We start from the raw sequence: 230,686 nt of genomic DNA, 5'->3' as shown, positions 1-230,686 counted from the left end.
ATCCACAGCTCGCTGGTCTGGTGCTGGATGATGAACAGCATCTCGTTGTGGTTCGGCGAGAGCGGATGCTGGGCCGACAGCACCTGGTCCAGGCCCAGGTAGTCGCCATAGCTCATCGACTCCTTGAAATCCAGCTGGGCGCCGTGCCATTCGGCCTTGGTGTTCGCTTTGTCGTTCATGCTGGGCTCCAGTACTGGTTCAGGTCACGGCGCTGGGTTGGAGCGCCGCGTCGTAGTCGCGGCGCTCGAGGATGTCCTTCAGGATCGCCACCGCATCCCACACGTCGGCAAAGCCAGTGTACAGCGGGGTGAAGCCGAAGCGCATGATCTCGGGTTCGCGGTAGTCGCCGATCACGCCGCGCGCGATCAGGGCCTGCATCACGGCGTAGCCGTGCGGGTGGGTGAAGCTGGCCTGGCTGCCGCGGCGCGCATGCTCGCGCGGCGTCACCAGGCCGAGCGGGTGGCCGGCGCAGTGCGACTCGACCAGTTCGATGAACAGATCGGTCAAGGCCAGCGACTTGGCGCGGATCGCCTCCATCGTGGTCGCCTCGAACACTTCCAGCCCGCATTCGACCAGGGCCAGCGACAGCACCGGCTGGGTGCCGCACAGGGCGCGGCCGATGCCCTCGGCGGCGGCGAAGCCGTGCGACATCGCAAACGGCCTGGCGTGGCTCCACCAGCCGGTGAGCGGATGGGCAAAGCCGGCCTGGTGGCGCTGCGGCACCCAGATGAATGCCGGGGCGCCCGGGCCGCCGTTCAGGTATTTGTAGGTGCAGCCGACCGCGAAGTCGGCTTCCGCCGCGTGCAGGTCGACCGGCACCGCGCCGGCGGAGTGGGCCAGGTCCCAGACGGTCAGCGCGCCGGCGGCGTGAGCATGGCGGGTCAGGCCGGCCATGTCGTGCTGGTAGCCGGTACGGTAGTTGACGTGGGTGAGCATCAGCACCGCGCAGTCGGCATCCACGGCCGCCGGGATCTCTTCCACCGAGTCGACCAGGCGCACCCGGTAGCCCTGCTGCAGCCAGCGGGTCAGGCCTTCCGCCATATAGATATCGGTCGGGAAGTTGCTGCGCTCGGTGACGATCGTGCGGCGGTCGCTACCGCCGCCTTCGGACTGCAGCTGCAGCGCCGCAGCCAGGGCCTTGAACAGGTTGAGCGAGGTGGTGTCGGTGACCACGACTTCGCCGTCGCGGGCGCCGATCAGGGGAGCCAGGCGGTCGCCGAGGCGCTTGGGCAGGTCGAACCAGCCGGCCGTGTTCCAGCTCTTGATCAGGTCCTGGCCCCATTCCCGGGCCACGACCTCCTGCGCGCGCGCCAGCGCCGCTTTCGGGCGGGCGCCGAGCGAATTGCCGTCGAGGTAGATCACGCCCGGGGGCAGGTCGAAGCGCTCGCGCAAGGGGCGCAGGGGGTCGCGCTCGTCTCGGGCGAGGCAATCGGCGCGGGTGGCCGGAGTGTTGATGCGCGGAGTGTCGATGCGCGGGCTGTTCATGCGTGTTCCTTCCTTGGCAGTTCGCGCAGCACTGCGCGCACCGGGCTGGCGTCCATGCCGGCGAATTTCAGGGGCAGGGCGACCAGTTCGTAGTCGCCCTCGGGCACCGCGTCGAGCACGATGCCTTCGAGGATGGCCATGCTGGCCGCGCGCACGGCGTGGTGGGCGTCGAGCGTCTTGGAATCCTGCGGGTCGAGCGAGGGAGCATCGGTGCCGACGAGTCGCACGCCGCGCGCGGCCAGCAGGCGGATCGCGGCCGGGCTGATGGCGGGGAAGGCCGGGTCCCAGGCATGCTGGGGCGCGCTGGCATAGGTGCGCAGCAGGACGCGCGCCGGGGCGCCTTCGAGCCTGCCTTCCAGGTGGGCCGCATCGACCGTTCCCACGCCCACGCAGTGGATCACGCGGCAAGGGCCGATGTAGGGACGCAGGTCGACCTGATCGATCGCCGGGCCGGCCGGGTCGTAGTGGCTGGGGGCGTCGGTATGGGCGCCGAGGTGGGTCGTCATCGTCATGCGGCTGACGCGGACCGGGCAGCCGTCCTGGATCTGCCAGGTAGGGGCGGCCTCGAAGGGCGTGTCGCCGGGCCAGACCGGGATGGCAGCCGAGATCGTCGGGCTGATGTCCCAGAGTCGTAAAGATTCCATGCTTGCCTTGTTTGATATGGTTGAGGCTTGAAGCGTCTCCAGCCCCGCAGTGTAGCAAGATCCCGACCCCGCTGCCCCATGTTGTTGGCTTGCTGCCAACACATTCTCTCGCATTCAGGTTTGCGAAAATTTTTTTAAAAATTTTCTCAAGAACCCTAAAGTTCCCCAAACCCCTGCCGTTACCGGTACCAGAAGCGCAGTAAAGGGTCTCGAAAAATTTTTTAAAAATACCCTCAAGTTCTCGCCGGCGCCTCCGTTAATGGAGGTGAGAGGTGCGAAAGGGTTGAAAAAAAGTTTGCGAAAACCCTAAAGTTCTCCGAAAGCTTGACGTAAACCGTATCAAGCGCACGACAGCAAGCAGGTCAGGCGTCCACAATCCGGCGGGTTTTCCGCAACTCGCACAGCCCCTTTTTCATAGGGGCGTCATAGTGATCCGGCAGGGTTTGTCAGACAAACTCCTACGGGTCATTCCGTCATTTTGCGGACGAAAAATACAGATTTCGTCCAATATCAAAAAAGTTTCCTCACAGTCAGAATCTATCTCAACGGCAACACACAAGTCGCCGATCCAACGCACGGAGAGATGAAAATGACGATGAACGACATGATGGCTGAAATCCGCGATGCAAACCTGAGCTACCTGATGCTGGCCCAGCAGATGATCCGCGCCGACAAGGTCACCGCCATTTTCCGTCTCGGCGTCTCCGCCGATATCGCTGACCTGATCGAAGGCATGAGCAATGCCCAGATCCTGAAACTCGCCGGCGGCAACATGATGCTGGCCCGCTTCCGCTTCGACGACACCGCCATCCTGTCGATGCTGACCAGCCACACCAAGGAGCGCAGCCTGGCCCAATCGCATGCCGCGATCCTGATGGCCGGCCAGCCGGTGGAAGAGATCGTATAAAATCCCGCTAAAGCGCTCCCGCCGGGATCGCACCAGAAATACTAGCGGGAGCGGGAATGAGCAAGAAAAGCGTCGTATCGGAAGCCCAGGAAATCCAGCTTGCGATCGAACTGATCAACTTGGGGGCGCGCCTCCAGCTGCTCGAAACCGAAGTGTCCCTCTCGCGCGAGCGCCTGCTCAAGCTGTACAAGGAACTCAAGGGCGTCTCGCCGCCCAAGGGCATGCTGCCGTTCTCGACCGACTGGTTCCTGACCTGGCAGCCGAACATCCATTCTTCGCTGTTCATCAACATCCACCACTTCCTGGTGGAGCACGCCGGCGCCACCGGCATCCATGCCGTGATGAAGGCGTATCAACTCTACCTCGAACAGATGCCGCCCGCGCCGGGCGAGGAGCCGCTGCTCTCGCTCACCCGCGCCTGGACCCTGGTGCGCTTCTTCCAGAGCGGCATGCTGGTGCTGGCCCCGTGCGGGAAGTGCCAGGGCAAGTTCGTCGTCAATGCGCTCGACCTGAACGCCGGCTACCTGTGCGGCCTGTGCCACATGCCTTCGCGCGCCGGCAAGACGCGCAAGGCCAAGGACGCCCGGGACGCCGCGGCCAGCCAGGGCGCCGGCCAGGCCGCCGAGTGACACCGGCCGTCGCGGCGCTGCTGCTGCAGGCCGCCGCCGTTCCCCCGACCCTGGTGCTGACCTGGCTGCTGGCCAGCGCCGGCCTGCCCATGTCCTATTTGAACGTAGCCCTAATCCAGGGTGTCCTCGCCGCCGCGTTCAGCTGGTGGCGCGGCCTGGCCAGCTGGTGGCGCGCGATCGGACTGCTGTTTCCCGTGGCGCTGGTGGGCGCGTCCGGGTTCGACATCCCGCCCGGGGCCTTCCTTGCAGTCTTCGTTTTCCTGCTGCTGCTGTATTGGTCCACCTACCGCACCCAGGTGCCCTACTATCCGTCCAGCCGTCCCGTGTGGGAGGCGGTGGCCCGCCTGCTGCCGCCGCGCGATCCGGTGCGGGTGATCGACATCGGCAGCGGGCTGGGCGGCCTGGTGCTGCACCTGGCGCGCCTGCGCCCCGGGGTCGAGGCGACGGGCATCGAGCTGGCGCCGCTGCCCTGGCTGGCGAGTTCCCTGCGCGCGCGCCTGGCGGGAAGCGGCGCCCGTTTCGTGCGCGGCGACTACGAGGACCTCGACTTCGCCCGCTACGACCTGGTCTTTGCCTACCTGTCCCCGGCCGCCATGGGGCCGCTGTGGCGCAAGGCCGTTCGTGAAATGCGTCCGGGGACCTCGCTCGTCAGTTACGAATTCGTCATTGACGATCGTTCACCGGACCGTACCGTCTATCCCACAGAGGGCGGTCCAGCCCTGTATATCTGGCACTTTTAGACGACAAAACCGGCCTTTTTGCTTGCCGATGGGGCGTTCTCCCGCTAGAGTGGTTCCCTGCATCAACTTTGCTTGAAATCACTTAATTTGAGTAGCCGGAGTTGTCGTCCGGCGTTCGTGGAGCGGGTCCCTTGTTAGTCATTCTTGGTTATATCGTTGTCTGCCTTTGCGTGTTCGGCGGCTTTGCCCTGGCCGACGGTCACCTGGCTTCGCTGTGGCAGCCGATTGAACTGTTGATGATCGGCGGCGCCGCGCTGGGCGCCTTCTTCGTGGGTAACACCATGAAGTCGATCAAGGCGACCGTCAAGGCCCTGCCGACCGTGTTCAAGGGCTCGCAATATACAAAAGACATGTACATGGAGCTGATGGCGCTCCAGTTCGACGTCCTGTCGAAAGTGCGCAAGGAAGGCCTGATGTCGATCGAAGGCGACATCGAGGAACCGGAAGCCTCGCCGCTGTTCTCCAAGTACCCGGCCGTGCTGGCCGACCACCACATCGTGGAATTCATGACCGATTACCTGCGCCTGATGGTGTCGGGGAACATGGATGCGATGCAGATCGAAAACCTGATGGACAACGAGATCGAGACCCACCACCACGAAGGCGCCATTCCCGCCCACGTGATCGCCAAGGTCGGCGATGGCCTGCCGGCATTCGGCATCGTGGCGGCGGTGATGGGCGTGGTCCACACGATGGAATCGGTGGGCCTGCCGCCGGCCGAGCTGGGCATCCTGATCGCCAAGGCGCTGGTCGGCACCTTCCTCGGCATCCTGCTGGCCTATGCCTTCGTCACCCCGCTGGCCAGCGTGCTGGAACAGAAGCTGGAAGAATCGACCAAGATGTTCCAGTGCGTGAAGGTCACGCTGCTGGCCAGCCTGAACGGCTACGCGCCGGCGCTGGCCGTCGAATTCGGCCGCAAGGTGCTGTACTCGACCGAGCGTCCGTCCTTCGCCGAGCTGGAAGAGCACATCAAGAAGAAGAAGTAAGCTGCATGCCACTTCGATCCGACCAATTGAGCCACTCGAACCAGGGGAGCAACCATGGCCGATGACGGCATGCGCCCCATTGTCATCAAGCGCATCAAGAAGGTGCAGGGCGGCCACCATGGCGGCGCCTGGAAGATCGCCTACGCCGACTTCGTGACCGCGATGATGGCCTTCTTCCTGCTCATGTGGCTGCTCGGCTCGACCGCCAAGGGCGACCTGGAAGGCATCTCGGAATACTTCAAGACCCCGCTGAAGGTGGCGATGGCGGGCGGCACCGGCGCCGGCGACTCGTCCTCGGTCATCAAGGGCGGCGGCACCGACCTGACCCGCCGCAACGGCCAGGTCAAGAAGGGCGACATCGATCCCACTTCGAAGACCTACAACCTGGAGGCCGCCAAGGCCCAGGTGGCGCGCGCCGAAGCCGAGCGCCTGCAGTCGCTCAAGACCAAGATCGAATCGATCATCGAGGTCAACCCGCTGCTCAAGAAATACAAGAACCAGCTGCTGCTCGACATCACCAGCGAAGGCCTGCGCATCCAGATCGTGGACGAGCAGAACCGCCCGATGTTCGCGCTTGCCCGGGCCGAGCTGCAGCCCTACACGAAAGAAATCCTGAACGTGATCGGCATGGTGCTGGGCGAGGTGCCGAACAAGATCGGCCTGTCGGGCCATACCGACGCCACCCCGTACTTCAGCGATGCCGGCTACAGCAATTGGGAACTCTCGGCCGACCGCGCCAACGCCTCGCGCCGCGAACTGGTGCGCGGCGGCCTGCCCGACGACAAGGTGCTGCGCGTGGTGGGCCTGGCCTCGGCCGCCCACCTCGACCGCAGCGACCCGTTCAACCCGATCAACCGGCGCATCAGCATCATCGTGATGAACAAGCGCACCGAGGAGGCCGTGCAGCGCGACGCCGCCTCGCTCGAGGTGCCCGCGCAGCAGCCGGCAGCGGCGGCCGGTGCACCGGTGGCCGAGGCGGTCGCGGCGGGCGCCAGCGCGCCGGCCGTGCGCTAGCCCGGCCGGAAGGAGACTCGAATGAAAAGAAAAAAGATACTCGGATCGCATGTGAAGCGCCTGCTGTCGGGCGTGGCCATCCACGGGCGCCGTCACCTGACCGAGGTCGAGACCGACCTGCTGCAGACCGAACTGCTGCTGGAGGAAGCCATCGACAAGCTGACCAGCAGCTTCATGGCCATCCACACGGCGGTGGGCGCCCGCCAGGAAGCGATCAACCGGCTGCTGGCCGGCGAGACGCCGAGCGCGGAAGACAGCGCCAACCTGGCGGACATGTCGGGCGAGATCGGCCTGCACGTGAACTCGGCCATCACCAGCATGCAGTTCCAGGACATGACCAGCCAGCTGATCGACCGCACCCTGCGCCGCGTGGCCGGCCTGCGCGAGTTCCTTGGCACGCTGAGCGAGCATGGCGCCGAGATTGCGCCGGAGACCGACAGCGACGAGATCGTCGAGCGCCTGGGCAAGGTCAGCATGGCGCTGGCGATCCAGTCGCTCGAGCTGCGCAGCATGCTGCGCAAGTCGGTGGACCAGCATCACCTCGAGAGCGGTGACATCGAACTCTTCTGAGTCCGCCGGCAGCCCCTTTTATTTAGACGAACCTTCGCCACTCAACATTCAACCGGACCAGTCCGGATAAAACAGCAGGAGCAAAACATGGCAAAAACGATTCTCGCGGTCGACGATTCCAGTTCGCTGCGCCAGATGGTGGCCTTCAGCCTGAAGGCGGCTGGCTACAACGTGGTGGAAGCCGTGGACGGCCAGGATGGCCTCGACAAGGCGAAGCTGCAGAGCGTGGACCTGGTCCTGACCGACCAGAACATGCCGCGCATGGACGGCCTGGCCCTGATCAAGACCTTGCGCACCCTGCCGACCTATGCCAAGACCCCGATCCTGATGCTGACCACCGAATCGTCCGACGAGATGAAGGCCAAGGGCCGCGCTGCCGGCGCCAACGGCTGGCTGGTCAAGCCGTTCGATCCGCAGCGTCTCATCGAAGTGGTGAAAAAGGTCATCGGCTAAGTCGATGACGCATCAGGCAATCCAGAGAATCTCATCATGACGATCGACATCAGTCAGTTTTACCAGGTCTTTTTCGACGAGGCAGAGGAACTGCTCGCCGAAATGGAGCGGCTGCTGCTGGCCGTCGACGTGGCGGCGCCCGACCCGGAAGACCTGAACGCCATCTTCCGCACCGCCCATTCGGTCAAGGGAGGCGCCTCGACCTTCGGCCTGACCGACATGAGCGAAGTCACGCACGTGCTCGAGTCGCTGCTGGACCGCATCCGCAAGGGCGAGATGGCGCTCACCTCGAACCACGTCGACGCCTTCCTTGCGGCCAAGGACAGCCTCAAGATGCAGCTCGACGGCCATCGCCATGGCGCGGCAGTCGACCAGGAGGTGGTCGCCAACGTGCGCATGGTGCTGCACGACCTGGCCGAGGGCCTGGTGCCGCAGGCGCCCAACGTGGCGCCGTCCTATCTCATTGCGGAAGCACGGACGGCGCATACGACCGAAGGGGCGCACCGCTACAAGATCGAGCTGCCGCCGGTGGAGCAGCGCGACATCAGCGCCCTGGTCGACGAGCTCGGTCTGATGGGGCGGACCAAGGTCACGCCGCTGGACGGCGGGCGCAGCGCCATCATCATCACCACCCACGAGAGCCTGGACGACATCATCGCGATCTGCTCCTTCGTGCTCGATCCGGAAGACCTGAAGATCTTCGAGGCCCCGGCCCTGACGCCGGAACAGCGCGCCATCGAGGCGGCCGAGCGCAAGCGCATCGAAGACCAGCAGGGCTACGGCTTCTTCGACTTCGACGACGACGGCGCTGCCGCCGCGGACGGGGGAGCCGACGAGGACCTGTCGGACGACGAGCGCGGCTACGGTTTCTTCCAGCCGATCGAGCAGATCCGCGCCGCTGCCGGCATCACCGCCGAATCGAAAGCGCAGCCGACCCAGCCGAAGGGGCCGGAACCGATCGAGGTGACGGAACTGGCGGCCGAGCATGCGGCCGAGAAGAAGGCCGCGGCCAAGAAGGACCCGCACGCCGAGTCGTCCTCGATCCGCGTTTCTGTCGAGAAGGTCGACCAGCTGATCAACCTGATCGGCGAGCTGGTAATCACCAACGCCATGCTCGAGCAGAGGAGCGGCGGCCTGGATCCGATGGCGCACGAGCGCCTGCTCAATTCCATCAGCCAGCTGGGCCGCAATACGCGCGAGCTGCAGGAAGCCGTCATGTCGATCCGCATGATGCCGATGGACTTCGTGTTCTCGCGCTTCCCGCGCATGGTGCGCGACCTCGCCTCGAAACTCGGCAAGAAGGTCGACTTCATCACCAACGGCGCCGCCACGGAACTGGACAAGGGCCTGATCGAACGCATCGTCGACCCGCTGACCCACCTGGTGCGCAATTCGATCGACCACGGCATCGAGATGCCCGCGGCCCGTGTCGCGGCCGGCAAATCGGAGGCAGGGCGCCTGTTCCTGTCGGCCGGCCACCAGGGCGGCAATATCGTCATCGAAGTCTCGGACGACGGCGGAGGCCTGAACCGCGAGCGCATCCTGGCCAAGGCGGCCCAGAACGGGCTCGAGGTCTCGGAGAACATGAGCGACGAGGACGTGTGGCAGCTGATCTTCGCGCCCGGCTTCTCGACCGCCGAGCAGGTGACCGACGTGTCCGGCCGCGGCGTCGGCATGGACGTCGTCAAGCGCAATATCGCCTCGATGGGCGGCACGGTGGACATCCGTTCGGCGCGCGGCTTCGGCACCACGATCTCGATCTCGCTGCCGCTGACGCTGGCGATCCTGGACGGGATGTCGATCCGCAGCGGCGAGGAAGTCTACATCCTTCCGCTGTCCTTCGTGGTCGAATCGCTGCAGCCGGCGCCGGAAGACATCCGCGAGATCGCCGGGCGCGGGCGCGTGCTGAAGGTGCGCGGCGACTACCTGCCCCTGATTCCGCTGTACCAGATGTTCGAGATCACGCCGCGCATCACCGACCCGTCCGAGGGCATCGTGGTGATCCTCGAAACGGAGGGCAAGAAGGCCGCGCTGTTCGTCGACGAGCTGGTGGGGCAGCAGCAGGTGGTGGTGAAGAACCTGGAAGCGAACTACCGCAAGGTGGCCGGCATCTCGGGCGCCACCATCCTGGGCGACGGCGGCGTCGCCCTGATCCTGGACGTGGCCGCGCTGGTGCGCTCCTCGCGCCAGTTGCTGGACGACCACCTCGTTTCATGACACCCGACTTTCACATACACTAACCGTAACCGTAGAGGACGCGACCATGTCGACTGTACAGAACAACAAGCCCCTCGAAAGCGCCGACGGCGCGGGCAGCGAATTCCTGGCCTTCACCCTCGGCGCCGAGGAATACGGCATCGACATCCTCAAGGTGCAGGAGATCCGCGGCTACGAGGCGGTCACGCGCATCGCCAATGCGCCGGAATTCATCAAGGGCGTGATCAACCTGCGCGGCATCATCATCCCGGTGGTCGACATGCGCATCAAGTTCAAGCTCGGCACTCCGGTGTACGACCAGTTCACCGTCGTGATCATCCTGAACATCGCCGGCCGCATCATGGGCATGGTGGTGGACAGCGTCTCGGACGTGACCACGCTCACCCCGGACCAGATCAAGCCGTCGCCGGAAATGGGCACCGCCTTCAACTCCGACTACATGATCGGGCTGGGCACCGTGGACGAGCGCATGCTGATCCTGGTCGACATCGACAAGCTGATGTCGTCCGGCGAGATGGGCCTGATGGACAAGATGGCAGCATGATTTTGTAGGGTGGGCGGCTGTGCCGCCCACGCGGTGATACCTGACGGCGAGATCATCGCGCTCGAAAACGGAGCCAATAACGATCACCGCGTGGGCAGGAAACCTGCCCACCCTACGCCCCCGGCACGAGCAACACGCAACAGCAAGGAAGAGGCAACACACGTGCCGCAGCAAAGAACCGATACGGTCAAGGAATTCGACTTCACGCGGAGCGACTTCGAACGGGTGCGCGCGCTGATCTACCAGCGCGCCGGCATCTCGCTGGCCGACAGCAAGCAGGAAATGGTCTACTCGCGCCTTGCGCGGCGCCTGCGCGCGACCGGTATCCAGTCCTTCGCGCACTACCTCGACGATCTCGAGGCCGGCCGGATGGCGACCGAATGGGAAGCCTTCACCAACGCCCTGACCACCAACCTGACCTCGTTCTTCCGCGAGGCGCACCATTTCCCGCTGCTGGCCGAGCACCTGGCGGGCCTGCGCCGCAAGGACGGCGCCCCGATCACCATCTGGTGCTCGGCCGCCTCCACCGGCGAGGAACCGTATTCGATCGCGATGACGGCCTGCGAAGCCTTCGACACGCTCACCCCGCCGGTGCAGGTGGTGGCGACCGACATCGACACCAACGTGCTGGCGGTGGCTGCGGGCGGCGTGTATCCGATGGAGCGCGCCGACAAGGTGGGGCAGGCGCGCCTGAAGCGCTTCTTCCTGCGCGGGAAGGGCGCCAACGAGGGCATGGCGCGGGTGCGCCCGGAACTGCGCCAGCTGGTCAGCTTCCGCCAGCTCAACCTGCTGGGCAACGACTGGCCCCTGGAAGGGCAGTTCGACGCCATCTTCTGCCGCAACGTAATGATCTACTTCGACAAGGAGACCCAGCGCCGGATCCTCGCGCGCTTCGTGCCGCTGATGAAGCCGCATGCCCTGCTGTTTGCCGGGCACTCCGAGAACTTCCTGTACGTGTCGGATTCGCTGCGGCTGCGCGGCAAGACCGTGTACGAGCTTGACCAGGCCATGCGCCGCTGATGTTCAGCTGCACCGCACCGCACCGGATTCGACCATGAACAACCAGTTTGCCACCAACGTCTACTACGACCGCACCTTCGACTGCGACGCGGCCAAGATCCTGCCGGGCGAGTACTATTACACCGGCAAGAACATGCTGATCGTGACCGTGCTCGGTTCCTGCGTGTCGGCCTGCATCCGCGATCGCGTCACCGGCCTGGGCGGCATGAACCACTTCATGCTGCCGGATGGCGGCGACGCCGGCAGCCCGGTCTCGGCCTCGATGCGCTACGGAAGCTTCGCGATGGAGATCCTGATCAACGACCTGCTCAAGGCCGGCGCGCGCCGCGACAACCTGGAGGCCAAGGTGTTCGGCGGCGGCGCGGTACTGCGCGGCTTCACGGCGATGAACGTGGGCGAGCGCAATGCCGCCTTCGTCACCGACTTCCTGAAGACCGAGCGCATCCCGGTGCTGGCCTCGGACCTGAACGACGTGTATCCGCGCAAGGTGTACTTCTTTCCCAAGACCGGCAAGGTGCTGGTGAAGAAGCTGATGCAAACCCAGAACGACACGCTGGCAAGACGCGAACTCGATTACGCCAAGCGCCTCAAGGTCGAGCCGGTCGGCGGCGCGATCGACCTGTTCTGACCATATTGACAAAAGAATAACAAGACCTGAAAGGACGACGCATGACAATCAAGGTTCTGATCGTCGACGACTCAGCGCTGATCCGCAGCGTGATGAGCGAAATCGTCAACTCGCAGCCGGACATGGAAGTGGTGGCCACCGCCCCCGATCCGCTGGTTGCGCGCGACCTGATCAAGCGCCACAACCCGGACGTGCTCACCCTCGACGTCGAGATGCCGAAGATGGACGGGCTGGACTTCCTGGAAAAACTGATGCGCCTGCGCCCGATGCCGGTGCTGATGGTGTCCTCGCTGACCGAGCGCGGCTCGGAAATCACGATGCGCGCGCTGGAGCTTGGGGCGGTCGACTTCGTGACCAAGCCGAAGATCTCGATCCAGACCGGGATGCGCGAGTACACGGAGCTGATCGCCGACAAGATCCGCGCCGCCAGCCGCGCCCGCATCAAGCGCGCCGTGCCGGGCGCGGTGCCGACGCCGCAGTTGTCGGCCCTGCGCAGCCCCCTGATCTCGTCGGAAAAGCTGATCATCATCGGCGCCTCCACCGGCGGCACCGAGGCGATCCGCGAATTCCTGATGCAGATGCCCTCTGACTGCCCGGGCATCCTGATCGCCCAGCACATGCCGGAGGGCTTTACCACTTCCTTCGCCAAGCGCCTCGATTCGCTGTGCAAGATCAGCGTGGTCGAATCCCAGGGCAACGAGCGCGTGCTGCCAGGCCACGCCTACATTGCGCCGGGCCACTCGCACCTGCTCTTGAGCCGTTCGGGCGCCAACTACATGACGCGCATCGAGCAGAGCCCGCCGGTCAACCGGCACCGGCCCTCGGTGGACGTGCTGTTCCGCAGCGCGGCGCAAGCGGCCGGCAAGAATGCCGTCGGCGTGATCCTGACCGGCATGGGCAAGGACGGCGCCGCCGGCATGCTGGACATGCGCAACGCGGGAGCGCACAATTTCGCCCAGGACGAGGCGAGCTGCGTGGTGTTCGGCATGCCGCGCGAGGCGATCGCGCTCGGCGCCGCCCACGATGTGGGTCCCTTGCAGGAGCTGCCGCGCATGGTGCTGGAACATCTGGCGGCGCAGGGCAGCCGGGCGTTGCGTGTTTGATCCGGATACGGTGGTATTACCGCCACTTTATCGCCGTAGAGCAACATTAATGCTATTCTTGAGGCTGACTCGACGTGACCCGGATTGCCTTGCGGGCTGATCTGTTTCGGCGCTCATCCACTAAACCAAAGTACAAGATTCAAAACGGAGTAATTCATGGCTGATCCAAAGATGCGTTTTCTGGTTGTTGACGATTTCTCGACGATGCGGCGCATCGTCCGGAATCTGTTGAAGGAACTGGGTTATGCCAACGTCGACGAAGCCGAAGACGGCGTGATGGGCCTGGCGAAGCTGCGCAGCGAGTCGTTCGACTTCGTGGTGTCGGACTGGAACATGCCGAACATGGATGGCCTGACCATGCTGCAGAACATCCGCGCCGATCCCGCGCTGGCCAAGCTGCCGGTGCTGATGGTGACTGCCGAAGCCAAGAAGGAAAACATCATCGCGGCCGCGCAGGCAGGCGCCAGCGGCTACGTCGTCAAGCCGTTCACGGCCGCGACCCTGGATGAGAAGCTCAACAAGATCTTCGAAAAGATGGACAAGGCGGGCTGAGATGATTGAGCAGACCGCTGTCCCGGTGGAGGGCTCCAACGAGGAAGTCCTGAGCCGGATCGGGCACATGACCCGCTCGCTGCACGAGAGCCTGCGCGGGCTCGGCCTCGACAAGCTGATCGAAAAGGCGGCAAGCGACATCCCCGATGCGCGCGACCGCCTCGACTACGTGGCGCGCCTGTCGGAAAAGGCCGCCAAGCGCGTGCTGGACGCCACCGATGCCGCCGGTCCCGTGCAGGACGCCATCGAGACCCGCTCGAGCGAGCTGGCCGGCGCCTGGCAAACGCTGCTCGACAAGGGCGCCACGGACGCCGACTGGCGCGCGCTGGCGCAACGCACCATCGCCGGCCTGGATGAGTCGCGCGCCGGTGCGGTCGCGACGCGCGCCCAGCTGATGGACATCATGATGGCCCAGGATTTCCAGGACCTGACCGGCCAGGTGATCGGCCGCATCACCGGCATCGCCCAGAACCTGGAACAGCAGCTGGTGCAGGTGCTGATCGACTTCGCACCGAGCGAGATCCGGCGCGAGTTCGACAATGGCCTGCTGAATGGCCCGCAGATCAACCCGGAGGGCAAGCACGAAGTGGTGGCCGACCAGGGCCAGGTCGACGACCTGCTCGACAGCCTCGGCTTCTAGCCGCGCCGAGGGTCCGGCGTTTTCTGCGGCGCCGGACTCCCGCGATCCGGCGCGTGCAGCGCAGCACGCGCTCCGCCATACCTTCACACCGCGCCCACATGCATCAGACAAATTTTATCGTCCGTGAACCACTGCTCGATCCGGCGCAGCGGGTCATCGGCTACGAGCTGTCGTGGCAGCACCACGACGGCAAGGTCCCGAGCGACCAGGAGCTGGAAGACCTGGTCGGCTTCGTCGCCGGGCACGTCAACCATGCCGAGCACGGCTGGCTGCTGCGCGACAAGGTCCTATTCCTCGATGCCGTCCCCGCCATGCTGTCGCTCGATGCGCTGCACGCGCTGCCGCCCGAGCGCACCATTCTCACCCTGAACATCCGCAGGCTGACGGATCCCGACGTGCGGGCCGCGGTGCAGGCCGTGCGCGCCGGCGGGGTGGGGGTGTCGATTCGCGGGGCCGACCTCAACCTGCTGGGACGCAACCTGTCGCCCTATGCCTCCTGGGTCGAGGTGCAGTTCGGCGGCAACGACGTGGGCGCGCAGGCGCGCACCTATGCGGCCGCCAAGCACGCGGCAATGCGCATGGTGGGCCGCCCGGTAGCGACCTGGGCCGACTTCGACGCCTGCGCCGCGCTCGGGCTGGACGCTTTCGTCGGCAAGCTGCACCTGACGCCGCGCCCCGGCAATCCGGTCAAGGGCATGAACCCGACCCAGGGCACCATCCTGCAGCTGATGCAGCTGGTGCAGAACAACGAGGACGTGCCCAAGCTGGAGAACGTGCTCAAGCGCGATCCGGCGCTTACCTACAAGCTGCTGCGCTACATCAACTCGGCCGGCTTCGGCGCCGCGCGCGAGGTGCAGTCGCTGCGCCAGGCGATTGCCCTGATGGGCTATGCGCCGCTGTACCGCTGGCTGGTGCTGCTGCTGGCCACGGCCAGCACCAGCGGCTATTCGCCGGTGCTGATGGAAACCGCGGTGGTGCGCGGGCGCCTGGCCGAGCTGCTCGGCGCGAACTCGCTGCGCGGGGAATCGGAGAACCTGTTCGTGGCCGGCATGTTCTCGCTGCTCGACCGCCTGCTGGGACTGCCGATGAAGGAGGTGCTGGAGGCGGTGCCGCTGCCGGAAGAGGTGGTGAGGGCGCTGATTGGCCGCGAAGGACGCTACGGGCCCTACCTGGCGCTGGCCGAGGCCTGCGAGCTCAATTCCAACCTGGTGGCTTCGCTGGCGGCGTCGCTCGACATCAGTCCGCTCGACGTGAACAAGGCGCACCTGTCGGCGCTGGCCTGGGCGCAGTCGGTGGCGGGCTAAGCCGCTTTTGCGTCCGGCGGGTGGCCGCAGCGCCTACCTGGCAGTCCTGCGCTCGCCCGCGCCGGTGGTGAGGAAGCGCTGCAGCGTCTGCTGCAACTGCATCGACATGCCCACGAAGCTGCAGCCGATCTGCACCTGCTCGCCGAGCAGGAAGGTGCGGAAGGGACGCAGCAGGCGCACCTCGAGGTCCGCCTCGATGACCAGGTTTGGCCCCAGCTGGATACGCACGCCGTCCAGTTTTTTCCCCACATGCAGCCCGAAGCATTGCTCGGGCGTGGCGCGCAGGCCGATGCCGCCCTCGGAGAAATCGTAGAGCGGCAGCTCGATCTCGTTGCCCTTGATGCGGAAGCTGGCCTGGAAATTCACGCCGACGGGCGTCTCCACGCGGCGCTGGGCGCGCCGGTTCAGCACCAGGCAGGCGGGCGGGAATTCGGCCGCCACGTGCATGCGATTGTCCGGCAGGGGTTTCCAGGACTGCTCGAGCTCGAACTGCAGCTTGGCATTGCCGCCGAGCGAAGCGACCAGGATGGCCTTGCCCGGTGGCGGGCGCTCGCTGCCGGTGAAATCGAGCACGAAATGCGGCAGCTCGGGATCGACCGATTCGATGCGCGCCATCAGCGGCTCGATCCAGCCGGCCGGGAACACCGTCACGGGATCGCCCGACAGCGCCAGCGCCGTGAGCGCTTCGCCGATGTCGAAGGGATCGCGCATTTCGTGGGGCTGGGCGGTGCTGCCGATGCGGTGCAATGCATCGGTCGGCTTCGGCGGACCCTTGCGGACGAGGGGAGCAGCGGTTTCGTTCACGGCAACTTTCCTTGCGAGTGTGCTTCAGGATGCGCGCTGCCAGGCGCGCCCGTCAAGTATAAGCCCAGTCTTCCGAAAATTGCAATTTCGCAATCAAAGCGTCTTTTGACACTACTCAGATTTCAAGATTGTCGATCAGGCGCGTATTGCCGAGTTTTGCCGCGGCCAGCACCACCAGCGGCGCACCCGCTTCCAGCTCGGCCGCATTCGGCGCCTGCAGGTCGATGCGCTTGCGGATCGAGACATAGTCGGGCTTCCAGCCGCGCGCGGCCAGGTGCTCCATGGCCCGGCGCTCGATCGCCCGGCACTCCATCGCGTCATGGGCGCCGCCGCCTTCGCGCATGGCCTCGGCCACCCGGTTCAGCTGCTGGAACAGCACCGGGGCCTCGGCCCGCTCTTCGCCAGACAGGTAGCCGTTGCGAGAAGACAGGGCCAGGCCGTCTTCGGCGCGGAACGTCTCGGCGCCGATGATCTCGGTCGGCAGGGCGAACTGGCGCGCCATGTTACGGATGATCATCAGCTGCTGGTAATCTTTTTTACCGAACACGGCCACGCGCGGCTGCACGCAGGAGAACAGCTTGGTCACGACGGTGCACACACCCTCGAAGAAGCCGGGGCGGAATTCGCCTTCCAGCGTGTTGCCCAGGCCGTCCGGCGGGCGCACGCGGTATTCCTGCGGTTCGGGATACATGTCCTTTTCCGTCGGCGCGAACAGCACGTAGACGCCTTCCTTTTCCAGTTTCTCGATGTCGGCCTGGAAGGTGCGCGGGTACTTGTCGAAGTCCTCGTTCGGGCCGAACTGCAGGCGGTTCACGAAGATGGACGCGACCACCGGGTCGCCGTGCCTGCGCGCCAGGCGCATCAGCGACAGATGGCCCTCGTGCAGGTTGCCCATCGTCGGCACGAAGGCGGTGCGCAGCTGGCCGCGCAGCTGGTCGCGCAGTTCGTCGATCGAGGAAATGATTTTCATGGGGTAACAGAATAGGAAGGTGATAAGCGGCTATTCAAGCCGGGGAATAGGCCAGGCGCACGTAGATCGGCGCGAAAGGCTCTGCCTGCGTGATCTCGATCAAGGTTTCCTTCGCCAACTCGAGCATGGCGACAAAGTGTACAACCACGATCGGAATCGTGTGCCGGCCCGCGAACAATTCGGAGAACTCGACGAAGCGCTGCGACTGCAGGGTGCGCAGGATGGCCGACATGTGCTCGCGCACCGACAGTTCCTGGCGGCCGATCCGGTGGTGCTGGGTCAGCTTGGCGCGGCGCAGGACGTCGAGCCAGGCGCGCTGCAGGTCCCAGGGGTCGACGTCCGGCAGGACTGGCGCCAGGCCCTGTTCCACGAACAGCTGCGGGCGCACGAAGTCGCGGCCTTCCTGGGGCAGGGCGCCGAGCGCCAGCGCCGCCGACTTGATCTGCTCGTACTCCAGCAGGCGGCGCACCAGCTCCGCGCGCGGGTCGCCGACGTCCTCGACCAGGTCGTCCTGCCGCTTGGGCAGCAGCATCCTCGACTTGATCTCGATGAGCACGGCCGCCATGAGCAGGTACTCCGCGGCCAGCTCCAGGTTGCGCTGGCGGATCTGCTCGACGTATTTCAGGTATTGCAGGGTTACCTGCGCCATCGGGATGTCGAGGATGTTGAAGTTCTGCTTGCGGATCAGGTAGAGCAGCAGGTCGAGCGGCCCTTCGAAGGCGTCGAGGAAGACCTCGAGCGCGTCCGGCGGAATGTACAGGTCGTTCGGCAGGCGCATCAGGGGCTCGCCGTACAGGCGAGCGATAGCCGCTTCGGCCGCGTCGGCAGCCGCGTTCAGGCCGGCGTCGCCGGCGCTGTCGTGGATTTCCAGGGGCGTCCCATCCTGCTGGGGAGCGGCCGGCGCATCCTCGTCGGGCGGCGCAGCCTGTTCGGGCAGCATGGGAACGCGTCCTGGTTCAGACCTTGGACTGGTACGGATAGGCCTGCTGGCGCAGGCGCGACTGCTGGATGCGCTCCTGTTCGTCCAGCGAGAGCGGCGCCTTGTCCCACAGCAGGGAACGGCCTTCCACCTGGCGCGCTTCCATGCCCGGGGTCCTGGCCTTCAGTTCGTCGATGAACTTGGTGTGTTCGGATACGTACTGCGAATGTTGTTTCTTGAAGATCATGGTTCTAAGTAGGTGTGATTGGCCCCGGCAGATTCTTCTGTGGCGGGGCGGCCGCGTCAAGTTTACTTGTGCAGTTCGTTCAGCTGGCGCGCGATGATGTCGTGGCTGAGCCACAGCACCGGCGCGATCTTTTCGGAGGCGCCATGGAACATCAGCGGGCCGGCGCCTTCGAGTACCAGGCCCGACAGGTGGTCGGTGATCAGGGCCTTCCTGTCCTTGTGCAGGGCGGTGATGTCTTCCGAGGTGCCGATCATGACCTCGGCCAGCGCCGGCGTGTTGTCCATCGGCCAGGCTTCGAAGTTGCGGAAGTGGGCGCTGGTGGCGTCGTTGTTGTAGCGCTCGATGGTGTCGAGCAGCGACTGCAGCGAGCTGCCTTCGCTCAAAAGATCCTGGCAGATTGCCCATTGCTGTTCGGCCCATTCTCCGCCGCCTTCCTTCTTCAGGGCCGTCAACAGCGGGAACAGCGACAGTTCCACGCCCACGAAGATGTCCGAGGAATTGGTGCGGATTTCCGGGCAGTTGAACACGGTCGCATAGACGCCCTGGTTCCAGGCCGCCTGGGCGATCGACTCCAGGCGCATCTTGGCGTAGCCCTGGGTATAGTTGGTATAGGTCTGCCAGGTGTACTCGCCGCCAATCAGGATCTCGGTGCCGTGGTAGCCGTAGGCCGTGTAGCGCACTTCGCCGCCGGCCCTGGTCACGCGCTCGCGGATCGCGCCCGATGCGTCGATCAGGTACTTGAGCGTGTTGGCCGTGACTTCGTCGAAGTTCATCAGGATCAGCTTGCCCAGGTCGCTCTCCAGCAGGGCGCGCGAGGATTCGAAGCGCTCGCCGCGGCCCTTGTAGATGCGGTTGGCGATGGCCAGGAAAGCCTTGATCTTCGGGATGCCGCCGGCCATGGTGTGGGCGAAGAAGACGTTGGCGCCTTCCGGGATCAGCTTGTCGATTTCCCCCATGACCTGCGCGGCGCTGGTGGTGAAGCGGCGCACGCCTGCTTCACGGCAGCGCCCGATCTTGTCCCAGTCCAGCTTGTCGTCCTGCCAGGTCTTGAGCTTCACGTCCGCCAGCAGTTCGGTCGGATTCTGCTCGCCTTCCGGCGCGTCCATGTCGAAGCCGGCCATCAGGGGCACGTTGATAATCTTGCCGCCGAGCTTCTCTTCCGCCTCGACCAGTTCTTCCGCGTCCAGCGCGCGCAGGGCGCCGGTCTCGTCGCGGCGGCCGACGGTGATGCCGACGATCGTCATGCCGGCCTTGCGCGCCTCGTCGATCAGGCCGTTCACATAGCCGCGGCCGAACAGTTCGCCGAACAGGACGAACACGTCGCCCTTGCGGAACACCTTGGCTTGCGGGATATGGCGGAGAGGAGTGAATTCGGTCATCTTGTTATCTACCTTTTTTGTATGGTCTGAAGGAGGGGCCGGCGATGGGCGCACGGGCGCAAATTTCAGAGAAAAACACGCCATTATAACGCTGTGCTTGATGGCGGGTTTGATTTTGGGGGCGGGGAGGTGGGGCAAGGATGCGGAGCGGGTCCGCTTGGGAACCTGGGTCCCGGCCTGCGCCGGGACAACGGTTTCAAGGCTGGCAAGTCGATGCGCGTCCGTGCTCCGGACCCTTCGCATCGTCAACCCGGCGAAGGCCGGGATCCAAGCTGGAGCAGTGTCAGCGAATCCGCATGCCCGGCTGCGCGCCCGCCATCGGATCCAGCAGGTACAAGCCTGGATTCGCCTTCTCATCCGCAGCGGACGCACACAACACCATCCCCTCCGACACTCCGAACTTCATCTTGCGCGGCGCCAGGTTGGCCACCATCACGGTGAGCTTGCCGACCAGATCTTCCGGCTTGTAGGCCGACTTGATGCCCGAGAATACGTTGCGGTGGCGGCCTTCGCCCACATCGAGGGTCAGGCGCAGCAGCTTGCCGGCGCCTTCGACGTGTTCGCAGTTGACGATGCGGGCCACGCGCAGGTCCACCTTCAGGAAATCGTCGATCGAGATTTCCGGGGCCAGTTCCTCGATCTCGCCGGCGGCCGGCGCATCCGCGGCCGCAGCAGCGGTTGCGGCGGCCGGCGTGGCGGCCTGGGCGGCCACGGCCGGCGTGGCCGCAGGGACGCCTGCCGGCTTGTCGAACAGGTTCTCGACCATCTTCGCATCCACGCGCTGCATCAGGTGGCTGTAGGCGCCGATCGAGCGGCCCAGCATGGTCTCGTAGACGGCCGCGCCGTGGGTGTCGAGCCAGCTCAGGTCGTTATCGCCCAGGAATTCGCTCACGCGCGCGGCCACCTGCGGCAACACCGGCGACAGCATGATGGTCAATTGGCGGAACAGGATCAGCGCCGTTGTGCAGACGTCGTGCAGCTCCGCGGTCTTGCTTTCGTCCTTGGCCAGCAGCCAGGGCTTGTTCTCGTCCACGTACTGGTTGACGATGTCGGTGATCTCCATGATCTCGCGCATCGCGCGGCCGTACTCGCGCGCCTCGAAGGCGGCGGCGATGCTGGCCTGGCGCTCGGCGCCATCGATCATCAGGGCCTTGCAGATCCAGCCCTTGGCGTCGCCGGAAAGCGAATCGGCCAGCCTGCCCTCGAAGCGCTTGGCGATGAAGCCGGCGCAGCGGCTGGCGATGTTGACGTACTTGCCGATCAGGTCGCTGTTCACGCGGGCGACGAAGTCTTCGCCGTTGAAGTCCAGGTCCTCGACCTTGCTATTGAGCTTGAACGCCAGGTAGTAGCGCAGCCATTCCGGGTTCATGCCCAGTTCCAGGTAGCGCAGCGGCGAAATGCCGGTGCCGCGCGACTTCGACATCTTTTCGTTGTTGACGGTCAGGTGGCCGTGCACCGCCACCTTCAGCTTGTCGATGATCGGGTGCTGCGAGAAGTTCAGCATCGCCGGCCAGAACAGCAGGTGGAAGGACACGATGTCCTTGCCGATGAAGTGGACCTGCTCGGCTTGCGGATCGTTCAGGAAGGCCTCGTAGTCGATGCCCTGTTTGCTGAAGTAGTTCTTCAGCGAAGCCAGGTAGCCCACCGGCGCGTCCAGCCACACATAGAAGAACTTGCCCGGCGCGTCGGGAATCGGGATGCCGAAATAGGGCGCGTCGCGCGAAATGTCCCAGTCTGCCAGCTTGTCGCCGGATTCGCCCAGCCATTCCGAGACCTTGTTGACCATTTCCGGCTGCAGGCGGCCCGGGGTGTTCAGCCACTCCTTCAGGAAGGCGAAGCAGCGCGGGTCGGACAGCTTGAAGAAGTACTGCTCCGAGGGTTTCAGCACCGGGGTCGAGCCGGTGAAGACCGAGAATGGATTGATCAGTTCGGTCGGCTGGTAGGCGGCGCCGCAGACTTCGCAGTTGTCGCCGTACTGGTCCTTGGCGTGGCAGGTCGGGCACTCGCCCTTGATGTTGCGGTCGGCCAGGAACATGCCCTTGACCGGGTCGTAGAAGCGGTCGACCGTCTTGGTGACGATGAGTCCCGCGTCGCGCAACTTGCGGTAGATACCCTGCGACAGTTCGACGTTTTCCGGCGAATCGGTCGAATACCAGTTATCAAAAGCGATGTGGAAGCCGTCCAGGTATTGCGGACGGCCAGCGGCGATCTTGGCCACGAACTCCTGCGGCGTGATGCCCTCCTTCTCGGCCGCGATCATGATCGGGGTGCCGTGGGTGTCGTCGGCGCAGACGAAGTGCACCTGGCGCGGCTGTCCGCTCATTTGGTCCCCATCGCGCTGCATTCGCTGGAACCTCACCCAGATGTCGGCCTGGATGTATTCCATCATGTGGCCGATATGGAAGGCGGCGTTGGCGTAGGGCAGGGCAGTGGTGACAAACAGCTTGCGGGTCATGGTCGAAGCGCTTTAGGTTTTGAAAAAGAAGCATTTTAACAGCGGAAGCGCCGCATGCGCAGGCGCGGCCGGCCGGTTTGCCAAACCAACAAGAAGCGTGCGAGGTTTTGCGTTACACTTCGCTCCAATCACCTTGGAGAAACACATGAGCATCACTGAGAACGATGTCAAGGCAGCACTGTCGGCCGTCATCGATCCTAACACCGGGAAGGATTTCGTTTCTTCCAAATCGATCAAGAACATCAGGCTCAGCGGCAACGACCTCGCTTTCGATGTCGAGCTGGGTTATCCGGCCGCCAGCCAGGTCGCATCGATCCGCGACAGCGTCGTGGCGGGCGTGAAGGCGTTGCCGGGCATCGGCAACGTGAGCGCCAAGGTATACAGCAAGATCCTGTCGCACGCGGTCCAGCGCGGCCTGAAAGTCATGCCGAACGTGAAGAACATCATCGCGGTCGCCTCGGGCAAGGGCGGCGTCGGCAAGTCGACCACTGCCGTCAACCTGGCCCTGGCCTTGGCAAGCGAAGGCGCCAGCGTCGGCATCCTCGACGCCGATATCTACGGCCCCTCGCAGCCGATGATGTTGGGGATTAACGGGCGTCCGGAAAGCACGGACGGCAAGACCATGGAGCCGCTGGAGAATCACGGCGTACAGGTGTCCTCGATCGGCTTCATGATCGATCCGGACGAGCCGATGGTCTGGCGCGGCCCGATGGTCACCGGCGCGCTGCAGCAGCTGCTCGAGCAGACCAACTGGCGCGACCTCGACTACCTGATCGTCGACATGCCGCCGGGTACCGGCGACATCCAGCTGACCCTGTCGCAAAAGGTCCCGGTGACCGGCGCCGTGATCGTCACCACGCCGCAAGACATCGCCCTGCTGGATGCGCGCAAGGGCCTCAAGATGTTCGAGAAGGTCGGGATCCCGATCATCGGCGTGGTCGAGAACATGAGCACCCATATCTGCTCGAACTGCGGCCACCACGAGGAGATCTTCGGGGCGGGCGGCGGCGAGAAGATGTGCCGCGACTTCGGCGTCGATTTCCTCGGCAAGCTGCCGCTCACGCTGTCCATCCGCGAGCAGACCGATTCCGGCCGCCCGACCGTCGTTGCCGATCCGGACGGCCCGGTTGCGGGCATCTACAAAGAGATTGCGCGCAAGGTCGCCGTCAAGGTCGCCGAGAAGGCGAAGGACATGACCAGCAAGTTCCCGAGCATCGTCGTCAAGAACGACTGATTTTTTACCAACCGGTAAAAAATCCACGATGCGACTGTCAAGCATCCGCGAGCGCCTGGCCCTGCTGGGCGCGCTGCCGCAGCACCAGGAGCGCGTGCTGCGCGACTGGGTGCAGGGCGCCGCGCACGAACGCGGCCGGCGCCCCGCCTCCGATTTCCTTCCCAAGCCGGTGCGTGAAGCGCTGCCGGCGCTCGACGCCGAGCTGGCGGGCCTGGCGCGCGTCGTCTCCGCCCATCCAGCCGAAGACGGCTCGGAGCGCCTGCTGGTGGGCCTGCAGGACGGCCAGATGGTCGAATCCGTGCTGTTGCCGCGCGAGGGCGTGTGCGTCTCGAGCCAGGTCGGCTGCGCGGTCGGCTGCCGCTTCTGCATGACCGGCCGCGACGGGCTGCTGCGCCAGGTGACGAGCGGCGAAATCGTCGCCCAGGTGGTGCTGGCGCGTGCGCGCCGCGCGGTCAGGAAGGTGGTGTTCATGGGCATGGGCGAGCCGGCCCACAACCTCGACAACGTGCTGGAAGCGATCGAGCTGCTCGGCATCGAGGCCGGCATCGCTCACAAGAACCTGGTGTTTTCCACCGTGGGCGACCCGCGCGCCTTCGAGCGCCTGCTCGAGGCCCGCGTGAAGCCGGCGCTGGCGCTGTCGCTTCACACGACGAAGGCTCCGCTACGCGCCGAACTGCTGCCGCGCGCGCCGCGCCTGTCCCCGCAAGAACTGGTGGAGCATGGCGAGCGCTATGCGCGCCTGACGGGCTACCCGATCCAGTACCAGTGGACGCTGCTGGAGGGCGTCAACGACGGTCAGGACGAAATGGACGGCATCGTGGCCCTGCTGCGCGGCAAGTACGCGATCCTCAACATGATCCCCTACAACACGGTGCCGGAGCTGGCCTATCGACGGCCCAGCTGGGAGCGCGCGCGCGCCATCGCGGCGCAGCTGCACGGGCGCGGCGTGCTGACCAAACTGCGCGATTCGGCCGGGCAGGACGTCGACGGCGGCTGCGGCCAGCTGCGCGCCCGTGCCGGACGGACCATCACCCTGCGCCGCGCCTGACGCGCCGACCGATCTGAACTTTCAGGGGATCGGTGCAGGGCGCCCAAGCAGGTAGCCTTGCCCGGCAGTGACGCCCAGGCCGCGCAGCACGGCCAGTTCGGCCTCCGTTTCGATACCCTCGGCGACGACGGCGCTGCCGGTGTCGCGGGCGAAGCCGGTCAACGCGGCGGCCAGCGCGCGGCGCCCGGGATCGCCCTCGATGCCGCGAATCAGGCTCTGGTCGAGCTTGATGATGTCGGGCCGCAGCTGCAGGATGTGCCGGAAACTGGCGTAGCCCGAGCCGGCGTCGTCGATCGCCAGCCGCAGGCCGCGTGCGCGCAGGCCGTCGAGCGCTGCGCCGATCGCTGCGTATTCCTCGATCGGCGCGTGCTCGGTCAGTTCCAGCACCAGCCGGTCGAGCGGCGCCTCGGCCAGGCGCGCCGGCAAGGCTCCGCCCAGGATGGTGGCGGGCGAGACATTCAGCGACAGGTAAACGCCGGCCGGCAGGCGGGGCAGGGTGGCGAGCGCCAGCTCGATCGCCAGCAGCTCCAGTTCAGGGCCCTTGTCGACCCGGTGCGCGTCCTCGAACCAGGTGGCCGGGCAGCTGTCCGGGGCCGGGAAGCGCGACAGCGCCTCGTAGCCGAGCATGGCGCCGCTGGCCAGGTCGACGATCGGCTGGCACGCGATGCGGATGGCGCGCCTGCCGAACACTTCAGCCAGGCGGGCGCAGATCTGTTCGGTCGCCCGCTCGGCGAGTACCCGCTGTTCCAGCATGGCCGCGATCAGGTTGGCGAAGCGCCGCAAGGCGTCGGCATCCACCTGGCGCAGGCTGCTGCTGGCGCTGTGGCTGTAGCAGCAGAAGGTGCCGTACACCGAACCGTCGGACAGCCACACCGGCACACCCAGGTGGGCGCGGATCTGCAAGGCTTCGGTGCAGGCCAGGTGTTTCAGGATGGGATAGACGTGGCTGTCGTCCACAATCGCCGGGATGGTGCCGCTGATGACGTACTGGCAATAGCTCTCTGCTAGCGGATCGGAATGCCCCGGCTCGACCGGCAGCGGACCATCGGCGGACAGGTGGCGGAAGATGCGGCGGCCCTGCTTGAATTCCGAAACAAAGGCGACATCCATGTGCAGGCAGATCCTCGCCAGGTCGACCGCGGACTGGATGATCCGTTCGAGTGGTACCTGCAACTGCCGGGGTGGCGCCACCATGCTCATTCCCTCATCGGTATGGATTGTCGAGTTGCCCGAGTGACATTATAGGAGTGAGCCGGCGAGCCGTAAATATGCGCGTCGAACCTACCCGTCGTGCATGGGCGACGAGGCGCCCGGCTTTCGTGTCACTGTCTGTCCCAGAATAAAGCCTGCTGGAAATTCCTGCCTACACTCGAACGTTGGAACGTGGCAGGAACACCGATGAGCGAGAACAGCATGCAAGGCGAAACGCGGCAATGGCGGGGGCGTTACCTGGACGCGGCTCACTTGTTCGTACCCGCCCGGCTGCGGCAGGATGCCGCCGTGCTCGCGCGGGCCGAGAACGTGGTCAGCGCGGCACTGCTGGCGGCCACCGCCGGTCCCCTGTATGCACTGGCCTACTGGCTGCTGGGCCTGGAGACGGCGGCCGTCGAGATCCTCGCCTGCTGCCTGTTCATGCTGATGGCTCCGCCCGTGCAGCGCCTGAGCGGCAGCATCGCCCTGGCGCGCGAACTGTTCCTGTGCGCGCTGTTCTTCAATTTCACCTGGCTGACCTGGCATCTGGGTGGCATCGGCGCGCCGACCGCCAGCTGGCTGATTACCGCCCCGGTGGTGGCGATGTTCCTGGGCGGCGTGGCCAGCGGCGTGTTCTGGATGGCGATGAGCTGCGCCGCCGCGACGACGATCTGGGCCCTGCCGCTCATCGAGGGGGCCGCCCCGGCCGCCCCGAGCCTCGACATGCCGCTGCTGCAGCTGATCTGCAACCTGGGCCTGTACGTGGTGGTGCTGGTGTTCGTGCTGCTGTTCGAACTGACCAAGACCGAAGGTTTCGTCAAGCTGCAGCGCGCGCTGGCCACCATCAACGAGCTGGCCATCCGCGACGAGCTCACCGGCAGCCACAACCGCCGCTTCCTGCTCGGCCTGATCGAGCGGGAAAAGGAGCGCTGCGACCGCAACGGGCGGCCGTTCTGCCTGTGCCTGTTCGACATCGACTTCTTCAAGCGCATCAACGACAGCTACGGTCATGCAGCCGGCGACCTGGTGTTGCGCAGCTTCGCCCATGCGGTGCAGGGCCAGATCCGCGGCACCGACGCTTTCGGCCGCTACGGCGGCGAAGAGTTCCTGCTGATGCTGCCCGAAACCCCGGCGCCGGATGCGGTGGTGCTGGCCGAGCGGGTGCGGCGCGTCATCGAGGCCATGCGCTGCGGCGCCGGCACCGGCGACGGCGCCACCGGGATCAGCCTGACGGTATCGGTAGGCGTGGCCGAGTACCGGCTCGGCGAGACAGTGGCGCAGGCCGTCGCGCGCGCCGACGAGGCCCTGTACGCGGCCAAGTCGCTCGGGCGCAACCGGGTGCAATGCCACGACGAGGACGAACGCCCGCCGGTGCTGCCGAAAACGGAAGGGCAGGGGGGCGGGGACGATGCGGCCGCGGCGCCCGGGCCGGGCAACTGCCGCCTGGTGGACCGCGCCCAGTGCGACCAGCTCACCGGCCTGCTCAACCGGAACCTGCTGCGCGACCGCCTGCGCCACGCGATGGCCCGCGCCAACCGCAACCGCCGCCTGGTGGCCTTGCTGCTCCTGAACATCAACGGCTTCAAGGAGATCAACGACGAACTCGGCTACGAGGCGGGCGATGCCCTCCTGACCCAGGCCGGGGCCGCGATCCGGCGCTGCCTGCGCGACTCGGATACGGTGGCGCGCTGGGGCGGCGACGAATTCATCGTCCTGCTGGAAGACCTCGGTTTCGAGTCCGACGCCCAGGTGGTGGCCGAAAAGATCCTCGACCGCTTCGGCCTGCCTTTGGCGGTGGCGGGGCGCGCGTGCTTCGTCACGCTGGCGGTGGGCGTGGCCCTGTACCCGGCGGCCGATTGCGACCTCGATGCGCTGCTCAAGCGCGCCGACATCGCCATGCGCGGCGCCAAGCGCTGGGGCGAAAACAACGTGCAGGTGTATTCCGGCGACACCGCACAGCCGCAGAGCGAGCGCCTGGCGCTGAAGAACGGCTTGCGCGACGCGCTTGCACAGGGCCAGCTGTTCCTGGAATACCAGCCCCAGATCGACCTGGCCACGCAGCGCGTGACCGGGGTCGAGGCGCTGCTGCGCTGGCAGCACCCGGTATATGGCTGCGTCCCGCCGGGCCGCTTCATCCCGCTGGCCGAGGAAACCGGGATGATCGTGCCGATCGGCGACTGGGCGCTGCGCACGGCCTGCCTGCAGAACCGCGCCTGGCGCGCGGCCGGCCTGCCCGAGATCAAGACCGCAGTGAACCTGTCGGCGCGCCAGCTGAAGGAGCCGGGCCTGCCGGCGCGGGTGCTGGCCATCCTGATGGAGACCGGCATGCCGCCGCACTGCCTCGACCTCGAGATCACCGAAGGCATGCTGATCGAAGACCTCGCCGCCAACTGCGCGCTGATGAACCGGCTGCGCCAGGCCGGCGTGCTGGTGTCGATCGACGACTTCGGCACCGGCTATTCGAGCCTGAACTACCTGTCCGAGCTGCCCGTGGACATCCTCAAGATGGATGGCCTGTTCGTGCGCCGGCTCGGGTCCGCTCCCGGTGCGGCGGCGGGGCGCGGCCGCCATTACGCGATCGCCGAGGCCATCGTGTCGATGGCGCAGCGCCTGGGGCTGGCGGTGATCGCAGAGGCCGTCGAGACGCCCGAGCAGCTGGCCGACCTGTGCGCGATGGGATGCGACGCCGCCCAGGGCTACCTTTTCGCCCGCCCGCTGCCGCCCGCGGAAGTCGCCGCCATGCTGGCGCGCCAGGTGCCGGCGGCGCCGCCGGTGCCCGCATGAACCCTGTTCGCCTACCCCTTTGCCGGAGGATGCCGTGTTGAATGAACCGATTCCCTTTGATCCCGCCCACGACCTGGACGCGCTGGCAGCGTCCGGCGCCCTGGGCGGCAACGTCGCCCTGTACCGCCAGCCGCGCGGCCCCGACCTGCAGCGCCGCGCCGCGCCGCTCGAGGAGTGGTGCGCGCTGCGCACCCGCCATGGGGTCTGGCCTTATAACCGCACCCTGGATGGCCCGCCGGCGCCGCTGGCCTTGGTGGAGGGCGACGGCCTGGCGGCGACGCAGGGCATCAACTTCGCCTCGCAGGACTACCTGTCGCTCGCTTCGCACCCGGCCGTCATCGATGCGGCCATGCGGGTGCTGGCCGAATGCGGGCCGCACAGCGCCGGCTCCGCCATCCTGCTCGGCAACAGCCGCTATTCGAACGCGCTGGAAGCGGCGCTCGGCGCGCTGCTGCGCTGCCGCCAGGTGGTGCTGTTCCCGACCGGCTGGGGCGCGGCATTCGGCGCGGTAACGGCGCTGGTGCATGGCGGCGATCACGTATTGATCGACGCCCTGGCCCACGCCTCGCTGCGCCAGGGCGCCGCGGCCGCGACCCGCAACGTGACGGCATTCCGGCACCTGGACTGCAACCACCTGCGCGAACTGCTGGCCGGTATCCGCGCGCTGGACGCGAATGGCGCGATCCTGGTCGTCACCGAAGGCCTGTTCAGCATGGACGCCGACAGTCCCGACCTGCCCCTGACGCAATACCTGTGCCGCGAGTACGGCGCCACGCTGCTGGTGGACGTGGCGCACGACCTCGGCGCCATGGGACCTGCGGGAACCGGCGTGATCGGCGCCCAGGGCATGCTCGGCAAGATCGACATCGTAATGGGCGCCTTTTCCAAGACCTTCGCCTCGAACGGCGGTTTCGTCGCCTGCCATGAACCCAGCATGCGGCGCCAGCTGCAGCTGTTCGCCGGACCCCACATGTTTTCGAACGCGCTCTCGTCGGTGCAGGCGGCCACGGTGCTGGAATGCCTGCGCATCGCCGGGAGCCCTGAGGGCGACGCGCTGCGCGCGGACCTGATGCGCAATGCAGTGGAGCTGCGCGCGCTGCTGCAGGAAGCGGGCATGCGCTGCCTGGGCGCGCCATCGCCGATCGTTCCCTTGTGGACGGGCGCGGAAAGCGCGGCGCGCATCGCCGGCATGCTGCTGGCGCGCGAACGGGTATTCGTCAATCCGATGGAGTTCCCCGGCGTGCCCCTGGGCGCTGCGCACCTGCGCCTGCAGCTGATGGCGCAGCATACGCCGGCCCAGGTGCGGCGCGCGGCGCCGCTGCTGGCCGCGGCGGTGCGGCGCGCCCTCGATGCGCCACGGCCGAGCGTGCGGCCGTGCGGGCCGGCCGCAGCCTAGGCTGGCCGGGGCGGGGCGGCAGGGCGGGTGCTGCGCGCCCGCAGGACGGCGGGGTAGAATACGACCTTTACCTTTTTCGCATCCAGCCATGACCGTCCGCACCCGCTTTGCTCCCAGCCCGACCGGCTACCTCCACCTGGGCGGCGCCCGCACCGCGCTGTATTCCTGGGCCTATGCACGCCACTTCGGCGGCACTTTCATCCTGCGCATCGAAGACACCGACCTGGAACGCTCGACGCCGGAAGCGGTGCAGGCGATCCTGGACGGCATGCAGTGGCTCGGCCTGTCGCACGACGAAGGCCCGTTCTACCAGATGCAGCGCATGGACCGCTACCGCGAGGTGGTGGCCTCGATGCTGGAACAGGGCACGGCTTACCTGTGCTATTGCTCGCCGGAGGAAGTCGAAGCGATGCGCGAGCGCATGCGCGCTGCCGGCGAAAAACCGCGCTACGACGGCACCTGGCGTCCTGAGTTGGGCAAGACCCTGCCGCCGGTCCCGGAAGGCGTCAAGCCGGTGGTGCGCTTCAAGAACCCGCTGGACGGCGAAGTCACCTGGGTCGACGTGGTCAAGGGCCCGATCACCATCGCCAACAAGGAGCTCGACGACCTCATCATCGCGCGTCCCGACGGCACCCCGACCTATAATTTCTGCGTGTCGGTGGATGACTGGGACATGAAGATCACCCACGTGCTGCGCGGCGACGACCACGTGAACAACACCCCGCGCCAGATCAATATCCTGCGCGCCCTCGGCGCCGAGCTGCCGCAGTATGGCCACCTGCCGATGATCCTGGGCGCGGACGGCCAGAAGCTGTCCAAGCGCCACGGCGCCGTCAGCGTGATGCAGTACCCCGAACAGGGCTACCTGCCGGAAGCGATGCTGAACTACCTGGCGCGCCTGGGCTGGAGCCACGGCGACGACGAGATCTTCTCGATGGAGCAGTTCGTCGAGTGGTTCAACCTGGAGCACCTGACTGCGTCGGCGGCCCAATTCAATCCGGAAAAGCTGGCCTGGCTGAACAACCACTACATCAAGGCGGCCGACAACGAACGCCTGGCGGACCTGGCGCGCCCAAGGCTGGAGCGCGAGGGCGCCCGCTTCGATGGGGCGCCGGCATTGGCGGCCGTGATCGCGCTGGTGAAGGACCGCGCCAACACCATCGACGAGCTGGCCGACACGGCGATGCTGTTCTACCGCGAGCCGCAGCCGGAGGCGGCGCTGCTGGCCCAGCACCTGAGCGATGCGGTGCGTCCGGCGCTGGCGGCGTTTGCGGAGCGTTGCAAGGACGTGGAGTGGAACAAGGCGGCGATTGCCGCGCTGTTCAAGGAAGTGCTGGCTGCACACGGCCTCAAGATGCCGCAGATCGCGATGCCCTTGCGCCTGATCGTCACCGGCCAGCTGCAGACTCCGGCCATCGATGCGGTGCTGGAACTGTTCGGCCGCGAGCGCGTGCTGGCACGGATCGCCAGGTATCTATAAGCGCCTTTTTTCGGAATCTACATTTTCTGAAAACAGGTATTTGCGAAATGCAAGGCGCTCCGCTATAATGCTCGCACTTCAGCAGCACACGGTACGAAGCAGTAGGCAGTAAGGTACAGTGAAGAGGGGGTATAGCTCAGCTGGGAGAGCGCTTGCATGGCATGCAAGAGGTCAGCGGTTCGATCCCGCTTACCTCCACCAAACTCTGAAGTGCGGCAGCGAAGTGCGACAGCATCCAGGCCGCGGTAGTAAAGTAGGCAGTAGCAAGTTCAGGTCCCCATCGTCTAGAGGCCTAGGACATCACCCTTTCACGGTGAGTACCGGGGTTCGAATCCCCGTGGGGACGCCAGCGTGCAACCAGCGGCGCGCGGTAGTAGAAGTAGTTGCAGTATGTTAGAATATTGTTTTCCCGTAGGGGGTATAGCTCAGCTGGGAGAGCGCTTGCATGGCATGCAAGAGGTCAGCGGTTCGATCCCGCTTACCTCCACCACGTTGGAAAAACAATAGTTCTACAGTCCGGGTCCCCATCGTCTAGAGGCCTAGGACATCACCCTTTCACGGTGAGTACCGGGGTTCGAATCCCCGTGGGGACGCCAAGAATTTGGTTCACGCCGATGCCGCGCTGCGGTGCGGCGTACAGCAGCAGATCATCGTAGTAAACGCAGTTTTAGGTCCCCATCGTCTAGAGGCCTAGGACATCACCCTTTCACGGTGAGTACCGGGGTTCGAATCCCCGTGGGGACGCCAGTAAAAGACCGGAGTAAACCAACGCGCATGCGCGGAGAGGTGCTCCGGTTTTTCTATTTGTCCAAGGCTTTCGCAGCCTGTCTGCGCCCATCGACATGACATCCACTCCTGCCCTTACACTGGCGATCTTCTGCAAGGTCGTCGACAACTATGGCGACATCGGCATCTGCTGGCGGCTGGCGCGCCAGCTGTCGGGCGAGCACGGGCTAGGGGTCGCGCTCTGGGTCGACGACCTGGGGAGCTTTCGCCGCATCTGTCCGCAGGTCGACACGGGCGCCGGCGGGCAGGTGGTCGAGGGCGTGCTGGTGCGCCACTGGCGCGACCAGGAAGGCAGCTTCGCCCCCGGCGAGGTCGCCGACATCGTGATCGAGTTCTTCGCCGTCGACATTCCGCCAGGCTACGTGGCCGCGATGGCGCAGCGCACGCCGCGGCCCGTGTGGTTCAACCTCGAGGGCCTGACGGCGGAAGACTGGGTGGAAGGCTGCCACCGGCTGCCGTCGATGCATCCGCGCCTGAAGCTCACCAAGCACTTTTTCTTCCCCGGCTTCACGGCGCAGACCGGCGGGCTGCTGCATGAATCCGGCCTGGACGCGCAACGCCTGGCCTTCCAGGCCGACCCGGCCGCGATGGCCGGCTTCCTGGGGCGCTTCGGCGTCACGGCCGCCGAGATGGATGCGCTGAAGGTGTCGCTGTTCTGCTATCCGCACGCACCGGTGGATGAACTGTTGCAAGCCTGGTCGGAGGGCGGGCGTCCGGTGAGCTGCCTGGTGCCGGAAGGCGTCGCCGCCCCCACGGTGCAAGCGTTCGTTGGCGGTCCTGCGCCGGCCGGCAGCAGTGCGACGCGCGGCGCGCTGACGCTGCGCGTGCTGCCCTTCGTGCCCCAGCCGGACTACGACCGCCTGCTGTGGGCCTGCGACTTCAATTTCGTGCGCGGCGAGGATTCCTTCGTGCGCGCCCAGTGGGCCGGACGTCCTTTCGTCTGGCACATCTATCCGCAGGACGAGAACCTGCACCACAAGAAGCTGCGCGCCTTCCTCGGGCGCTATGCGGACGCGGCCGGCGAGCCGCGCGCACTGGACGCGCTGCAGGCCTTCGCGCTCGGCTGGAACGGCGCACAGGACATCGCTTCCTGGCCGGCGGCGTGGCAGGAGCTGCAATCGGCCATGCCGCGCATTGCCGTCCGTGCAGAAGAATGGCGCCGCGAAGTGCTCGCCCATGGCGATTTGACGACGAAGCTGCTGGAATTTGCCCGTGCGCTGAGGCTGGCCGCACAAAATCCGGTATAATGCGCGGTTAGTCTGTAACGAAATACACAGGATCAAACGTAGGCTTCCAGGCTTTCTTCGCTCACCGGCCACCGCTGATTTAATGCAACTACCTTTTTACGTAAAACTACTATGAAATTCGCTAAAGAAATCCGTGTTGGCAACATCATTATGGTGGAAGACAAGCCGTTCATCGTGCTGCGTTCGGATGTGAACGGTTCGAGCCGCACGGGCTTCACCTACAAGTGGAAGATGAAGAACCTGCTGACCAACGCGCCGCTGGAGAACGTGTTCCGCGGTGACGACAAGTTCGACGTCGTCGTGCTGGACAAGAAGCCGGTCACCTACTCGTACTTCGCCGATCCGCTGTACGTCTTCATGGACGAAGAGTACAACCAGTACGAAATCGAAGAAGAGAACATGGGCGACGCCATCAACTACCTGAAAGACGGTATGGAATGCGAAGCCGTGTTTTATGACGGCAAGGCGATCTCGGTCGAACTGCCGACCACCATCGCACGCCTGGTCGTGTACTCGGAACCGGCCGTCAAGGGCAACACCTCGGGCAACGTCCTGAAGGAAGCCAAGATCGAGAACGCCATCGAAGCCAAGCAGCATACCGTGATGGTGCCGCTGTTCGTCAGCACCGACGACGTCATCGAGATCGACACCCGCACCAACGAATACAAGCGCGTCGTGCGCAACTAAGCGACGTCGCCTCGCTGTTCGCTGTAGAAAAAGCGCTGCCTTCGGGCAGCGTTTTTTTTCGCCCGGGCTCCTGAAAATTTGCCACGCTGCTATCCTATTGCTTTAGATAAAAACAGGGAGACAAGATGGATCGCAGGGACTTCGTACGACTCGGTGTGGCGGCCGGCGCGGTAGCGGGCGCCGCAGCAGCGGCAGGCGGCGCACAGGCGGCAAGCCCGGGCGCGGGCGGCATCCTCGATGCGGGCGTGCGCGAGCAGGGGGCCCAGATGGCGGCCGGCAAGCTGAGCTCGGTCTCGCTCGTGAAGCAATACCTGGGGCGCATCGCCGCCATCGACAAGGCCGGGCCGCGCCTGAACTCGGTCATCGAAACCAACCCGGACGCGCTCAAGATCGCCGCCGAGATGGACCGCGAGCGCGCCGCCGGCAAGCTGCGCGGACCGCTGCACGGCATTCCCGTGCTATTGAAGGACAATATCGCCACCGCCGACCGGATGAGCACGAGCGCAGGCTCGCTGGCGCTGGACGGCGTGCGCGCGGTGAAGGACGCCCACATCGTGACGCTGCTGCGCAATGCGGGCGCCGTCATCATCGGCAAGACCAACCTGTCCGAATGGGCCAATATGCGCTCGACCAATTCGGTCAGCGGCTGGAGCGGGCGCGGCGGACAGACCAGGAACCCGTACGCGCTCGACCGCAACACCAGCGGTTCGAGCTCGGGCTCCGGCGCGGCGGCGGCGGCCAGCCTGGCCACCCTCACCGTCGGCACCGAGACCGACGGCTCGATCGTCTCGCCTTCGTCTTCGTGCGGCATCGTCGGCATCAAGCCGACCCTGGGCCTGCTCAGCCGCAGCGGCATTATCCCGATCGCCCATTCGCAGGACACGGCCGGCCCGATGACCCGCAGCGTGGCCGACGCCGCCCTGATGCTGGCCGCGATGGCCGGCCCGGACGCGGCCGACAAGGCGACCGCCGACAGCGGCAAGCACATCGCCGACTATGCGGCGGCGCTGCGTACGGACGGCCTGAGGGGCAAACGCATCGGCGTCGCCCGCAATTTCTTCGGCAGCAATGACGCCGTCGACGAGATCATCGAGAAGGAACTGGCGGTGCTGAAGGCACAGGGCGCGATCCTGGTGGACGTGAAGATCCCGAACGTCGGCAAGTACAACGCCAGCGAGCTGCAGGTGCTGCTGTACGAATTCGCGCCCGGCCTGGCGTCCTGGCTGAAGAACTATGCGCCGCATGCGCCGGTCAAGAACATGGCCGATGTGATCGCCTTCAACGAGAAGAACGCGGCGCGCGAAATGCCGTTCTTCAAGCAGGAACACCTGGTCGCCGCCCATGCCAAGCCGGGGCTGGACGCCAAGGAGTACCGTGAAGCCCTGGCCAACGACCTGCGCTATTCGCGCGACGAGGGCATCGACCAGGTGATGAAGGAGCACAAGCTGGACGCGCTGGTGGCGCCCACGGGCGGCCCGGCCTGGCTCACCGACTACATCAACGGCGACCACTACGGCGGCAGTTTCTCGAGCCCGGCCGCGGTGGCGGGCTATCCGCACATCACGGTGCCGGCCGGCTTTACGCGCGGGCTGCCTGTCGGGATCTCCTTCGTGGGCGGGGCCTGGAGCGAGGCGACGCTGATCGGCATGGCCTACGCCTACGAGCAGGCCACCCAGCGCCGCCGCCCGCCGACTTATCCGGCGAGCATCAACGTCAAGCTGTAAAGCTCAGCGCGAGGCTTCCCGCACACCCTCGCGCGACGCTCCGCCCTTGGCCCTGGCGAACACGGGACCCCATTGCGGGTGGCCCTGTTCGCCAGGCGCCAGGTCGAAGGAAGGGTCGAGGCGCAGTGCCCGCTCGAAGGCCTGCTGGCAGGGCTTCGGCCGGTTGGTGACGCAGTAGCTGAAGGCCGTGTACTTGAGCGCGGCGACGCGCTTGCGCACGGGCGCGCCGTTCATGTCGTTCGAGCCGAGCCGCTTGATCGCGGCGTTGAATTCGCCCTCGTGGTACAGGGCGATGCCTTCGCGCAGGGCGATGTCGTCGCGGTCGGCCGCCGGACGTTCGGGACGCGGCGCGGGCCGATCGCGGCGTTCCGCGCGCTCGGCGCGGGCGCGCGCCACGTCCTCGGCGCGCGGATGCGCGCGCGCCGGCTCCCGCTTGCTGCCAAGGATCGAGTCCAGCTGCGCGTTCAGTTGGGCGCAGCCGCCGAGCAGCATCGCGGCGGCCAGCAGGCCGGCCCGTTCCAGGCGCAGATTGGTCATGAGATTCACTCCATTCCCTCCTCAGTAAAATCCAGTTCGATCACCGAAGATGCGCCCCTGACGGCATTGACCGTCACGGTATGCTCGGGGAAGTTCGGGTTGACGATGCGGATCGTGTGCTGGCCCGGCGGCAGGTTCAGGCGCTTGAGCGGCGGGCTGGCGCCGCGGTCGACGCCGTTGACCTGCACCATGGCCCAGGGCTTGATCACCAGTTTATACGTCGCGTCGGTGGCCACAGACCCGCGCCCGGCGCCCGTGGCGGGGGCGGCTTGTCGGACCGAGGGTGGCATGCCGGCGGCCTGCTGCACGCCCGGCGCTGCGGGAACGGGCCCCGCGTCGACAGCAGCGGCGGCCAGCAGGTCGGACTCGGCCGTTTCTTCCGGCGCCGCCGTGGCAGGATCAGGGAGGAGCACCGCGGTAGCGGCGGGCGGCGCAGCAGCATCGTCCGGCAGGGCGAGCGTCAGCGTATCGCGCGAATCGGCGCCGTGCAGCAGGGCGAACAGCGCGCCGAGCGCGGCCATCAGCACGGTGGCCGCGCCCACCAGCAGCAGCCAGCGGCGCAGGCGTCCCGGTTCGGCCGCCGCGGGACGCGGCTCCGTCAGGAAGGACACCGCCGGTTCCGGGGCCGGCGCAACGACCGCCTGCGCCGGGATGGCCGGGCCGAGCGGCACGATGCCCAGCAGGTTGCGCAGCGCTTCGATGTTGTGGGGCCGCGCCTGCGGGTCGGGCGAGAGGCAGCGGTCGACGGCGGCGACGAAGGTGTCGCTGTAGTCGTCGCCCAGGCCGCGTCCCTGCAGGGGCGCGGCCGGCGGGTATTCGCGGGTGATGGCGTAGTGGACGACGGCGGCCAGGTCGTGCATGTCGCCCGCCTCGGACCAGGCGCTGCCGACGTTCTGGGAGGGCAGCAGCATCGGGTCGCCCGAGTCGAGCACCAGCACCGTTTCCGGGTTGATGGAGCGGTGCGGCATCTGCATGGCGTACTGCAGCTCAAGCGACTGCAGGATCTGGCGGAAGATGCGCCGGCACCAGACTTCGTTGACGAGTTCCTGGTTGAACTCGACCACCTCGCGCACGGTCCGGCCGTCGGTTTGCTGTTGCTGGGTTACGGGTGTGCTGGTCATCATGGCATCTGGCCGCGCCGCGACACACAAAGGATGTGTCCAGGGGTGCCCCCGGCGCGGTATTTGTATTTTGACAAATAATGCCAGATTTGCCGCAGCGGTGGCGCTGATGAGCCAACCGTGCGCGCCTGTTACATCTTGCTTACAATTCGCCGGGAGGGAGCCGGACAGGCGCTCACACCTCGAGGAAACGCATCTTGAAGTAGCGGCCCTTGATGGCGCCGAATTCCGGTCCCGGCGCCTGGCGGTCGCGCAGTTTCGCCACGGCGGCATGGGCCGCGTGACGGTCGAGCGCCACGTAGCTGGCGAACTCGCCCACGTTGATCTTGCCCACCTGTTCCTTGGTCAGGCCGGCGTCGCCGGTCAGCGCGCCGAGGATGTCGCCGGGGCGCAGCTTGGCCTTCTTGCCGCCGGCAATGTGCAGGGTCAGCATCGGCGCCGGCGCGGCCGCTTCGAGCTGTTCGCCCAATTCGTCGAGCTTGTGCCACTCGGCCGGGGCATCCTGGTATTCCTCGATCAGGCGCACCCACTTCTTCTCGTTCGGCGCGCACAGGGTCAGGGCCAGGCCGCTTTCCTGTCCGCGGCCGGTGCGGCCGATGCGGTGCACGTGCACTTCGGGGTCCTTCGACACGTCGGCATTGATGACGGTGTCGAGACTGGTGATGTCGAGGCCGCGCGCGGCGACGTCGGTGGCCACCAGCACCGAGCAGCTGCGGTTGGCGAACAGGACCAGGATCTCGTCGCGCTCCCACTGTTCCAGCTCGCCGTACAGCGCCAGCGCCGAAAAGCCTTGTTCGCGCAGGTGGTCGGCCAGTTCGCGGCAATGCGCCTTGGTATTGCAGAAGGCGAGGGTGGACACCGACTGGTGGTGCTTGAGCAGGCGCGCCACCGCATCCATGCGGTCCTCGAAGCCGATCTCGTAGAAGCGCTGTTCGATCTTCTCGGCGCTGTGCTGGCTCTCGACCGCCACTTCGAGCGGGTCGCGCAGGAAGCCGGCGGTGGCGAATCGGATGTCGTCCGGGTAGGTGGCCGAGAACAGCAGGGTCTGGCGGCGCTCCGGGCAGGCGCTGACGATGCCGGCGATCTCGTCGTAGAAGCCCATGTCGGTCATGCGGTCGGCCTCGTCCAGCACCAGGGTCTGGACCTTCGACAGGTCGAGGGTGGCGCGGCCCAGGTGGTCGCGGATGCGGCCCGGGGTGCCGACCACGATGTGGGCGCCATGCTCGAGCGAAGCGATCTGCGGGCGCATCGCCACGCCGCCCGTCAGCGTCAGGATCTTGACGTTGCCGACGCCGCGCGCCAGGCGCCGCAGTTCGTTCGCGACCTGGTCGGCCAGTTCGCGCGTCGGGCACATGACCAGGCCCTGCACCGCGAACCATGCCGGATTGAGCTTGTGCAGGACGCCGATGCCGAAGGCGGCAGTCTTGCCGCTGCCGGTCTTGGCCTGGGCGATCAGGTCGCGCCCCTCCAGAACGGCTGGCAGGGACGCGGCCTGGATCGGCGTCATCCCGTGGTAGCCCAGGGTGGCGAGGTTGGCGAGGAAGCGCGGCGCCAGCGGCAGCGAAGTGAAGGATTGGGTTTGCATGCTAGTCCAGCCAAAAGGGTTGGCCCTGAGCGGACTACGCTGAGGCCGGCGCCCAGACCGGCAAGCCGGTCAGGTCGAGATTGTCGTCGCGGCGCCAGACAGGCAGGCCGCTGATGTCGGATTCTTCCAGCTCGCCGAGAAGATTCAGCTGTTCCTGCTTCAGGGAGCTGCGGCGCTCCCTGGCGGCGGCGCGCTTCGGTTCGACAACGGGCTCAAACGGTGCGGCGGGCTCGAAGCCCGGCAGGTCGATCGTTGCGTTGTCTTTCTTGTCTCTCATCAGCTGTGCTGCGCTGCCCGGGCAAGACGCAGAAAACAAAAGCCCGGCTACAAGAGTCGGGCTTTGGTCGGTATTTGGTTGCGGGGACAGGATTTGAACCTGTGACCTTCGGGTTATGAGCCCGACGAGCTGCCAGACTGCTCCACCCCGCGTCTGAGAAAAAGATTATAACCCGGATTGGCCCGCGATGCAATCCATGCCTTACCTGCCGCCGTTCAGCCTGCCCGGGCGCGCAGGCGCCACAGCGAGGTGACTTCGCGCGAGCGCGCCGCGTGCAGCGGATCGTCCGGGTCGCCGGCCTTGCCGTGGGTCGGCCGCACATCGTGGCGCGCCGCCACGGCGAGCCCGGCCGCGTCTATCCAGCCGAGCAATTGCTCGCGGCTGCGCAGGCCCAGGTGTTCGGCCAGGTCCGACAGGATCAGCCAGCCTTCGCCGCCGGTTTCCAGGTGGGCCGCGAGCCCGCCGAGGAAGCCGCGCAGCATGCGGCTGTCAGGGTCGTAGATCGCGTATTCGATAGCCGAGCTCGGCTTACCTGGCAACCACGGCGGGTTGCACACGACCAGGGGCGCGCGGCCTTCGGGAAACAGGTCGGCTTCGAGCAGCTCGACCTGCGCGCCCAGGCCGAGGCGGGCGATGTTCTCGCGCGCGCAGCCAAGGGCGCGCGCATCCATGTCGGTGGCGACGACGCGCTGGACGCCGCGCCGGGCCAGCACCGCCGACAGCACCCCGGTGCCGGCGCCGATGTCGAACGCGAGTTTCGTCCCATGGGGCAGGGGCGCCTGCGCCACCAGTTCGACGTACTCGCCGCGCACCGGCGAGAACACGCCGTACCACGGGTGGATGTCGGCGTCGAGCGCAGGAATGCGCACGCCCTTGCGGCGCCATTCGTGGGCGCCGATCACGCCCAGCAGCTCACGCAGCGAGGCGACATAAGGCTCGTCCGCCGGCCCGTAGGCTTCGCCGCAGGCCGCGCGCACGTCGGGCGCGCGGCGCAGCGGAATCGTGTGGTCCGCCTCGAACGGCAGCAGGAGCATGGCAAGGGTGCGGGCGCGCTGCAGCTGCTGCAGGCGGTGGCGGTGGAACAATTCGGTCGGCGTAGGCGGGCTCTTGTGCGCCTTGGCGCGGCGTGCACGGTCGCTCTTGCCGTCGACGCGGCGCACCAGCGCATTCAGCAGCTGGCGCGCGTTCTGGAAGTCGCCGCGCCACAGCAGGGCGGTGCCGTCGAGCGCCAGCCGGTAGGCGGCGTCGGCGGTCATGGTGTCGTCGGCGACGAGCACCTTCTTCGGCGCCGGCCAGCCGCTCTCGGAACGCCACTGCGCCGTGCGCTCGGCGCCGCCTTCCATCCACGCGATCCGGGCCATCGACGAGATCATCAATGACTCATCAATGGTGGTGGTGCCAGTTGCCGTCGGCGGATTCGAGGTAGGACTTGACGGCGTCCGGGCTGCCGGTCGCGTGGCGCCTGGGCTCGCCGCATTCGCAGACGCCCAGGTAGGGCTGGATGTGCGAGCAGGCCGAGACCTTCTGCAGGGTGACCTTGACCGGTTTGGCGCACTTGACGCATTTGAAGGTGAGGAAGCGGGCAGGTTTCATGGTCGTAAGGATATTGGTCCGGGAAAGTGCGGCATTCTACACTGCCTCATTGCAGACGCTCACTGCGCGCGCAACGCGTAAGCATGCTGCCTGCGCTCACTGCGCCACCACGACCGAACTGCTGCCGCCGCCGCCCGGGCGCACCAGCACCTTGGTGGCGATGCGTTCCGTCATCTCTTGCACGTGCGAGATCACGCCCACCTTGCGGCCGAGCGACTGCAGGGCGTCGAGCGCGTCCATGGCCACGCCCAGGGTGTCGGTATCCAGGCTGCCGAAGCCTTCGTCGATGAACAGCGATTCCACCCGCACCCGGTTGGACGACAGCGACGCCAGGCCGAGCGCGAGCGCGAGCGACACCAGGAAGGACTCACCGCCTGACAGGGAATTGACCGACCGCACTTCGCCGCCCATGTCCTGGTCGCGCACCATCAAGGCCAGCGAGGGCGCGCCGTTGTGGCTGACGCGCTCGAGGCGGTAGCGCCGCGCCAGCTGCCCCAGGTCGGCATTGGCGTAGCCGAGCAGCACGTCGAGCGTGAACTGCTGGGCGTAGTTGCGGAACTTCTTGCCGTCGCTGGAGCCGATCAGCTCGGACAACTTGCCCCAGCGCTGTTCCTCGAGCTGCTGGCGCTCGACCTCGGCGAGCACCGCCTGCGCCTGACCGCGCCGGGTGTCGTCCTGGGCCGCGCGCATGCGCAACTCGGTCGCCAGGTCGTGGGCGGCGCGGCGTTCGGACGTGAGGACCTCGACCGCGGCCGCCACCGTCTCGGCGCTCAGACCGCTCTCGGGCTTGCCTTCATCGTGCAGCACGCGCTGGGCGCGGCGCTCTGCCAGCACCGCGACGGCGCTGCCCACGGCGGCGTCAAGCGCGCCCAGGGCCGTGCGTTCCTGGGCCAGCCAGGCGCCGCCGACCGCCAGCAGGCGGCCGAGCTCGGCGCTGTCCTCGATCGGGTCGAGGCTGTTCAGGAAGGCCGACTTGCGGTACTCCTCCAGCCAGTCGGCGAGCTGGGTTGCGGCCCTGGCGCCGGCACTGTCGAGGACGGCAATCTGCTCGGTGAGCTGGGCGCGGGCGGTGCGCGCACTGGCTTCCCGCTGCGCCGTTTCGTTGCCGATCGCCTGGCGCGCCGACAGGTGGTTGCGCGCGGCGCCGAGGCTGGCCTGCAGTCCCTGTTCGACTTCGGCGACGGGGCGGCCGTTCCACAAGGCCAGGCGCTGGGCGCGCCTGTCCGCGAGCTCGGTGTCGATGCGCTTGAACTCGGCCGCCACCCCGGCGCCGTGGCGGTCGGCCTGCGCGATGCGCAAAAGCGCACCCGCCACTTCCGCTTCCAGCGTGGCGGCGCTCGCCGCGCCCCTGGCTTGCTGCGCCGTCTGTTCCTGCCACTGCACCGCCTCCTGGGCGCGCGCGGCGCGCCAGCCGGCCGGATCGCACCGCCAGGCATCCTGCCAGCCGTCGCCGACCGCGGCGCACAGTACCGGATCGAGTTCGGCCAGCACTGCCGCCAGCTGGGCGGCGCTGGTTTCCTGCTGGATCGACATGGCGCGCAGCTCGGCCTGCAGGCGTGCGCCGGCATCGCGCGCGCCGTCGGCAGCCTGGCGCAGGCGGGCATGGTCGAGCTGGGCCGCATCGTAGGCAGCCTGGGCGGCATCGCGCGCTTGCGCCGCGCGGCGCAAGGCGGCCACGCGGCCGTCCAGCGCTGCGGTCGCGCCCCGCAGCGCTTCGCGCGACGCGGCGAACCACGCCATGCGGTCTTCCTCGGCCGGCGCTGCGGCCGTCACTTCGGGCGCCAGCGGCTGGGCGATCCATTCCGCTTCGAGCTCGTCCAGCAGCTTGCGCAGGGTCGTGCGCTCCCGTTCGAGCCCGGCAAGGCGCTCGCCCGAGGCGGCCAGGGTGGCGGCCTGCGCCGCCTGTACTGCTTCGTTGTCGCGCACGCGGGTCCGGCAGTCTGCCACTTCGGCGCGCAAGGTGGCAAGCATGCCGCGCAGCATGTCCTCGCGGCCATGGTCACGGTAGGGGTGCTCGTGTCCGCCGCATACCGGGCAGGGCGTGTCGTCGCTTAAGGTGGCGCGCAGCTCTTCCACGCCGGCGGCGCAGGCCAGCTCCGCCGCCCCCAGCGACTTCTCGGCCTGGTGCATGGCCGCAGCCAGGGCGGGGGCAGCCAGGCGTGCTTCTTCCAGCAGGCGGCCGGCGCCGGCGCGGGCGGTGTCGACGCGGTCGAGTTCGAGGGCGGTGTCGGCCACTTCCTGGCGCGTACTCGCCAGGGCAGTCCAGGCCCGTTCGGCGCCGGCGAGGCGCTCGCGGTGCGCGTCCAGGGCCTGGCGCTCGTGGTCCAGGGACTGCGGGTCGGTGGCGTCGAGGGCGCTCATGGCCTCGCGCCGGACGCTGTCCAGGCTTGCCAGGCGGGCGGCGGCATCGCTCAGCGCCGCATTGGCGGCCTGTTCGCGCAAGCCGGCTTCATGGGCCTGGCGGCTTGCCGCCGCCAGTGCCGAGGCGGCGCTCGCCTCGGCCGTGACCGATTGCGCGGCGCCGGCCAGCAGCCTGTCCCAGCGCGGCCATTGCATCGCCATCGGCTCGAGCCGGCCATGGGCCGCCAGCCATGCGGCGGCCCGGTCGCGCTGGCCCCTGGCCGCGTCGAGTTCGGCCGCTTTCGCGCCGTGCACGGTGCGCGCCTGACGCGCTTCATGGCGGGCGGCTTCCAGCGCAGCGGCGGCCTGCCCATGCGAGGGTGCGAGCGCAGCGATGGCGGCGTCGAGGGCCTTGGCCGCGTCGAGCTGGGGTGCGGCGGTGCGCAGCGTGCCGTCGGCCGCATCGACCGCCGCGAGCGCCGCATCGACGTCGAGTGCGGCTTGCCGGCGTGCGTCCAGCGCCGCCGCCAGCGCACTGTCGAGCCTGGCCGTCGCCTCGAGCGCAAGCCGGTGTTCTTCGTGCAGGCGCCCGACCTCGAGCACGAGCGGTCGCGCCGGCTGCACCGCGTCGAGGGTGGCGAGCCGCCCGCGCCGCCCAAGCGCTTCCAGCTGCGCCGCCTGCGCCGCCGCCAGCGAATCGCCGGCCTGGGCTTCGCTGCGTTCGAGCTTGGCGGCTTCGTGGTGCCAGCGCAGCTCGCCTTCGAGGGCGGAGCGGCGCGCATCGGCCGCCTCCAGCGCCAGCTCGGCGTTGACGCGTTCGGCGTCGAGCTTTTCCCGTTCGTCGGGCGGCATCGGGGCCTGGTTGGCCAGCTTGGCTGCCAGCATGCGGGTGCGTTCCTGCTCGGCGCGGTAGCGTTCGAAGGCGCGCCGCGAGATATCGCTGTAGATCGTGGTGCCGGTGAGCGTCTCCAGCAGTTCGCCGCGTTCGTTCTCGTCGGTCTTGAGGAAGGCCGAGAACTCGTTCTGGGCCAGCAGCACGGCGCGCGTGAACTGTTCGAAGGAAAGACCGATGCGGGCGACGATCTCGAGCGCCACCTCGGTCTTGGTGCCGCCCAGCGGCGCCAGTTCCGGCAGGCGGTGCAGCGTCATTTTGGAAGGCTGCAGGGCGCCACTCGGCTTGCCGTAGGCACGGCGCACGCTCCAGCGCGCACGGTAACGGATGTCGTCGTTGCCGAGGAAGTCGACCTCGGCCCAGGCTTCGCTGGCGCCGCGCCGCAACAGGGTGCGCGGGTCGAGCGCCGAGATGGTGTCGCCGCCCACGTCCGGCAGCTGGCTGCCGGCGCGCTTGAGCAGGCGCGGCGTGGCGTCGTACAGCGCGAGGCACAGGGCGTCGAGCAGGGTGCTTTTCCCCGCGCCGGTGGGGCCGCTGATGGCGAACAGGCCGCTCGAGGCGAGCGGTTCGGCTTCGAAGTCGACCAGGAATTCGCCGGCCAGCGAGGCCAGGTTCCTGCCGCTGATGCGCAGGATCTTCATGCCCCGTCTCCCAAGGCCGTGGTGAGTTCGGCAAAGGCGGACAGCTGCTCAGGCGGCGCTTCGTCACCGTAGCGCTGGGCCCACAGGCGGCGGAAGATGTCGTCGGGCTGCAGCTGGGCCAGCTGGTCGAGACTCAGGGCTTCGGCCGGGCTGTCGGGAGCGGCGTGGCGGCGCGTCGGTTCGATCTTGGCCAGGCGTACCGGCTTGCCGTCGAGCGCCGCCTCGATGCGCGCACGCAGGCCCGGCTCGGGGCCCTCGAGCAGCACGCGCACTTCGAGGAAGGGCTGCTGGTGCGGCGGCAGCTCGGGCAATGCGAGTGCTTCGAGCGCAGCCAGCACGTCGTCGAGCGGCGCCGGCTGGCCTGGCACCCGCAGCAGCTGCACCGCACGCGGCACGTGCAACGGCGTCACCGAAGCGGCGGCCGGGCCGTCGAGCTCGATGCGCAGCACCTGGTGCTGGTAGCCGACTTCCGAAAAGGAGAGCGGCAGCGGGCTGCCGCAGTAGCGCCGGTGCTCGTGGCCGCCGACGCGCTGGGCCAGGTGCAGGTGGCCCAGGGCCACGTAGGCCACGGCGGGGTCGAACATCGAGGCCGGCAGGGCTTCGGTGCCGCCGATCACGATGCGGCGCTCGGAATCCTGGGAAGACTGGCCGTCCACCATGTGGCAATGGCCCATGGCGATGATGGCCTCGCCGCCCGTGCAGCGCGACTGCGCCAGCGCGAAGGCCTGGCGGTAGAGCAGGGCGGTGCCGTGCAGGTAGGGATCGAGCGCCATGGCCTCGTCGTCGGCCACGATGCGCGGCACGTCGCCGGGACGCAGGAAGGGGATCGCCAGGCACCAGGCCTTGACGCCGCCGTCGCGGCCGCGCAGCGGCACCAGCAGGCGCTCCAGGTCGATGCCGCCCTCTAGCGTGCGCCCGACGTTGCCGACGACGATCGTGCCATGGGCTTCGAGCAGGGGCGTGGGCGCTTCCAGCCGGCCCGGCGAGTCGTGGTTGCCGGCAATGACGACCACCTGCAGGTGCGGGACCCTGGCCTTGGCCTGTTGCAGGAAACGATAGAGCTGGCGGTGCGCGGCGGCCGACGGGTTGGCGTTGTCGAAGATGTCGCCGGCGACCAGGAGCACGTCGATGTCTTCCACCGCCAGCGTCTCCACGAGCCAGTCGAGGAAGCAGGCGTGCTCGTAGCTCCGGTCGAAATTGTGCAGGGTCTGGCCCAGGTGCCAGTCGGAAGTGTGCAGCAGCCGCATGGTATTTATGCAAAGTCGGGTCGGCGCTCACTATAAACCAGATGGAACGTGGATTGGCCGTGTTGTCGGGAAAAAGACTGTGTTTTTTTACAGTAGTATTGGTTTGATATTAGAATCAAGACATGAGCGACATCAAACCGGAGTTCGAGTTGTCCGTGGGCGCCGCCCGCGCCCTGCACCTGGCCGCGCAGGACATGCTGGCCCCGCGCCGGCGGCGCGCCGTCAAGGCCGATGTGCTGGCGGCGATCCGGCGCATGGGGATGCTGCAGATCGACACCATCAGCGTGGTCGCGCGCAGTCCCTACCTGGTGCTGTGGAGCCGCCTGGGCGACTACGACCCGGGCTGGCTCGACGAACTGCTGGCCGAAGGCGCCCTGTTCGAATACTGGGCCCATGAAGCCTGCTTCCTGCCGATCGAGGACTACGGCCTGTACCGCCACCGCATGCTCGACCCGGAAGCGATGGGCTGGAAATATTCCGCCAGCTGGATGCGCGAACGCGCCGCCGAGGCGCAGGCCTTGCTGGCCCACGTGCGTGCGCAGGGCCCGGTACGCTCCTCCGACTTCGAACGCAAGGATGGGCAGGCCGGCGGCTGGTGGGCATGGAAGCCCGAGAAGCGCACCCTGGAGGCGCTGTTCACGGCCGGCGAACTGATGATCGCGCGCCGCCACAATTTCCAGCGCATCTACGACCTGGCCGAGCGCGTGCTCCCGGGCTGGCACGACGGCCGCATGCCGTCCCTGGACGAGGTGCGGCGCAGCTTCGTGCTGCACACGGTGCGCGCCCTCGGCCTGGCGAAGGCGGCCTGGATTCCCGACTACCACCGCACCCGGCGCCCGCATCCGGACCCGGAGCAGCTGGTGGAAGCAGGGCTGCTGCTGCGCGGGCGGGTGGAAGGCTGGAACCAGGCGGTGTACATCCACCCCGAGCATGCGGGGCTGGCGCGCGAGGCGATGGCGGGGCGGCTGGCGCCGCGGCTGACGACCCTGCTGTCGCCTTTCGATCCGATCGTCTGGGACCGGCGGCGCGCGCTCGAGCTGTTCGGCTTCGACTACCGCCTCGAATGCTATACGCCGGCAGAAAAGCGCCGCTACGGCTACTTCACGTTGCCGGTGCTGCGCCGCGGGGCCCTGGTGGGGCGCGTCGACGCCAAGGCGCAGCGCAAGGCCGGCCGGTTCGAGCTGCGCGGCATCCACCTGGAGCCGGGCGTGCGCATCAGTGACCGCCTGGCGGCCGACCTGGCCGGCGCCGTGGCGCGCTGCGCGCGCTGGCACGGATGCGCACAGGTCAGCCTGACCGGGGCCGTGCCGGACGACTTTGGTGCAAGGCTGCGCAGGGCCCTGGCGGACTCGGGAACAGCCGTGTCCGGGTAATCGTATTTGGACATCGCGGGCACGGGAAAGTCTCCAATGTCGACGGGGCCGGGTTTGCGCCAGCTCAAACCCGAGCTGGGGCATGTCTCTACACTACGAGTTCCCAAAGGCCGGCTACAACAACAAAAGCTGCCTGCCTGACCCCGACAAAAAGGCTTCCCCAGCGACTGCATCGCGGCCACCGCCAGGGCTGCGCGCTGGCGAAGCCATCCCGAGAGGAGACATGATGCTGACATCCACCTATACGCTGGTCGCCCTGTCCATCGAGCAGGCCAGCGCCCGCATCGGCCTGCAAGCGCTGCTCGAACACTGGCAAGCGGGCGCCCGCAGGCCGAGGCTGCCCGCCGGGCGCGAATGCGAACTCGCCTGCGATGCCCTGCGCGTGGCCTTCGACAACTGTTACTGGCGCAAGCTCGACAATTTTGTACTGCCGGCCCTGCGCCGGGCCGGCGTAGCCGCCGCCCTGCTGGCCGAACTCGACGCACTGACGCTGGCAGCCATCGAGGCGCGCGCCGACGCCCATGCGGCGGCAGCCGTGCAGGACCCGGGCTTCGGCGCCGCGATCGAGCGCTGCTGCAAGCTGTTGCTCGAGCGCCTGGAGCGCGAGGAACGCGAACTGTTCCCGCTGGCGCGCGCCCATGTGCCGAGCGAGGCCTGGTTCGCGATCGCCAACCAGATGCTGGTCCAGGAAGCCTGGCAGAGCGAGAACCGCGGCTATCCGCCCGGGTCCATGCCGGCCGGCGCCATGGTCCGGAATGCCACCATCAAAAGCCCTGTGGCAACTACCCCGCATTACGCCGCGCAATACGCCACGCACTGAGCCACGCACTGAGCCACGCACCGAACCATGCACTGCGCGCACCGGGCGAGCGCCACCATGGTTCTTTGCTATGATGGCGATTTTGGAAGTGCGATTTCATCATGTTCGAATTCCTTTTCAAGCGGCAGGGCGGCGACAAGCCGGCCGGCGCCTCCGGTGAACAGCCGGGGGAGCAGCCTGCGGGCGGCCAGCAGGCCGGCGCGCGGGATGCCGGACCGGCCCGGTCCGCACCGACCCCGCGTGAGCAGCAGGCCGAACAGCTCAAGCACCTGGACGGCGACGAAGACGCCGCCGTAGCCTTCATCCTGTCCTCCGAATTTTCCGAACTGCGCCTGGGCGCGGCTGAGCTGGTCCACGGCCGGGCCCAGCTCGAGCGGGTCCACGCGGCGATGCGCAATACCGACCGCCGCGTCGCCAAGCTGATGCAGTCGCGTCTCGATGCGATCCGCCACCATGAAGCCGAGCTGCGCCGCGGTCAGGAAGCGCTGGCGCATGGCAGGGCGCTGCTGGACGACGAACTGCTGACTCCCAACCACGTCGCTGAACTCGACCGCAAATGGGCGCTGACGAAGGCGCCCGAACTGGCGCCGGAATTCGATGCCGTCCGTGCCGAGCTCGGCAAGCGCCTGGAAGACCAGGTGCAGCTGCAGCGCGCCATGATCGACCGCCTGGCCGCGCTGCGCCGGCTCGAATCCGCCGGGCTCGACGCCGCCGCGTTCGCCGAGCGTCTCGACACCCTGTCGCGCGAGCAGGCCAGCGCGCTGGTCGCGCAGGGCCACGCATCGCTGCCCCGTTCCCTGGTGGCCGAGTTCGCCACCGAACAGGCGCGCCTGCAAGCCAGCCTCGCCAGCATCGAGCAGGACCGGGCCGCGCTGGCCGCACGCGAGGCGGCGCTGTCGCAGTGGCAGGCCCAGCCGGTGGCCGAGCTGAAGGCGGACAATTTGCGCAAGGAATGGCAGCGCCTGCCGGCGATGCCGTCCAATGGCCGCGGGGACGGGCTGCAGCGCCGCTTCGATGCGTTGCTGGCCAGCCTGCCGCAGGAGCCGCGCAAGCCGAAACAGGAACAGCGCGCGGCTGCTGCACCCGCCGCGTCCGCGACGGCCGCGGCGCCGGCCAGGCCGCCGAAGGCGCCCAACAAGGGCGCCGACCAGCACTTCCTCGACCAGCTCGACGCCATGGAAGCGGCCCTGCAGCAGGGCTCCTTGGGCGCCGCCGCCGAACTCGACAAGTCGCTCAAGGAAAGCAAGGACAAGGGGATGCGCCTCACGCCGGCGCAGCTCGAGCGCCTGAACCACGTGCGCGCCGAGCTCAAGCGCCTGTCCGACTGGGCGCGCTGGGGCGGCAATGTGTCGCGCGAAGAACTCATCAAGCAGGTCGAGGCGCTGCCCGGCGAGAACCTGGCGATGGGCGAGCTGGCCAAGAAAGTAGGCAGCATGCGCGAGCGCTGGAAGGCGCTCGACAGCCTGTCGGGCGCCGCGCCGCGTTCGCTGTGGGAGCGCTTCGACGCCGCGTGCACCACGGCCTATGCGCCGGCCGCCGCCCACTTCAGGCACCTGGCCGAGGAGCGCCACGCCAATGCGGCGCGCGGCCAGGCGCTGGTGGACGAAGCGCAGGCCGAGATCGCGCGGCTCGCGTCCGGCGAGGCCGACTGGAAGCATGTGTCCGGTACGGTGCAGCGCCTGCGTACCGCCTGGAGCCACCTGGGCGCCATCGACCGCAAGGACAAGAAACGCCTCGACCAATTGTTCGCCGATGCGCTGAACACGCTCCAGCGTCCGCTGGAAGAGCAACGCCAGGGCGAGATGAGCGTGCGCGAGGGGCTGATCGAGGCAGCGCTGGCGCTCGACCCGCACGACCGCCACGCGGTCGACGCCTTGCGCGAGCTGCAGGCGCGCTGGCAGGAACATGCGCGCGCGCTGCCGCTCGAACGCAAGGCCGAGCAGGCCTTGTGGCAACGCTTCCGCGCCGCCTGCGACGCGCTGTTTGCGCGGCGCAAGGAACAGGCGCATGCGGCGGACGCCGAACGCCGCGCCCACGAAGCCGCCAAGGAAGCCGTATGTGCGCGCCTGGAGGCGTCCGCACCGGATGCGACGCCCGCCTCCGCCGGCAAACTGCTGCGCGAGGCCGCCGCCGAGTGGGCCGCGATCGGCCCGGTGCCGCGCGCCCACGAGGCGCGGGTAGAGAAGCGCTACCACGCGGCCGTCGCCGCGGTGCAGCACCATGCCGACGTGGTGCGCCGCGCCGCCGGGCTGGCGCTGGCCGGCGCCGTGCGCGACAAGCTGCGCCTGATCCAGGCGCTGGAAAACGCGCTCGTCAATCCGGACGCCCATACCAATCCCGCCGACTGGCGCGCGCGCTGGGATGCGCTCTTGCCGCTCGAGGGCGGCTACGAGCCGGTGCTGCATGCCCGCTTCGAGGCCGCCCTGGATGCGCTGGAAGGCGAGCGCAGCGGCTACGCGGGCCGGCTGGAAGCGAACCGCGAGCGCCTGCTGCACGAGCTGCTGCGCCTGGAGATCGCGGCTGGCATCGACAGCGGCGCCGAGTTCGCACGCGAGCGTCTGAAGCTGCAGGTCGAAGTGTTGCAAAGCTCGCTCAAATCGGGGCAGAAAGCCGGGCACAAGGGCGGCCATGAGACGGGCGCGGGCGGGCTGCGCGAATTGCTGGCGCTGCCGGCGCTGGCCGACGCGCGCACCGAAACCCGCATCGAGCACCTGCTCACGCGCTTTGCAAAGGATGGCCGATGAATGCACCTGCCGCGACCGGTGTAAGCGATATCCGGGTGCAGGAAGCCGACTTCGACCTGTCGGCCGAGATCGCCCGCCTGCGCGCCGGCGACGGCCGGGTCGGCGCCGTGGTCGCTTTCGTGGGCACCGTGCGCGACCTGAACGAGGGCGCCGTCGTCGCAGAGATGGAGCTGGAGCACTATCCCGGCATGACGGAAAAGGCGCTGGAAGACATCGTCGCGCAGGCCAGGACCCGCTGGCCGCTGTTGGGCGTACTGGTCATCCACCGGATCGGCCCCTTGCTGCCGCTCGACCAGATCGTGCTGGTGGCCTGCTGCGCGGCGCACCGCGGCGAGGCCTTTGCCGCCTGCGAGTTCATCATGGACTACCTCAAGACCGACGCCCCGTTCTGGAAGAAGGAGCAGACCCCGGACGGCGCCCGCTGGGTCGACGCCAGGAGCAGCGACGATTCCGCCAGGCTGAAGTGGGCGCGGCGGCGCGCCGACGCATGAGCTGGAACTGGCTGGCGGTGGGCGCGGGCGCGGCGCTGGGCGCCTGGCTGCGCTGGGGGCTGGGCATCTGGCTGGGCAGGCTGCACGGCTATGTCCAGCTCGGCACGCTGGCGGCCAACCTGCTGGGTGGCTACCTGGTCGGGCTGGCGCTGGGATTCTTCAGCGCCCATCCCGAACTCTCGCCGGCATGGCGCCTGTTCGCCATCACCGGTTTCCTCGGCGGCCTCACGACCTTTTCCAGCTTCTCGGGCGAATCGGTGCTGCTGCTCCAGCGCGGCGAAGTCGGCTGGGCGCTGGCGCACACCTTGCTGCACCTGCTGGGCTCGCTCCTCTGCTGCGCCGCCGGGTTCGCCACATGGCGCGCCCTGCGCGGCTGACGGTATCACCGCTTGCTACCACTGAATTCGCGCAAGTTGTCGGGCTACAAGGCATGCTACGTTGGCGGCTGGATCACTTTTTGGAGGACCAGCCATGCAAACCGTTCAACGCCCGACCGCCGCCTTCGTCGGTGCTTCCTGGGGTGCGCTCCTGATCGGCGCCAGCACTTTCCTGATCGGCCTGTGGAACGCCCAGATGCAGCTCAACGAGAAAGGCTACTACCTGACCCTGCTGCTGTACGGCCTGTTCGCGGCCGTGTCGCTGCAAAAGACCGTGCGTGACCGCGCCGAAGGCATTGCCGTCACCAATCTGTATGCGGGCCTGTGCTGGATATCGCTGCTGGCGGCGATCCTGCTCTTGAGCATCGGCCTGTGGAACGCCACCCTGGCCCCCAGCGAAAAAGGCTTCTATGCGATGTCCTTCGTGCTGAGTCTGTTCTCCGTCGTGGCCGTCCAGAAGAACGTGCGCGACCTGAACAGCCTGCGCGAGCCGGTGGCCGGGGCGGCGCTGGAGTGATTTGCCGATGGTGGGGCATTGCACATCTTGAAAAGCCGACAGCGAGCCCTATCTTGCTCCTCAGTTAAGAACACCACTAGGGAGCAATACCATGCGGCAAGACAAACTGACGACCAAGCTCCAGGAAGCGCTGGCGGATGCCCAGAGCCTGGCGGTCGGCAACGATAACCAGTACATCGAACCGGTGCACCTGCTGGTCGCCCTGCTGAACCAGGACGACGGCGGCGCCCGTTCCCTCCTGCAGCGCGCCGGCGTGAATGTCGGCGGGCTGGGCAATGCCCTGAGGTCGGGGCTGGAACGCCTGCCGAAGGTGTCGGGCACCGGCGGCGACGTGCAGGTCGGGCGCGAGCTCGTGGCACTGCTCAACCTGGCCGACCGCGAATCCCAGAAGCGCGGCGACCAGTTCCTGTCGTCGGAAATGATCCTGCTGGCGCTCACCGAAGACAAGTCCGACGCCGGCCGCCTGGCGCGCGAGCATGGCCTGGCGCGCAAGGCGCTCGAATCCGCCATCCTGGCCGTGCGCGGCGGCGAGTCCGTGAACTCGCAGGACGCCGAAGGCCAGCGCGAATCGCTCAAGAAGTACACCCTCGACCTGACCGAGCGGGCGCGCCAGGGCAAGCTCGACCCGGTGATCGGCCGCGATGACGAGATCCGCCGCGCGATCCAGGTGCTGCAGCGCCGTTCCAAGAACAATCCGGTGCTGATCGGCGAACCGGGCGTCGGCAAGACCGCCATCGTCGAGGGCCTGGCCCAGCGCATCGTCAACGGCGAAGTGCCCGATTCGCTCAAGGGCAAGCGGGTGCTGTCGCTCGACATGGCGGCCCTGCTGGCCGGCGCCAAGTACCGCGGCGAGTTCGAAGAGCGGCTGAAAAGCGTATTGAAGGAGCTGGCCCAGGACGAGGGCCAGACCATCGTTTTCATCGACGAGCTCCACACCATGGTCGGCGCCGGCAAGGCCGAAGGCGCGATGGACGCCGGCAACATGCTGAAACCGGCGCTGGCGCGCGGCGAACTGCACTGCGTCGGCGCGACCACCCTGGACGAGTACCGCAAGTATGTCGAGAAGGACGCTGCGCTCGAGCGCCGCTTCCAGAAGATCATCGTCGACGAGCCGAGCGTGGAGGCGACCATCGCCATCCTGCGCGGCCTGCAGGAGAAGTACGAGCTGCACCACAAGGTCGAGATCACCGACCCGGCCATCATCGCCGCGGCCGAGCTCTCGCACCGCTACATCAGCGACCGCTTCCTGCCGGACAAGGCGATCGACCTGATTGACGAAGCGGCCTCGAAGATCAAGATCGAGATCGACTCCAAGCCGGAAGTCATGGACAAGCTCGAACGCCGCCTGATCCAGCTGAAGATCGAGCGCGAAGCCGTGCGCAAGGAAACCGACGAAGCCTCGATGCGCCGCATGGAGCTGATCGGCGAGGAAATCGCGCGCCTGGAGCGCGAGTACAACGACTTCGAAGAGATCCTGAAAGCCGAGAAGGCGGCGGTGCAGGGCACCGCGCACATCAAGGAAGAGATCGAGCGGGTGCGCCACCAGATCGAGGAAGCCAAGCGCCAGAGCGACTACAGCCGGATGTCCGAGCTGTCGTACGGCCGCCTGCCGGAACTGGAATCCCAGCTGAAGAAGGCCGAGGAAGCCGCCGCCGGCGCCGACGGCGAAGCGCCCAGGCCGAAGCTGCTGCGCACCCAGGTCGGCGCCGAGGAAATCGCCGAAGTGGTGGCGCGCGCGACCGGCATCCCGGTGTCGCGCATGCTGCAGGGCGAGCGCGAGAAGCTGCTGCACATCGAGGAAAAGCTGCACGAGCGCGTGGTCGGCCAGGACGAGGCCATCGAAGCGGTGTCGGACGCGATCCGGCGCTCGCGCGCCGGCCTGTCGGACCCGAACCGGCCGTATGGTTCCTTCATGTTCCTGGGCCCGACCGGCGTCGGCAAGACCGAACTGTGCAAGGCGCTGGCGAGCTTCCTGTTCGATACCGAGGAATCGATGATCCGCATCGACATGAGCGAATTCATGGAGAAGCATTCGGTCGCGCGCCTGATCGGCGCGCCGCCGGGCTACGTCGGCTACGAGGAGGGCGGCTACCTGACCGAAGCCGTGCGCCGCAAGCCCTACAGCGTGATCCTGCTGGACGAGATCGAGAAGGCGCACCCGGACGTGTTCAACGTGCTGCTGCAGGTGCTGGACGACGGCCGCATGACCGATGGCCAGGGCCGCACGGTGGACTTCAAGAACACCGTGATCGTGATGACCTCGAACCTGGGGTCGCACAAGATCCAGTCGATGGACACCGACGAGCCGGGCGTGGTGAAGCTGGCCGTGATGGCCGAGGTGCGCGGGCACTTCCGTCCCGAGTTCATCAACCGCATAGACGAGATCGTGGTGTTCCATGCGCTCGACGAGAAGAACATCGGCGCGATCGCCAAGATCCAGCTGCGCAACCTGGAGGAGCGCCTGGCCAAGATGGACATGCAGCTCGACATCAACGACGAAGCCCTGCAGAAGATCGCGGAAGCCGGCTTCGACCCGATCTACGGCGCCCGGCCGCTCAAGCGCGCGATCCAGCAGCAGATCGAGAACCCGTTGTCGAAGGCGATCCTGGCCGGCCGCTTCGGGCCCAAGGACACGATCCCGGTGCGGGTCCGCGGTGGCAACCTCGTGTTCGGGGAGCAGGTGGAACTGGCAAAGTAGACCTGCATTTCGTCAGCAAAGCAAAAGGCGCTGTCAGCGCTAACTGTTGATGACCCCGATCGCAATGCGCAGCAATTGCAGCGCAGTACTCACCCGGTCGCCATCGAGCGCGCGGCGCCAGCCCAGGTAGTTGGGCAGGTAACGCGAGGCCACCCCACGAAACCGGCTCAACCATTGCCGGAATCGCTGGTGGTAGCCATTCACGTTCTGCACGTGGATGGCGCCGGCAGCGCCCCGGCGCACTCGCAGCCGGCACGCAGGTTGACGGCCTCGTGCGCGATGCCGTGCTTGCGGGCGAAGCTGCGGTACGCCGCATGCGCGTCGCTTACCAGGAGCACTTGCCGATCCAGCCTGGGTAGCAGGTGACGCTCCAGTTGCGGCGCCGTCAGCGCGCCGCGGCCAGTTACAGCGTCGACGGTCTGTCCGTTACGGTCGCGCGCGACCAGAATGCAGTCGAGCTCTCTTGAGATGCCGCGCCGACCCGCCTTGCCGCCGCGTTTGCGCGCCGGCCGGTCCAGCTTGCGCGAGCCCTTCTGCGATTCCAGCAAGAACATTTCATCAGCCTCGACGATGCCGTTGAGCTGCCGGGGCTGGTCGTCCCGGGGCCGCTGCAGGAAGCGATGGCGCCAGCGAAAGGCGGTGTTGCGGTGCACCCCGACCTGGCGGGCGCTTGCCCGCACCGACTTCGATTCGAGCATGGCGCCCAGGTAATCCAGCCATTTATCGCGCAACCGCAGCCGCGCCAGCGGTGTACCGCTCAGGTCGTTGAACGTGCGGCCGCAGGCGCGGCAGCGGTAGCGCTGCAGGCCGTTCGCCTGGCCATGCCGGTGGTATCGGTCACAGGCGCAACTTGGACAGCGCCGGGCGGTGGCGCCGATCTCGGTGATGAGCGAGATCACCTGATCGAGCCTGGCGGCCGGTTGCAGGGCCGCGAGCGTCTTGAGGCGCTGGGGGACATTCAGCGCAGGGAGTTTGGCAAACCACTTTGTGAACTGAGGCGATCGCATGCTCGTTCCCCGTCTGTCGTGACCGGTGTTCGACAGCGAATTGGCTCAGCAGTTCCTCCCTCATCCATACATAAGGTTGACAGAGCCAAGCAAAAACGGCGCGGCCCGCAAGGGCACGCGCCGTTTCCCCATCCAGACGCAGAATCAGGCTTTCTTGCGCTTCCTGCGTGCCATGAAGCCCACCAGCCCGAGCCCGCCCAGCAGCATGGCGCAGGTTTGCGGTTCCGGCACCGGCGCGATCGCCTGCGACAGCAGGCTGCCCACCTTGCGATCGCCATCACCGAAGAAGTTCACCTTCAGGTGGGGCGCGTCCAGGCTGGGGGCGCCGCTGAAGCTGAACTGGAACACCATATTGTCGGTCAGCGCCACCCGGTCTCCCGAGAAGCACAGGCTGCGTCCCGCGTGGCCGCCGCCGCTGCAGCCGTTCGCGTTCAGTTCGTTCGACGACAGCGTCCAGTCGGTGGCGCCGCCGGGCGCGGACACCAGGGTCACGTCCGAGAACGTGCCGAGGTCCTTGAGTTGCAGGGCGCCGATGCTGGTGGCCTCGAGCCAGTCGCCGGTCCGGTTGGCGGCGTCGATTTCCAGGGTCAGCAGATTGCCGGACCAGCTCGACGTGAAGCTCACGCCTTGATAGGTGAGCGAGCCGGCCTGGCTCGGTGAGGCCACGCCGGCGGCGAGGGCCAGGGTCACGGCTGCGTTGCGCAATAAGTCTTTCAATTCGAAGGTCTTCAATTCAATCTCCTTGATGACATTGAACGACCCGGGCCTTCGCGTCGGCGAACGGCCCGGACTTGCGTACGTTTAAGAACCTATCCCAGTAGGGAGGAGGAAGCTGGCGGCCTGCCAGGCGCGCCGAAAGCGACTCATTCCCTACTGGGATAGGTTCTAAGTACGCAAGCCCAGCCTAGGCCGCGTGGTGTGATCTTTCTGTTAGGCGACTAACCAATGGCTGAGTTAGCCCGGCAGGCCCGTCAAGGGCGCAAGGGGAGGGCGTTAACGCAAACGGGCCGCCCCTGGGCGGCCCGTTGCGGCAGCTTCCTGTTCGGCTCAGCGGGCTGCCCGGAACTTGCGGCGGCGCGCCACGCCCATCGTCGCCAGGCCCAGGCCGAGGATGGCCAGCGACTGCGGTTCCGGTACTTCGGAAGCGTCGCCTTCCTCGTCGCCCGGCATCTCGATCACGATGACGATTTCCTGGCCCGGCAGCTTGGATCCCATGCCCGGCAGGGTCACCACCGGGGTTGACGGGATCAGCTCGGGAGGCGTGGGGGTGGCGCCGGTCGGCTGGATGCCGGTCGGCTGGATGCCGATCGAGCCGGCCTGGCCGCCGGTCGAGCCGGTAAAGCCGCCGTCGAGGGGCGGGGTCCCGGCCGGCACGGTCGCTGCCGGCGTGCCGGTGGAACCGGTCGGGCTGGTCGGAGCGCCCGGCTCGGCTGGAGCGGTCGGGGTGGTCGGGGTGGCTGGAGCGGTCGGGGTCGTCGGAACACTCGGCGCACTGGCGCCCTGCACCGGGAAGTCGAGCGACAACAGGCTGCCGGTCTTACGGCCCTGCGCATCGACGAAGCGTACTTTCAGGTGCGGCGCGGACAGGTCCGGGGAGCCGGTGAAGGTGAAGTTGAACTGCATGTCGTCGGACAGCGCGATCGCGGAGCCGGTATAGCAGAGGCGGCTCATGCCCGCGGTACTGGTCTTGCCCTTGGCCGCGCTGCAACCAGCTGCGTTCAGTTCGCTGGGCGAGAGCGACCAGACACTGCCCTGCGAACTCATCGTCACACCGGTAAAGGCGCCGACGGTCTTGATCGACAGCGCATTGATGGCGCTTGCGCTTGCCCATCCGCCGCTGCGGTTGGCAGCATCGATCTTCAGGCTCAGGACATTGCCGGTGTAGGTCGAGGTGAACACGACGCCATCCTGCGTGATGACACCGGCAGAAGCGTTGGTAGCGGCAACGACGAGAAGACTGCTGACTGCACGACGGAGGACTGAGCGCATGATCACTTTCGGTAATTTTTATATGTTTTGATGAATTTGATGAATTGCATGATGTCATTACAATTTCGCTAAGTCAACAAATAAATTGATTAATTTGATGATGAACAGCAATCCAACAACGGTCCATCTCATGCATTTTTTACATCGTGAAAAGAACGTTTCGTCTGGTGAAACGCGCAGCAAAGCTGTTTCAGGTACACACTCCCATTCTGAGAAATTTTATTTCATATCATGAAAAATAGAATCCAAGTCATTGAAAGTAAATAGATAAAAAAACTTTTGATGTCTTATATAAGAGTTGTTGTGCTCTGCACAAACTGGTCTATGATGGTGTCAACGGATTCACTTGCACCGGCTTCATCACCAGATTCGACATCAGCTTCTTAACTTGGCGCTTTCATCAGGAGAAACAGCATGGCAACTCGCGAACAACAGATCAGTGAACTCCAGCAAGACTGGGACACCAACCCACGCTGGCAAGGCGTGACCCGCAACTACACGGCAGCCGACGTCGTGCGCCTGCGCGGTTCGATCCAGATCGAACACACGCTGGCCAGGCGCGGCGCCGAAAAGCTGTGGGACCTGGTCAATAACGAGCCCTACGTCAATGCGCTGGGCGCCCTGACCGGCAACCAGGCGATGCAGCAGGTGAAGGCGGGCCTGAAGGCCATCTACCTGTCGGGCTGGCAGGTGGCGGGGGACGCCAATGTCGCCGGCGAAATGTATCCCGACCAGTCGCTGTACCCGGCCAACTCGGTGCCGCAGGTCGTGCGCCGAATCAATAACACCTTCCAGCGCGCCGACCAGATCCAGTGGTCCGAAGGCAAGGACGACATCGACTACTTCGCACCGATCGTGGCCGATGCCGAAGCCGGCTTCGGCGGCGTGCTGAACGCCTTCGAGCTGATGAAGGCCATGATCGATGCCGGCGCCGCCGGCGTGCACTTCGAGGACCAGCTGGCCTCGGTCAAGAAGTGCGGCCACATGGGCGGCAAGGTGCTGGTGCCTTCCCGCGAAGCCGTCGAGAAGCTCAACGCCGCGCGCCTGGCCGCCGACGTGATGGGTACCCCGACCCTGGTCATCGCCCGCACCGACGCCGAGGCAGCCGACCTGCTCACCTCGGACGTGGACGACAACGACAAACCCTTCTGCACCGGCGAGCGCACCGTGGAAGGCTTCTACAAGGTCAAGCCGGGCATCGAGCAGGCTATCTCGCGCGGCCTGGCCTATGCGCCCTTTGCCGACCTCGTGTGGTGCGAAACCGGCAAGCCGGACCTGAACTTCGCCAAGCAGTTCGCCGAAGCCATCCATGCCAGGTTCCCGGGCAAGATGCTGGCCTATAACTGCTCGCCCTCCTTCAACTGGAAGAAAAACCTGGACGACGCCACCATCGCCAAGTTCCAGCGCGAACTGGGCGCGATGGGCTACAAGTTCCAGTTCATCACCCTGGCCGGCTTCCACGCGCTGAACTACGGCATGTTCAACCTGGCCCATGGCTATGCGCGCCGCGGCATGTCGGCCTTCGTGGAACTGCAGGAAGCGGAATTCGCCGCCGCCGAGAAGGGCTTCACCGCGGTGAAGCACCAGCGCGAAGTCGGCACCGGCTACTTCGACGCCGTGACCCAGACCATCCAGCAGAACCAGAGCTCGACCACGGCGCTGCACGGCTCGACCGAAGACGAGCAGTTCTTCGACGAGAAGAAGGTCGCGTAAGCGCGGATCTTCCCTGTGCACCGAAAACCGCAGCGCCCGCGAGGGCCTGCGGTTTTTTTGCTTGCGGATCGGCTTTTGTAGGGTGGTCGGCAGAGCCGACCACCCTACAATGGACCAGTCACGCGCGATGTAGTGGATAATGGCGGCAATATCGCCGTTGAAAACACGGCACCGACTCTCTTCTCAGGAATTCCAGCTTATGTTGAGCTACCGCCACGCCTTCCACGCGGGTAACCACGCCGATGTCCTCAAACACTTTGTCCAGGTTCAGCTGCACCTGTATATGAACCAGAAGGACGTGGCCTACACCTATATCGATACCCACTCGGGCACCGGCGTGTACGCGCTCGACAGCTTCCAGGCCACCAAGACCGGAGAGTTCGACACCGGCATCGGCCCCTTGTGGAATGCGACCGAGGTCCCGGAGGCGCTCAGGCCCTACCTCGACCTGGTCAAGCGGATGAACCCGAGCGGCAAGATGCGCTACTACCCGGGCTCGCCCTACGTGGCCGACCAGATGGCGCGGCCGGACGACCGCCTGCGCCTGTTCGAGCTGCACCCGGCCGACGTCAAGATCCTGTACGAGAATGTCCGCAAGGCCGAGGCGCACAAGGCCGAGCAGGGCGAACGCTCGCGCGGCAAGCGCGTTATCATCGAGCACGGCGATGGCTTCCAGAGCCTCAAGAAACTGCTGCCGCCGCCATCGCGCCGGGCCCTGGTGCTGGTCGACCCGCCGTATGAAGTCAAGGACGACTACAAGAAGGTGCGCGATGCGCTGGAAGACGCCCTGGGCCGCTTCCCGGGCGGCATGTATGCGGTCTGGTACCCGGTACTGCAGCGCATGGAATCGCGCCAGTTCCCAGACAAGCTCAAGCGCCTGCCGGCCAAGGAATGGCTGAACGTTACCCTGACCGTGGCCACGCCCGGACCGGACGGCCTCGGCCTGCACAGCAGCGGCATGTTCATCCTGAATCCGCCCTATACCCTGGAAGCGATGCTGCGCGACACCATGCCCTACCTGGTGCAGGTGCTGGGCAAGGACGCCGGCGCCCGTTTCACCATCGAGCGCGGCACGCAAGTGACCGGCGCCGCATCCGCGCGCCTGGCAGGCGAGGGGCCGCGCGTCCCGGTCGGCAATGCGCGCCGCGCCAGCCCGCTGTCGGGCAAGGGCAGCCTGCGCCTGCCGGGCCAGAGCATGGTGCGCGAAGGCGAGGAAGATCCGCGTGCGGCCAAGCCGGCGGACGCTGGCCCGGCGGCGCGCCCGACCGGAGCGCGCCGGGTATGGCGCCCCGACGGCAGTGCACAGGGCAAGCCGCAGAGCCCGGCGCCGGCAGGCGGGCAGGGCAAGCGCCCGGCTGCGGCAGGCGGCGCGCCATCGCGGCCCGCGACGGCCCGTCCGGGCGGCGCACGCACGGATGGTGCGCGCACCGATGCTGCGCGCCCGGCCGGGCCCCGCTCCGGCGCTCCGCGCAGCGGCGGCGGACGTGGCAACGGCGGCAGCGGCAAGCGCTGAACGCCCGATTCGATGTAAAAATGCTAAGAATGTCGAATTTGTAGTATAGTCTTCGAGGCAGGCGTTTGCGCGCCTGTCCGGCAGACACAGCCATGTCGCAACAGTTTCCAGGAGTATCCAGATGCATGCCGAAGCAACGGCAGCGGCATCCGTGCCGTCCAACGATTTTTTCCTTGCCCGTCAGCCTATTCTCGGCCGTGACCAGCATCTCGTGGCATTCGAGCTGCTGTTTCGCGCCGCGGGCGAGGACGACGACGCCAAGCTGACCGACAATGCCGCAGCGACCGCGGCCGTAATTTCGCACGCCTCCCAGCTCGGCATGGAGCAGGTGGTGGGCGAGCAGCTTGCGTTTGTCAACGTGGACGAGGTGGTCCTGATGAGCGATTTCGTGCGTTTTCTGCCGCCTCATAAGGTTATCCTTGAAATCCTGGAAACCGTCAAGCCGACCCAGCAACTGTTGGCCCGTGTCGCCGAGCTCAAGGAACTCGGCTTCAAGTTCGCGGTCGATGACGTGGTCGAGCACTCTCCCGAACTCGACCGGCTGGTCGGCCTGGTGGATGTGATCAAGGTGGATGTCAAGCTCGCACCGCGCGACGAGCTGGAGGGCCTGGTGGCGTCGCTGAAGGCCACCGGCAAGAAGCTGCTGGCCGAAAAGGTCGAGACCCTCGACGAGTTCCGGCTGTGCATGGACCTCGGCTTCGAATACTTCCAGGGCTATTATTTCGCGCGTCCGGTGATCCTGTCTGGCAAGAAGATCACCCCTTCCGAGATGGCCATCCTGCGCCTGCTGGAGCTGGTGAGCTCGGACGTCGACGCAGGCGTGATCGAGACGGCGGTCAAGCGCGACGCCCTGATCAGCCTGAACCTGCTGCGCCTGGTGAACAGCCGCGCGGCGCCGGGCGAGCAGGTCGAATCGCTGCCGCAGGCCCTCGACCAGCTCGGGCGGCGCCAGCTGCAGCGCTGGCTGCAGATCCTGCTGTACACGACGGCCGGTGGGGTCGAGCTGGCTTCGCCGCTGCTGCAACTGGCCACCACGCGCGGCAAGTTGCTCGAACTGATGACCCTGGCCCGCCGGCCCGGCGACGCTGCCTGCGCCGACCGCGCCTTCACGGTGGGCATCATGTCGCTGGCCGATGCGCTGTTCTCGATCCCGATGCGCGACATCCTCGACAATGTCGAGGTGGCCGATGATGTGCGCGCCGCACTGATCGACCGCGAAGGAGAGTTCGGCACCATGCTGCGGGTGGCCGAGCTGCTCGAGGCGGCCGAGGGCGGGCGCAAGCTGTACAACGCGCTGCGCAGGCTGGGCCTGTCGGTGGCCCAGATCCGCGACATCGAGCTGAAGGCCTTCGACTGGGTGCGCGAGATGACGCACGAGGTGCATTGAACGCGGCGTCAAGCGCTGTTTTTCTCACCGCTAGCAGTGAGGCCGTCGCGGAGGCTTCGGATTACTGCGCCAGGAACAGGAAGACTGTCGGCTTCTTGTGAAAATCCGGTCCCTTGCCCGCCGCCAGTGCCTGCTTCCACTTTGCCGCCGTCATCGTCCTGACCGATTCGCTGGCCAGCGACAGGTCCGTGGCCACGCACACGAGCGTGCCCGGCTGGCAGGCGACCACCAGCGCTTCCAGCATCTGCCCGTTCCGGTAGGGCGTCTCGATCAGCAACTGGGTCTGCTTCTCGCTGCGCGAGCGTCCCTCCAGCTGCTGGATGCGCTTGCTGCGCTGGGCCGCATCGGTCGGCAGGTAGCCGTTGAAGGCGAAGCTCTGCCCGTTCAGGCCGCTCGCCATCACCGCCAGCAATAGCGAGGACGGGCCTACCAGCGGCCGCACCGCGATGCCGTGCTGGTGGGCCAGGCGCACCAGGTCGGCGCCGGGATCGGCCACGGCGGGTACGCCCGCTTCCGATACCAGTCCTGCGTCGCGTCCCGCCAGCAGCGGCGCCAGCAGCTGGGCCAGCGCGGCCGGCGGGGTGTTCACGTTCAGTTCCGCGATCTCGATGTCCTGCAGCGGCCGCGCCAGCGGATGGTCGATGGCGACCAGTTTCAGGAAGGCGCGCGCCGTCTTGGCGTTCTCGGCGACGAAATAGTCGAGGCGCGCGGTCAGCGCCTGCACCTGCGTCGGCAGCAGGGCGGACAGGGCGCCGGGTGCGGCGTCGACGGGGCCAAGGGTGTTCGGAATCAGGTAGAGGGTGCCGGGCATCGTTTCAATGAATCAGTCAGTAAAGGTGTCACACGCCAAAGAAGGGCAGGCCCGCGCGGCGCAGCATGCCGGTCAGGGCGATCAGGGGCAGGCCGGTGAGGGCGGTCGGGTCGCTCGATTCGATACGCTCGAGCAAGGCGATGCCCAGGCCCTCGTTCTTGGCGCTGCCGGCGCAGTCGTAGGGCTGCTCGATGCGCAGGTAGGCGTCCAGTTCCGCATCCGGCAGGTCGCGGAAGTCGACGAAGACCTGCACGTTCTCGAGCTGGGCGGCCCGGGCCGGGTCGGGCGCGCGGCTGTCCCACAGGCACAGCGCCGTATGGAAGACCACGCGGCGCCCACGCATCAGCTGCAGCTGGGCCAGCGCGCGCGCATGGTCGACCGGTTTGCCGATCTGGATGCCGTCCAGCGTCGCGACCTGGTCGGAGCCGATCACCAGCGCGCCGGGACAGCGCGCGGCGACCGCCGCCGCCTTCTCGCGCGCCAGGCGCAGGGCCGTGTCCTGGGGCGCCTCGCCGGCATGCGGGCCTTCGTCGATGTCGGGAGCCACCGCCTCGAAGGGCAGCTGCAGGCGCGACAGCAGCTCGCGGCGGTAGGCGGAGCCGGATGCGAGGATCAGGCGCGGAATCGGGCGAAAATCCGCCGAACGGGAAGGCGCGGAACTTGGTATCATTGCGGTCTGGCGAACAAGTAAAACGATAAGCCCAGCTTATAGACATGACTCTCAGTCAGGCAAGCGCGATAAATGCCACAGTTCGGCATGCGCATGCGACATACGCCGGTCAACAACGAGGTAAGTCTTTGACTCTGCGGGGAGAAGCCTGTTATTATCGCAGGTTTTCCGGGGAAGTTTTCCAAATGAGCGCTTTTGTCATTGACGCCTTCGAGTTTTGCCGGAATAGCGGACACCGCGAGGGGACGACTCCCGTGACCGAGATGACCCGCCTGGCAGCCGATTGCGCCGACAAATCCGGGGAGATCCGCTGGTCGATCGACGGCGGCCTGACCAGGCAGGGCTATCCATCGATGACCCTGGCGGTCGCCGGTCCCGTGAAGCTGGTGTGCCAGCGTTGCCTGACCCCGATGGACTACGAGATCGATTCGTCCACCATGCTGGTGCTCGGCAAGGACGACGAGGATGCGGACGGGATCGAGGAAGTCCTCGACGACGAGAGCATCGACGTGATCGTCGGCAGCCACGAGTGCGACATTCGCCAGTTGCTGGAAGACGAAGCCCTGCTGGCCCTGCCGCAGGCACCGAAACATGCAGCATGCCCGGACACCAAGCTGCTGGACGTCCTGAAGACCGAGAAGGTCTCGCCATTCGCGGCGCTGAAAAACCTCAAGCCCGAATAAGCTTTACAGAATTAGTGGTGCCGCAGAGTAGTAAGGTAAATCGGCGGTACGACTTGAAAGAACGTGTCAAACGCGTGCAGTAATCGAGTATGGCATTAGGCAGTTGATGTAGCAGCGTTAAAACATGTCGGTAGTGGAAAGATCGCAACGAGTTTGTCAAGATCAGAAGTTACCGCTGGGATACTCGATCTGCAAGTATTTGCAAATCGAATGTGTTAGAATTTTAGAACTTATGTATTAGGAGTCATCATGGCAGTTCAGCAGAATAAGAAGTCCCCGTCGAAGCGCGGTATGCACCGGTCGCACGATTTCCTGACCGCACCGAACCTGGCAGTCGAGCCGACCACTGGCGAGACCCACCTGCGTCACCACATCAGCCCGAACGGTTTCTACCGTGGCCGTAAAGTCCTGAAGACCAAGAACGACGAGTAATCGGCGTTTGTCTTTAGTACTATGAAAGCGGTGCGACGTATGTTATTTGCGTGGCGCCGCTTTTTCTTTGTCCTCGGCTGCAATAATCTTGCACTCCGTCATGTTGAATTGCGTGGACAGCGGCTGGCTATGCGCCATGCCCGATCCCATCTTGCCGCCCGCACGCTTTGTCGTTTTGCATGAGCCGGCATCTCCCAACAAATGACAATCACAATTTCCATTGACTGCATGGGCGGCGATCACGGCCCCTCAGTTACTATTCCGGCAGCCATTTCGTTTCTAAAAAAGCAAGCGGACGTCCATCTGATCCTGGTGGGTCTCGAAGATGTCGTGCGCGCTGAACTCAAGAAGCATCGCGCCGAGTCGCACCCCCGGATCACCCTGAAACACGCCACCGAGGTCGTCACGATGGACGATCCGCTCGAGATCGCGTTGCGCAAGAAGAAGGATTCGTCCATGCGCGTGGCCATCGAGCTGGTCAAGGACGGCAGCGCCAACGCCAGCGTTTCGGCCGGCAACACCGGCGCCCTGATGGCCGTCTCGCGCTATGTGCTCAAGACCATGGCCGGCGTCGACCGTCCGGCGATCTGCTCGATCATGCCGAACCAGAAGAACGGCCCGACCTACATGCTCGACCTCGGCGCCAACGTCGACTGCGAGCCGCATCACCTGCACCAGTTCGCCATCATGGGTTCGGTCCTGTGCTCGGCAATGGAAAACATTCCACGCCCGACGATCGGCCTGCTCAACGTGGGCACCGAGGAAATCAAGGGCAACGACGTGGTGAAGGCGACCGGCGCGCTGCTCCGGGCCGACCACGCGCGCGGCAAGCTGAACTTCCACGGCAACGTCGAAGGCAACGACATCTTCAAGGGCACGGTGGACGTGGTCGTGTGCGACGGTTTCGTCGGCAACGTCACGCTCAAGGCCGTTGAAGGCCTGTCGCGCTTCGTCAAGTCGGTGTTCACGGAAAGTGTCTTCTCCATGGCGGGCGCCTTGCTGGCCCGCAAGTCGCTGAAGAAGCTGAACCCGGAACGCTACAACGGCGCCGGCCTGCTCGGGCTGAAAGGCCTGGTCTTCAAGAGCCATGGCGGCGCCAACGCCTTCGCGTTCGAGTGGGCGCTCCGGCGCGCCTACAACGCGGCCAAATTCGATGTACAAGAGCAGCTGTCGGCCCTGATCGCCGAACTGATGCCGCCCTCGCCCGACGCCCAGCAGCGCCAGGCGTAACCAAAACCAGCAGGATGGTGCAGAAGATGACTGTCTACAGCAAGATCACCGGTACCGGCAGCTACCTGCCGGCCAAGCGCGTCACGAACGACCAACTGGCGGCCCAGCTGGCCGACGGGGGAATCGAGACCTCCGACGAATGGATCGTGACCCGCAGCGGCATCTCGAGCCGCCACTATGCGGCGGCCGACGAGAACGCGTCCGACCTGGCCGTGCACGCCGCGCGCCGGGCGCTCGAAGCAGCCGGCAGGGCGCCAGGCGAGATCGACCTGGTGATCGTGGCCAGCTCCACGCCCGACTTCCACGGCAGCTTCCCCAGTACCGCCTGCATCGTCCAGCAGAAGCTCGGCATGCTGAACAACAGCGCCGCCTTCGACGTGCAGGCCGTGTGCAGCGGTTTCGTGTACGCGCTTTCGACTGCCGACGCCTTCATCCGCGCGGGCGTGTACAAGCGCGTGCTGGTGATCGGCGCCGAGGTGTTCTCGCGCATCCTCGACTTCACCGACCGCACCACCTGCGTGCTGTTCGGCGACGGCGCCGGCGCCGTTGTGCTGGAAGCCTCGCAGGAGCCCGGCATCCTGGCCACCAAGCTGCACGCCGACGGCAGCCAGTCGCACATCCTGTCGATCCCGGGCAACCTGGCCGGCGGCGCCGTGGCCGGCAGCGGCTTCCTGTACATGGACGGCCCAGCGGTCTTCAAGCTGGCCGTCACCGTACTGGAAGAAGTCGCCAAGGAAGCGCTCGCGCACGCGCAGATGCAGCCGTCCGATATCGACTGGCTGATCCCGCACCAGGCCAACCTGCGCATCATGAAGGGCACCGCCAAGAAGCTCGGGCTGCCGCTGGAAAAGATGGTCGTCACCGTCGACCAGCACGGCAATACCTCGGCCGCCTCGATCCCGCTGGCGCTCGACGTGGCGGTGCGCGATGGCCGTATCAAGAAGGGTGACAATGTGCTGATGGAAGGCGTGGGCGGCGGCTTCACCTGGGGCGCGGTGCTCGCCCGCATGTAAGCGTTTGGTGCCGCGGTGCGTGCGCTGCGGTATTGCGTAGGGTGGTCGGCTTCGCCGACCGCGCGTCCAACTTCCGGATGTACTGTGGCGACACTTTCTTTAGCTGAACGCGCGGTCGGCCGACCACCCTACGAACGTCGTGGCAGCCCGAATGTTGCGGTGACCAACACATATTCGAACAGAGAGAACAATAATGAGCAAATTCGCATTCCTGTTTACGGGCCAGGGCGCCCAGGCCGTCGGCATGCTGAACGGCTTCGCCGGCAATCCGGTCGTCGAGCAGACCGTCCTTGAAGCCTCCGACGCCCTCGGCTTCGACATCGGCAAGCTGATCGCCGAAGGCCCGAAGGAAGACCTCGACCTCACCACCAACACCCAGCCCGTGATGCTGACCGCCGCGGTCGCCGTGTACCGCGCCTGGATCGCCGCCGGCGGCCCGGCGCCGCAGGTCGTGGCCGGCCACAGCCTGGGCGAATACTCGGCCCTGGTCGCCGCGGGCGTGATTCAGTTCAAGGATGCGGTGCCGCTGGTGCGTTTCCGCGCCCAGGCCATGCAGGAAGCGGTGCCGGTCGGGCAGGGCGGCATGGCCGTCGTGCTGGGCCTGGGAGCGGACGACGTGCGCGCTGTCTGCCTCGAGGCTGCCCAGGGCGAAGTCGTCGAGGCCGTGAACTTCAATGAGCCAACCCAGATCGTCATCGCCGGCCACGCCGGCGCGATCGACCGCGCCTGCGAGATCGCCAAGGCCCGGGGCGCCAAGCGCGCCATGAAGCTGGCGGTGTCGGCGCCATTCCACTCCTCGCTGCTCACGCCCGCATCAAGCCGTTTGCGCGACTACATGGAAAACATCGCTTTCTCGGCGCCCAGGCTCGACTTGATCAACAACGTGGACGTCGCTATCCTGCACGATCCGGCTGCCATCAAGGACGCCCTGGTGCGCCAGGCCGCGGGGCCGGTGCGCTGGGTCGAGACCATGCAGAAGATGGCGCTTGACGGCGTCACCCAGGTCATCGAGTGTGCGCCGAGCAAGACCTTGATCGGCATGGCCAAGCGTATCGATCCGGTGCTGGCGGGCGAAGCGCTGGTCGACCAGGCGTCGCTGGAACGCGTCCTGGCCGCCATCAAGCCGGCCTGAAGCAAGCAGAAGAACACCACAACAAGAGGACAAGCATGAACCTGCAGAACCAAGTCGCCCTCGTCACCGGCGCATCGCGCGGCATCGGCAAGGCCATCGCGCTCGAGCTGGCGCGCCAGGGCGCCAAAGTGGTCGGCACCGCCACCAGCGAAGCCGGCGCCGAGGCGATCAGCGCCTACCTGGCTGAATTCGGCGGCAAGGGCGCCGTGCTCAACGTGACCGACGCTGCCCAGTGCGGCGCCGTCATCGACGACGTGCAGAAGAGCTTCGGCGGCCTGGCCATCCTGGTCAACAACGCCGGCATCACCCAGGACAACCTGGCCATGCGCATGAAGGACGAGGAGTGGGAGAGCGTCATCGCCACCAACCTTACCGCCGTCGGCCGCCTGTCGCGCCTGGTACTGCGTGGGATGATGAAGGCGAAACACGGCCGCATCATCAACATCACCTCGGTGGTGGGCGCCTCGGGCAATCCGGGCCAGATGAACTACGCCGCCGCCAAGGCCGGCGTGGCCGGCATGACCCGCGCCCTGGCGCGTGAGATCGGCAGCCGCAACATCACCGTCAACTGCGTGGCGCCGGGCTTCATCGACACCGACATGACCAAGGCACTGGGCGAAGGCCAGCACGAAGCCCTGCTGGGCCAGATCCCGCTGGGCCGCCTGGGGCAGCCGGAAGACATCGCCCACGCGGTGGCCTTCCTGGCCGGCCCGACCGCCGCCTACATCACGGGCACCGAGCTGCACGTGAACGGCGGCATGTACATGAATTAAGAACAGAACAGAACAAAACAGGGGCGGATCGGCCGGACCTCGCACTATTGCGAACGAAATCCGGTCTGTACGCCACTTTTAGCAGTAATTTCGGTGGAAATAGCCGTAATCGCCGAAAGTAGTTTTTCAACGCGCAAACCTGATAAAATGCGCGCACTTTCCGCAACACATACCTTAATGGAGCCATAACATGTCGGATATCGAACAACGCGTTAAAAAAATCGTCGCTGAGCAACTGGGTGTTGCAGAAGCAGACATCAAAATCGAATCCTCGTTCGTTGACGACCTCGGCGCTGACTCGCTGGACACCGTGGAACTGGTGATGGCACTGGAAGACGAGTTCGAAATGGAAATCCCTGACGAGCAGGCTGAGAAGATCACCACCGTCAAGCAAGCCATCGACTACGCCACCGCGCACGTCAAGGCCTAAGCTGTCGCTGTCGCTTTAAAAGTTTCTGGGAGAATCGCTTGAGCCGTTCACGCAACCGCCGTGTCGTCGTTACCGGCCTGGGCTGCATCTCACCAATCGGCAACACCATTGCCGAGGCGTGGGACGCGGCGCTGGCCGGGAAGTCGGGCATTGCCAACATTACCAAGTTCGACGCGACGCCGTTCACGACCCATTTCGCCGGTGAAGTGAAGAACTTCAAGGTGGAAGACTACCTGCCGGGCAAGGAAGGCCGTAACATGGATAGCTTTATCCATTTCGGCATGGCAGCCGGCATCCAGGCCCTGCAGGATTCGGGGCTGGTCGTGACCGAGGAAAACGCGGACCGCATCGGTGTCACCATCGGTTCGGGTATCGGCGGCCTGCCGATGATCGAAGCCACCAAGGAAGAGTACATGAACCGCGGCCCGCGCCGCATCTCGCCCTTCTTCGTGCCGGCATCGATCATCAACATGATCTCGGGCGATCTCTCGATCAAATTCGGCCTGCGCGGCCCGAACCTGGCGATCGTCACCGCCTGCACCACCGGCCTGCATTGCATCGGCGCCGCCGCTCGCCTGATCGAGTACGGCGATGCCGACGTGATGGTTGCCGGCGGAGCGGAAGCGACCATCTCGCCGCTGGGCCTGGGCGGCTTCGCCTCGGCGCGCGCGCTGTCCACCCGCAACGACGATCCGGCCACCGCCTCGCGTCCGTGGGACAAGGACCGCGACGGCTTCGTGCTGGGCGAAGGCGCCGGCGTCATGGTGCTCGAAGAATACGAACACGCGGTCAAGCGCGGCGCGAAAATCTACGCGGAAGTCATCGGCTTCGGCATGAGCGCAGACGCCAACCACATCACCTCGCCGGTCGAGGATGGCAGCGGCGCAGCGCGCTGCATGGTGGCGGCCCTGCACAACGCCGGCCTGAACGCCAGCGAAGTCCACTACGTCAATGCACACGGCACCTCGACGCCGCTGGGCGACGTGGCGGAAGTGCGCGGCATCAAGCGCGTCTTCGGCGACCATGCCAGGAACATCGTCGTGAACTCGACCAAGTCGATGACCGGCCACCTGCTGGGTGGCGCGGGCGGCCTGGAATCGGTGTTCACCGTGCTGGCGATTCACCACCAGAAGTCGCCGCCGACGATCAACCTGTTCAATCCGGACCCGGAATGCGACCTGGACTTCTGCGCCAACACGGCGCGGGACATGAAGATCGACTACGCGGTCAAGAACTCGTTCGGTTTCGGCGGTACCAACGGTACCCTCGTGTTCGCAAAAGTCTGAACCAGACACGCCCATTCCGGTCTAACCGGAATGGGCGCCTGACAGCCTGGACCGTTCGGTCCTGCGCTCCAACAGCGTTACCCCCCCGTATCTCCTTCGCGCTCCTCTCGCGCGCTCCGGCCTGCGGCGCCTTTTTTTTCCTGCCCAAACCATGTCGATCGCGATGACCATCGTCGTTGCGCCGTCGCGCCGCCTGCGCTGCCTGCTCGCCGGCTTCGGCGCAGTCTTGTGCGCGGCTGCGCTTGCCACGGCGGCCGGCCCCCGCGCGTCCGCCGGATTCGCTGCCGGGCCGCTTGTCGCGGCTGCGCTGCTGTTCGCCGGAGGATGTGTGCTGCATGCCGCGCTGCGTGCTGCAACGGTGCATCGCATTGATCTTTCTGGACCCGGCCAGCTACGCCTGACGGTACAACAGGGTGTGCGGCCTGGCACTGCCGAAGCGCTGCCGGCAAGGCTCTTGCCTGGCTCGGTACTGTGGCCGCGGATGATGTTGCTGCGACTGGAAACGGGGAGCGAAGCCGGCCGCAGGGCCCGCTGCCGCACGGTTGCCGTGCTGCCCGACAGCGTCGCGCCGGAGGCCTTTCGCGCCCTGGCAGTGGCGCTCGGCGGGGACGGCGGAGCTCCCGGCACGGCATCGATGTTACATAAAATAGCTTGAACTTATTGCAGCGGGCCAACTCTTATGAGGAAGGGCCGTTGCAGCCGATGGGGCAGGGTCCGTGACGACAGAACGCGAGGGTGATCAGGTGTTGGTAGAGCGTGTCCAGGCCGGCGACCGGGGCGCGTTCGACCTGCTCGTGGCCAAATACCAGCGCCGCCTGATGCGCCTGGTGTCGCGCCTCGTACACGACCCGGCCGAAGCCGAGGATGTGGTGCAGGAGACCTTCATCAAGGCCTTCCGCGCCCTGCGGCACTTTCGCGGCGATTCGGCCTTCTACACCTGGCTGTATCGCATCGGTATCAACACGGCGAAGAATTTTCTGGTCACACAGGGCCGCCGCGCACCTACCTCGACCGAGGCGGATGCGGAGCGGGCCGAAGGGTTCGACGACGCAGACAGCTTGCGCGACATAAACACTCCGGAATCGGTGTTGGCGAGCAAACAGATTGCCCATACGGTGAACGCGGCGATGGAAGCGCTCCCCCTGGAGTTGCGAACGGCGATTGTTCTGCGTGAAATAGAAGGATTGAGCTACGAAGAAATCTCCGAGGTGATGGCGTGTCCCATAGGAACCGTACGGAGCCGGATTTTCCGTGCGCGTGAAGTCATCGCCGAGAAATTGCGCCCATTGCTCGATTTCCCGGTTGACAAACGTCGGTAAGTAGCAGGATCGTACACATGCAGGACATATTGAACAGACCGACGGGCGCAGGTTACCAGATGGACACGAACAAGAAGATACGCGACTACATATCGGCCTTTGCAGACGGCGAACTGCCGGACGCCGACCTCGAACTCGCCCTGGCGGCCCTGCGCGAAGAGGACGGAAGGCGAACATGGGAGCTCTACCACCAGATCGGCGACACGCTGCGCAGCGAGCCGGCGGCCTCGGGGCTGTCGCCGGGTTTCGCGGCGCGCCTGTCCGAGAAGCTCGCCGCCGAATCCATCCCCGAGCGGCGGCCGGCTGCCCGGCCCCCGACCCCGGCCGATGCGCTGGCGGCGATCGCGCCGGCCGTGCTGCCCGGGGCCGAGGCGCTGAACGGGGCGGCGCTGGCGAGTCCGGCGCATGAGGCCGCCGTACCCGAGCCGGAGCCGGCGGTCGTCAAGCGCGTGTAACCCATCCTTGCCTGGTGCGGTCTGCACCCACTGATATGCCTGGCGTATCGGACTGGCACCATTGATTCGTATCACATATCACAGACGGCGCGCTGTACCAGCGCCGACCCGCTGTTCCTGCGTCGATGGCAGTGCGGCCGGCCCGTGCAGCACGCGACAAAGCGTGGTTTTTGGCTTACCATAAAGTCAATCTCAGCCTTCCCAAGCCCAGCCCATGACCCGCCACTTCTCCCGTCATACCGCACGCCTGATCCTGTCGGCCATGCTGGCCGCAGGCGGTGGCTTCCTGTTCCCTTCCACCGCCATGGCGGCAGCGCCGGTGCAAACGCCGGTGGTGACCGGACTGCCCGACTTTTCCGACCTGATCGACAAGGTCGGTCCGGCCGTGGTCAACATCCGCACCACCGAACGCGTCAGCCGGGGCCAGGGCATGCCCGGCGAGGAAGAAATGCAGGAATTCCTGCGGCGCTTCTTCGGCGGCCAGATTCCGCGCGGCGGCGGGCGCGGACAGGGCCGGCCGGGCGCACCGGGAGGACCAGGCGGCGCCGAGGAGCAGGTGACGCGCGGCGTCGGTTCCGGCTTCATCATCTCCGCCGACGGCTTCGTGCTGACCAATGCCCATGTGGTGGAAGGCGCGGACGAAGTCACCGTCACCCTCACCGACCGCCGCGAGTTCAAGGCCAAGGTGCTGGGCTCCGACCGCCGCTCCGACGTGGCCCTGCTCAAGCTGTCCGCCGGCAACCTGCCTTACCTGCGCACCGGCGACTCGAGCAAGATCCGGGTCGGCGAGTGGGTGGTGGCGATCGGCTCGCCGTTCAACCTCGACAATACCGTCACGGCCGGCATCATTTCCGCCAAGTCGCGCGACACCGGCGAATACCTGCCCCTGATCCAGTCCGACGTCGCGGTCAATCCGGGCAACTCGGGCGGCCCCCTGATCAATATGCGTGGTGAAGTCATCGGCATCAATTCGCAGATCGCCACCCTGTCCGGCGCCTACAACGGCATCTCCTTCGCCGTGCCGATCGACGAAGTGATGCGCGTGGCCGACCAGCTCAAGACCACCGGCAAGGTCACGCGCGGCCGCCTGGGCGTGCAGATCAGCGAAGTCACGCGCGACGTGGCCGAATCCCTCGGCCTGGGCAAGGCGCGCGGCGCCGAAGTATCGATGGTGGAGGCGGGCGGACCGGCCGAGAAGGGCGGCATCAAGGTCGGCGACATCATCCTGAAATTCAACAACCAGCCGATCGAGACCACGCGCGACCTGCCGCGCCTGGTCGGCGCCACCAAGGTGGGCAGCCGCGCCACCGTCACCGTGTGGCGCCGCGGCGCCCAGCTCGAGGTGCCGGTGACCATCGTCGAGCTGCAGGACGAACGCTCGCCCACGGCCCGCACGACGCCGAAGAAGCCGACCCCGGGCGCCGCGCCGAACGCGCTCGGCCTGGTCGTCTCCGACATCCCGGCGGCCCAGCGCGGCGAACTGGGCATCGACGGCGGCGTGCTGGTCGAGTCCTCCGACGGCACGGCGGCCACGGCCGGCATCCGCCCCGGCGACGTGATTTCGCAGGTCGGCAATACCCAGGTGGCCAATGCCGCCCAGTTCAATGCGCTGGTCGCCAAGCTGGACCCGAAAAAGCCGGTGGCCCTGCTGGTGCGGCGCGAGAACGTCGCCCAGTACATCGTCGTGAAGCCGCGCCAGTGAGCACGAAGGCAACGCGGGTCGTTCCCTTCACGCTATATTCCCGCAGCTACTGTCACCTGTGCGAAGACATGCGGCAGGCGCTGCTGGCACTGCAGGGGCCGGGCGCGCGCTTCGAGGTCGCAGTTGTCGACGTCGATGCCGATCCGGCGCTGGTGGCGCGCTTCGACGAGCTGGTGCCGGTGCTGTTCGGCGACCCGGCGGGGGAGGAGCTGTGCCATTACTTCCTCGACCCGGCCGCTGCGCGTGGCTGGGCGGATGCCTGTACAGCGGTTGCCGCCTAGGATCGTCGTCGTAGGGTGGGCGGGTTCCCCGCCCACGCGGCGATAGTTGGATGTAAAGAGCCGCACAGGCTGCAGCACCTATAGCTGACCGCGTGGGCGGGAGACCCGCCCACGCTACGAAAACCGCGATATCGTCTCTAACGCGGGTCCAAACCACCTTTCTCCCCTCTCGCCGACCCCAAAACCGGGCTTTCCCGCGCGGAATCCGGTAAAATGCGGGGTCGGAAAAGCGTCCGCCCTCAAATACACGATCCGCTGACGCCTCCATTCGCTTTTCGCAAGCGCTTCGGCCGGGGACCGGCATGCCCCCACGGAGCGCTTTTTTGCATGACGCGTACTTGCATGACGATCCCGTCCTGCACCCTGTTTGCCGTACTGCCGCTGCCCGCGGCCTTTTTGGTTTTGAGCTTTGTTAATGAACAACATACGTAACTTCTCCATCATCGCCCACATCGACCACGGCAAATCGACCCTGGCCGACCGCATCATCCAGCTGTGCGGCGGCCTGTCGGAGCGCGAGATGGACGCGCAGGTGCTCGACTCGATGGACCTGGAGCGCGAGCGCGGCATCACCATCAAGGCCCAGACCGCGGCCCTGCAGTACAAGGCGCGCGACGGCCAGGTCTACAACCTGAACCTGATCGACACCCCCGGCCACGTCGACTTCAGCTATGAAGTCTCGCGCTCGCTGTCGGCGTGCGAAGGCGCGCTGCTGGTGGTCGACGCCTCGCAGGGCGTGGAAGCCCAGACCGTCGCCAATTGCTACACCGCGCTCGACCTCGGCGTGGAAGTGGTGCCGATCCTGAACAAGATCGACCTGCCGCATGCCGACCCGGACAATGCCAAAAAGGAAATCGAGGACGTCATCGGCATCGACGCCACGGACGCCACGGTCTGCTCGGCCAAGACCGGCCTGGGCGTGGAAGACGTGCTGGAAACCCTGATCGCCAAGGTGCCGCCGCCCAAGGGCGACCCCGAGGCGCCGCTGCAGGCCCTGATCGTCGATTCCTGGTACGACCCCTACGTGGGCGTCGTGATGCTGGTGCGCGTGGTCAACGGCACCCTGCGCCCGAAGGAAAAGATCCTGTTGATGGCGACCGGTTCGGTCAACCTGGTCGAGAGCGTCGGCGTGTTCACCCCGCGTTCGGTCTCGCTGCCGGAACTGGCGGCGGGGCAGGTGGGCTTCGTCATCGCCGGCATCAAGGAACTGACCGCCGCCAAGGTGGGCGATACCGTCACCCTGGCAGGCAAGCCGGCCCCGGCGCCGCTGCCGGGCTTCAAGGAAGTCCAGCCGCAGGTCTTCGCCGGTTTGTTCCCGGTCGAAGCCAACCAGTACGACGCGCTGCGCGACTCGCTGGAGAAGCTCAAGCTGAACGACGCCGCCCTGATGTACGAGCCGGAAGTGTCGCAGGCGCTGGGCTTCGGCTTCCGCTGCGGCTTCCTGGGCCTGCTGCACATGGAGATCGTGCAGGAACGCCTCGAGCGCGAGTTCGACATGGACCTGATCACCACCGCGCCGACCGTCGTGTATGAGGTCGAGATGCGCGACGGGACGATGATCCGCGTCGACAACCCGTCGAAGATGCCGGAGCCGTCCAAGATCAACGAAGTGCGCGAGCCGATCGTCGACGTCAACCTGTACATGCCGCAAGAGTACGTGGGCGCGGTGATGACCCTGTGTAACGGCAAGCGCGGCGTCCAGATGGACATGGCCTACCACGGCCGCCAGGTCAAGCTGCACTACGAGATCCCGATGGCGGAGATCGTGCTGGACTTCTTCGACCGCCTCAAGTCCACCTCGCGCGGTTACGCCTCGATGGATTACGAGTTCAAGGAAAACCGCGCCGCCGACGTGGTGAAGGTCGACATGCTGATCAACAGCGAGAAGGTCGATGCGCTGGCGATCATCGTGCACCGCGCCAACGCCCCGTACCGCGGACGCCAGGTGGCGGCCAAGATGCGCGAACTGATCCCGCGCCAGATGTTCGACGTGGCGATCCAGGCCGCGATCGGCGCCACCATCATCTCGCGCGAGAACGTCAAGGCGCTGCGCAAGAACGTGCTGGCCAAGTGCTATGGCGGCGACATCTCGCGCAAGAAGAAGCTGCTTGAGAAACAGAAGGCCGGCAAGAAGCGCATGAAGCAGGTCGGTTCGGTGGAGATTCCGCAGGAAGCCTTCCTGGCTATCCTGCAGGTGGATGATAAATAATGGATATGCAACCTATCCTGAGCAATTTCGCTCTGATCCTGTTCGTGCTGATGGTGGTCACCGGCGTCATCTGGTGCCTGGATGTGTTCGTCCTGGCCAAGGCGCGCCGCCGCAAGGCGGATGCCGCCCTGGCCGAATACGATAGGCGCACCAGCAAACTGACGGCTGAGGGCATCAAGGTCGACAGCGGCAACGGGCGCGCCGCGATCGAGCAGGCCCACTTGCGCCAGCCGACCTGGATCGAGTACTCGGGCAGTTTCTTCCCGGTGATCGCGCTGGTCTTCATCCTGCGCTCCTTCCTGTGGGAGCCGTTCAAGATCCCGTCCTCGTCGATGGTGCCGACCCTGCTGGTGGGCGACTTCATCCTCGTGAACAAGTACGCCTATGGCATCCGCCTGCCGATCATCAACAAGAAGATCATCGACGTGGGCGACCCGCAGCGTGGCGACGTGATGGTGTTCAAGTATCCGAAGGACATGAGCCAGGACTACATCAAGCGCATCATCGGCGTGCCGGGCGACCGCGTCACGTACGAGAACAAGCGCCTGACCGTGAATGGCAAGCCGGTGGAACTCACCCCGCTGGACGACTACCTGGACGACCAGCACCCGATCTACCACAAGCAGTTCACCGAGCAACTGACTGCCGTGCCGCACCGCATCCTGAATTCCGACGGCAAGCGCAGCTTCGACCTCGGCGCCGTGGAGAATTTCCCGAATCGTGAAGCCTGCGACTATTCCTACGACAAATTTACCTGTATCGTACCTCCAGGCAACTACTTCATGATGGGCGATAACCGCGACAACAGTGCCGACAGCCGCTATTGGGGCTTCGTTCCGGACAAGAACATTGTTGGCAAGGCGATCGTCGTCTGGATGAACTTCGGCGATCTGAAGCGGATCGGCGGCATCCAGTAACCCGGAGATCCTCATGCACAAGCGCAATCCTGCTCGCCAGTCCGGCATATCGCTGACCGGCCTCATCCTCGTCCTGGCCGTTCTCGGCGCCGGCGCCGTGCTCGCGCTCAAGCTGGTGCCGGCGTATTCGGAATACAGCGCCGTCAAGGACGCCATCGTGCGCGCCAAGGAAGCTGGCGGCACGCCGCGCGAAATACAGGTAGCCTTCGACAAGAGCGCCGACATGAACAACGTCAGCGCCGTCAAGGGCCGCGACCTGACCATCACCAGCGAAGACGGTGAGACCCAGGTCAGCTTTGCCTATGAGAAGCGCGTGCCATTGGTGGGGAATGTCAGCCTGCTGATCGATTACGCGGGCACGACCGACCCGAGCGGCGTGGTGGCGGCAAAAGAAGCGGATGGGGCCGAAGCGGCCTCGCGCTAACGTAACAAACAAGCAACAGCGATCGGCCGGCTTCGTGGCCGTCGACCTCACGACAGCACAATGAATCTACAGTTATTGCAAACACGCTTGGGTTACACATTCCGGGACACGGGCCTGCTCCAGCAAGCCCTGACTCACCGTAGCCATAGCGCGCTGCATAACGAACGCCTGGAATTCCTGGGCGACTCGATCCTGAACTGCGTGGTGGCCTCGATCCTGTACGAGCGCTTTACCCATCTGGACGAAGGCGACCTGTCGCGCCTGCGCGCCAACCTGGTCAAGCAGCAGTCGCTGTTCGAGATCGCCCAGAAGCTCGAGCTGTCGCAATTCCTGCGGCTGGGGGAGGGCGAGCTGAAATCGGGCGGTTTCCGCCGCCCCTCGATCCTGGCCGACACCCTGGAAGCCCTGCTGGGCGCGATATTCCTCGACACCGGCTTCGACGCCGCGCGCGACGCGATCCGCGCCTTCTACATCCCGCTGCTCGACACGGTCGACCCGGCGACGCTCGGCAAGGATGCCAAGACCCTGCTGCAGGAATTCCTGCAGAGCAGGAAGGTCGCCCTGCCGACCTACAACGTGGTGGCCACGCACGGCGCGGCGCACAGCCAGGAATTCGAAGTCGAGTGCCTGGTGCCCAAGCTGAACGTGCAGGTGTTCGGCCGCGGCGGCAGCCGCCGCGCCGGCGAGCAGGCCGCCGCCAGGCTGGCGCTGGAAGCCGCCCAGGCCGCGCTGACCAAGGCGCCGTCCGCCCGCAAGACCAGGCCGCGCGCCGCCCAGCTCAAGCTGGGCATCGCCACCATCCAGGGCGACGGCGCCGCGGTCCAACCGGAACAACCAGGAAGCAAGACAGCATGAATATGGAAAATAACGGCGTCGAGAATGACGGCGTCGAACACGACGGCGTTGAAGATAAGGACGTTGAGAATTACCGCGGCGAGACGACGGGCGCTGCCGAAGGATTCCGCTGCGGCTACATCGCCATCGTCGGACGCCCGAACGTGGGCAAGTCGACCCTGATGAACGTGCTGATCGGCGCCAAGGTGTCGATCACCTCGCGCAAGGCCCAGACCACGCGCCACCGCATCACCGGCATCCAGACCCGTGACGACGCCCAGTTCATCTACGTCGACACGCCGGGCTTCCAGACCCGCCATGCCAACGCGCTCAACAAGACGCTGAACAAGACGGTCTCGAACACCCTGACGTCCTCGGACGTGATCCTGTTCCTGGTGGAGGCTGGCACCTTCGGCCCGGCCGACCAGCAGGTGCTGGACCTGTTGCCGAAGAACGTCCCGGTAGTACTGGTCATCAACAAGTCGGACCGCATCAAGGACAAGGCGGTCTTGATGCCCTTCGCGCAAAAGCTTGCCGCGCTGCGCGACTTCACCGCCATCGTGCCGGTCTCGGCCAAGATGCGCTTCCAGGTCGATGCGCTGGAAAACGAGATCAAGCGCCACCTGCCGGAAAACCCGCCGATCTTCGGGCCGGACGACATCACCGACCGCAGCGAGAAATTCCTGGCCGCCGAGATCGTGCGCGAAAAGGTGTTCCGCCTGCTGGGCGACGAGCTGCCCTACACGAGCACCGTGATCATCGAGCAGTTCCTGCAGGAGGGCAACCTGCGCCGCATCTTCTGCGCCATCCTGGTCGAGCGCGACACGCACAAGTCCATGATCATCGGGAACAAGGGTGCGCGCCTGAAGGAGATCTCGACCCAGTCGCGGCTGGACATGGAAAAGCTGTTCGGCGGCCCCGTGTACCTGGAAATCTGGGTGAAGGTGAAATCCGGCTGGGCCGACAACGAAGCCGGCCTGCGCGCCTACGGTTACGAGTAATGATCTGAAGGCCGTCCCCGGCGCATGCCCATTCAAGACGACGACCTCATCGACACACCGGCGCCGAGCGCTCCGGTAGCGGCCAAGCGCAGCCGTCCGCCGCTGCGCGACACGCGCGTGACGGGCCAGCCGGGCTTCGTCCTGCACAGCTATCCCTACAAGGAAACCAGCCTGATCGTGGACATGTTCACGCGCGACTTCGGCCGCGTGGGCGTGGTGGCGAAGGGCGCCAAGCGCCCGCTCTCCAAGCTGCGCGGCGTGCTGCAGACCTTCCAGCCGCTGTCGGTCTCGTTCACCGGCAAGCTGGAACTGCGCACCCTGATCGATGCCGAATGGGTCGGCGGCATGCTGCCGCTGGAGCGGACGGCGCTGCTGTGCGGCTTCTATCTCAACGAACTGCTGGTGAAACTGCTGGCGCGCGACGACAAGCACCCCGCCTTGTTCGACCACTACGTTTCCACGCTCAACCAGCTGGCCCACGGCGAATCGCCGCCCATCGTCTTGCGAAAGTTCGAACGGGCCTTACTTAAGGAAACGGGCGTCGCCGCCGACCTGGGCCGTTCGACCACGACGCGCGGCCCGGTCGACCCGGCGCGCGACTACGTGGTGGACCCGGAAAAGGGCGCGCGCGAAGCCGTGCCGGCCGACGCCTGGCCGGTGGTGAGCGGCAAGACCCTGCTCGACATGGAGCGCGAGGATTACAGCGACCCGGTCACGCAGGCGCAGAGCAAGCAGCTGATGCGCTTCCTGCTGGCGCACCACCTGGGCGGCGCGCCGCTGAACACGCGCCAGATTTTGATCGACCTGATGCAACTATAAAGACCACACATGAGCTTCCTGCAACCCCTCGGCTCCGTCATCGACCTCGGCGTCAACATCGACCACGTGGCCACCGTGCGCAATGCGCGCGGCACCACCTACCCGGACCCGATCCGCGCGGCCCTGCTGGCCGAGCAGGCCGGCGCCGACCTGATCACGCTGCACCTGCGCGAAGACCGCCGCCACATCAAGGATGCGGACGTGCTGGCGCTGCGCCCTCTCCTGGGAACGCGCATGAACCTGGAGGCGGCCGTCACCCGCGAGATGATCGACTTCGCCTGCCGGGTCAAGCCGCAGGACGTGTGCCTGGTGCCGGAACGGCGCGAGGAGGTCACTACCGAGGGCGGCCTGGACGTGATCCGCTACTACAAGGAAGTGGAAGCGGCGGTGCAGCAGCTCACGGCGGAAGGCATCCGCGTGTCGCTGTTCATCGATGCCGACGAAGCCCAGATCGAGGCGGCGAGGGCGGTGGGCGCCACCGTCATCGAACTCCATACGGGCCGCTATGCGGAAGCCGAAGGCGAGGAAGCGCTGCGCGAGATCGAGCGCATCAAGGCCGGCGTGCACGCGGGCGCCGCGCGCGGCCTGCGCGTCAACGCCGGCCACGGCCTTCACTACACCAACGTGCAGCCGATCGCGGCGATCGCCGATATCCACGAGCTGAACATCGGCCACGCGATCGTCGGCCACGCGCTGTTCGCAGGCTGGGAGAACGCGGTGCGCGAGATGAAGGCCATCATGGTGGCCGCGCGCCTGGGCGTGCAGTATGCGGCGGCCCCCGGGAGCCTGGGATGATCTACGGGATCGGCACCGACATCGTCCAGATCTCGCGTGTCGAGGCGGCGCTTGCACGCAGCGGCCCGCGTTTCGCCGAGAAGATCCTCGGCCCCGAGGAACTGGCGAAATACCGTGCGCGGAGCAGCAAGAACGCGGTGCGCGGCCTGCGCTTCCTGGCCACCCGCTTCTCGGCCAAGGAGGCGTTCTCGAAAGCGATCGGGATGGGCATGCGCATGCCGATGACCTGGCGCTCGGCCCAGATGCTCAACGCGCCCAGCGGCAAGCCGGTGATCGTGTGCAGCGGGGCGCTGGAGGAATTCATGCGCGCCAACGGCTTGAGCGCGCAGGTGACAGTCAGCGACGAGGCCGATTATGCGGTGGCCTTCGTGATCGTGACCAGGGATATGGCCGCATAAAGGCCGAGCGAGTGAGCAGTGAGCAAGGATGTGGACGTGTCCGTGGCGGTGGAGCCGTCGCGGGATGAGGGCGTGGTGGATCATGCGGTGTATGTCGCGAGCGGCGGGGCGCCGATGCCGGAGTTGCCCGCCGGGCCTGCGCGCATCGGCGCCGCCAAACCCGGGATCAGGAAGAACCAGGCCGTCACGCCACGCGTGCGGCCGGACAGCTGGCAGGCCATGAAAGAAGAATTGAAAGCGACTTTGAAGGGCGACGCGGCACAACCGGTGCAGCCGGGCGAAGAGGCGCGCGAGCAGGTGCTGGCAACCGTGGCCAAGCTGCCCGGCCTGCCGGGCGTGTACCGTTATTTCGACGCCAACGGCAACGTGCTCTACGTGGGCAAGGCGCGCAACCTCAAGAACCGGGTGTCGAGCTACTTCCAGAAAAACCTGTCGAGTCCGCGCATCGCGATGATGGTGTCGCAGATCGCGCAACTGGAAACGACGGTGACGAGCAGCGAGGCCGAGGCGCTGATCCTGGAAAACAACCTGATCAAGTCGCTCAAGCCGCGCTACAACATCCTGTTCCGCGACGACAAGAGCTACCCCTACATCAAGATCTCCGGCGGCGAGGCGCCGCGCCTGGGCTACTACCGCGGCGCGCTCGACAAGAAGAACCAGTACTTCGGGCCTTTCCCTTCCGCCTGGGCGGCCAAGGAATCGATCCAGCTGCTGCAGCGGGTCTTCCTGCTGCGCACCTGCGAGGACAGCGTCTACAGCAACCGCACGCGTCCCTGCCTGCTGCACCAGATCGGCCGCTGCAGCGCGCCCTGCGTCGACCTGATCGCGCCGGAAGACTATGCGCGCGACGTCGACAACGCGGCACGCTTCCTGCGCGGGCGCCAGACCGAGGTGCTGGCCGACCTCGAGCAGAAGATGCAGGCCTACGCGATGGAACTGAAGTTCGAGCAGGCCGCCAGCATCCGCAACCAGATCCAGGCCCTGTCGAAAGTGCTGCACGCGCAGAGCATGGAAACCGTGGGCGACGCCGACGTCGACGTGATCGCCGTGACGGTGCAGGGCGGGCGCGCCTGCGTCAACCTGGCCATGGTGCGCGGCGGGCGCCACCTGGGCGACCGCGCCTACTTCCCGACCCATGTGGGTGAATCGCTTGGTGAATGTCCGCTCGAAGTGGAGGTGCTATGCGCCTTTCTGGCCCAGCACTACGGAGGGCAGTTCATCCCCGGCACGCTGATCCTGAACATCGAGTTCGACCAGCCGGAACTGATCGTGGCATTGAGCGAGCAGTGCGGCCACCGCATCAACCTGATCTTCCAGCCGCAGGGCCAGCGCCGCCAGTGGCTGGAGATGGCCTGCAAGGGGGCCGAGATCGCGCTGGCGCGCCTGCTGTCCGAGCAGGGCTCGCAACAGGCGCGCACGCGCGCACTGGCCGAGGCGCTGGGGTTGGACCAGGACACGCTGGACGAGCTGCGCATCGAATGCTTCGACATCAGCCACACGGCGGGCGAGGCGACCCAGGCTTCCTGCGTGGTGTTCCACCACCACGGGATGCAGAACGGCGAGTACCGCCGCTTCAACATCAACGGCATCACGCCGGGCGACGACTACGCCGCCATGCGCCAGGTGCTGCAGCGCCGCTACGAGAAGGTGGCCAATGGCGAGGGCGTCATGCCGGACATCGTGCTGGTCGACGGCGGCAAGGGCCAGGTCGAGATGGCGCGCCAGGTGTTCGAGGAGCTGGGCTTGAGTATCTCGATGATCGTCGGCGTGGCCAAGGGGGAAGGGCGCCGCGTGGGCCTGGAGACCCTGATCTTCGCCGACGGCCGCGCGCCCCAGGAGCTGGGCAAGGAATCGGCGGCCCTGATGCTGGTGGCCATGATCCGCGACGAGGCGCACCGCTTCGCGATCACCGGCATGCGCGCCAAGCGCGCCAAGGCCAGGCAGACCTCGCGCCTGGAAGAGATCGAAGGCATCGGCGCCAAGCGCCGCCAGCGCCTGCTGGCGCGCTTCGGCGGCCTGCGCGGTGTGATCGACGCCAGCGTGGAAGACCTGATGTCGGTGGAGGGCATCTCGAGTACGCTGGCGGAGGAGATTTACCGGCAACTGCACTGAGGGACGATGTGACAGGCTCGAAGGGATCGAACCGGGGCACATACAGACGAGTAACCTAGTCCATTTCGCAATACCCATGTAGACTGTCGCCCAAACTTTCATTCCCAAAATCAGCGCTTTTCCTATGCCTTTCAACATCCCGATTCTCCTGACCTGGTTACGCGTCGCGCTGATTCCCCTCGTTGTCGGTGTCTTCTACCTTCCCACCCACTGGCTGCCGCTGGCCGACCGCAACCTGGCCGCCACCCTGGTGTTCATCGTCGCCGCCGTCACAGACTGGTTCGACGGCTTCCTCGCGCGGCGCTGGAACCAGACCTCGGCCTTCGGCGCCTTCCTCGACCCGGTCGCCGACAAGCTGATGGTGGCCGGCGCGCTGCTGGTGCTGGTGCAGTTGGACCGCGTGAACGCCATCATCGCCTTCATCATCATCGGCCGCGAAATCACCATCTCCGCACTGCGCGAATGGATGGCCCAGCTCGGCGCCACCAAGTCGGTGGCCGTCAGCTCGCTCGGCAAGATCAAGACCGCGGCCCAGATGACGGCCATTCCGATGCTGCTGTTCCATGACGTGATCTTCGGCGTCGACAGCCACTACTGGGGCGAGTACTTCCTGTGGCTGGCCGGCGTGCTCACGGTTTGGTCGATGTTCTACTACCTGCAGCGCGCCTGGCCGCTGATCAAAGAGAAGGCCGGGACCATTTGACTGAGTTGTAAGAAATGTTCCGTGTCATCCTTGACGTATGGAATAGAATCTCTATAATGCCTGCCTGTTGCGACAACAACGCAGCAGAATGAAAGACAAAGCGGGAGTAGCTCAGTTGGTAGAGCGCAACCTTGCCAAGGTTGAGGTCGAGAGTTCGAGACTCTTCTCCCGCTCCAGTTTTTCAAGTGACACGGTCGATTGCACGATTGGAAAACTTGAGAAAATGTCAAAGTTCTGAGATAATCGTTGTTCTGTACGCGGGAGTAGCTCAGTTGGTAGAGCGCAACCTTGCCAAGGTTGAGGTCGAGAGTTCGAGACTCTTCTCCCGCTCCAGTGATCTTCGGATGCGCTGGTGCGACAGGCTTAGTAAGACTCCAATGCGGGAGTAGCTCAGTTGGTAGAGCGCAACCTTGCCAAGGTTGAGGTCGAGAGTTCGAGACTCTTCTCCCGCTCCAAAGGTTTTACGACAGGTAATACTCCAATGCGGGAGTAGCTCAGTTGGTAGAGCGCAACCTTGCCAAGGTTGAGGTCGAGAGTTCGAGACTCTTCTCCCGCTCCAAATTCAGAGAAGACATTGCTTCTCGGTTGATACGGCACATAACCGGCCGGGTCAGCGTTCCTAAGATTACCTCTGGCGAGGTAGCAAAGCGGTTATGCAGCGGCCTGCAAAGCCGTCTAGACGGGTTCGACTCCCGTCCTCGCCTCCAGATCCAACAAGCGCGGGCCCTTTCGGGGCCCGTTTGCTTTTCCGGTACGGTTTCTTGAGGCAGCACACAACTGAACGCGGCGCTTGCGCTAGGATGAGTTCTGGCGAGGTAGCAAAGAGGTTATGCAGCGGCCTGCAAAGCCGCCGAGACAGGTTCGATTCCTGTCCTCGCCTTTCGAATCCTTCAAGAACGGGCCTGAACAGGGCCCGTTCTCTCGTCTATGCCACTGCGCAGCCACGAACTCCGCCGACCGGCAGCACGCGCCGCGACGTAAGCGCGCATCCGCAGTCATCCCAGTACCGACCTCACATGGCGTTCACGACGCACGTGCTGCGCTGGGATAACGGTCGCCCGCTTCCGGTTTTCTTGCCTAAAAGACTAGTTCGATATCAAAACCGATATTGGAAGCCCTGAAAAAGTCATTAGCTTGATCATTGTTGGGTCTCTAACATGATCTACAGCAATCCCGATTTAAGAATCAATAAACTCATAACTAAAAAATTCAGGAGACGTATGAAATCGCACGCATCAACACGTCCTTTAGCCTTGAAGCGGACCGTGACGGCGCTCATGGGCGCCGGCCTGCTCAGCAGCACCTCGGTGTGGGCGCAAGCCGCTGCCGACACCACGCAGTCGACCGATACCCAGACCGTGGTTGTCACGGGCGTCAAGGCGTCGCTCATCAAGAGCCTCGCAATCAAGCGCATCAGCGACCAGGTCGTGGAATCGGTTGTTGCCGAAGACATCGGCAAACTGCCCGACAACAATGTCGTCGAAGCCCTGCAGCGCGTGACCGGTATCCAGGTCACCAACCGCGCCGGCGGCGAAGTCGGCACCCTGTCCATCCGTGGCCTGCCCGACGTCCAGACCACCTGGAATGGCCGTAACATCTTTACCGCGTCGGGCACGCAGGTCGCGTTGCAAGATATTCCCTCGACCCTGGTTCGCCAGATCGACGTCTACAAGACCCGCGACGCCAGCCAGCTGGAAACCGGCATCGCCGGCCAGGTGGACGTCAAGTCGCTGCGGCCTTTCGATTTCAAGGGTTCGCAAGTGTCGCTGACGGCGCGCGAGACCTTTCTGGATCCGGCACAAAAGTGGAATCCGCAGGTCAGCGCCATGTTCAGCAACCGCTGGGAAACTGGCATCGGCGAAGTCGGCGCCCTGGTCAACCTGGCTGCGACCCAGACCCGTTACCGCAATGAAAGCGTGACGCCGGGCGCCATGGTCCCGTTCACCAGCCCCAATGCGGCCGAAGTTCCAGCAGGTTATACGCCGCTGCAGCGCATCTTCGACAACAATATCTGGGCGCCCGGTACCCGTACCGGCCTGCCGATGGCGGCGGGTTCGACGCTGAATTTCAACGGCAAGGCGCATCCTTATTACCTGGCGCGCGATGCCGTGTTCCAGAGCGACGTGCAGGGCGAGCGCAAGCGTCCTGCCGCAAACATCGCCTTGCAGTGGAAGCCGAACAGCGATGCGGTCTACACCTTCGAGTCGATGTACAACGGTTATCGCGACAAGGCCTTCAATCAGTTGCTGTTCAGCTTTGCTGACTGGTGGGGCGATCTCGGCAGCAACCCTGCGGGCACGATCACGACCTTCCCGGGAACGAACGTCATCAAGACCCGCAAGGTCAACAACGTCTATTCCTTCAACAGCGGCGACTACACCACATCGAAAACCGATTCCTTCGTGTATGCCCTGAACGGCAAGTGGGACATCAGCGACCGCCTGAAGCTGGACGGCGACCTGTCGTACCAGACCAGCGAATTCGACACCCAGTTCACCGCCACCCGGATCGACCGCGTCGCACCTTCCATCGACGTCGACTTCAATGCCGGCGGCGATACGGCCTTCCGCTTCAATAACAATGCCGACCTGGCCGACCCGAGCAAGTGGAATGTGGCGGAGTTCTACGATAACGCCAACCGCAACAAGGGCAGCGCCGCGACGGCCACCCTGGCGGGCGTGTTCGATGCCGACTGGGGAGCGCTGCAGACGCTCCAGTTCGGCGTGCGCCACGACGTACGCAAGGCGTCGGAGGCCAACCGGACGCAGTCGGCCTTCCTGGGCCGCAACCTGGCTTCGCTGGGGCCGCAGTATTCGATTACCAATTCGAACTTCGGCAAGGATATCTCGGACGTTCCGCGCTCGTGGGTGGAGCCGAATGCCTACTACATCCGCGACAATATCGACGCGTGGCGCAAGCTCTATAACTCGGTCAACAGCAGCTTCCTGACCACGGACAAGCTGAGCCTCCAGAAGACCTTCGAGGTGGAGGAAAAGACGAGCAATCTCTACTTGATGGGGAATTTCCAAAGCGAGCTGTTCGGCAATCGCCTGCGCGCCAATGCCGGCGTGCGCTACACCAAGGTCGATACCGACATGACCTTCTATTCGGTCAATGCCACCACCAAGGCGGTCACGCCCTCCGGCGCCAGCAAGTCGACCAGCAGGTTCCTGCCCAGCCTGACCCTGACTTACGACCTGACCAGGGACGTCGTCACGCGCTTCAACTTTGGTAAAACCCTGCGCCGCCCGAACTTCGGTGACCTGAATCCCGTCCTGCAACTCGCCGACGACGTGTCGCGGGTGGGGTATGGCTCGGGCACCGGCGGCAATCCCGACCTGCAACCGACGCTCTCGACGAACTTCGACCTCACTGGTGAATGGTACTTCCAGAAAGACAGCGCGCTCTACGGCACCCTGTTCAAGCGCAAGATCGACGGCCTGGTCGTACCCCTCCGCCGCAAGATTCGCGTCGCACCGGAGGATGACCCGTTCCGCAACTCGACCTCGGGCGGCGACCATACGAACGGCTATGACTACGTGATCAACTCACCGGTCAATGCCTCCGACGGCACCATCAAAGGCATCGAGCTCGGCTTGATCTACTTCCCGAAGTGGCTGCCGCAGCCGCTCGAGGGCCTGGGCTTCCAGGGCAGCTACACCCGACTCAGCTCGTCGCAGAACGTTCCCGAGGCGAATAGCGCCGGCGAGATCATCGCGCAGCTCGAGACGCCGTTCTTCGGGGTGTCCGACCGCTCCTACAACGCCACCCTGGCTTACGAAAAGGGTCCGGTCAGCGCGCGCCTGTCCTATGTCTGGCGCTCCGCCTTCCTGGCCACGAACGAAGCCGCGCTGTTTGCGAATCCGATCGGCATCTGGCGCCAGCCGGAAAAGAGCGTGGACATGCAGATCTCGTACAAGATCAACGACCGGATGTCGGTGGATATCGCCGCCATCAACCTGACGAACGAAATGCAGCGGCAGTACTACAACTTCGGCAGTGCGGGTAATGAGACCTTGACCAATTTCGGTACGGTGCAGATCGGACGTTCGGCCTCGATCGCCTTGCGCTGGAAGATGTAAGCCAGGCGTTCAAGACTATTCCCTTGGCTGGAAAGGGGCGTTGCCGGTTCACACCGGCAACGCCCTTTTTCATTGGCGCAGTCGGCGCGATCGATTGAATGCGCTGCTTGCAATGCCCGGCAATTGCTTCAGAAGCTCACTCGTTTGCCATCGAGCGCCCGGCGCCAGCCCCGGTGCCTGGGCAAGCATGGCGACGCTATTCCACGAAAGCGGCTCAGTCATCGCCGGAAGCGCTGGCGGCAGGGCATGCACGTCGGCTGCTACGGCCGCTCGTCCGTGGGGCTATCCTTGAAACGGTGGCGCCACCGAAACGAGGTGTTGCGGTGCACGCCGACCTGGCTGGCGGCTGTTCGCACCGACTTCGATTCGAGCACCGCCCCCAGATAATCCAGCCACTTTTCACGCAGCCGCAGCCGCGCCAGCGGTGTACCGCTCAGGTCGTTGAAAGTACGGCGGCAGTCGCGGCAGCGGTAGCGCTGCAGGCCGTTGGCATGGCCATGCCGATGGTATCGATCACAGCCGCAAGCTGGACAGCAGCGGGACGTGGCGCCGGCGTCAATGATGAGCGCGATTACCTGGTCGAGTTCGGCGGCGGGGTGCTGGGCTGCGAGCGCTTTGAGGCGCTGGGGAAGGTTCAGTGCGGGGAGTTCGGCAAACCACTTGGTGAACCGGGGAGGGCGCATGGTCGTTTTCCATCTGTCGTGACGGATGTTCGACCATGGGATAACTCAACGGTTCCTTACGCATCGATAGGTGGAAAGCGGCAGGCCGGGCGTCTGCTGGTGCAGACACAAGCCCTGTCCCTGCCGCTCACGGGTATTCACCGAGTGTTTCTTGTTCGGGAACAGGGCCGGTGCATCACGATGCAGCAGCGGGGCATGCGAGCGGCCTGCGCCGGCGCGACAGCGCCATCCCTGCCAGCGCCGCGCCGAGCAGGGACAGCGAAGCAGGCTCGGGAACGGTGAACTCGTCCATGGCCCATGGCGTACCGCTGCTGTTATAGATGAGCAGGGTATCGATGCCGGACCAGCCCAGGCCGATCCACTGCGGCGTGGCGGTATCGATCACGTAGGATGCCGGGCTGGCATGCACCAGCACCCCGTTGCGCCATCCCTCGAAGGCGAGTTCCTGCTCCAGCCAGGCAGAGGTGAAAAACGCGCCGACGAAGTTGAATCCGCCTGCCCTGGAGATCAGGGCCGTGCCGCCGTCGCGGTTGAACGCCGTGTTCGCGAAGGAGACGGTGCCGGCGGCATAGCCGCTGTTGGGGTAGGCATCGGCCCGGATGGCGCCGACCCCATCCCAGTCGAAGCCCGCGTAACCATTGGCGATGGCCTCGGTTTCATTGCCGGGCAGGTCATCGAAGCCGATCACGCCGGCCGAGGCGCTTGCCGAGCCAAGCAGCAGAAGAGAAAAAATCATGTGTTTCATGTTCATATCCTGTTGTCGTCAAGTTGATCAGCGGGCCAGGGCAAGCACGTCGGCATCGCTCAAAGCCGTGCCATAGATGCGCAGCTCGTCCATGGAGCCTTTGTAAGGCGTATCCCACCAGTTCACGCCGAGGGCGAATACACCGGTCGCGGTGGTGAACACGTTCGGGAAGTTGCTGCCGCTGAAGCGCCTCACCCCATCCACGTAGACAGTGACGGCGCCATTGCGGACCGTGAACGCCAGGTGCGACCAACGGCCCACCGGGATGTTCATGCCCAGCCCCGCGTCATACCAGGCGGTACCGGACCACAGCATCGAGGCCCCATTGACGAAGTCATGTCCCTTCGGGAGCAGGCTGATCCAGGATTCAAGCGTCCGTGCGCCGAAGAAAGTGGTCGTGAACGCCGTCAGCTCCGCCGGCTTGAGCCAGAGGGCGACCGTATAGTTGTTGCTGGATATCAGTCCGTTCGGCAGGCGGATGCCGCTGGCGCCATTGAAGACGGCCGCATTGCCCCGGACGCCCGCTTCGAAGCCGATGCTGCCGCCCGCGCTGTCGATGCGGTTGCCGACCACCGCGCCCGGCGCCGACGTGCCGCTGCTGTCGAGCAGGTTGCCGTCGAAGGCGTAATGCGCCAGCAGGCCGCCGGTCTTGCGCACCGTGACCGTGAAGGTTTTGACGGCGCTGGCCGTGCCCTTGCTGATGCGCGCACTCAGGGTCAGGGTGACGTCATTGGCAGCCGGAGTGACGACGCCGGTGCTGCTGACGACCGCAGGGTTGGACGAAGTCCAGCTGATGACGGCGCCGCGTGCCGCCGAGGTCGGCAGGGTCAGGTTGGTGCTGACGGCCGAGGTGTTGCCCAGGCTGAGCTCCGCATGGACGGCACTGACCACCTGGGCATCGGTGCGCGGGATCAGGCGGCTGCCGACCACCGCGACGCCTTCGCGCGACAGCGCGGAGAAGGTCATGGCGAAATTCTGCGTGGTTTCATTCCACTGGTTCAGGAATACGCCCTTGAACGGCGACGCCGCGCCCGTCACGAACAGCTCGACGTTGTTGGCCCCGTATAGCCTCCAGGTCCCGGTCACCGCGCCCGAGATCCTGCCATCGCTGCCCAGCGTGATCGACTGCGATTTCTTGACCGCGGCCGAGATGTCCTTGCCGTGATTGACGTACAGGTAGTCGCCGACAACGAACTCCCGGCGCACGGCCGCCGCCTTTTCCTTGGCATAGCGGTAGGGCGCGACCACCGGCCAGCCGTCGGCGTTCATGAACATCTGGTGCACGCGGATCTCGTGCTGCTCGCCGCGCTCGGGAAAGCGCGTGTGGAAGACCAGGAAATACTGGCCGGTGGCGGCGTCGTAGTAGGCCGAATTGTGGCCGGGCGACACGTAGCCGGTACCGATCCCCGTTCCCGCCTCGCCCAGCTTGCGGTCGAACAGGAAGTTCCCCATCAGCTTGACCCCATAGGGGGCGATCGAGGCGTCGTCGAACAGCGGCTTGGCCGGGTCTGATTTTACTTGCGCCATGTCCTTGCCCTCGGCGTCCAGGTAGGGGCCGTCCGGCCTGAGCGAACGTGCCACGCGCATGTTGTAGCCGCCACTGGCATCCAGGCCGCCGAAGGAGGTGAACAGATAGTAGTGGGAAGTCGCGGGGCTGTACATCACGAAGGCCCCTTCGATGCGGCTGTGGTTGCCGCCCATCAGGCGCTTGCCGTAGCCCTGGCCCGGCAGGGGCAGGCCATTGGTGGGGTTCATCTGCATGACGAAGATGCCGCCCGAATAGGAGCCGTAGATCATCCACAGGCGTCCGGCGTTGTCGGAAAACACGTGCGGGTCGACCGCGTTCGGATGCTTGGTCGCGTCATAGACGGTGCCGTCGTGGCTGGCCTGTCCCCACATGCCGGAGCGCAGGAAGATGCCCCTGTCGACATACGGGCCCTCGATGCGGTCGGCCACCGCGATGCCGAGCGCGGAACGGGGAGAATCGCCCTTGCAGGCGTTGTAGTACATGTAGAACTTGCCGTCGGCGAGCTGCCTGACGTCGGCGGCCCACAGGGTGTCCGACTGCGCCCAGCTGAAGGCCTCGCTCAGTTCGGTGAGGACATTGGCCGAACCTCTCAGGAACAGGGGATTGGTGGCCGTCACGCCGTTGGCGATCTGCTGCCAGTTCATCAGGTCGGTGCTCCTGGCGGCGGCGAGGTGCGAACCGAAGACGTACCAGCCATCGTTGGTCCTGACGACCGACGGGTCGTGCACCGATGCGTTCTTGAAGGTGATCGGGGTGAAGCCGGCCTGGGCGGCGGCATTCGGGGAAAGCAGGGACGAGGCCAGGAGTGCTCCCAGCCCCCATGTCGCGAGCGTGTGATTCATTGCATGTCTCCGTGATTGTTATGTGCATGGCGCGGACGCGGGGCGGTCCGGCTCACCTGTAAGCGGCATGCATAGAATGATGAGTTTCTTGTGTTTTTTCTAATGAGTTAAATGCGCCGGTCGATATCCGTATCGGTATCGGTGAATACGGATCGCCGATACGCAAAACGGTATCGGAATGTCCAAAAAATTGATTGGATCGATCTCGGTGCAGCGTCTACTATCGGGCTTGTATCGCTACCAAAAGCGAGCCGTGACACAACGGCGACAACGACAGCAACAGGAGACGTATGAACCGCATCCCATCCGGCTGCGCTGCAGCCAGCCCCCGCCAGTCGTTCGCCTTGCGCGCAAGCCCTGCCGCACCTGCCGGCATCGACCGGATCCACGCCGGGCACGGCGCGCCACGACGATCGCGCGGCCGGTCCGGCGCCCAGCTGGCATAAGCAGGCTGTCCGAAGACAGCAGCGCAAAAGCAGGGGCACTGCACGGCGGTATCCGGCAGTGCCCTCTGGTCGTTCTGATGGGAAGACAGCATGCACACACAACACACACATAAGCTTTCCACCCTCGAAAAAGCGGGTTTCGGCGCCGGCGACATGGCGCTCAACGTGGTGATCTCCTCGATGATGTTGATCATCACCTTCTTCTACACCGACATCTACGGCATCCGCACGGTCGACCTGGCGGCCCTGTTCGTGGCCGTGAAGGTGGTCGGCGCCGTGGCCGACCTGGCGATGGGGCAGGTGACGGACAGCGTCCTCACGCGCTGGGGGCGCTACCGGCCCTGGCTGCTGTTGCTGGCCGTGCCCTACGGCGTCAGCGTGTTCCTGGTCTTCACCACGCCCGACTGGACCTATGACGCCAAGCTGGTCTGGGCCTATTCGACCTACATCCTGATGACCCTGATGACGGCCGGCGTCGGCATTCCCTACATCTCCCTGATCAGCGGCCTGACCTCCGACCCGCAGGAGCGCCTGTCGGCCAACGGCTACCGCCTGTTCTTCGCCAAGGTCGGCGCCTTCATGGTGACCATCATCGTCCCCGTGCTGGCCAGCTGGTGGGACGCCGACAGCCCGGCCACCGGCTACCAGGCCGCGATGGCGGTGATGGCCGCGATGGGCGTGCTGCTGTTCCTGCTGTGCTTCTTTACCACCACCGAGCGCGTCGTCCACAAGGTCGAGAAGCAGCCGCTGGTGGACCAGCTGCGGGTGCTCATGAAGAACGACCAGTGGCTGATCCTGTGCGCCGTGTGCGTGACCGGCACCGTCGGCTACGTGATCCGCGGCTCGGTCGCGATCTACTACGCCAAGTACTACCTGGGCGGCGATACCGCCACCGTGTCGGCCTTCCTGTCCACCGGCGTGGCGGCCGCGATCCTGGCGATGGTGGTGTCCACCTGGACCACCAAGTTCTATTGCAAGGTCAAGCTGTTCCGCAACACCCAGATCCTGGTCGCCGTCATCAGCCTGCTGATCTACTTCCTGGTGCAGCCGGGCGACATGGTGCTGGCCTTCGTCCTGTACTTCATCCTGTCGCTGGTGGTGGACCTGCATGCCCCGGTGTTCTGGTCGGCGATCGCCGAGACCATCGACTACGGCCAGGTCAAGACCGGCAAGCGGGTCTCGGGCTTCGCCTTCGGCGGCATCTCGGTATGCCAGAAAGCCGGCATGGCGATCGCCGGCGGCATGGTCGGCATCCTGCTCGACTATTTCCAGTACCAGCCGAACCAGGAACAATCGGCGCTGGCGCTGCAGGGCATCGCCCTGATGCTGTCCGTGATCCCCGGCTTCTTCCACTTGCTGATGGGGCTCCTGATGTTCAAGTACCGCATCAGCGACCAGTACTACGACACGGTGAAAGCCGATATGCGCACGGCCGGCTACGTCGCCGGCTGATGGAGAATACGATGAACCAACAAGAAGACGCCATGCAGGAAACCATCCTCAAGCCCCTGATCGAACAGCGCGCCGATCCCTATATCTACAGGCACGACGACGGCTATTACTACTTCACCGCCTCGGTGCCGCAGTACGACCGCATCGAATTGCGGCGTGCGGCCAGCATCGCCGACCTGGCCGGCGCTGAAACGGTCGACGTCTGGACCAAGCCCGAGTCCGGCCCTTACTGCGAGCTGGTCTGGGCGCCGGAGATCCATTTCAACGAAGGCGCCTGGTACGTCTATTTCGCCGCCGCCCCGAGCCGCGAGATCAAGGACAAGCTGTTCCAGCACCGCATGTACGCGATCCGCAACGGGAACGCGAATCCGCTCGAAGGCGAGTGGGAGTTCATGGGCCAGGTCGACACCGGCATCGACAGCTTCTGCCTGGACGCCACCACCTTCACCCACCAGGGCCGGCTGTACTACCTGTGGGCGCAGAAGGACAGGGACATCGAGGGCAACTCGAACCTGTACATCGCCCCCATGAAGACCCCCTGGCAGATCGAGGGCAGGCCGGTCATGCTGAGCAAGCCGGAATTCGACTGGGAGACGCGCGGCTTCTGGGTCAACGAAGGCCCGTCCGTGGTACGCCGCGGCGGCAGGATCTTCATCAGCTACTCGGCCAGCGCCACCGACGAGAACTACGCGATGGGCCTGCTGTGGGCCGACGAGGATGCCGACCTGCTCGACCCGTCGTCCTGGACCAAGTCGCGCGAGCCGGTATTGCGCACCTGTTACGAGCACGGCATCTACGGTCCGGGCCACAACAGCTTCACCTATGCCGAAGACGGCGAAACCGTCATGCTGGTGTATCACGCGCGCACTTATACGGAAATTGTCGGCGATCCGCTCTGGAATCCCGACCGCCACACCTTCGTGAAGCCCCTGCGCTGGGATGAAGCGGGCATGCCCGTGTTCGGCCGGCCATCCACCCTCTGAGGAACACGGTGCCACACCCCATCACGCAAGCACCCTTCGGCCGGCTGGCGGACGGCGCGGCCGTCACCCAATACCTACTCAGCAATGCGAATGGACTGTCGGCGAAGATCATCGACTTCGGCGGCATCATCACCTCGCTGCACGCGCCCGACCGCGACGGCCGCCTGGCCGACGTGGTGCTGGGCTTCGATACCCTGGAAGGCTACCAGGGCGACAGTCCCTATTTCGGCGCCCTGATCGGCCGCTACGGCAACCGCATCGCCAACGGCCGCTTCACGCTGGACGGCCGGGAACATGTGCTGCCCGCGAACGACGGCGAGCACCACCTGCATGGCGGGGCAGGGGGCTTCCACAAGGTGAAGTGGCAGGCCAGCGTGGAAGGCGACAGCCTGGTGCTGGCCTACCGCAGCGTCGACGGCGAGCAGGGCTACCCCGGCAACCTCGACGTACTGGCGAGCTATTCGCTCAACGACGACAACGAGCTGGTGCTGCGCCTGCGCGCCGTCACCGACCAGCCGACACCGGTCAACCTCACCCAGCACAGCTATTTCAACCTGTGCGGCGAGGGGGATATCCTGGGCCACCTGCTCACCATCGACGCCGACACCTTCGTGCCGATCGACGCCGGGTCGATTCCGCTGGGGATGCTGTCGCCGGTGACCGGCACGCCTTTCGACTTCCGCACGCCGCGCGCCATCGGCGAACGGGTCGGCCAGCCGGACAAGCAGCTGCGCCACGGGCGCGGCTATGACCACAACTTCGTGCTCAACAAGCCGGACGGCAGGGCAATGACACGTGCGGCCCACGTGCTCGATCCCGGCTCGGGCCGGGTGCTCGAGGTGTTTACGGAAGAACCCGGCCTGCAGTTCTACAGCGGGAACTTCCTCGATGGCTCGCTCGCCGGCAAAGGCCGCAACTATTGCCATCGCAGCGGTTTTTGCCTGGAACCGCAGCACTTCCCGGATTCCCCGAACCGGCCCCGCTTTCCCAGCGTGATCCTGCGCCCGGGCCAGGTCTACGAGACCGAATCGCGCTTCCGCTTCTCGGTGCAGGCGGAGGCGTGAGCGCATGATGCAGGCTTTCCTCGACAACCGGCACGAGCTGGGCGAATGCGTGCTGTGGTGCGAGCGCATGCAGCGCCTGCTGTGGACCGACATCCCGGCATGTTCCTTGTGGTCGTACTCGCCGTCGACCGGCCGCAGCATGCACTGGCCGATGCCGGAGCGGCTCTGTTCCTTTGCACTGACGACCAGCGACGACTGCCTGCTGCTGGGACTCGCGTCCGGCCTCGCCTTCTTCCGCTTGTCGAGCGGGGAGCTGACGCGCATCGCCGAGGTCGAGCCCGACATCCCTTCCACGCGCCTGAACGACGGGCGCTGCGACCGCCAGGGCCGCTTCGTGTTCGGCATGTTCAACCAGGAAGACAGTCCGAAGCGTCCGCTGGGCGGCTTCTACCGCCTGAACACCGACCTGAGCCTCGAGCGCCTGCCGCTCGGCACTGCGGCGATCGCCAACAGCATCTGCTTCAGTCCGGACGGTCGCCGCATGTACTACGCCGACTCGGCTACCCGCGCGATCCATTGCTGCGACTACGATCCCCACAGTGGGCAGGTCGGCGCCGCGCAGGTCTTCGTCGCGGCCGATGCGGCGCCGGGTGAGCCGGACGGCTCGTGCATCGATGCGGATGGCTATTTGTGGAGCACGCGCTGGGGTGCGGGACAGATCATGCGCTTCGCACCCGACGGCCGCCTGGAGCGCGTGCTGGCGCTCGACGCGCCACAGCCGAGTTGTCCCGCCTTCGGCGGGCCGGGGCTGTCCACCCTGTATGCGACCAGCGCCTTCCTCGGCATGGGCGCCGGCGAGCGCGCCGGCGCGCCTTTGTCGGGAGCGCTGTTCCAGCGCGACCCGGACGTGCGCGGCCTGCCCGAATCGCGTTTTCTCGGCGCCTGATCAGATAACAATTCCGGTATCAATATCGCGAAATAATTGATTGGAAAGTTATCTGGCAGCATTCTAGACTTGTCCCATTGCTGAACAACAAGCGCTGCGCGACACAAGCGAGAAGGGCCTGCAAGCCTTCCGTGGCGGCGATAACGAGACGAGGAGAATGCATGTCCGAGACGAAAAAGAAGACCCCGCTGCGCTCGGCGGCGTGGTTCGGGACCCATGACAAGAACGGCTTCATGTACCGGAGCTGGATGAAGAACCAGGGCATTCCCGATCATGAATTCCAGGGCAAGCCGATCATCGGCATCTGCAACACCTGGTCCGAACTGACCCCCTGCAACGCCCACTTCCGCAAGCTGGCCGAACACGTCAAGCGCGGCATCCTGGAGGCGGGCGGCTTCCCGGTCGAGTTCCCGGTGTTCTCCAACGGCGAATCGAACCTGCGCCCGACCGCCATGCTGACCCGTAACCTGGCCAGCATGGACGTCGAAGAATCCATTCGCGGCAATCCGATGGACGCCGTCGTGCTGCTGGTCGGCTGCGACAAGACCACTCCGGCCCTCCTGATGGGCGCGGCCAGCGTCGACCTGCCGACCATCGTCGTCACCGGCGGCCCGATGTTGAACGGTAAGCTGAACGGCAAGGACATCGGCTCCGGCACCGCCGTCTGGCAGCTGCACGAAGAAGCCAAGGCCGGCAAGATCACGATGCACGACTTCCTCTCCGCCGAAGCCGGCCACTCGCGCTCGGCCGGCACCTGCAACACCATGGGCACCGCTTCCACCATGGCCTGCATCGCCGAGTCGCTGGGCACCTCGCTGCCGCACAATGCCGCGATCCCGGCGGTGGATGCGCGCCGCTACGTGCTGGCCCACATGTCGGGCATCCGCATCGTCGAGATGGTGCACGAAGACCTGCGCCTCTCGAAAATCCTCAAGCGCGAGAACTTCGAGAACGCGATCCGCGTCAATGCGGCGATCGGCGGCTCGACCAACGCCGTGATCCACCTGAAAGCGATCGCCGGCCGCGTCGGCGTGCCGCTGGAGCTGGAAGACTGGAGCACGATCGGCAAGGGCACCCCGACCATCGTCGACCTGCTCCCGTCAGGTAAATACCTGATGGAAGAGTTCTACTACGCCGGCGGCCTGCCGGGCGTGATCCGCCGCCTGGGCGAAGGCGGCCTGCTGAAGCACAAGGATGCGCTCACCGTCAACGGCAAGACCCTGTGGGAAAACTGCGAGGATGCGCCGATCTACAACGACGAGGTGATCCGCCAGCTCGAGACGCCGCTGATCGAGGACGGCGGCATCCGCATCCTGCGCGGCAACCTGGCGCCGCGCGGCGCCGTGCTCAAGCCGTCGGCAGCCTCGCCGCACCTGATGCAGCACCGCGGCCGCGCCGTCGTGTTCGAGGACTTCGACCACTACAAGCAACGCATCAACGATCCCGAGCTGGACGTGGATGCGAACTCCATCCTGGTGATGAAGAACTGCGGCCCCAAGGGCTACCCGGGCATGGCGGAAGTGGGCAACATGGGCCTGCCGCCCAAGCTGCTGGCCCAGGGTATCACCGACATGGTGCGCATCTCGGACGCGCGCATGAGCGGCACGGCCTACGGCACCGTGGTGCTGCACGTGGCGCCGGAAGCGATGGCCGGCGGCCCGCTCGGCATCGTGCAGGACGGCGACTGGATCCAGCTGGACTGCGCTGGGGGCGGGCTGAACATCGAGTTGTCGGATGAGGAAATCCGCACCCGCCTGGCCGATCGCGCCGAGAACAACAAGCCTGTGCAGCACAGCGGGTACCAGCGGCTTTACCTGGACCACGTGATGCAGGCGGACGAGGGCTGCGATTTTGATTTCCTCGTTGGCTGCCGCGGGTCGGCGGTGCCCAAGCATTCTCACTGATCACGCGGGAGTTGAACGCGCGGTCGGCATAGCCGACCACCCTACGACAACCGCGTCATCGTTGCTGGCGGTGGAATGTTCAAACACCGTAGGGTGGCCGGGTCTCCCGACCGCGCGTTCAAGCACCGCTCGAACACTCGCATCGTCAACAACACCAATCTTGGAGACCGGGCCATGCTGCTCGTACAATTCATCACCGAATCCCAGGAACGCCGTATCGGCATCCTGCATGACAACACCATCCGCATCGTCGGCGGCTACGCCACGACCCTCGACCTGGCGCGCGCAGCCATCGCCACCGGCACCGGGCTGGCGCAACTGGCCGACAGCGCCGCTACCAGCGAACACCTGCAATACGAGGACATCGCGCGCTCGGGGCGCATCCTGCCGCCGCTCGACCACCCGGACGCCGCCCACTGCTACGTCACCGGCACCGGCCTGACCCACCTGGGCAGCGCCGACACGCGCGACGCCATGCACAAGAAGATCGGCGGCGACGTCGACACCTTGAGCGACTCGATGAAGATGTTCCGCATGGGCGTCGAAGGCGGCAAGCCGGCGCCGGGCACGCCCGGCGTGCAGCCGGAATGGTTCTACAAGGGCGACGGCTCGATCGTGCGCGCCACCGGCCAGGAGATCGACATGCCGGACTTCGCGCTCGACGGCGGCGAAGAGCCGGAAATCGCCGGCCTCTACCTGATCGGCAAGGACGGCCAGCCCTACCGCCTCGGTTTCGCCATCGGCAACGAGTTCTCCGACCACGTCACCGAACGCCAGAACTACCTCTACCTGGCCCACTCCAAGCTGCGCAACTGCGGCCTCGGCCCTGCGCTGCTGGTGGGCGAGCTCCCCGGCCACGTGTCGGGCACCTCGCGCATCCTCGACAAGGATGGCCAGGTGCGCTGGGAAAAGGCCTTCGTCAGTGGCGAGCAGAACATGTCGCACACCATCGAGAACCTCGAGTACCACCACTTCAAGTACGGCCTGTTCACCCGCCCGGGCGACGTGCACATCCATTTCTTCGGCACCGCCACCCTGAGCGTCGCCGACGGCATCTCGGTGCAGCCCGGCGAGACCTTCGAGGTGGAGTCGCCGCTGTTCGGACCGGCCCTGCGCAACCGCCTGGCCGTGCTCGAAACCGGTTTCGCGAAGGTGAAGGCGCTATGAACATCACCGGCGAAGCCATCATCGGCGGCGCGCACGAGCGCGGCACCGCAGGGTCGTTCAAGGCCTGGGACCCGACCCGGCGCGACTACCTGGAACCCAGCTTCCACATGGTTGACGCTGACCAGATCGACCGCGCCTGCAGGCTGGCGGGCGAGGCCTTCGACAGCTTCCGCGCCACGACCGACGCGCAGCGGGCGGCTTTCCTGGAGTCCGTCGCGGAACAGGTCATGCTGCTGGGCGACGCGCTGATCGAGCGTGCGATGCTCGAGACCGGCCTGCCGCGCGTGCGCCTGGAAGGCGAGCGCGCACGCACCTGCAACCAACTGCGCATGTTCGCCGAGCTGCTGCGCGAAGGTTCCTGGGTCGACGCACGGCTGGACACGCCGCTGCCCGAGCGCACGCCGCCGCGTCCCGACCTGCGCTACCGCCTGATCGGCGTCGGTCCCGTGGCCGTGTTCGCCGCGTCGAACTTCCCGCTGGCCTTTTCGGTTGCCGGCGGCGATACCGCATCGAGCTTCGCGGCCGGCTGCCCGGTGGTGCTGAAGGCGCATTCCTCGCACCCGGGCACCTCGGAGCTGGTGGCGCGCGCCATCACGGCGGCCGTGCAGCAGTGCGGGCTGCCGGCCGGCGTGTTCTCGCTCCTGACCGGCAGCCGCATCGGCCAGGCCCTGGTCGGCCACCCGGCCATCCAGGCGGTGGGCTTCACCGGCTCGCGCGGCGGCGGCACCGCCCTGATGGCGGTGGCAGCGGCGCGCAAGCAGCCGATTCCCGTTTATGCCGAAATGAGCAGCATCAATCCGGTATGCCTGATGCCGCATGCGCTGGAACACCGTGCCGAAGAAATCGGCAAGGGCTTCGCCGCCTCGCTGGTGCTGGGCGTGGGCCAGTTCTGCACCAACCCCGGCCTGGTGCTGGCGGTCGACGGCCCCGGCCTCGCGACCTTCTGCACGGCGGCACAGGAAGCATTGAACGCGACCGAAGCAGCCGTGATGCTGAACCAGAACATCGCCGAGAGCTACCGCAAGGGCGTCGACGCCCTGGCCGGCAACGCGGCCGTGAGCACGCTGGCGCGCCTCGAGCACGGCGAGGGCAGGGGCGCGGCCGCGCTGTTCCGCGTCGAGGCGGAGGAATTCCTCACACGCCACGCGCTGCACGAGGAAGTCTTCGGACCGGCGTCGCTGGTGGTGGTATGCCGCGAGGCCGCCCAGATGCGCGCGGTCGTCGAGGTGCTGGAAGGCCAGCTCACCGCGACCCTGCAGATGGACAGGGAAGACTACGCCGCCGCCGCCGCCCTGTTGCCGCTGCTGGAGCGCAAGGTCGGCCGCATCCTGGCCAACGCCTTTCCGACCGGCGTCGAGGTCTCGACCGCCATGGTGCACGGCGGCCCGTTCCCGGCCACGGCCGATGGGCGCAGCACCTCGGTGGGCACCGGTGCGATCGCCCGCTTCCTGCGGCCGGTGTGCTACCAGAACCTGCCCCAGGAATTGCTGCCGGAAGCGCTGCGCGACGGCAACCCGCGCGGCATCTGGCGTCGCAAGGACGGCGAACTGACCAAAGCGCATTGACTGGCAAATGTGCGGACATCACAATAAGAACGGATGGAGACAAGGATGAACAAGTTGGCAAGCTATCCCAGCCTGGAAGGCAGGCGGGTATTCGTGACGGGCGGCGGCACCGGCATCGGCGAAGCGATCGTGACAGCCTTCGTGGCGCAGGGCGCGGTGGTGGCCTTCGTCGACATCGCGAAAGAAGCAAGCGAAGCCCTGTGTGCGAAGCTTGCCGCCGGCGGCCACCGGGCGCCGGTGTTCCGCTACTGCGACATCACCGACATCCCCGCGCTGCAGCGCACGATGAGGGAGCTGGCCGAACAGCTCGGCGACTTCGAGGTGCTGGTCAACAATGCGGCCAACGACCAGCGCCACGACATCGAGAAAGTCTCGCTCGACTACTGGAACGAGCGCATCGCCATCAACCAGCGCCCCATGTTCTTCACCGCGCAGGCCGTCCTGCCGGGCATGAAGAAGATGGGCGGCGGCTCCATCATCAATTTCTCTTCCATGTCCTGGCACGCCAAGGGCGCGGGCTATCCGGTCTACGCCACCACCAAGGCGGCCGTGATCGGGCTGACCCGCAGCCTGGCGCGCGACCTCGGCCCCTTCGGCGTGCGCGTGAACACCGTCACGCCGGGCTGGGTCATGACCCAGCGCCAGATCGACCTGTGGGTCGACGAGGCGGCCGAGCTCGACATCAAGAAGGCCCAGTGCCTGCCCGGCAAGCTCATGCCCGACGACATCGCCGCCATGGTGCTGTTCCTCGGCGCCGACGACAGCAGGATGTGCACGGCGCAGGACTTCGTCGTCGACGCAGGCTGGACGTGATTCCTGGCGCTTGAACAGCGCCGCCCTCACGTCATCCACACCCAGTTGATCCGTTGTACCGGCCGGCGCCGGTCCGACGGGCACTTTCACGCATACCGCCACAAAAAAAGGAGACCATCAGTGAAAGCATTCACACCCGCCATCCTCGCCCTGAGCATCCTGGCCGCCCCGGCCTTTGCCCAGGTGAGCGTCAGCATCGATCCCGCCAAGCCGGGCCCGGTGATCAACAAGAACGTGTACGGCCAGTTCGCCGAACACCTCGGCACCGGCATCTACGAGGGCCTGTGGGTCGGCCCGGATTCGAAGATCCCGAACACCCGCGGCTGGCGCAACGACGTGGTGGGCGCCCTGAAGGAGCTGAAGGTGCCGCTGGTGCGCTGGCCGGGCGGCTGCTTCGCCGACGAATACCACTGGCGCGACGGCATCGGCCCGCGCAACAAGCGTCCGGTGAAGGTCAACACCCACTGGGGCGGCGTGGCCGAGGACAATGCGGTCGGCACCCACGAGTTCTTCGACCTGGTCGAGATCCTGGGCACCGAAGCTTATGTGAACGGCAACCTCGGCTCCGGCACCCCGCAGGAGATGGCCGAGTGGCTCGAATACATGACGTCGGACACCAAGTCGACCCTGGCCGAGCAGCGCCGCAAGAACGGCCGCAAGGAACCGTACAAGGTGGCCTTCTTCGGCATCGGCAACGAGGCCTGGGGCTGCGGCGGCAACATGAAGCCGGAGTACTACGCGAACCTGTACAACCATTACGCCACCTTCCTCAAGACCCCGCCGAACGCGCGTCCGAAGATGATCGCCAGCGGCGGCAACGACGACGACACCCGCTGGACCGAGGTGCTGAGCAAGGAGGCCGCACGCGGCACCGACGGCATCAGCTTCCACTTCTACACGCTGCCGACCGGCGTCTGGGAGAAGAAGGGCGCGGCCATCGGCTTCCCGGAAACGGAATGGTTCTCGACCGTGCAGCAGACCCTGCGCATGGATGGCCACATCCGCCGCAACGTCGCCGTCCTCGACAAGAACGACCCGGAGAAGAAACTCGGGTTCTACGTCGATGAATGGGGCACCTGGTACGACGTCGAGCCGGGCACCAACCCGGGCTTCCTGTTCCAGCGCAACACCCTGCGCGACGCGGTCGTGGCGGCCCTGAACTTCAACATCTTCCATGCCCACGCCGAGCGGGTGCGCATGACGATGATCGCGCAGATGGTGAACGTGCTGCAGGCGATGATCATCACCGACAAGGAGAAGATGCTCTTGACCCCGACCTACCATGCGTACAAGATGTACATCCCGTTCCAGGACGCCACCTCGCTGCCGACGGCCGTGAACAACGACGTGGCCTATTCGCTCAACGACAAGAGCGTCCCGGGCATCAGCGCCTCGAGCGCGCGCGGCAAGGACGGCAGGATCTGGGTGGCCCTGGTGAATACCAACCCGCACCGCGCCAGCGACGTGGCGGTGGACCTGAAGGGCCAGGCCGTCTCCGGCGCCAGCGGCCAGGTCCTGACTGCCGAGGCGATGGATGCGCACAACACCTTCGACAAGCCGCAGGCGATCAAGCCGGCGCCGTACAGCGCCAAGGCGGTGGGCGGCAAGCTGACCCTGAAGGTGCCGGCCAAGTCGGTGGTGGTGGTCGCCATCGAAGCCTAAGGCCTGCCGTAGGGTGGGCGGCTTTGCCGCCCACGCGTTCACATCACGGGTTCGACCACGCGCCTCCGGATCGGACCGCAACGGACGGTTGAACGCGTGGGCGGGAGACCCGCCCACCCTACATTGACGACTATTCAGGAGTCCGCAATGTCATTATTCTCCCGCTTCCCCGCCTGCGCTCTGGCGCTCGCCGCCGCGCTGCCCACCTTCGCCGCCCAGGTCGACGTCCACGACCCCGTGATGGCCAAGGAAGGCAACAAGTACTACCTCTTCAGCACCGGCCCCGGCATCACCTTCTACAGCTCGAGCGACATGAAGTCCTGGAAGCCGGAAGGGAGGATCTTCGCCGGCGAACCCGCTTGGGCAAAAAAGGCCGCACCGACCTTCAACGACCACATCTGGGCGCCGGACATCTACCATCATAACGGGAAGTATTACCTGTACTACTCGGTATCCGGCTTCGGGAAGAACACGTCCGGCATCGGCGTCACCACCAACACCACGCTCGACCCGCGCTCCCCGCACTACAAATGGGAAGACCAGGGCATGGTGCTGCAGTCGATCCCCGGCCGCGACCTGTGGAACGCGATCGACTCGCACGTGATCGACGACGAGCAAGGCACGCCGTGGATGTCCTTCGGCTCCTTCTGGTCGGGCCTCAAGCTGGTGAAGCTCGACGCCAGCCGCACCAAGCTGGCCGAACCGCAGGAATGGCACACGATCGCCCGCCGCGACCGCCCGGCCTACGTGCCGGACGAGGAAGCCGGCCCGGCCCAGATCGAGGCGCCCTTCATCTTCAGGAAGAACGGCTGGTACTACCTGTTCGCCTCCTGGGACCTGTGCTGCAAGGGCAAGGACAGCACCTACAAGGTGGTGGTCGGCCGTGCGAAAGCTGTCACCGGCCCCTACCTCGACCGCCAGGGCGTGGACATGGCCAAGGGCGGCGGCTCGCTCGTCATCGCGGGCGACCGCGACTGGAAGGGGCTGGGCCACAACAGCGCCTACACCTTCGGCGGCAAGGACTATCTGGTGCTGCACGCCTACGAGAGCGCCGACCGCTACAAGCAGAAGCTGAAGGTGCTCCCGATGCAGTGGGACGCAGAAGGCTGGCCGACCGTGGAACAGGCTGAGCTCAAGCGCTACCAGAGCGTGCGCCTGCCATGAAGCGCCGCCTCGCCGCGATCGCCCTGCTCGTATCCTCGGCGTGGGCGCACGCGGCCGAGCTGTTCCCCCTGGCCGACGTGCGCCTGATGCCCGGCCCCTTCCTCGACGCCCAGACCACCGACCTGAACTACATGATGGCGATGGAGCCCGACCGGCTGCTGGCGCCTTTCCTGCGTGAAGCGGGCCTGGCGCCGCGCCAGCCGAGCTACGGCAACTGGGAGTCGACGGGGCTGGACGGCCACATGGGCGGCCACTACCTGTCGGCGCTGGCGCTCATGCATGCCGCCACCGGTGATGCTGAAGTGCTGCGCCGCCTGAACTACTTTGTGGCGGAACTGAAGCGCGCGCAGGAGGCGAACGGCGACGGCTACCTGGGCGGCATTCCCGGTGGTCGCCAGGCCTGGCGCGAGGTCGCGGCCGGCAAGCTGGCGGCCGACAACTTCTCGGTGAACGGCAAGTGGGTGCCCTGGTATAACCTGCACAAGGTCTACGCGGGCCTGCGCGACGCCTACCGCTACGCCGGCAATGCGGATGCGCGCACGATGCTGGTCGCGCTGTCCGACTGGGCGCTGCGCCTCAGTTCCCGGCTGAGCGACGAGCAGATGCAGCAGATGCTGCGCGCCGAGCATGGGGGCATGAACGAAGTCTTCGCCGACGTGGCGCAGATGACGGGCGACCGGAAGTATCTCGACCTGGCGCTGCGCTTCTCGCACCAGGCGGTGTTGCAGCCGCTGGCGCAAGGGCAGGACAAGCTGACCGGACTGCACGCCAACACCCAGATCCCGAAGGTGATCGGCTTCAAGCGCATCGCCGACATGACCGGGCGCCAGGACCTGGACAAGGCCGCCGCATTCTTCTGGCAGACCGTGGTCGCGCGCCGCTCGGTGGCCATCGGCGGCAACAGCGTCAAGGAGCACTTCCACGACGAGCATGATTTCAGCGCGATGATCGGCGAGGTCGAAGGACCGGAGACCTGCAACACTTACAACATGCTCAAGCTCACCGGCATGCTGTTCCAGTCCGAGCAGAAGGGCAGCTATGGCGACTACTACGAGCGCGCGCTGTACAACCACATCCTGTCCTCGCAGCGCCCGGGCGGCGGCTTCGTTTACTTCACGCCGATTCGGCCGAACCACTACCGCGTGTACTCGCAGGTCGACAAGGGCATGTGGTGCTGCGTGGGCTCCGGCATCGAGAGCCATGCCAGGTACGGCGAGTTCATCTATGCGCACGAGGGCGACGCGCTGTTCGTGAACCTGTTCATTCCCTCGACGCTGCACTGGCGCAGGATCGGCAAAAGGGACGTGCGGATCACTCAGTCGACGCGCTTCCCGGACCACGACAGCACGCGCCTGACCGTGGAAACGCCCGGCAGCTTCACCATGAAGATCCGCTATCCGGGCTGGGTCGCAGCCGGCAAAATGAGCGTGAGGGTGAACGGCAGGGCGGTGAATCTCGATGCGGCGCCCGGCGGCTATGTGAGCGTGGCGCGCGCCTGGAAGCAGGGCGACCGGGTCGACGTGCGGCTGCCGATGAGCACGCGCCTGGAACAGATGCCCGACAAATCGAACTACTACGCGGTGCTGCACGGCCCGATCGTGCTGGCCGCGAAGACGCGCCTGTTCGGCGACGAGGGGCTGAATTTCCTGGCCGACGAATCGCGCATGGGACATATCGCGGGCGGTCCGGTGTGCCCGCTGGAGGCGGCCCCGATGCTGGTCAGCGATTCCCTTGCCTTCCTGCGCCGCTTCAAGCCAGTCAAGGGCAAGCCGCTGACCTTCACGGCGCCGGGGCTGGTGCACGGCGCTGCGGGCAGTGCGACGGAATTCATTCCTTTCTTCCGCCTGCACGAGTCGCGCTACACGATGTACTGGCAGCACGCGACGCCGGCGAACTTCGAGCGCATGCGGGCGGAGAACGCAGCCCAGGAGGCGGAGCGGCTGGCGCTGGACGCGCGCACCATCGACCAGGTGGCGCCGGGGCAGCAGCAGCCGGAATCGGATCACTTCTTCAAAGGCGAGGGTGTCGATGCGGGGGTGAATGGCGGGCGGCATTGGCGGCATGCGAGCCAGTGGTTCAGCTACGAGCTGAAGGACGCAAAAGGGGAGGCGAAGCTGTTGCGCCTGACGTTTGCCAAGGCGGATGCCGGCCGACGTTTCAATATCGAGGTCAACGGGGTACTGGTGGCCCAAGTGCGGCTCGGCGGCGATTCCTCCGGCGAGTTCTATACCGTCGATTACCCCCTACCGACCGCTATTCTGGCAGCGAAGCCGCCTGTCCTGTCCGTGCGCTTCGTGGCCGGGCCCGGCTCCCTGGCGGGTGGGCTTTACGGTCTGCGCCTGCTGCGCTAGCAGTCGCCGTCGTGCGGATTCATGGGGGGGGCAGCACCGCTGCTCCCTGCGACCACCGGCGCCAAGGTTGCGCGCGAACAACAGTCTTCGCTACTGGTTCGACCAGCACGCATCCCGGGTATTTCATGCGTTTCATGCGCCACGCATGGCTTGTTGAGCTCAAGCGCCGGCAGTGATATCGAATCGGATATCTATTGGGACACAAATATGATTGGAGCAGCATCGGACTTTGTCTTACGATTGTGACACAACAATACCGGAGACAAGGTAATGACCATCACCCGCAGAACCCTTCTGGGTAGCGCCGCCGCCTGCGCCATCGCCATCGCGATGCCGGCCCACGCCGCCAAACCCCTCACCATCGGCTTCTCCCAGGTCGGCGCCGAAAGCGAATGGCGCACCGCCAACACCGCCTCGATCAAGAGCGCCGCCAAGGCCGCCGGCGTCAACCTGAAGTTCGCCGACGCCCAGCAGCGCCAGGAAAACCAGGTCAAGGCGATCCGCTCCTTCATCGCCCAGCGCGTCGACGTGATCGCCTTCTCGCCGGTCGTGGAATCGGGCTGGGACACCGTGCTGCGCGAAGCCAAGGCCGCCAAGATCCCCGTGATCCTGACCGACCGCGCCGTCAAGGTCAGCGATTCTTCGCTGTACGTGAGCTTCATCGGTTCCGACTTCGTGGAAGAAGGCCGCCGCGCCGCACGCTGGCTCGTCGAGCACCAGAAGAAGAACCCGAACCGCAGCTACAACATCGTCGAGTTGCAGGGCACCGTCGGCTCGGCGCCGGCGATCGACCGCAAGGCCGGCTTCCAGGAAGTGATCAAGGACAACCCGAAGCTGAAGATCATCCGCTCCCAGACCGGCGACTTCACCCGCGCCAAGGGGAAAGAGGTGATGGAAGCCTTCCTGAAGTCCGAGGGCAAGAACATCAATGTGCTGTACGCGCACAACGACGACATGGCGATCGGCGCGATTCAGGCCATCGAGGAAGCCGGCTTCAAGCCGGGCAAGGACATCCTGGTGGTGTCGATCGACGGCGTGCGCGGCGCATTCGAAGCCATGTTGCAGGGCAAGCTCAACGTCACGGTCGAGTGCAATCCGTTGCTCGGGCCCCAGCTGATCCAGACCGCCCAGATGGTCAAGGCGGGCAAGCCGGTGCCAAAGCGCATTACCGTGAACGAAGGTGTGTTCCCAGCCGAAGTCGCGGCCAAGGAATTCCCGAACCGTAAATACTGAGGCGGCCATGCTCGCTTCAAGCACCGTGGCGCCGGTCCTGGAAGTGGCCGGCATCCACAAGCAATTCCCGGGCGTGAAGGCGCTGACGGAGGCGGGCCTGCGCCTGTTCCCCGGCGAAGTCCACACGCTGATGGGCCAGAACGGCGCCGGCAAGTCGACCCTCATCAAGGTCCTCACCGGCGTCTACCAGCCCGAGCGCGGCAGCATCCATCTCGATGGGAAGGCGATCGCGCCCGCTTCCACCCAGCACGCGCAGGAACTCGGCATCAGCACGGTCTACCAGGAGGTGAACCTGTGCCCGAACCTGTCGGTCGCCGAGAACATCTTCATCGGACGCTATCCGCGCCGCTGGGGCATGATCGACTGGCGGGGGATGCGCCGCCAGGCGGCTGAACTGCTCAAGCGCCTGCAGATCGACGTCGACGTCGGCAAGCCGCTCTCTCATTACCCGCTCGCCATCCAGCAGATGGTGGCGATCGCACGGGCACTGAACATCTCGAGCAAGGTCCTGATCCTGGACGAGCCCACCTCGAGCCTGGACGAGAACGAAGTCCAGCTGCTGTTCTCGGTGCTGCGCGGCCTGCGCGAGCAGGGCATGGCGATCCTGTTCGTCACCCACTTCCTCGACCAGACCTATGCGATCTCGGACCGCATCACCGTGATGCGCAACGGCGAGCGCGAAGGCGAATACCTGTGCAGCGAGCTGTCGCGCCTGGCCCTGGTCAACAAGATGATCGGCGCGCCGGCCGAGGCGCAGGAAGAAACCGGCGGCGCCCCTGCCGAAGCGGACGCGCACACCGGCACCTTCCTGCGCACCAGGGCGCTGGCGCGCAAGGGCGTGCTGAACCCGGTCGACCTCGAGATCCGCAAGGGAGAGCTGCTCGGCCTGGCCGGCCTGCTCGGCTCCGGCCGCACGGAAACCGCGCGCCTGCTGTTCGGCGCCGACAAGGCCGATGGCGGCGCCATCGAGATCGATGGCCGCAGCCGCGTGTTCTCCACGCCACGCGATGCCATTCAACAGGGTATCGGCTTCTGCTCGGAAGACCGCAAGCATGAGGGCGCGATCCTGGCCCTGTCCGTGCGCGAGAACCTGATCCTGGCGCTGCAGGCGCGCCAGGGCTTGTTGCGGGCCATCCCGATGCGGCGCCAGCAGGAGCTGGCCGCCCATTATGTGAAACAACTGGGGATCAAGACGGCGAGTATCGAGACGCCGATCGGCACGCTTTCCGGCGGCAACCAGCAGAAGGTGCTGCTGGCGCGCTGGCTGGCCACCGAGCCGAAGCTGATGATCCTCGACGAACCGACGCGCGGCATCGACGTGCGCGCCAAGCAGGAAATCATGGATTACGTTACCACCCTGTGCCGCAAGGGCATGTCGATCCTGTTCATCTCGTCCGAACTGCCCGAGGTGCTGCGCGTGAGCGACCGCATCGTCGTCATGCGCGACCGCAAGGCTTGCGGCGAATACCGCCGCGGCGAGCTCGATGAGAGCTCGGTGCTGCACGTGATCGCCGGGGAGGGCTGCGCATGAACATGGCTGTCAAGGAGACGCTGCTCGAATCCGCGCAGCCGGCCCGGCCCTCGCTGTTCCAGCATCCGCTGTTCCGCCCCCTGGCGGCACTCGGCCTGCTGCTCCTGATCGATTTCCTGCTGATCCCCGGCTTCTTCAACCTCGAGATCAAGGACGGCCACCTGTACGGCAGCCTGGTCGACATCGTCAACCGCGCCGCGCCCCTGATGCTGGCGGCGATCGGCATGACCCTCGTCATCGCCACGCGCGGCATCGACATCTCGGTGGGCGCGGTGGTGGCCCTGTCGGGCACGGTGGCCTCGATGCTGATCGGCGGCACCATGGTGATCAACAACGGCGTGCCCGAATACGTGGCGCAGACGCCGATGGCGCTTGCCCTGCTGGCCGCCATGGGCGCGGCCCTGCTGTGCGGCCTGTGGAACGGCGCGCTGGTGGCGGGCCTGGGCCTGCAGCCTATCGTCGCCACCCTGATCCTGATGGTGGCCGGACGCGGCCTGGCCCAGCTGCTGACCGACGGCCAGATCGTCACCGTCTATTACCAGCCCTTCTTCTTCCTCGGCAGCGGCTACCTGTTCGGGCTGCCATTCGCGCTGTTCGTGGTGGTGGCGGTGTTCGCGGTGACCAGCCTGCTGCTGCGTCACACGGCGCTCGGCCTGTTCATCCAGGCGGTAGGCATCAATCCTGTCGCGGCGCGCCTGGCCGGCATCCGCACCGCGGCCCTGGTGGTCTTCGTCTATGTGTTCAGTGCGGCCTGCGCCGGCATGGCGGGCCTGATGATCAGCTCCAACGTCAAGAGCGCGGACGCCAACAACGCCGGGCTGATGCTGGAACTGGACGCCATCCTGGCGGTGACGCTGGGCGGCACCTCGCTCGCGGGCGGCAAGTTCTCGCTGATGGGCAGCATCATCGGTGCGCTCATCATCCAGACGCTCACCTACACCATCTATTCGCTGGGCGTGCCGCCCGAGGTCAACATGGTCGTCAAGTCGGTCGTGGTCTTCCTGGTCTGCATTTCGCAGTCCGACCAGTTCAAGAACCTGTGGAAGAGGAGGGCGGCATGAACGCATTGAACAACGGGGTGACATCCGCGCCCTGGTTCACCTCGGCGGCCACCGTGGTCCTGCTGCTGGTCATGCTGCTGGCGGGCGGCCAGGCCTACGACGGCTTCCTGTCGCTGCAGGTGATGCTGAACCTCCTGATCGACAATGCGTTCCTGCTGGTGCTCGCCATCGGCATGGGCGTCGTGATCCTGTCCGGCGGCATCGACCTGTCGGTCGGCGCCGTGCTGGCGCTGTCGACCATGGTCGCGGCCTGGCTGCTGCAGGTGGCAGGGTGGCCGCCGCTGGTGGTGATCGCCGCCGTGCTGCTCGGCGGCGCGGCCTTCGGCGGGTGCATGGGCGCGATCATCCACGTCTTCCGCCTGCAGCCCTTCATCGTGACCCTGGCCGGCATGTTCCTGGCGCGCGGCCTGTGCTACCTGATCAGCATCGAGTCGATCACCATCGAGGACCCGCTGTTCGTCGCCATGTCGCAGACCCAGCTGCCCGTGCTGGGCGGCTTCCTGTCGCCCGGCGCGCTGATCGCAATCGGCATGCTGCTGCTGGCCGTGTGGATGGCGCATTACTCGTCGTTCGGGCGCGCCGTGTACGCCATCGGCGGCAACGAGGGCTCGGCCGCGATGATGGGCCTGGACGTGGGCCGCACCAAGGTAGCAGTGTATGCCTTCAGCGGCTTCTGCGCGGCCCTGGGCGGCGTGCTGTTCTCGTTCTACATGCTGTCCGGGTACGGCCTGCATGCGCAGGGCACCGAGCTGGATGCCATCGCGGCGGTGGTCATCGGCGGCACCCTGCTTACCGGCGGCTATGGCTACATCCTCGGCGCGCTGTCGGGCGTGCTGGTGCTGGGCACCATCCAGACCCTGATCGCCTTCGACGGCACCCTCAGCTCCTGGTGGACCAAGATCGTGATCGGGGCGCTGCTGTTCGTGTTCTGCGTGGTCCAACGCCTGATGGGCTTTCGTCAGAAGCAAAGCTAATAAATAGAAGCAAAATATAAGGAGATGTGATGAATATGAAGTCCGTAGGCGTGGCCGGACTGGCCGCCGCATTGCTTGCACCCCTGGCCCTGGCCTCGAATCCGATCGTGAAGGACATCTTCACGGCCGACCCGGCGGCGCTGGTCGACAAGGGCCGCGTCTATGTCTACGTCGGCAAGGACGAGGCGCCGGTGGGCGGCAAGGAATACATCATGAACGAGTGGCGCGTGTACTCGTCGTGCGACATGAAGAAATGGACCGATCACGGTTCGCCGCTGCGTTACAGCACCTTCAAGTGGGCCGGCCGCGACGCCTGGGCCTCGGACATCGTCAAGCGGGGCGGCAAGTACTACTTCTATTCGACGGTGGACCATGCCACCCTCAAGAGCAAGGCGATCGGCGTGGCCGTCTCCGATAGCCCGACCGGGCCTTTCGTGGACGCGCGCGGCACCGCCCTCGTCACCAACGACATGACGAAGGAAACCGACATCCCCTGGGACGACATCGACCCGGCCGTGTTCATCGACGACGACGGCCAGGCCTATCTGTACTGGGGCAACACGGTCATGAAGTACGCGAAGCTCAAGCCCAACATGATCGAGCTCGATGGCCCGATCCATACCGTCGGCCTGGACAACTTCGTCGAGGCGGCCTACCTGCACAAGCACAAGGGCACCTATTACCTCTCGTACTCGCGCAAATTCCCCGAAGAGACCGTGGTGATGAGCGGCCCCACGGCCACCGGCCCGTGGTCATGGGGCGGGGTGATCATGGAGAAGAACAGCAACGTCAACACCATTCACCAGGCCATCGTCGAGTTCAACGGCAAGTCCTACATCTTCTACCACAACGGCAAGCTGCCGACCGGCGGCGAATACCGCCGCTCGGTGGCCGTCGAGGAACTGCGCTACGCCCCAGACGGGAAGATCCTGCCGGTGGTGCAAACGGCCGAAGGGCCGGCAGCCAATCCCTCGCCGGGCTGCAAGTGATAGCAACAGTGATAGCAGGTTCGCAGTTTTTCCTATCGGACTGATATCGGTACTGATATTATTTTCCGATGGATACAACGAACCCCAACTGGTTTTTGAAGGCGCGCCTCAAGACGCGCCAGCTGCTGCTCTTGATCGCGCTGGACGACTACCGCAACATCCACCGCGCGGCCGAGGAACTCCACATGACACAGCCGGCCGCGTCCAAGCAGATCAAGGATCTGGAAGAGATGCTGGACGTGCGCCTGTTCGAGCGCCTGCCGCGCGGGATGGAGCCGACCATCTACGGCGAGACCATGATCCGCCACGCGCGCATGGCCCTGACCAGCCTGGCGCTGGCGCACGACGACCTGGTGGCCTTGCGCTCCGGCCTGTCCGGGCAGGTGGAAGTGGGCGTCATCATGTCGCCCGCGATGGCGCTGCTGCCGCGTGCGATCGCGCGCATCAAGGAGCAGGCGCCGCTGCTGCGGATCGGCGTGCACCTCGAGCCCAGCAACGTCCTGCTCGACAAGCTGCAGCGCGGCACGCTCGACTTCATGATCGGCCGCATCCTGGAAAAGGAAGGGGCGAGCCGGCTGGTCTACGAGGAGCTGACCGAGGAACCGGCATGCGCCGTGGTCCGTCCCGGCCACGCACTGCTGGCGGCCAAGGACCTGCGCCTGGAAGACATCGTCGACCGGCCCTGGATCCTGCCGCCGCCGGGCAGCATCCTGCGCCACCGCTTCGACATGATGTTCCGGCGCGCCGGCCTGCAGCCGCCCGACAACGTGGTCGACACCACGGCGCTGCTGCTCATCACGACGCTGCTGCAGCAGACCGATTCGCTGCATGTGATGCCGCTGGAGGTGGCGCAGTACTACGCCTCGCTGAACGTGATGCGCATCCTGCCCATCGAGCTGCCCTGCACGATGGACGCCTTCGGCATCATCCGCCAGCAGGAACACCTGCTGTCGCCGGGCGCCGAGCTGCTGCTCAAGCAGGTGAGGCTGGCGGCGTCCGAGATCTACTGACGCGGAACCGGTATCGGTCGCCACAAAAAAGTGATTGGATCGATGTCGTGCGCGCGCCCTATCATGCGTGTTCCACGCCACCCACGGATCTGCACATGACGAGAGCTTTCCGGTCTGTCCTTGCCCTGGCGCTTGCCCTGGCCCTCCCCGCCACGGCTGCCGCCGACTTCGCCAACCCGCTCGTGCGGCAGCGCGCCGATCCGCACGTCACCCTGCACGCGGACGGCTATTACTATTACACGGCCACCGTTCCCGAGTACGACCGGATCGAGCTGCGCCGCACCCGCCACCTGAACGACCTGGGCAAGGCCGAGGCCAAAGTGGTCTGGCGCAAGCACGCCAAGGGGCCGATGAGCAGCAATATCTGGGCGCCGGAGCTGCATCACATCGACGGCAAGTGGTACCTGTACTTCACCGCCGGGCGCGCCGACGCACCCTTCGATATCCGTCTCTACGTACTCGAGAACGTATCCGGCAACCCGCTGGAAGGGACATGGGTCGAACGGGGGCAGCTGAAGACAGGCTGGGAATCGTTTGCCCTGGACGCGACCACCTTCACGGTCGACGGCAAGCGCTACCTGTCGTGGACGCAGCGCCCGCCCACGGCCGACCGGCATATGACGGCCGTGTACATCGCCCGCATGGACACGCCCTTGTCGGTCACAGGCCCCGCGACCATGCTGACCACGCCCGAGTATCCATGGGAGACGATGGGGCAGCACGTCAACGAGGCTCCTGCCGTCATCGTCAAGAACGGCCGTGTGTTCCTGACCTACTCCGCGAGCGCGACCGATGCCAACTACAGCCTGGGGATGCTGGCCGCGGCGGTCGGCGCCAACCTGCTCGACCGGGGCGCGTGGACGAAGTCCCCGGCGCCCGTGTTCCAGAGCGATGCGACGACCGGACAGTACGGCCCTGGCCACAATGCATTTACCACGACGCCCGACGGGAAGCGGGATATCCTGGTGTACCACGCGCGCGGCTATCGCGATATCGAGGGCGATCCCCTGCATGACCCGAACCGCCATACGCGGGCGCAGCCGATTACCTGGCGCGCGGACGGGACCCCGGACTTCGGGGCGCCGGTTGCGGACCGGATGCCGGATCGGCAGGGGCGCTGAACGGCAAGGAAGCCCGCCATTGCCCTGTTGCTGCGGCGCGCATGCCAGCCGCCGAAGGCCGCCGGTTCAATTGGCATGTCGGCTGCCCGAGCCGTATGGATGCGTGCTCACAGGCCTGGCATCGGGGAAGGCGTGTCGAAAGCGCGTGGTATCGCTGCCGTGCGCACAGATCCATGCACGCGCTTCGACAAGCCGTTCGAGGTCCTCAAAGCAATACACATCGCCATTGAATGTGAGCTCGTTCGTCAATTCCATTGTTTCTCTCATGTGTGCCGGGCGTGCACTATACACGGTCAGCTTGCCTCCCGGTCCCAGCCGCGCCGCAGGGCCGGCTTGATCTCGTCCCAGGTCGAGGGCTTGCCTTCCCGGTGGCCGCGCTCCCATTCGGCCCTCAGGGCGCTTTCCGCCTCATCCCAGCTGCGGCCCTGGAACATGGCCCTGTTGTGCACGTGATGGCCGTAGCGGTAGACCGGCGCAAGATCCTCGTAATTCGTATCCGGATAGGTTTGGGCATGGTGGAGACGGTAGTCGGCCTCGTCCATATCATCGCCGACCCGTATCCTGCTCCAGCCATGCCTGACGGCGTCCATGAAGTTTTCCCAGGGCGGGAGTGCGCCCGGCGCCTTCCGTGCCGGTGTGCCTGCCGGACCGGCGCCGGCGCTGCGGGAGACACCGGCTTCCTCCGGCTTGCCGGCGTAGCTTGTGTGCCAGCGGCTCCGCCGATAGCTGTCATCATCGATCTCCGGATGCGTGCTGTCCCACCCGAGGCGGACTGCCTCCGCGGACTGGTCCCAGCCGGGCATCGCAGGCGTGCGTGCCTGCCAGAGCACCTTGAAGTCTGCATCCGCTTCATGCCACGAGCGGTTGCGGTAGCGCGCGTTCTCGTGCATGTCGCGGCCGAACCGGTAGGCCGCATCCGCCGGGTCGGCAGCGCCGGACAGGCCGGCATGGCCCCGTTGCGGCGCATCCTCCCCGGGCGACAGGCTGGGCCAATCGACGCCCGGCGGCATCGGCTCGCGGAAGGTATTGCCGATTGTAAATGCGTCGTTCGCATCGTGGGTGCCGAAATAATGGTTGGCGCCGCGTGTCGTGAACTGCAGCGCGCCCGGCTGGGCAGTACGCCGGTGGGAGACGTAGCTGACGCCCGCCGGGCCGCCCGAGATGCTGGTGCCCGGCTCGCCGCCGGGGACCTGCATGAAGCGGGAAACCAGGGAAACGGCGCGGTCCGCGTCCTGGGCGGAATCGGTCGCCAGGGTCAGGACGTAGCTGTCGGCCACCTCCGGAGGCATATCGGTCGGCGTCGGGCGGCGGTCCGCCTGGCCGAGAACGCGCGAGAGCAGGCGCGCGGTCGAGGCGCCGGAGCGCTCCCGCCAGCGCGGCGCCGGCGCCTCGCCAGGACGATCGGAGCGGACGTCGGATACGGTCACCAGGCCCGTATCCGCGCGCAGGTATCCCGAAGCCAGCAAGTCGTCCAGCGCCTGCTGGGCCTTGCCGCGGTCGTCGAAGACCGCTTTCAGCATGTGTCGCATGATGCCCTCCTGTTGCCATGAGTGGAATGCAATTGCCGGCAGTTCGGGAAGGCCCGATGTGCTCGCATGAACGCTGCCGGTGGGATCGCGGTGCGTGCGTGGTACGGCCCGCTGCATGCGGGCTGTTGCTGGCCGCCAGAAGGCATCTGCGACGTATTGCAACAGGAGGCGGCTGGAAGGGCAGGACTGCCGCACGAATGCGCAGCCGGATTACCAGTGTACTCCGATGTGGGGGGCTTGTGCGGGCAGGCCGCGAATTACCGTGCGCGGCGCCGGCTTGACGCTATCCTGGCCCGGCCGCCCGCGTCCATGGCAGGTGAGCACCGCTGCGCGGTCGATTCGTGCGACGACGCCTGCCCGTCGTGCTAGCATGTCCCGTATTAACCCCGACGGGGTGAAGGGGAGCCATCCATGGGGCTGATCGAACCCGGCGAGATGAGGCGCCATGCCGCAGTCTCGAACGACGGTTTGCGGGATGTGGCACTTGGCGGCTGATCTCGGAGGCAGCGTGGCCAACCGGATCCTCATCATCTCGCCCGACGCGGACGATGTCCGGACCCTGCGCCAAGCCCTGGGCAACGCCTCCGACGGCCCCTTCGCCGTCGAGGACGCCACATCGCTTGCAAGCGGCCTGCAGCGCCTCGCACAGGGCCGGATCGATGCGATCCTGCTCGACCTGCACTTGCCCGACAGCCAGGGCCTGGCGTGCTTCGACGAGGTCCATACGGCGGCGCGCCATACCCCGATCATGACGCTGTGTGCGCCCGAGGACGAGCAGGATGGCAGGGAGGCGGTCCAGCGCGGCGCCCAGGGCTGGCTATCGAAGGGCTACTTCGACAATAACCTGGTGCCGCAGTCCTTGCGCAACGTAATCGAGCGCATGAAGGCCGAGCAGAAGCTGTATGCCGTGCAGGCGCGCGCACAGATCACGCTCAATTCGATCGGCGACGCCGTCATCTCGGTCGACCTGCATGGCCGCGTCGACTACCTGAACCTCGCCGCCGAGATGATGTCCGGTTGGTCACGCGACGAGGCCAGGGGCCGGCCGATCGCGGAAGTGCTGGTGCTGGTCGACGCCGATGGCGCCGGTCCGGTCGCCAATCCCCTGGAAGCGGTGCTGCGCGCGGGCCAGGCCAAGGACCTGCCCGGCGAAGTCATCCTGCTGGACCGGCATGGCGCTCCCAGGAGGATCGAAGATTCGGCGGCGCCCATCTTCGACTGGAATGGAGAGCTCGTGGGCGCCGTCATGGTATTCAGGGACATCTCCGATGCGGTCGCGCTGACCACGAAGATGAAACACCTGGCCCAGCACGACTTCCTGACCAATTTGCCCAACCGTGTCCTCCTGAACGACCGCATCGGCCAGGCCATCGCGTCGGCACGACGCAGTGCCACCTGTCCGGCACTGCTGTTCCTGGACCTCGACAAGTTCAAGCACATCAACGACTCCCTCGGCCACGCGGTCGGCGACCACCTGCTGCAAGCCGTCGCCGCGCGCCTGCTCGAGTGCGTGCGCATGTCCGACACGGTCAGCCGCCACGGCGGCGACGAGTTCGTGGTCCTGCTGGCCGATGAACGGCGCGCGCAGGATGCGGCGCTGGCGGCCGAGAAGATCCTGATCGCCATGTCGACGCCGTTCGCGATCGACGGGCACCAGCTGCATACCTCCACGAGTATCGGCATCAGCGTGTTTCCGCTCGACGGCCTGGATGCCGCCGCCCTGATCAAGAGTGCCGATACCGCGATGTACCACGCCAAGGAGCGCGGACGTAACGGCTATCAGTTCTTTCGCCACGACATGAATGCACGCGCCGTCGAGCGCCAACTCATCGAGAGCAGTCTGCGCCTTGCGCTAGAACGTGCCGAGTTCGTCCTGCATTACCAGCCCAAGCTGGACCTGGCAAGCGGGGCGATCACCGGCGCGGAAGCCCTGCTGCGCTGGGAACACCCTGAATGGGGCATGGTCCTGCCCGAACGCTTCATCCACATTGCCGAAGAATGCGGCCTGCTCATTCCCCTCGGACGGTGGGTATTGCGCGAAGCCTGCGCGCAAGCGATGCGCTGGCGCGACAGCGGAGTGACGCCGGTGTCGATCGCGGTCAACGTGTCTGCCATGGAATTTCGCCACCGCGACTTCTTCGACCAGGCGCTTGCCATCTTCGAGGCGACCGGCGTCGACCCGGCCTGCCTGCAGCTCGAGCTGACTGAAAGCGTCCTGATGCGCGATGTTGCAGCCAGTGCCTGCCTGCTGGCGAAGTTCAAGGCGATGGGCGTGCAGATTGCCGTGGATGACTTCGGCACCGGGTACTCGAGCCTGAGCTACCTGAACGAGTTCCCGATCGACGTGCTCAAGATCGACCAGTCCTTCGTGCGGGCGATCGATGGCAATACGGGCGGCAACGGCGCCTTCGTGAGCGCCGTAATCGGCATGGGACGGAGCCTGCACCAGCGTGTGATCGCGGAAGGCATCGAGAACGCGGCGCAGCTCGCCTTCCTCAAATCCCATGGCTGCGCCGAGGGTCAGGGCTATTTTTTTTCCAGGCCTGTCGACGCCGACCGCATGCAGGCAATGCTGCGGGCGGATGCATGATGGCCAGGCGGCAGCGTTGATGGAAGCGTGGGCGATTTCACGTGCACATCGAACGAATCACTTACACTTTTTTCTCCCGGATGCAGCCGGTGAGGCGCATAGTGACATGAGTTCGGCCCGCCGCCACTGTTCATCTGCGCTGGAACAAGCCGATCCGTTTTTGTGCCGATCCCGGCCGCTTCCGTCATTGGCACGGATCGCGGGACCGCCAGTCCACTTCGATTACCGGAGCAAGCGATGCAAACAGTCCTGGAGTTCCCGGCCAAGGTATTTGTCCAATGGGGAGCGATTGCGCAAGAAATCGTCCCCTATCTGGCGCAGCGCGGCGTCAAGCGGGACGAGATCGCCGCCGTTCTCGAGCGCCTCAGAACCCGTTGGGAGCAGTGGGAAGCGCCCGCACCCGGTCTTACGGGTCTCGCCTTGCTCGATGGGAAAAAGGCCCCGGGAGCAGCCAGGATGGCGGAGGAGGGCGAATTGTATGTCTTGCGGCACTGGAGATCGCAGTCCGCCAGGATGCTGATCGAATCTGCCATGGCCGACTACCAGCGTCATACTCGCCGCTGAACCTGCCCGGCGGACTGTTGCACGGGTCGCCGCTGGCGTTCCCGCATGACGGGACGGATTCCAGGCAGGCAAGGGCGAGCCTTTCGGAAGCATTCCATTTCCACACGCTATTCCACAAAAAAAGATCTGCGGATCGACCGCACGCACGCGAAAAAGAGCGCATAGTGTGCAGGTCAAGCGCGATCTCCAGTGATCGCCCCTCCCAGCCGGCATCCGCCGCTGCCATTCCCGCCAGACATGTCCACACACTCGACACATCGCGTCCGGCACTCGCATACCCACATCATTCGCATCCTTGAAAGGACTTCCATGTATCCATACCCCCACTCCGTCACTCCCGCCCTGCGTTCGCATCTCGACGCACAGACTGCATTGCTGAACGGGCTGTCGCAAGCCATCTCGCAGTCCTTGCAGCAGGTCTTCCAGCTGAATATGCAGCTGGGCCAGACCCTGCTGGAAGAGACGACCAGCACCGTCCAGCGCATGCTGAGCACCGGGCGTCCAGGCGACGCGCTGTCGGAGGCCGCTTCGCGCGCCCAGCCTGCCACCGACAAGCTGCGCTCCTACCAGCAGCAGCTGTCGCAGCTCGCCGCCACTACCCAGGTCGACCTGAGCCGCGTCGCCGAGCAGCATGTACAGGAAACCTGCCGTACCGCCCAGGCGCTGGTCGACGAGGTCGCACGGGTCTCGGTCGAAGAGACCGACAGGAGCTTGCGCCAGCAGGAAGAATCCATGAAGAACGCGCGCGACGCCGTCAGGAATGAGGCTGAACGCGCCGCCATGGCTGGCGCACAGTTCGCAGGTAACCTGCAGCGCGGCGCCGACGGCGCGGGCGCCAAGCCCGATGGCCAGCCCCGCCAGCCGGGCGGCGCCGGTAACCTGCAAGGCGGCAACGGCCATGCCGTCAACAAAGGCGCCTCGCCGACCCGCTGAGGATCGCAAACGGGTTCCCGGCTTGCGGGCCGGGCCTTGCGGCGGCGCCGACCTTGCGGTCGCGCCGCCGTTGTCGTTCCAGGGACAGCATCGGGCACGCCATCCATGGGCGGCGCATTCCCCCAGCCGGCTCACGGACCGATGCGACGAGGACGGTGAACGCCCGCTTCATCAGCGCCCTACGGTGCGCTCTCGAAGCGGCAATGCGCGTAGGCTCGGAATGCCGGTCGCCACATCCGAGGAGGTATCATGATCACGCCCGAACCTGCGAACACGTATCGCGGCCTGCCCCTGAGCCCGGAGCAGGACAGCGAGGTCAGGCATTACATCCATGCCAGGGAGCGCCTTGGCCTGCCCTGGGACACCCCGGAGCTGCAGGCGATGCTCGCCGACATGCTCGATCCGCCGGAAGTCGACGAGGAAGATCGCCGGTCGCTGTCGGACAGCATGGGCATGGAGCGGGCTGCGGTTGTCCTGGACGGCGGGAAAGACCTGGACAGCGCCGATCCCCATCCCGATTCCTGAAGCCGGACGCTATAGCGGGCATGCGCAGCAGGCCAGGGTCGATCCGCCCAATGCGGCGGCAGATGCGCTAGCGGCGCTGCGACCCGGGTTCCATAAACAGCATGCCGGACGCCGGCTTGCCGGCAAGCCCGTCCCGAAGGCGCTCGCCCGGGGCGCGCTGTGTGCTGTCCACATCCATTGCCGCGAACGCCGAACTCCGCGATAATCGATTCCTTGCCGTATCGATAATTCCAACCCTTCACTACTCCTCGATGAACAATCCGATGCCTACCGTCCGCCCGACCCGCCTGGCCTTCCTGGCCGCCCTGCTTGCCGCGCCCGCGGTCCACGCCGCCAATCCGGCGCTTGCGCCGGCCGCTCCTGCTGCGCCGGCGCCGGCGCAGATCGGCGTTGCCTCCTTCAACATGGCCTGGGCCGGTTCGCAGCAGGATTTCGACCGCCAGAACGCCGTCTGCAAGACCGTGTCCTGGTGCGACACGCGCCCGCGCCGCACGCCGGGACAGGCGTCCATTACGGAAGAGGCCATCCGGGTCGCGCGCCAATGCGTCGCCGACACCCAGCGCCTGGCGGGAGGTCCGGCGCAGACCGCCACGATGGCGCCGTGTAACGCCTACCAGGGCCGCGGCGCCCCGGTGGAGTTGACCAGCGCCGACTATGCAGCCAAGCTGGCCGGCCTGCGGGCCACGGTCGCCAGGCTGATCGAGAGCGAGGGTGTGCGCGTCATCGCGTTCCAGGAGGTGCGCTCGGCCGAGGTGATCAAGCAGGTGCTCGGGCGACATGCCGAGCGCTTCGGCGTGTGCGACGCGCCGCACGAAGGCTTCCAGACCCTGGCCTTCGCCTGGGACCGCAGCCTGGGCGCCGACGCCCGCTGCAACGTGGACACGGGCCTGGCGGTAGTCGACAATCCCCTCGATCCGGAGGCACGCAAGGTGCGGCCGGGCCTGGCGCTGCAACTCACGGTGCAGGGACGTCCCATCAGCTTCCTGAATGTGCACCTGAAGTCCGGCTGCGCCAACATCGTGCCGACCCCGATCTACCAGGCGCGCCTGCTCGACGACCAGGCGCCGGCCTGCAAGGTGCTGAACCGCCAGGTGGCTCCGCTGGAGCGCTGGATCGACACGATGGCGAAGCAGAGCCCCGACTTCGTGCTGTTGGGCGACTTCAACCGCCGCATCGACGAGGAGGCCGCCGCCAACATCCCCGCGCAGCAGGTGCGCCTGGATGGCAGCGGCTCGAGCGGCGTGCCGGCCCAGGACAGCGAGGGCAGGGTGGCCACGCGCTACCTGTGGCAGGAGCTGGACGACAACGGCGCTCGCAAGCTGCGACAGGTGCCGCTGACCGGGCCCGCGACCGGCTGCAAGGGCTTCTCCGGGCTGGATCACATCGTGCTGAGCGGTCCGCTGGCGGCGCGCCAGCCGGCCACCCTCGGCTCGTGGAAGACGGCCGTCGTGCAGGCGCCCGACCAACGCATCGAAACCAGCGACCACTGCCCGCGCAGCGTCATGCTGAATTTCTAGGCCCTTCCTGCAGTCGATGCCCGGCCGCCTCCGGGTGCAGATCGCCGGCACCGCCGGTGATCTGCATGCAAGGGCCGCGCGGCGATTGCCGCGCGCGCAACAGCGGAAGCGATCGCCGCGCACTCCTAACGCGACGCAGGTCCGTGGTACGACAGCCGCGCAAGGCTGGCGGTGCTGCGCGCCGACCTGCGTTTCGTGCGCGAGTGGAGCGGCCTGTTCGAGCTGCGCCGGCTGGACGTGCGCGAGGCGCGCGACGCCCGCAGCGGCGCCTTGCTGGGTGTGTACCGCCAGGTGGGCAAGCATGCGAAGATCGGTGTCGGCTACAACTTCACCGACTTCTCGGATGACCTGACCGACCTGTCCTTCCGCAGCCGGGGCTGGTTCATCAACGCGCTCGGGACGTTCTGATCCGGCGTCTGCGCATCTTGCGCCAGGGACCGGCCTGCGTTGTCTGGCCGGTGCGCATGCGTGCACGCGGATTGTTAATACTCTGCAATAATAGTGGGTTGTATTCATCGTCCATCCCATGTTGAGCAGGAAGTCATGAAGGTCAGATCGCATATTGCCTTGCTGGTCGCCGCCATCCTGGTGCCGACCGTGCTGTTTTCGGCAGTGGTTCTCAACGTCCTGCTCACGGCCGAACGCAAGGCGGCGCTGCGCAGCATGCAGGAGCTGGCGCGCGCCTCGGTCAACGTCATGGACCGCGAAGTGACATTCGCCATGGCCACCGCGCAGGCCTTGAGCACCTCGCGTACCCTGGATGAAGGCAATTTCGAGAGCTTCTACGAACAGGCGAAAGCGGCTAACCGGAACCGCGCGATCGGCGCTACCCTCATCGACGAATCCGGACAGCAGGTGTTCAATACCGTGCGCCCCTACGGCGCGCGCATTCCCGCGCCGGGCGCCGCAACCCGGGCGCGCGTACGCAAGGTGATCGCCGGCGGCCAGCCCGTATACAGCGACCTCATCAAAGGCAGTGCGACCGGGCAATTCGTCGTCAGCGTCGAGTATCCGGTCACCATCCGGGACGGGCGGCGTTTCGTCGTCAACGAATGGATGTATTCCCGGCATCTCAACACGCTCCTGCCTGCCAGGGATATCCCGGCGTCCTGGCTGATTTCCGTATTCGACAGGCAGGGCATCACGATCGCCCGCAATATCAACCCGGAGAAATTCGTCGGCAAGCCGCCGCGCGCGGAACGGCTGGCCACCATCCTGGCCGGTTTCGAGGGGCTGTCGCGCGCCTACACCCGTGACGGCATCGAGATGTACGGCGCATGGGAACGCTCGGAGATCACCGGATGGTCGGTCGGCGTCGGCGTGCCGGTCGCGGAAATCGAACGCATCGCCGTGCAATCGGTGGCCCTCACCGCGGCCGGCTTCATCATCGCCATCCTGCTCGCCGTCGGCGGCGCCTTGCTGTTCAGTCGTAGGCTGGTCGGCGCCATCGACCAGGCCTCGGCCGCGGCCGAGGCCTTGCCGGAGTACCGGGTTCCTCCCGTCCTCGACCTGCGCGTCGACGAGATGAACCGCTTGCAGATGGCCCTGCACCGCGCAGGACAAATGCTGGTCGCGGGGGAAGCCACCAGGCAGCAAAGCCTGCAGGAGGCCAGGGAAGCCCGGGTCCACGCCGAGCAAGCCCAGAGGATCGCGGAAGAGCAGAACCGGGCAAAGGACGAATTCCTCGCCATGCTCGGGCACGAATTGCGCAATCCGCTCGCCGCCATCGCCTCCGGCGTCACGGTGCTCGGCATGCCGGGCGCCGACGGCGAGCGCCTGGCCAAGGTCAAGGCGATCATCCAGCGCCAGACCCAGCACCTTACCCACCTGGTCGACGAACTACTGGATGCCCACCGCATCCTGAACGGCAAGATCAAGCTGGCCTTGACGCCGGTCGACCTGGGCTCGGCGGTCGAGGCCTGCCTGGCATCGTTCGAGGCGCGCGGCGCCACCCGGACGCACCGGATTCGCACCAGCTTGTCTCCAGCGCCGATCCACGCGGACCCGACCCGCCTGGAGCAGATGGTCTGCAACCTGGTCGACAATGCACTGAAATACACGCCCGAGGGCGGCACGATCTCGCTCACGGTGCATACGCAGGGGAGCGAGGCCGTGCTGGAGGTGACGGACGACGGGATCGGCCTGTCGCCCGAACTGCTCGACAAGGCCTTCGATGTGTTCGTGCAAGGCCAGGTCGTCAACCGGGCCAAGGGTGGCCTCGGCATCGGTCTCGCGGTCGTCGACTCGCTGGCGAAACAGCATGGCGCAACCCTGGGCGCGGCAAGTCCCGGCCTCGGCTGCGGCAGCACCTTCACCCTGCGTTTTCCCCAGGCCACGCCGGCCATGGCCCCCTTGCCACGGCACGGGGCGCAAGCTGCCTTCAGCGCCAGCGTGCTGGTCATCGAGGACAACCGCGACGTGCGGGAAATGACGAGCATGATGCTTTCCGAACACGGCTTCTCGGTTCACGCGGCGGAGGACGGCGAGACCGGCATCGCGGCCGCATCCGCCCTCCGGCCCGAGTTCGTCCTGGTCGACATCGACCTGCCGGGCATGTCCGGATACGAGGTGGCCGAACGGCTCCGGCAGGCGCCCGCCACCGCCGGCCTGAAGCTGATCGCAGTCACCGGGTACGGCCAGGCCATGGACCAGGAAAAGGCGCTGGCTGCCGGCTTCGACCGGCACCTGACCAAGCCAGTGCCGGTCGAGCAGCTGATCGCGGCCATCGCGGCGCTTTCCCGGCCCGCCGGCGCAGGCTAGTTCCGGCCGACGCCGCAACGGGCCGGCGCCTGCGTGGAGCATGCATGCAGCATTCTTGTTGATAGTAATCTATCAATAAGGGATAATGCCGCACCTTCCGATTCGCCCTGTGCACGATGCCGATCAAACCGAGTTCGACCCTTCTGCTGCTGGCCATGGCGCCCGCCCTGGCGCAGACCCTTCCCCAGAGCGCCGGCCAGCCGGTCGACCCGGCACTGCCCAAGCCGCAGGAGGCGCGCGGACGCAGCGACGAGAACGCCGTACGCCAAGCCGAGGATGCCTTCGGCACCAGCGTGGGACGCGAGACGATCGGCTTGTATAACGCGTCGAGCGTACGCGGTTTCTCACCAAGCGCGGCGGGCAATGCGCGCATCGAGGGGCTGTATTTCGACCAGGTCTGGGGCCCGTCTCCGCGGATCCGGCGCTCGACCAATATCCGGGTCGGCATCTCGGCCCAGGGCTATCCCTTCCTGGCGCCGACCGGCATCGTCGACTACAGTTTCCGCAAACCCGGCGAGCAGGCCCGGCTGGCTGTGGTCACGGGCGGCGACAGCTACGGCGGGGCCTACGTCGAACTCGATGGGGAACTGCCGCTCGCCGGACGCGCGCTGGGCCTGGGCGTCGGCACGGCCGTCGGCCGTAACGAATACCCGAACGGCACCGATGCGCGCTATCGCAATGCGGCGCTGAGCCTGCGCTGGCGTCCCGCGGCGACGCTCGAGATCCTGCCGTTCTGGAACCGCTCGGAAACCTACGACGATGAAAAGGCGCCGAGCTACCTGCCGGTTGGCCCGGTCCTGCCGCCGCGCATCGAGCGCCGCCGTTTCAACGGGCCAGGCTGGGCCGACTACCGCACCACCACGATGAACTACGGCAGCCTGGCCACCTGGCAGGCCGGCGCCGACTGGACCGTGCGCGCCGGGGTGTTCCGCTCGCTGTACAACGACCATCGCGCCTTCACCCACCTGCTCTATAACCTGACGCCGGACGGCAGTGCGAACCGGCGCCTGATCGTCGATCCGCCGGCGGAGAATGCCTCCACCAGCGGCGAGCTGCGCCTCACGCGGGTGCTGGCCGAAGGTCCGCGCCTGCACACGCTGCACCTGAGCGTGCGCGGGCGCGACCGCCAGCGCCGCTACGACGGCTCGCAACTGCTCGACCTGGGGCGCACCACGATGGAGGCGCCCGTGACCATCCCGGAGCCGGTCTTCGTGTTCGGGGAGCAGACCCGCGACCGCACCCGGCAATGGACCGGGGGGCTGGCCTACGACGGGCGCTGGCGCCAGCTCGGCGAAGTCGGCTTCAGCATCCAGAAGACCGACTACCGCAAGGCCCTGCACAAGCCCGGCGGGGTCGCTTCCAGCGCGCGCGACCAGCCCTGGCTCTACAATGTGACGGCGGCAGGCTACTTCGGGCCGGACCTGGCCGTGTTCGGCAGCTTCAGCCGCGGGCTGGAAGAGAGCGGCGTCGCGCCCAGCAATGCGCTCAACCGCAACGAACTGATGCCGGCGATCCGCACCACGCAGGGCGACTTCGGCCTGCGCTATGCGCTGGCGCCGGGGATCAAGCTGGTGGCGACCGTGTTCGACCTGCGCAAGCCGTATTTCAACTTCGATGCCGCCAACCGCTACGCCCAGCTCGGCGACGTACAGAACCGCGGGCTGGAGCTGTCGCTGGCGGGCCGCCTGGGGCCGCGCGTGAACGTCGTGGCCGGCGCGGTCCTGTCGCGGCCGCGCGCGACCGGCGAGGGCGTACGCCTGGGCAGGGTCGGCGAGCGGCCGGTCGGGATGAGCCGGCGCACCGTCGAACTGAACCTGGACTGGCGCACGCCCTGGCTGGAGGGCCTGTCGCTGGACATGACGGCTTCGCACAGCGGCGCCGTCACCGCCACGGTCGACAACCGGGTCGCCATCCCGGCGCGCACACTGGCCTCGCTGAGCGGGCGCTACCGCTTCTCGCTGGGCCCCTATCCGGCCTCGCTGCGGGTGGCGGTCAACAACGTCTTCGACACCTATGGCCTCGAGCTGCGGGGAGCGGGGGCCTATGACGTCATCAACGGGCGTCTTGCATCGGCCTACCTGTCGGTCGACTTCTAGCGCATTGCCGCAAGCGGGCCCGATGACGGGCTCCAGCCGTCTCTTCACACGGGCCCGTTCGGGCCCGTTTGCATTGCTTTAATACCACACCGTCCACTGCGTAAATATTTTTCCCAAAAAAGCGGTCAGACCACTTTATAATGTGGTCATATCAATTCTCGCCGTATTCCTTAGGGAAGCGCAGAATTGTCGGTCGGATTCGCGGCATTCTGGGTGTGGTGGCCCGACCAAAGTGAAATGTGGTCATATCAAAATTCTTACAAAACCTAGATGGAGACATGCATGAACCCGACCTTTGTTCCTAATCTGCGCCGGGCCACCCTTGCTTCGGCGGTGAGTGTGGCGATGTTCCAGCTGGCGGCCCAGGCGCAGGCGCAAACCGCCCCGGCGCCGGCAGCGGCGGCGGCGCCGCAGGCAGTGGTGGTGACCGGCTCGCTGATCCGCCGCGTCGATGACGAGGGCACCACCCCCCTCACCACCGTCAAGGCGACCGAGCTGGAAGCCCGCGGCCATACCGAACTGAAGGACTTCGTGCTGGAGCAGCCGCAGTCGCTCTCGCTCGGCACCAACACCGGCGCCGCCGGTCCCGTCACCAACCTGCGCGGCCTCGGCCCGATGCGCACCCTGTCCCTGCTCAACGGCCGCCGCCTGGCGAACGAGCCGCTGCAGGACCAGTACATCTCGGTCAACGTGATCCCGCGCATGGCGCTGGACCGCGTCGAAACCCTGAATGGCGGCGGCGCCTCGATCTACGGCGCGGACGCCATCGGCGGCGTGCAGAACTACTGGACCAAGCGCGGCTACACCGGCGCGGCGGTGAAGGCGGAATACGCGCGTCCGGAACTGAGCGGCGGCGGCGCCAGCAAGAGCATCGGCGCGATCGCCGGCTGGGGCACGCTGGGCGAAGACGGCTGGAACGCCTATATCGCCGTCGACCACCAGAAAAAGGATGCGCTGTTCCAGGGCGACCGCCCGGAGCAGCACGACCCGGCCGTGCTGCGCACCCTGGGCCTGGGCATCACGCCCGATGCGCGCAACCCGAACCCGCTGGCCAATTTCGGCTTCGCGCGCAATGCGAACTCGAACTACAACCCGAACTTCGCCACCGGCTGCGCCTCGCCATGGTCGCAGACCACGCTGGGCAACGCCAGCCTGAATTCGCCGCCGACCTATGCGCCGGGCTGCTCGCGCAATCCGCTGTTCTGGAACGCCGTGACCGACGGCAGCGAGATCACCACCGTCAGCGCCCGCGCCAGCTGGAACATCGCCGGCGGCCACAAGATCGACCTCGACCTGCTGCATTCCGAATTCACCGTGCAGAAGTTCCGCGGCATGCAGGTACCGGGCTCGAACCAGCCGTTCACGACGTATTCGATGGCGCCGACCAGCCGCTTCTATCCGGGCAAGGGCATCACGCCGCTGCCGCGCGTCGCCGGCAGCAACACCGGCGCCAACGCCCCGGCCATGTACATCGACCCGGCCAAGACGCCGGGAACGGTCGGTGACCTGAACATGAACAACAGGACCATCTACTTCCAGTGGGGCCCGGGAGAACTGGGACCGGCCTACCGCAACGACGAGCAGGGCAACGACCGCATCGTGCTGTCGGCCGAAGGCGATGTCATGGGCTGGGACTACCGTGCCGGCCTGAACTACGGCCGCTCCAAGCGCGACACCCGCGTGGGCGAAGGCTACATCCTGTACTCGAAAGCGCAGGAAGGCTTCGACAAGGGCATCCTGAACCCGTTCGGTCCGCAGGACGCGGCAGGCGCCGACTACCTGCGCAGCATCCAGGCCGAGGACTACACCTACCGCCTGAACAAGGCCTTCAACAAGAGCGTCGACCTGACCGTGACCCGTCCGGTTTGGGAACTCGGCGGCGGCGACATGATCGTGGCGCTGTCCGGCGAGCTGCGCGAAGACTCGGCGCGCACCTTCAACGCGCCGCTCGACTACGTGCTCAGGCGCGCCGACGGCAGCTACAGCATCGACGCCTCGGGCAATGTCACCCAGACCGACCTGGTCGGCGAAGTGCCGCAGGGCGTGGCCAAGAAACTCAAGCGCAAGATTTCCTCGCTGATGTTCGAGGTCGATGCGCCGATCACCAGGACCTGGCTGGTCAACGGCTCGGTACGCGCCGACCGCTACGACGACCTGAAGCAGACCACGGTGAACCCGGCCCTCGCGACGCGCTGGACGCCGATGCAGGAGCTGGTGCTGCGCGCGTCGGTGTCGAGCGGCTTCCGCGCGCCGTCGATCATGGACATCCAGAACCCGACGCCGGAAGTGCGGACCCTGGTGATGGACGACCCGGTCCTGTGCCCGGGCAGCCAGCCGCTGGTGGCCGGCACCGGCACGCCGCGCCCGGGCTATACGGCCGACCAGGTGTGCAACGTGCAGACCACCTACTGGACCAAGTCGCCGAACAACAGCCACCTGAAGCCGGAAAAATCGCGCGGCTTCAACTTCGGCATCGGCCTGGAACCGATCAAGGACATGTCGCTGACCATCGACTACTGGGGCCTGAAGCTGCGTGACGTGCTGGGTGCGGTCGCGATCGCGGAAATCCAGCAGAACCCGGTCAAGTACGAGAGCGTCATCAACCGCCGCGCCGACGGCACCATCGACTACATCATCGCCAGCCAGGCCAACCGCGGCCAGACCCGCATCCGCGGCGCCGACATCTCGGCCAGCTACCGCTTCCCGAAGACCAGCTTCGGCAGCTTCGATGCGAAACTCGATGCGACCTGGTACCACAAGTACGAGTTCCAGAGCGAGGCCAACGGCCCATGGATGAGCAACGTCGGCATCATCACCAACGACGGCCGCTTCGGCAGCGCCGGCCCGAACGCCGGCCTGGCCGGCGCCCCGCAGGTGAACCCGCGCTGGAAGTACACTGCCGCGGTCACCTACAGCCAGGGCGACTGGCGCGCCACGCTGTCGCAGCGCTTCAACACCGCGCTGACCGACCTGACGCCGCGTGCGGGATCGAACCTGACCGAAGTGGAGTCGTATAGCCAGTTCAACGTCAACGTGCGCTACACGGGCATCAAGAACACCACCGTGTCGCTGGGCGTGAACAACATCACCGAAGAATGGCCGCCGCTGACCGCCAACACCATCTACGGCGGCGGTTACCTGACCAGCCTGGCCGACATGATGGGCCGGGTGGTGCGCGTGTCGGTGGAGTACAAGTTCTAAGCCCGCAGGCAAGACCGGCGCAGGCTTGATCGCTGCGCAAGGCAGGCATCGGCGGTGCACACCGCCCATGCCTGCCTGCTTTCATGGGCTGCCTACAGCGGCAGCGCCGTCTCGTACTTCACCTCGCGCAGCGCCACGCTGGTATTCAGCTGCGACACCCCCGGCAGCTTGAGCAGCACGTTGTGCAGCAGGTCGTGGTAGGCGTCCATGTTCGCCACCATCACCTTGACGATGTAGTCCGAGGTCCCCGTCATCTCGTAGCACTCCATCACTTCGCGGCAGGCCTTCATCTGCGCCTCGAAGGCCTCCACCACGCCGGCCTCGTGCCGCGTGAGCGATACGTGCAGCATGCACACCAGCCCCAGGTCGAGCTTGCGGCGCTCGAGCAGGGCGGCGTAGCGCCGGATGTAGCCGTTCTCCTCCAGTTCCTTTTGCCGCCGCCAACAGGGCGAGGCCGACATGCCGACCCGTTCGGCCAGTTCGTTGACCGACAGGCGGCCATCCTGCTGCAATTCCCGCAAAACACGCAGGGACGCGGCGTCGAGGTTGAATTTTTCCATATTGAGCATGGGTTGGAAATAATTTACCCATTCTGCAGCAAAACCCGGCAAGTTAGAAAAGTTATTTCCTGGCTCGAGACTATCATGTTCCACATTAGACAAGCCCTGCAGGGCCGGACAGTGGAGACGAGAAATGGGAACGATGCACGGGGAAGTGGGTAGCAGGGATGCGCAGGGAGGGCTGGCCGATCCGTCCTACCGCCTGGACGACAACCTCAAGCGCGAGCAGGGGCGGGTTTTCCTGACCGGCACCCAGGCCCTGATCCGCCTGACAATCATGCAAAAGGCGCTCGACGAGCGCAATGGGCTGAATACGGCCGGGTTCATCTCGGGCTACCGCGGCTCGCCGCTGGGCGCCGTGGACCAGGAAGTCTGGCGCGCCTCGGCAATCCTGCAGCAGAAATCGATCGAATTCCTGCCCGCCATTAATGAAGAGCTGGGCGCGACCGCCGTGCTGGGCACCCAGCAGGTGGGCGGCGACCCGAGTCGCACCGTCGATGGCGTGTTCGCCATGTGGTACGGCAAGGGCCCGGGTGTCGACCGCGCGGCCGACGCGCTCAAGCACGGCAACGCCTATGGCTCCTCGCCCCTGGGCGGGGTGCTGGTGGTGGCCGGCGACGACCACGGCTGCGTGTCCTCGTCGATGCCGCACCAGAGCGACCACGCCCTCATGGCCTGGAGCATGCCGGTCCTGAACCCGGCCAACATCGAGGAATACCTGGAATTCGGCCTGTACGGCTGGGCGCTGTCGCGCTTCTCGGGCGCCTGGGTCGGCTTCAAGGCGATCTCGGAGACGGTCGAGGGCGGCGCGGTGGTGGAACTGCCCGAGCCCCCCGTATTCAAGACGCCGGAAGGCTACGCGCCGCCGCCCGACGGCCTGCATTACCGCTGGCCTGACCTGCCCAGCCTGGCGATCGAGCAGCGCCTGGCGGAAAAGCTGGACGCCGTGCACGCGTTTGCAGGCGTCAATTCGATCGACAAGCTGGTGGTGCCGGCGCCGGACGCCCGGCTCGGCATCATCGCCGCCGGCAAGGCCTACCTCGACCTGCTGGAAGCACTGCAGCGCCTCGGCATCGACGCCGTCCGCCTGGAACAACTTGGTGTGCGCCTGTACAAGCCGGGCCTCACCTTCCCGCTGGAGCGCACCCGACTGCATGCCTTCGTGCAGGGGCTGGTTGAGGTGCTGGTGGTGGAAGAGAAGGGCGACGTCATCGAAGGGCAGCTCAAGAGCCTGCTCTACAACCTGGCGCCGGAAGGGCGCCCGCTGGTGCTCGGCAAGCACGACGCCGCCGGCAATCCGCTGCTGTCCAGCCTGGGCGAACTGCGTCCCTCGCGCATCGCCCCGGCCCTGGTGCGCTGGCTGGCGCCGCAGTTTCCCGACCTGCGCCTGGAAGAATTCCTGCCGCGCTTCTGCCGCGCGGAAGTCCTGTCCAACGGCGCCGACGCCGTCAAGCGCACACCCTACTTCTGCTCGGGCTGCCCGCACAATACCTCGACCCGGGTGCCGGAAGGCAGCCGCGCGCTGGCCGGCATCGGCTGCCACTTCATGGCGACCTGGATGCAGCGCGACACCGTCACGCTCACGCAAATGGGCGGCGAGGGCGTGCCCTGGGTGGCGGCCTCGCGCTTCACCCGCGAGAAGCACGTATTCCAGAACCTGGGCGACGGCACCTATTACCACTCGGGCTACCTGGCGATCCGCCAGGCGATCGCGGCGCGCACCAACATCACCTATAAAATCCTGTACAACGACGCGGTCGCGATGACCGGCGGCCAGCCGGTGGACGGCAAGCTCACCGTGCCGCAGATCGTGCAGCAGGTGCTGAGCGAAGGCGCGGCGCTGGCGGTGGTGGTCACCGACCAGCCCGACAACTACGAGGGCATCACGCTGCCGGCGGGCGTCACCGTGCACCATCGCAGCGAGCTCGACGCCATCCAGCGCCGCCTGCGCGACATGCCCGGCGTGACCGTGCTGGTGTACGACCAGACCTGCGCCGCCGAGAAGCGCCGCCGCCGCAAGAAGAACAAGCCGGACAAGGTCGTGTTCCCGGACCCGCCGCGCCGCATGGTGATCAACCCGGCCGTGTGCGAAGGCTGCGGCGACTGCGGCGTGCAGTCGAACTGCCTGTCGATCCTGCCGCTGGAGACGCCGCTGGGCCGCAAGCGCCAGATCGAGCAGTCTTCCTGCAACAAGGATTACTCCTGCGCCGAAGGCTTCTGCCCGAGTTTCGTGTCCGTCATCGGCGGCCAGCTCAAAAAGCCGGCTGCCGCTGCGCTCGGCCTGCACGAGCTCGAAGGCATGCTGGCGGCGTACCCGCTGCCCGCGCCCTACGGCTTCGACAAGCCCTTCGAGATGCTGGTGGCGGGCGTGGGCGGCACCGGGGTCGTGACGGTGGGCGCCCTGATCACGATGGCGGCCCACCTGGAAGGCAAGGGCGCCTCGACGCTGGACTTCATGGGCTTCGCGCAAAAGGGCGGGGCGGTGATGTCGCACGTGCGGGTGGCGCCGTCCCCGCAAGACCTGCACCAGGTACGCATCGACCTGCAGCAGGCCGACGCGCTGCTGGCCTGCGACCTGGTGGTGGCGGCCATGCCGGATGCGCTGGCCGTCATGCGGCGCGGCCATACCCGCGTGATCGCCAACGAGAACGAGACCCCGACCGCCGAATTCACGCGCAATCCGGACGCGGACATCCGCAAGGACGACCTGCTGGCCAAGATCATCGACGCCGGCGGTCCGGCCCTGCGCCTGAATGCACAGCAGGTAGCAAGCAGCGTGCTGGGCGACCCGATCGGCGCGAACATCCTGATGATGGGCGCGGCCTGGCAACTGGGCCTGGTCCCGGTCGGCCTGCCGGCACTGATGCGTGCGATCGAGCTGAACAACGTGGCGGTCGAGATGAACAAGAAGGCCTTCATGCTGGGCCGCCTGGTGGCTGCGGACGACCAGGCCGTCGCGCGCCTTGTCATCGGCAACAATCAGCCGGCCAAGGTCGTGCAGTTCACCCCGCCGGCCTCGCTCGAAGACATCGTTGCCTTCCGCGCCGACTGGCTCACGAAGTACCAGGACGCCGCCTATGCCGAACGCTATCGCGCCGCGGTGGCGAAGCTGGAAGCGCGCGAAGTCGCGATCGAGGGGCCGGGTTCGAAACGGCTTGTCACCAAGGCCGTGGCGCGTTCCCTGTTCAAGGTCATGGCGTACAAGGACGAATATGAGGTCGCGCGCCTGCACCTGGAGACCGGCTTCCTGGAAGGTATCCGGAAGCAGTTCGAGGGCGACTTCCGCCTGGAGTACCACATGGCGCCGCCGCTGCTGGCAAAGAAAAAGCCCGGCACCGACATCCCGGCCAAGATGCGCTTCGGCCCGTGGATGCGCTCTGCTTTCCGGGTGCTGGCGCCGCTGAAGCTATTGCGCGGTACGCCGATCGACCCCTTCGGCTACACCCACGAACGGCGCGCCGAGCGCCGTCTGCGCGAAGACACCATGGCCCTGGCCGGGATGCTGGCCGCGGAACTGACGCAGGAGAATCGTGCTGCGGCGCTGAAGCTGGCCCAGGTGCCGGAATCGATCCGCGGCTACGGCCACGTCAAGGCGGCCAACATGGAGCGCGCCAAGGCCGAGACGGCGCGCCTGCTGCAGGAGTTCAGGCAGCCCCTCAAGGTGGTGCCGCTGGTGCGCATGCAGGGCTGAGGCGCGCCCTGAGCTGGCCTTTCATCCGACACGCGGTGGAATCAGGGCTGGAACGCGCTTCTTGTACGAGCCGGTAGCCGAAGGTAACGTGTGACAGTGCCGACGGCAAGCGCGTAACCTATTTGTGCAAATGGTCCGGACCTGCACATGCCAGCAGTGTTAAACCGCATTGACGCAGCGCCGGTTGGTTCCCGAACTGTTCACCAGATGGAGGAAACAATGGCTAACGAAAATTTCCAGGAATGCATTGATGCCTGCGACGCCTGCGCGGCGGCCTGCGACCGCTGTGCGAGCGCGTGCCTCGGCGAAGAAGACGTCAAGATGATGGGGCGCTGCATTGCTCTCGACATGGATTGCGCCCAAATCTGCCGGCTTGCCTCGAGTTTCATGGCGCGCGGCAGCGAGTCGGCAACGGCCCTGTGCCGCCTCTGCGCGGAGATATGCACGGCCTGCGGCGAGGAGTGCGGCTCGCACCAGCATGACCACTGCCAGCAGTGCGCGCAAGCCTGCCGCCGCTGTGCGGAGCTCTGCCGCAGGATGGCAGGCGCGGCCTGACCCGCAAGCCGCCTGCCCCGATGCCGATGCTCAGGGCGCAGCCAGGAAGGCTTTCACCTCACTCTGGAAGCGCTGCGGCTGGTCCCACATGATGAAGTGGGCGCTGTCGGGGATGCGCTTGAGCGTCACCGACTTGACCGGGGCGTAGGCGGCCTTGTAGACATAGTCGAACTGCTCGGCCGGCAGCGGCACGGCCTTCGGCTGCACGTACAGCACCGTCACCGGCTTGGTGATTTTATTCAGTTCCGGAATCAGGTTGGTCACGATCAGCTCGCGGTAGGCGCGGCTGCTCACATCGAGGTCGCTTGCGGCCGAGTCAGCGATGGCTCCGGGGCGCATGTTCTCGGTGTTGACCATGCCGGCGATGGTGTCGCTGGTGTTCCTGGCGCGCTGTTCCGGGGTGGCGCTGCGGATTCCCGCCATCGCCGCGTTGGCGACGGCCTCCACCTGTTCCGGCGCCGCGCCGGGTCCAGCGAAGAAGGTGCCCAGGTAGGGATACATATCCACCACCATCAGGCGCGACAGCGATTCCGGATGGCGCGCCGCCAGCATCATGCCCATGGTGCCGCCCATCGAGTGCCCGATCACGGCCGGCTGTTTCAGGCCTGCTTCCTTGATGTAGCGGGCGATCTCCTCGGCCACCGGCGCCGCCACGTTTCCTTCCTTGTTGCCGCCCACCGGCTGCCCGGCAAAGCCCGACACCTGCACCAGGTGATAGCGGTAGCCCGGCAGCGCGGCCACGGTCGAGGCCCAGGCGCGCGGGGAGGAATTCAGTCCCGGGATCAGGATCACGTCCGGACCTGCGCCCTCGGTGCGCACGCTGATGCGGGTCGATTCGAAGGGCGCGGCCAGGGCGCTGCCGAGCGGCAGCAAGGCTGCCAGGGCTGCCGCGGCCAGCATGCCGCGGCGAGAAATCAAGGTGTGACGCATTCGGATCCCCATGTTGTCGTGGCGGCGCAATGGATGGCGGGCCGCCTGGTTGAATTGCACATCGGGAATCATCATAGCAGCGCCCGCGGCATCGCAGGGCGCCCGGCGGCGACTTTATCTGGGCCGCATGGGAAGAAAGGGCGGCCGGTGCCCCGGCCGCCCGCTACGGTATCAGCCGTACTTGACCGAGCAGCCGTAGGGCTTGGTGACGGCCTGGGTCAGCGGCTTGCCGGCCAGCGACTCGTCGATCGCCTGGATCATGTAGTTGGTGGAACTCTTGATGTCGGCCGGGTTGGCGGTCGGCTTGCTGTCGATCGCGCCCGCGTATACCAGCTTGCCGCTCGGGTCGATCAGGTACATGTGCGGCGTGGTGCGGGCGCCGTAGGCCTTGCCGATCGCGCCGCCCGTATCCATGATGGTCGCGGCAGGCATGGCCTTCTTAGCCTTGACCCATTCGTTGATGGCGGCCGACTTGCCGGCGCGGTCGCCGTCGGCGCTGGTGCTCACCGACAGCCACACCACGCCCTTGTCGGCGGCATGCTTCTGCACGCTCGGCATGTTGCCGCTGTCATAGTGCTTTTTCACGAAGGGGCAGTCGGGGTTGACCCATTCGAGCACCACGTACTTGCCCTTGTACTGGTTGAGCGAGACCGGCTTGCCGGCGGCGTCGACGCCGCTGAAGGCTGGTGCCGGCTGGCCGACGACTGCCTCGGCCCGGGCGGCGCCGCCCAGTAACAGGCCGGCGGCGAACAGCGAGAGTGCGATGGTGCGCTTCATGAATTCCTCCTGGTGGTTGGTCTGCTTGGTCTGACTGCTCTACTAACTCTACTGACTCTACTAACTCTACTAACTCTGCTGCGTCATCCGGTCAGGGCGCGGCCAGCGCCTGCCGGACTTCGTCCACGCTCAGGACTTCCGACAGCAGCGCCGGCTGGGCCGCGCCGCTGCGGTACAGGGCGTACACCGGCACGCCGCTGCGTCCGAGCTCCTTCAATGCCTGCGTGATCGTTTCGTCGCGCCGGGTCCAGTCGGCGCGCAGCAGCACGACCTTGTTGGCCTTGAAATCCTGCATCACGGCCGGATCGGCCAGGGTGGTGCGCTTGTTGTACTGGCAGGTGACGCACCAGGCGGCCGTGAAGTCCACGAACACGGGCCGGCCCTGCTGGCGCGCCTGCGCCACCGCCTGCGGCGACCAGGCCTGCCACGCGCCTTCCTTGTCCGTAACCGCTGCCCCGGCGTCCCCTTGCTGGAGCGCGGGCCAGGCCCAGGCGCCCGTTGCACCGGCGACGAGGAGTGCGGCGCCGATGCCGACCCAGCGGCCGGCGCGGCTGCTGGCCGGAATGCGCAGCGTCCACAGCGCGAATGCGGCCGCCACGCCGAGGCCGAGCAGGGCCGCCACCGCGTCGGTCCCGGCCTGCTGGCCGAGCACCCACAGCAGCCAGACCACGGTGGCGAACATCGGGAAGGCCATGAAGGTCTTGAAGCGCACCATCCACGCCCCCGGGCGCGGCAGCAGGCGCGCCACGCCGGGGAACAGGCTGGCCGCCAGGTAAGGCGCGGCCATGCCCGCGCCGAGTGCGGCGAACACCGACAGCGCCTGCGGCGCGGGCTGGGACAGCGCGGCGCCCAGGGCGGCGCCCATGAAGGGGGCGGTGCAGGGCGAGGCGACCGCCACGGCCAGCACGCCGGTGAGGAAGTCGTCCAGCACCGGATTGCGGGCGCGCACACCCATGACGCTGCCCGGCAGCATGTGCCCGAATTCGAACAGGCCGGCCAGGTTCAGGCCGATCAGCGTGAACAGGATGGCGAGCGCCGCCACGAACAGCGGCGACTGCAGCTGGAATCCCCAGCCCAGTCCTTCGCCACTGGCGCGCAGCAGCAGGAGCAGGGCGGCCAGCAGCAGGAAGGACGCGATCACGCCGGCGGTGTAGGCGAGGCCGCCCGCCACGATGCGCCTGCGTTCACCGCCGTGCTGGGCGAATCCGAGCACCTTCAGCGACAGGACCGGGAACACGCAAGGCATCAGGTTCAGGATGGCGCCGCCGAGGAAGGCGAAGGCCAGCACCCCCAGCCAGGGACGGTCGGCATCGGGAGGCGCGGCCACCGGCGCCGCGGTCGGCACTGCAGCACCGGCCAGCGCTGCGGCGGCGCCGGGCTGGGGCCAGGTTCCCGCGATGGCGAAGCCGATACGGATTCCCGGCGCCTTGTGTCCGGCCGTGAGCACCGCATCCATTGCTGCCGGGCTGTCGCTGCGCTGGGCCGACAGCGGCGCGCGCAGCACCAGGCGTTCGCCCTCCCAGCTTTGGGCCAGCGGAGCAGGGTGGTCGAGCACGCCGCCGTTCTCGGGGAAGAACTGCAGCGGCTGGCCGCGGTAGGCGGCAGGCAGGCCGGTGGCCTCGACCACCAGGGCATTGCCCTCGAGTCGGGCGGAGGCCTTCACGCCGGGTGGCGTCGTCGGGGCGCTGGCGAAGGCGCGCTCGAACAGCGCGGCGTGCGCGGACGCCGGCGCAGGGGCGAGCTCGGTATCGAGTTCGGCGAATTCGGGAATGCAGGCTTCTTCGCAGATCAGCCAGTCGGCGCGCAGCTTCACGGCTACCGGCCCGCCGCGGTAGTCCGCGGGGACGGTGAGGCGTACCGGCAGCAGCAGGTCGCCGTCGTAGCCGTAGTTCATCAAGGGGCCGAGCGGCAACTGCTTGGGCGTGGGCCAGGCGATGTCGGCGGCGGAAAATCCTGTCGGCAGGGTCCAGGCCAGGGTGGTCGGCAGGCCGGAATCGCCCGGATTGAGCCAATAGGTATGCCAGCGCGGCGCGTGCTGGATGCGCAGGCCCAGCCACACGCCGGCGCCCGGCTTGACGCCGTCCGGCGCATGCACCAGCAGTTCGGCGCGGGCGTGCCCGGTGACGGCGGATGCCGCACCCAGCGCCCAGGCGGCGTGGATGGCCAGCGCGAGCGCGAGCAGGAGTTGCAGGATACGCAGAAGACCCGCGCGCCCGCGTGCGGGCAAGCCCATGTCAGCGCGCATGGGCAGTGGCGCGCAAAGCGGCGCAGGCAAAGGCTGGGTGTGGTCTGGCGTCCATCTTGTCATCCCCGGTTGGAAGAACACGGCCTGGCTCCCGTAGGCGGCGGCGCTGCGCGGCGCATTGTGGTCTGGATGCGGCTCGCAGCAGCCCTGGCTGTCGGGACAGCCAATATTAGCAGGATCCCAAGCCAAAGAATCAGCCCGGGAGGGACGACATTGTTGCGACTTTGTTTCGGCATGCATACACGGCAGCCGTCCCGGATTTCCCGCCGGTCGTCACCGCTTCCTGTCCGCCCGTCACAAATCCGCCGGGATGGCGCCGCCATGGCCCCAGGATGGCGTCACCGGTGCACGTCGCACCCTTGAAAACGGAGAACACCACCATGCATTACCAGATCCTGCGCGCCCTGCACATCGGCGCTCTCGCCCTCGGCATGCTCGCCATCGATGTCGCCCATGCCGGTCCCCAGGAGGAACTGAACAAGTCGCTGGCCCGCCGCGTCTACGAAGAGGGCCTGAACCAGGGCATCTTCACCGTGCCCTACGCCAGTGACTTCATCGGCCATGCCGGCAATGGCACCTTCAACCGCGAACGCAGCCTGACCGAGGCCAGGGGCTTTCGCCAGGCGTTCCCGGATCTCAAGATGAACATCGACCTGATCATCGCCGAGAAGGACCTGGTCGCGATTCGCTGGACCGCGACCGGCACCAATACCGGTACCGGCAACGGCATCCCGGCCACCGGCAAGTTCGTCAAGACCACCGGCCAGGCCACGTTCCGCTTCGTGGACGGCAAGCTTGCCGAGGAATGGGCATCCGGCGACACGATCGGCCTCATGCGGCAGTTGGGCCTGATCAATGCGGCGCAGGCTCCGGTCCTGAAGCCGGCCGCCAAGTAAGGCAAGACCAGGCAGGATACGACGCGTGCCCCGCCTTGTCCCAGCAAAAACGGGACGGGCGGGCATGCCCCGGTGTAACATGAGCTCGCCCTTTGCCATCCTTCACGGTGCCGCAGTGACCATCAACCAGCTTGCAATCGTCCGCCGTCCCGTCCTCTGGACTTTGGCCGGCTGGACCGTGTGCGCCGCCGTGTTCGCGACCCAGTCCCACCTTTCCTCCGTGGTGCGCGGCCAGACCATCCCCTGGGGCACCGCCTTCGCCGCCTGGTCGGTCTGGGCAGGCGCGTGGGCGCTGCTGACCCTCCCCATCCTGCGGCTGGCCGCACGCGTGCCCTTCGAGCGGCATGCGTTCTGGCGCGCATTGGGGGTGCACGTGGCCGGCAGTGTGGTGGCGACGCTGTTCCACACGGCGGTGTATGCCTTCGCCGTGCCGCTGTCCGGCGCACCCGGCTTCGATGCCGGCTGGAGCGCGACCTATGCACGCCTGCTGGCAACGGCCTTCCTGCCCACCCTGTCCGTGTACTGGGTGCTGAGCTGCGCGGTGCAGTTCCTGCGCCTGCAGGGCGCGGTCCATGAACGGGAGCGGCGCCACCTGGCGCTGGAAGCGCAACTGGTCGAAGCGCGCCTGCTGGCCCTGAAGTCGCAGTTGCAGCCGCACTTCCTGTTCAATACGCTCAATTCGATCGACGTGCTGATCGGCGACGACCCGGCGGCGGCGCGGCGCATGCTGCAGCTGCTGTGCAGCCTGCTGCGCAAGGTGCTGGACGAGGACGGCAGCCGCGAGGTGGCGCTGCGCGATGAGCTCGACCTGATCGGCGCCTACCTGGAGATCGAGAAGATCCGCTTCGCCGAGCGCCTGAGCTACCATGTCGACGCCGGCCCGGACGTGCTGGGGCTGCGCGTGCCCAGCCTGATCCTGCAGCCCCTGGTGGAGAACGCCATCCGCCACGGCATCGCCTCGCGCGCCAGGCCGGGCCTGATCGTCATCAGCGCGCGCGTCGAGGACGGCATGCTGGTGCTGGCGGTAACGGACAACGGCGCCGGCCTGGGCCGGCACATGAAGTGGGGCATCGGCCTGTCGAACACCCGTGCGCGCCTGCAGCAGATGTACGGCGCCGGGCATGCCTTCGAGATCGGGCCGAATCCGGGCGGCGGCGCCGCGGTCTCGCTCGCGATTCCACTGGCGACTGAGCTGGCGACTGAGCTGGCGACCAGGCCGCAGGAGGGCGCATGCGCATCCGTACCCTGATCGTCGACGACGAAGCGCTGGCGCGGCGCGGGATCCGGCAGCACCTGGCCCTGGAGCCCGACATCGAGGTGATCGGCGAATGCAGCGACGGCCTGGCCGCCATCGACGCCATCGCCGCGCTGCAGCCGGATCTGGTCTTCCTCGACATCTCGATGCCCGAGGCCGACGGTTTCGACGTCGTGGCGGCTGTCGGCCCCGATAGCATGCCGGTCACGATTTTCGTGACAGCCTACGACCAGTATGCGGTGCGCGCCTTCGAAGTCCATGCGCTCGACTACCTGCTCAAGCCGGTCGAGCCGGCCCGCATCCGCGCCGCGCTGGCGCGGGCCAGGGCGCAGTTGTGCGCCAGGCCGAACGACCTGGCGGCGCGGGTGGCGGCGCTGCTGGGCGAACTCGGCGGGGAACCCGGCGGCGTTCGGGCGCGTCGCTACGTGCGCCGCCTGCCGATCAAGAAGGCCGGCCGCGTGCTGCTGGTCGACATCGACGACGTGCTGCGCTTCGAAGCCACCGGCAACTACATCGAGGTGCACACGCGCGAGCGCATGCACCTGCTGCGCGAGACCTTGAGCGCCCTCGAAGCGCGGCTGGACCCCGACGGCTTCGTGCGCGTGTCGCGTTCCTGCATCGTCAACGCGCGCCACATCCGCGAGTTGCAGCCGCAGTTCAGCGGCGATGTCGTCGTGGTGCTGGCCGACGACAGCGAAGTGCAGGGCAGCCGCCGCTATCGCGAGGGTATCGAGGCGCTGTTCGGCTGACCAATCCCGGTAGCCCGTATGGTAGACTCGGCAATATCACGATAACGATGATTCTCCCGGCAGTTGCACACGACAGCATGCACACCCCCCAGTCATCCCGACAACGGCTGTCCCCGGACCAGGCGGAAGTCTTCCGGCGCGCAGCGCTGACGCTGACGTCCTCGCTGGACCTCGACGCTGCGCTGAACAATACGATCGCCGCCTGCCTCCCGGCGCTTGGCGACTTCGGATTCTTCGATGTGATGCTGGAGGACGAAGTGCGACGCACCGCCCGGGCGCACCAGGACCCCTTGCTGGAGCAGCAGCTCAACGCCTCGCGCTGGCATCGGAACGAACGTCCCGACATCAACCTCTGCGCGCTTTCCAGCGGGATGCCGGCGCTCCACGAAAACACGGATGACGATTGGTTCGCCGGGGCGTTTCCAGGGGTGGCGCGAACGCTGCCGTTCCGCTCGATGCTGTCGGTGCCGGTTTTCCATGGCGCCGATCTGATCGGTTCATTGACCCTGTTCATGGCTGCTTCGGAACGCAACCACTGCAGCGCCGATATCGATTTTGCGACCGAGATCGCATCGCTTGCCGCACCGGTGGTCGTCAAGGCCCGCCTGATGGCGCAACAGCGCGCCGTGGAAGCTGCGTTACGCACGAGCGAGCAGCGTTTCCAGCTCGCGCTCAAGGTGGGCGGGATGGGCGCCTGGCAGTGGGACATGCTGGCCAAGGCAGTGCACTGGTGGCCGGGCATGGCCGAGCTTCACGGTCTTCCCCCGGCCACGCAGCTGCGCGATGTAAATGACTACCTGTCCCTGGTGCATCCCGAAGACCGTGCGCTGGCGGGGCGTTCGCTGGGCGGAACGATTGACGAAAAAACCGGGAAAGGGCTCGAGTACCGCATCGTCTGGCCGGACGGAAGCATACGCTGGCTCGAGGGGCGGGGTGACGTGGTCTTCGGCGGGGACGGCAAGCCGGTGTGCATGACCGGCGTCTGTGTCGACATCACGCAGCGGAAGCTGACGGAACAGAAGCTGCGTTTCATCGCCAGTGCTAGCGCCGAGTTGGCCGAGCTGATCGAACATGAAGCGACACTGGCCCGCATCGCGCGCCTGGCCGTCCCGGATTTTGCGGACTGGTGTGCAGTCGACCTGCTCGGCGAGTACGGTCAGCTCAAGCGCGTTGCCGTCGCCCACGTCGACCCGGTGAAGGTACAACTCGCGCACGAACTGCATGAGCGCTATCCTCCCGACCCTTCGGCGTCCAGCGGTACCTGGCAGGTCCTCCGCAGCGGCAAGCCGTCGCTGATGGCCGACATCACCGACGAGGCCCTGGCTGCGTCCATCCAGGATCCGGTCTATCTCCAGATCCTGCGAGACCTCGGGCTACGCTCCTATATCGGTGTTCCCCTGATCGCACGCGGCAAGACCCTGGGCGTGCTCACCTTCATTTCTGCCGAAAGCGGACATCTCTACGGCGAATCGGACGTGGAACTGGCAGAAGAGATCGGGCGTCGCGCCGGTGTGGCGATCGATAACTCGATGCTGTACCGGAGCCTCCAGGAGAACGACCGCCGCAAGGACGAGTTCCTCGCCATGCTCGGACACGAACTGCGCAACCCGCTGGCGCCGATTTCCACCGCCGCCGAAATGCTCGGGATCGTCGGTCACGGTGACCCAAGGGTCGCCAAGGCCAGCGACGTGATCGGCCGGCAGGTGAAACACCTGAACGCCCTGGTGAACGATTTGCTGGATGTGTCCCGGGTGACCAGGGGGCTGGTCACCCTGAACAGGGCGCCGGTCGAGATGCGCACCATTGTCGACAGCGCTGTCGAACAATCGAAACCCTTGCTGGAGTCCAGGCGGCACGAGCTGCTCGTGCGTATCGAAGCACCGCATCAATCGATTCACGGCGACCGCAACCGCCTTGTGCAGATCGTGGTCAACCTCCTGAACAACGCCGCAAAATACACGCCAACGGGGGGCAGCATCAGCCTGTGCCTGCGCGTCGCGGAGGCCCGCGCGATCATCCAGATCCAGGACAACGGCATCGGCATCGAAGCCTCCTTGCTTCCGCATATCTTTGACCTGTTCACCCAGGCCGAAAGGACGCCAGACCGGTCGCAGGGCGGCCTCGGCATCGGCCTCGCACTCGTCAGGACCATCGTGGAACTGCATGGAGGCGAGATCACGGCGCACAGCGGTGGTCCCGGAACCGGCAGCACGTTCATCGTGTCGATCCCGCTGGCCGACGTGCACGCGGCCAACGCAGCGGGCCCGGAGCTTCGTCTGCCGAATTGAAGCACCTGACCCTTGGGCTTCAGGCGCGCCACCCAGGTCCGGCGCCGGGGCTGCGCGGGTCTGGAAGCAGCGCCCGTGCGTCAGGGCGCCAGCCGGTAGCGCTGCTCGCGGTACAGCAGCGAAGGCAGCATCACGTGCGCCATGGCCCGGTCGACCTGGGCCTGGCTGGGCGTGCCCGCATGCGGACCCAGCACGCCGGTGGCGCTGTCGTAGCAGCCCAGCAGCGGCGCCTTCCCCGGCCGCAGGATGGTGGCCGCGCCTTCTTCGAGGTAGGTGAAATAGTTCTCGAACTGGAGCAGGGCCCGGCCCGGCGAGCTGCTGTCGCGCACGAAGTCGCGGCCGATCATCGGATGGGTGCTGGATACGCCCAGCAGCGACAGCAGGGTGGGACCGAGGTCGATCTGGCTGGCGAGGGTCTTGATGCGGCGCGCTTCGATGTCGGCGCCGAGGATCAGGCCGGGGATGTGGAATTTCTTGATCGGCACCAGGGCATTGCCGTACACCCGGTTGTCGTGGTCCGCCACGATCAGGAAGACCGTGTCCTTCCAATAGTCTTCCTGCTTGGCCGCGCGGATGAACTTGCCGAGCGCGTGGTCGGCGTACTTGACGGCGTTGTTGACGGTCTGCTTCGGCTGTTCGTGCAGGGCGATCTTCCCGTCCGGGAATTCGAAGGGTTCGTGGTTGGACGAGGTGAAGATCAGGCTGAAGAAAGGCTTCTTTTCCGCGTGCAGCTGCTTGAGGCGCCCGAGCGATTTGTCGAACAGGTCTTCGTCCGACGCGCCCCAGCTGCCCACGAACGACGGGCGCATCTGGCCGATGTCGACCACCTTGCGAAAGCCGTTCCCCGTGAAGAAGCGGCGCATATTGTCGAAGTGCGCTTCGCCCCCGTACACGAACTCGGTGTGGTAGCCCTGCTGGCCGAGGCCGGCCGCCAGGGTATAGAAGTTCTGCTGGGCCAGCGACAGCTTGACCACGCTGCGCGCCGGCGTGGGCGCATAGCCGGCCACCACCGCCTCGATGCCGCGCACCGAGCGGGTGCCGGTGGCATACAGCTGCTCGAACCACCAGCCTTCGTCCTTCAGCTTTTCCAGCTCCGGCGTCACCGGCAGACCACCCAGCGACTGGACGAAGGTCGCGCCCAGGCTTTCCTGCAGCACGATGACGAGGTTGAGCGGGCGCGGACGCGCAATCGCGGCCGGCTGGTAGTGCAGGGTCGGCAGGCCGGGGTTGCCGAACCGGGCGTCGCGCAGCCAGGGCGCCGCCTTGACTTCCTCGAGCACCCGGGCGGGCGGGAACGCGCCGTAGATTTCGGAAGACCTGGCTTCCTTGCGCAGCGAGCCGATCGCGTCGAACACCGACCAGGCCGAATTGATGATCAGGGAATTGACCATCGAGTCGCCGGTGAGTGCGAACAGGGCCGGATTGGCCGGGCGGTGGCCGGTGGTGGAGCGCACCTGCATGAAGACGAGCAGGCAGATCACGGGCCAGGCCAGCAGCAGCTTGCGCGCCGGCCACATGCTCATGCCGGTCGAGGCGCGCCGCAGCACCCGGTACAGGATCACGGACACCAGCAAGGTCGAACCGATGCCGAGCAGCAGGGCGGTGCGAAAGCCGTTCCACAGGGTGGCGAACACTTCGCGCGGGTAGACCAGGTACTCGATGAACAGGCGGTTCGGGCGCACGTCGTACTGCATGATGAACTGCGGCGATGACAGCTCCATGAAGACGATGAAGACCAGGGCGAAGGTGGCCCAGGCCACCGTGGCGGTGCGCCAGAAGCGGGCCGCGAAGCGGTGCGCGAGCAGGGGCGCGGCCAGCAGCGGAATGGCGATAAAGTAGCCGAGCAGGATCAGGTCGGCGCGCAGTCCCTGGATGAACAGGCCGGCGGCGATCCCGGTCGCCTCCACCCGCTCCCATTGCCACGCGGCGAGGGCGGCGCGCGACAGGGTCAGGATCGCCAGCCCGAGCAGGAGCATCTGGAGCAGGCTGGCATAGGGGCCGGCCCACAACGTGAAACGGGCGAGCCTCGAGGCGGAGCCCGCCTCGCGTGGGGTGGAACCGGATGTTTTTGGAAACATGGAAGCTGCGTCGCACCGCCTGAAGACGTCGAACACACATCGCCAGGCGATGCACCGTTGGCGCGGACCGTAGGCCGCCGCCGGCATATATGCATATGCTTGAGCAAATCATAGACGATGCTACGAGGAAATTGCTCAAATTAATGTGACGGCAGTGTTAAGAATGCGTGATTTGCGTGGCGGACATGCGACGATGCATGCAGCAGAACCGGCTGCCGCATCGTGTACGAGGAAGGACCGGCGGCCAGACGGCAGCCGGATGGATGCCTGGATATGCCGCTCGCGCGCGTGCTGTACGCCCAGAAATCGCCATGGTGCGGGGAGCCGCCCTGCTAAGGCAATGCCGGTGCCGGAAGCGCCCGATACGACGGCGCCAGGGCGCCGCGGGGGCGCCCCTTATGTCGCCGCCGGCAGCTTGCGGCGGGCCAGCGCCGGCATGATGTCGTAGCAGGCCCCCATGGTGTGGTAGTCGACCTTGCCGGCGGGGCTCTTTTCATCCGAATACTTGCGGTTGTCGGCGCTGAGGATGCGGTACCAGGCGCCGTGTGCGTGGTCGACGAAATGCGTCCAGCAGTAGCGCCACAGGCGCTCGTAGTCGGCCCAGTAGCGCCCGTCCCCGGTGCGGGCCCCCAGCAGCGCCGCCGCGGCCAGGGTCTCGGCCTGCACCCAGAAATACTTGTCGGCGTCGCAGATGCTGCCGTCGGGCGCGAACCCGTAGTGCAGGCCGCCATGCTCCTCGTCCCAGGCATGCCGCAGCGCCCGATCATACAAATCGCGGGCGGTGGGCAGCAGCCAGCCGGGATCGTCCGCGAGTTGCCCGGACTGCGCCTCCAGCTGCAGCAGCAGCTTGCTCCACTCGGTGAAATGGCCGGGCTGGTAACCCCAGGGCCGGAACAGGTTGGCCTTGTCGTGCAGGTTGAATTCCCAGTCCGGCTGCCAGTCGCGGGTGTAGTGTTCCCAGATCATGCCCTGTGCGCGCCCGGCCTGGCGCTGCGTGATGTTGCGGGCGACGAGTTCGGCGCGCCGCAGGTAGGCCCCCTCGCCGGTGGCGCGGAAGGCGGCCAGCAGGGCTTCGCAGGCATGCATGTTGGCGTTCTGGCCGCGGTAGGGGTCGAGCACGCTCCAGTCGGCGCTGGCCTGGTCGGCGTACAGGCCGTGCCCGTCTTCCCAGAAGCGCTCCTCCATCAGCGCGAAGGTTTCCCTGATCCAGCCCCGCGCTTCTTCCACGCCCGCCATGGCGGCGTGCGCGTAGGCCAGCAGCACGAAGGCCAGGCCGTAGCAATGGTTGTCTGCGTCGGTGACGCGCGCGCCGCCGTGCTCCCACTGCAGCTGCCAGGCGTAGCCGCCCGTGTCGGGATCGCGGTGGGCGCGGCGCAGGAAATCGACGCCATGGCGCACCATGCGCAGGTAGTCAGGGTCACGGTAGCGGCGCCAGGCCTGCGCGAACACGAACACGAAGCGGGTGCTCGACACCAGGTGGCGCGAGCGGCGCTCGTAGATGCTGCCGTCGTCGCGGAAGTAGTGGTAGAAGCCGCCGCTGGAGTCGACGCAGCGCGGGTAGTAGAAGGTCATCGTGTGCGCAACGTGCCGGTCGAGCACGTCGGGCGAGAAGAAGTCGGGCGTCTGGTCCATGGGAGTCCTTAGTTGTCGTCACTGCTCTCGCGCACCACCAGCCGCACCGGGAGGGTGCGGTCGGCATCGGGCGCAGCGTCCTTTTCCAGCAGTAGCGCGATTCCGGCCGCGCCGAGCGCTTCCTTGTCGATGGCGACGCTGCTGAGCGGCGGGATGGCGCCGGCCGCCGCCCCGATGTCGTCGAAACCGACGATCGCCAGGTCGTGCGGGATCTTCAGGCCGCGCGCGAGGCAGTGCCGCATCGCCGCCAGCGCGGTGCTGTCGTTGTAGCAGAACAGGGCGTCCGGGCGTTTCGGCAGGGCCAGCAGCGCGTCGACGGCATGGCCCACGTTGGCGAGCGGGTCGCCCACGCTGGGCAACTGCACTTCCAGCGCCGGGTCGGCCAGCATGCGCGCCTCGAACAAGGCCTTGCGAAAGCCGCGGCTGCGCTCGTGGATGCTGTGGTGGGCCAGCGAGCCGCACAGCATGGCGACGCGCCGGCGCCCGAGCTGCAGCAGGTGGCGGGTGGCCAGGTAGCCGCCGAGCCCGTGGTCCGGGTTGACGCAGCGATAGCCGGGCAGGCGCATGTCGAGCAGCACCAGCGGCTTGCCGGTGTCGCGCAGCGCCACGAGCAGCTCGGGTTCGAAGAAGCCTGCGCACAGCAGGGCGTCGGGCTGGTGCACCCGCACCAGTTCCAGCACGGGCTCAGCCGGCCCGACCACCACGAAGGACAGGGAAATGCCGCGCTTGCGGCAAGCCTCCTCCGCGCCATGCAGCACCGGCAGGTAGAACGGGCTGGACGACCGGGTGTCGTGCTGGCGGTGCAGCAAAAAGGCGACGCGCCGCACTTCGCCGGCGCGCAGCTTGCCGAGGTCGTAGCCGAGCTCGCGCGCCACTGCGCGGATGCGGGCGCGCGTCTTCTCGGTCAGGCCGTCCTGGTTCTTCAGCGCGCGCGAGACCGTGCCGATCGAATAATTGCTGGCCTTCGCGATGTCGCGGATCGTGACCCCCATGCGCCTATCCTTCCTCCTGCAGCACGGCCGGGCGGGCCGGATCGCGCGAGAAGGAATAGGGCGCATCCTGCTCGCGCGTGCCGCGCAGCCGGTTGGGCCGGGACGACATCGTGAAGTCGAGCGTCGCGCCATTGGCCATTTCCGCGTGATCGAGCCAGTTGCGCTGGACAGGCTTGCCCTCGATGCGCAGCGCATCGACGTAGCGCCCATCGCCGCGCGCACGCACGGTGAGCGTGCGCCCGTTCTCCAGCTTCACGCTCGCCTTCGGGAACAGCGGCGTGCCGACCACGTACTGGTTGACGGCGGGCGTCACCGGATAGAAGCCGAGCGCGGAGAACACGTACCAGGCCGAGGTCTGGCCATTGTCCTCGTCGCCGCAATAGCCGTCCGGCGTGGGCGCGTACATGCGGTCCATGGTCTCGCGGATCCAGTGCTGGGCCTTCCATGGAGCGCCGGCGTAGTTGTACAGGTAGATCATGTGCTGGATCGGCTGGTTGCCGTGGGCGTACTGGCCCATGTTCGCGATCTGCATCTCGCGGATTTCGTGGATCACGCTTTTATAATAGCTTTCGTCGTAGACGGGCGGCAGCGCGAACACGGCGTCGAGCTTGTCCACGAAGGCCCTGCGTCCGCCCATCAGCCTCACCAGCCCGTCGACGTCGTGGAACACCGACCAGGTGTAGTGCCAGCTGTTCCCCTCGGTGAAGGCGTCGCCCCATTTGAAGGGATTGAAGGGCGACTGGAAGCTGCCGTCGCGGTTCTTCCCGCGCATCAGGCCGGTCTCGGGATCGAACAGCTTCTTGTAGTTCATGCTGCGGCGCGCGTAGACGTCGATCTCGGCCGCCGGCTTGCCCAGCGCCTTGCCGAGCTGGTAGATGGTGAAGTCGTCGTAGGCGTATTCCAGCGTGCGCGCGGCATTCTCGTTGATGCCGACGTCATACGGGACGTAACCCAGCTCGTTGTAGTACTTCACGCCCTTGCGGCCGACCGCCGACATCGGCCCCTCGTTGTCGGCGCCGTGCTTCAGGGCCTGCCACAGCGTCTCGATGTCCTGGCCGCGCACGCCCTTGATGTACGCATCGGCCACGACCGAGGCCGAGTTATTGCCGATCATGATGTCGGCGTAGCCGGGGCTGGACCATTCGGGCAGCCAGCCGCCCTCCTTGAAGGCGTTGGCCAGGCCTTCCTGCATCTCGCGGTTGATCGACGGGTAGACCAGGTTCAGGAAGGGGTAGAGGGCGCGGAAGGTGTCCCAGAATCCGGTGCCGGCGAACAGGCGCCCCGGCAGCACCTGGCCGTTGTAGGGACTCCAGTGGACGGGTTTTCCGCCGGCGTCGAGCTCGTACATCTTGTGCGGGAACAGCACGGTGCGGTACAGCGAGGAATAGAAGGTACGGGTCTGGTCGACCGTGCCGCCTTCGACCGCCAGCTTGCCCAGCACGCCGTTCCACAGGGCCTTGGCCTTCGTTCTCGTGGTGTCGAAATCGTCCTTGCCGAGTTCGCGTTGCAGGTTCAGCTCGGCCTGCTCGAAGCTGATGAACGAGGACGCGACCCGCATGTGAACCTTCTGGCCCTTCGTGGTGGCGAAGCCGAGCAGGGCGCCGCTGTGCAGGCCCTCGTTTTCCAGCTTGCCTTCTTCCAGCTTGTCGCCCTGCCAGGTATCGGTGGACGTGAAGGGCTGGTCGAACTCGATAACGAAGTAGTTGCGGAAGTTTTTCGGCAGCGGACCGCGCCGGTGCAGGGTGCTGTACCCGATCACCCGGCGCCGGTCGGGCAGGATTTTGATGTAGGAGCCCTTCTCGAAGGCGTCGACCACCACGTAGCTGGCCTTCGACGCGGGGAAGGTGAAGCGGAATTGGGCCGCGCGCTCGGTCGGCGTGATCTCGGTGGTGACGTCGGCGTCGGCCAGGTAGACGCTGTAGTAATAGGGTTTCGCGACTTCCGCCTTGTGCGAGAACCAGCTGGCGCGCGCGTCCTGGGTAAAACGCTTGGACCCGGTCACCGGCATGATGGCGAACTGGCCGAAGTCGTTCATCCAGGGCGAGGGCTGGTGGGTCTGCTTGAAGCCGCGGATCTTGTCGGCATCGTAGGTATAGGCCCAGCCATGGCCCATCTTGCCGGTCTGCGGCGTCCAGAAATTCATGCCCCAGGGGACGGCGATGGCCGGGTAGGTGTTCCCGTTGGAGAGCTCCGGCTTGCTCATGGTGCCCATCAGGGGGTTGACCCATTCTACCGGGTCGCTCACCTTGCCCACCGTCTGGGCGCCGGCGGCGCCCGCCACCGCGAGTATTAGGGCTGCAGCGACGCGCATCATGGCTGACTCATTGGCAAATACGGCGTCTGGCTGTACGGACGGGCGGCGCGTTCCTTGCCCCATTCCTTGTTCGGCGCCGCCTGCATGGTAAACACGAGTTCGCCGCCGGCGCTGAGTTCTTCGTGCCTCAGGAAGCTGCGGACGAGCGGCTTGCCATTCAGGGTGACGCGGCCGACGTAGCGGTTCGCGTCGTTCAGGTTTTCGGCACGCACCGTGAAGCGCTTCCCGTTCGGCAGGGTCAACGCGGCGCGCTCGAGGAAGGGACGGCCGATCACATACTCGCCGCTAGCAGGCGCCACCGGGTAGAAGCCGAGCGCCGTGAAGGCGAACCATGCCGACATCTGTCCCAGGTCGTCGTTGCCCGACAGGCCGTCGGGGCGGTTGTGGTACTGGGTCGCCATGATGTGGCTCAGGCGTTCCTGGGTGCGCCAGGGCGCGCCGGCGAAGTTGTACAGGTAGGCCACATGGTGCGAGGGCTCGTTGCCGAGGGCGTAGTGGCCGATCAGGCCCGCGATGTCTTCCATGTGGGCATAGGCGTTGTCCGCGACCTTGGCCTCGAAGACCTGGTCGATCCTGGCGATCATGCCGGCGTCGCCGCCCAGCAGGGAAATCAGGCCGGCGTTATCGTGCGGCATGTACCAGGAATACTGCCAGGCGCTGCCCTCGGTGTAGTCGCTGCCGTAGCCCGACTGGGTCGGGTTGAACGGGGTGCGGAACTCGCCGGTCGACTTGCGGGCGCGGATGAAGCCGGTCTCCTTGTCGAACACATTGCGGTAGTTCTGGGCGCGCTTGTAGTAGTTCGCCGCGACGTCCTTCTTGCCCATCTTTTCGGCCATGCGCGCGATGGTCCAGTCGTCAAAAGCGTATTCCACCGTCTTGGACGCCGCTTCCGGCTCGCGGTCGATCGGCACGTAGCCCAGCTTCATGTAGTGCTCCAGCCCGCCGTAGGGGCCGTACTCTGCGCTGGCCCGCATCGCGGCCAGGGCCTTGTCGGCGTCGAATCCGCGGATGCCCTTCATGTAGGCGTCGGCGATCACGGGTACGGCGTGGTAGCCGATCATGCACCAGGTCTCCAGCCCGTGGAAGGACCATACCGGCAGGATGCCGTAGGGGCTGTGCTCGCGCGCGGCGATCAGGGAATTCACGAAATCGGCATTGCGTTTTTCCGGCGCCACCAGGGTGAGCAGCGGGTGCAGGGCGCGGTAGGTGTCCCACAGCGAAAAAGTGGAATGGAAGTTGAAGTTCTTCGCCTGGTGAATCTGGTTGTCGGGACCGCGGTAGCGGCCGTCGCGGTCCATGAACAGCGAGGGGGCCAGCATGCTGTGGTACAGGGCCGTGTAGAACATGGTGCGCATCGGTTCAGGCGCTTCGGCCTTCACCGAGGACAGCGCCTCGTTCCAGGCGGCGGAGGCGGCCGCGCGCTGGGCATCGAAGTCCCAGCCGGGCATCTCGTCCAGGTTGGCGATGGCATTGTCTTCGCTCACCGGCGAGATCGCGACCTTTACCAAGAGGGTGCTGTCGGCCGGGGCGCCGAATTCCAGGGCGGCCAGCAGCGCCTTGCCCTCGACCAGCACCTTGTCTGCCGGGGTCTTGCCGGGCGGGGCGAAGCCGCGGTATTCGATGGCTTCCTCGCGGTTGTGCAGCGCGTGCGCGGTCATCGGGCGCGAGAACTTCACCGCGAAATAGAGCTGGCGTCCCGGCGCCCAGCCGCGCGTCGTGCGCATGCCGGTGAGCGTGCTGGCGTCGCGCACGCGCAGCCGCGACCACAGGTTCTTGCTGCCGTAGTCGTAGATGCTCGAGCGCAGGTCGAGGATCAGCTTGGCCGGCGCATCCTTCCTGAAGCGGTAGCGGTGCAGGCCCACGCGTTCGCTGGCGGTGAGCTCCACGTCCACCTCGTTGTCCCGCAGGCGCACGGCGTAATAGCCCGGTTCCGCCTTTTCCTGGTCGTGCGAAAAACGCGAGCGGTAGCCGGAGAAGGGGCGTTCGGGGTAGCCTGGTTCCAGCTTGAGTTCGCCGCTGGTGGGCATCAGGAGCACGTCGCCCAGGTCGGAGTGGCCGCTGCCGGAGAAGTGGGTATGCGAGAAGCCGAGGATGGAATTGTCCTCATGGCGGTAGCCGGCGGCCCAGGGATAGCTCTGGCGGAAGTGGCGCACCTGGGTATCGGGGCTGAGCTGCACCATGCCGAAGGGGCGGCTGGCGCCGGGGAAGGTATGGCCGTCGCCGCCGGTGCCGATGAAGACGTTGACGGCGGCCGCTGGCGAACCAGCGGCTGGCGAACCAGCGGCCGGCGTCGCCGGGGCCGCCGCCTGGGCGGGAAGGGTCGGGGCCAATGCAGCCAGTGCAGTCAGCAGGAACGGGGAGAAGGCGGCGCGGATCGATCGAACGGTCATGGGGTCTCCAGGAATGGCGGCAAACACTCGCTTGTCTCGGATGTATATGCTGACTTTGCTTTTAGAGCAACAAAGCGATGGTAACCCAGCCATTGTTTAGCGCGTTTACTAAACATTCCCCGGTTCGTGGCAGTGCCCATGTGCGAACGTGTCCGCTACCGGCGCGGGCGCCAGACGCGTGGTATGGCAGGCGCAGGGACACGAATCGCATGCGAACGAGGCATCGGCTTGCTGGTCAAATGGGCAAGCGACGGTGAACTCAGCGATCGCCGGAGGACTCCGGCAGACTCCATTAACTGGTAACGACGGCTGGCGGCATGTCCCGCGGCTCGCCGCTCTCGCGACGGGCCACATGGACGATCGAGATGTCGAAGTGGTAGGTCATGGCCGACACCGCTCCCATGGCGTCGCCGGAGCAGATGCGGTCGACCACGGCTTCGTGCGCGTCGATCACGCGCGTCAGCTCGCTCTCGCTGCGGCGGTCGTCGAAGTGGATGCTCGACGAGGCCTCGACCGGCGTGCGCAGCGCGGCCAGCAGGATGCTGTTGAGCGGGTTGCCGCTGGCTTCCGCGATCACGGTGTGGATCGCGGTGTCGCAGGCGACCCGGCGTGCATGGTCGGAGCCGGCCGAGCGCATCTGCGCCACCAGCTCGCGCAGCTGCTGGCGCTGTTCCAGCGTGGCGTAGCGCGCCGCCAGCTGGGCCGTCTGCAGCTCGATCGCGCGCCGGGTTTCGATGACGTGCGCCACGCTCACCTGGGCCGTGGTGAGCGCATAGTCGAACACCTGGGCCAGTACGTGCGGGTCGATCGCCTTCAGGCGCGGCTTGCGCCCGCCCTCGATTTCCAGGATCCCGAGCGCGGCCAGCGTGCGGTAGGCTTCGCGCACGCTGCCGCGGCTGACTTTCAGTTCCAGCCCGATCTGTACTTCGCTGGGCACCATGTCGCCGGGCCGCAGCTGCTGGCGGTTGACGAGGGCCAGCAGGTGGCGAGCCACCTGGGCCGACAGGGTGGGACGTTCGAGCGAGTGGAGCGGGGCGAGCTGGTTCATCGATACAGCCTAACTATTCTGGCAAGTGCTGTCAAACGGCAGCGGGCAAGTCCGGATACACCTTGCCGATGCGGCGCGACAGGAGCCAGAAGAACAGCCCGGTAAAGATGTTGATCAGCGCAACCAGGGTCATCGACAGGCGCAGGCCGCCGACATCGCCGTCCGAGGCGAACGCGTCGCTCAGCACGCCGACCAGCACCGGCCCGAGTCCCTGGCCGATGACGACGCCGACCACCCCGATGATCGCCACCGCCGTCGCACGGGCCTGGGGCGAGACGAGGTCCTGCACGGTGCCGAACACGGGTCCGGCCAGGGTGCCGGCCGTCAGGAAGGCCAGGCAGAGCAGGCCCATGGCCATGATCGGATCCGGCACGTAGAAGCTGCCGATCAGGGGCAGCAGCACGCCCCAGCTGATGAAGGCCGAGTAGCGCGCTCCCCAGGTACGCGAGCCTTTCGCATATTTCACCGTGAGCTGGCCGCCGACCAGGGCGCCGATGCCGCTCGACAGGCCGATCGCCAGGCCCAGTCCGAGGCCGATCGCCATCGGGCTCATGGCGAAGGCACGTTCGAAGTAGCTCGGCAGCCAGGATGCGACCGCGCCGGACAGGCCGACGAAGGCAAAGGCGAACACCAGCATGAAGAAGCTGCGCAGGTCGCCCAGCTGGGTCCAGACACTGCTGCCCAACGCGGAGGGCGGCGGCTGGTCCACGCGCAATGGCTCGCGCACGGTGAAATGGAAGATGAGCGCCATGACCATGCCGGCCACGCCCAGGATGATGAAGCCCATGCGCCAGCCGACGGTCTGCACCAGGATGCCGCCGCCCAGCATCCCGCCCAGCATGCCCAGGTAGACGCCCGAGAAGTGGGCGCCGTAGGCGCGGCCGCGCAATTCGCGCGGGTAGTAGTCGCCCAGCATCGAGTGCGAGGCCGGCACGCAGCCGGCTTCGCCCACGCCCACGCCGATGCGCGCGGCCAGCAGGAACATGAAGCTGGTCGCCATGCCGGAGATGCCGGTCATGAAAGTCCAGACGACGAAGCTGAGGAAGATGATCCACTTGCGGTTGCCGCGGTCGGCCATGCGCGCCAGCGGGATCGACACCAGGCCGCCCAGCAGCGCGAAGGCCAGGCCCGTCATCAGGCCGAGCTGGGTGTCGCTGAGCAGGAATTCCTTCTTGATCGGCTCCATGAACATGGTGATGACCACCTTGTCGACCGAGCACATGAAACCCACCACGGCCAGCGCCACCAGCACATAGGTGCGGTAGGCGTCGCTGAACTGGCGGGGCGCGGCCGGCAGCTCGCCGGCCGGCATGGCGGTGGCGTCCATCGTATTGGTCATGGGTTTCATACGGCCACCTCGGGCGTGAGTGATGTGAATCCGGTCGGCGCCCAGTCCGCAGGGGCCGTGTCCATGAAGCGGCGCAGGTCGTCGGCCCACAGGGCGGCGTCGGCGCCGGAGGCGAAGTGCCCCTTTTCGCTGTCCAGTTCCACGTAGGACCAGTTGCCGGTGGCCGGCAAGGCCGCCACCTTGTGCGCGAGCGCGGGCGAGAACATCGGGTCGGTGCGCGAGATCACGTACAGCACCGGCGCGCGGATGGCGCCGAGCTGCGCGCGCAGGTCGAAGCTTTCGGCGGCGCGCATCAGCACGACCAGCGACATCGGGTCGAAAGCCGCCGCCCATTCGCGCGCCAGGCGGTCGACTTCCCGGGCGCGCTCGGCCGGGTCGGGAATGCGCTGCGCCAGCTCGACCTCGACGCCGTACTTGTTCAGGGTGTCGGTGCGCATCGCCACCAGGGTCTCGAACATGGCCTGGCGGTCGCCCGCCACCCATGCGGCCCAACCGGGCGTGCTTGATAAGGACGCGAGGATGGCGTCCGCCGTGCCGGGCGCGCCCGGATGCCATGGCGCGCCGACGGCCGCGGCCACCCGCTCGACCATGTCCGGGTAGCTCACCGCCCACTGGAAGGACTGGTAGGCGCCGAAGGACGGCCCGACCACGGCCGCCAGCCGGCGCACCCCCAGCGCGTCGAGCAGCGCCTTCTGTGTCCGGATGATGTCGTGCGTGGTAATGGCAGGGAAGTCGACGCCATACGGGCGCCCGGTGGCCGGATCGATGCTGGCCGGCCCGGTTGAGCCGTAGCAGGAACCGAGCATGTTCGGGCACACGACGAAGTAGCGCTCGGTGTCGATCGGCTTGCCCGGGCCCACCAGCTCGCTCCACGAACCCTCCGCGACGTTGGCGTCGCGGTCCAGCATCGTGGGGCCGGTGGTGTAGCCGTGCAGGACCAGCACCGCATTGGTCCCGTCGGCGTTCAGGCGGCCCATGCTGCGGTAGGCCGTGGTGGGCGCGGCGAGGACCGCGCCGCCGGCCAGGACCAGGTCCGGGCCGGTGTGGTAGTGCAGGATGGCGTCGTGGTGCATGGCGGTTCCGGTCAGAAGCGGTAGCTCAGGTCGGCGCCGAAGGTGCGCGGCGCGATGTAGGCGGCGCCGAACGGGCCGCCGGCCGGGGTCAGGCTTTGCGATTTCAGGAAGGTGATGCCGTCGCTGTTGCCCAGGTTCTTGCCGTAGAAGGCGAGGCGCCAGTTGCCGTTCTCGATGCCGGCGCTCAGGTTCACGGTGCTGTAGGACGGCACGTCCCTGGCCGCGCGCTGGCTGAAGTCGGAGCGGCGCTCGCCCGTGTAGTTGATGGTGCCGCCGGCGTAGGCGGTCCAGCCTGCGGTGACCGGGAACTGGTAGTTGGCGCCGATCGACGCGGTCATTTTCGGCACGAAGGGCAGGCGGTCGCCATCCAGGCCGCCGGCAGCCGGCGCGTTCTCGGTCAATTCCGCTTCGGTGTAGCCGAGCGAGCCGCGCAGCGACAGGCCCTTGACCGGGAAGTAGGACAGGGCCAGTTCGGCGCCGCGGCTGCGCGCCGAGCCGCCGTTGACCAGGAAGTTGAAGCCGGCTGCGCTGGTCTGGATCTGGATGCCTTCCCAGTCGGTCGAGAACAGGGCCGCCTCGATCGACAGGCGGCCATCGTCGATCACCGACTTGTAGCCGATTTCATAGCTGGTCAGGGTATCCGGCGCGAAGGTCAGGGGCGCCAGGGTCGCCGAGGTCGGCGGCACGGCGTTCGGGCCGCCCGGACGGAAGCCGGTCGCCACGCGCGCATACATCGCGGTGGTGGCGGACGGCTTGTAGCGCGCCGTGGCCAGGTAGGTGGTCTTGCTTTCCTCGGAACCGGAATCGAAGATCACCGGGGTCGGGCCCACCAGCAGGCCGCTGTAGTTCTGGGCATAGACCTGCTTGTCGCGGCCGTGGCGGATGCCGGCCAGCACGTCGAACTGCGGCGTGATCGCGTAGGTGGCGTTGGCGAACACCGAGTATTCCTTGTATTTGGTGTCGATCGAGGCCTTGACGATGCTCGGCAGCGGGTAATCGGCGCCGGTCGTGGTAGAGAACGGGCGGAAGCCGGGAATGCGGTTGCCGCTGTCTTCGTTGGTGTAGTACAGGCCGCCTTCGTACTCGAGACGGTCGTCGAAGGCGCTCGAGCGCAGGCGCAGCTCCTGCGACACGCGGTGGGTATTGGTGAACTGGGTCGAGGCGATGCCCAGGTCCGGGATGCCGAAGGCCGCGCCGAGCGCCACGCCATAGCCGAAGCTGCCGTCCGCTCCCTGCGCGGCATCGACGTTCTGCACCGTGGTCGAGGACACCAGCTCGAAGTCGCCGAGCTGGCCGTTGAGGGTGATGTTGGCCACTTCCAGGCTGGCCGAGGACAGTTCGTCGGTGAAGCGCTTCTGCGTCAGCTTGCCGTGCAGCGGGCGCAGGGAAACCGGGTCGAGGTCGACGATGGTGTTGCCGGTGGATTTCACCTTTTGCGTCAGCGCGAAGGCGCTCAGCTTCCAGTCGTTGTTGATCAGCCAGTTGAAGGCGATGCGGCCGCCGTCGACCTTGGCTTCGTTGACGTCCTTGCGGCCGCCCGTCTGGTCGATGTAGCCGGCATCGGTGCGGCTGAACGCCGACACGCGCAGCGCCATGTCCTGCTCGCCGAACGGGATGTTCAGCGCGGCGCGGGCATTCTTGCCATTGCCGCCGCCTTTCACGGCATTGGCGCCCAGGGTGACGCTGCCGCGCATGTTCCTGAAGTCGGGCGGGGAGGTCACGTAGCGCACCAGGCCGCCCATGGCGCCGGCGCCGTACAGGGTGCCTTGCGGGCCTTTCAGGATCTCGACGCGCTGCAGCTCGGCCGGGTCGATGTCCGGGGTAACCGCGCTGCCGGCGGCGTAGGCGTTCACCGAGCCGATCGGCGCTTCGTCGATGTAGAAGGCGGTGGTGGACGCCGGCTGGTTCACGCCCGTGCTGATGCCGCGCAGCGTGACCTGCGTGAAGCCCTGGCGGAACGAGGACAGCGACATGCCCGGCACCTGGGCCACGTAGTCTTCCAGGCGGACCTTGCCGTCCTTGGCCAGCTGGTCGGTCTTGACCGAGGTGACCGAGGCCGGCACGTCGATCGCCGCCTGCGCGCGCTTTTGCGCGGTGACGATGACCTTGTCGATGCCGTCGTCGCTTTGTGGCTGCTGCTGGGCCGCAGCGGGGAGGGCCGCCAGCGCGCACAGGAGCGAGACGGCGGCGGAGGTGGCGGTACGGGCGAAGCGCGGTGCGTGGTGCATGAGTGTCTCCAGTTGTATGGATCTATATAGTTATGGATGCTGCGGTGTTGCGGGTCTTGTAGGGTGGGCGGCTTCGCCGCCCACGCGTTCCGATCAGGCTTGCAGGTCGCAAGAACGAATCCATGTGCAAGTGTTGGTCGGACGCGTGGGCAGGGGAACTGCCCACCCTACGAAAAGATCTTTCCGGGATTGAGGATGCCGTTCGGGTCCCAGGCCTGCTTGATCGACTGCATCAGGCCGACGACTTCACCGCCGTACTCGAGCAGCAGCTTGGACTTCTTGCCCATGCCGATGCCGTGTTCGCCGGTGCAGGTGCCGCCGACCGAGAGGGCGCGGTCCACCATCGCCGCATACACCCGGTCGACGGCGGCATGTTCTTCCGGCCGGTCCGGCATCGGCATGAACAGCACGTGGAAGTTGCCGTCGCCGACGTGGCCCAGGATGGGGGCGACCAGGCCTTCGGCGTCGATCATGGCGCGCGCTTCGGCCACGCTGTCGGCCAGCGCCGACATCGGCACGCAGATGTCGGCCACCACGCTCACGCAACCCGGGCGCAGGGCAAGGGCGGCGAAATAGGCCAGGTGGCGCGCATGCCACAGGCGGGAGCGGTCTTCGGGGCGGGTGGCCCATTCAAAATTGCTGCAGCCATGGCCGCCGCAGACTTCCTGCGCCAGTTCGGCCTGCTCCTTGACCGCCAGCGGCGTGCCGTGGAATTCCAGGAACAGGGTCGGCAGCTCGGCCAGGCCCAGGTGCGAGTGCTGGTTGCAGGCGCGCACCTGGTGCTCGTCGAGGAATTCGATGCGCGCGAAGGGCACGCCCGACATCGACAGCTCGGTCACCGCATCGACCGCCGCTTCCAACGTGGGAAACGCGCAGCTGGCGGCCGCCACTTCGACCGGCAGCGGGTGCAGGCGCAGGGTGATTTCGGTGATGATGCCGAGGGTGCCTTCGGAGCCGGTGAGCAGGTGTACCAGGTCGTAGCCGGCCGAGGATTTGCGGGCGCGGCTGCCGATGCGCACCAGGCGGCCGTCGGCCAGCGCCACTTCCAGGCACTGCACGTTATGCGCCATCGAGCCGTAGCGCAGGGTGGTGGTGCCGGATGCGCGGGTGGAGACCATGCCGCCGATGGTGGCGTTGGCGCCCGGGTCGACCGGGAAGAACAGGCCGGTGCCTTTCAGGTGCGCGTTGAGGGCTTCGCGGGTGATGCCCGGCTGGACCACGCAGTCGCTGTCTTCGGCGTTCACGGCAAGCACGGCATCCATGCGCGACATGTCGATGCACACGCCGCCGAACGGCGCGCTGACGTGCCCCTCGAGCGAGCTGCCGGCGCCGAACGCGATGACCGGCACGCGCTGTTCGTTGCAGAGCGCCAGGATCGCGCAGACTTCCTGCTTGTCCAGCGGCCAGACGACGACGTCCGGCGCCATGCTGGTGGCCAGGCCTTCGCCGCGCGCATGCTGTTCGCGCACGGCCTGCACGACGCTGACCCGGTCGCGGTAGCGCTCGCGCAGCGGCGCAAGTACGGACTCGACCGGGCCGAATTGAATAAGGGGGTGTCTCGAAGTCATTCTGCGTCCTTAATGAGGATCGGTTCGTCAGTACGGTCCGAGAATACGCCGCCGATTCCAACCTGTCAAACATGTTTAACACGTTGTGGGCGTGCCACACGGCTATGCACGGTGATATGGCCCTAATATCACCCGACCTGTATGATATGTTTTCTATATTAAACAAATGGGAGACACCATGCATGCCGACCAACCCGCCGTCATCCTCGTCCACGGCGCTACCCTGAACGGACGCTCCTGGGATCCGGTGCGCCGCCTGATCGACCCGCGCCTGCGCGTGCTGGCGCCCGACCTGCCTGGCCACGGCGCACGCCAGCACGAGCGCTATACGCTGCAGGGCGGTATCGAGACGGTGGTGGCGGCCGCGCGCGAACTGGGCGACGCGCCCTTCATCGTGGCCGGCGATTCGCTCGGCAGCTTCACCTCGCAGGCGGCGGCCGCGGCGCTGCCGCAGGAGCGGCTCAAGGGCCTGGTGCTGGGTGGCGCCAGCCACGAGTTCCGCGGGGCGCCGGTCTTGCCCTACCTGGTCAAGTCCCTGAACTTCCGCCTCATGCTGGCCCTGTTCGGCGAACGCAAGCTGGTCGAAGAAAAGATTCCCGCCACCTTGCGCGAATTCGGCATGAGCGACGCGGATGCGGATGCCGCGCTGGCGGCGGGGATCAGTTTGAAGGTGTTCCCGCAGGCCGTGGCGGCGCTGCGCGGCGTCGACTTCCGGGGCAAGCTCGCCGCGATCACCCAGCCGACCCTGTTCATCAACGGCGACCGCGACACCTACCACGTGCGCGGCGAAGCACGCTACGTCGCCGCGGCCCGGCAGGCCAGCATCGCGCGCCTGCCCGGCTGCGAGCACGGCGTGAGCCTGCGCCGCAGCGCCGACTACGCCGAACTGCTGAACGGCTTCGCGCGCCGGGTCCTGCTGTAGGACCCGGCCGGCGCCTCAGGTGCCGGTGCGCAAACCGGCCTGGGGCGCCGCCAACAGCGCCGCCTGCTTTTCCCAATACGCCTGCATCGCCGCTTCCTTGACCGGGCCGAAGCCGCGCACCTCCTGCGGCAGCTGCGCCAGCTGCAGCGCCCGCGCCAGTCCGTCGCGCTCGAGCGTGGCGCAGGCGCCGGCCATCACTGCCAGGTAGTCCTCGGCCAGGCGCCGTTCCGCGCGCCGTTCCTGCGTCTGGCCGAAGGGATCGAAGCGGCTGCCGCGCAGGAATTTCAGTCGCGCCAGCAGCGCGAAGGCGGGCAGGATCCAGGGACCGAACTTGCGTTTCTTCGGCCGGCCGGTGTCCGGGTCGATGCGCGAGAGCAGCGGCGGGGCCAGCCACAGCGAGACCTTGCGGGTGTCCGAGAACTGCGCGGCCAGCGAAGCCTTGAATTCGGCGCTGCCGTACAGGCGCGCCACTTCGTACTCATCCTTGTAGGCCATCAGGCGATAGGCGTTCTCCGCCACGCTGCGGGCGATGGCTTCGCTGTCCGGAGCGACGCGCGCTTCGGCGGCGCGGGCCAGTTCCACCAGCCTGCGGTAGCGCGCCGCATACGCCGCGTCCTGGTAAGCGCTCAACTCGGCCGTACGTGCGATCACCAGGTCGTCCAGGACCTGCGGCGCCGCCGGCGCGCTCGGCGTGTTCGCCTCGAGCAGCGCCGCCGGATCGGCCGCGGCGATCCGTCCCCAGGCGAAGGCCCGCTTGTTCAGCGCCACGGCAGCGCCGTTGCGTTCGATCGCCTCTTCGATCGCTGCCTGCGACAGCGGCACCAGCCCCCGCTGCCAGGCATAGCCCAGCATCAGGGTGTGCGCGACCACGGTGTCGCCGAACAGCGACTGGGCCAGGCTGCTGGCGGAAACGCCATGGAAGGCGCCAGGCATGGAGTGGTGGCGCACCCGGTCGAGCATCAGGCCGGTGGGCTGGGTGGCGTCGCGCTGGCGCACCACGGCGGAAGTCGGGGCCTGGTCGGTATTGACGACGCTGGCCGTGCGCGTGGGCGAGAGCCGCGCCAGGTTGTCGCCTGCCGCGGCGACGACGAGGTCCGCGCCCAGCAGCAGGTCGGCTGCGCCCGGTCCGACCCGCACCGCGCCGATGTGCTGCGCCGTGGCGGCGATGCGCACCTGGCTGACCACCGCGCCATTCTTTTGCGCCAGGCCGGTGAAATCGAGCACGGTGGCGGCCTTGCCCTCGAGGTGGGCGGCGGCGCCGAGCAGGGCGCCCATGGTCAGCACGCCGCTGCCGCCGATGCCGGTGACGACCACGTTGAAGCTGTCTCCCAGCGCCGGCAGCGCGGGCAGGGGCAGGGCCGGCGCCAGGCGCGCCTCCAGCGCGCGCAGGCGTGCATCGTCGGGCTTGCGCAGGCGTGCGCCTTCGATCTCGACGAAGCTCGGGCAGAAGCCCTTGGCGCAGGAGACATCCTTGTTGCAGGCGCTCTGGTTGATCTTGCGCTTGCGCCCATAGGCGGTTTCGAGCGGCTCGATCGCGATGCAGTTCGACTGCACCGAGCAGTCGCCGCAGCCCTCGCAGACGCGCTCGTTGATGAAGATGCGCCTGTCGGGATCGGGCAGCTGGCCGCGCTTGCGGCGGCGGCGCTTCTCGGAGGCGCAGGTCTGCTCGTAGACGATGGCGCTCACGCCGGGAATCGCGCGCAGTTCGCGCTGGACCGCGTCGAGCGTGCTGCGCGCGTGCACCGTGACGCCCGGCGCCAGGTCGCCGGCGTCCAGCCAGCGCGCCGGGTCTTCCGACACCAGGGCGATGCGCCCGACGCCTTCCGCATGCAGCTGGCGCGTGATGCGGGCCGGGTCGATCACGCCTTCGGCCGCCTGGCCGCCGGTCATGGCCACCGCGTCGTTGTACAGGATCTTGTAGGTGATGTTGGTGCCAGCCGCCACCGCTGCGCGGATGGCCAGCAGGCCGGAGTGCTGGTAGGTGCCGTCGCCCAGGTTCTGGAACAGGTGGCCGGTCGTGGAGAAGGGCGCGGCGCCCAGCCACTGCGCGCCTTCGCCGCCCATCTGCGAGAAAGTAGTCGTCTTGAGTTCGGGCTGGGCCAGCGCCATCACATGGCAGCCGATACCGCCGCCGCTGCGCGAGCCTTCCGGCGTGCGGGTCGAAGTATTGTGCGGGCAACCGGAGCAGAAGTAGGGCGCGCGGATCGGGATCACCGCGCCCGGCCCGGCCGCCCGTGGCCGGTCGATCGCGGCCAGGCGCTCGCGCAGCAGCGGCAAGGCCTCGCCGAAGCGCGCCGCCAGCGCGCGCGCCACGATCAGGGGCGTGAATTCGGAGATCTCGGGCAGCACGGCGCCGCCCTTGCCGCTGACGCGCGGGCGCGCCGCGCCCTCCAGGCCGTACAGGGCGTCCTTCAGCTGCGCTTCGACATTGCTGCGTTTTTCTTCGACCACCAGCACTTCCTCGTGGCCGCCGGCAAAGGCGCAGGCGCCCTCGGTCTCGAGCGGCCAGCTCATCGCCACCTTGTACACGGAAATGCCCATCGCGGCCACCTCGTCCATGCCCAGGCCGAGGTCGGCGAAGGCCTGCATCAGGTCCTGGTGCGCCTTGCCCACCGTGACGATTCCGAAGCGCCGCTGCGCCGCCTCCACGACCGTGCGGTCGATGCGGTTGGCGCGCGCCCAGGCGCGCGCGGCGGGCAGGCGCTCGTCGACCAGGCGGCGTTCGAGTTCGGCGCGCTGGCCCGGCCAGGCCAGTGTCGGGTCCCAGTTGTAGCCATGGTTTGGGGCCGGGCCGGGCGGCGTGACGAAGACGGGAGCCTCCGGCAGGCTGAAGGTGGCGGCGGTTTCCACCACCTCGGCGATGGTCTTGAGGCCCACCCACAGCCCGCAGTAGCGCGACAGGGCGATGCCTGCCAGGCCCAGCTCGATGACTTCGCGCACGCTGGCCGGCTGCAGCACCGGCATCGAGGCCGCATGGAAGATGCCGTCGGTCTGGTGCGGGTACATCGAGGATTGGGCCGCATGGTCGTCGCCCGACACGGCCAGCACGCCGCCCAGCGGCGAGGTGCCGAGCATGTTCGCGGTGCGGAACACGTCGCCGGTGCGGTCCACGCCCGGGCCCTTGCCGTACCAGATGCCGAATACGCCGTCGACCCGGCCCGGCCCGAAGGCGGTATGCATCTGCGCGCCCCACAGCGCGGTGGCGGCCAGGTCCTCGTTCAGGCCAGGCTGGAACACGATGTCGTGGGCGGCCAGGTCGTCCTGCGCCTTCCACAGCTGCTGGTCGTAGGCGCCCAGCGGCGAGCCGCGGTAGCCCGAGACCAGGCCGGCCGTGGAAAGACCCTGCGCCCGGTCGAGGCGGCGCTGCAGCATGGGCAGCAGCACCAGCGCCTGTATCCCCGTGAGGAAGACCTGGCCCTGCGCCTGTTGGTAGATGCTGGCGCGCGGCGCCTTGCGTGAAAGTTCCATCATTCGTCCCCGTGTGCTTGTTATCGGAATGAGAGAAATTTTAGGAGCAAGGGCGGAGCGATTGGGACTGAAAGCGGTTAAACTTGTGCTGTGAATTGGCGTAAATTGCTACGAACTGGCAGAAAGAGTAGGTGGATATGACCAAGGAAACCGACATCGACAGGATCGACCGTAAGATCCTGCGCCAGCTTGCGCAGGACGGCCGCATCGCCTGGAGCGAGCTGGCCGACCTGGTCGGCCTGTCGCTCACCCCCACCCTGCGCCGGGTGCGGCGCCTGGAGGAAGCCGGGTATATCCAGGGCTATGTGGCCAAGCTGGACGAGGCCCGGCTGGCTGGCCGCATGAGCGTGCTGGTCGCGGTGACGCTCACTTCGCAGTCGGAAGAAACGCTGGCCCGCTTCGAAGAAGCGATCGTGGCCGCGCCCGAGGTGATGAGCTGCTTCCTGATGACGGGCGACGCCGACTACAGCCTGCGCGTGGTGGTGCCGGACCTGGAAACCTATCACCAGTTCCTGACGCGCACGCTCACGCGCATCCCGGGCGTGGCCCACATCAAGTCGGGCTTCGCGCTCAGGACGGTGCTGAACCGGGCATCGGCGCTGGCATGAAGTCCAGGCCCTCGTAAGCGGCGCGCAGGGCCCGCACCAGCGCGGTCGACCCGGCCAGTTCGCCCCACAGCGCCGGCTCCGCACAGAAGGCCGCGAGCGCGTCGCCGGCGCCGCACACGCGCTGCACGAAGCCTTCGTCGAGCGCGGCGTCGCGGTAGTCGGCCTGCAGCAGGCCGGCCCGCCAGCGCACCAGGAAAGCCAGGTACAGGGCCGGCAAGGGCGCCACCGCCTCCAGCCCGAGGCCGCGCGCCATGCGCTCGCGGATGGTCGGCACGATAAAGCCCGGCAGCTTGGCCAGGCTGTCGGCCAGCACCCGGTCCACCGTGTCGCGCACGGCGTCGCCGGAAAAGCGCGCGATCACGGCGTCGCGGTAGGCTTCCAGGTGCACCGGACTCGGACGCAGGCAGTCGAACACGGCGCCGGTCACGTAGTCGTGCACCAGGGCGCGGATGCGCGCATCGCGCATGCCTTCATGGATATAGCCGTAGCCCAGCAGGGCGCCGGCCCAGGCGATGCCGCTGTGGCTCGCGTTCAGGATGCGGATCTTGGCTTCCTCGAAGGGCGCCACCGATTCCACCATGCGCGCGCCCACGCGCTCCCAGGCCGGGCGGCCGTTGCAGAAGTCGTCTTCGATCACCCACTCGATGTACGATTCGCTCATCACCGCGGCGGGGTCATCGCGCCCGGTGGCGGCCAGCACGCGGGCGCGCAGCTCCGGCGTCGCGCGCGGCGTGATGCGGTCTACCATGGAATTCGGAAAGCGCGTGTTCCGGGCCATCCACGCCAGCAGATCGGGTTCTTCGGCCAGCGCGAGGAACTGGCTCAAGCCCTGACGCACCCGGTCGCCGTTGTGGCGCAGGTTGTCGCAGCACAGCAGGGTGATGGGGCCCGCATCGGCGGCGCGGCGCGCGCGCAGGATGGCGGCCAGCACGCTGTAGATGGTGGCGCCCGGTTCGCCGCGGCGCGCATTCCCGATGCTGGCGTGCAGGTCTTGCGATGACAGGTCGAGCCGGCCGTCGACGCCCAGGAAGTAGCCGGCTTCGGTGACGGTGAAGGAGATGATGCGCGTCGCGGCGTCGGCGCCGGCGGCGAGCACCGCGCCCAGGGACGGCTCGTAGTCGAGGACGGCCGAGATGGCGCGGATGCTGCGGTAGGCATAGGCGCCATCCGGCGTCACGGTTTCGAGCGTGTAGGCGCAGTCCTGCGCGCGCATCGTTTCGCCTGGGTCGAGCGGATCGGGACGGATATTCGCGGCGACGATGGTCCACCCGGCCTCGCCGGCGTCCAGCAGGTCCTGCAGATACGCCGCCTGGTGCGCGCGGTGGAAGGCGCCCAGGCCGAGGTGGAGGATGACGCTGTCGTGTGCTTGCATATGATCGAGGGTCCTGTTGGATAGGTATGGGGGTTTTTCTTGCGATCGCGCGATATATCTGCCAATCTACTACAAACCTGTATGACAGGTTGTAAAAAATGAGGAGACCAACCGTGACTGCATTCCGGGATTCCAAGAGCAAATCGGAAACGACCCGCGCCGCGATCATCGAGCACGCGCTCGGCGTGGCAAGCCATGACGGGCTGGAGGCGCTGACGCTCGGCACACTGGCCGATTCCATGAAGATGAGCAAGAGCGGCGTGTTCAGCCGGGTCGGCTCGCGCGAGACGCTGCAGCTGGCGGTGCTGGCGAACTACCGCCAGCGCTTCGAGGCCCAGGTGCTGCAGCCGTCGCAGCGCATGGCGCCCGGCCTGCCGCGCCTGCGGCACCTGTTCGACATGAGCCTGAAGCAGGTGGAGTCGGGACAGGCCACGAGTTCCGCGGGCTGCTTCTATATCAGCTGCGCCGCCGAATACGACGACCGGCCGGGCGCGGTGCGCCATGCGCTGACCGACAGCGTCAACGCCTGGCGCGACGCCTTCGAAGAGGGCGCGCGCCAGGCGGTGCTGCTGCAACACCTGGCCAGCGACCTGGACCCGAGCCAGCTGGTGTTCGAGATCTACGCCCTGCTGCTCGCGGCCCAGCACGACACCCGCCTGCTCGAGCAGCACAGCGCGACTGCGCGCGCCCGGGCCGGTTTCGAACGCCTGCTGGCGCGCTGCGGCGCGCCAGCCCGGGAAGGAGCCAGCCGTGCCTGATTCGCCACTGCACCAGATGCTGCTGGACGCCATGCCGGGCATGCCCGAGCGCGATCTGCCGCGCTTCGCCGCGGCGCTCACGGTCGACGAACCGTACAACGCGCCGCCAGTCGACGCCGGCGTTCCGGAAGGCCGTCTGCTCACGCGCCGGCACCGCTCCACCCGGGTCTATCCCGGCGTCGAACGCGCTTACACGGTCTACGTGCCGGTGCAGTACGACGCCGGCGAGGACGCCTGCCTGATGGTGTTCCAGGACGGCAGCCGCTACCTCGGCCCGGAAGCCAATACCGTGCGCGTGCTGGACGTCCTGATCGCCGAGGGCGGCATGCCGCCCACCATCGCCGTGTTCGCCGAGCCGGGCGAGCAGGGGCCGGGCCTGCCGGACTATGGCGGCAGCGGCAACCGCAGCGTCGAATACGACGCCACGGGCGACGCCTATGTGCGCTTCCTGCTCGAGGAACTGCTGCCGGAAGCGCTGGCCGGCTATCGCGTGTCGAGCGACCCGGCGCGGCGCGCGATCGCCGGCATCAGCTCGGGCGGCCATTGCGCCTTCAATGCCGCCTGGGAGCGCCCCGACGCCTTCGGCAAGGTGCTGACCCATTGCGGCAGTTTCGTCGACATCCGCGGCGGGCGCGCCTGGGCGAGCCGCGTGCGGCGCGAGCCGGTCAAACCCCTGCGCGTGTTCCTGCAAAGCGGCGCGCACGACCTCGACATCCTGTACGGCAGCTGGCTGCTGGCCAACCGCGAAATGGCCGCGGCGCTGGCCTACCGCGGCTACGAGCACCGCTTCGTGGAAGGCGATGGCGGGCACTCGCTGCGGCACGGCGGCGCGATCCTGGCCGAGACCCTGCGCTGGCTGTGGCGCCCATGAACGCCGCGCTGCAAGGCTTGCCTGTGTTCGTCGCCGCCGGCGAGGCGCTCACCGACATGGTGAGGACCGGCGTCGATCACTGGCGCAGCTGCCCGGGCGGCGCGGTCTGGAACGCGGCGCGCGCGATGGCCCACATGGGCGTGCCGAGCGCCTTTGCCGGCGCCGTCAGCGCCGACCTGTTCGGCGCGGCGCTGGTGGAGGCCAGCCGGGAGGCCGGGCTGGACGCGCGCTTCATGCAGGTCTTGCCCAAGCCGCCGCTGCTGGCGATGGTCCATGCGCTCGACCCGCCCAGCTATTTCTTCGTGGGGAGCGACAGCGCCGACCTGCATTTCGACCCGGCCCTGCTGCCCGCGGGATGGATCGATGCGCTGCAGTGGGCCCACTTCGGCGGCATCAGCCTGGCGCGCGAACCGCTGGCATCCACGCTGCTGGCGCTGGCGCGGCAGCTGAAGGGACGCGGCGTGCGCATCAGCTACGATCCGAATTTCCGCCAGCTGATGGACGAGCGCTACGATTCGACGCTGGCGGCGATGGCCGCGCTGGCCGACGTGATCAAGGTGTCCGACGACGACCTGCGGGGTCTGTTCCGTTGTGCCGATGCCGACGCCGCTTTTGCGCGGCTGCGGGACATGCAGCCGCGGGCGCTATTCCTGCTGACCCGTGGTGCGGCGGGCGCCTCGCTGTGCCAGGGGCAGGATGCGTGGACGGCGCGACCCCCGTCGATCGAGGTGATCGACACGGTCGGCGCGGGCGACGCCAGCCTGGCCGGACTGCTCGCCAGCCTCATGCTGTACCCGCACCGGACCGGCGGCGAGCACCTGGCGCGCGCGGTGGGCGCCGGTGCGGCCGCGTGTACGGTTGCAGGGGCCGCGCCCGTCACGCAGGCGCAGGTGGAAAGCCTCGCCAGGCGCATCGAAGTCAGCGACGGCCCGTCGATCCCTGTCAGCCGGTTCGCACGGGGTGCCTTGAACGAATAATCCGCCGCAGGGTTCCGGCCCTGCATACCGATCACCCGACCATTCCCGATCCGTTGTCATGCTCATTTCCTCCGCTACCGACTTCCGCGCCGCGGCGCAGCGCGTCCTGCCGCCTTTCCTGTTCCATTACATCGACGGCGGCGCCGGCGCGGAGGAGACGATGCGCGCCAACGTCGATGACCTGCAAGCCGTCAAGCTTCGCCAGCGCGTGCTGCGCGGTTCCGAGACGCTCGACCTGGGCGCCGAGTGGTTCGGCCAGCGCTATGATTTGCCGATCGCGCTCGCGCCGGTCGGCCTGACCGGCATGTATGCGCGGCGCGGGGAAGTGCAGGCCGTGCGCGCCGCCGATCGCCGCAACATCCCCTTCATCCAGTCGACGATGTCGGTGTGCTCGCTGGCTGAAGTGGCAGCCCAGGCCGCGAAGCCGCAGTGGTTCCAGCTGTATGTGCTGAAGGACCGCGGCTTCATGCGCGACGTCATGCGGCGCGCCGGCGACCTGGGCGCGTCGACACTGGTGTTCACGGTCGACACGCCGGTGCCGGGCGCGCGCTACCGCGATGCGCACAGCGGCATGAGCGGCCCGAACGCGGGGATGCGGCGCATTCTCCAGGCCATGCGCCGTCCGCGCTGGGCGCTCGACGTGGGCCTGTTCGGCCGCCCGCACAACCTGGGCAATATCTCGGCCTACCTCGGCGGCGCCACCGGACTCGAGGACTTCATGGGCTGGATCGGCGCCAACTTCGATCCCGGGATCAGCTGGCAGGACCTGCAGTGGATCCGCGACGAGTGGAAGGGACGCCTGGTCATCAAGGGCATCCTCGACGAGGACGATGCGCGCGACGCACTGGCCTTTGGCGCCGACGGGATCGTCGTCTCGAACCATGGCGGACGGCAGCTCGATGGCGCCCTGTCGACGGCTAGAGCGCTGCCGTCGATCGCCGCCGCCGTGCAGGGCCGAATGACGGTTTTCGTCGACGGCGGCATCCGTACCGGCACCGATGTCTTCCGCATGCTCGCGCTGGGCGCCGACGGTGTCTTGATCGGCCGCGCTTTCGTGTACGCGCTGGCGGCGCAAGGGCAGGCCGGGGTCGAGCGCCTGCTGGCGATCATGGAGAAGGACATTCGCACGAACATGGTGCTCACTGGCGTGAAATCGCTACGGGATGTCGGGCCCCATTTGTTGGCCGAATCGGCGATTCCGCCTCGGGTCACGCGCTCGGCTGCCTGACGCGATCGTAGTCGTGAATGCTGGTACCGACCCGAAGCAGACGCCCATGCGGCATGCAAGTTGCAAGTCTTGAGCCACAGGTGGCCTATCCCCCATTGTCACGGACACTTCCCGGCAGATTGGGCGCACTGGCGTGGACTGATGCTTCAGCTGGCCTGACGCCTGACGCTGTTCGTGACAGGCCTCGATGCAGGCTGCTTTCATCCATCGCCGTAGTTCACTTGAGGTCGGTTGCAGAATAGCCGAGCGCTTTTTTTACATTGGCGCGCTCCGTCTTGATATTCGCCAGTGCGCGGCGCGTGCTGACATACTCCGGGGCCGACACCTTTTCGCCCCACTGCGACCTTTGTTTCGACGATGGCGCCGCTGCGCCATCGTCTCGGCAAATTGGCGCCAATGCCAAGGTCGCCGCCTGTTACCGCCTTGCTCGCACCTGGCTGGCCTACCAGCTTGACTGCTTCGTGCATGAATTCTTCTGAGAATAAGCGTCTGTCACGCGCCACATGTTATGCCTCCAATAAGAACCTAATACCTATCCAAAGTGTCCATCGCGCGGGGAAAAGCAGATCTACCCGTAAGGGGTGTACGTAATGCCGCCTGCGATTAGTCCAGCTACACCGTCTATGTTCTCGCGGCTTTCGCTAATTCCGACTAGAACGTCGCGTATCGTCCCTCCTCGACTCAGCACGTCCACCCAGAAATCCAAACCACCTTGCTCTGGGGCACGACGCAATATATTTTGATACAAGCCCTTGACCAGTTCAGTACTTTCCGGATCACTCCCGTACATCGTCCTGAATTCGGATGAGGATACGAACCCTTCGGCAATCTGATTCAGACTAACACCACTATCCATTCTGCTGATCCAGAAGCCAATTCCGATCAAATCCGGCGCTCGATCAAAAGCTGCCTGATAAATTCGATACACTTGACCTGCATTGCCACCCAAATCGAGAGCTACTGCAACATCGTTAAATCGAACCCGTTCAACGTCAATGAGTATGTCGTAACGACCGGCCGAACTTTCCACTCGCCAGTTCTCGCCATTGTGAACAAGCGTAGACATGCTTCGTGCGCCAGAGATGTCAATTGTATCGAGGCCGGCTCCACCATCTACAATGTTTGCCCCCGCTGACGCGACGAACCGGTCGTTTCCGCCACCGCCGAATAGCATGTCGTTGCCGTCCTGGCCAATCAGCAGGTCCTCGCTCTCGGCACCGTACAATGTGTCACCCACCGCAGCGCCAAGGATGGCTACCGAATGCCCCTCGTCGGTACGGTAGCTCGGGACAATATCACGGCGCTGCATGGTCATCGTGATGTCGCTATGACGCATGACCAACCGAGTGTTCTCGACCGCCTGAAGGAAATATCCGGCGGGTTCATTGTCCAAATGATCCGCGAGCCAAATTTGCAGATCAGAATTATGTTGCCTGACCCGTTCAATGACAGCGTCTTCGGTCCAAACAGAGTCTCCCGATACAGCATCGAATCCCTTGTTGAGTTCATTGAGCACATCCGTGAAGAACCGCTTCTGCATCAGGCCAAACTCAATCACATCGGCAGACTGGGCTGGCTTGTATACTCCTTCAGGCAAAAAAGGCTTGATGAATTTCTCAAGCGCGAGATCACTCATGGCGCCTGAGAACTGACTCACCAAGGTTTGTATGGTCAACTTGCCGAAGTAGCTGAGGTCATCGGAAGAAGCATCGGGGAGCGGCGCAATGCCGCTAACCGACCACGTGTCGGTAACTGCATCATACCCATAGGCTGGCGACGTATAAGTGCCAGCGCCAGCTTCTGTCCATGTCAAGTTGGAAGGCAAAGGAAACAAGGCAGGCGCGACCGGCATGGTCGGCGGAACCGGCGTGGCAGGCCCACTTTGCCCTTGTAACTTGATAGTATTGATCCACCCGTCGCCCCATGCGGCAGCTCGCTGGCCTGTTGGGCTACCAAAGGCGATCAAATACCTTCCCGCATTCTGCTGATCGGTGTTTCCCTTGGTAAGCTCGTTATAATCGGCTGCTGCGCCCGCGACTTCAACCACATATATGCCGGTGTGGTATTCGTAAATTTTTTTCGCATCCACGCCGGTAAAGTCGGAAATCAATCCTCCGGCACCTGCATCGGTTGTCGTCGTATAAGACTCATATGGTAGTAACACTGAGGTCCAGCCACGTGCCGTTGCTATCGACTCGGCGATACTATCTGTCTTGAACTCGTGCTGGCGGTCGATCACATAGTGACGTTCCTCGACCCTATGGTCTTCGAAAATAGTGCGTTCAAACATCACCTCGAAAAATTGCGCTGATACTGCAGTCTCGATTCCAAGCGATGTCCCAAATACAGCTAGATCAGGAAGTACACTGATCTCCGTACCGCTATTCTGAATAAAGATAGTGAAATAGTCATAATCCAGAGATTCGCTACCAGCTGATAACTGCGAGATGTTCATGTGCGCTGTTATCGGACCGAATCCCGAATTGATCGCCTGGGATTCCTCGGTAGTCCTGAATTGTTCGTTTACGTCGACTTTTCCTTTGCTGTACGCCTCCCACTCCGTGCCATCGCGAATTGTTTGATATTTCTGCATGAAGTCTTTGGCAAGTCCTGCATGGACCAGTAACCGATGAGAACAATCCCCTCGCGTATTTCAGCCGAATTGGAGGCGGCTCCGACACCTGCGAGGCGTCGAAGCGTAGAGGAAATTATTAATCAGAGGTAAAGTGCATGCTTTCGGTGCCATTCCGTAAAACAACGGTTGTGGAGCGCACAATGAAGTGGCACCGATGATGAGATTCGCGTAGTGATCGCGTGCAACAGCAAGGCCCGGCCAGCGTCATGCCCATGTTCTTCATTCTGGACGTCGGGAAGGGAATATTCAAGGTCTAATTTAATACGATGCAGACCCGAGGAGCTGCAATTGGCATCAGTCCGTGCACTTACTAAAATTAATTAATCGAAATACGCCAGCATGGAATTCTGCCAAGCCCGCTTGTAGCCGAGTGCAGACCTTGGAATGGCTCAGTGTCCGAGCTTGCTGCCATCGCAGCAAGAAACAGGTTTCGTCCGCAGCTTCTAATCGATCCAGCGCCAGGAAAAAAGGCCGGATGCTCCCTAGCGCCCGGCCTCCATGCTTCCCCCAACGATGGTGGAGCGCCGCTTACTCGCGCAGCGCCTGCGCCGGCCGAATCTGCATCGCCGCCACCGCATGGCGCACGGTGGACCCCATCGCCACCAGCCCGGCCGTCAGGAGGGCGGCCGCCAGCGTCCAGGCCCCCACCGGCGCCTGTTCCGTGAAGCTGGCCAGGTAGCGTTGCACCGCCACGAAGGCCACCGGCAGGCCGAACAGCGCGCCGATCCCGATCAGCACCACGAACTCGCGCGCCACCAGGCGGCCGATCGCGGAGCTGCCGGCGCCGTACAGCTTGCGCAGCACGATCTCGCGCGCCTTGCGCTGCACGCTGTAGGCGGCCAGCACGTAGATGCCGAAGGCGGCGATCGCCGTGGCGATCACGCTCGACGCGGCCAAGAGCTTGGCCAGGCGCAGGTCATCCTCGTAGTTGCGCGCATACAGGCTGGCCATGCGCTGCACTTCCAGAACGTCGTTCGGGAAGTAGCGCGGCCACATCTCCTCGATGGCGCGCTGCACCGCGACGCCGTCCTGCCCGCTGCGTACGGTGAACACGCCGGTCTGGTTGCCCAGGAAGTAGACGGTGGCCTGCATCTCCTCGCGCGCCGAGCGGTGGCGGATGTTCGGGGCCACTCCCACCACCTGCATGGTGTCGCTGTCGTGCGGGGTGCGGATGAACTTGCCCACCGCATCCTCGGCGCTGGCGAAGCCGAACTTGCGCGCGGCCGCCTCGTTGATGACCAGCTTGCCGTCGTCCTCGGGCTTGTCGCGGCTCGCATCGTACAGCCGGCCTGTGACCGGCTTCAGGCCATAGACCCCGAAGAACTCGGGACTGACGCGGGTCCAGTTGATCTCGATCGGCGCGCCGCCATCGCGGCGCAGCGAGGTGCTGTTGAAGTTGGTGGTCACCGGGGCGTCGCTGACCGCCACCCCGCTCACGCCCGGCAAGCGGACCAGCGCATCGCGGAAGGCGCGCACCTTGGCGTCGCGCATGTCGTCCGGGGTCGGCACGATCAGCAGGGGCGCGGCGTCGAAGCCCGGATCGAGACTGCTGGCGTAGCGGGTCTGCCAGGCCACGGCCAGGGTCAGGCTGGTCAGGCCCATCGCGGTGGCGAACTGCAGCACGGTGAGGATGCGGCGCAGGCGCAGTCCGCCCACGGTCTCGCTGTTGCCGCGGCCGGCCAGCGCCGCGGTGGGGCGCACCTTGATGGCCGACCAGGCAGGATAGGCGCCGGCCAGCAGGCCGACGAAACAGCCCAGCAGCAGGCTCAGGCCGAGCGACACCGGCGTGAACATGCGGTCCAGCTTGCGCTGCACGAGGTCGGCGAATACCGGCAGCAGCAGCCAGGCCAGCAGCATGCCGATCGCGGTGGCGATCAGGCACACCAGCACCGATTCGGCCAGGAAGTGGCGGCTGACCGTGCCCGTGCTGGCGCCCAGCACCTTGCGCACGGCGATCTCGCGCTGGCGGCGCACGGTGCGCACGGTGGCCAGGTTGACGTAGTTGGTGGCGGCCAGCACCAGGATCAGCACGCCCACGGCGGCCAGGCCGAAGATGGTCTTGCGGTCGCCGTGGGTGGGCGAGGCGTCCTTGATCAGTGGGTCGAGGTAGGCTTCGCTCAGGGGCCCGAGGCGGAAGTCGATCAGGTCCTTGCCGTTCAGCGAGGCGATCTGGTCCGGACTCATGCGCTGGTAGAAGCTGGAGGCCAGCATCGCGCGGCGCACCGAGCCGAGCACGGCCTGCGGGTCGGCGCCCGGCATCAGCCTGACATAGACGCCGCCGTGCGAGGAACCCCAGTTGGTGGTGACCAGCTGGCGGTATTCCTGCTTCCAGATGCCTGTCTGGATGCCCGCCAGCGCCGTGAAGGGCAGGGTAGTGGCGGCCGGCTGGTCCTCGAGTACGGCCAGCACCTGGTAGGGCTGGCCGGCCACCTGCACGGTCTTGCCGACCACGTCTTCGCGGCCGAACAGCCTGGTGGCGGTCTCGCGGGTAAGGGCCAGGGCATCCGGGCGCGCCAGCGCGGCGGCCAGGTCGCCCGCGAGCACCTGCGGGGCGAGGATGCGGCGGAAGTCGGGATCGACCACGGTCACGCTGATGGTCTGCACCTGGCCGCTGGCGCTGCCGACCGGACGCACGTCGATGTCGCGTTCGATGAAGGCGCTGGCCAGTACCGGCGCGCCGCTGGCGAGAACGGCGTCGCGCGCGGGCAGGCTGGACGAATTGCTCCAGTTGCCGCTCGCGCTCGAGGTGTTCCACTTCTGCATCAGGCGGAACACCTGCTCGCGCTGCGGCACGTGGCGGTCGTAGGACAGCGAATGGGCCACGTAGCCGAGCAGCAGGAAGCAGGCCGCGAAGCCGACCGCCAGGCCCAGCACCACCACGGCCGAGTAGCCGGATTCCTTGACCAGCAGCCGCCAGCCGATGCGGAAGTCACGCAATGCGTCGCGCAGGATCATCGGGGCGCTCCTCATGCTGCCTGCAGGGCGTCGACCACCACGCGGCCATCGACCAGGTGCAGGGTGCGCGAGGCCTGGGCCGCGTGCGCCGGCGAGTGGGTGACCATGACGACCGTGGTGCCATCAAGGTTGATGTTGCGCAGCAGGCGCATCACCTCGTCGCCGTGCGCCGTGTCCAGGTTGCCGGTCGGTTCGTCGGCCAGCAGCATGGCCGGTTCCGCCACCAGCGCGCGCGCGATCGCCACGCGCTGCTGCTGGCCGCCGGAGAGCTGGGACGGGCGGTGTTTGGCGCGGTGCGCCACGCCGAGGCGCTCCAGCATGGCTTCCACGCGGCGGCGGCGCTCAGGCGCCGCGGTGCCGGTGTATTCCAGGGCCAGCTCGACGTTCTCGTACACGCTCAGTTCTTCGATCAGGTTGAAGCTCTGGAAGATGAAGCCGACCCGGCCGCGACGCAGCGCGTTCAAGCGCGCCTCGCTCCAGCCGGCCACGTTCTGTCCTTCGAAGAAGTAGTCGCCTTCGTTCGGTACGTCCAGCAGGCCGAGCACGCTCAGCAGGGTGGACTTGCCGCAGCCGGAGGGCCCGGTGATGGCGACGTATTCGCCGGCCGCGATGTCGAGGTCGACGCGGTCGAGGGCGCGGGTCTGGACTTCGCCCGCCTGGTGGATCTTGGACACGCCCCTGAGTTTCAGCATGGTGCTTCCTTTCGTTCTTGTTCGTCTGTTGGATAGTTAATCGATCTGGAGCTGCTCGGCCTTGCCGAACGGCCCGTAACTGGAAATGATGACCTGCTCGCCGGCGGCCAGGCCCGACAGGACCTCGACGTGGCTGTTGTTGCGGCGGCCCAGGCGCACGCTGCGCTTCCCAGCGCGGCCGCTTTCCTTGTCCACCACGAAGACCCAGGCGCCGCCGGTGTCGTTCACGAATGCCCCGGTCGGCAGCAGCAGGGCCTGGGTGCTTTGTCCCAGGGTCAGCTGGGCGTCCAGGCTCTGGCCCGGGTTGATGACCGCCGGCTGGTCTCCCGTGAACACCATCTCGGCGGTGAAGCGGCCTTCGCGGATCTGGGGGAACACGGCGCTGACCCGCAGCGGGTACTGCTTGCCGTCCTGGGTAATGCTGCCGGCCAGGCCGCGCGTGACGCGGCTCAGGTAGAACTCGTCGATCTCGAGCTTGAGCTTGAAGCGTTTGGGGTCGTCGATGCGGCCGATGTTCTGGTTGGGCTGCACGGTCTGGCCGACCTGCAGGCGGAAGTCGGTCAGCATGCCGGCGCTGGGTGCGCGCACCGCCAGGGCGTCCACCGTGGCGCTCACCAGCTGCAGGCCGGAGGCGAAGCCGTCGATCGCCGTTTCCATCTGCTGCAGGCCGCGCTGGCGCACGCTTTCTTCGGTGTCGAAACGGCGCCGTTCGTTGTCCAGGCTGCGGCGCTGCTGCGCCAGCCGGTCGGCGGACTCCTCCAGCGCCACCGCCGAGATGAAGCCCTGCTGGGACAGGCGGCTGTTGCGGGCATGCTGTTTCTCGGCCTGCTGGAATGCGAACTCGAGGTCGGACAGGCGCCGGCGGTGCTCGCTGCGGCTGGTTTCCTGGGCCACGCGCAGGTTCGCCAGGTTCGAGATCTGCTGCGCCTGTTCGGCCTGGCGCTCCAGCAGCGCCAGGTTGCGCAGCGGGTTGGACAGGCGGAACAGCAGCTGGCCTTTCTCGACGGTCTGGCCGTCCTGCACCAGTACTTCTTCCACCCGGCCGGATTCGACCGAGTCGAGCATGATGGAATTGAGCGGCTGGGCGGTGGCGCGCACCACGATGTCGTCGCGGAAGATGCCGTTCGCGGCGCCGGCGATGCGCACGTCGGCGGCCGGCACCTGCAGGCCGTGCGGCATGAAGTGCCAGGCGCCTGCGCCGAAGGCGGCTAGCAGGGCCAGCGTGACGGCGGCGCGCACATACAGCTTGCCGCGGCGCTTGGGTATTACAACGTCCATGGCGGCGCCGGTGACGGCTTGGGGAGGGAGTCGGTCCATGTGTTTTTGCTTGCTTCGAGACTGCGGGTTGAGATGGTCCAGTCTTTGCAACTACCGTGCCACCCCGTTTTCACCCCCTGCGGACACCCTTCCGGGCAAAAGTGTCCGGAATCGGACAGGTATGCATGTTCATAGGCGGACAGGTGTCCGGCGGACTGTCCACCGGGGTGTTTGCCGCTGCTAGAATGCGGGTCTGTCCTCCCTGCATGGCCCAGAATGCTTCCTTCCACCGCTTCGATCCTGATCCTCGACGACGACGAGGACGTCGCCTGCGCGGCGCAGATGCTGCTGCGCCGCCGGCATGGCAAGGTGGCGACGCTGGGCGACCCGCGCGGCCTGGACGCGCAGCTGGCGCAAGGCGCGCCCGACGTGGTGCTGCTCGACCTGAACTTCACCCCGGGTCGCATCGACGGCGCCGAGGGGCTGGCCGTGCTGGACCGCCTGCGCGCGTTGCCGCGCCCGCCCGGCGTGATCGCGCTCACGGCCTATGCCGACATTCCGCTCGCGGTGGAGGCCCTCAAGCGCGGCGCCAGCGACTTCATCACCAAGCCCTGGGACAACGCCCGCCTGGTGGCAGCCGTCGAGGGTGCGCTGGCGCGCCGCACGGCCGCCGCGCCCGCCGGCGCCTCGCCCCTGATGGGCGAATCCGCCCCGATGCGCGAGTTGCGCGCCATGATCGCCGCCGTCGCCCCGACCGAGGCCAACGTGATGGTGCTGGGCGAGAACGGCGTCGGCAAGGAACTGGTGGCGCGCGCCATCCATGCGGCATCAAGCCGCGCCGCCGGCACCTTCCTGGCGGTGGACATGGGCGCCTTGCCGGAGGCGACCTTCGAGAGTGAGCTGTTTGGCCACCGCAAGGGTTCGTTCACCGATGCGCGTGCCGACCGCGCCGGCCGGTTCCAGGCGGCGCGCGGCGGCAGCCTGTTCCTCGACGAGATCGGCAACATGCCGCTCGGCGCCCAGGCCAAGCTGCTCACCGCGCTCGAGCGGCGCGAAGTGACGCCGCTGGGGGCGGACCGGGCCGAGCCGATCGACGTGCGCGTCGTCAGCGCCACCAACCTGAGCGAGGAACGCCTGTTCGATCCGTCCGTGTTCCGGCCCGACCTGCTGTTCCGCCTGAACACCATCGTGCTGCGGGTGCCGCCGCTGCGCGCGCGGCGCGAGGATATCCCGCAGCTGCTGCACCACTACCTGTCGCTGTACGAAGGCCAGTACGGCCGTCCGGTGCGCGAGCTGGGGCCCAGCGTGCAGGAAGCGCTGTGCGCCTGGCCCTGGCCCGGCAACGTGCGCGCGCTGCGCCACGCCTGCGAGCGCGCGGCGATCCTGGCCCCGCAGGCGGAGTACCGTTTCGAGGACTTCGGCCTGGCGGCGCCGGCCGCCGCCACGTTCACTGCGCCGCCCGCCGCGCCAGCGCCGGCGCCCGTGGCGGAGGCCGCGCCGCAGGGCGAGGAATTCAGCCTGGGCGCGCTGGAGCGCGAGACCATCGCTGCCGCGCTCGACAAGGCCAAGGGCAACATCAGCCTGGCGGCGCGCATGCTCGGATTGAGCCGCGCCGCGCTGTACCGCAAGCTGGGCAAGCATGGAATCTAGCGCGCGCGAGGGCCGGCTCAAGGCGGCCGTCCTGCTGTGCGTAACTGGGGTGGCGACCCTGGGCTTCGGCGCCGGCACCGTGCATGACTCGCCGCGCCTGGTGGTGCTGTGCGGCCTGGCCGCGCTGCCGCTGCTGCTCACCCTATGGCGCTGCCTGGAGCGCCTCGCCATGCTGCGCCACCCGAAGCCGCCCGAGCCGAAGGCCGTGCTCACCATCGAGCAGCAGCACCTGGTCGACAGTGCGCTGGCGCTCGAGAGCAGCCTGGAACATGCGCCCATCGCGCTGTTTCGCATCGAGGGCGCGGGCGCCGACAGCAAGGTGGCGCCGCTCAACGGCAATGCGCGCAAGCTGGTGGCGCCCGGACGCGCCAGCGATCCGGCCAGCCTGTACCGGCAACTGGCCGGCGAGCCGGGCGAACGCCGCAGCATGATCCAGTTCGATACGGAGCGCGGTGTGGAGCGTGCGCTGCTGGCGGTGTCGCTGCTCGCACTGCAGGGCAATCCGCAGCGCCTGGCGGCCCTGATGCCGGTCGAGAGCGAGCTGGAAGCCGAGGCCCTGAATGCCTGGCGCCAGCTGGTGCACGTGCTGACCCATGAAATCATGAATTCGCTGACGCCGGTGGCCTCGCTGTCGCGCACGGCGCGCGAGATGCTGGAAGACTGCCGCGACTCGCTGCCGCCGGACGTGGGGCACGACCTGGTGACGGCGCTGGACGCCATCAGCCGGCGCGCGGACAGCCTGGCCGACTTCGTATCGAGCTACCGCAGCCTGTCCAATGTGCCGCCGGCGCGCCCCGAACGGATCCACGTGGCTTCCCTGTTCGAGCGGGTGCGCGCCCTGGTGTCGCCCGCCTGGCGCGGGCGCGGCGGCGAGGTGCAGTTCACGGTGGAACCGGGCTCGCTCGAGCTGGTGGCCGACCCGGGCCAGCTGGAGCAGGCCCTGATCAACCTGCTCAAGAATGCCTTCGAGGCCAGCGCCGCCGTGCCCGGGGCGGGCGCCCGCGTCGGTGCGCGCCTGGTGCGCGGCGGCCGCTTGCGCATCGAGGTGCTGGACGACGGCCCCGGCGTGCCGGTCGAGCTCATCCCGCATATCTTCACCCCCTTCTTTACCACCAAGAAGCAGGGCGGCGGCATCGGCCTGGCCATGGTGCGCCACCTGGTGCACGCGAACGGCGGCACGGTGCGCTACGCGCGCCCGGTCGGCGCCGGCGCGCGTTTCGTCATCAGTTTTTGACGTATGCAAAGGCGCGCGCTAGCCGCGCCGCCGGTCGTCCGCGAAAAAACTGGATGGCGTCGTGCCGAAGGTCTTCCTGAACATCGCCGTGAAGGCCGACTGGCTGGCGTAGCCGAGCTGCTGCGCCACCTGCCACAGCGGCATGCCGCGCGCGATCAGGGAAGCGGCATGCGCCAGGCGCACCTGCTGGCGCCACTGGCCGAAGCTCATGCCCAGCTCGCGCTCGAACAGGCGCGCCAGGGTGCGCTCGGAAGCGCCGGCGGCGCGCGCCCAGTCGGCCAGCGTCCGGGTGTCGCCGGGCGCGTCGATGAGGGCCTGGCAGAGCTGCCTCAAGCGCTTGTCGCCCGGCAGCGGCACGCGGATCGGGCGCGAAGGCGCGCGCGCCAGCTCGTCCAGGATCAGCTCGCCCACCAGCTGCGCACGTTGCGGGTCGCGCGGCTGTACGCCCGGCTCGAGCGCGGCGATCAGTTCGCGCAGCAGGCTGCTCACCTCCACCACGCGGCAGCGCTCGCCCTGGAAGGGGTCGCGCGAGGCATGGATGCGCAAGGGACTCAGGCAGGCCGGTTCCAGCATCGTGACCTCGTGCACGACGTTGGGCGCGATCCAGATCGCACGCTGTGGCGGCACGATCCAGCTGCTGGCGTCGGCGCTGACGCGCACCATGCCGTTGGCGGCGTAGGTCAGCTGCCCCCATTCGTGGCTGTGCGCACCCACCGATACGTCGGCCGGGAGGTCGCGCGCCCACAGGCTTACGGGACGCTCGCCGGTGGGGCCCGGTCCTTGGGTGGGAGCTAGCGTACGCATGGCAGGTTCTCGACAAATGTTGACACGCTATCTTAAATCGGACGGCCGCAATCTGCTTAGACTGGCGTTTTCAGCAAGAGGGATGGCATGAGCAGCGACAACAACACCCTGCGGCGGGATGCCCGCGTGATCGGCCTGGTGGGCCTGGCCCATGGCACCTCGCATTTCTACCACCTGATCCTGGCGGCCCTGATCCCCTGGCTCAAGCCTGCGTTCGGACTGAGCTATACCGAGCTGGGCCTGTTGATGACGGTGTTCTTCGTCGTCTCCGGCGTGGGCCAGGCGCTGGCCGGCTTCGTGGTCGACCGGGTCAGCGCGCGCGCCGTACTGTTCTCCGGCATGGCGATGCTGGGCGTGTCGGCGCTGGCGCTGTCCACGGCCGAAGGCTATGCGGGGCTGATGGCCGGCGCGCTGCTGGCCGGCGCCGGCAACGCCGTCTTCCATCCGGCCGACTACACGCTGCTGAACCAGCGCGTCTCGCGCGAGCGGCTGGCGCACGGCTTCTCGGTGCACGGCATCAGCGGCAACATCGGCTGGGCCGCGGCGCCGATCTTCCTGACCGCGATCGCAGCCAGCCACGGCTGGCGCGCGGCGCTGCTGGCGGCGGCGGCGCTGCCGGTGGCCGTGCTGGCGTTGCTGGTGCTGAACCGCCACGTGCTGTATCCCGACCCGCTCCGGCGCCAGGCCGGGGCCGCGCAGGGCAGGCAGGGAGGCACGCTCGACTTCCTGAAGCTGCGCGCCGTGTGGCTCTGCTTCGGCTTCTTCCTGCTCACGGCAGTGGCGCTGGGGGGCATCCAGAGTTTCGCGACGATCAGCCTGGAAGCGCTGTACGGGATCTCGCATACGCTCGCCACCAGCTCGTATACCGCCTACATGCTGGCCTCCGCACTGGGCATGGTGGCGGGCGGCTTTCTCGGCGCCCGTGCGCAGCACCACGACCGCACCGTAGCGCTGGCCTTTTCGGCGGCGGCGCTGCTGGCCCTGGTGCTGGCCGCCGGCGCGGGCCCGGCCTGGATGGCGCTGCCGCTCATGGGGCTGATCGGCCTGTGCTCGGGCGTGGCGGGACCCTCGCGCGACCTGATGATCCGCGCCGCGGCTCCGCAGGGGGCGACCGGCCGCGTGTACGGCGTCGTGTATTCGGGCCTGGATAGCGGGCTGGCGATCGGACCGCTGCTGTTCGGGCTGGTGATGGATGCCGGACGCCCCGGCTGGGTGTTCGCCGGCGTGGCCCTGTTCCAGGCGCTTGCGATTGCCACGGCGGTGGGCGTGGGCGGGAGCACGCGGGCGCGCCGGCTCGGCGTGGCCTGAGGCGGATCGGAACGGCGGCTCAGCCGTTGGCAGCCGCCTGCGCGGGCGCCTGCGGCTGCAGGTCCGGTGGTGGTGGCAGTGTCTCCGCCAGCAGTTCGCGGCTGTCGTGCACGATCGACAGGATCGTGCGTACGCAGGCCAGCGTCGGGGTCCCGCTGCGCGCATCGGCGCCCTTGGCGTAGGCGCGCGCGATGCGGGTGGCGACCGGCGCGCCGCCCGGCACCTGTTCGCGATACAGGCGGATCAGGGTGACCACGGTCTCGTGCAGCATGTGCTGCCCTGCGCGCGCGATGTTGCGCCCGCCGCCGGCCTCGCGGATCGAGTCGGTGACGATCTGTTCGAGCTGGCGTTCGGCCCTGCCGACGAGCATGGCCACCTGGCCTGGTGTGAACGTGATGCGCATGCTTCTACCTCTTGCGTGATGTTGTCATGCCGCCTCCTCGACGCAGGCGGCGCTGCCGGATGCCGCCCGAGCGGCAACAGACCTGGGCATGATCCGCGACGGCCGCACCCGCGGAGGCGGCGGAGGCGGGGCGAACGGACGGATCTGGGTCAGGGCGCCGGTGAACGGCGCCAGGCTGTCGTCGACCTCGCAGACCTTCCCCGCAGGATCGTCTGCACCCCCGTCCGCAGCCCCGGCCAGGAACTGGGCGATCGCGATTCTGACAAGCGTACGGTTGGTGAGTTCGGAAGACAGCCCGACTTTCCGACTATGGTAAAGATAAGTCGAGGTAGCGCCGTCCGGTCCGGTGATCTCGACCTTCTTCGGCAGCGAAAAACCGTAGCGCCCGCTGGCCCAAAGCTTGACCAGGCACACGTCGCTGGATGGAGTTATAAAGCTGAAGTTCATGTACAAATCGTAATCCCCGCTGCGCGTATGCACGATTCGAAATTGTTCCAAACCGTAACGGACGAAACATTCGTTTCCGGAGATCACGAGACTGCAGGCGCGCCACGAACAGCAGGATGCAATACGGGATTCTGGCCGCGGACAGCAGCCGTGCCACGGGTGCGAAGCGGCGCAGGCCCGTGCGCCGTCATGGATGCCGGCGCAGGGGCCGTTGTCCGCCTGAGCCGGGGCTAGGGGCCCGCCGCTTTCCACCCGAGCAGGTCGGCGCGCGGATAGCCCCACCCCGCCAGCGGGGACGGACAAGGCGCGGCCGCCCGGACCGCATACGGGATCGTCGAGAAATTGGGCTGGCCGGGCGGGCCGAAGCGGATGTCGGTGCCCACACCGCCGACGAGCGAGGGCACGCGCGCGAAGCGCAGCCAGGCGTCGAAATGGCAGTTGGTCCGCTGCAGCGTCCGGAAGTTGGCGAGACTGCCGGTCTCGACGTGCTTCCATGCGAGCGCCGTGGCCAGGCTGCCGGGTAGCCCGCCGAAGCGCGCCGGACAGGCGGAAACGGGCGTGCGGTCCGGGGCGAGGCTGAGCACGCCGACCCGCACGCCATAGGCGTCCGCCCCGGGTCCTGTGCTCACGGTGGCGAAGGACCAGCACAGCGGGTTGGCCGGGAACGCGGACAAGGCGATGTCGAGCACCCGGCTGCCCGGAGCCGCCTGGGCCAGCGCGGCGCGGATCTCGCCGCGCGCCGCATGGCCGGCCACGGCCTGGATGCCGACGAAGCCTACGCAGGCGAGCAGGGCGGCCACCAGGCCGGCGCGCGCGCCCATGCGTCGACGGGCGGCAAGGACCGCCAGCGCCACCGCCGCCAGCCCGGCGAGCGAGCCCCACTGCAGGTAGCCCAGCCAGGTGAACAGCACCGGCATGGCGGCGAAGAAGGCCAGCCCCAGCCGGCGCGAGAAGGCGCGGCGCGCCGCCAGCGCCAGCGCGACGCCGAGCGCGGTCCAGAACACCGGTTCGACGATGAAGACCAGGTCGCCGTACAGCCAGCGCGAATCGACCGGGTGGAACGGGTGGATCCCGTACACATTGAGCGCATCGAAGGACAGGTGAAGCACCATGCCGAGCAGGGCGGTCCCCAACACGGCGTGGCGCGCGCCGCGGTCCTGGCGCAGCAGCCGGCGCATGCCCGGCCACAGCAGCCAGGCCAGGGCCAGCAGCAGCGCCACCTGGGGCAGGGCGTAGAGCAGGGTATGCGTGTGGCCGCGGTGGTGGATCAGGTAGCCGAGCGGCGCCGGCAGCAGCGGCGTGAGGACCAGGTCCAGGTCGGGGAAATTACTGGCAAGCAGGCCGGTGAGGAGCAGGGCGCGGCGGCGCAGCCGCCCGAGACTTGGGTCGGCCGGCGCCGGCAGGGCGCGCTCGACCAGCTCGCCCAGGGCCAGGCCGACCAGCGAATGGGTCATGTTATCCATGCCAATAGCTTACACGAAGGACAACATTTGTCGAACATCAAGCTTATTGTCGGCAACCACCGCGGCGGACTCGGTAGAACTTGATCCAAGTCAAAAATTTTTAGAATGACCGTTGCTAGAATCGTGCGCTGAAATTTTGCCATTGGGCAACAAGGAGAGCGTCGTGCGCAGCAACCTGCCGGTAACCGGCATCGAGTATCTGTTGAAAGAAGGCCAGTCCATCGTGTCGAAAACCGACACCAAGGGCCGCATCACTTATGTGAATCCGAGTTTCGTCGAAGTCAGCGGCTTCAGCGAGCACGAGTTGCTCGGCAAGGCGCACAACATCGTGCGCCACCCGGACATGCCCCCGGAGGCCTTCGCCGACCTGTGGACGACGCTGCAGGCGGGCGAACCGTGGACCGGACTGGTCAAGAATCGCCGCAAGAACGGCGACTTCTACTGGGTGGTGGCGAATGTGGTGCCGATCAAGGAGGACGGGCGTGTGACCGGCTTCATGTCGGTACGCACGGCGCCCACGCGCGCCCAGGTCGAGGCCGCGGGGGCGCTGTACCGCAGCCTGCTCGCCGGCGAGGCGAAGGGCGTGGCGATCCGCCGCGGCGTCCCGGTGCGGCTCGGCTGGCGCGCCCGCCTCGAGGCGCTGCGCGCGCTGCCGCTGTCGCGCCGGCTGGGCATCATGATGGGCAGCCAGTCGGTGCTGATGGCGGGCCTGGGCCTGGCAGTCGACGCCCCCGTGTGGAAGCTGCTGGCCGGCGCGGGCGTGCTGGCGACGCTGGCGGCCTGGGCCGAACTGCACCGCACCATCGCGCGTCCGCTGCGCGAGGCAACCGCCGCGGTCTATGCGCTGGCCGGCGGCGACCTGTCCCATCCCTGCGAAGGGGGAGGGCGCAACGACGAGATCGGCCGCCTGCAGCTGGCGCTGCGCCAGCTGAACATCAACCTGCAAGCCATCGTCGGCGACGTGCGCCGCAACGTGGCCTCGATCGAGCATGCGGCCCGCGAGATCGCCACCGGCAACGGGGAGCTCGCCAGCCGCACCGAGGCCCAGGCGGCAAGCCTCGAGCGCACGGCTGGCAGCCTGGCGCACATTGCGGCGGCGGCCGGCCAGAACACCGACAGCGCTGTACGCGCCGACGCGCTGGTGATGGCGGCGTCGAACGTCGCCGGACGCGGCGGCGAGGCGGTCGGCCGGGTGGGCGCCACGATGGAACGGATCAGCACTTCCGCCACCCGTATCGTCGATATCATCGGCCTGATCGACGGCATTGCCTTCCAGACCAATATCCTGGCGCTCAACGCGGCGGTCGAGGCGGCCCGGGCCGGCGAGCAGGGACGCGGCTTTGCCGTCGTCGCCGGCGAAGTGCGCAGCCTGGCCCAGCGCTCGGCCGCGGCTGCCAAGGAGATCAAGTCCCTCATCGAAGCATCGGTACAGCAGGTCGGCGAAGGCAATGTGCTGGTGGGCGACGCCGGCCAGACCATGCGCGAGGTGGTGGACTCGGTGCACGAGGCGGCGGCGATCATGAACGGCATCACCGGCGCCAGCCGCGACCAGGGCGCCGGCATTGCCCAGGTGAACGCGGCCATGGCGCAGCTCGACGGGATCACGCGCGAGAACGCCGCCATGGTCGAGGAGTCGGCGAACGCCTCGGCCAGCGTGGCCGACGAAGCCAGCCAATTGGTGCAGGCGCTGTCGGTGTTCAGGTTCGGCGGCCGCCAGGCCGTCAGCGGCGGGATCCTGCCGGTCCGCCGTGCGCCTTGAGCATACTGGTCCGTATTTGATGCAAGTCAAGGATTTAGAAGACGCTGATCAATAAACTGCATGCTATTCAAGCCGGTTTGCAGTTCCGCAAACCGGCAGCAGCAGGAGTTGATTGACATGTACGCAACAGCAACACCGGCCACGGCCACGGCAAGCTCCACCTCGACATCCGGCGCGATCTCCACGACTGCGGCCAGTGCCGTGATCCCGATCCTGGCCGCCCCGGCAGGCGCCCCCAGCGTCGATTTCGACGCCGGCCTGCTCAAGCGGCTCGGCAAGAACGGCCCGCGCTACACCTCCTACCCCACCGCCGACCGCTTCGGCGCCGATTTCGGCTACCGCGACTACCTGCACGCCGTCGCCGGCCTGCGCACCCGCGGCGGAGGGCGCCCGCTGTCGCTCTACCTGCACATCCCGTTCTGCGATACGGTCTGCTACTACTGCGCCTGCAACAAGATCGTCACGAAAAAACGCGACAAGGCGGCGACTTACCTGGCCTACCTGAAGCGCGAGATCGCCATGCAGGCGGCCCTGTTCGCCGGTATCAACGAGGTCGAGCAGCTGCACTTCGGCGGCGGCACGCCCACCTACCTGAGCGACGCGCAGATGGACGACCTGATGGCCCACCTGCGCCGCAACTTCCGTTTCGCGCCGGACGAGGCGGGCGAGTATTCGATCGAAGTCGACCCGCGCACGGTGACGCCGGAACGGGTGCACACCCTGCGCCGCCAGGGCTTCAACCGCATCAGCCTGGGCGTGCAGGATTTCGACGCGGAGGTGCAGCGCGCCGTCAACCGCGTCCAGCCCGAGGAAGAGACACGGGCCGTGATCGAGGCCGCGCGCGCCGCCGGTTTCCGTTCGGTGAGCATCGACCTGATCTACGGCCTGCCGAAGCAGACCCTGGACAGCATGCGCCAGACCATCGACAAGGTGATCGCGGCCAGCCCCGACCGCATTGCGATGTACCACTACGCCCACATGCCGCACCTGTTCAAGCCGCAGCGCCGCATCGTGGAAGCGGACATGCCATCCAGCGACACCAAGCTGCAGATGCTGCAACTGTGCATCGAGCGGCTGGGCGCCGCCGGCTACGTCTACATCGGCATGGACCATTTCGCCAAGCCCGGCGACGACCTGGCCGTGGCCCAGCGCCAGGGCCGCCTGCACCGCAACTTCCAGGGCTACTCGACCCACGCGGATACCGACCTGGTGGCCTGCGGCGTGTCGGCGATCGGGGCGGTGGGCGCGACCTACAGCCAGAACGTCAAGACGCTCGAGGAATACTACGACCTGCTCGACCAGAACGAGCTGCCGGTGGCGCGCGGCATCCGCCTGGGAATGGACGACGCGCTGCGCCGCAGCCTGATCCAGAAGCTGATGTGCCAGTTCGAGGTGTCGATCCCGGCGCTGGAACAGGCTTTCCCGATCGTGTTCAAGGATTACTTTGCGCCGGAACTGGCGCAGCTGCGCCTGATGGAGGACGACGGCCTGGTCAGCGTCGGCCCGGACTGGATCACCGTCACGATGAAGGGCCGGCTCCTGATCCGCAACGTGTGCATGGTGTTCGACCGCTACCTGGCCGCCGCGCGCGAACAGGGTCCGCGCCATTCGCAAACCGTGTGAATTTCCCGATCGAGTACGCGATGAGCGGCATCAGCCTGTTTCCCGTCTTCCTGGTCGGCCTGTTCGGCAGCGTCCATTGCGCCGGCATGTGCGGCGGCATCGTCGGGGCCCTGTCGGTGGCCCGCCGCGCCGCCGGCACGGGCGCCTTCCCGGTGCCGGTGCGGACGGTGACGGCGCCCGCCGCCGTCCACGGGGCCGCCTACGTGGCCGCCTACAATGCAGGACGCATCGCCAGCTACGCCACGGCCGGCGCGCTGGCCGGCGGCGCGGCCGGGAGCGCGGCCCTGCTGGCCGGCCTGCCGGCGCTGCAGGCCGGCGCCTACGTGGCCGCCAACCTGATGCTGGTGGCGCTTGGCCTGTACCTGATGGACGCCTGGCGCGGGCTGGCCCTGCTGGAACAGGGTGGACAACTGCTCTGGCGCCGCATCTCCGCCGGGCTGGGCCGGATCGGGCCGATCGATTCGCCGGGGCGCATGTTCGCCGCCGGCGCGCTGTGGGGCTGGCTGCCCTGCGGCATGGTCTACAGCGTGCTGGTGACCGCCATGCTGAGCGGTTCCGCGCTGGGTGGCGCCGAGGTGATGCTGGCGTTCGGCTTCGGCACCCTGCCGATGCTGGCCGCGATCGGCCTGGCCGGGGTGCGGCTGCGCGCGCTGCTCGGGCTGCGCCGTGTGCGCCTGGCCTGCGGCTTGCTGATCCTGGCCTTCGGCATGGCAGGCCTGTGGCGCGCCGCCGGCGGCTCGCTGTCGAGCTGGATCGACATGCTCTGCATCGCACCGGGAGCCGTGCGATGAGCGCCGTACTTGCCGCCACGCCGGCCGCGCCGCCCGCCATGCACGCCGCCGGCGCCGGCTGCTTCCACTGCGGCTCGCCGGTCCCGGCCGGCAGCCGCTGGCAGGCGCGGGTCGACGGTGCGCCGCGCAGCATGTGCTGCCCCGGCTGCGCCGCCGCGGCCGAAGCGATCGTCGCCGGCGGCTGCGCCGATTACTACAGCGTGCGCACCGAATTTGCCGCTCCCGGCGCCGCGGGGGCGAAGGGGGCGGACGACCCCGAGCTGGCGCTGGCCGACGGGATGGGCATGGATGGCGAAGGCAACTTCTCGATCGAGGGCGTGCGCTGCGGCGCCTGCGTGTGGCTGGTCGAGCGCCGCCTCAGGCAGCTCGCTGGCGTGCACGAGGCCGCGCTCAACGTCGCCGCCGGACGCGTGTTCGTACGCTGGGATCCGGCCCTGTGCCGGCCCAGCGCGATCCTGCGCGCGCTGCGCGCCATCGGCTACGGCGCCGCGCCCTACGATGCGCAGCGCCATGGCGAACGGCTCGAGCGTGCGCGCCGCACGCTGTTCCGCCAGCTGTTCGTCGCCGGGCTGGCGATGATGCAGGTGATGATGTATGCGGTGCCCGTGTACCTGGCCGACGACGGGACCATGGACGCCGACATGGCCGCCCTGATGGGCTGGGCCTCGTTCGCCCTGACCCTGCCGGCCGTGTTCTATTCGGCGCTGCCCTTCTTTGCCGGGGCCTGGCGCGACCTGCGGCGCGGCGTGCCCGGCATGGACGTGCCGGTGGCCCTGGGCATCGCCGCCGCGTTCGGGGGGAGCTCCGCCGCGCTGGCAAGCGGCAAGGGCGACGTGTACTTCGATTCCATCACGATGTTCATCTTCCTGCTGCTCGGCAGCCGCTACCTGGAATTGGGCGCGCGCCGCCGCGCCACGCAGGCGCTCGATGCGCTGCGCCGGGGCGTGCCGGCGTCCAGCCTGCGCCTGCGCGGCGACCCGGCCGCGCGCGACACCGAGCTGGTGCCCGCCACCAGCCTGGCGGTGGGCGACCTGGTGCTGGTCAAGCCCGGCCACGCGCTGCCGGCCGACGGCGCCGTGGTCGAAGGCAGCACCGAAATCGATTTCTCCCTGCTGACCGGCGAAAGCCGTCCGCGCCGCATGGGACCGGGCGACAGCCTGCCGGGCGGCGCCGTCAATGCCGGGCAGGCAGTGGTGGTGCGCATCACCTCGGAGGCGCGCGACAGCACGCTGGCGATGCTGGTGCGCCTGGTGGAACGGGCCGGCCAGGGCAAGCCGGCGATGGCCCTGTGGGCCGACCGCGTGGCCGCCTGGTCGGTGCTGGCGCTGCTCGCGCTCACCGTGGCCGTCTACCTGGTGTGGAGCGCGGTCGACCCGGCGCGCGCCTGGCCCGCCGCCATCGCCGTGCTGGTCGTCACCTGTCCCTGCGCGCTGTCGCTGGCCACCCCGACCGCCCTGGCCGCCGCCACCGACCGGCTGCTGCGCCGCGGCGTGCTGGCCGTCGCCCCGCATACGCTGGAAACCTTCGAGCGCGCCACCCATATCGTGTTCGACAAGACCGGCACCCTGACCCTGGGCCGCCCGGTGCTGCGCCAGGTGCTGCCGGTCGGCCCGCTCGACGGCGACCTGTGCCTGCGCATCGCGGCCGCGCTGCAGGCCGAGAATTCCCATCCGATCGGGGTGGCGATCCGCAACGCGATCGCGCGTCCGGGCCTGCAGGCGGTGGGCCTGCGCGCCGAGCTCGGACGCGGGATCGAGGGCAGCATCGACGGCGTGCCGTACCGGATCGGCACCGCCGAGTACGTTGCCGGCCTGGCCGGCGGCGCGGCGCGCTTTGCCGGACCGCCAGGCACCTCGATGGCCTGGCTGGGCTGCGAAGGCAGCTGGCTGGCGCGCTTCGACATGGCGGACGGCCTGCGCGCGGAAGCCGCGGAGGTGGTGCGGCGCTTCCGCGACAGCGGCAAGACCGTGATCCTGCTGAGCGGCGACGACCAGGCCGCCAGCCAGGCGGTGGCGAGCCGGGTCGGCATCGACAACGTGGTGGGCGGACGGCTGCCGGCCGAGAAGCTCGCCTTCGTGGCCAGGCTGCAGAGGGAGGGGGCGGTGGTGGCGATGGTGGGCGACGGCGTCAACGACGCCGCGGTCCTGCGCGGCGCCGACGTGTCGTTCGCGATGGGGCAGGGCGCCGAACTGGCCCAGGTGCATGCCGACGGCGTGCTGCTGGGCGACAGCCTCCTGCCCCTGCTCGATGCGGCCGACACCGCGCGCCGCACGCTGGCCATCATCCGCCAGAACCTGGTCTGGGCCTCGGTCTATAACCTGGCGGCGATCCCGGCGGCGGCCACCGGCCTGCTCAACCCGTGGCTGTCGGGCATCGGCATGGCGGCCAGTTCGGCGATCGTCGTGCTCAACGCACTGCGCCTGCGAAAGGATTGACGATGGAAGCCCTGTACCTGCTCGTTCCGCTCAGCGTGATCCTGGTCGCGCTGGCGGTGTGGATCTTCTTCGGGGCGGCGGACAGCGGCCAGTTCGACGACCTGGAAGGGCCGGGGATGCGGATCCTGGTGGACGAAGACCGGCCGATGTAATTGGCCGCACCACTGGACCCGCACACGCTGAACGAGCCACCGTTGGTCCCTGCGCGTCATTCCCGCCGCCGGCGGCAATGACTGCCGGCGGCCTTGGCCAAACCTGTCGCGCACCGGGTCGCAAGGTTCTGTTGCATACCTTAGTTGATGCTGGACAATTTGATTCACATCAAGGATTTTTACCGTCCAAAAAACGACACTCCTGATTGTCATCCATCAAGGTATTTTCAGGAGAGCATGTTGGACACCAGTCTGAATTATAACTACAAGATCGTGCGCCAGTTTGCCGTCGCGACCGTGGTCTGGGGCGTGATCGGCATGGCTGCCGGCGTCTTCATCGCGGCGCAGCTGGCCTGGCCCGCGCTCAACTTCGACATCGCCTGGCTGAGCTACGGACGCCTGCGTCCGCTGCACACCAACGCCGTTATTTTCGCCTTCGGCATCTGCGGCCTGTTCGCCACCTCGTACTACGTGGTGCAGCGCACCTGCCAGGTGCGGCTGTTCTCGGACAAGCTCGCCAGCTTCACCTTCTGGGGCTGGCAGGCGGTGCTGGTGTCGGCCGCGATCTCGTTGCCGATGGGCTTCACGCGCGGCAAGGAATACGCGGAGCTCGAATGGCCGATCGCGATCCTCATCACCATCGTGTGGGTTGCCTATGCCGTCGTGTTCTTCGGCACCATCATCAAGCGCCGCGTGCAGCACATCTACGTGGCCAACTGGTTCTTCGGCGCCTACATCCTGGCCGTCGCCATCCTGCACGTGGTGAACGGCGCGGTGATGCCGGTGTCCGCCATGAAGTCCTATTCCGCCTATGCCGGCGTGCAGGACGCCATGATCCAGTGGTGGTACGGCCACAACGCGGTGGGCTTCATCCTGACCGCGGGCTACCTCGGCATGGTGTACTACTTCATTCCGAAGCAGGCCGAGCGTCCCGTGTATTCGTACCGCCTGTCGATCGTGCACTTCTGGGCCCTGATCTTCACCTACATGTGGGCCGGCCCGCACCACCTGCACTACACCGCGCTGCCCGACTGGACCCAGTCGATCGGCATGGTGTTCTCGCTGATCCTGCTGGCGCCGTCCTGGGGCGGCATGATCAACGGCGTCATGACCCTGTCCGGCGCATGGCACAAGCTGCGTTCGGACCCGATCCTGAAGTTCCTGATCGTCTCGCTGTCCTTCTACGGCATGGCCACCTTCGAGGGGCCGATGATGTCCATCAAGACCATCAATGCATTGTCGCACTACACCGACTGGACCGTCGCCCACGTCCATGCCGGCGCCCTGGGCTGGGTCGGCTTCATCACGATGGGCTCGATCTACTACCTGATCCCGCGCCTGGCCGGCAAGAAGCAGATGTGGAGCATGCAGCTGGTTGAAACCCATTTTTGGGTGGCGACCATCGGCATCGTGCTCTACATCGCCTCGATGTGGATCGCCGGCGTGATGCAGGGCCTGATGTGGCGCGCGGTCAACCCGGACGGCACCCTGACCTATACCTTCGCCGAGAGCGTCAAGGCCACCTATCCGTACTACGTGATCCGCTTCATGGGCGGCTTCCTGTACCTGTCCGGCATGGCGATCATGGCCTTCAACACCTGGAAGACGCTGAGCGGAACGAAGAGCGTGGACGCGTTGATCCCGACCGGCCCTGCGACACCACACCTGCACGCCGCGCAGCCCGAAGCTGCGCACGCCTGAACCCGGAGCTCACAATGAAAACGAAGTTTACGCATGAATGGATCGAGAAGAACCCCTGGCTGCTGATCGGCCTGGTGCTGCTCGTGATTTCCTTCGGCGGCCTGGTCGAGATCGTGCCGCTGTTCTTCCAGAAGTCGACCACCGAGCCGGTGGCGGGCCTGAAACCCTATTCGCCGCTGCGCCTGGCGGGCCGCGACGTCTACATCCGCGAGGGCTGCTACAACTGCCACTCGCAGATGATCCGTCCGTTCCGCGCCGAGACCGAGCGCTACGGCCACTATTCGGTGGCGGGTGAATTCGTCTACGACCACCCCTTCCAGTGGGGCTCGAAGCGCACCGGCCCGGACCTGGCCCGCGTGGGCGGCCGCTACAGCGACGAGTGGCACCGCACCCACCTCGACAACCCGCGAGACGTGGTGCCGGAATCGAACATGCCGGGATACCCGTGGCTCGCCGGCGCAAAGCTCGACCCGAACGAGATCATCCCGAAGATGCGCGCGATGCGCCGCCTCGGCGTGCCCTACAGCGAGGCCGAGATCGCGGCCGCGCCGGGCGAGGTGGACGGCAAGACCGAGCAGGACGCCCTGATCGCCTACCTGCAGGGCCTGGGCACCCAGATCAAGACGAGGAATTGAATATGGAACTCCAACAAGCTTTGGACGCGGTACGCGTCATCAACATGCTCGACGACGCCAGCAGCGTCATGACGGTCGTCAGCTTCACCACCTTCCTGGGCATCGTCGGCTGGACCTATTTGCTGCGCAAGGACAGCGATTTCGACAAGGCTGCAGGTCTGCCCTTCGCAGACGAGGCTGAAGCAGCAGGGGAGAGCGACCGTGGCTGATTTCTTCAACGCGTTCTGGCACTGGTACGTGGCCGTCATCACGGTGCTGTCGATCCTCGGCTGCGGTATCCTGCTGTGGTCGCAGTCGACCTACCGCGTCAAGCTGCGCGCCGACGGCACGCACGACGCCACCACCGGCCACGTCTGGGACGAAGACCTGACCGAACTGAACACGCCGATGCCGCGCTGGTGGATCGTGCTGTTCTGGCTCACCATCGTGTTCGGCTTCGCCTACCTGGCGCTGTATCCGGGCCTGGGCAGCTATGCCGGCAAGCTGGGCTGGAATTCCAGCGGCGAATACCAGGCCGAGCTGAAGCAGGCAAAAGCGGACTTCGGCCCGCTGTTCGCGAAATACGCGAACCAGGACCTGAAGGCGGTCGCCAGCGACCCCCAGGCCCATGCCATCGGCGAACGCCTGTTCCTGACCTATTGCGCCCAGTGCCACGGCTCGGACGCGCGCGGCAGCAAGGGCTTCCCGAACCTGGCGGACAGCGACTGGCTGCACGGCGGCGACCCGTCCGTGATCAAGCAGAGCATCATGCACGGCCGGGTCGGTACAATGCCGCCGATGGGCGCGGCGCTCGGTTCGGACAAGGACATCGAGAGTGTGGCCGCCTACGTGCGCAACCTGTCGGGCCTGAGCGCCGACCCGATCAAGGTCGCCTTCGGCAAGCCGAAATTCGCCGCCTGCGTGGCCTGCCATGGCGCCAAGGGCGAGGGCAACCCGGCCATGGGGGCGCCCAACCTGCTTGATAAGGTCTGGCTGTACGGCGGCAGCCCGGATACCGTGATGGAAACCATCCGCAAGGGCCGCACCAATACCATGCCGGCCTTCGGCGAGTTCCTCGGCGACGAGAAGGTACACGTGCTGGCCGCCTACGTGTGGAGCCTGTCGAACCCGCACGCGGCGAAACCGATCGTGACGGCTGACGCACAATGACTACCCAGACCCAGGCCCCGCGCGAGGCAGTGATCCGCATGTACGCTGCGCCGGAGGCGATCTATCCGCGCGAGATCAAGGGCCGCTACGCCTCGCTGCGCTGGGCCTGCGTCTGGCTTACCCAGCTGCTGTTCTACGGCCTGCCGTGGTTCGAGATGCATGGCCGCCAGGCCGTGTTGTTCGACCTCGCCAGCCGCAAGTTCTACCTGTTCGGCCTGATCCTGTGGCCGCAGGACTTCATCTACCTGGCCGCGCTCCTGATCCTGTGCGCCTACGGGCTGTTCCTGGTGACGGCGGTGGCGGGGCGGGTGTGGTGCGGCTTCGCCTGCCCGCAGACGGTCTACACCGAGATCTTCCTGTGGATCGAGCGGAAAATCGAAGGCCCCAGGAGCAGCCGCATCCGCCTCGACCGCCAGCCGTGGACCCTGGAAAAGATCGCGCGCAAGGGCGGCAAGCATGCAGCCTGGGGGCTGGTGGCCCTGTGGACCGGCTTCACTTTCGTGGGCTACTTCACGCCGGTGCGCGAGCTGAGCTTCGACATCGCGACGTTCGGCCTCGGTCCCTGGGAAAGCTTCTGGGTGCTGTTCTACGGGTTCGCCACCTACGGCAACGCCGGCTGGCTGCGCGAGCAGGTCTGCAAGTACATGTGCCCGTACGCGCGCTTCCAGAGCGTGATGTTCGACAAGGACACGCTGATCGTCACCTACGACGCGGCGCGCGGAGAGCCGCGCAACGCGCGCCCGGATGCCCGGAAGGCGGAGCAAAAGACCGGCGACTGCATCGACTGCAGCATGTGCGTGCAGGTCTGCCCGACCGGCATCGACATCCGCAAGGGCCTGCAGTACGAGTGCATCGGCTGCGCGGCCTGCGTGGACGCCTGCAACGGCGTGATGGACAAGGTCAGTCGGCCGCGCGGCCTGATCCGCTACGCGACGGAAAACGCGCTTGCCGGCGACTGGAGCCTGGCCCGGATCCGGCGCCGCGTGCTGCGCCCGCGCGTACTGGTCTACTCGGTGGTGCTGGCCGTGCTCGGCACGGCGATGGTGAGCTCGCTGGCGCTGCGCAACCCGCTCAAGCTGGACGTGATCCGTGACCGCGGCTCGATGGGCCGCGAGGTCGTGGACGAGCGCAGCGGAAACACGATGATCGAGAACGTCTACCGCCTGCAAGTGATGAACACGCTCGAGGAAGCGCAGCGGCTGCGCATCACGGTGGACGGCATTCCATCCGCCAGCGTGGTGGAGGAGGACCTGATCGCGATCGACGCGGCCACTACCCGCGCCGTGCCGGTCCGGGTGCGTGTCCCCGGCGGCGCGGGCAAGCCGGGTTCGAACCGCATCGCCTTCACGCTCGCATCCGGCGAGGGAAGGGCGCTGACGGTGACCGAGGAAGCCGCATTCATCGTTCCGAAGTGAAGGAGGAGAAGCAGATGCAAACGCATGCGAGCCTGGAGCCCAGCGCTCCCTGGTACCGCCACCGCTGGCCGTGGTTGCTGATGATCGGACCGGTATGGGTCCTGGTCGGCGGGATCCTGATGATGTGGCTGGCCGCCAGCCGTCCGGACGCGATGGTGGTCGGCGACTACTACAAGCAGGGCAAGGCCATCAACCAGGAATTGCGCCGCGACCGTGCGGCCACCCGCCTGGGCCTTGCCTTCGAGGCGGTGCACGACGCCGGGGCAGGGCGCATCACCGGGCGGCTGGAAAGCTTCGGCAAGCCGGTCGCGGCGCCGTTCCACATCCGCCTCGCCCACCCGACCCAGCCTGGCCGCGACCGCGTGCTCGAGGCCCTGCCGGATGCGCAGGGGCGGTTCGCGGCGCAGGCGCCGGCGCTGGAGCCGACCCACTGGCAGGTGGTCGTCGAAGGCGGCGCGCGTGAGTGGCGCCTGGCCGGCAGCTGGAGCCCGGCCAAACAAAATGCGCTGCGCATCGTGGCGGACCAGGACTAGGATGATCGAGGTCATGGCGGCGGCCGGCAGCGCCTGGCGAGGACGGTCCCGCTCCGATGCATCCTCGTTGGCGAGCGGCCGCTGCCTGCGTCAATCGGCCTTGAAGCCGCGCCCCGTCGCCGCCCAGTAGATGCCGCCGTACAGGTGGTGCAGGAAGGTCGGGTCGCGGTAGGTGGCGGCCAGGTGGCCCAGCGCCGTGTAGAAGGCGCGGCCGCCGTCGTAGGGCTGGTACCAGCTGATCGGGTGGAAGGCGCCCATGCCCTTGCCCTGGCGGTCCGGCCAGACCGTCTCCGGCCGGTAGGTGGATTCGTCCACGGTGAGCAGGTAAGTCAGCTTGCCGGACGTGGCGGGACCGAACTCGTACCACTCGTCGGTGAACAGGGTGCGCGGGGCGAAGCGCTCCATGCCGGGGAAGTTGCGCTCGCGGACCTGCAGCACGGCGGTCTGCACGGCAGGGTGCACGCGGAACATGTGGCCCACCATCTTCGTGTACCAGGGCCAGCCGTATTCCGTATCCGAGGCGCTGTGCACGCCCACGAAGCCGCCGCCCTTGCGGATGTAGCGCTCGAAGGCGGCTTGCTGCGCATCGTCCAGCACGTCGCCGGTGGTCAGCAGGAACACCACGGCCTGGTATTTGGAGAGCTCGGCGTCGTTCATCACCCGGCCGGCGTCGGCGGTCCAGAACACGTCGAAATCGTGCAGCTTGCCCAGTTCCTGCACGGCGCTGACGCCCGCGTGCACGGCGTCGTGGTGCCAGCCGGCGGTCTTGGTGAACAGGAGGACCTTGAACTGTCCCGCGTGCGCCTGCAGCGGGAGCAGGGAGGCTCCCGCCAGCAAACCGGACATTATGAAAGAAAATTTCATTTTTCGTTGATTGGTGAAAGAATATTTCCAATACTGGGCCATGGCGGCGACAACGCTGCTTCCCTGCTCAGCAGCTCCTGTTCCTGCGGCCGCACGCCGGCGCGTGCCGAAAGTGGGAATCGCATCCTGATTGGTGAGGAGAGCAGGCGTGGCCAGTCTAGCACCGAGTTGCCTGGCGGCTCCTCATCCTGCGAGCGAATTGTTGATTCGGTCATTTCCATGTTAGATTCCTTGGCGGCAAATACGGCGCCCGGCGCCGTCGACCGAACCGAATTCAACAAGGAAACGAGACCACGATGCCATCCCACCGCCAGCGCTCCCTGCGCGCCGTCATCGGCGCCCTGTTCATCCCGGCCGCGATCGCCTTCGCCGCCATGCCGGCCGCGGCGCACGCCGCGCCTGCCGCGCAAGCCGCCGCAGTCAAGCCGAACAAGGCCTTCGACACCTGGGCCGAGAAGTTCGCCGAGGACTGGGTGCGCATGAACCCGCAGCTGGCGACCGCGACCCAGTATTTCAGCGGCCCCGTGCAGGCGAAACTGGACCGCGAACTGACGCCGCTGACGAAAGCCCAGCGCCAGAAGGTGCAGGCCCTGGCGAAGACGGGCCTGGCCCGCCTCGACAAATGGATGGCCGGTCCGCTCGACGAGAACCAGCGCGTCTCCGCTGCCGTCATGCGCTGGTCGCTGCAGAACGTGGTCGCCAACGAGCCCTTCGAGGACCATTCCTTCATCTTCTCGCAGTTCAGCGGCGTGCAGGTCGGCCTGGTCAATTTCATGACCACCACCCATCCGCTGCGCAACGCGCAGGACGTCGACAGCTACCTGGCGCGCCTGGAGCAGGTCGGGACGCGCATGGACGAAGCGCTGGCGCGCGCCCGCGCGGCGGCCGCCAAATCCCTGATCCCGCCGCGCTTCATCCTCGAGCGCGCCCAGTACCAGGTCGACACCTTCCTCAAGCCGGCCGCCAGCGAGAACGTGCTGGTCACCTCGCTGGCCCAGCGCCTTGATGCGATCGAAGGCCTGGACCCGGGCGTGCGCAGCGCCGCGCTGGCGCGCGCCGCCCGCATCGTCGAGGAGCGTATCCGTCCGTCCTACGTGCGGGTGCAGGAATTCATGCGCGAGCTCCACCCGCGCACCGGCGACGTGGCCGGCATCTCGCGCCTGCCGAACGGCAGCGCGGCGTATGCGCGCGCGGTCGAGAACTTCACCAGCACCAGGCTCACCCCGACGGAGATCCACGAGATCGGCCTGCGCGAAGTGGCGCGCATCGAAGGCGAGATGGACCGCCACCTGCGTTCGCTCGGGCTCACCGAGGGCAACATCGAGACCCGCATGAAGCAGCTCGACGCGCGCTTCCAGCCGAAGGGCGAGGGCGACCCGAGGCCAAGCATCATCGCCAGCTACGGCGAGATGGTGAAGGACGCCGAGCGCAGGAGCGCCTCGCTGTTCAACCTGAAGCCGCGCGCGCCGGTCGAAGTGCGCCGCGAGCCGCCGCTCACCGAGCCCTCGGCCGCCGCCCACTACTCGCTGCCGGCGCCGGACGGCACCCGCCCGGGCATCTTCTGGGTGCCGCTGCGCGGCCCGACCTTCGACATGATCCGCATGCGCAGCCTGGCCTACCACGAAGCCGTGCCGGGCCACCACTTCCAGCTGGCGATCCAGCAGGAGCTGACCGGCATTCCGAAATTCCGCAGCCAGCGCATCTTCAGCGGCGGCAGCGCCCACGCCGAGGGCTGGGCCCTGTACACCGAGCGCCTCGCCGTGGAGCAGGGCTGGTACGAAGGCGACGTGCCCGGCCTGCTGGGCGCGCTCGGTTCGGAACTGTTCCGCGCCCGCCGCCTGGTGGTGGACACCGGCCTGCACTCGAAGGGCTGGACCCGCCAGCAGGCGATCGACTACGGCATCGGCGCCCAGGAAGTCGAGCGCTACGTCGCCTGGCCGGGCCAGGCCAACGCCTACATGATCGGCATGCTGCGCATCATCGAGCTGCGCGAAAAGGCGAAGAAGGAGCTGGGCGCGAAGTTCTCGCTGCCTGGCTTCCACGACCTGGTGCTGGGCGCCGGCTCGGTGCCGCTGGACGTGCTGGGCGAGCTGGTGGACAGCTGGATCACCAGGCAGAAGAAGGCTTGAGGTGCGCGCCGCACGCCACGTCCGCGGCGTCGCCCTGGCCATGATGCTGGGGCTGGGGCTGGCGCCGGCCAGCCAGGCCTGCCGGGCGCCGCCCATGGCGCAGCTGGTCACACCGGACGAACTGATCGCCGGCGCCCGTGACGTCTCGGTGGCCAAGGTGGCGCACGTCGCCGACCTCGGCGGCGGCCTGGTGCGCTACGACTTCGTCGTCGAGAAGCGGCTGCTGGGCCCGGACCGTCACGAGTTCTCCGTCAGCGGCCGGGCAGTCGGCCACTACCAGGAGCGCGAGGGTTCGCCGGACCACAGCGACGCCGCATTCTGGCAACGCGGCGGCGGCAGGCTGACGAACGAAGGCGACTGCGTGCTGCGGCCCGCCTTCCGGCTCGGCGAAAGCTACCTGATGTTCATGAACCAGGCCGCCACCTGGCGCAGCTTCGAGCGGCTCGATGCCGGCACCGGGCCAGGCTACGCGCATGACAAGTGGCTGCTCTACGTGGAGGAAAAGCTGGGCGCGGGACCGGCGCCGTGAGGTCAGGCGCCGCCTTCGTCGTCGCGGCGCTGTGGTCCGGCAGCGGCCATGCCTGCTTCGCCCCACCGTCCCATCAGCTCATGGGCGTCAACGAGCAGATCGCGGGGGCGACCGATATCTCGCTAGCCAGGGTGGCCGGCGCGACCTTGCTCGACAATGGCGGCGTGCGCTACGACTTCGTCGTGCACAAGCGCCTGAGGGGGCCGTACCGGACGCGCTTCAGCCTGGCGGTGCGGGCCAACCCGCCACCGGAAAATCGCCAGCATGCCGAAGACCATCGCGACCCGGCCTTCTGGCAGCCGGGAGGCGGGCGCCTGATGAACGACTCCGATTGCCAGATACATCCGGTATTCACGGTCGGTGAGACCTACCTCGTGTTCTACGGGCCGCCTGTCACGCGGCGCAGCTTCGAACGCGTCCGCACCGTCGGCGGCCAGCCGATCAAGGACGACCGCTGGCTGTACTACGTCGAACGGCGGCTGAACGGACCGTGGACGAGCGGCGCCGTCCCCTTGCCCCCGTGGGAGCGGACCCGGCCCGATCATTCAGGACTCTCAGGTCCTATATGGGAATACCGATAGCGCGCATACTCGCGCCGCCGGTGTGCGAATAGCCTTGGGACAAGCGTTGCCCCGGCAGCGCTTTGCCCCTACACTGCCGTCGCACAGCCGACTTTCGTGACCTTCTTCCACAGGAGCACAGCATGGAAACACAGGAACTCTACCGCGGCCGCCTGATCGACCACATCCAGCTGGTCGTGCGCGACCTGCCCGCGTCGCGCAGGTTCTACGCCGCCGTCTTCGAGATGCTGGGCATCCCGCTCGGCGGCGAGGGCGAGGACTACTTCTGGGCCGACGAGCTGTTCGTGTCCAGCCGTACCAGCGAAGCGGCGCAGGGCGTGCTGACCGGGCGCCACCACCTGGCCTTCCAGGCGCGCGACCGCAAGATGGTGAACGCCTTCTATTACGCGGCCCTCGCCGCCGGCGGCAGGGACAACGGCCGGCCCGGCGAGCGCGCCTACCATCCGGGCTACTACGGCGCCTTCGTGCTCGACCCGGACGGCAACAATATCGAAGCGGTCTACCACGGCGCGGCGAAGCGAAGCGCGCCTGCCGTGCGCGTCACGTTCTGACGGGGCCGGCCCGGCGGCGAAGGCCGCTATCCTGCCCCTACGGGATCGGCATGCTGCAAACAGGTTGAGCGTCACCCCATCACATCATGCATACTGAGTTGCTTGCCGGAAACTCAGCTCGTACAATGCTGCTTCGATGAACTGCAATGAACGCGCATGATGATGAAGTGGATGGGACTGGCCGCAGCCGCGGCCTTGGTGTCGGGATGTGCCGGCAATCCGGTTACCGAAATGAGCAATCAGGTGTTCAACGGCTTCCAGGACCTGCCCGCAGAGATGCGCGGCCGGAACATCGCCGGCTGGGTCGCTTTCGACGAGGAATGGGCCGGCCGCTACAACCGGATGGCGCGCAACCAGCTGTACGTCCAGCACATCAAGCCGGGCACGCCCGAGTTCGGACTTCGGGTCATCCGTTTCAACATGTCGAACTCCGAAGGCAGCATGCTGTGGATGGAGTCCGGCCAGCTGGCCTTCATGACCGGCGCTGTGGTTCCCGACCACATGCGGCGCCTGCGCGCCGGCGACATCGTGGAAGTGCGCCAGACCGGGACCTGGAAGACCATGAGCGGCTTCGCCAGTACCGGCGAGGGCAACATCGTGGTGCGCATCCTGTGCTCGGTCGGCACGCCGGAGTACGAAGAGTGTCTGGACAAGGCGCCGCGCATCGGCCGCTTCAAGGGCAAGGGCGAGACCCATACGCCTTATCCGGCCAGCGTCAAGGCGTACGGCTATACCTTCACGCCGATGTATGATGCGGAAGGGAAGGCATTGCGGGCCTTCCCCTGAACGGCAAGGATTCGCTCCTGGGCATCCGCCTGCCTTGATTTCATCTTCCCATACTGTCGACGCTGCCCACCAGCGCCTGCGCCGCGCCCAGCCCCCACGGAATTGGAGGGGCCAGCGCGGCCCGGCGGCGAAAGCCGCTATACTGCGCCGACCATGCGCATCCAGCTTTTCTCCGACCTGCACCTCGAACGCTACCCGCACTTCGTCCCCGAGCTCCGGCCCGACACCGACGTGGTGGTGCTGGCGGGGGATATCGGCTCCTACCAGGCCGGCTCGCGCCTGCTGACCGACGACTTCGGCCTGGAGCGCTTTTCGCCCCTGCGGCCCGGCGCCGGTCCTGCGCGCGTGCTCTACATCCCCGGCAACCACGAATTCGACGGCCTCGAATTCGACCAGGCCTACGCGCGCCTGCGCGCCACCTGTGCCGCCCTCGGCATCGAATGGCTGGACCGCGAGACCATCACGATCGGCGCCGTGCGCTTCGTCGGCACGACGCTGTGGAGCGACTTCGATGCGCTCGCGCTGCAGGAACAGGACCTGACGAAACAGCTGCAGCGGCGCGACAAGGCCTTCCGCGCGGCCAACTACTACCTGTCGAAGAACACCACCCTGAGGAACGGCGAGAAGCTGCTGGCCGAAGGCATCCGCGCGCTGTCGCTCGACTGCCAGCGCTGGCTGCGCGCGGCGCTGGCGGCCCCGTTCGAGGGCAGCACGGTGGTGGTGACCCACTTCGCCCCCAGCCTGCACAGCGCCGACCCGCGCTACGGCCTCACTCCCGGCACCGCGGGCTTTTGCAATGCGCTCGACGCGCTGTTCCCGCAGGCCGACGTCTGGATCCACGGGCACCTGCACTGCGCCAACGACTATGTGGTCAAGGGTGTCGAGGACGGCCGCGCGTGGTCCTGCCGCGTCGTCGCCAATCCGCTGGGCTACCTGAGCAAGGGCGAACAGGAAGGATACCGGCCGGAGCTGGTGATCGAGGTCTAGAGGCTGGCGCTATGATGAGGGCAGGCGATGCAAGGCCGGCCACGGGTTTGCCAGCTGGGCGACGAGCAACGCAGCACCACTCGAACAGGCGCGCCGACGGCGACTCGATCCCTGCCGGGACAGGTTCTCAGCCCATCGGGCTGCAGACGTCGGTGCCGGCCGCCAGCGCCTTGAGCTTGGCCGGGTCGAGCAGGGTGACTTCGCGCTTGTCCACCTGCAGCCAGCCCTGCTTCTTGAAGCGCGACAGCAGGCGGCTGACGCTCTCGATGGTCAGTCCCAGGTAGTTGCCGATGTCCTCGCGCGACATGCGCAGCTGGAAGCTGTGCGGCGAATAGCCGCGCGCGGCGTAGCGCGCCGACAGGTTGACCAGGAACACGGCGAAGCGCTGCTCGGCGCGCATGTTGCCGAGCAGGAGCATGACGTTCTGCTCGCGCGTGATCTCCTGGCTCATGATGCGGTGGAAGTGGCGCAGCAGGGCCGGCACCTGGCCGAATAGCTCTTCCAGGCGCGAGAACGGGATCTCGCACACTTCGCTGTCCTCGAGCGCCACGGCGTCGCAGTGGTGGGTGCCGCTGATCGCGTCCATGCCCAGCAGTTCGCCGGCCATCTGGAAACCGGTGATCTGGGCCTCGCCGGCCGCGTTCACCTGGTAGGTCTTGAAATGCCCGAAGCGCACCGCGTACAGGTTGCGGAAGGGCTCGCCCACCGCGTACAGGCGCTCGTCGCGCGCCAGGCGCCGGCGGCGGCCGATGATCTGGTCGAGGCGGTTGATGTCGGCGTCCTCGAGTCCCATCGGCAGGCACAGCTGGTGCATGCTGCAGTTGCCGCAGCTGGTCTTGAGGGCCTGGATGCTGATCGGCGCTTCGCCAGGGAGCGAAATGGCTTGGTTCATGGCGGGGAGAACGGAGTGCGGACGGGAGCATTATAGACGGCAGTCCGGGTTCCCCGTTTTCTTTTTACTCCAGGAAGGAAAGCTCACCGGCCAGGCCGGCCACCCTGCGCTATCCGGCGGTGACAGGGGTTGCTTCCGATTTCTGACGCTAAGAAAAGGTTCAGGCGCGAAAGCTAACGGTGGCCCTACAGCGCCGCCTCGTGGCCTCGAGCCGGACATGCACGCGCCAACGGCGTATCAAAACGACACTGCCAAGCGTGCGCGCGGGCTGCGCGTGCTAGATTCTGGTCACGCTACGGGAGCCCCGTCGGGCAGTACAAGCACGCGATACAAGCACGCATTACGAGCACGCACTACGAGCACGCACTACGAGCACGCACTACGAGCACGCACTACAAGCACGCACTAATAGGGACGCACTACAAGCACGCACTACGCCAACGAGGAGCCTGCATGTTCGATATGTCCGCATTGGATCTGGCGCGCATCCAATTCGCGTTCACGATGTCTTTCCACATCCTGTTTCCAGCGATCACCATCGGCATGGCGAGCTACCTGGCCGTGCTCGAACTGTGCTGGCTCCGGACGCAACGCCAGGTCTACGTCGACCTCTACCACTACTGGCTCAAGATCTTCGCCGTCACCTTCGGCATGGGCGTCGTGTCGGGCATCGTGATGGCCTACCAGATCGGCACCAACTGGAGCTACCTGTCCGAGTTCGCCGGCAGCATCCTGGGGCCGATCCTGTCCTACGAGGTGCTGACCGCCTTCTTCCTCGAAGCAGGCTTCCTCGGGGTGATGCTGTTCGGCTGGAACCGGGTCGGACCGGGGCTGCACTTCGGCGCCACCTGCGCGGTGGCGGTCGGCACCCTGATCTCGTCCACCTGGATCCTGGCCGCCAACAGCTGGATGCAGACGCCCCGGGGCTATGCCATCGAGGGCGGGCGCATGGTCCCGGTCGACTGGCTGGCGATCGTCTTCAATCCCTCCTTTCCCTACCGCCTGCTGCACATGGTGATCGCGGCCTACCTGTGCACGGCGCTGATCGTGGGCGCCGCCGGGGCCTGGCAACTGCTACGGGGGCGCGACAACCCGGCGGTGCGCAAGATGCTGTCGATGGCCATGTGGATGATCCTGGTCGTGGCGCCGATCCAGGCGGTGGTGGGCGACTTCCACGGTCTGAACACGTTGAAGCACCAGCCGGCCAAGCTGGCCGCGATGGAGGGTCACTGGCAGAACGAAGGGGACAAGGCGGTCCCGCTGCTGCTGTTCGGCGTGCCCGACATGGAAGAGGAAAGGACCAAGTATGCGGTCGGCATCCCGCACCTCGGCAGCCTGATCCTGACCCACTCGTGGAACGGGCAGATCCCGGGGCTCAAGGAGTTTCCGCGTGAAAACCGGCCAAACTCGCTGATCGTGTTCTGGAGCTTCCGGCTGATGGTCGGGCTGGGGCTGCTCATGATCGCGCTGGGGGCCTGGAGCTTGTGGTTGCGGCGGAAGCGGGGAGGGGAGGCGCGGCTCTGGACCAGCCGTCCCTTCCTGCGTTTCGCGCTGTGGATGGGGCCGGCGGGCCTGGTCGCCATCCTGGCAGGCTGGACCACGACCGAGGTCGGGCGCCAGCCCTGGGTCGTGTACGGCGTGCTGCGCACGGCCGACGCGGTCTCGCCGCACAGCGCCGGCACCCTGGGGCTGACGCTGGCGCTGTTCGTGGTCGCCTACCTGTTCGTGTTCGGCACCGGCACCCGCTACCTGCTGCGCATGATGCGCAAGGGGCCGCAGCGCTTCGAACTGCACAAGGCGCCGGAGGGAGGGCCCGGCGAAGGACGCACGCCGATGCGGCCGCTGTCGGCGGCCGACGTACAGAACGACAATGACGAAGGCAGCGCCGTCCCGGACCAGCTCGGCGGGCATGCCGGGATGCGCCAGGGCGATCCGGGCAGTGCGTCCCCTGACGACAACAAGCCGGAGCGCTGACATGGGCATCGACACCACCGTCATCTGGGCGATCATCATCTTCTTCGCCGTCTTCATGTACGTGCTGCTGGACGGCTTCGACCTGGGCATCGGCCTGCTGTTTCCGTTCACGCCGAAGAAGCGCGACCGCGACACCATGATGAATACCGTGGCGCCGGTCTGGGACGGCAACGAGACCTGGCTGGTGCTGGGCGGCGAGGGACTGCTGGCGGCCTTCCCGGTAGCCTATTCGATCATCCTGTCGGGCCTGTACCTGCCATTGATTTTCATGCTGATCGGCCTGGTGTTCCGCGGCGTGGCGTTCGAGTTCCGCTTCAAGGCCAAGGAACACGAGCGCCACCTGTGGGACAAGGCATTCATCGGCGGCTCGGTGGCGGCGTCCTTCTTCCAGGGCGTGTCGCTGGGCGCTTTTCTCGACGGCATCGCGGTGTCGGGACGCAGCTTCGCCGGCGGGCCGCTCGACTGGATCGCGCCTTTCCCGCTGCTGGCCGGCGTCGGCGTGATGATCGCCTACACCCTGCTGGGCGCCACCTGGCTGGTCATGAAGACCGAGGGCGAGCTGCACGCGCGCATGGTGCAGGTGGCCAGGCCCTTCGCCCTGATGCTGCTGGGCGCGATCGTCGTCATCAGCATCTGGACCCCGTGGCGCGACCCGGCCGTGGCCGAACGCTGGTTCAGCTTCCCCAACATCGTGTTCCTGGCGCCGGTGCCGGTGCTGGTGCTGGTCTTCATCGTGCTCCTGCTGCGTTCGCTCAAGGGCCAGGGCGACAGCCTGCCGCACCGGGTGCCCTTCGTTGCGGCGCTGGCCCTGATCTTCCTCGGCTACAGCGGCATGGCGATCAGCATCTGGCCACACATCGTGCCGCCTGCGATCTCGATCTGGGAAGCCGCTTCGCCGCCGTCGAGCCAGGGTTTCGCGCTGGTCGGCACACTGTTCATCCTGCCCATCATCCTGATGTACACGGGCTGGTCTTACTGGGTATTCCGGGGCAAGGTCAAGGCCGACGCGGGGTATCACTGATGGACCGCCGGCGCAGGGTGGGCAGACGCGAATGGATGCGGCGGCTCGGCTGGCTGGCGGCCCTCTGGCTGGGCGGCGTGTTTACGCTGGCGGCCGTGGCCTACGTGATCCGGACCATCATGCATGCCCTCGGCATGCGCTGACCGCAACCGTGCGCGGCCCGCCGCGAGGGAAGACTACACTGCAAGCGACCCTTTGCCAACAGGAGGACAGCACCGTGTCCCACGCCGACGCGCCGCAGATCGACCGTGCCGCCGCACCGCATTTGCACGAGGGCGCACAAGGCGCCGTGGCGCTTCCCTTGACGGGCGAAGACCAGGCGCGCGCCGACCTGTACGCGCTGCTGTCGCGCCTGCTGCTGGCGGCGCCCGACGCCGGCCTGCTGGAGGCGCTGGCGCATGCCGATCCCATCCTGTCCGCAGGCGGCGAGCCGGCCCTCGAGCAGGCCTGGGAAGCCTTGAGCCTCGCCTCCGGCGTCATGGATCCGCAAGCCGTCTCGGAGGAGTTCGACGCGCTCTTCGTCAGCGTCGGCACGCCGCCGGTCAACCCCTACGGCTCGCGCTACCTGGCAGGCTTCCTGAACGACACGCCGCTGGCCGAACTGCGCGCCGACCTGGCCCGCCTGGGCATCGGGCGGATGCGCGGCGCCGGCGAATTCGAGGACCACCTGGGCGCCGTGTGCGAAACGATGCGCGTGCTGGTCGCGGGCGCCCCCGGCATTCCCCGCCAGCCGCTCGCGCAGCAGCGCGCCTTCTTCGACGCCCACATCGGCTCCTGGCACGCGCGCTGCCTGGCCGATATCTCGGGCGCCGATGGCGCCAATTACTACCGGCTGGTCGCACGGCTGGCCGGCGCCTTCCTCGCCATCGAAGCGGAAGCCTTCGAGGTCGGGGAAGCGCTCGACGAATCAACGGTTTGACGGAACGAGAGGCAGGGACATGGAACAGCATCCGCACGCACAGGACCAGGCACGGGATCAGGCGCAGGATGGGGCACAGGACGCCGGAGCCGGCCGGCCCGACCCGGCGCGCCGCAGCTTCCTGAAAGCCGCGCCGCTCGGCGCGCTGGCCGTGGTGGCCGGCAGTGCCGGCGCCGCCGACGCCCCGGCCCCGGCGCCGGCCGCGCCGCAGGTCAAGCGCGGCTACCACGAAACCGAGCACATTCGCCGCTACTACGAGACCGCCGCCTACTGGTGAGCACAATGGGAGAGCCAGCATGTCCCTCGTGAAGTCCGTCCGCGACAGCGGACTCAAACGGCGCCGCTTCCTGGTCGGCGCAGGTGTCGCCGCCGGGGCCGGCGCGCTCGCGCGGCAGCTGCCGCTGAACGTGATCGAACCGGCCAGGGCCGACGGGGCGCCCGGCGCCCCGGTGCCGACCGAGATCAAGCGCACCATCTGCAGCCACTGCTCGGTGGGCTGCTCGGTGGATGCCGTCGTGGCCAACGGCGTCTGGGTGCGCCAGGAAGCCGCCTTCGATTCGCCCATCAACATGGGGGCGCACTGCGCCAAGGGGGCTTCGGTGCGCGAGCACGCCTTCGGCGAGCACCGCCTGCGCTACCCGATGAAGCTGGTGGGCGGCAAGTACCAGCGCATTTCCTGGGACCAGGCCATCAACGAGATCGGCGACAAGCTGATCGAACTGCGCCAGAAATCCGGTCCCGACGCCCTGATGGTGATCGGCAGCTCCAAGCACAATAACGAGCAGGCCTACCTGCTGCGCAAGTTCGTGTCGTTCTGGGGTTCGAACAACTGCGACCACCAGGCCCGCATCTGCCACTCGACCACGGTGGCGGGCGTGGCCCAGACCTTCGGCTACGGGGCCATGACGAACTCCTTCAACGACTTGCACCACAGCAAGGCGGTGATGTTCATCGGCTCGAACCCGGCCGAGGCCCACCCGATCTCGATGCTGCACTTCCTGCACGCCAAGGAACTGGGCGCCAAGATGATCGTCATCGATCCGCGCTTCACCCGCACCGCGCGCTTCGCCCACCACTACGTGCGGGTACGTCCGGGCACCGATATCCCGCTGGTGTGGGGCATCCTGTGGCATATCTTCCAGAACGGCTGGGAAGACAAGGAATTCATCGCGGCCCGCACCTACGGCATGGAAGACGTGCGCAAGGAAGTGGCCAAATGGACGCCAGACAAGGTATCCGACATCACCGGCGTGCCGGAAGCCTCGGTCAGGATGGTGGCCGAGATGCTGGCCAAGAACAAGCCCTCGTCGGTGGTCTGGTGCATGGGCATCACCCAGCACACGGTCGGCACCGCCAACGTGCGCGCGCTGTCGATCCTGCAGCTGGCGCTGGGCAACATCGGCAAGCCCGGCGGCGGCGCCAACATCTACCGCGGCCACGACAACGTGCAGGGCGCCACCGACGTCGGCCCCAACGGCGACTCGCTGCCCGGCTACTACGGCATCGCGGAAGGCGCATGGAAGCACTTCGCGTCGGTCTGGGGCGTCGACTACAACTGGATCATGTCGCGCTTCGGCTCCAAGGAGCTGATGGAGAAGCCCGGCATCACCGTGTCGCGCTGGTTCGACGCGGTCAACGAAGAGAACCAGTTCATCGACCAGCCGAGCAACCTGCGCGCCGTGTTCTACTGGGGGCATGCGCCGAACAGCCAGGTGCGCCTGCCGGACATGAAGGCGGCCATGCAAAAGCTCGACATGCTGGTCGTGATCGACCCGTATCCGAGCATGACGGCCTCGATGCACGGCCGCACCGACGGCGTCTACCTGTTGCCGGCCGCCTCCCAGTTCGAGACCTCGGGCTCGTGCACGGCCTCGAACCGCAGCATCCAGTGGCGCGAGCGCGTCATCATGCCCCTGTTCGAGTGCAAGACCGACCACGAGATCATGTACCTGTTCGCCAAGAAGTTCGGCTTCCATAACGAACTGTGCAAGAACATCAAGGTCGTGCTCAACGAGCCGGTGATCGAGGATATCCTGCGCGAGATCAACCGCTCGTGCTGGACCATCGGCTACACCGGCTGCTCGCCGGAGCGCCTGAAGCTCCACATGGAGAACAAGCACACCTTCAATCCGACCACCATGCGCGCCGACGACGGCCCCTGCAAGGGCGACTACTACGGCCTGCCGTGGCCGTGCTGGGGCACGCCCGAAATGAAACACCCCGGCACCCCGATTCTCTACGACACCAGCAAGTCGGTGGCCGAGGGCGGCCTGCCGTTCCGCGCCAACTGGGGCGTCGAGCACGACGGGCAGTCGCTGCTGGCGGCCGACGGCTCTACCAACAAGGACAGCCAGCTCGACGTCGGCTATCCCGAGTTCGACCACGTGTTCCTGAAGAAGCTCGGCTGGTGGGCGGAGCTGACGCCCCAGGAACAGGCGATGGCCGAGGGCAAGAACTGGAAGACCGACAATTCGGGCGGCATCATCCGCGTCGTCATTGCCCACGGCTGCGCACCATTCGGCAATGCGCGGGCCCGCTGCAATGTCTGGAACTTTCCAGATCCGGTGCCGACCCACCGCGAGCCGCTGGCGTCGCCGCGGCGCGACCTGGTCGCCAAGTACCCGACCTACGACGACAAGGCCAACTTCTGGCGCGTGCCGACCCTGTTCAAGTCGGTGCAGGACGTCGACTACTCGAAGGACTTCCCGCTCATCATGACCTCCGGCCGCCTGGTCGAGTACGAGGGCGGCGGCGAGGAAACCCGTTCGAATCCCTGGCTGGCCGAGCTGCAGCAGAACATGTTCATCGAGATCAACCCGCGCGACGCGGCCCAGATGGCGGCCAACATCGGCGACTACGTCTGGGTCGAGACCCCGACCGGGGCGCGCATGAAGATGATGGCCATGGTCACCGAACGCGTGCCGATCGGCCTGGTCTGGATGCCCTTCCACTTCGGTGGCTGGTGGATGGGCGAGGACCTCGAGCGCCATTATCCTGAGGGCGGGGCGCCGACCGTGCGCGGCGAGGCCTGCAACACGGGCTGGACCTACGGCTACGACACCGTGACGATGATGCAGGAAACCAAGGTATCGCTGTGCCGGGTCGTCAAGGCCTGAAGCAGATCGCGATCGACTGAAGAGCGGAGGAGAACGGCATGGCCGCACGAATGAAATTTATCTGCGACACAGAGCGCTGCATCGACTGCAACGGCTGCGTGACCGCATGCAAGAACGAACACGAGACCCCCTGGGGCATCAACCGGCGCCGTGTCGTGACCATCAACGACGGCATCCCGGGCGAGCGCTCGGTGTCGGTCGCGTGCATGCACTGCACCGACGCGCCCTGCCTGGCGGTGTGCCCGACCAACTGCATCTACCACACCGAGGATGGCATCGTCCTGCACAGCAAGGACCAGTGCATCGGCTGCGGCTACTGCTACTACGCCTGTCCGTTCGGGGCGCCGCAGTTCCCGGAAACCGGCATGTTCAACCACCGCGGCAAGATGGACAAGTGCACCTTCTGCGCCGGCGGCCCGGAGCCCGACACCTCCGAAGCCGAGTTCAAGAAGTACGGCCGCAACCGCATCGCCGAAGGCAAGCTGCCGGCCTGCGCCGAGCAGTGCGGCACCAAGGCCCTGCTGGGCGGCGATGCCGACCAGATCGCCGACATCTATCGCCAGCGCGTGCAGACGCGCGGCTACGGCCCCGAGCTGTGGGGCTGGAAGATCGCCTACGGCCGGCCCAAGCGCGGCGGAGAGATCACTGCCAAGGGCGACCTGCCGCGGGTGAACCAGCTGGTCGGCGACGTGCAGAACGATCCGGGGAGGATCGTCCAATGAACAAGCTCCGTGACCGTGCGCGCTATGCCATCCTTGCCTTGCCGCTGCTGCTGTCCGGCTGCCTCGAAGTCGAGCAGTTCCCCGGCTGGCTGCGCGGCGAATACGCCGGCAAGGAAGACAACCGGCATTACCAGACCCGCTTCCATAACGACCGGCTGGCATGGTCGGCGGCGATCCAGAACCGGGCCATGAAGCAGAACGAATACAACCGGGCCAATCCCTGAGGAGCCGCCATGCACGCCAAACTTTCGCGCGCCTCGCTCCGTCTCACGCACTTTCTCATCCTTGGCCTGGTGTTCGCGCTGCTGCTGCCGTCGGCCTGGGCCGGCGTGCCCAACAAGGACGCCAAGCCGGCCTATGCCGAAGAGCAGACCATGCTCCAGATCGAAGCCGACTCGGTGGTCAAGGAACCGGGTCTGCTCGATGCGGCCTCGGGCCGGGTCCACATGGATCGCCACTTCCTGGGCCAGTACGGCGCCACCGAGGCCAACGTCATCGTCCAGCGCGGCGGCAACACCTGGCGCATCCTGCGCAACGGCCCGCTCGCCACCATCGCCGGCTTCATCCTGCTGGCCGTGCCCCTCCTGATCTTCGTGTTCTACAAGACCGTGGGTGGGGCGCGCGAAGAGCCGAGCTCCGGACGCCGCATCGAGCGCTTCACCAAGTGGGAGCGCAAGGTGCACTGGGCCACGGCCTACAGCTTCATCGCGCTGGCGATCACCGGCATCATCATCATGTACGGCAAGAAGATCATGCTGCCCTGGATGGGGCACGACCTGTTCTCCTGGGTCGCCATCATCTCGAAATACCTGCACAACTTCGTCGGGCCCTTGTTCATCGTCTGCTCGGTGCTGATGTTCATCACCTTCCTGCGCCGGAACTTCTTCAACCGCCAGGACTGGCAGTGGGTGAAGCAGGGCGGCGGGCTGGTCTCGCACAAGCATCCGCCGGCCGGCTTCTTCAACGCCGGCGAAAAGGCCTGGTTCTGGCTGGGCGTGACCCTGCTCGGCATCGTCATGTCGATCACCGGCCTGGTCCTTGACTTCGTGACCTTCGGCCAGACCCGCTACGTGCTGCAGGTGGCCAATACCCTGCACGTCGCCGGATCGGCCCTGTACATCGCCGCCGCCATGGGCCACATCTACATCGGCACCTGGGGCACGCCGGGCGCCTACCAGGCCATGCGCGACGGCACCGTCGACGAGAACTGGGCCGCCGCCCACCATTCGCTCTGGCTGGAGCAGGTGAAGAACGGCACCGCGACCGACCCGGCGCACCGTCCACACCCGGACGGCAAGCCGGTGCGGCCGAACCCGCGCCCGGGGGCTGCCCATTGAGAGGCCCACTGAGCGGCCCATCGAGGAATACCATGAAAGCATCCACCATCCTGATTCCTGGCGCGCTGGCGCTACTGGCCGTGCTGGCCGGCGGCTGCGACCGCGGCCGCAACCCGAGCGTGGGCGGCATCGAACAGACCAGATACCCGGGCCAGGTCTCGGCCGGCGGGCGCACCAGCGGCGCCATCATCGCCAGCACGGCCAAGCCCGTGGTCGACGCCACCTATGCCGGCGGCACGCCGGGCCATGCGGGCGGCGCCGGCGGCACCAGTTCGGGCGCCGAAACCGCCGGCACGGTGCGCGAAACCGGGCAGGGGCCGGCCACGGGCGTCACCAATCCGACCGGCGCCCAGGAAGGCACGCGCGAGCCACCCGGCGACTACGGCCGGCCGGCGGCGCCGGCGCCGGGGACGGTAGAAGCGCCGGCCGCCACCAATATCGCCCCGCAGAGCCCTGCCGCGCCGGGAACACTGGGAGCCAAGCAATGAACAGGCAATTGAAACTGACCGCAGTGCTTGCCGGCCTGCTGGCCTGCGGCGCACCCTCGTGGGCGGGCTTGCCCAAGCCGGTGCTGACCCCCGCACAGCAGCAGGAAGCCGCCGCCAAGAAGGCCGCCGCCGAGGCCAAGGCGGCCAAGGACAAGGAAGCCTTGACCGCCGCGATGGACGCGATCAGCGCCCATTGGCGCGCGCAGGCGCAGGCCAAGGGCTACAAGATCAATCCGCCGGTGATGGTTGCCGCAGCGCCGGCGGTGGCGGGACAGGCGACGTCCCCGGGAGCGGCGCCCGGGAGGGCCCCGGGCGTGGCCGGACCGGGCACGATGGCGCCCGGCCAGGTCGCCAATCCGGTCGCGCCCGGCGCGGCGCCGGTGGGCGCCGCCCGTGCCGCGGCCTCGGCCGGCGTGGTGCCGCCCGGGGTGACGCCGCCCAGCGCCGGCATGCCGGCGGCGGCGCCCGCGAACGCGGCGCCGGGCACGGCCGCCGCCGCGCCGGCCACCGGGGCCGCACCGCTCAGCCGCCAGGCCCTGAACGCGGCCAATGTCCCGATCAAGAGCGAGAAGCTGGGTAACGTGGCGCCCAGCGAGGACGTCAAGCGCGAACCGACCCGGTCCGTGGCCAGGGGCGCGGCGCCGGCCACGGAAAAGCGCGGCACTCCCACGACGGCGAACAAGCAATGAAGATGGGCAGCATGCCGATCGCGGTAATCATGCAGCGTCGCGCCGTGCAGCACCGCTGGGCCGACGAAGCCTGGGAGGCGGTCGGCGTGGTGCCGGACCGCGGCCAGCTGCCGCGCCTGCAGGTGCTCAGCAGCAGCCCGGAGCGCGACTACTACCTCGTTTCCGGTCTCGAGCTCGAGCTGTACACCGACGAGAACGAGGGCTATTACGAGAACTGCATGGCGCCGGAATCGAAGGTCTTCGTGCTGTGGCGTATGGAAGAGGGCAAGGCGATCCCCGTGCGCGCCTCGGTCAGCTACGTCGAGGGCACCCGCATGTTCGACTCCGGCGAACAGGCCGACGGCGTCACCATGCCGGCCGAGATCTATGCCTGGGTGGCTGGCTACCTGCGCGAGCACTACCAGCCCAGGCCACGCGGGCGCCGCGGCCGCGAACACGGATGAACGGGGCGACGATGTCCGAAGAAGGTTTTTTCCGGCGCTGGGCGCGCCTGAAGTCGAGCGGCGAGGATGCTTCCCCGGCGCAGGCGCCGCAGGCGCCGGCATTGCCCGGGCCGCTGGACGCGCCCACGGCCGGCGCCCCGCAGGAAGCCGAGGCGCCGCCGCGTGCGCCCTTGCCGACCCTGGAAGACGCGGCGCGGCTTACCCCCGACGCCGACTTTTCGGCTTTCGTCGCCAGGGACGTCGACGGCGCGGTCCGGCGGCTGGCGCTGAAGAAACTGTTCGCCGATCCGCATTTCAATATGGTCGACGGCCTCGATATCTACATGAGCGACTACAACAAGGCGGCGCCGCTCACGCCGGCAATGCTGGCTTCGCTCAAGCATGCGCAGGGCCTGGTCGCGCGCCTGCTCGACGACCGGCAGCAGGAAGCCGAGGCGGCGGCGCAGGCAGGGGAGCCGCAAGCGCAGCCTGAGCAGGAGCAGGAGCCCTTGCCGGCGCCGCCGTCCACACCACAAGGGAACGCATGAACATCCGTTTTACCGACAATCCATCGCTCGACCCGGTCCAGGAAGGCCGCAACATCCAGGCCAGGCTCGCCGCCATCCTGGCCGCGGACGCGATTCCCGTCTTCGAGCCGGCGATCACGGTCAACTACCGCTCGGGCGGCCGCACCCTGGTGGTCGGCTCCGCCGAACAGGCCTTGCCCTGGGCCGACAGGCTGGCGGCGGCGCTGCCCGTCACCGTGCTGCTGCTCGATAGCCAGGAGCGCATGCCGGTGCGGCCCTATCCGGTACACGTGGCGCGCACGGTCGCCGTGGCCGGCTGGCTGGGGTCCTTCGAGGCGCGCTGGCAGGCGCCCGGGCAAGCGCTCCAGCAAGGCCGCTTCGACCTTGTGCTCGACCTCGCCCCGGCCCGCCTGATTCCGAGCCACCAGCGCCCGCACGGCTACTATGCGCCAGGCTACGACGCGGCGGAGCGGTCCGCGGCCGCCGGGGCCATGCTCGAGATGGTCGGCGACTTCGAAAAGCCGAAGTATTTTTCGTACAAGGAGCGTACCTGCGCCCATGGCCGTAACGGCCAGAAGGGCTGCAGCGCCTGCATCGAAATCTGCTCTGCCCAGGCCATTGCCGACGATGGCGACCGAATCAAGGTCAATCCCTACCTGTGCGCGGGCTGCGGCGCCTGCTCCACGGTGTGTCCCACGGGCGCCATCAGCTACGCCTTCCCACCGGCCGCCCTCACCGGCAAGCGCATGCAGGCGGCCCTGCGTTCCTACCGTGAGGCGGGCGGGGCCGACCCGGTGTTCCTGCTGCACGACCCGGAGCACGGCGCGGCCCTGCTGGCCCAGCTCGGCGATGCGGTGCCGGGCCGGGTCATTCCGCTGGCGCTGCAGCACACCGCCTCCACCGGCATCGACGTGTGGTTCGCCGCGCTGGCCTATGGCGCAGCCGGCGTGTCGGTGCTGATGACGGGCCGTGAAGCCCCGCAATACATCGCCGCGCTTGACGGGCAGATGGAGATCGCCCAGGCAGTGCTGTCGGGCCTGGGTTACGAGGGTCCGCATTTCCAGCTGCTGCGCTTCGATGCGCCGGATGAGCTCGCAGTGGCGCTGCGCCACGCGCCGCGCGGACTGGCGCCAGGGGAGCCGGCCCTGTTTCACCTGGCGAACGACAAGCGCAACACGCTCGACTATGCGCTCGAGCACCTGCACCGTCACGCGCCGCTCAAGCCGGAACAGGTCGCGCTGCCGCCCGGCGCGCCTTTCGGGGCCATCGAGGTCGACCGCAAGGCCTGCAGCCTGTGCATGTCCTGCGTGGGCGCCTGCCCGGCCGGCGCGCTGCAGGACGGGCAGGGCGCGCCGCTGCTGCGTTTCATCGAGAAGAACTGCGTCCAGTGCGGCCTGTGCGCTGCCACCTGCCCGGAAGACGCCATCACCCTGGCTCCGCGCCTGTCCTTCCAGGCCTCGCGCAACGAGGCGGTCGTGCTCAACGAATCGCAGCCTTTCCACTGCATCCGCTGCGACAAGCCCTTCGGCACCCTGCAGATGGTCGAGAACATGCTCGGCAGGCTGGCTTCGCACCCGGCCTTCAGCGGCCACCTGGACCGGCTGCGCATGTGCGGCGACTGCCGCGTGATCGACATGATGGAGCCGGAGGGCGAGATGCGCATCACGGCCCTTACTCGGCGCTGATCCGTGGGGTGGGCGGATTCCGCCCACGCGGCGATCGTTGGCAGCGCCGCTGTCGTGCCGGATGATCTTGCTGCAAACTACCACCGCGTGGGCGGGAAAACAGTCCACTGGACTGTTTTCCCCCGCCCACCCCAAGGCATGCAATCATGGCAAAATGGCCACAGCAGCCATGCCCGACCCACCAGGAGACACCATGACGCCCTCCCAGCGCTTTCTTCAGGCGCGCGACTTCCTGCAGCAGCATCGCCTCGACTACGACACCGCCTACCGCGACTACCGCGCGCCCCAGCTCGACGCCTTCAACTGGGCGCTGGACTATTTCGACCCGATGGCGAAGGACAATCCACTGCCCGCGCTGTGGGTGGTCGAAGAGGATGGATCCGAGCAGAAGATCTCGTTCGCCGACATGGCCTCGCGTTCCTGCCAGGTGGCCGAGTACCTGCGCCTGTGCGGCGTCGACCGGGGCGACCGCGTCCTGCTGATGCTGCCGAACCGGGTCGAGCTGTGGGAGATCATGCTGGCCGGGATCAAGATCGGCGCGGTGCTGGTGCCGACCACGATGCTGGTCTCGGGCGCCGACCTGCAGGATCGCCTCGAGCGCGGCGGCGTGAAGCACGTCATCGCCCAGGCGTCCGAGGTCGGCAAGTTCGAGGGCATGGCGGGCAGCTTCACCCGCATCGCCGTGGGCGCCGGGCCGGGAGCCAGGCCGGACGGCTGGCACGACTATGCCGACAGCGGCAAGGTCCTGTCCGTATTCGCGCCGGCAGGCGAGACCCGCGCCACCGACCCGCTGCTGCTCTACTTCACCTCGGGCACCACGGCCAAGCCCAAGCTGGTGCTGCACAGCCACCAGAGCTATCCGGTCGGCCACCTGTCCACCATGTACTGGATCGGCCTGCAGCAGGGCGACGTGCACTGGAATATCTCCTCGCCGGGCTGGGCCAAGCATGCCTGGAGCTGCTTCTTCGCACCGTGGAACGCGGGCGCCACCATTTTCGTCTACAACTACGAACGCTTTTCCGCCAGGGCGGCCCTCGACACCATCGTCCGCTGCGGCGTAACGTCGCTGTGCGCCCCGCCGACGGTGTGGCGCATGATGATCAAGGAAGACCTGGCGGCCTGGCGCCCGCCGCTGCGCGAGCTGGTGGGGGCGGGCGAGCCGCTCAACCCGGAAGTGATCGAGCAGGTGGAACAGGCCTGGGGCATCCGCATCCGCGACGGCTTCGGCCAGTCCGAGAGCACCTGCCAGATCGGGAACCCGCCGGGCCAGCCGGTCAAGCCCGGTTCGATGGGCCGGCCCTTGCCGGGCTACCGGGTGGCCCTGCTCGACATCGACGACCAGCCGGCCGGCGAAGGCGAGATCGCGCTCGCGCTCGACCCGGCGCCGCTCGGCCTGATGATGTGCTACGAGGGTGACGAGGACAAGACCGCGCACGTCATGCGCGCCGGCTACTACCACACGGGCGACACCGCCACGGTGGACGCGGACGGCTATTACTTCTACGTCGGCCGCAACGACGACGTGTTCAAGTCCTCGGACTACCGCATCAGTCCGTTCGAGCTCGAGAGCGTGCTGATCGAGCACGAAGCCGTGCTGGAGGCGGCCATCGTGCCGAGCCCCGATCCGCTGCGCCTGGCGGTGCCGAAAGCTTTCGTCACCCTGCGCCAGGGCGTGGCCCCGAGCGCCGAGCTGGCGGCCTCGCTGTTCGCCTTCGCACGCGAGCGGCTGGCGCCGTACAAGCGCATCCGGCGCATCGAGTTCCGCGAGCTGCCCAAGACAATCTCGGGCAAGATCCGGCGGGTCGAGCTGCGCCGCGAGGAAGCTGCGCGCGACGGCCAGGCGGGGGAGGGGACCGAATACCGGGAAGAAGACTTCCCCGCCTGACGCATGCCGTGTCCAGGCTAAGTGTGCGGCACGCTACCGGCAATCCGCCGCATAATGGTGCTCGTCTTCACAACCAGCCCACGCGCCGCTGCGTGGTCCGCACCTTCTCGCAAGCCATCGATGACCACGACACGCGCCGCCGCATCCGCCCCTGCCTACGAAGTCAGGAAATCCCCCATCCACGGCAATGGCGTGTTCGCGCTGAGGCCGATCGGCGCCGGCGAGCGCATCATCGAATACCGCGGCGAGCGCATCAGCTGGGACGACGCCACGCGCCGCGCCGCGCAGGCGAACGGTCCGATCAACCACACCTTCTATTTCACGCTGGCCGACGGCCGCGTGATCGACGGCGGCAGCCGCGGCAACGCGGCGCGCTGGATCAACCATGCCTGCTCGCCCAACTGCGAAGCCTTCGAGGGCGAGGGGCGGGTCTACATCCACGCGATGCGCGACATCGAGGCGGGCGAAGAGCTGAACTATAACTATGCGCTGATCTACGACGAGCGCCACACGCCGGCCCTCAAGAAGCTGTTCGCCTGCCGCTGCGGCACGCCCGGCTGCACCGGCACCATGCTGGCGCCGAAGAAGCGCAGCGCGGGCCGCGCCGGCATGCGCGACAAGCGCAGCTCCGCCACCGCCTGAAGGAGCACGATGCAGCCCATCGTCCGCAGTCTGCTGGAAACCGACCTGTACAAGTTCACCATGTGGCAGGCGCTCCTGCACAGCCACCCGGACGCGAACGGCGAGTACGAGTTCCGCTGCCGGAACGAGCCGGCCTATCCGCTTGCCGAGCTGAAGGAAGAAGTCGAGCGCGAGCTCGACCACCTGTGCTCGATGATGTTCACGGAAACCGAAGTAGCCTACCTGCGTGGCCTGCGCTTCATCAGGAGCGACTTCGCCGACTTCCTCACGCTGTTCCGCTTCCAGCGCAAGTTCATCCGGGTCGAGACCGACGGCCCGCAACTGCGCATCCGCGCCTGCGGCCCGTTGGTGCACGTGATGGGCTTCGAGATCTACGTGCTCTACATCGTCAACGAGCTGTACTTCCGCCGCTTCGACCGCGACGCAGCGCTGCGGGAAGCGCGGCTGCGCCTGCGGCAGAAGATCGACGAGCTGCGCGCCTTCGAACGCGAACCGCAGCGCGCCACGCCCTTCGAGTTCTTCGATTTCGGCGTGCGCCGGCGCTTTTCCGGCGACTGGCACGACGAAGTGGTGGCCACGCTGGCGCGCGAGCTGCCGCGGTTCTTCAAGGGCACCTCGAACGTCTACCTGGCGCACAAGTACGGCCTGGTGCCGATCGGGACCATGGCCCACGAGTACCTGCAGGCCTACCAGGCCTTCGGCGTGCGCCTGCGCGATTTCCAGAAGGCGGCCCTGGAAGACTGGGTGCAGGAGTACCGGGGCGACCTCGGCACCGCGCTCACCGACGTGGTCGGCATGCGGGCCTTCCTGCGCGACTTCGACCTGTATTTCGCCAAGCTGTTCGACGGCTTGCGGCACGACTCCGGCGACCCGGTGGAGTGGGGCGAGAAGGCGCTGGCCCACTATGCGCGGCTGCGCATCGACGCCCGCACCAAGCGCCTGGTGTTCTCGGACGCGCTGACGGTGCCCAAGGCGCTCGGCCTGTACCGGCACTTCGCCGACCGCACCATGCTGGGCTTCGGCATCGGCACCAAGCTGACCAACGACACCCCGTACCCGGCCCTGAACATCGTGATGAAGCTGACCCGCTGCAACGGGCAGCCGGTGGCCAAGCTGTCCGACTCGCCGGGCAAGTCGATGTGTACCGACGAGACCTTCCTGGCCTATCTGCGCCAGGTCTTCGACCACCCCGGCGAAGGCTGAGAGCGCCTACGCGAGGGCCAGGCGGCGCCCGTGCGGCGCCGCTGCTTCTTCCAGCTGGTAGGAGAAAAAGCTTCCAGCTTCGATGCAGTGAGCGCAAATTCGGCGAAAATCCGCATGCAAAATTGCCGTGTGGCATTTGAATTTGCGATATTTGTGCATTGCTTCCCATGGGGCGTCAGAAGATACTTTAAAAATGAGGGATTTCGTCAGATCGGCTATACTCGCGGTATCAACCAGGACCGCTAATGCAAAGCAAGTTCACCGAAGACGATCCGATTCTCACCACCAGCGCCGCCGCACGCATGCTCGGTGTGGCGACCAGTACCGTGCAGCTATGGATGGAGAGCGGCGCCATTCCTTCGTGGAAGACGCCGGGCGGCCACCGGCGCACCCGCCAGAGTACGATCCAGGCCATGCTGGAGCGCGCCGGCCCCCTGTCGGGCGCACTGTCCGGAGAAACGCTGGTGCAGGCCCCGACCGATCCGGAATTCATCCTGCAAGGTGACGAAAGCTTCCCGACCATTCCGGACGAACCGCGCCGGCTGGCCGCGCTGGCGGCATCGCGCCTGGTCGACAGCCCGCAGGAAGAACGTTTCAACCGCATCGTGCGGCTGGCGGCAACCGTCACTGCTTCGCCGATCGCGCTGGTGTCCCTGCTTACCGCGCGCCGCCAGTGGTTCAAGGCGCGGGTCGGCCTCGGTCCGCAGGAGACCCCGCGGGAATGGGCTTTCTGTTCGCATGCCATCCTGCAGGATGCGCCTTTCATGGTCGAGGACGCGGCCACCGACGAGCGCTTCCGCGACAACCCGCTGGTGCTGGCCGAACCCCATATCCGCTTCTATGCCGGGGTGCCGCTGCGCGACCGCGGCGGCCTGCCGATGGGGACGCTATGCGTGATCGACCGCGAGCCGCGCAGGCTGCGCACGGCCGAACTGCAGGCGCTGTGCGACCTGGCCGATATCGCATCTTCCGAGCTCCAGGCGAAGACCAGCTGATCTGCTGCAACAATGCGCGACAAAGCCGTGCGCGCGTTCCGCTATGCTGGACAGGATTGTCCATTCATTACCGGGAGCGTTCGTGAAATCCGCCATTGCCGCCTTGCTATGCGCCACCGTCGTCGTCCATCCTGCCGCCGCGCAGGATAGCCAGGGCGCGCCGGCCCCCCAAACCACGCAGGAGAGCGCTGCGGCCACACAGGCCGCCACCGAAGCCGCCGCCACATGGCTGGCCCTGGCCGACGGGGGCAAGTATGCCGAGAGCTGGACCCGGGGCGCGCCCGCGATCCGGGCGACGGTGACGCAGGCGCAGTGGGAAACGCTGTTGCGTGAGGCACGCGCGCCGTTCGGCGCGCTCAAGTCGCGCACGGTCGCGCGCACGCACTACACCCGCAAGCTTCCTGGCGCGCCGGACGGCGAATATGTCGTGATCCAGTACCAGAGCGAATTCGCCGCGAAGTCCGGCATCGAGACCGTGGTCCCGATGCGCGACGCCGACGGCAGCTGGAAGGTGTCGGGCTACGCCATCAGGTGAGCCGGCCGGACAGCTTCCATAGCTCGGTCGGCAGGGCAGCCGGCGCATCCGGCTTGAAGAAGGCCGAATCCTGGATGTGCGAGGTGGTCACGTAGATGGCGCCGTCCGGCCCCTGGGCGAAGGTATCGGGCCAGCGCAGGCGCGCGTCCCGGACCAGCACCTGCGGCTGGCCGCCGGGCCCGGCGTCGAGGTCGCGCAGTTTTACCGCATCGTCCTCGACTGCGCTCAGCAGCATCTTGTTGGTGCCGCGCGGGATCAGGAGGCCGTCCGACACGCCATTGATGCCGTATTCCTCGACCTCGGCGCCGACATCCTCGCCCTGCATCCCCTTGCCGGCCAGGACGGCGGTATCGATGCGGTACAGGGTGTCGCCCTTGATCGCCTGCCAGTACAGCCACTTGCCGTCGTCGGACAGCGCGATGCCGTCGGCCGAGAATTCCACGCCGCGGCCGTCCGGCCGGCGCAGTTCTCGCCCGTCGGCCTTGACGTTCAGGCCCTTCTTCATCTGGGTGGACGGGTGTCCGTCGAGCAGGCGCGCGGACTTGCCGGCCTCGATGTCCACCACCAGGATCGCGCCGACCACGCCGGAATCGGTGATGAAGGCGTATTTTCCATCCTTCGACAGGCGCACGTCGTTCAGGTAGGAGCCCTGGGGCGCGACGTCCTCGCCGAAGGCGATGCTGCGCAATACCCGGTCGCCGGCCAGCCCGATCTGCACCAGCTTGGCGCCGCCCGACACCAGGTGCGCCTGGGCCGGCGCGGCCGGATCGAGCACCCACAGGCTGCCGCGACCGTCCGCGACGATGCTCTGTACGCAGACCCAGTGCTGTCCGGGCGGCAGTTCATCCTTCCTGGCGTTGCGCCAGGCGTTCCAGGCCGCGTCGGGGTAGGGGCGCAGGCTGCCATCCGCGCCCAGCTCGGCCACCGACACCGCAGTGTCTTCGGTCCAGCGCGGGAAGTTCACGAAGATCCGGCCGGTTTCGGAAACCGAGACGCCGGTGACCTGGTGCCCGAAGGCGGCCACCTGCTCGATGGTCCACTCCGTCGCGTTCGCTTGCTTGTCCTTGTTCATGCTGCTCCTCGCATCCCTGGTGCGGCGCGCTGGCGCGGTGTGCGCGCAGCCTTGTTCGCGCCCTTGTTCGATGTTGCGGCGCGCGCGGGTTTCGCTTCCCGTTTGCGCTTCTCGCCGGCTTCCTGTTCGCGGCGCAGGCGCTGCTGCAGCAGCGCCAGCACCGCCGCTTCTTCCGGCTGCAGCGCGTGCAGGTCGTCCGTGAGTTCCTGTTCGGTGCGCTCGCGCAGGGTTTCCAGCACTGCGCCGTCGAGATAGGCGTCGAGCACCACCGGGTGAACGTAGCACTTGCGGCAGACCGAGGGCGTGTTGCCGAGCTTTTCGGCGACCGACTCGATGGCGCGCACGATGTTCTTCTTGGCCTGGGCCTCGGAATCGAACTTCTCGAATTCCTGCAAGGCCAGCGCGGCCAGCACGGTGCCCGACCAGGTGCGGAAATCCTTGGCGGTATAGTCCTCGCCGGTGATCGTGCGCAGGTAGTCGTTGACCTCGCTCGAGTCGATGCTGTGGGTCTCGCCGGCCTCGTCCACGTACTGGAACAGTTCCTGGCCGGGCAGGTCGCGCGAGCGCGCGATGATGCGCGCCAGCCGGCGGTCGTGCACGTGCACCTTGTGGTACACGCCGCTCTTGCCCCGGAAGCGGAATTCGACATGGCTGCCGTCCACCTTCACGTGGCGATCGCGCAGCGTGGTCAGGCCGTAGGATTTGTTGGTGCGGGCGTACTCTTCATTGCCGACCCGCATCATGGTCGCTTCCAGCAGGTAGACGATCGTGGCCAGTACCTTTTCGCGCGGCAGGCCGGGCAGGGACAGGGCGCGGTCGACCTCCTTGCGGATGGCAGGGAGCGCCTGGCCGAAGTTCAGCATGCGTTCGTACTTCACCTCGTCGCGTACCGCGCGCCACTTCGGGTGGTAGCGGTATTGCTTGCGGCCCCTGGCATCGCGCCCGGTAGCCTGCAGGTGCCCGTTGGCCTGGGGGCAGATCCAGACCTCCGTCCAGGCCGGCGGGATCACCAGCGACTTGATGCGCGCCAGCGTGGCTTCGTCCGTGACCGGGTCGCCGCCGACGCCGAGATAGCGAAAGCCGTCCCCCTGTCTTTCGCGCCGGATACCGGGACGGTCGTCGTGGACATGACGCAGGCCCGCGGCCCTGGCGGCGGCGGGCGGGGCGCTGAGCGGGTTGTCGGCGCTGCCGGATGCTTCGCTGTGCATGGGGGCTCCCCTCCAGTCTCGGTCGCCCGATCCTACGCCGAACCGGGCGCGGGCGCCGTTCGGAAGCTAACGTAGCGCGGGGGGCTTGGGTTGGGGAGGCTCGCCCGCCGGTCAGGCGGGACGCGACGCCGGCGCAGCCTGCGCCAGCAGTTCGCTCAACCGGACCGTATCGACCGGCTTGACCAGGTAATGGTCGAAGCCGGCCTCGCGCGCGGCCTCGCGGTCCTGCTGGCGGCCGTAGCCGGTGGCCGCGATCAGGGTCGCGCCGCGCGTCTGCGGCAGCCGGCGCAGGCGGCGCGCCAGCTCGTTCCCGTCCATGTCAGGCAGGCCGATGTCGAGCAGGCATACCTGGGGCGAGAACACCTTGGCCATCTCGATGGCGTCCAGGGCATTGTAGGCGATCTCGACCCGGTGTCCGCCGGCGGCGAGGAACAGGTTCAGGGTATGGGCCGCGTCGAGGTTGTCGTCCACCACCAGCACGCGCAGCGGCGTCTGGGCGGAGGCAGCATGGCGCACCGCTTCCGCGACGGGCGACTCGGCTTCCTGCGTGTAGCGCGGCAGGCGCACGGTAAAGGTGCTGCCCCGGCCCAGCCCCGGGCTGGCGGCGCTGACGCTGCCCCCGTGCAGCTCGACCAGGCTGCGCGCCAGCGCCAGGCCCAGGCCCAGTCCACCCTGCGAACGGTCAGGGGTGCGCTCGGCCTGGGTGAACAGGTCGAACACGCGCTCGACCAGCGCGGCTTCCATGCCGATGCCGTCGTCTGCCACGCTCAGGACGTACTGCTCGCCGTCTTCGGCCAGGCGCAGCTGGATATGCCCGCCCTCCGGCGTGTACTTGGTGGCATTGCCAAGCAGGTTGGCCACGACCTGCACCAGGCGCTTGTGGTCGCCCTTGACCCGCGCCGAATCGGCCGGCAGCTCGAGCACCACCTTGTGGCGGCGCGCGTTGATCAGGGGGCGGATCTGTTCGGCCGCATCGTCCACCACCTTGCGCAGGTCCAGCACCTGGGTCGAGATCGACACCAGCCCGCGCGTCACGCGCGAGACGTCCAGCAGGTCGTCCACCAGGCTGGTCATGTGTTCGACCTGGCGCGCGATGATGGCGCAGGTCTGGGTGATCTGGGCATTGTCCGAATGCAGCAGCTTGAGCAGGTGGGCCCCGGTACTGATCGGCGCCAGCGGATTGCGCAGCTCGTGGGCCAGCATCGCCAGGAACTCGTCCTTGCGCTGGTCGGCCGCGCGCAGCTCGCGTTCGGCCTGGCTGCGCGCCGCTTCCTTGGCCTGCAGCGCGGCCGCCATGTCGTCCAGCGCCGCGGCCAGGCGGCCGATTTCCTCGTTGCCGCGGCCGATGCCCGAACGCGCGTCCAGCTGGCCGGCCGCGATGCGGCGCGCGGTCTCCATCAGTTTGCGCACCCGCTGCACGATCAGGATGTCGCCGGCCAGCCAGGCCGCCAGCAAGGCCAGCAGGGTCGTCGCGCCCAGGCCCAGCAGCGATGTCAACTGGGCCTCGCGCGCGGCGGCCGTGATGGTCTCGAGCGGCACGCCGATCGTCACCGTGTATTCCGACAGGGAGGGTCCGCCCACGCGTGCGAAGGCGTGCAGGCGCTCGATGCCGTCCTCGCCGCGCAGCAGCACCGGGCGCAGCGCCGGGTCGCGCATGGCCTTGAGCAGGCTCGGACTGATCTTCTTGCCGAACCAGCGTTCGGGATCCGGCCGGCGCGAGATCAGGAGTCCGTTCGCATCGGCCGTTTCCAGGATCGAGCCGAGCGGCAGGTTGATGTCGTTCACGAAGGTGTCGAGCCCGGCCAGGTCCATCGCCGAGAACACCACGGCCACGACCTTCCCGCTGCGGTCGGTCACGGGATAGGTGAGGTTGATGGTATGCCTGCGGATGACGCGTCCGAACACGTAGTCGCCGGCGATGAAGCGGCGCTCGGCGATGGCGCGCCGGAAGTGGCGGCGGTCGCCCAGGTTCACCGGGTGCAGCATCGGCACGGCGCTGCAGATCACTTCGCCGTCGAGGCGGATCAGGCCGAAGTTGACATAGCCTTCGTTACGGTCCAGTACGTCGGCCAGCAGGGCGTTGCAGCGGTCGGCCGGGCCCATCAGGTCCGGCACGCTGACCAGGTCGACCAGGATCTGGCGCGCACGCTCGAGCGACTGCGCTTCGTTGGCGGCGGCCAGGCCGGTCAGGCGCTGCAGGTTCTCTTCGGACGCGCGTATGGCGGCCTCGCGCTCGCGGATCCCGCTCAGCACCGTCATGACGGCGATCGGCGTGATCGCCAGTGCGACCAGCAGCATCAGGCGGCTGCGCAGGCTGTTCAAACGGAGACGCTGGAGCAAAGGGTTCATCGACATCTCGGTGACATGCAGTTGACCATGCACCGTCTAGTGCATACATTTCCTTATTGTACTAAACAGTCCGGCCAAGCGCGGGTACGGAAACCGTCGACGATTACTTGACACTTAAAGCATCTGCCCATGTAAGATATCGACAGCACCATAGCGGCAGCACCATAGCGGCAACACCATAGCGGCAACACCAGACTGGGAGCAGGAATGAACATCGTGTGCGTGGGCGGCGGCCCGGCCGGCCTATACTTCGGACTGTTGATGAAGAAGCGCCACCCGGACTACGCCGTCACCGTCGTCGAGCGCAACCGGGCCAGCGACACCTTCGGCTGGGGCGTGGTGTTTTCCGACCAGACCCTCGGCCACCTGGCCGGCGCGGACGAAGAGAGCGCGCGCGCCATCCTGCAGTCCTTCAACCACTGGGATGCGATCGACGTCCACTTCAAGGGGCGCACGCTCCGTTCCGGCGGCCACGGCTTCTGCGGCATCGGGCGCAAGCGCCTGCTGAACATCCTCCAGGCGCGCGCCGCCGCGCTGGGCGTGCAGCTGGTGTTCGAACACGAGGTGCGCGACGACGCCGAACTGGCGCGCGCCTACGGCGCCGACCTGGTGGTCGCCTGCGACGGCGTGAACAGCGCCGTGCGCAAGCGCTACGCCCATGTGTTCC

192 protein-coding genes, 12 tRNA genes and 2 pseudogenes (2 of these 206 running past the window's edge) are annotated in these 230,686 nt (G+C 66.8%); 147 read left to right on the top strand and 59 right to left on the bottom strand.

Features of this window, described 5'->3' with window-relative positions:
• The 3 genes in view from kynA to kynB are tightly spaced (at most 19 nt apart) and all read right to left on the bottom strand, a layout consistent with a single transcriptional unit that may run on beyond the window.
• Positions 1-179: the 5' portion of a tryptophan 2,3-dioxygenase gene (gene kynA, locus AC56KL_RS02010; protein ID WP_497178466.1), read on the bottom strand. The gene continues 664 nt to the left of window position 1, outside the view; only the first 179 of its 843 coding nucleotides appear in the window; its start codon is at positions 177-179; its stop codon lies off the left edge, out of view.
• A gap of 19 nt (positions 180-198) precedes the next feature.
• On the bottom strand, positions 199-1,485 hold the full coding sequence (gene kynU, locus AC56KL_RS02005) for a kynureninase (RefSeq protein ID WP_497178465.1): 1,287 nt from the start codon (positions 1,483-1,485) through the stop codon (positions 199-201).
• Positions 1,482-2,129 (bottom strand): arylformamidase, encoded by a 648-nt coding sequence (gene kynB / locus AC56KL_RS02000; RefSeq protein WP_497178464.1) that lies wholly within the window; start codon positions 2,127-2,129, stop codon positions 1,482-1,484. The genes kynU and kynB overlap by 4 nt, the downstream gene beginning before the upstream one ends.
• A 589-nt stretch (positions 2,130-2,718) precedes the next feature.
• Between kynB and flhD the strand changes: the two genes are divergently transcribed.
• From flhD to AC56KL_RS01925, 15 genes are all read left to right on the top strand, one after another.
• Complete coding sequence (flhD, locus tag AC56KL_RS01995) at positions 2,719-3,036, top strand: flagellar transcriptional regulator FlhD (protein ID WP_497178463.1); 318 nt, start codon at positions 2,719-2,721, stop codon at positions 3,034-3,036.
• Between the two features lie 56 nt (positions 3,037-3,092).
• Positions 3,093-3,665 (top strand): flagellar transcriptional regulator FlhC, encoded by a 573-nt coding sequence (gene flhC, locus AC56KL_RS01990; RefSeq protein WP_497178462.1) that lies wholly within the window; start codon positions 3,093-3,095, stop codon positions 3,663-3,665.
• Positions 3,662-4,405: a class I SAM-dependent methyltransferase gene (locus AC56KL_RS01985; RefSeq protein WP_497178461.1), complete on the top strand. Its 744-nt coding sequence runs from the start codon at positions 3,662-3,664 to the stop codon at positions 4,403-4,405. The genes flhC and AC56KL_RS01985 overlap by 4 nt, the downstream gene beginning before the upstream one ends.
• 131 nt (positions 4,406-4,536) lie before the next feature.
• A complete protein-coding gene (gene motA, locus AC56KL_RS01980) occupies positions 4,537-5,391 on the top strand; it encodes a flagellar motor stator protein MotA (protein WP_497178460.1) in 855 nt (284 codons plus the stop codon).
• A 54-nt stretch (positions 5,392-5,445) separates the two neighbouring features.
• Positions 5,446-6,405 carry a flagellar motor protein MotB gene (gene motB, locus AC56KL_RS01975; RefSeq protein ID WP_497178459.1) on the top strand — a complete coding sequence of 320 codons (960 nt, stop codon included), beginning with the start codon at positions 5,446-5,448 and terminating at the stop codon, positions 6,403-6,405.
• Positions 6,406-6,426: 21 nt separating this feature from the next.
• Entirely contained in the window at positions 6,427-6,975 is a 549-nt protein-coding gene (locus AC56KL_RS01970; RefSeq protein ID WP_497178458.1) for a chemotaxis protein, read from the top strand.
• An 87-nt stretch (positions 6,976-7,062) separates the two neighbouring features.
• On the top strand, positions 7,063-7,428 hold the full coding sequence (locus AC56KL_RS01965) for a response regulator (RefSeq protein ID WP_027863763.1): 366 nt from the start codon (positions 7,063-7,065) through the stop codon (positions 7,426-7,428).
• 36 nt (positions 7,429-7,464) lie between these two features.
• Entirely contained in the window at positions 7,465-9,645 is a 2,181-nt protein-coding gene (cheA, locus tag AC56KL_RS01960; protein ID WP_497178457.1) for a chemotaxis protein CheA, read from the top strand.
• A gap of 46 nt (positions 9,646-9,691) precedes the next feature.
• A complete protein-coding gene (locus AC56KL_RS01955) occupies positions 9,692-10,189 on the top strand; it encodes a chemotaxis protein CheW (RefSeq protein WP_497178456.1) in 498 nt (165 codons plus the stop codon).
• A 162-nt stretch (positions 10,190-10,351) separates the two neighbouring features.
• Positions 10,352-11,209 (top strand): CheR family methyltransferase, encoded by an 858-nt coding sequence (locus AC56KL_RS01950; RefSeq protein ID WP_497178455.1) that lies wholly within the window; start codon positions 10,352-10,354, stop codon positions 11,207-11,209.
• 34 nt (positions 11,210-11,243) lie between these two features.
• Positions 11,244-11,837, top strand: a complete 594-nt coding sequence (gene cheD, locus AC56KL_RS01945; RefSeq protein WP_497178454.1) for a chemoreceptor glutamine deamidase CheD — start codon at positions 11,244-11,246, stop codon at positions 11,835-11,837.
• A gap of 41 nt (positions 11,838-11,878) precedes the next feature.
• Complete coding sequence (locus tag AC56KL_RS01940; protein WP_497178453.1) at positions 11,879-12,940, top strand: protein-glutamate methylesterase/protein-glutamine glutaminase; 1,062 nt, start codon at positions 11,879-11,881, stop codon at positions 12,938-12,940.
• Between the two features lie 156 nt (positions 12,941-13,096).
• Positions 13,097-13,492, top strand: a complete 396-nt coding sequence (gene cheY / locus AC56KL_RS01935) for a chemotaxis response regulator CheY (RefSeq protein ID WP_497178452.1) — start codon at positions 13,097-13,099, stop codon at positions 13,490-13,492.
• 1 nt (position 13,493) lies between these two features.
• Positions 13,494-14,132, top strand: a complete 639-nt coding sequence (cheZ, locus tag AC56KL_RS01930; RefSeq protein WP_497178451.1) for a protein phosphatase CheZ — start codon at positions 13,494-13,496, stop codon at positions 14,130-14,132.
• A gap of 98 nt (positions 14,133-14,230) precedes the next feature.
• Positions 14,231-15,436, top strand: a complete 1,206-nt coding sequence (locus AC56KL_RS01925; protein WP_497178450.1) for an EAL and HDOD domain-containing protein — start codon at positions 14,231-14,233, stop codon at positions 15,434-15,436.
• A gap of 33 nt (positions 15,437-15,469) precedes the next feature.
• Here the strand turns inward: AC56KL_RS01925 and AC56KL_RS01920 are convergent, their stop codons facing one another.
• The 6 genes from AC56KL_RS01920 to metG form a co-directional block, all read right to left on the bottom strand.
• Entirely contained in the window at positions 15,470-16,240 is a 771-nt protein-coding gene (locus AC56KL_RS01920) for a flagellar brake protein (RefSeq protein ID WP_497178449.1), read from the bottom strand.
• A 115-nt stretch (positions 16,241-16,355) separates the two neighbouring features.
• Positions 16,356-17,210, bottom strand: coding sequence for a pantoate--beta-alanine ligase (gene panC / locus AC56KL_RS01915; protein ID WP_497178448.1), 855 nt, complete (start codon positions 17,208-17,210; stop codon positions 16,356-16,358).
• Positions 17,211-17,244: 34 nt separating this feature from the next.
• Positions 17,245-18,150, bottom strand: coding sequence for a segregation and condensation protein A (locus tag AC56KL_RS01910; RefSeq protein WP_497178447.1), 906 nt, complete (start codon positions 18,148-18,150; stop codon positions 17,245-17,247).
• A 16-nt stretch (positions 18,151-18,166) separates the two neighbouring features.
• Positions 18,167-18,376: a DUF3460 family protein gene (locus AC56KL_RS01905; protein WP_497178446.1), complete on the bottom strand. Its 210-nt coding sequence runs from the start codon at positions 18,374-18,376 to the stop codon at positions 18,167-18,169.
• A 62-nt stretch (positions 18,377-18,438) separates the two neighbouring features.
• Complete coding sequence (locus AC56KL_RS01900; protein WP_497178445.1) at positions 18,439-19,755, bottom strand: enoyl ACP reductase FabMG family protein; 1,317 nt, start codon at positions 19,753-19,755, stop codon at positions 18,439-18,441.
• A 283-nt stretch (positions 19,756-20,038) separates the two neighbouring features.
• On the bottom strand, positions 20,039-22,210 hold the full coding sequence (metG, locus tag AC56KL_RS01895) for a methionine--tRNA ligase (protein WP_497178444.1): 2,172 nt from the start codon (positions 22,208-22,210) through the stop codon (positions 20,039-20,041).
• Between the two features lie 145 nt (positions 22,211-22,355).
• Between metG and apbC the strand changes: the two genes are divergently transcribed.
• The gene (apbC, locus tag AC56KL_RS01890; protein ID WP_497178443.1) at positions 22,356-23,444 is read left to right on the top strand and encodes an iron-sulfur cluster carrier protein ApbC; all 1,089 of its coding nucleotides are present in this window, start codon (positions 22,356-22,358) and stop codon (positions 23,442-23,444) included.
• Between the two features lie 28 nt (positions 23,445-23,472).
• Positions 23,473-24,492 carry an RNA methyltransferase gene (locus AC56KL_RS01885; protein ID WP_497178442.1) on the top strand — a complete coding sequence of 340 codons (1,020 nt, stop codon included), beginning with the start codon at positions 23,473-23,475 and terminating at the stop codon, positions 24,490-24,492.
• Between the two features lie 21 nt (positions 24,493-24,513).
• Here AC56KL_RS01885 and AC56KL_RS01880 read toward each other — a convergent pair whose 3' ends face one another.
• Positions 24,514-25,686, bottom strand: a complete 1,173-nt coding sequence (locus AC56KL_RS01880; RefSeq protein ID WP_497178441.1) for a sensor domain-containing phosphodiesterase — start codon at positions 25,684-25,686, stop codon at positions 24,514-24,516.
• A gap of 204 nt (positions 25,687-25,890) precedes the next feature.
• Here AC56KL_RS01880 and AC56KL_RS01875 point away from each other — a divergent pair, with 204 nt between their 5' ends.
• The 11 genes from AC56KL_RS01875 (at position 25,891) to AC56KL_RS01825 (ending at position 35,787) form a co-directional block, all read left to right on the top strand.
• Positions 25,891-28,467, top strand: coding sequence for a bifunctional diguanylate cyclase/phosphodiesterase (locus AC56KL_RS01875; protein ID WP_497178440.1), 2,577 nt, complete (start codon positions 25,891-25,893; stop codon positions 28,465-28,467).
• A gap of 34 nt (positions 28,468-28,501) precedes the next feature.
• Entirely contained in the window at positions 28,502-29,863 is a 1,362-nt protein-coding gene (locus AC56KL_RS01870) for an aminotransferase class I/II-fold pyridoxal phosphate-dependent enzyme (RefSeq protein ID WP_497178439.1), read from the top strand.
• A gap of 88 nt (positions 29,864-29,951) precedes the next feature.
• A complete protein-coding gene (gltX, locus tag AC56KL_RS01865) occupies positions 29,952-31,343 on the top strand; it encodes a glutamate--tRNA ligase (RefSeq protein ID WP_497178438.1) in 1,392 nt (463 codons plus the stop codon).
• A 125-nt stretch (positions 31,344-31,468) separates the two neighbouring features.
• Positions 31,469-31,544, top strand: a tRNA-Ala gene (locus AC56KL_RS01860).
• Between the two features lie 72 nt (positions 31,545-31,616).
• Positions 31,617-31,692, top strand: a tRNA-Glu gene (locus AC56KL_RS01855).
• Positions 31,693-31,757: 65 nt separating this feature from the next.
• Positions 31,758-31,833 (top strand) — tRNA-Ala (locus AC56KL_RS01850).
• Between the two features lie 30 nt (positions 31,834-31,863).
• Positions 31,864-31,939 (top strand) — tRNA-Glu (locus tag AC56KL_RS01845).
• Between the two features lie 75 nt (positions 31,940-32,014).
• A tRNA-Glu gene (locus AC56KL_RS01840) sits at positions 32,015-32,090 on the top strand.
• A gap of 95 nt (positions 32,091-32,185) precedes the next feature.
• On the top strand, positions 32,186-33,376 hold the full coding sequence (earP, locus tag AC56KL_RS01835) for an elongation factor P maturation arginine rhamnosyltransferase EarP (protein WP_497178437.1): 1,191 nt from the start codon (positions 32,186-32,188) through the stop codon (positions 33,374-33,376).
• Between the two features lie 111 nt (positions 33,377-33,487).
• Positions 33,488-34,063, top strand: coding sequence for an elongation factor P (locus AC56KL_RS01830; RefSeq protein ID WP_227802152.1), 576 nt, complete (start codon positions 33,488-33,490; stop codon positions 34,061-34,063).
• A 125-nt stretch (positions 34,064-34,188) separates the two neighbouring features.
• Positions 34,189-35,787 (top strand): amidase, encoded by a 1,599-nt coding sequence (locus tag AC56KL_RS01825; RefSeq protein WP_497178436.1) that lies wholly within the window; start codon positions 34,189-34,191, stop codon positions 35,785-35,787.
• Between the two features lie 3 nt (positions 35,788-35,790).
• On the opposite strand, the gene AC56KL_RS01820 is transcribed toward AC56KL_RS01825, so the two are convergent.
• The 9 genes from AC56KL_RS01820 to AC56KL_RS01780 all read right to left on the bottom strand — a co-directional run bounded on the left by AC56KL_RS01820 (position 35,791) and on the right by AC56KL_RS01780 (position 46,020).
• The gene (locus AC56KL_RS01820) at positions 35,791-36,324 is read right to left on the bottom strand and encodes a TssQ family T6SS-associated lipoprotein (RefSeq protein ID WP_497178435.1); all 534 of its coding nucleotides are present in this window, start codon (positions 36,322-36,324) and stop codon (positions 35,791-35,793) included.
• Between the two features lie 5 nt (positions 36,325-36,329).
• Positions 36,330-37,445 carry a serine/threonine-protein kinase gene (locus AC56KL_RS01815; protein ID WP_497178434.1) on the bottom strand — a complete coding sequence of 372 codons (1,116 nt, stop codon included), beginning with the start codon at positions 37,443-37,445 and terminating at the stop codon, positions 36,330-36,332.
• Positions 37,446-37,620: 175 nt separating this feature from the next.
• Positions 37,621-39,030: an ATP-dependent RNA helicase DbpA gene (dbpA, locus tag AC56KL_RS01810; protein ID WP_497178433.1), complete on the bottom strand. Its 1,410-nt coding sequence runs from the start codon at positions 39,028-39,030 to the stop codon at positions 37,621-37,623.
• 34 nt (positions 39,031-39,064) lie between these two features.
• Positions 39,065-39,307 (bottom strand): hypothetical protein, encoded by a 243-nt coding sequence (locus AC56KL_RS01805; RefSeq protein ID WP_497178432.1) that lies wholly within the window; start codon positions 39,305-39,307, stop codon positions 39,065-39,067.
• A 75-nt stretch (positions 39,308-39,382) separates the two neighbouring features.
• Positions 39,383-39,459, bottom strand: a tRNA-Met gene (locus AC56KL_RS01800).
• A 63-nt stretch (positions 39,460-39,522) separates the two neighbouring features.
• On the bottom strand, positions 39,523-40,680 hold the full coding sequence (locus AC56KL_RS01795; RefSeq protein WP_497178431.1) for a methyltransferase: 1,158 nt from the start codon (positions 40,678-40,680) through the stop codon (positions 39,523-39,525).
• A 10-nt stretch (positions 40,681-40,690) separates the two neighbouring features.
• Positions 40,691-40,900 carry a hypothetical protein gene (locus tag AC56KL_RS01790; RefSeq protein WP_497178430.1) on the bottom strand — a complete coding sequence of 70 codons (210 nt, stop codon included), beginning with the start codon at positions 40,898-40,900 and terminating at the stop codon, positions 40,691-40,693.
• Positions 40,901-40,996: 96 nt separating this feature from the next.
• Positions 40,997-44,773, bottom strand: a complete 3,777-nt coding sequence (locus tag AC56KL_RS01785; RefSeq protein WP_497178429.1) for an AAA family ATPase — start codon at positions 44,771-44,773, stop codon at positions 40,997-40,999.
• Positions 44,770-46,020 carry an exonuclease SbcCD subunit D C-terminal domain-containing protein gene (locus tag AC56KL_RS01780; RefSeq protein WP_497178428.1) on the bottom strand — a complete coding sequence of 417 codons (1,251 nt, stop codon included), beginning with the start codon at positions 46,018-46,020 and terminating at the stop codon, positions 44,770-44,772. Before AC56KL_RS01780 ends, AC56KL_RS01785 begins: the two co-directional genes overlap by 4 nt.
• A 122-nt stretch (positions 46,021-46,142) precedes the next feature.
• On the opposite strand from AC56KL_RS01780, the gene AC56KL_RS01775 reads away from it, so the two are divergent.
• From AC56KL_RS01775 to clpB, 7 genes are all read left to right on the top strand, one after another.
• Positions 46,143-47,393 (top strand): winged helix-turn-helix domain-containing protein, encoded by a 1,251-nt coding sequence (locus AC56KL_RS01775; protein WP_497178427.1) that lies wholly within the window; start codon positions 46,143-46,145, stop codon positions 47,391-47,393.
• A 226-nt stretch (positions 47,394-47,619) separates the two neighbouring features.
• On the top strand, positions 47,620-48,213 hold the full coding sequence (locus tag AC56KL_RS01770; RefSeq protein ID WP_497178426.1) for a hypothetical protein: 594 nt from the start codon (positions 47,620-47,622) through the stop codon (positions 48,211-48,213).
• A 101-nt stretch (positions 48,214-48,314) separates the two neighbouring features.
• A complete protein-coding gene (locus tag AC56KL_RS01765) occupies positions 48,315-50,957 on the top strand; it encodes a DUF349 domain-containing protein (RefSeq protein ID WP_497178425.1) in 2,643 nt (880 codons plus the stop codon).
• Positions 50,954-51,448: a molybdopterin synthase catalytic subunit MoaE gene (moaE, locus tag AC56KL_RS01760; RefSeq protein ID WP_497178424.1), complete on the top strand. Its 495-nt coding sequence runs from the start codon at positions 50,954-50,956 to the stop codon at positions 51,446-51,448. Before AC56KL_RS01765 ends, moaE begins: the two co-directional genes overlap by 4 nt.
• Positions 51,445-51,825 carry a fluoride efflux transporter CrcB gene (crcB, locus tag AC56KL_RS01755; RefSeq protein ID WP_497178423.1) on the top strand — a complete coding sequence of 127 codons (381 nt, stop codon included), beginning with the start codon at positions 51,445-51,447 and terminating at the stop codon, positions 51,823-51,825. The genes moaE and crcB overlap by 4 nt, the downstream gene beginning before the upstream one ends.
• A 94-nt stretch (positions 51,826-51,919) precedes the next feature.
• A complete protein-coding gene (yiaA, locus tag AC56KL_RS01750; protein ID WP_497178422.1) occupies positions 51,920-52,342 on the top strand; it encodes an inner membrane protein YiaA in 423 nt (140 codons plus the stop codon).
• Between the two features lie 91 nt (positions 52,343-52,433).
• On the top strand, positions 52,434-55,040 hold the full coding sequence (gene clpB, locus AC56KL_RS01745) for an ATP-dependent chaperone ClpB (protein WP_497178421.1): 2,607 nt from the start codon (positions 52,434-52,436) through the stop codon (positions 55,038-55,040).
• 39 nt (positions 55,041-55,079) lie between these two features.
• On the opposite strand, the pseudogene AC56KL_RS01740 reads toward clpB, so the two are convergent.
• The 3 genes and pseudogenes from AC56KL_RS01740 to AC56KL_RS01730 form a co-directional block, all read right to left on the bottom strand.
• A pseudogene (locus tag AC56KL_RS01740) lies at positions 55,080-56,047 on the bottom strand (IS1595 family transposase).
• 144 nt (positions 56,048-56,191) lie between these two features.
• A complete protein-coding gene (locus AC56KL_RS01735; RefSeq protein WP_497178420.1) occupies positions 56,192-56,779 on the bottom strand; it encodes a PEP-CTERM sorting domain-containing protein in 588 nt (195 codons plus the stop codon).
• A 315-nt stretch (positions 56,780-57,094) separates the two neighbouring features.
• Complete coding sequence (locus tag AC56KL_RS01730) at positions 57,095-58,036, bottom strand: PEP-CTERM sorting domain-containing protein (RefSeq protein ID WP_497178419.1); 942 nt, start codon at positions 58,034-58,036, stop codon at positions 57,095-57,097.
• 414 nt (positions 58,037-58,450) lie between these two features.
• Here AC56KL_RS01730 and aceA point away from each other — a divergent pair, with 414 nt between their 5' ends.
• From aceA to AC56KL_RS01715, 3 genes are all read left to right on the top strand, one after another.
• Entirely contained in the window at positions 58,451-59,749 is a 1,299-nt protein-coding gene (gene aceA / locus AC56KL_RS01725; RefSeq protein ID WP_497178418.1) for an isocitrate lyase, read from the top strand.
• 199 nt (positions 59,750-59,948) lie between these two features.
• Positions 59,949-61,262 carry a 23S rRNA (adenine(2030)-N(6))-methyltransferase RlmJ gene (locus AC56KL_RS01720; RefSeq protein ID WP_497178417.1) on the top strand — a complete coding sequence of 438 codons (1,314 nt, stop codon included), beginning with the start codon at positions 59,949-59,951 and terminating at the stop codon, positions 61,260-61,262.
• Between the two features lie 121 nt (positions 61,263-61,383).
• The gene (locus AC56KL_RS01715) at positions 61,384-62,649 is read left to right on the top strand and encodes an EAL and HDOD domain-containing protein (RefSeq protein ID WP_497178416.1); all 1,266 of its coding nucleotides are present in this window, start codon (positions 61,384-61,386) and stop codon (positions 62,647-62,649) included.
• A gap of 61 nt (positions 62,650-62,710) precedes the next feature.
• Here AC56KL_RS01715 and AC56KL_RS01710 read toward each other — a convergent pair whose 3' ends face one another.
• Both AC56KL_RS01710 and AC56KL_RS01705 read right to left on the bottom strand, forming a co-directional pair.
• On the bottom strand, positions 62,711-63,460 hold the full coding sequence (locus tag AC56KL_RS01710; protein WP_497178415.1) for an SAM-dependent methyltransferase: 750 nt from the start codon (positions 63,458-63,460) through the stop codon (positions 62,711-62,713).
• 28 nt (positions 63,461-63,488) lie between these two features.
• Positions 63,489-64,130: a Maf family nucleotide pyrophosphatase gene (locus tag AC56KL_RS01705; protein ID WP_497178414.1), complete on the bottom strand. Its 642-nt coding sequence runs from the start codon at positions 64,128-64,130 to the stop codon at positions 63,489-63,491.
• A 185-nt stretch (positions 64,131-64,315) separates the two neighbouring features.
• On the opposite strand from AC56KL_RS01705, the gene AC56KL_RS01700 reads away from it, so the two are divergent.
• Both AC56KL_RS01700 and rpmF read left to right on the top strand, forming a co-directional pair.
• Positions 64,316-64,813, top strand: coding sequence for a YceD family protein (locus AC56KL_RS01700; protein WP_497178413.1), 498 nt, complete (start codon positions 64,316-64,318; stop codon positions 64,811-64,813).
• A 249-nt stretch (positions 64,814-65,062) separates the two neighbouring features.
• Positions 65,063-65,245, top strand: a complete 183-nt coding sequence (gene rpmF / locus AC56KL_RS01695; RefSeq protein ID WP_005666806.1) for a 50S ribosomal protein L32 — start codon at positions 65,063-65,065, stop codon at positions 65,243-65,245.
• 42 nt (positions 65,246-65,287) lie between these two features.
• Here rpmF and AC56KL_RS01690 read toward each other — a convergent pair whose 3' ends face one another.
• A complete protein-coding gene (locus tag AC56KL_RS01690; RefSeq protein ID WP_497178960.1) occupies positions 65,288-65,488 on the bottom strand; it encodes a hypothetical protein in 201 nt (66 codons plus the stop codon).
• Here AC56KL_RS01690 and plsX point away from each other — a divergent pair.
• The 28 genes from plsX to AC56KL_RS01550 all read left to right on the top strand — a co-directional run bounded on the left by plsX (position 65,447) and on the right by AC56KL_RS01550 (position 89,160).
• On the top strand, positions 65,447-66,475 hold the full coding sequence (gene plsX / locus AC56KL_RS01685; protein ID WP_497178412.1) for a phosphate acyltransferase PlsX: 1,029 nt from the start codon (positions 65,447-65,449) through the stop codon (positions 66,473-66,475). The genes AC56KL_RS01690 and plsX overlap by 42 nt on opposite strands.
• A gap of 26 nt (positions 66,476-66,501) precedes the next feature.
• Entirely contained in the window at positions 66,502-67,488 is a 987-nt protein-coding gene (locus AC56KL_RS01680; protein WP_497178411.1) for a beta-ketoacyl-ACP synthase III, read from the top strand.
• A gap of 193 nt (positions 67,489-67,681) precedes the next feature.
• Positions 67,682-68,620, top strand: a complete 939-nt coding sequence (gene fabD, locus AC56KL_RS01675; RefSeq protein WP_497178410.1) for an ACP S-malonyltransferase — start codon at positions 67,682-67,684, stop codon at positions 68,618-68,620.
• A 35-nt stretch (positions 68,621-68,655) separates the two neighbouring features.
• Complete coding sequence (fabG, locus tag AC56KL_RS01670) at positions 68,656-69,393, top strand: 3-oxoacyl-ACP reductase FabG (protein ID WP_497178409.1); 738 nt, start codon at positions 68,656-68,658, stop codon at positions 69,391-69,393.
• A 190-nt stretch (positions 69,394-69,583) separates the two neighbouring features.
• A complete protein-coding gene (gene acpP / locus AC56KL_RS01665) occupies positions 69,584-69,823 on the top strand; it encodes an acyl carrier protein (protein WP_020653257.1) in 240 nt (79 codons plus the stop codon).
• 38 nt (positions 69,824-69,861) lie between these two features.
• Positions 69,862-71,109 (top strand): beta-ketoacyl-ACP synthase II, encoded by a 1,248-nt coding sequence (fabF, locus tag AC56KL_RS01660; protein ID WP_497178408.1) that lies wholly within the window; start codon positions 69,862-69,864, stop codon positions 71,107-71,109.
• Positions 71,110-71,260: 151 nt separating this feature from the next.
• Positions 71,261-71,764, top strand: coding sequence for a hypothetical protein (locus AC56KL_RS01655; RefSeq protein ID WP_497178407.1), 504 nt, complete (start codon positions 71,261-71,263; stop codon positions 71,762-71,764).
• 61 nt (positions 71,765-71,825) lie between these two features.
• The gene (gene rpoE, locus AC56KL_RS01650; protein WP_227802184.1) at positions 71,826-72,428 is read left to right on the top strand and encodes an RNA polymerase sigma factor RpoE; all 603 of its coding nucleotides are present in this window, start codon (positions 71,826-71,828) and stop codon (positions 72,426-72,428) included.
• A gap of 29 nt (positions 72,429-72,457) precedes the next feature.
• Positions 72,458-72,883, top strand: coding sequence for a sigma-E factor negative regulatory protein (locus tag AC56KL_RS01645; RefSeq protein WP_497178406.1), 426 nt, complete (start codon positions 72,458-72,460; stop codon positions 72,881-72,883).
• A gap of 214 nt (positions 72,884-73,097) precedes the next feature.
• A complete protein-coding gene (locus tag AC56KL_RS01640; RefSeq protein WP_497178405.1) occupies positions 73,098-74,585 on the top strand; it encodes a DegQ family serine endoprotease in 1,488 nt (495 codons plus the stop codon).
• Entirely contained in the window at positions 74,582-74,866 is a 285-nt protein-coding gene (locus AC56KL_RS01635) for a glutaredoxin family protein (protein ID WP_497178404.1), read from the top strand. The genes AC56KL_RS01640 and AC56KL_RS01635 overlap by 4 nt, the downstream gene beginning before the upstream one ends.
• 415 nt (positions 74,867-75,281) lie before the next feature.
• Positions 75,282-77,075, top strand: coding sequence for a translation elongation factor 4 (gene lepA / locus AC56KL_RS01630; RefSeq protein WP_497178403.1), 1,794 nt, complete (start codon positions 75,282-75,284; stop codon positions 77,073-77,075).
• Positions 77,075-77,992 carry a signal peptidase I gene (gene lepB / locus AC56KL_RS01625; RefSeq protein WP_497178402.1) on the top strand — a complete coding sequence of 306 codons (918 nt, stop codon included), beginning with the start codon at positions 77,075-77,077 and terminating at the stop codon, positions 77,990-77,992. Before lepA ends, lepB begins: the two co-directional genes overlap by 1 nt.
• Before the next feature lie 13 nt (positions 77,993-78,005).
• The gene (locus AC56KL_RS01620; RefSeq protein WP_497178401.1) at positions 78,006-78,416 is read left to right on the top strand and encodes a DUF4845 domain-containing protein; all 411 of its coding nucleotides are present in this window, start codon (positions 78,006-78,008) and stop codon (positions 78,414-78,416) included.
• An 87-nt stretch (positions 78,417-78,503) separates the two neighbouring features.
• Entirely contained in the window at positions 78,504-79,271 is a 768-nt protein-coding gene (gene rnc / locus AC56KL_RS01615; RefSeq protein ID WP_497178400.1) for a ribonuclease III, read from the top strand.
• The gene (era, locus tag AC56KL_RS01610) at positions 79,268-80,251 is read left to right on the top strand and encodes a GTPase Era (RefSeq protein WP_497178399.1); all 984 of its coding nucleotides are present in this window, start codon (positions 79,268-79,270) and stop codon (positions 80,249-80,251) included. Before rnc ends, era begins: the two co-directional genes overlap by 4 nt.
• A gap of 24 nt (positions 80,252-80,275) precedes the next feature.
• On the top strand, positions 80,276-81,070 hold the full coding sequence (gene recO, locus AC56KL_RS01605; protein ID WP_497178398.1) for a DNA repair protein RecO: 795 nt from the start codon (positions 80,276-80,278) through the stop codon (positions 81,068-81,070).
• A 9-nt stretch (positions 81,071-81,079) separates the two neighbouring features.
• Positions 81,080-81,865 carry a pyridoxine 5'-phosphate synthase gene (gene pdxJ / locus AC56KL_RS01600; protein WP_497178397.1) on the top strand — a complete coding sequence of 262 codons (786 nt, stop codon included), beginning with the start codon at positions 81,080-81,082 and terminating at the stop codon, positions 81,863-81,865.
• Positions 81,862-82,263: a holo-ACP synthase gene (acpS, locus tag AC56KL_RS01595; protein WP_497178396.1), complete on the top strand. Its 402-nt coding sequence runs from the start codon at positions 81,862-81,864 to the stop codon at positions 82,261-82,263. Before pdxJ ends, acpS begins: the two co-directional genes overlap by 4 nt.
• Positions 82,264-82,482: 219 nt before the next feature.
• The gene (gene uvrC / locus AC56KL_RS01590; RefSeq protein WP_497178946.1) at positions 82,483-84,375 is read left to right on the top strand and encodes an excinuclease ABC subunit UvrC; all 1,893 of its coding nucleotides are present in this window, start codon (positions 82,483-82,485) and stop codon (positions 84,373-84,375) included.
• A gap of 124 nt (positions 84,376-84,499) precedes the next feature.
• On the top strand, positions 84,500-85,078 hold the full coding sequence (gene pgsA / locus AC56KL_RS01585) for a CDP-diacylglycerol--glycerol-3-phosphate 3-phosphatidyltransferase (RefSeq protein WP_497178395.1): 579 nt from the start codon (positions 84,500-84,502) through the stop codon (positions 85,076-85,078).
• A gap of 100 nt (positions 85,079-85,178) precedes the next feature.
• Positions 85,179-85,254: transfer RNA gene (locus tag AC56KL_RS01580), tRNA-Gly, on the top strand.
• An 81-nt stretch (positions 85,255-85,335) separates the two neighbouring features.
• A tRNA-Gly gene (locus AC56KL_RS01575) sits at positions 85,336-85,411 on the top strand.
• Between the two features lie 46 nt (positions 85,412-85,457).
• Positions 85,458-85,533: transfer RNA gene (locus tag AC56KL_RS01570), tRNA-Gly, on the top strand.
• A 28-nt stretch (positions 85,534-85,561) separates the two neighbouring features.
• Positions 85,562-85,637 (top strand) — tRNA-Gly (locus AC56KL_RS01565).
• Between the two features lie 74 nt (positions 85,638-85,711).
• Positions 85,712-85,785: transfer RNA gene (locus tag AC56KL_RS01560), tRNA-Cys, on the top strand.
• A gap of 102 nt (positions 85,786-85,887) precedes the next feature.
• Positions 85,888-85,958, top strand: a tRNA-Cys gene (locus tag AC56KL_RS01555).
• 385 nt (positions 85,959-86,343) lie between these two features.
• Positions 86,344-89,160 carry a TonB-dependent receptor gene (locus tag AC56KL_RS01550; RefSeq protein ID WP_497178394.1) on the top strand — a complete coding sequence of 939 codons (2,817 nt, stop codon included), beginning with the start codon at positions 86,344-86,346 and terminating at the stop codon, positions 89,158-89,160.
• A gap of 263 nt (positions 89,161-89,423) precedes the next feature.
• Here AC56KL_RS01550 and AC56KL_RS01545 read toward each other — a convergent pair.
• From AC56KL_RS01545 to AC56KL_RS01535, 3 genes and pseudogenes are all read right to left on the bottom strand, one after another.
• A pseudogene (locus tag AC56KL_RS01545) lies at positions 89,424-89,843 on the bottom strand (transposase); the annotation flags it as partial.
• Positions 89,844-90,018: 175 nt separating this feature from the next.
• A complete protein-coding gene (locus tag AC56KL_RS01540) occupies positions 90,019-90,588 on the bottom strand; it encodes a PEP-CTERM sorting domain-containing protein (protein WP_497178393.1) in 570 nt (189 codons plus the stop codon).
• Between the two features lie 27 nt (positions 90,589-90,615).
• Positions 90,616-92,958 carry a LamG-like jellyroll fold domain-containing protein gene (locus AC56KL_RS01535; RefSeq protein WP_497178392.1) on the bottom strand — a complete coding sequence of 781 codons (2,343 nt, stop codon included), beginning with the start codon at positions 92,956-92,958 and terminating at the stop codon, positions 90,616-90,618.
• A gap of 536 nt (positions 92,959-93,494) precedes the next feature.
• Between AC56KL_RS01535 and AC56KL_RS01530 the strand changes: the two genes are divergently transcribed.
• The 18 genes from AC56KL_RS01530 (at position 93,495) to AC56KL_RS01445 (ending at position 116,334) form a co-directional block, all read left to right on the top strand.
• Entirely contained in the window at positions 93,495-94,856 is a 1,362-nt protein-coding gene (locus AC56KL_RS01530) for an MFS transporter (RefSeq protein ID WP_497178391.1), read from the top strand.
• Between the two features lie 32 nt (positions 94,857-94,888).
• Positions 94,889-95,839: a glycoside hydrolase family 43 protein gene (locus tag AC56KL_RS01525; RefSeq protein WP_497178945.1), complete on the top strand. Its 951-nt coding sequence runs from the start codon at positions 94,889-94,891 to the stop codon at positions 95,837-95,839.
• A gap of 8 nt (positions 95,840-95,847) precedes the next feature.
• Positions 95,848-96,903: an aldose epimerase family protein gene (locus AC56KL_RS01520; RefSeq protein ID WP_497178390.1), complete on the top strand. Its 1,056-nt coding sequence runs from the start codon at positions 95,848-95,850 to the stop codon at positions 96,901-96,903.
• Positions 96,904-96,907: 4 nt separating this feature from the next.
• A complete protein-coding gene (locus AC56KL_RS01515) occupies positions 96,908-97,789 on the top strand; it encodes an SMP-30/gluconolactonase/LRE family protein (protein WP_497178389.1) in 882 nt (293 codons plus the stop codon).
• Between the two features lie 161 nt (positions 97,790-97,950).
• Positions 97,951-99,693, top strand: coding sequence for an IlvD/Edd family dehydratase (locus AC56KL_RS01510; protein ID WP_497178388.1), 1,743 nt, complete (start codon positions 97,951-97,953; stop codon positions 99,691-99,693).
• 174 nt (positions 99,694-99,867) lie between these two features.
• Positions 99,868-100,860 carry an AraD1 family protein gene (araD1, locus tag AC56KL_RS01505; protein WP_497178944.1) on the top strand — a complete coding sequence of 331 codons (993 nt, stop codon included), beginning with the start codon at positions 99,868-99,870 and terminating at the stop codon, positions 100,858-100,860.
• Positions 100,857-102,425: an aldehyde dehydrogenase (NADP(+)) gene (locus AC56KL_RS01500; protein WP_497178387.1), complete on the top strand. Its 1,569-nt coding sequence runs from the start codon at positions 100,857-100,859 to the stop codon at positions 102,423-102,425. The genes araD1 and AC56KL_RS01500 overlap by 4 nt, the downstream gene beginning before the upstream one ends.
• 45 nt (positions 102,426-102,470) lie before the next feature.
• The gene (locus AC56KL_RS01495) at positions 102,471-103,238 is read left to right on the top strand and encodes an SDR family NAD(P)-dependent oxidoreductase (protein ID WP_497178386.1); all 768 of its coding nucleotides are present in this window, start codon (positions 102,471-102,473) and stop codon (positions 103,236-103,238) included.
• 120 nt (positions 103,239-103,358) lie between these two features.
• Positions 103,359-104,900 carry an alpha-N-arabinofuranosidase gene (locus tag AC56KL_RS01490; protein ID WP_497178385.1) on the top strand — a complete coding sequence of 514 codons (1,542 nt, stop codon included), beginning with the start codon at positions 103,359-103,361 and terminating at the stop codon, positions 104,898-104,900.
• Positions 104,901-105,047: 147 nt separating this feature from the next.
• Positions 105,048-106,064 carry an arabinan endo-1,5-alpha-L-arabinosidase gene (locus tag AC56KL_RS01485; RefSeq protein WP_497178384.1) on the top strand — a complete coding sequence of 339 codons (1,017 nt, stop codon included), beginning with the start codon at positions 105,048-105,050 and terminating at the stop codon, positions 106,062-106,064.
• Positions 106,061-108,415: a beta-L-arabinofuranosidase domain-containing protein gene (locus AC56KL_RS01480; protein WP_497178383.1), complete on the top strand. Its 2,355-nt coding sequence runs from the start codon at positions 106,061-106,063 to the stop codon at positions 108,413-108,415. Before AC56KL_RS01485 ends, AC56KL_RS01480 begins: the two co-directional genes overlap by 4 nt.
• A gap of 270 nt (positions 108,416-108,685) precedes the next feature.
• On the top strand, positions 108,686-109,648 hold the full coding sequence (locus AC56KL_RS01475) for an ABC transporter substrate-binding protein (RefSeq protein ID WP_497178382.1): 963 nt from the start codon (positions 108,686-108,688) through the stop codon (positions 109,646-109,648).
• 7 nt (positions 109,649-109,655) lie between these two features.
• On the top strand, positions 109,656-111,179 hold the full coding sequence (locus AC56KL_RS01470; protein ID WP_497178381.1) for a sugar ABC transporter ATP-binding protein: 1,524 nt from the start codon (positions 109,656-109,658) through the stop codon (positions 111,177-111,179).
• A gap of 2 nt (positions 111,180-111,181) precedes the next feature.
• Positions 111,182-112,240, top strand: a complete 1,059-nt coding sequence (locus AC56KL_RS01465; protein WP_497178943.1) for an ABC transporter permease — start codon at positions 111,182-111,184, stop codon at positions 112,238-112,240.
• Positions 112,237-113,214 carry a galactofuranose ABC transporter, permease protein YjfF gene (gene yjfF, locus AC56KL_RS01460; RefSeq protein ID WP_497178380.1) on the top strand — a complete coding sequence of 326 codons (978 nt, stop codon included), beginning with the start codon at positions 112,237-112,239 and terminating at the stop codon, positions 113,212-113,214. Before AC56KL_RS01465 ends, yjfF begins: the two co-directional genes overlap by 4 nt.
• A gap of 29 nt (positions 113,215-113,243) precedes the next feature.
• Positions 113,244-114,203, top strand: coding sequence for a glycoside hydrolase family 43 protein (locus AC56KL_RS01455; protein ID WP_497178379.1), 960 nt, complete (start codon positions 113,244-113,246; stop codon positions 114,201-114,203).
• Between the two features lie 68 nt (positions 114,204-114,271).
• Complete coding sequence (locus AC56KL_RS01450; protein ID WP_497178378.1) at positions 114,272-115,213, top strand: LysR family transcriptional regulator; 942 nt, start codon at positions 114,272-114,274, stop codon at positions 115,211-115,213.
• Between the two features lie 95 nt (positions 115,214-115,308).
• Positions 115,309-116,334, top strand: a complete 1,026-nt coding sequence (locus AC56KL_RS01445; RefSeq protein WP_497178377.1) for a glycoside hydrolase family 43 protein — start codon at positions 115,309-115,311, stop codon at positions 116,332-116,334.
• 293 nt (positions 116,335-116,627) lie between these two features.
• On the opposite strand, the gene AC56KL_RS01440 is transcribed toward AC56KL_RS01445, so the two are convergent.
• Complete coding sequence (locus AC56KL_RS01440) at positions 116,628-117,863, bottom strand: hypothetical protein (RefSeq protein ID WP_497178376.1); 1,236 nt, start codon at positions 117,861-117,863, stop codon at positions 116,628-116,630.
• Between the two features lie 484 nt (positions 117,864-118,347).
• Between AC56KL_RS01440 and AC56KL_RS01435 the strand changes: the two genes are divergently transcribed.
• The 9 genes from AC56KL_RS01435 to AC56KL_RS01395 all read left to right on the top strand — a co-directional run bounded on the left by AC56KL_RS01435 (position 118,348) and on the right by AC56KL_RS01395 (position 132,049).
• Positions 118,348-120,453 (top strand): putative bifunctional diguanylate cyclase/phosphodiesterase, encoded by a 2,106-nt coding sequence (locus AC56KL_RS01435; protein WP_497178375.1) that lies wholly within the window; start codon positions 118,348-118,350, stop codon positions 120,451-120,453.
• Between the two features lie 237 nt (positions 120,454-120,690).
• A complete protein-coding gene (locus AC56KL_RS01430) occupies positions 120,691-121,017 on the top strand; it encodes a hypothetical protein (protein ID WP_497178374.1) in 327 nt (108 codons plus the stop codon).
• A gap of 309 nt (positions 121,018-121,326) precedes the next feature.
• Positions 121,327-121,950: a TIGR01841 family phasin gene (gene phaP, locus AC56KL_RS01425; protein WP_497178373.1), complete on the top strand. Its 624-nt coding sequence runs from the start codon at positions 121,327-121,329 to the stop codon at positions 121,948-121,950.
• A 249-nt stretch (positions 121,951-122,199) separates the two neighbouring features.
• Positions 122,200-122,475 carry a hypothetical protein gene (locus AC56KL_RS01420; protein WP_497178372.1) on the top strand — a complete coding sequence of 92 codons (276 nt, stop codon included), beginning with the start codon at positions 122,200-122,202 and terminating at the stop codon, positions 122,473-122,475.
• Positions 122,476-122,738: 263 nt separating this feature from the next.
• Complete coding sequence (locus AC56KL_RS01415; protein ID WP_497178371.1) at positions 122,739-123,992, top strand: hypothetical protein; 1,254 nt, start codon at positions 122,739-122,741, stop codon at positions 123,990-123,992.
• Between the two features lie 171 nt (positions 123,993-124,163).
• Complete coding sequence (locus tag AC56KL_RS01410; RefSeq protein ID WP_497178370.1) at positions 124,164-124,400, top strand: hypothetical protein; 237 nt, start codon at positions 124,164-124,166, stop codon at positions 124,398-124,400.
• Between the two features lie 135 nt (positions 124,401-124,535).
• Positions 124,536-126,752 (top strand): ATP-binding protein, encoded by a 2,217-nt coding sequence (locus tag AC56KL_RS01405; protein ID WP_497178369.1) that lies wholly within the window; start codon positions 124,536-124,538, stop codon positions 126,750-126,752.
• 116 nt (positions 126,753-126,868) lie between these two features.
• Positions 126,869-128,848, top strand: a complete 1,980-nt coding sequence (locus tag AC56KL_RS01400) for a TonB-dependent receptor (protein WP_497178368.1) — start codon at positions 126,869-126,871, stop codon at positions 128,846-128,848.
• Positions 128,849-129,130: 282 nt separating this feature from the next.
• On the top strand, positions 129,131-132,049 hold the full coding sequence (locus tag AC56KL_RS01395; RefSeq protein ID WP_497178367.1) for a TonB-dependent receptor domain-containing protein: 2,919 nt from the start codon (positions 129,131-129,133) through the stop codon (positions 132,047-132,049).
• Positions 132,050-132,141: 92 nt separating this feature from the next.
• Here the strand turns inward: AC56KL_RS01395 and AC56KL_RS01390 are convergent, their stop codons facing one another.
• Positions 132,142-132,609, bottom strand: coding sequence for an Lrp/AsnC family transcriptional regulator (locus tag AC56KL_RS01390; RefSeq protein WP_497178942.1), 468 nt, complete (start codon positions 132,607-132,609; stop codon positions 132,142-132,144).
• A gap of 133 nt (positions 132,610-132,742) precedes the next feature.
• On the opposite strand from AC56KL_RS01390, the gene AC56KL_RS01385 reads away from it, so the two are divergent.
• A complete protein-coding gene (locus tag AC56KL_RS01385) occupies positions 132,743-136,300 on the top strand; it encodes an indolepyruvate ferredoxin oxidoreductase family protein (protein ID WP_497178366.1) in 3,558 nt (1,185 codons plus the stop codon).
• Positions 136,301-136,519: 219 nt separating this feature from the next.
• On the top strand, positions 136,520-136,855 hold the full coding sequence (locus tag AC56KL_RS01380) for a four-helix bundle copper-binding protein (RefSeq protein ID WP_497178365.1): 336 nt from the start codon (positions 136,520-136,522) through the stop codon (positions 136,853-136,855).
• A 30-nt stretch (positions 136,856-136,885) separates the two neighbouring features.
• On the opposite strand, the gene AC56KL_RS01375 is transcribed toward AC56KL_RS01380, so the two are convergent.
• From AC56KL_RS01375 to AC56KL_RS01365, 3 genes are all read right to left on the bottom strand, one after another.
• Positions 136,886-137,785: an alpha/beta fold hydrolase gene (locus AC56KL_RS01375; RefSeq protein ID WP_497178364.1), complete on the bottom strand. Its 900-nt coding sequence runs from the start codon at positions 137,783-137,785 to the stop codon at positions 136,886-136,888.
• A 171-nt stretch (positions 137,786-137,956) separates the two neighbouring features.
• Positions 137,957-138,562 carry a redoxin domain-containing protein gene (locus tag AC56KL_RS01370; RefSeq protein ID WP_497178363.1) on the bottom strand — a complete coding sequence of 202 codons (606 nt, stop codon included), beginning with the start codon at positions 138,560-138,562 and terminating at the stop codon, positions 137,957-137,959.
• A 91-nt stretch (positions 138,563-138,653) separates the two neighbouring features.
• Positions 138,654-140,807, bottom strand: a complete 2,154-nt coding sequence (locus tag AC56KL_RS01365; protein ID WP_497178362.1) for a protein-disulfide reductase DsbD family protein — start codon at positions 140,805-140,807, stop codon at positions 138,654-138,656.
• A 380-nt stretch (positions 140,808-141,187) separates the two neighbouring features.
• Between AC56KL_RS01365 and AC56KL_RS01360 the strand changes: the two genes are divergently transcribed.
• From AC56KL_RS01360 to AC56KL_RS01345, 4 genes are all read left to right on the top strand, one after another.
• On the top strand, positions 141,188-141,703 hold the full coding sequence (locus tag AC56KL_RS01360) for an ester cyclase (RefSeq protein ID WP_497178361.1): 516 nt from the start codon (positions 141,188-141,190) through the stop codon (positions 141,701-141,703).
• A gap of 115 nt (positions 141,704-141,818) precedes the next feature.
• Positions 141,819-142,952: a sensor histidine kinase gene (locus AC56KL_RS01355; protein ID WP_497178360.1), complete on the top strand. Its 1,134-nt coding sequence runs from the start codon at positions 141,819-141,821 to the stop codon at positions 142,950-142,952.
• Positions 142,934-143,707, top strand: coding sequence for a LytR/AlgR family response regulator transcription factor (locus AC56KL_RS01350; protein ID WP_497178359.1), 774 nt, complete (start codon positions 142,934-142,936; stop codon positions 143,705-143,707). The genes AC56KL_RS01355 and AC56KL_RS01350 overlap by 19 nt, the downstream gene beginning before the upstream one ends.
• Positions 143,708-143,784: 77 nt before the next feature.
• Positions 143,785-145,995 carry a sensor histidine kinase gene (locus tag AC56KL_RS01345; protein ID WP_497178358.1) on the top strand — a complete coding sequence of 737 codons (2,211 nt, stop codon included), beginning with the start codon at positions 143,785-143,787 and terminating at the stop codon, positions 145,993-145,995.
• Positions 145,996-146,075: 80 nt separating this feature from the next.
• Here the strand turns inward: AC56KL_RS01345 and AC56KL_RS01340 are convergent, their stop codons facing one another.
• The 10 genes from AC56KL_RS01340 to AC56KL_RS01295 form a co-directional block, all read right to left on the bottom strand.
• Positions 146,076-148,073, bottom strand: coding sequence for an LTA synthase family protein (locus AC56KL_RS01340; protein ID WP_497178357.1), 1,998 nt, complete (start codon positions 148,071-148,073; stop codon positions 146,076-146,078).
• A gap of 396 nt (positions 148,074-148,469) precedes the next feature.
• Positions 148,470-149,705, bottom strand: a complete 1,236-nt coding sequence (locus AC56KL_RS01335; RefSeq protein WP_497178356.1) for an AGE family epimerase/isomerase — start codon at positions 149,703-149,705, stop codon at positions 148,470-148,472.
• A gap of 8 nt (positions 149,706-149,713) precedes the next feature.
• Positions 149,714-150,697 (bottom strand): LacI family DNA-binding transcriptional regulator, encoded by a 984-nt coding sequence (locus AC56KL_RS01330; RefSeq protein WP_497178355.1) that lies wholly within the window; start codon positions 150,695-150,697, stop codon positions 149,714-149,716.
• A gap of 4 nt (positions 150,698-150,701) precedes the next feature.
• A complete protein-coding gene (locus tag AC56KL_RS01325) occupies positions 150,702-153,011 on the bottom strand; it encodes a GH92 family glycosyl hydrolase (RefSeq protein ID WP_497178354.1) in 2,310 nt (769 codons plus the stop codon).
• Complete coding sequence (locus AC56KL_RS01320) at positions 153,008-155,401, bottom strand: GH92 family glycosyl hydrolase (protein WP_497178353.1); 2,394 nt, start codon at positions 155,399-155,401, stop codon at positions 153,008-153,010. Before AC56KL_RS01320 ends, AC56KL_RS01325 begins: the two co-directional genes overlap by 4 nt.
• 292 nt (positions 155,402-155,693) lie before the next feature.
• Positions 155,694-156,449, bottom strand: coding sequence for a FadR/GntR family transcriptional regulator (locus AC56KL_RS01315; protein ID WP_497178352.1), 756 nt, complete (start codon positions 156,447-156,449; stop codon positions 155,694-155,696).
• A 31-nt stretch (positions 156,450-156,480) separates the two neighbouring features.
• Positions 156,481-157,797 carry an MFS transporter gene (locus tag AC56KL_RS01310; RefSeq protein WP_497178351.1) on the bottom strand — a complete coding sequence of 439 codons (1,317 nt, stop codon included), beginning with the start codon at positions 157,795-157,797 and terminating at the stop codon, positions 156,481-156,483.
• Complete coding sequence (locus AC56KL_RS01305; protein WP_497178350.1) at positions 157,794-158,870, bottom strand: alpha/beta fold hydrolase; 1,077 nt, start codon at positions 158,868-158,870, stop codon at positions 157,794-157,796. Before AC56KL_RS01305 ends, AC56KL_RS01310 begins: the two co-directional genes overlap by 4 nt.
• A gap of 11 nt (positions 158,871-158,881) precedes the next feature.
• Positions 158,882-161,098 (bottom strand): TonB-dependent receptor, encoded by a 2,217-nt coding sequence (locus AC56KL_RS01300; RefSeq protein ID WP_497178349.1) that lies wholly within the window; start codon positions 161,096-161,098, stop codon positions 158,882-158,884.
• Positions 161,099-161,265: 167 nt separating this feature from the next.
• Complete coding sequence (locus AC56KL_RS01295) at positions 161,266-162,666, bottom strand: FAD-binding oxidoreductase (RefSeq protein WP_497178348.1); 1,401 nt, start codon at positions 162,664-162,666, stop codon at positions 161,266-161,268.
• Between the two features lie 178 nt (positions 162,667-162,844).
• Here AC56KL_RS01295 and AC56KL_RS01290 point away from each other — a divergent pair, with 178 nt between their 5' ends.
• Complete coding sequence (locus AC56KL_RS01290; RefSeq protein WP_497178347.1) at positions 162,845-163,588, top strand: alpha/beta fold hydrolase; 744 nt, start codon at positions 162,845-162,847, stop codon at positions 163,586-163,588.
• A 15-nt stretch (positions 163,589-163,603) separates the two neighbouring features.
• On the opposite strand, the gene AC56KL_RS01285 is transcribed toward AC56KL_RS01290, so the two are convergent.
• Positions 163,604-167,059, bottom strand: coding sequence for an indolepyruvate ferredoxin oxidoreductase family protein (locus AC56KL_RS01285; RefSeq protein WP_497178346.1), 3,456 nt, complete (start codon positions 167,057-167,059; stop codon positions 163,604-163,606).
• 134 nt (positions 167,060-167,193) lie between these two features.
• Between AC56KL_RS01285 and AC56KL_RS01280 the strand changes: the two genes are divergently transcribed.
• Entirely contained in the window at positions 167,194-167,664 is a 471-nt protein-coding gene (locus AC56KL_RS01280; protein WP_497178345.1) for an Lrp/AsnC family transcriptional regulator, read from the top strand.
• On the opposite strand, the gene dalD is transcribed toward AC56KL_RS01280, so the two are convergent.
• Complete coding sequence (dalD, locus tag AC56KL_RS01275; protein WP_497178344.1) at positions 167,627-169,036, bottom strand: D-arabinitol 4-dehydrogenase; 1,410 nt, start codon at positions 169,034-169,036, stop codon at positions 167,627-167,629. The genes AC56KL_RS01280 and dalD overlap by 38 nt on opposite strands.
• Before the next feature lie 113 nt (positions 169,037-169,149).
• On the opposite strand from dalD, the gene AC56KL_RS01270 reads away from it, so the two are divergent.
• From AC56KL_RS01270 to lldD, 4 genes are read left to right on the top strand one after another with little or no spacing between them, the layout of a single operon-like run.
• Positions 169,150-169,794, top strand: a complete 645-nt coding sequence (locus AC56KL_RS01270) for a TetR/AcrR family transcriptional regulator (RefSeq protein ID WP_497178343.1) — start codon at positions 169,150-169,152, stop codon at positions 169,792-169,794.
• Positions 169,787-170,665 (top strand): alpha/beta hydrolase, encoded by an 879-nt coding sequence (locus AC56KL_RS01265; protein WP_497178342.1) that lies wholly within the window; start codon positions 169,787-169,789, stop codon positions 170,663-170,665. Before AC56KL_RS01270 ends, AC56KL_RS01265 begins: the two co-directional genes overlap by 8 nt.
• Positions 170,662-171,642, top strand: coding sequence for a carbohydrate kinase family protein (locus AC56KL_RS01260; RefSeq protein WP_497178341.1), 981 nt, complete (start codon positions 170,662-170,664; stop codon positions 171,640-171,642). Before AC56KL_RS01265 ends, AC56KL_RS01260 begins: the two co-directional genes overlap by 4 nt.
• A gap of 58 nt (positions 171,643-171,700) precedes the next feature.
• A complete protein-coding gene (gene lldD, locus AC56KL_RS01255) occupies positions 171,701-172,870 on the top strand; it encodes an FMN-dependent L-lactate dehydrogenase LldD (protein ID WP_497178340.1) in 1,170 nt (389 codons plus the stop codon).
• 568 nt (positions 172,871-173,438) lie between these two features.
• Here the strand turns inward: lldD and AC56KL_RS01250 are convergent.
• From AC56KL_RS01250 to AC56KL_RS01235, 4 genes are all read right to left on the bottom strand, one after another.
• The gene (locus AC56KL_RS01250; protein ID WP_497178339.1) at positions 173,439-175,463 is read right to left on the bottom strand and encodes a DUF4214 domain-containing protein; all 2,025 of its coding nucleotides are present in this window, start codon (positions 175,461-175,463) and stop codon (positions 173,439-173,441) included.
• Between the two features lie 570 nt (positions 175,464-176,033).
• Entirely contained in the window at positions 176,034-178,460 is a 2,427-nt protein-coding gene (locus AC56KL_RS01245) for an ABC transporter permease (RefSeq protein ID WP_497178338.1), read from the bottom strand.
• An 11-nt stretch (positions 178,461-178,471) separates the two neighbouring features.
• Complete coding sequence (locus tag AC56KL_RS01240) at positions 178,472-179,152, bottom strand: ABC transporter ATP-binding protein (protein WP_497178337.1); 681 nt, start codon at positions 179,150-179,152, stop codon at positions 178,472-178,474.
• A 36-nt stretch (positions 179,153-179,188) separates the two neighbouring features.
• Positions 179,189-180,469 carry an efflux RND transporter periplasmic adaptor subunit gene (locus AC56KL_RS01235; protein ID WP_497178336.1) on the bottom strand — a complete coding sequence of 427 codons (1,281 nt, stop codon included), beginning with the start codon at positions 180,467-180,469 and terminating at the stop codon, positions 179,189-179,191.
• Positions 180,470-180,685: 216 nt separating this feature from the next.
• On the opposite strand from AC56KL_RS01235, the gene AC56KL_RS01230 reads away from it, so the two are divergent.
• Positions 180,686-182,059: a sigma-54-dependent transcriptional regulator gene (locus AC56KL_RS01230; protein ID WP_497178335.1), complete on the top strand. Its 1,374-nt coding sequence runs from the start codon at positions 180,686-180,688 to the stop codon at positions 182,057-182,059.
• Complete coding sequence (locus AC56KL_RS01225; protein WP_497178334.1) at positions 182,049-183,293, top strand: sensor histidine kinase; 1,245 nt, start codon at positions 182,049-182,051, stop codon at positions 183,291-183,293. The genes AC56KL_RS01230 and AC56KL_RS01225 overlap by 11 nt, the downstream gene beginning before the upstream one ends.
• Positions 183,294-183,311: 18 nt before the next feature.
• Here the strand turns inward: AC56KL_RS01225 and AC56KL_RS01220 are convergent, their stop codons facing one another.
• On the bottom strand, positions 183,312-184,097 hold the full coding sequence (locus AC56KL_RS01220) for an AraC family transcriptional regulator (protein ID WP_497178333.1): 786 nt from the start codon (positions 184,095-184,097) through the stop codon (positions 183,312-183,314).
• Between the two features lie 87 nt (positions 184,098-184,184).
• Between AC56KL_RS01220 and AC56KL_RS01215 the strand changes: the two genes are divergently transcribed.
• Complete coding sequence (locus tag AC56KL_RS01215) at positions 184,185-185,405, top strand: MFS transporter (protein WP_497178332.1); 1,221 nt, start codon at positions 184,185-184,187, stop codon at positions 185,403-185,405.
• 19 nt (positions 185,406-185,424) lie between these two features.
• Here AC56KL_RS01215 and AC56KL_RS01210 read toward each other — a convergent pair whose 3' ends face one another.
• The 3 genes from AC56KL_RS01210 to AC56KL_RS01200 form a co-directional block, all read right to left on the bottom strand.
• Entirely contained in the window at positions 185,425-185,808 is a 384-nt protein-coding gene (locus AC56KL_RS01210) for a hypothetical protein (RefSeq protein ID WP_497178331.1), read from the bottom strand.
• 24 nt (positions 185,809-185,832) lie between these two features.
• Positions 185,833-186,255, bottom strand: coding sequence for a hypothetical protein (locus tag AC56KL_RS01205; protein WP_497178330.1), 423 nt, complete (start codon positions 186,253-186,255; stop codon positions 185,833-185,835).
• A 230-nt stretch (positions 186,256-186,485) separates the two neighbouring features.
• Positions 186,486-187,718: a metal-dependent hydrolase gene (locus AC56KL_RS01200; RefSeq protein WP_497178329.1), complete on the bottom strand. Its 1,233-nt coding sequence runs from the start codon at positions 187,716-187,718 to the stop codon at positions 186,486-186,488.
• Between the two features lie 163 nt (positions 187,719-187,881).
• On the opposite strand from AC56KL_RS01200, the gene AC56KL_RS01195 reads away from it, so the two are divergent.
• The 11 genes from AC56KL_RS01195 to AC56KL_RS01145 all read left to right on the top strand — a co-directional run bounded on the left by AC56KL_RS01195 (position 187,882) and on the right by AC56KL_RS01145 (position 199,911).
• Complete coding sequence (locus tag AC56KL_RS01195; RefSeq protein WP_497178328.1) at positions 187,882-189,477, top strand: methyl-accepting chemotaxis protein; 1,596 nt, start codon at positions 187,882-187,884, stop codon at positions 189,475-189,477.
• A 117-nt stretch (positions 189,478-189,594) separates the two neighbouring features.
• Positions 189,595-191,100: an oxygen-independent coproporphyrinogen III oxidase gene (gene hemN, locus AC56KL_RS01190; RefSeq protein WP_497178327.1), complete on the top strand. Its 1,506-nt coding sequence runs from the start codon at positions 189,595-189,597 to the stop codon at positions 191,098-191,100.
• A gap of 20 nt (positions 191,101-191,120) precedes the next feature.
• The gene (locus AC56KL_RS01185) at positions 191,121-191,891 is read left to right on the top strand and encodes a sulfite exporter TauE/SafE family protein (RefSeq protein ID WP_497178941.1); all 771 of its coding nucleotides are present in this window, start codon (positions 191,121-191,123) and stop codon (positions 191,889-191,891) included.
• A complete protein-coding gene (locus tag AC56KL_RS01180) occupies positions 191,888-194,326 on the top strand; it encodes a heavy metal translocating P-type ATPase (RefSeq protein WP_497178326.1) in 2,439 nt (812 codons plus the stop codon). Before AC56KL_RS01185 ends, AC56KL_RS01180 begins: the two co-directional genes overlap by 4 nt.
• A 2-nt stretch (positions 194,327-194,328) precedes the next feature.
• On the top strand, positions 194,329-194,478 hold the full coding sequence (gene ccoS, locus AC56KL_RS01175) for a cbb3-type cytochrome oxidase assembly protein CcoS (RefSeq protein ID WP_497178325.1): 150 nt from the start codon (positions 194,329-194,331) through the stop codon (positions 194,476-194,478).
• 240 nt (positions 194,479-194,718) lie between these two features.
• Positions 194,719-196,179 (top strand): cytochrome-c oxidase, cbb3-type subunit I, encoded by a 1,461-nt coding sequence (gene ccoN, locus AC56KL_RS01170; RefSeq protein WP_497178940.1) that lies wholly within the window; start codon positions 194,719-194,721, stop codon positions 196,177-196,179.
• A 14-nt stretch (positions 196,180-196,193) separates the two neighbouring features.
• Complete coding sequence (gene ccoO, locus AC56KL_RS01165; protein WP_497178324.1) at positions 196,194-196,814, top strand: cytochrome-c oxidase, cbb3-type subunit II; 621 nt, start codon at positions 196,194-196,196, stop codon at positions 196,812-196,814.
• Positions 196,815-196,816: 2 nt separating this feature from the next.
• Positions 196,817-197,023, top strand: coding sequence for a cbb3-type cytochrome oxidase subunit 3 (locus tag AC56KL_RS01160; protein ID WP_497178323.1), 207 nt, complete (start codon positions 196,817-196,819; stop codon positions 197,021-197,023).
• On the top strand, positions 197,016-197,963 hold the full coding sequence (gene ccoP, locus AC56KL_RS01155; protein ID WP_497178322.1) for a cytochrome-c oxidase, cbb3-type subunit III: 948 nt from the start codon (positions 197,016-197,018) through the stop codon (positions 197,961-197,963). Before AC56KL_RS01160 ends, ccoP begins: the two co-directional genes overlap by 8 nt.
• A complete protein-coding gene (gene ccoG, locus AC56KL_RS01150) occupies positions 197,960-199,378 on the top strand; it encodes a cytochrome c oxidase accessory protein CcoG (protein ID WP_497178321.1) in 1,419 nt (472 codons plus the stop codon). Before ccoP ends, ccoG begins: the two co-directional genes overlap by 4 nt.
• A 14-nt stretch (positions 199,379-199,392) precedes the next feature.
• Complete coding sequence (locus AC56KL_RS01145; RefSeq protein ID WP_497178320.1) at positions 199,393-199,911, top strand: FixH family protein; 519 nt, start codon at positions 199,393-199,395, stop codon at positions 199,909-199,911.
• 90 nt (positions 199,912-200,001) lie between these two features.
• Here AC56KL_RS01145 and AC56KL_RS01140 read toward each other — a convergent pair whose 3' ends face one another.
• Together AC56KL_RS01140 and AC56KL_RS01135 are read right to left on the bottom strand one after the other, a co-directional pair.
• Positions 200,002-200,757: a ThuA domain-containing protein gene (locus AC56KL_RS01140; RefSeq protein WP_497178319.1), complete on the bottom strand. Its 756-nt coding sequence runs from the start codon at positions 200,755-200,757 to the stop codon at positions 200,002-200,004.
• Positions 200,758-200,771: 14 nt separating this feature from the next.
• On the bottom strand, positions 200,772-200,996 hold the full coding sequence (locus AC56KL_RS01135; RefSeq protein WP_497178318.1) for a hypothetical protein: 225 nt from the start codon (positions 200,994-200,996) through the stop codon (positions 200,772-200,774).
• Positions 200,997-201,071: 75 nt separating this feature from the next.
• Between AC56KL_RS01135 and AC56KL_RS01130 the strand changes: the two genes are divergently transcribed.
• From AC56KL_RS01130 to AC56KL_RS01105, 6 genes are all read left to right on the top strand, one after another.
• On the top strand, positions 201,072-202,904 hold the full coding sequence (locus AC56KL_RS01130) for a DUF885 domain-containing protein (protein ID WP_497178317.1): 1,833 nt from the start codon (positions 201,072-201,074) through the stop codon (positions 202,902-202,904).
• 1 nt (position 202,905) lies between these two features.
• Positions 202,906-203,433 carry a hypothetical protein gene (locus tag AC56KL_RS01125; RefSeq protein ID WP_497178316.1) on the top strand — a complete coding sequence of 176 codons (528 nt, stop codon included), beginning with the start codon at positions 202,906-202,908 and terminating at the stop codon, positions 203,431-203,433.
• Between the two features lie 80 nt (positions 203,434-203,513).
• Positions 203,514-204,014: a hypothetical protein gene (locus AC56KL_RS01120; protein WP_497178315.1), complete on the top strand. Its 501-nt coding sequence runs from the start codon at positions 203,514-203,516 to the stop codon at positions 204,012-204,014.
• A 122-nt stretch (positions 204,015-204,136) separates the two neighbouring features.
• On the top strand, positions 204,137-204,565 hold the full coding sequence (locus AC56KL_RS01115) for a VOC family protein (RefSeq protein WP_497178314.1): 429 nt from the start codon (positions 204,137-204,139) through the stop codon (positions 204,563-204,565).
• A gap of 156 nt (positions 204,566-204,721) precedes the next feature.
• Positions 204,722-205,351, top strand: a complete 630-nt coding sequence (locus AC56KL_RS01110) for a hypothetical protein (protein ID WP_497178313.1) — start codon at positions 204,722-204,724, stop codon at positions 205,349-205,351.
• Between the two features lie 153 nt (positions 205,352-205,504).
• Positions 205,505-206,338 carry a metallophosphoesterase gene (locus AC56KL_RS01105; protein WP_497178312.1) on the top strand — a complete coding sequence of 278 codons (834 nt, stop codon included), beginning with the start codon at positions 205,505-205,507 and terminating at the stop codon, positions 206,336-206,338.
• Between the two features lie 127 nt (positions 206,339-206,465).
• Here AC56KL_RS01105 and fnr read toward each other — a convergent pair whose 3' ends face one another.
• Positions 206,466-207,230: a fumarate/nitrate reduction transcriptional regulator Fnr gene (gene fnr, locus AC56KL_RS01100; protein WP_497178311.1), complete on the bottom strand. Its 765-nt coding sequence runs from the start codon at positions 207,228-207,230 to the stop codon at positions 206,466-206,468.
• Positions 207,231-207,683: 453 nt separating this feature from the next.
• Here fnr and AC56KL_RS01095 point away from each other — a divergent pair, with 453 nt between their 5' ends.
• The 19 genes from AC56KL_RS01095 (at position 207,684) to AC56KL_RS01005 (ending at position 225,390) form a co-directional block, all read left to right on the top strand.
• Positions 207,684-209,204, top strand: a complete 1,521-nt coding sequence (locus AC56KL_RS01095) for a cytochrome ubiquinol oxidase subunit I (RefSeq protein WP_497178310.1) — start codon at positions 207,684-207,686, stop codon at positions 209,202-209,204.
• Position 209,205: 1 nt separating this feature from the next.
• Entirely contained in the window at positions 209,206-210,225 is a 1,020-nt protein-coding gene (gene cydB / locus AC56KL_RS01090; RefSeq protein ID WP_497178309.1) for a cytochrome d ubiquinol oxidase subunit II, read from the top strand.
• 17 nt (positions 210,226-210,242) lie between these two features.
• On the top strand, positions 210,243-210,368 hold the full coding sequence (locus AC56KL_RS01085; protein ID WP_497178308.1) for a DUF2474 domain-containing protein: 126 nt from the start codon (positions 210,243-210,245) through the stop codon (positions 210,366-210,368).
• Between the two features lie 74 nt (positions 210,369-210,442).
• A complete protein-coding gene (locus tag AC56KL_RS01080; RefSeq protein ID WP_497178307.1) occupies positions 210,443-211,144 on the top strand; it encodes a TorD/DmsD family molecular chaperone in 702 nt (233 codons plus the stop codon).
• A 19-nt stretch (positions 211,145-211,163) separates the two neighbouring features.
• Positions 211,164-211,421: a formate dehydrogenase gene (locus tag AC56KL_RS01075; RefSeq protein WP_497178306.1), complete on the top strand. Its 258-nt coding sequence runs from the start codon at positions 211,164-211,166 to the stop codon at positions 211,419-211,421.
• Between the two features lie 19 nt (positions 211,422-211,440).
• The gene (locus AC56KL_RS01070) at positions 211,441-214,260 is read left to right on the top strand and encodes a formate dehydrogenase subunit alpha (RefSeq protein WP_497178305.1); all 2,820 of its coding nucleotides are present in this window, start codon (positions 211,441-211,443) and stop codon (positions 214,258-214,260) included.
• A gap of 50 nt (positions 214,261-214,310) precedes the next feature.
• Positions 214,311-214,982 (top strand): formate dehydrogenase FDH3 subunit beta, encoded by a 672-nt coding sequence (gene fdh3B, locus AC56KL_RS01065; protein ID WP_497178304.1) that lies wholly within the window; start codon positions 214,311-214,313, stop codon positions 214,980-214,982.
• Positions 214,979-215,206: a hypothetical protein gene (locus AC56KL_RS01060; protein ID WP_497178303.1), complete on the top strand. Its 228-nt coding sequence runs from the start codon at positions 214,979-214,981 to the stop codon at positions 215,204-215,206. The genes fdh3B and AC56KL_RS01060 overlap by 4 nt, the downstream gene beginning before the upstream one ends.
• Positions 215,207-215,215: 9 nt before the next feature.
• Complete coding sequence (locus AC56KL_RS01055) at positions 215,216-216,319, top strand: formate dehydrogenase subunit gamma (protein WP_497178302.1); 1,104 nt, start codon at positions 215,216-215,218, stop codon at positions 216,317-216,319.
• 32 nt (positions 216,320-216,351) lie between these two features.
• On the top strand, positions 216,352-216,807 hold the full coding sequence (locus tag AC56KL_RS01050; protein ID WP_497178301.1) for a hypothetical protein: 456 nt from the start codon (positions 216,352-216,354) through the stop codon (positions 216,805-216,807).
• Between the two features lie 8 nt (positions 216,808-216,815).
• Positions 216,816-217,496 (top strand): hypothetical protein, encoded by a 681-nt coding sequence (locus AC56KL_RS01045; protein WP_497178300.1) that lies wholly within the window; start codon positions 216,816-216,818, stop codon positions 217,494-217,496.
• A gap of 11 nt (positions 217,497-217,507) precedes the next feature.
• A complete protein-coding gene (locus tag AC56KL_RS01040) occupies positions 217,508-217,939 on the top strand; it encodes a DUF3305 domain-containing protein (RefSeq protein WP_497178299.1) in 432 nt (143 codons plus the stop codon).
• Between the two features lie 11 nt (positions 217,940-217,950).
• Positions 217,951-218,466 (top strand): DUF3306 domain-containing protein, encoded by a 516-nt coding sequence (locus AC56KL_RS01035; protein WP_497178298.1) that lies wholly within the window; start codon positions 217,951-217,953, stop codon positions 218,464-218,466.
• On the top strand, positions 218,463-220,130 hold the full coding sequence (locus AC56KL_RS01030) for a 4Fe-4S binding protein (RefSeq protein ID WP_497178297.1): 1,668 nt from the start codon (positions 218,463-218,465) through the stop codon (positions 220,128-220,130). Before AC56KL_RS01035 ends, AC56KL_RS01030 begins: the two co-directional genes overlap by 4 nt.
• Positions 220,131-220,323: 193 nt before the next feature.
• Entirely contained in the window at positions 220,324-222,015 is a 1,692-nt protein-coding gene (locus AC56KL_RS01025; protein ID WP_497178296.1) for an AMP-binding protein, read from the top strand.
• A gap of 120 nt (positions 222,016-222,135) precedes the next feature.
• Positions 222,136-222,657, top strand: a complete 522-nt coding sequence (locus AC56KL_RS01020; protein ID WP_497178295.1) for an SET domain-containing protein — start codon at positions 222,136-222,138, stop codon at positions 222,655-222,657.
• 9 nt (positions 222,658-222,666) lie between these two features.
• Positions 222,667-223,860, top strand: a complete 1,194-nt coding sequence (gene pncB / locus AC56KL_RS01015; RefSeq protein WP_497178294.1) for a nicotinate phosphoribosyltransferase — start codon at positions 222,667-222,669, stop codon at positions 223,858-223,860.
• 245 nt (positions 223,861-224,105) lie between these two features.
• Complete coding sequence (locus tag AC56KL_RS01010) at positions 224,106-224,855, top strand: GAF domain-containing protein (RefSeq protein ID WP_497178293.1); 750 nt, start codon at positions 224,106-224,108, stop codon at positions 224,853-224,855.
• An 82-nt stretch (positions 224,856-224,937) separates the two neighbouring features.
• Positions 224,938-225,390: a DUF4019 domain-containing protein gene (locus AC56KL_RS01005; RefSeq protein ID WP_497178292.1), complete on the top strand. Its 453-nt coding sequence runs from the start codon at positions 224,938-224,940 to the stop codon at positions 225,388-225,390.
• Here AC56KL_RS01005 and AC56KL_RS01000 read toward each other — a convergent pair.
• From AC56KL_RS01000 to AC56KL_RS00990, 3 genes are all read right to left on the bottom strand, one after another.
• On the bottom strand, positions 225,383-226,462 hold the full coding sequence (locus tag AC56KL_RS01000; protein WP_497178291.1) for an L-dopachrome tautomerase-related protein: 1,080 nt from the start codon (positions 226,460-226,462) through the stop codon (positions 225,383-225,385). The two genes, AC56KL_RS01005 and AC56KL_RS01000, sit on opposite strands and share 8 nt — an antisense overlap.
• Positions 226,459-227,670 carry a DNA topoisomerase IB gene (locus AC56KL_RS00995; RefSeq protein WP_497178290.1) on the bottom strand — a complete coding sequence of 404 codons (1,212 nt, stop codon included), beginning with the start codon at positions 227,668-227,670 and terminating at the stop codon, positions 226,459-226,461. Before AC56KL_RS00995 ends, AC56KL_RS01000 begins: the two co-directional genes overlap by 4 nt.
• Before the next feature lie 111 nt (positions 227,671-227,781).
• On the bottom strand, positions 227,782-230,019 hold the full coding sequence (locus AC56KL_RS00990) for a hybrid sensor histidine kinase/response regulator (protein WP_497178289.1): 2,238 nt from the start codon (positions 230,017-230,019) through the stop codon (positions 227,782-227,784).
• A 207-nt stretch (positions 230,020-230,226) separates the two neighbouring features.
• On the opposite strand from AC56KL_RS00990, the gene AC56KL_RS00985 reads away from it, so the two are divergent.
• Positions 230,227-230,686: the beginning of a bifunctional salicylyl-CoA 5-hydroxylase/oxidoreductase gene (locus AC56KL_RS00985; protein WP_497178288.1), read on the top strand. The gene runs 1,925 nt beyond the window's last position; the window shows 460 of its 2,385 coding nt (coding positions 1-460); it begins with the start codon at positions 230,227-230,229; its stop codon lies off the right edge, out of view.

The sequence above is a fragment of the Telluria sp. ZB4P34 genome (assembly GCF_059686055.1).
Note: the sequence above shows the minus strand (reverse complement) of the source record. Positions and strands in the feature narration are given on the sequence as shown.

Coding starts and splice junctions, on each gene's coding strand:
- kynU (WP_497178465.1), bottom strand. CDS start 1,485: ATGAACAGCCCGCGCATCGACACTCCGCGCATCAACACTCCGGCCACC.
- kynB (WP_497178464.1), bottom strand. CDS start 2,129: ATGGAATCTTTACGACTCTGGGACATCAGCCCGACGATCTCGGCTGCC.
- flhD (WP_497178463.1), top strand. CDS start 2,719: ATGACGATGAACGACATGATGGCTGAAATCCGCGATGCAAACCTGAGC.
- flhC (WP_497178462.1), top strand. CDS start 3,093: ATGAGCAAGAAAAGCGTCGTATCGGAAGCCCAGGAAATCCAGCTTGCG.
- motB (WP_497178459.1), top strand. CDS start 5,446: ATGGCCGATGACGGCATGCGCCCCATTGTCATCAAGCGCATCAAGAAG.
- AC56KL_RS01970 (WP_497178458.1), top strand. CDS start 6,427: ATGAAAAGAAAAAAGATACTCGGATCGCATGTGAAGCGCCTGCTGTCG.
- AC56KL_RS01965 (WP_027863763.1), top strand. CDS start 7,063: ATGGCAAAAACGATTCTCGCGGTCGACGATTCCAGTTCGCTGCGCCAG.
- cheA (WP_497178457.1), top strand. CDS start 7,465: ATGACGATCGACATCAGTCAGTTTTACCAGGTCTTTTTCGACGAGGCA.
- AC56KL_RS01955 (WP_497178456.1), top strand. CDS start 9,692: ATGTCGACTGTACAGAACAACAAGCCCCTCGAAAGCGCCGACGGCGCG.
- cheD (WP_497178454.1), top strand. CDS start 11,244: ATGAACAACCAGTTTGCCACCAACGTCTACTACGACCGCACCTTCGAC.
- AC56KL_RS01940 (WP_497178453.1), top strand. CDS start 11,879: ATGACAATCAAGGTTCTGATCGTCGACGACTCAGCGCTGATCCGCAGC.
- cheY (WP_497178452.1), top strand. CDS start 13,097: ATGGCTGATCCAAAGATGCGTTTTCTGGTTGTTGACGATTTCTCGACG.
- cheZ (WP_497178451.1), top strand. CDS start 13,494: ATGATTGAGCAGACCGCTGTCCCGGTGGAGGGCTCCAACGAGGAAGTC.
- AC56KL_RS01925 (WP_497178450.1), top strand. CDS start 14,231: ATGCATCAGACAAATTTTATCGTCCGTGAACCACTGCTCGATCCGGCG.
- panC (WP_497178448.1), bottom strand. CDS start 17,210: ATGAAAATCATTTCCTCGATCGACGAACTGCGCGACCAGCTGCGCGGC.
- AC56KL_RS01910 (WP_497178447.1), bottom strand. CDS start 18,150: ATGCTGCCCGAACAGGCTGCGCCGCCCGACGAGGATGCGCCGGCCGCT.
- AC56KL_RS01905 (WP_497178446.1), bottom strand. CDS start 18,376: ATGATCTTCAAGAAACAACATTCGCAGTACGTATCCGAACACACCAAG.
- AC56KL_RS01900 (WP_497178445.1), bottom strand. CDS start 19,755: ATGACCGAATTCACTCCTCTCCGCCATATCCCGCAAGCCAAGGTGTTC.
- metG (WP_497178444.1), bottom strand. CDS start 22,210: ATGACCCGCAAGCTGTTTGTCACCACTGCCCTGCCCTACGCCAACGCC.
- apbC (WP_497178443.1), top strand. CDS start 22,356: ATGAGCATCACTGAGAACGATGTCAAGGCAGCACTGTCGGCCGTCATC.
- AC56KL_RS01885 (WP_497178442.1), top strand. CDS start 23,473: ATGCGACTGTCAAGCATCCGCGAGCGCCTGGCCCTGCTGGGCGCGCTG.
- AC56KL_RS01880 (WP_497178441.1), bottom strand. CDS start 25,686: ATGGTGGCGCCACCCCGGCAGTTGCAGGTACCACTCGAACGGATCATC.
- AC56KL_RS01875 (WP_497178440.1), top strand. CDS start 25,891: ATGAGCGAGAACAGCATGCAAGGCGAAACGCGGCAATGGCGGGGGCGT.
- gltX (WP_497178438.1), top strand. CDS start 29,952: ATGACCGTCCGCACCCGCTTTGCTCCCAGCCCGACCGGCTACCTCCAC.
- earP (WP_497178437.1), top strand. CDS start 32,186: ATGACATCCACTCCTGCCCTTACACTGGCGATCTTCTGCAAGGTCGTC.
- AC56KL_RS01830 (WP_227802152.1), top strand. CDS start 33,488: ATGAAATTCGCTAAAGAAATCCGTGTTGGCAACATCATTATGGTGGAA.
- AC56KL_RS01825 (WP_497178436.1), top strand. CDS start 34,189: ATGGATCGCAGGGACTTCGTACGACTCGGTGTGGCGGCCGGCGCGGTA.
- AC56KL_RS01820 (WP_497178435.1), bottom strand. CDS start 36,324: ATGACCAATCTGCGCCTGGAACGGGCCGGCCTGCTGGCCGCCGCGATG.
- AC56KL_RS01815 (WP_497178434.1), bottom strand. CDS start 37,445: ATGACCAGCACACCCGTAACCCAGCAACAGCAAACCGACGGCCGGACC.
- dbpA (WP_497178433.1), bottom strand. CDS start 39,030: ATGCAAACCCAATCCTTCACTTCGCTGCCGCTGGCGCCGCGCTTCCTC.
- AC56KL_RS01805 (WP_497178432.1), bottom strand. CDS start 39,307: ATGAGAGACAAGAAAGACAACGCAACGATCGACCTGCCGGGCTTCGAG.
- AC56KL_RS01795 (WP_497178431.1), bottom strand. CDS start 40,680: ATGATCTCGTCGATGGCCCGGATCGCGTGGATGGAAGGCGGCGCCGAG.
- AC56KL_RS01790 (WP_497178430.1), bottom strand. CDS start 40,900: ATGAAACCTGCCCGCTTCCTCACCTTCAAATGCGTCAAGTGCGCCAAA.
- AC56KL_RS01785 (WP_497178429.1), bottom strand. CDS start 44,773: ATGAAGATCCTGCGCATCAGCGGCAGGAACCTGGCCTCGCTGGCCGGC.
- AC56KL_RS01780 (WP_497178428.1), bottom strand. CDS start 46,020: ATGCGGCTGCTGCACACTTCCGACTGGCACCTGGGCCAGACCCTGCAC.
- AC56KL_RS01775 (WP_497178427.1), top strand. CDS start 46,143: ATGAGCGACATCAAACCGGAGTTCGAGTTGTCCGTGGGCGCCGCCCGC.
- AC56KL_RS01770 (WP_497178426.1), top strand. CDS start 47,620: ATGCTGACATCCACCTATACGCTGGTCGCCCTGTCCATCGAGCAGGCC.
- AC56KL_RS01765 (WP_497178425.1), top strand. CDS start 48,315: ATGTTCGAATTCCTTTTCAAGCGGCAGGGCGGCGACAAGCCGGCCGGC.
- moaE (WP_497178424.1), top strand. CDS start 50,954: ATGAATGCACCTGCCGCGACCGGTGTAAGCGATATCCGGGTGCAGGAA.
- crcB (WP_497178423.1), top strand. CDS start 51,445: ATGAGCTGGAACTGGCTGGCGGTGGGCGCGGGCGCGGCGCTGGGCGCC.
- yiaA (WP_497178422.1), top strand. CDS start 51,920: ATGCAAACCGTTCAACGCCCGACCGCCGCCTTCGTCGGTGCTTCCTGG.
- clpB (WP_497178421.1), top strand. CDS start 52,434: ATGCGGCAAGACAAACTGACGACCAAGCTCCAGGAAGCGCTGGCGGAT.
- AC56KL_RS01730 (WP_497178419.1), bottom strand. CDS start 58,036: ATGCGCTCAGTCCTCCGTCGTGCAGTCAGCAGTCTTCTCGTCGTTGCC.
- aceA (WP_497178418.1), top strand. CDS start 58,451: ATGGCAACTCGCGAACAACAGATCAGTGAACTCCAGCAAGACTGGGAC.
- AC56KL_RS01720 (WP_497178417.1), top strand. CDS start 59,949: ATGTTGAGCTACCGCCACGCCTTCCACGCGGGTAACCACGCCGATGTC.
- AC56KL_RS01715 (WP_497178416.1), top strand. CDS start 61,384: ATGCATGCCGAAGCAACGGCAGCGGCATCCGTGCCGTCCAACGATTTT.
- AC56KL_RS01710 (WP_497178415.1), bottom strand. CDS start 63,460: ATGCCCGGCACCCTCTACCTGATTCCGAACACCCTTGGCCCCGTCGAC.
- AC56KL_RS01705 (WP_497178414.1), bottom strand. CDS start 64,130: ATGATACCAAGTTCCGCGCCTTCCCGTTCGGCGGATTTTCGCCCGATT.
- AC56KL_RS01700 (WP_497178413.1), top strand. CDS start 64,316: ATGAGCGCTTTTGTCATTGACGCCTTCGAGTTTTGCCGGAATAGCGGA.
- rpmF (WP_005666806.1), top strand. CDS start 65,063: ATGGCAGTTCAGCAGAATAAGAAGTCCCCGTCGAAGCGCGGTATGCAC.
- plsX (WP_497178412.1), top strand. CDS start 65,447: ATGACAATCACAATTTCCATTGACTGCATGGGCGGCGATCACGGCCCC.
- AC56KL_RS01680 (WP_497178411.1), top strand. CDS start 66,502: ATGACTGTCTACAGCAAGATCACCGGTACCGGCAGCTACCTGCCGGCC.
- fabD (WP_497178410.1), top strand. CDS start 67,682: ATGAGCAAATTCGCATTCCTGTTTACGGGCCAGGGCGCCCAGGCCGTC.
- fabG (WP_497178409.1), top strand. CDS start 68,656: ATGAACCTGCAGAACCAAGTCGCCCTCGTCACCGGCGCATCGCGCGGC.
- acpP (WP_020653257.1), top strand. CDS start 69,584: ATGTCGGATATCGAACAACGCGTTAAAAAAATCGTCGCTGAGCAACTG.
- AC56KL_RS01655 (WP_497178407.1), top strand. CDS start 71,261: ATGTCGATCGCGATGACCATCGTCGTTGCGCCGTCGCGCCGCCTGCGC.
- AC56KL_RS01640 (WP_497178405.1), top strand. CDS start 73,098: ATGACCCGCCACTTCTCCCGTCATACCGCACGCCTGATCCTGTCGGCC.
- lepA (WP_497178403.1), top strand. CDS start 75,282: ATGAACAACATACGTAACTTCTCCATCATCGCCCACATCGACCACGGC.
- lepB (WP_497178402.1), top strand. CDS start 77,075: ATGGATATGCAACCTATCCTGAGCAATTTCGCTCTGATCCTGTTCGTG.
- AC56KL_RS01620 (WP_497178401.1), top strand. CDS start 78,006: ATGCACAAGCGCAATCCTGCTCGCCAGTCCGGCATATCGCTGACCGGC.
- era (WP_497178399.1), top strand. CDS start 79,268: ATGAATATGGAAAATAACGGCGTCGAGAATGACGGCGTCGAACACGAC.
- recO (WP_497178398.1), top strand. CDS start 80,276: ATGCCCATTCAAGACGACGACCTCATCGACACACCGGCGCCGAGCGCT.
- pdxJ (WP_497178397.1), top strand. CDS start 81,080: ATGAGCTTCCTGCAACCCCTCGGCTCCGTCATCGACCTCGGCGTCAAC.
- acpS (WP_497178396.1), top strand. CDS start 81,862: ATGATCTACGGGATCGGCACCGACATCGTCCAGATCTCGCGTGTCGAG.
- uvrC (WP_497178946.1), top strand. CDS start 82,483: ATGAAAGAAGAATTGAAAGCGACTTTGAAGGGCGACGCGGCACAACCG.
- pgsA (WP_497178395.1), top strand. CDS start 84,500: ATGCCTTTCAACATCCCGATTCTCCTGACCTGGTTACGCGTCGCGCTG.
- AC56KL_RS01540 (WP_497178393.1), bottom strand. CDS start 90,588: ATGAAACACATGATTTTTTCTCTTCTGCTGCTTGGCTCGGCAAGCGCC.
- AC56KL_RS01535 (WP_497178392.1), bottom strand. CDS start 92,958: ATGAATCACACGCTCGCGACATGGGGGCTGGGAGCACTCCTGGCCTCG.
- AC56KL_RS01530 (WP_497178391.1), top strand. CDS start 93,495: ATGCACACACAACACACACATAAGCTTTCCACCCTCGAAAAAGCGGGT.
- AC56KL_RS01525 (WP_497178945.1), top strand. CDS start 94,889: ATGCAGGAAACCATCCTCAAGCCCCTGATCGAACAGCGCGCCGATCCC.
- AC56KL_RS01515 (WP_497178389.1), top strand. CDS start 96,908: ATGATGCAGGCTTTCCTCGACAACCGGCACGAGCTGGGCGAATGCGTG.
- AC56KL_RS01510 (WP_497178388.1), top strand. CDS start 97,951: ATGTCCGAGACGAAAAAGAAGACCCCGCTGCGCTCGGCGGCGTGGTTC.
- araD1 (WP_497178944.1), top strand. CDS start 99,868: ATGCTGCTCGTACAATTCATCACCGAATCCCAGGAACGCCGTATCGGC.
- AC56KL_RS01500 (WP_497178387.1), top strand. CDS start 100,857: ATGAACATCACCGGCGAAGCCATCATCGGCGGCGCGCACGAGCGCGGC.
- AC56KL_RS01495 (WP_497178386.1), top strand. CDS start 102,471: ATGAACAAGTTGGCAAGCTATCCCAGCCTGGAAGGCAGGCGGGTATTC.
- AC56KL_RS01485 (WP_497178384.1), top strand. CDS start 105,048: ATGTCATTATTCTCCCGCTTCCCCGCCTGCGCTCTGGCGCTCGCCGCC.
- AC56KL_RS01480 (WP_497178383.1), top strand. CDS start 106,061: ATGAAGCGCCGCCTCGCCGCGATCGCCCTGCTCGTATCCTCGGCGTGG.
- AC56KL_RS01475 (WP_497178382.1), top strand. CDS start 108,686: ATGACCATCACCCGCAGAACCCTTCTGGGTAGCGCCGCCGCCTGCGCC.
- AC56KL_RS01470 (WP_497178381.1), top strand. CDS start 109,656: ATGCTCGCTTCAAGCACCGTGGCGCCGGTCCTGGAAGTGGCCGGCATC.
- AC56KL_RS01465 (WP_497178943.1), top strand. CDS start 111,182: ATGGCTGTCAAGGAGACGCTGCTCGAATCCGCGCAGCCGGCCCGGCCC.
- yjfF (WP_497178380.1), top strand. CDS start 112,237: ATGAACGCATTGAACAACGGGGTGACATCCGCGCCCTGGTTCACCTCG.
- AC56KL_RS01455 (WP_497178379.1), top strand. CDS start 113,244: ATGAATATGAAGTCCGTAGGCGTGGCCGGACTGGCCGCCGCATTGCTT.
- AC56KL_RS01450 (WP_497178378.1), top strand. CDS start 114,272: ATGGATACAACGAACCCCAACTGGTTTTTGAAGGCGCGCCTCAAGACG.
- AC56KL_RS01445 (WP_497178377.1), top strand. CDS start 115,309: ATGACGAGAGCTTTCCGGTCTGTCCTTGCCCTGGCGCTTGCCCTGGCC.
- AC56KL_RS01440 (WP_497178376.1), bottom strand. CDS start 117,863: ATGCGACACATGCTGAAAGCGGTCTTCGACGACCGCGGCAAGGCCCAG.
- AC56KL_RS01430 (WP_497178374.1), top strand. CDS start 120,691: ATGCAAACAGTCCTGGAGTTCCCGGCCAAGGTATTTGTCCAATGGGGA.
- phaP (WP_497178373.1), top strand. CDS start 121,327: ATGTATCCATACCCCCACTCCGTCACTCCCGCCCTGCGTTCGCATCTC.
- AC56KL_RS01420 (WP_497178372.1), top strand. CDS start 122,200: ATGATCACGCCCGAACCTGCGAACACGTATCGCGGCCTGCCCCTGAGC.
- AC56KL_RS01415 (WP_497178371.1), top strand. CDS start 122,739: ATGCCTACCGTCCGCCCGACCCGCCTGGCCTTCCTGGCCGCCCTGCTT.
- AC56KL_RS01405 (WP_497178369.1), top strand. CDS start 124,536: ATGAAGGTCAGATCGCATATTGCCTTGCTGGTCGCCGCCATCCTGGTG.
- AC56KL_RS01400 (WP_497178368.1), top strand. CDS start 126,869: ATGCCGATCAAACCGAGTTCGACCCTTCTGCTGCTGGCCATGGCGCCC.
- AC56KL_RS01395 (WP_497178367.1), top strand. CDS start 129,131: ATGAACCCGACCTTTGTTCCTAATCTGCGCCGGGCCACCCTTGCTTCG.
- AC56KL_RS01390 (WP_497178942.1), bottom strand. CDS start 132,609: ATGGAAAAATTCAACCTCGACGCCGCGTCCCTGCGTGTTTTGCGGGAA.
- AC56KL_RS01385 (WP_497178366.1), top strand. CDS start 132,743: ATGGGAACGATGCACGGGGAAGTGGGTAGCAGGGATGCGCAGGGAGGG.
- AC56KL_RS01380 (WP_497178365.1), top strand. CDS start 136,520: ATGGCTAACGAAAATTTCCAGGAATGCATTGATGCCTGCGACGCCTGC.
- AC56KL_RS01375 (WP_497178364.1), bottom strand. CDS start 137,785: ATGCGTCACACCTTGATTTCTCGCCGCGGCATGCTGGCCGCGGCAGCC.
- AC56KL_RS01370 (WP_497178363.1), bottom strand. CDS start 138,562: ATGAAGCGCACCATCGCACTCTCGCTGTTCGCCGCCGGCCTGTTACTG.
- AC56KL_RS01365 (WP_497178362.1), bottom strand. CDS start 140,807: ATGCGCGCTGACATGGGCTTGCCCGCACGCGGGCGCGCGGGTCTTCTG.
- AC56KL_RS01360 (WP_497178361.1), top strand. CDS start 141,188: ATGCATTACCAGATCCTGCGCGCCCTGCACATCGGCGCTCTCGCCCTC.
- AC56KL_RS01350 (WP_497178359.1), top strand. CDS start 142,934: ATGCGCATCCGTACCCTGATCGTCGACGACGAAGCGCTGGCGCGGCGC.
- AC56KL_RS01345 (WP_497178358.1), top strand. CDS start 143,785: ATGCACACCCCCCAGTCATCCCGACAACGGCTGTCCCCGGACCAGGCG.
- AC56KL_RS01340 (WP_497178357.1), bottom strand. CDS start 148,073: ATGTTTCCAAAAACATCCGGTTCCACCCCACGCGAGGCGGGCTCCGCC.
- AC56KL_RS01335 (WP_497178356.1), bottom strand. CDS start 149,705: ATGGACCAGACGCCCGACTTCTTCTCGCCCGACGTGCTCGACCGGCAC.
- AC56KL_RS01330 (WP_497178355.1), bottom strand. CDS start 150,697: ATGGGGGTCACGATCCGCGACATCGCGAAGGCCAGCAATTATTCGATC.
- AC56KL_RS01325 (WP_497178354.1), bottom strand. CDS start 153,011: ATGATGCGCGTCGCTGCAGCCCTAATACTCGCGGTGGCGGGCGCCGCC.
- AC56KL_RS01320 (WP_497178353.1), bottom strand. CDS start 155,401: ATGACCGTTCGATCGATCCGCGCCGCCTTCTCCCCGTTCCTGCTGACT.
- AC56KL_RS01315 (WP_497178352.1), bottom strand. CDS start 156,449: ATGAACCAGCTCGCCCCGCTCCACTCGCTCGAACGTCCCACCCTGTCG.
- AC56KL_RS01310 (WP_497178351.1), bottom strand. CDS start 157,797: ATGAAACCCATGACCAATACGATGGACGCCACCGCCATGCCGGCCGGC.
- AC56KL_RS01305 (WP_497178350.1), bottom strand. CDS start 158,870: ATGCACCACGACGCCATCCTGCACTACCACACCGGCCCGGACCTGGTC.
- AC56KL_RS01300 (WP_497178349.1), bottom strand. CDS start 161,098: ATGCACCACGCACCGCGCTTCGCCCGTACCGCCACCTCCGCCGCCGTC.
- AC56KL_RS01295 (WP_497178348.1), bottom strand. CDS start 162,666: ATGACTTCGAGACACCCCCTTATTCAATTCGGCCCGGTCGAGTCCGTA.
- AC56KL_RS01290 (WP_497178347.1), top strand. CDS start 162,845: ATGCATGCCGACCAACCCGCCGTCATCCTCGTCCACGGCGCTACCCTG.
- AC56KL_RS01285 (WP_497178346.1), bottom strand. CDS start 167,059: ATGATGGAACTTTCACGCAAGGCGCCGCGCGCCAGCATCTACCAACAG.
- AC56KL_RS01280 (WP_497178345.1), top strand. CDS start 167,194: ATGACCAAGGAAACCGACATCGACAGGATCGACCGTAAGATCCTGCGC.
- dalD (WP_497178344.1), bottom strand. CDS start 169,036: ATGCAAGCACACGACAGCGTCATCCTCCACCTCGGCCTGGGCGCCTTC.
- AC56KL_RS01260 (WP_497178341.1), top strand. CDS start 170,662: ATGAACGCCGCGCTGCAAGGCTTGCCTGTGTTCGTCGCCGCCGGCGAG.
- lldD (WP_497178340.1), top strand. CDS start 171,701: ATGCTCATTTCCTCCGCTACCGACTTCCGCGCCGCGGCGCAGCGCGTC.
- AC56KL_RS01250 (WP_497178339.1), bottom strand. CDS start 175,463: ATGCAGAAATATCAAACAATTCGCGATGGCACGGAGTGGGAGGCGTAC.
- AC56KL_RS01245 (WP_497178338.1), bottom strand. CDS start 178,460: ATGATCCTGCGCGACGCATTGCGTGACTTCCGCATCGGCTGGCGGCTG.
- AC56KL_RS01240 (WP_497178337.1), bottom strand. CDS start 179,152: ATGCTGAAACTCAGGGGCGTGTCCAAGATCCACCAGGCGGGCGAAGTC.
- AC56KL_RS01235 (WP_497178336.1), bottom strand. CDS start 180,469: ATGGACCGACTCCCTCCCCAAGCCGTCACCGGCGCCGCCATGGACGTT.
- AC56KL_RS01230 (WP_497178335.1), top strand. CDS start 180,686: ATGCTTCCTTCCACCGCTTCGATCCTGATCCTCGACGACGACGAGGAC.
- AC56KL_RS01225 (WP_497178334.1), top strand. CDS start 182,049: ATGGAATCTAGCGCGCGCGAGGGCCGGCTCAAGGCGGCCGTCCTGCTG.
- AC56KL_RS01220 (WP_497178333.1), bottom strand. CDS start 184,097: ATGCGTACGCTAGCTCCCACCCAAGGACCGGGCCCCACCGGCGAGCGT.
- AC56KL_RS01215 (WP_497178332.1), top strand. CDS start 184,185: ATGAGCAGCGACAACAACACCCTGCGGCGGGATGCCCGCGTGATCGGC.
- AC56KL_RS01210 (WP_497178331.1), bottom strand. CDS start 185,808: ATGCGCATCACGTTCACACCAGGCCAGGTGGCCATGCTCGTCGGCAGG.
- AC56KL_RS01205 (WP_497178330.1), bottom strand. CDS start 186,255: ATGAACTTCAGCTTTATAACTCCATCCAGCGACGTGTGCCTGGTCAAG.
- AC56KL_RS01200 (WP_497178329.1), bottom strand. CDS start 187,718: ATGGATAACATGACCCATTCGCTGGTCGGCCTGGCCCTGGGCGAGCTG.
- hemN (WP_497178327.1), top strand. CDS start 189,595: ATGTACGCAACAGCAACACCGGCCACGGCCACGGCAAGCTCCACCTCG.
- AC56KL_RS01185 (WP_497178941.1), top strand. CDS start 191,121: ATGAGCGGCATCAGCCTGTTTCCCGTCTTCCTGGTCGGCCTGTTCGGC.
- AC56KL_RS01180 (WP_497178326.1), top strand. CDS start 191,888: ATGAGCGCCGTACTTGCCGCCACGCCGGCCGCGCCGCCCGCCATGCAC.
- ccoS (WP_497178325.1), top strand. CDS start 194,329: ATGGAAGCCCTGTACCTGCTCGTTCCGCTCAGCGTGATCCTGGTCGCG.
- ccoO (WP_497178324.1), top strand. CDS start 196,194: ATGAAAACGAAGTTTACGCATGAATGGATCGAGAAGAACCCCTGGCTG.
- AC56KL_RS01160 (WP_497178323.1), top strand. CDS start 196,817: ATGGAACTCCAACAAGCTTTGGACGCGGTACGCGTCATCAACATGCTC.
- ccoG (WP_497178321.1), top strand. CDS start 197,960: ATGACTACCCAGACCCAGGCCCCGCGCGAGGCAGTGATCCGCATGTAC.
- AC56KL_RS01145 (WP_497178320.1), top strand. CDS start 199,393: ATGCAAACGCATGCGAGCCTGGAGCCCAGCGCTCCCTGGTACCGCCAC.
- AC56KL_RS01140 (WP_497178319.1), bottom strand. CDS start 200,757: ATGTCCGGTTTGCTGGCGGGAGCCTCCCTGCTCCCGCTGCAGGCGCAC.
- AC56KL_RS01135 (WP_497178318.1), bottom strand. CDS start 200,996: ATGGAAATGACCGAATCAACAATTCGCTCGCAGGATGAGGAGCCGCCA.
- AC56KL_RS01130 (WP_497178317.1), top strand. CDS start 201,072: ATGCCATCCCACCGCCAGCGCTCCCTGCGCGCCGTCATCGGCGCCCTG.
- AC56KL_RS01120 (WP_497178315.1), top strand. CDS start 203,514: ATGGGCGTCAACGAGCAGATCGCGGGGGCGACCGATATCTCGCTAGCC.
- AC56KL_RS01115 (WP_497178314.1), top strand. CDS start 204,137: ATGGAAACACAGGAACTCTACCGCGGCCGCCTGATCGACCACATCCAG.
- AC56KL_RS01110 (WP_497178313.1), top strand. CDS start 204,722: ATGATGATGAAGTGGATGGGACTGGCCGCAGCCGCGGCCTTGGTGTCG.
- AC56KL_RS01105 (WP_497178312.1), top strand. CDS start 205,505: ATGCGCATCCAGCTTTTCTCCGACCTGCACCTCGAACGCTACCCGCAC.
- fnr (WP_497178311.1), bottom strand. CDS start 207,230: ATGAACCAAGCCATTTCGCTCCCTGGCGAAGCGCCGATCAGCATCCAG.
- AC56KL_RS01095 (WP_497178310.1), top strand. CDS start 207,684: ATGTTCGATATGTCCGCATTGGATCTGGCGCGCATCCAATTCGCGTTC.
- cydB (WP_497178309.1), top strand. CDS start 209,206: ATGGGCATCGACACCACCGTCATCTGGGCGATCATCATCTTCTTCGCC.
- AC56KL_RS01075 (WP_497178306.1), top strand. CDS start 211,164: ATGGAACAGCATCCGCACGCACAGGACCAGGCACGGGATCAGGCGCAG.
- AC56KL_RS01070 (WP_497178305.1), top strand. CDS start 211,441: ATGTCCCTCGTGAAGTCCGTCCGCGACAGCGGACTCAAACGGCGCCGC.
- fdh3B (WP_497178304.1), top strand. CDS start 214,311: ATGAAATTTATCTGCGACACAGAGCGCTGCATCGACTGCAACGGCTGC.
- AC56KL_RS01060 (WP_497178303.1), top strand. CDS start 214,979: ATGAACAAGCTCCGTGACCGTGCGCGCTATGCCATCCTTGCCTTGCCG.
- AC56KL_RS01055 (WP_497178302.1), top strand. CDS start 215,216: ATGCACGCCAAACTTTCGCGCGCCTCGCTCCGTCTCACGCACTTTCTC.
- AC56KL_RS01050 (WP_497178301.1), top strand. CDS start 216,352: ATGAAAGCATCCACCATCCTGATTCCTGGCGCGCTGGCGCTACTGGCC.
- AC56KL_RS01040 (WP_497178299.1), top strand. CDS start 217,508: ATGCCGATCGCGGTAATCATGCAGCGTCGCGCCGTGCAGCACCGCTGG.
- AC56KL_RS01035 (WP_497178298.1), top strand. CDS start 217,951: ATGTCCGAAGAAGGTTTTTTCCGGCGCTGGGCGCGCCTGAAGTCGAGC.
- AC56KL_RS01030 (WP_497178297.1), top strand. CDS start 218,463: ATGAACATCCGTTTTACCGACAATCCATCGCTCGACCCGGTCCAGGAA.
- AC56KL_RS01025 (WP_497178296.1), top strand. CDS start 220,324: ATGACGCCCTCCCAGCGCTTTCTTCAGGCGCGCGACTTCCTGCAGCAG.
- AC56KL_RS01020 (WP_497178295.1), top strand. CDS start 222,136: ATGACCACGACACGCGCCGCCGCATCCGCCCCTGCCTACGAAGTCAGG.
- pncB (WP_497178294.1), top strand. CDS start 222,667: ATGCAGCCCATCGTCCGCAGTCTGCTGGAAACCGACCTGTACAAGTTC.
- AC56KL_RS01010 (WP_497178293.1), top strand. CDS start 224,106: ATGCAAAGCAAGTTCACCGAAGACGATCCGATTCTCACCACCAGCGCC.
- AC56KL_RS01000 (WP_497178291.1), bottom strand. CDS start 226,462: ATGAACAAGGACAAGCAAGCGAACGCGACGGAGTGGACCATCGAGCAG.
- AC56KL_RS00995 (WP_497178290.1), bottom strand. CDS start 227,670: ATGCACAGCGAAGCATCCGGCAGCGCCGACAACCCGCTCAGCGCCCCG.
- AC56KL_RS00990 (WP_497178289.1), bottom strand. CDS start 230,019: ATGAACCCTTTGCTCCAGCGTCTCCGTTTGAACAGCCTGCGCAGCCGC.